Annotated in this window: 200 protein-coding genes, 4 tRNA genes, 3 rRNA genes, 1 other RNA gene, 6 pseudogenes and 2 riboswitches (1 of these 216 only partly in view); of the genes and pseudogenes, 89 read left to right on the top strand and 125 right to left on the bottom strand. The window is 53.8% G+C overall.

The annotated features are described in order from the left end of the window. Positions 1 to 417: 417 nt before the first annotated feature. Complete coding sequence (serB, locus tag ACZ5BW_RS03390; protein ID WP_464542526.1) at positions 418 to 1248, top strand: phosphoserine phosphatase SerB; 831 nt, start codon at positions 418 to 420, stop codon at positions 1246 to 1248. 48 nt (positions 1249 to 1296) lie between these two features. On the opposite strand, the gene ACZ5BW_RS03385 is transcribed toward serB, so the two are convergent. The 3 genes from ACZ5BW_RS03385 to ACZ5BW_RS03375 form a co-directional block, all read right to left on the bottom strand. Beyond that, the gene (locus tag ACZ5BW_RS03385) at positions 1297 to 3942 is read right to left on the bottom strand and encodes a TonB-dependent receptor (protein ID WP_464542524.1); all 2646 of its coding nucleotides are present in this window, start codon (positions 3940 to 3942) and stop codon (positions 1297 to 1299) included. Positions 3943 to 4067: 125 nt separating this feature from the next. Next, on the bottom strand, positions 4068 to 5297 hold the full coding sequence (locus ACZ5BW_RS03380; RefSeq protein ID WP_464542522.1) for a sialidase family protein: 1230 nt from the start codon (positions 5295 to 5297) through the stop codon (positions 4068 to 4070). A gap of 153 nt (positions 5298 to 5450) precedes the next feature. Then, the gene (locus ACZ5BW_RS03375) at positions 5451 to 6701 is read right to left on the bottom strand and encodes a dicarboxylate/amino acid:cation symporter (protein WP_464542520.1); all 1251 of its coding nucleotides are present in this window, start codon (positions 6699 to 6701) and stop codon (positions 5451 to 5453) included. Between the two features lie 42 nt (positions 6702 to 6743). Here ACZ5BW_RS03375 and ACZ5BW_RS03370 point away from each other — a divergent pair, with 42 nt between their 5' ends. The 4 genes from ACZ5BW_RS03370 to ACZ5BW_RS03355 all read left to right on the top strand — a co-directional run bounded on the left by ACZ5BW_RS03370 (position 6744) and on the right by ACZ5BW_RS03355 (position 11355). Further along, the gene (locus ACZ5BW_RS03370) at positions 6744 to 6929 is read left to right on the top strand and encodes a hypothetical protein (RefSeq protein ID WP_464542517.1); all 186 of its coding nucleotides are present in this window, start codon (positions 6744 to 6746) and stop codon (positions 6927 to 6929) included. A 23-nt stretch (positions 6930 to 6952) separates the two neighbouring features. Next, positions 6953 to 7960 (top strand): MraY family glycosyltransferase, encoded by a 1008-nt coding sequence (locus tag ACZ5BW_RS03365; protein WP_464542513.1) that lies wholly within the window; start codon positions 6953 to 6955, stop codon positions 7958 to 7960. A 1-nt stretch (position 7961) separates the two neighbouring features. Continuing rightward, positions 7962 to 9974, top strand: a complete 2013-nt coding sequence (locus ACZ5BW_RS03360) for a polysaccharide biosynthesis protein (protein ID WP_464542511.1) — start codon at positions 7962 to 7964, stop codon at positions 9972 to 9974. Between the two features lie 112 nt (positions 9975 to 10086). Next, entirely contained in the window at positions 10087 to 11355 is a 1269-nt protein-coding gene (locus ACZ5BW_RS03355) for an NAD(P)/FAD-dependent oxidoreductase (RefSeq protein WP_464542509.1), read from the top strand. Between the two features lie 254 nt (positions 11356 to 11609). Here ACZ5BW_RS03355 and ACZ5BW_RS03350 read toward each other — a convergent pair whose 3' ends face one another. The 6 genes from ACZ5BW_RS03350 to ACZ5BW_RS03325 all read right to left on the bottom strand — a co-directional run bounded on the left by ACZ5BW_RS03350 (position 11610) and on the right by ACZ5BW_RS03325 (position 22531). Next, positions 11610 to 12308 (bottom strand): hypothetical protein, encoded by a 699-nt coding sequence (locus ACZ5BW_RS03350; RefSeq protein WP_464542507.1) that lies wholly within the window; start codon positions 12306 to 12308, stop codon positions 11610 to 11612. Positions 12309 to 12472: 164 nt separating this feature from the next. Then, positions 12473 to 13801: a sigma-54-dependent transcriptional regulator gene (locus ACZ5BW_RS03345; protein ID WP_464542505.1), complete on the bottom strand. Its 1329-nt coding sequence runs from the start codon at positions 13799 to 13801 to the stop codon at positions 12473 to 12475. Next, positions 13786 to 15240, bottom strand: coding sequence for a sensor histidine kinase (locus tag ACZ5BW_RS03340; protein WP_464542503.1), 1455 nt, complete (start codon positions 15238 to 15240; stop codon positions 13786 to 13788). The genes ACZ5BW_RS03345 and ACZ5BW_RS03340 overlap by 16 nt, the downstream gene beginning before the upstream one ends. Before the next feature lie 298 nt (positions 15241 to 15538). After that, complete coding sequence (locus tag ACZ5BW_RS03335; RefSeq protein WP_464542501.1) at positions 15539 to 17608, bottom strand: putative bifunctional diguanylate cyclase/phosphodiesterase; 2070 nt, start codon at positions 17606 to 17608, stop codon at positions 15539 to 15541. A gap of 685 nt (positions 17609 to 18293) precedes the next feature. Continuing rightward, the gene (locus ACZ5BW_RS03330) at positions 18294 to 20147 is read right to left on the bottom strand and encodes an ABC transporter transmembrane domain-containing protein (protein ID WP_464542499.1); all 1854 of its coding nucleotides are present in this window, start codon (positions 20145 to 20147) and stop codon (positions 18294 to 18296) included. 317 nt (positions 20148 to 20464) lie between these two features. Further along, positions 20465 to 22531 carry a TonB-dependent receptor gene (locus tag ACZ5BW_RS03325; protein ID WP_464542497.1) on the bottom strand — a complete coding sequence of 689 codons (2067 nt, stop codon included), beginning with the start codon at positions 22529 to 22531 and terminating at the stop codon, positions 20465 to 20467. 108 nt (positions 22532 to 22639) lie between these two features. After that, positions 22640 to 22877: riboswitch (cobalamin riboswitch) on the bottom strand. A 151-nt stretch (positions 22878 to 23028) separates the two neighbouring features. Here ACZ5BW_RS03325 and ACZ5BW_RS03320 point away from each other — a divergent pair. From ACZ5BW_RS03320 to ACZ5BW_RS03290, 7 genes and pseudogenes are all read left to right on the top strand, one after another. Continuing rightward, positions 23029 to 23229 (top strand): hypothetical protein, encoded by a 201-nt coding sequence (locus ACZ5BW_RS03320; RefSeq protein WP_464542494.1) that lies wholly within the window; start codon positions 23029 to 23031, stop codon positions 23227 to 23229. Beyond that, positions 23226 to 23540 (top strand): cell division protein ZapA, encoded by a 315-nt coding sequence (locus ACZ5BW_RS03315; RefSeq protein WP_464542492.1) that lies wholly within the window; start codon positions 23226 to 23228, stop codon positions 23538 to 23540. The genes ACZ5BW_RS03320 and ACZ5BW_RS03315 overlap by 4 nt, the downstream gene beginning before the upstream one ends. Positions 23541 to 23620: 80 nt before the next feature. Further along, positions 23621 to 23800, top strand: a non-coding RNA gene (gene ssrS / locus ACZ5BW_RS03310) — 6S RNA. Between the two features lie 413 nt (positions 23801 to 24213). Then, positions 24214 to 24582: a hypothetical protein gene (locus tag ACZ5BW_RS03305; RefSeq protein ID WP_464542489.1), complete on the top strand. Its 369-nt coding sequence runs from the start codon at positions 24214 to 24216 to the stop codon at positions 24580 to 24582. Between the two features lie 44 nt (positions 24583 to 24626). After that, entirely contained in the window at positions 24627 to 26120 is a 1494-nt protein-coding gene (locus ACZ5BW_RS03300) for an amidohydrolase family protein (protein WP_464542486.1), read from the top strand. A gap of 168 nt (positions 26121 to 26288) precedes the next feature. Beyond that, positions 26289 to 26588 carry a hypothetical protein gene (locus ACZ5BW_RS03295; protein WP_464542484.1) on the top strand — a complete coding sequence of 100 codons (300 nt, stop codon included), beginning with the start codon at positions 26289 to 26291 and terminating at the stop codon, positions 26586 to 26588. Between the two features lie 76 nt (positions 26589 to 26664). Then, positions 26665 to 27409, top strand: a pseudogene (locus tag ACZ5BW_RS03290) (IS5 family transposase). Here ACZ5BW_RS03290 and ACZ5BW_RS03285 read toward each other — a convergent pair. After that, the gene (locus tag ACZ5BW_RS03285; RefSeq protein ID WP_464542482.1) at positions 27406 to 28551 is read right to left on the bottom strand and encodes an HAF repeat-containing protein; all 1146 of its coding nucleotides are present in this window, start codon (positions 28549 to 28551) and stop codon (positions 27406 to 27408) included. The pseudogene ACZ5BW_RS03290 and the gene ACZ5BW_RS03285 overlap by 4 nt on opposite strands. 567 nt (positions 28552 to 29118) lie before the next feature. Here ACZ5BW_RS03285 and ACZ5BW_RS03280 point away from each other — a divergent pair. After that, positions 29119 to 29876 (top strand): IS5 family transposase gene (locus ACZ5BW_RS03280; protein ID WP_464542480.1). Its coding sequence is split into 2 segments (ribosomal slippage): positions 29119 to 29452 and positions 29452 to 29876, totalling 759 coding nucleotides; the frame shifts between segments, so codons are not numbered across the junction. A 798-nt stretch (positions 29877 to 30674) separates the two neighbouring features. Here the strand turns inward: ACZ5BW_RS03280 and ACZ5BW_RS03275 are convergent. The 4 genes from ACZ5BW_RS03275 to ACZ5BW_RS03260 all read right to left on the bottom strand — a co-directional run bounded on the left by ACZ5BW_RS03275 (position 30675) and on the right by ACZ5BW_RS03260 (position 32642). Then, positions 30675 to 31148: a MaoC family dehydratase gene (locus tag ACZ5BW_RS03275; protein ID WP_464542478.1), complete on the bottom strand. Its 474-nt coding sequence runs from the start codon at positions 31146 to 31148 to the stop codon at positions 30675 to 30677. 26 nt (positions 31149 to 31174) lie between these two features. Continuing rightward, positions 31175 to 31594: an aldehyde dehydrogenase family protein gene (locus ACZ5BW_RS03270; protein ID WP_464542476.1), complete on the bottom strand. Its 420-nt coding sequence runs from the start codon at positions 31592 to 31594 to the stop codon at positions 31175 to 31177. Positions 31595 to 31631: 37 nt separating this feature from the next. After that, positions 31632 to 32234 carry a hypothetical protein gene (locus tag ACZ5BW_RS03265; protein ID WP_464542474.1) on the bottom strand — a complete coding sequence of 201 codons (603 nt, stop codon included), beginning with the start codon at positions 32232 to 32234 and terminating at the stop codon, positions 31632 to 31634. A 114-nt stretch (positions 32235 to 32348) separates the two neighbouring features. Beyond that, a complete protein-coding gene (locus ACZ5BW_RS03260) occupies positions 32349 to 32642 on the bottom strand; it encodes a hypothetical protein (RefSeq protein WP_464542472.1) in 294 nt (97 codons plus the stop codon). 73 nt (positions 32643 to 32715) lie between these two features. On the opposite strand from ACZ5BW_RS03260, the gene ACZ5BW_RS03255 reads away from it, so the two are divergent. Further along, positions 32716 to 34083, top strand: coding sequence for a cytochrome C (locus ACZ5BW_RS03255; protein WP_464542470.1), 1368 nt, complete (start codon positions 32716 to 32718; stop codon positions 34081 to 34083). Between the two features lie 186 nt (positions 34084 to 34269). Here ACZ5BW_RS03255 and ACZ5BW_RS03250 read toward each other — a convergent pair whose 3' ends face one another. Next, positions 34270 to 35520 carry a CapA family protein gene (locus tag ACZ5BW_RS03250; protein ID WP_464542468.1) on the bottom strand — a complete coding sequence of 417 codons (1251 nt, stop codon included), beginning with the start codon at positions 35518 to 35520 and terminating at the stop codon, positions 34270 to 34272. A gap of 423 nt (positions 35521 to 35943) precedes the next feature. On the opposite strand from ACZ5BW_RS03250, the gene ACZ5BW_RS03245 reads away from it, so the two are divergent. After that, the gene (locus ACZ5BW_RS03245) at positions 35944 to 37278 is read left to right on the top strand and encodes an alpha/beta hydrolase (RefSeq protein WP_464542466.1); all 1335 of its coding nucleotides are present in this window, start codon (positions 35944 to 35946) and stop codon (positions 37276 to 37278) included. A 48-nt stretch (positions 37279 to 37326) separates the two neighbouring features. On the opposite strand, the gene ACZ5BW_RS03240 is transcribed toward ACZ5BW_RS03245, so the two are convergent. Next, complete coding sequence (locus ACZ5BW_RS03240) at positions 37327 to 38892, bottom strand: peroxidase family protein (protein WP_464542464.1); 1566 nt, start codon at positions 38890 to 38892, stop codon at positions 37327 to 37329. Positions 38893 to 39067: 175 nt separating this feature from the next. Here ACZ5BW_RS03240 and ACZ5BW_RS03235 point away from each other — a divergent pair, with 175 nt between their 5' ends. After that, entirely contained in the window at positions 39068 to 39523 is a 456-nt protein-coding gene (locus tag ACZ5BW_RS03235) for an EVE domain-containing protein (RefSeq protein ID WP_464543645.1), read from the top strand. An 81-nt stretch (positions 39524 to 39604) separates the two neighbouring features. Further along, on the top strand, positions 39605 to 40402 hold the full coding sequence (locus ACZ5BW_RS03230; protein ID WP_464543644.1) for a sulfite exporter TauE/SafE family protein: 798 nt from the start codon (positions 39605 to 39607) through the stop codon (positions 40400 to 40402). Positions 40403 to 40406: 4 nt separating this feature from the next. Here the strand turns inward: ACZ5BW_RS03230 and ACZ5BW_RS03225 are convergent, their stop codons facing one another. The 13 genes from ACZ5BW_RS03225 to ACZ5BW_RS03165 all read right to left on the bottom strand — a co-directional run bounded on the left by ACZ5BW_RS03225 (position 40407) and on the right by ACZ5BW_RS03165 (position 52972). Beyond that, a complete protein-coding gene (locus ACZ5BW_RS03225) occupies positions 40407 to 41330 on the bottom strand; it encodes a phosphoribosylaminoimidazolesuccinocarboxamide synthase (RefSeq protein ID WP_464542462.1) in 924 nt (307 codons plus the stop codon). Then, entirely contained in the window at positions 41299 to 42519 is a 1221-nt protein-coding gene (locus tag ACZ5BW_RS03220) for a 5-(carboxyamino)imidazole ribonucleotide synthase (RefSeq protein ID WP_464542460.1), read from the bottom strand. Before ACZ5BW_RS03220 ends, ACZ5BW_RS03225 begins: the two co-directional genes overlap by 32 nt. After that, complete coding sequence (gene purE, locus ACZ5BW_RS03215; protein ID WP_464542458.1) at positions 42516 to 43019, bottom strand: 5-(carboxyamino)imidazole ribonucleotide mutase; 504 nt, start codon at positions 43017 to 43019, stop codon at positions 42516 to 42518. The genes ACZ5BW_RS03220 and purE overlap by 4 nt, the downstream gene beginning before the upstream one ends. 1 nt (position 43020) lies before the next feature. After that, positions 43021 to 43470 (bottom strand): phosphate-starvation-inducible protein PsiE, encoded by a 450-nt coding sequence (locus tag ACZ5BW_RS03210; protein WP_464542456.1) that lies wholly within the window; start codon positions 43468 to 43470, stop codon positions 43021 to 43023. Between the two features lie 159 nt (positions 43471 to 43629). After that, entirely contained in the window at positions 43630 to 44436 is an 807-nt protein-coding gene (locus tag ACZ5BW_RS03205; RefSeq protein ID WP_464542454.1) for an HAD family hydrolase, read from the bottom strand. Between the two features lie 11 nt (positions 44437 to 44447). Next, entirely contained in the window at positions 44448 to 45536 is a 1089-nt protein-coding gene (locus ACZ5BW_RS03200) for an L-threonylcarbamoyladenylate synthase (protein WP_464542452.1), read from the bottom strand. After that, the gene (locus ACZ5BW_RS03195) at positions 45536 to 46288 is read right to left on the bottom strand and encodes an endonuclease/exonuclease/phosphatase family protein (protein ID WP_464542450.1); all 753 of its coding nucleotides are present in this window, start codon (positions 46286 to 46288) and stop codon (positions 45536 to 45538) included. Before ACZ5BW_RS03195 ends, ACZ5BW_RS03200 begins: the two co-directional genes overlap by 1 nt. Before the next feature lie 36 nt (positions 46289 to 46324). Next, positions 46325 to 47425 carry a quinolinate synthase NadA gene (gene nadA / locus ACZ5BW_RS03190; RefSeq protein ID WP_464542448.1) on the bottom strand — a complete coding sequence of 367 codons (1101 nt, stop codon included), beginning with the start codon at positions 47423 to 47425 and terminating at the stop codon, positions 46325 to 46327. Positions 47426 to 47875: 450 nt separating this feature from the next. Then, positions 47876 to 48328: a dihydroneopterin triphosphate diphosphatase gene (gene nudB / locus ACZ5BW_RS03185; RefSeq protein WP_464543643.1), complete on the bottom strand. Its 453-nt coding sequence runs from the start codon at positions 48326 to 48328 to the stop codon at positions 47876 to 47878. Positions 48329 to 48457: 129 nt separating this feature from the next. Next, positions 48458 to 50224, bottom strand: coding sequence for an aspartate--tRNA ligase (gene aspS, locus ACZ5BW_RS03180; RefSeq protein ID WP_464542446.1), 1767 nt, complete (start codon positions 50222 to 50224; stop codon positions 48458 to 48460). Positions 50225 to 50254: 30 nt separating this feature from the next. Beyond that, the gene (locus ACZ5BW_RS03175) at positions 50255 to 50941 is read right to left on the bottom strand and encodes a DUF502 domain-containing protein (RefSeq protein WP_464542444.1); all 687 of its coding nucleotides are present in this window, start codon (positions 50939 to 50941) and stop codon (positions 50255 to 50257) included. 28 nt (positions 50942 to 50969) lie between these two features. Then, the gene (locus tag ACZ5BW_RS03170; RefSeq protein WP_464542442.1) at positions 50970 to 51257 is read right to left on the bottom strand and encodes an FmdB family zinc ribbon protein; all 288 of its coding nucleotides are present in this window, start codon (positions 51255 to 51257) and stop codon (positions 50970 to 50972) included. A 494-nt stretch (positions 51258 to 51751) separates the two neighbouring features. Beyond that, a complete protein-coding gene (locus tag ACZ5BW_RS03165; RefSeq protein ID WP_464542440.1) occupies positions 51752 to 52972 on the bottom strand; it encodes an RNA-guided endonuclease InsQ/TnpB family protein in 1221 nt (406 codons plus the stop codon). Between the two features lie 16 nt (positions 52973 to 52988). Here ACZ5BW_RS03165 and tnpA (ACZ5BW_RS03160) point away from each other — a divergent pair. Beyond that, a pseudogene (tnpA, locus tag ACZ5BW_RS03160) lies at positions 52989 to 53401 on the top strand (IS200/IS605 family transposase). 149 nt (positions 53402 to 53550) lie between these two features. Here the strand turns inward: tnpA (ACZ5BW_RS03160) and ACZ5BW_RS03155 are convergent. Next, the gene (locus ACZ5BW_RS03155; RefSeq protein ID WP_464542438.1) at positions 53551 to 53874 is read right to left on the bottom strand and encodes a helix-turn-helix domain-containing protein; all 324 of its coding nucleotides are present in this window, start codon (positions 53872 to 53874) and stop codon (positions 53551 to 53553) included. Between the two features lie 188 nt (positions 53875 to 54062). Continuing rightward, entirely contained in the window at positions 54063 to 54257 is a 195-nt protein-coding gene (locus ACZ5BW_RS03150; protein ID WP_464542436.1) for a hypothetical protein, read from the bottom strand. 150 nt (positions 54258 to 54407) lie between these two features. Between ACZ5BW_RS03150 and relB the strand changes: the two genes are divergently transcribed. Next, complete coding sequence (relB, locus tag ACZ5BW_RS03145) at positions 54408 to 54635, top strand: type II toxin-antitoxin system RelB family antitoxin (protein WP_464542434.1); 228 nt, start codon at positions 54408 to 54410, stop codon at positions 54633 to 54635. Here the strand turns inward: relB and ACZ5BW_RS03140 are convergent. The 5 genes from ACZ5BW_RS03140 to ACZ5BW_RS03120 all read right to left on the bottom strand — a co-directional run bounded on the left by ACZ5BW_RS03140 (position 54536) and on the right by ACZ5BW_RS03120 (position 62504). Beyond that, on the bottom strand, positions 54536 to 55261 hold the full coding sequence (locus ACZ5BW_RS03140) for an HD domain-containing protein (RefSeq protein WP_464542432.1): 726 nt from the start codon (positions 55259 to 55261) through the stop codon (positions 54536 to 54538). The genes relB and ACZ5BW_RS03140 overlap by 100 nt on opposite strands. Positions 55262 to 55471: 210 nt before the next feature. After that, positions 55472 to 57079 carry a type I restriction-modification system subunit M gene (locus ACZ5BW_RS03135; RefSeq protein ID WP_464542430.1) on the bottom strand — a complete coding sequence of 536 codons (1608 nt, stop codon included), beginning with the start codon at positions 57077 to 57079 and terminating at the stop codon, positions 55472 to 55474. After that, positions 57076 to 58251: an AAA family ATPase gene (locus ACZ5BW_RS03130; protein WP_464542428.1), complete on the bottom strand. Its 1176-nt coding sequence runs from the start codon at positions 58249 to 58251 to the stop codon at positions 57076 to 57078. The genes ACZ5BW_RS03135 and ACZ5BW_RS03130 overlap by 4 nt, the downstream gene beginning before the upstream one ends. Before the next feature lie 37 nt (positions 58252 to 58288). Continuing rightward, on the bottom strand, positions 58289 to 59521 hold the full coding sequence (locus ACZ5BW_RS03125; RefSeq protein WP_464542426.1) for a restriction endonuclease subunit S: 1233 nt from the start codon (positions 59519 to 59521) through the stop codon (positions 58289 to 58291). Continuing rightward, positions 59511 to 62504, bottom strand: a complete 2994-nt coding sequence (locus ACZ5BW_RS03120; RefSeq protein ID WP_464542424.1) for a type I restriction endonuclease subunit R — start codon at positions 62502 to 62504, stop codon at positions 59511 to 59513. Before ACZ5BW_RS03120 ends, ACZ5BW_RS03125 begins: the two co-directional genes overlap by 11 nt. Before the next feature lie 202 nt (positions 62505 to 62706). Here ACZ5BW_RS03120 and ACZ5BW_RS03115 point away from each other — a divergent pair, with 202 nt between their 5' ends. Continuing rightward, positions 62707 to 62919, top strand: coding sequence for a hypothetical protein (locus tag ACZ5BW_RS03115; protein WP_464574183.1), 213 nt, complete (start codon positions 62707 to 62709; stop codon positions 62917 to 62919). Positions 62920 to 63160: 241 nt separating this feature from the next. Here ACZ5BW_RS03115 and ychF read toward each other — a convergent pair whose 3' ends face one another. The 8 genes from ychF to ACZ5BW_RS03075 form a co-directional block, all read right to left on the bottom strand. Then, positions 63161 to 64252: a redox-regulated ATPase YchF gene (gene ychF, locus ACZ5BW_RS03110; RefSeq protein ID WP_464542419.1), complete on the bottom strand. Its 1092-nt coding sequence runs from the start codon at positions 64250 to 64252 to the stop codon at positions 63161 to 63163. A gap of 222 nt (positions 64253 to 64474) precedes the next feature. Next, the gene (gene pth / locus ACZ5BW_RS03105) at positions 64475 to 65050 is read right to left on the bottom strand and encodes an aminoacyl-tRNA hydrolase (RefSeq protein ID WP_464542416.1); all 576 of its coding nucleotides are present in this window, start codon (positions 65048 to 65050) and stop codon (positions 64475 to 64477) included. Between the two features lie 298 nt (positions 65051 to 65348). Beyond that, positions 65349 to 66032 carry a 50S ribosomal protein L25/general stress protein Ctc gene (locus tag ACZ5BW_RS03100; RefSeq protein WP_464542414.1) on the bottom strand — a complete coding sequence of 228 codons (684 nt, stop codon included), beginning with the start codon at positions 66030 to 66032 and terminating at the stop codon, positions 65349 to 65351. 161 nt (positions 66033 to 66193) lie between these two features. Continuing rightward, positions 66194 to 67144 carry a ribose-phosphate pyrophosphokinase gene (locus tag ACZ5BW_RS03095; RefSeq protein ID WP_464542412.1) on the bottom strand — a complete coding sequence of 317 codons (951 nt, stop codon included), beginning with the start codon at positions 67142 to 67144 and terminating at the stop codon, positions 66194 to 66196. Between the two features lie 111 nt (positions 67145 to 67255). Beyond that, positions 67256 to 67330 (bottom strand) — tRNA-Gln (locus ACZ5BW_RS03090). A 1-nt stretch (position 67331) separates the two neighbouring features. Continuing rightward, entirely contained in the window at positions 67332 to 68216 is an 885-nt protein-coding gene (gene ispE, locus ACZ5BW_RS03085) for a 4-(cytidine 5'-diphospho)-2-C-methyl-D-erythritol kinase (protein WP_464542410.1), read from the bottom strand. Continuing rightward, a complete protein-coding gene (lolB, locus tag ACZ5BW_RS03080; RefSeq protein ID WP_464542408.1) occupies positions 68191 to 68925 on the bottom strand; it encodes a lipoprotein insertase outer membrane protein LolB in 735 nt (244 codons plus the stop codon). The genes ispE and lolB overlap by 26 nt, the downstream gene beginning before the upstream one ends. A gap of 18 nt (positions 68926 to 68943) precedes the next feature. Beyond that, the gene (locus tag ACZ5BW_RS03075; RefSeq protein ID WP_464542406.1) at positions 68944 to 70665 is read right to left on the bottom strand and encodes a tetratricopeptide repeat protein; all 1722 of its coding nucleotides are present in this window, start codon (positions 70663 to 70665) and stop codon (positions 68944 to 68946) included. A gap of 224 nt (positions 70666 to 70889) precedes the next feature. Here ACZ5BW_RS03075 and ACZ5BW_RS03070 point away from each other — a divergent pair, with 224 nt between their 5' ends. The 7 genes from ACZ5BW_RS03070 (at position 70890) to ACZ5BW_RS03040 (ending at position 76493) form a co-directional block, all read left to right on the top strand. After that, positions 70890 to 71633 carry an ABC transporter ATP-binding protein gene (locus ACZ5BW_RS03070; RefSeq protein WP_464542404.1) on the top strand — a complete coding sequence of 248 codons (744 nt, stop codon included), beginning with the start codon at positions 70890 to 70892 and terminating at the stop codon, positions 71631 to 71633. Further along, positions 71630 to 72364 (top strand): ABC transporter permease, encoded by a 735-nt coding sequence (locus ACZ5BW_RS03065; protein ID WP_464542402.1) that lies wholly within the window; start codon positions 71630 to 71632, stop codon positions 72362 to 72364. Before ACZ5BW_RS03070 ends, ACZ5BW_RS03065 begins: the two co-directional genes overlap by 4 nt. A gap of 29 nt (positions 72365 to 72393) precedes the next feature. Further along, on the top strand, positions 72394 to 73719 hold the full coding sequence (locus ACZ5BW_RS03060) for a GldG family protein (protein ID WP_464542400.1): 1326 nt from the start codon (positions 72394 to 72396) through the stop codon (positions 73717 to 73719). Between the two features lie 161 nt (positions 73720 to 73880). Beyond that, a complete protein-coding gene (mutM, locus tag ACZ5BW_RS03055) occupies positions 73881 to 74699 on the top strand; it encodes a bifunctional DNA-formamidopyrimidine glycosylase/DNA-(apurinic or apyrimidinic site) lyase (RefSeq protein ID WP_464542398.1) in 819 nt (272 codons plus the stop codon). 14 nt (positions 74700 to 74713) lie between these two features. Beyond that, positions 74714 to 75529 (top strand): pyrroline-5-carboxylate reductase, encoded by an 816-nt coding sequence (gene proC, locus ACZ5BW_RS03050; RefSeq protein WP_464542396.1) that lies wholly within the window; start codon positions 74714 to 74716, stop codon positions 75527 to 75529. A 63-nt stretch (positions 75530 to 75592) separates the two neighbouring features. Continuing rightward, positions 75593 to 76174, top strand: coding sequence for a YggT family protein (locus ACZ5BW_RS03045; protein WP_464542394.1), 582 nt, complete (start codon positions 75593 to 75595; stop codon positions 76172 to 76174). Positions 76175 to 76229: 55 nt separating this feature from the next. Beyond that, positions 76230 to 76493, top strand: a complete 264-nt coding sequence (locus tag ACZ5BW_RS03040) for a DUF167 domain-containing protein (RefSeq protein WP_464543642.1) — start codon at positions 76230 to 76232, stop codon at positions 76491 to 76493. A 75-nt stretch (positions 76494 to 76568) separates the two neighbouring features. On the opposite strand, the gene ACZ5BW_RS03035 is transcribed toward ACZ5BW_RS03040, so the two are convergent. The 8 genes from ACZ5BW_RS03035 to ACZ5BW_RS03000 all read right to left on the bottom strand — a co-directional run bounded on the left by ACZ5BW_RS03035 (position 76569) and on the right by ACZ5BW_RS03000 (position 81221). Further along, complete coding sequence (locus ACZ5BW_RS03035) at positions 76569 to 77786, bottom strand: hypothetical protein (protein WP_464542392.1); 1218 nt, start codon at positions 77784 to 77786, stop codon at positions 76569 to 76571. A gap of 42 nt (positions 77787 to 77828) precedes the next feature. After that, a complete protein-coding gene (locus ACZ5BW_RS03030) occupies positions 77829 to 78410 on the bottom strand; it encodes a TMEM165/GDT1 family protein (protein WP_464542390.1) in 582 nt (193 codons plus the stop codon). Between the two features lie 8 nt (positions 78411 to 78418). Next, positions 78419 to 78589: riboswitch (yybP-ykoY riboswitch) on the bottom strand. A 204-nt stretch (positions 78590 to 78793) separates the two neighbouring features. Beyond that, positions 78794 to 79075, bottom strand: coding sequence for a type II toxin-antitoxin system YafQ family toxin (locus tag ACZ5BW_RS03025; RefSeq protein ID WP_464542388.1), 282 nt, complete (start codon positions 79073 to 79075; stop codon positions 78794 to 78796). Next, a complete protein-coding gene (locus ACZ5BW_RS03020; protein WP_464542386.1) occupies positions 79062 to 79334 on the bottom strand; it encodes a type II toxin-antitoxin system RelB/DinJ family antitoxin in 273 nt (90 codons plus the stop codon). The genes ACZ5BW_RS03025 and ACZ5BW_RS03020 overlap by 14 nt, the downstream gene beginning before the upstream one ends. A 393-nt stretch (positions 79335 to 79727) precedes the next feature. Continuing rightward, positions 79728 to 79841 carry a recombinase family protein gene (locus ACZ5BW_RS03015; protein ID WP_464543641.1) on the bottom strand — a complete coding sequence of 38 codons (114 nt, stop codon included), beginning with the start codon at positions 79839 to 79841 and terminating at the stop codon, positions 79728 to 79730. 294 nt (positions 79842 to 80135) lie between these two features. After that, positions 80136 to 80552 carry a PIN domain-containing protein gene (locus ACZ5BW_RS03010; protein WP_464542384.1) on the bottom strand — a complete coding sequence of 139 codons (417 nt, stop codon included), beginning with the start codon at positions 80550 to 80552 and terminating at the stop codon, positions 80136 to 80138. Further along, positions 80539 to 80772: an AbrB/MazE/SpoVT family DNA-binding domain-containing protein gene (locus tag ACZ5BW_RS03005; RefSeq protein WP_464542382.1), complete on the bottom strand. Its 234-nt coding sequence runs from the start codon at positions 80770 to 80772 to the stop codon at positions 80539 to 80541. The genes ACZ5BW_RS03010 and ACZ5BW_RS03005 overlap by 14 nt, the downstream gene beginning before the upstream one ends. Positions 80773 to 80966: 194 nt before the next feature. Then, on the bottom strand, positions 80967 to 81221 hold the full coding sequence (locus ACZ5BW_RS03000) for a hypothetical protein (RefSeq protein WP_464574182.1): 255 nt from the start codon (positions 81219 to 81221) through the stop codon (positions 80967 to 80969). A 163-nt stretch (positions 81222 to 81384) separates the two neighbouring features. Between ACZ5BW_RS03000 and ACZ5BW_RS02995 the strand changes: the two genes are divergently transcribed. From ACZ5BW_RS02995 to ACZ5BW_RS02975, 5 genes are all read left to right on the top strand, one after another. Continuing rightward, positions 81385 to 81576, top strand: coding sequence for a hypothetical protein (locus tag ACZ5BW_RS02995; protein ID WP_464542378.1), 192 nt, complete (start codon positions 81385 to 81387; stop codon positions 81574 to 81576). A gap of 45 nt (positions 81577 to 81621) precedes the next feature. After that, the gene (locus tag ACZ5BW_RS02990) at positions 81622 to 82593 is read left to right on the top strand and encodes a CorA family divalent cation transporter (protein WP_464542376.1); all 972 of its coding nucleotides are present in this window, start codon (positions 81622 to 81624) and stop codon (positions 82591 to 82593) included. A 183-nt stretch (positions 82594 to 82776) separates the two neighbouring features. Next, the gene (locus ACZ5BW_RS02985; protein ID WP_464542374.1) at positions 82777 to 83241 is read left to right on the top strand and encodes a cupredoxin domain-containing protein; all 465 of its coding nucleotides are present in this window, start codon (positions 82777 to 82779) and stop codon (positions 83239 to 83241) included. After that, positions 83238 to 83711 carry a DUF411 domain-containing protein gene (locus ACZ5BW_RS02980; protein ID WP_113066548.1) on the top strand — a complete coding sequence of 158 codons (474 nt, stop codon included), beginning with the start codon at positions 83238 to 83240 and terminating at the stop codon, positions 83709 to 83711. The genes ACZ5BW_RS02985 and ACZ5BW_RS02980 overlap by 4 nt, the downstream gene beginning before the upstream one ends. Further along, positions 83708 to 84436, top strand: a complete 729-nt coding sequence (locus ACZ5BW_RS02975) for a c-type cytochrome (RefSeq protein WP_464542372.1) — start codon at positions 83708 to 83710, stop codon at positions 84434 to 84436. Before ACZ5BW_RS02980 ends, ACZ5BW_RS02975 begins: the two co-directional genes overlap by 4 nt. A gap of 317 nt (positions 84437 to 84753) precedes the next feature. Here ACZ5BW_RS02975 and rplS read toward each other — a convergent pair whose 3' ends face one another. The 5 genes from rplS to polA form a co-directional block, all read right to left on the bottom strand. Continuing rightward, positions 84754 to 85161: a 50S ribosomal protein L19 gene (rplS, locus tag ACZ5BW_RS02970; protein ID WP_464542370.1), complete on the bottom strand. Its 408-nt coding sequence runs from the start codon at positions 85159 to 85161 to the stop codon at positions 84754 to 84756. A gap of 53 nt (positions 85162 to 85214) precedes the next feature. After that, positions 85215 to 85985, bottom strand: a complete 771-nt coding sequence (gene trmD / locus ACZ5BW_RS02965) for a tRNA (guanosine(37)-N1)-methyltransferase TrmD (protein WP_464542368.1) — start codon at positions 85983 to 85985, stop codon at positions 85215 to 85217. 2 nt (positions 85986 to 85987) lie between these two features. Further along, positions 85988 to 86494 carry a ribosome maturation factor RimM gene (rimM, locus tag ACZ5BW_RS02960; protein ID WP_464542366.1) on the bottom strand — a complete coding sequence of 169 codons (507 nt, stop codon included), beginning with the start codon at positions 86492 to 86494 and terminating at the stop codon, positions 85988 to 85990. A 22-nt stretch (positions 86495 to 86516) separates the two neighbouring features. Further along, positions 86517 to 86780, bottom strand: a complete 264-nt coding sequence (gene rpsP / locus ACZ5BW_RS02955) for a 30S ribosomal protein S16 (RefSeq protein ID WP_464542364.1) — start codon at positions 86778 to 86780, stop codon at positions 86517 to 86519. 107 nt (positions 86781 to 86887) lie between these two features. Beyond that, a complete protein-coding gene (polA, locus tag ACZ5BW_RS02950; RefSeq protein ID WP_464542362.1) occupies positions 86888 to 89605 on the bottom strand; it encodes a DNA polymerase I in 2718 nt (905 codons plus the stop codon). 21 nt (positions 89606 to 89626) lie between these two features. Here polA and ACZ5BW_RS02945 point away from each other — a divergent pair, with 21 nt between their 5' ends. Genes ACZ5BW_RS02945 through ACZ5BW_RS02930 form a run of 4 tightly spaced genes read left to right on the top strand, consistent with a single transcriptional unit; the run spans position 89627 to position 92585 of the window. Beyond that, the gene (locus ACZ5BW_RS02945; RefSeq protein WP_464542360.1) at positions 89627 to 90355 is read left to right on the top strand and encodes an LOG family protein; all 729 of its coding nucleotides are present in this window, start codon (positions 89627 to 89629) and stop codon (positions 90353 to 90355) included. Positions 90356 to 90410: 55 nt separating this feature from the next. After that, positions 90411 to 90776: a DUF2782 domain-containing protein gene (locus ACZ5BW_RS02940; RefSeq protein WP_464542358.1), complete on the top strand. Its 366-nt coding sequence runs from the start codon at positions 90411 to 90413 to the stop codon at positions 90774 to 90776. Between the two features lie 57 nt (positions 90777 to 90833). Next, positions 90834 to 91784: a homoserine kinase gene (locus ACZ5BW_RS02935; protein WP_464542356.1), complete on the top strand. Its 951-nt coding sequence runs from the start codon at positions 90834 to 90836 to the stop codon at positions 91782 to 91784. Positions 91785 to 91817: 33 nt separating this feature from the next. Next, positions 91818 to 92585, top strand: coding sequence for a BPSS1780 family membrane protein (locus ACZ5BW_RS02930; RefSeq protein ID WP_464542354.1), 768 nt, complete (start codon positions 91818 to 91820; stop codon positions 92583 to 92585). Positions 92586 to 92695: 110 nt separating this feature from the next. Here the strand turns inward: ACZ5BW_RS02930 and ACZ5BW_RS02925 are convergent, their stop codons facing one another. Both ACZ5BW_RS02925 and ACZ5BW_RS02920 read right to left on the bottom strand, forming a co-directional pair. After that, positions 92696 to 94927, bottom strand: a complete 2232-nt coding sequence (locus ACZ5BW_RS02925; RefSeq protein ID WP_464542352.1) for a UvrD-helicase domain-containing protein — start codon at positions 94925 to 94927, stop codon at positions 92696 to 92698. Positions 94928 to 95149: 222 nt separating this feature from the next. After that, a complete protein-coding gene (locus tag ACZ5BW_RS02920; RefSeq protein WP_464542350.1) occupies positions 95150 to 96022 on the bottom strand; it encodes a phosphoribulokinase in 873 nt (290 codons plus the stop codon). A gap of 368 nt (positions 96023 to 96390) precedes the next feature. Between ACZ5BW_RS02920 and rplM the strand changes: the two genes are divergently transcribed. From rplM to erpA, 6 genes are all read left to right on the top strand, one after another. Beyond that, positions 96391 to 96825, top strand: coding sequence for a 50S ribosomal protein L13 (rplM, locus tag ACZ5BW_RS02915; RefSeq protein WP_464542348.1), 435 nt, complete (start codon positions 96391 to 96393; stop codon positions 96823 to 96825). A 5-nt stretch (positions 96826 to 96830) separates the two neighbouring features. Continuing rightward, positions 96831 to 97223 carry a 30S ribosomal protein S9 gene (gene rpsI / locus ACZ5BW_RS02910; RefSeq protein ID WP_464542346.1) on the top strand — a complete coding sequence of 131 codons (393 nt, stop codon included), beginning with the start codon at positions 96831 to 96833 and terminating at the stop codon, positions 97221 to 97223. Between the two features lie 176 nt (positions 97224 to 97399). After that, positions 97400 to 98428, top strand: coding sequence for an N-acetyl-gamma-glutamyl-phosphate reductase (gene argC, locus ACZ5BW_RS02905; RefSeq protein WP_464542344.1), 1029 nt, complete (start codon positions 97400 to 97402; stop codon positions 98426 to 98428). A gap of 243 nt (positions 98429 to 98671) precedes the next feature. Beyond that, the gene (locus tag ACZ5BW_RS02900) at positions 98672 to 99448 is read left to right on the top strand and encodes a DUF6776 family protein (RefSeq protein WP_464542342.1); all 777 of its coding nucleotides are present in this window, start codon (positions 98672 to 98674) and stop codon (positions 99446 to 99448) included. 9 nt (positions 99449 to 99457) lie between these two features. Further along, positions 99458 to 99883, top strand: coding sequence for a bactofilin family protein (locus ACZ5BW_RS02895; RefSeq protein ID WP_464542340.1), 426 nt, complete (start codon positions 99458 to 99460; stop codon positions 99881 to 99883). 78 nt (positions 99884 to 99961) lie between these two features. Then, positions 99962 to 100303, top strand: a complete 342-nt coding sequence (gene erpA, locus ACZ5BW_RS02890) for an iron-sulfur cluster insertion protein ErpA (protein ID WP_464543640.1) — start codon at positions 99962 to 99964, stop codon at positions 100301 to 100303. A gap of 28 nt (positions 100304 to 100331) precedes the next feature. On the opposite strand, the gene ACZ5BW_RS02885 is transcribed toward erpA, so the two are convergent. Further along, positions 100332 to 101432: an anhydro-N-acetylmuramic acid kinase gene (locus ACZ5BW_RS02885; protein WP_464542338.1), complete on the bottom strand. Its 1101-nt coding sequence runs from the start codon at positions 101430 to 101432 to the stop codon at positions 100332 to 100334. 53 nt (positions 101433 to 101485) lie between these two features. After that, positions 101486 to 103033 carry an OapA family protein gene (locus ACZ5BW_RS02880; RefSeq protein WP_464542336.1) on the bottom strand — a complete coding sequence of 516 codons (1548 nt, stop codon included), beginning with the start codon at positions 103031 to 103033 and terminating at the stop codon, positions 101486 to 101488. Between the two features lie 202 nt (positions 103034 to 103235). Between ACZ5BW_RS02880 and ACZ5BW_RS02875 the strand changes: the two genes are divergently transcribed. The 8 genes from ACZ5BW_RS02875 to ACZ5BW_RS02840 all read left to right on the top strand — a co-directional run bounded on the left by ACZ5BW_RS02875 (position 103236) and on the right by ACZ5BW_RS02840 (position 112849). Beyond that, positions 103236 to 104426, top strand: a complete 1191-nt coding sequence (locus ACZ5BW_RS02875) for an ATP-binding protein (RefSeq protein WP_464542334.1) — start codon at positions 103236 to 103238, stop codon at positions 104424 to 104426. Positions 104427 to 104682: 256 nt separating this feature from the next. Beyond that, on the top strand, positions 104683 to 106176 hold the full coding sequence (lnt, locus tag ACZ5BW_RS02870; RefSeq protein ID WP_464543639.1) for an apolipoprotein N-acyltransferase: 1494 nt from the start codon (positions 104683 to 104685) through the stop codon (positions 106174 to 106176). A gap of 96 nt (positions 106177 to 106272) precedes the next feature. Beyond that, positions 106273 to 107178: a glycine--tRNA ligase subunit alpha gene (gene glyQ / locus ACZ5BW_RS02865; RefSeq protein WP_464542332.1), complete on the top strand. Its 906-nt coding sequence runs from the start codon at positions 106273 to 106275 to the stop codon at positions 107176 to 107178. A 97-nt stretch (positions 107179 to 107275) separates the two neighbouring features. Continuing rightward, a complete protein-coding gene (locus ACZ5BW_RS02860) occupies positions 107276 to 108499 on the top strand; it encodes an RNA-guided endonuclease InsQ/TnpB family protein (RefSeq protein ID WP_464542330.1) in 1224 nt (407 codons plus the stop codon). A gap of 68 nt (positions 108500 to 108567) precedes the next feature. After that, complete coding sequence (gene glyS, locus ACZ5BW_RS02855) at positions 108568 to 110778, top strand: glycine--tRNA ligase subunit beta (RefSeq protein WP_464543638.1); 2211 nt, start codon at positions 108568 to 108570, stop codon at positions 110776 to 110778. A 15-nt stretch (positions 110779 to 110793) separates the two neighbouring features. Further along, a complete protein-coding gene (gene gmhB / locus ACZ5BW_RS02850) occupies positions 110794 to 111327 on the top strand; it encodes a D-glycero-beta-D-manno-heptose 1,7-bisphosphate 7-phosphatase (RefSeq protein ID WP_464542328.1) in 534 nt (177 codons plus the stop codon). Then, positions 111324 to 112097, top strand: a complete 774-nt coding sequence (locus ACZ5BW_RS02845; RefSeq protein WP_464542326.1) for a lysophospholipid acyltransferase family protein — start codon at positions 111324 to 111326, stop codon at positions 112095 to 112097. Before gmhB ends, ACZ5BW_RS02845 begins: the two co-directional genes overlap by 4 nt. Further along, positions 112094 to 112849 carry a M48 family metallopeptidase gene (locus ACZ5BW_RS02840; protein WP_464542324.1) on the top strand — a complete coding sequence of 252 codons (756 nt, stop codon included), beginning with the start codon at positions 112094 to 112096 and terminating at the stop codon, positions 112847 to 112849. The genes ACZ5BW_RS02845 and ACZ5BW_RS02840 overlap by 4 nt, the downstream gene beginning before the upstream one ends. Before the next feature lie 193 nt (positions 112850 to 113042). Here ACZ5BW_RS02840 and ACZ5BW_RS02835 read toward each other — a convergent pair whose 3' ends face one another. From ACZ5BW_RS02835 to ACZ5BW_RS02825, 3 genes are all read right to left on the bottom strand, one after another. Continuing rightward, entirely contained in the window at positions 113043 to 113315 is a 273-nt protein-coding gene (locus ACZ5BW_RS02835; RefSeq protein WP_464542322.1) for a type II toxin-antitoxin system RelE/ParE family toxin, read from the bottom strand. A 27-nt stretch (positions 113316 to 113342) separates the two neighbouring features. Continuing rightward, positions 113343 to 113603, bottom strand: coding sequence for a type II toxin-antitoxin system ParD family antitoxin (locus tag ACZ5BW_RS02830; RefSeq protein WP_464542320.1), 261 nt, complete (start codon positions 113601 to 113603; stop codon positions 113343 to 113345). A 696-nt stretch (positions 113604 to 114299) separates the two neighbouring features. Next, a complete protein-coding gene (locus tag ACZ5BW_RS02825) occupies positions 114300 to 114581 on the bottom strand; it encodes a DUF768 domain-containing protein (RefSeq protein WP_464542318.1) in 282 nt (93 codons plus the stop codon). A gap of 319 nt (positions 114582 to 114900) precedes the next feature. Here ACZ5BW_RS02825 and ACZ5BW_RS02820 point away from each other — a divergent pair. From ACZ5BW_RS02820 to lysA, 3 genes and pseudogenes are all read left to right on the top strand, one after another. Beyond that, positions 114901 to 115141 (top strand): annotated as a pseudogene (locus ACZ5BW_RS02820) (transposase); the annotation flags it as partial. Positions 115142 to 115230: 89 nt separating this feature from the next. Continuing rightward, positions 115231 to 115365 (top strand): LPS translocon maturation chaperone LptM, encoded by a 135-nt coding sequence (gene lptM, locus ACZ5BW_RS02815; RefSeq protein ID WP_464542316.1) that lies wholly within the window; start codon positions 115231 to 115233, stop codon positions 115363 to 115365. After that, positions 115362 to 116618 (top strand): diaminopimelate decarboxylase, encoded by a 1257-nt coding sequence (gene lysA / locus ACZ5BW_RS02810; RefSeq protein WP_464542314.1) that lies wholly within the window; start codon positions 115362 to 115364, stop codon positions 116616 to 116618. The genes lptM and lysA overlap by 4 nt, the downstream gene beginning before the upstream one ends. Before the next feature lie 12 nt (positions 116619 to 116630). On the opposite strand, the gene mgtE is transcribed toward lysA, so the two are convergent. The 6 genes from mgtE to ACZ5BW_RS02780 all read right to left on the bottom strand — a co-directional run bounded on the left by mgtE (position 116631) and on the right by ACZ5BW_RS02780 (position 123270). Continuing rightward, entirely contained in the window at positions 116631 to 118067 is a 1437-nt protein-coding gene (mgtE, locus tag ACZ5BW_RS02805; RefSeq protein WP_464542312.1) for a magnesium transporter, read from the bottom strand. 216 nt (positions 118068 to 118283) lie between these two features. Continuing rightward, positions 118284 to 118976 carry a monofunctional biosynthetic peptidoglycan transglycosylase gene (gene mtgA, locus ACZ5BW_RS02800; protein WP_464542310.1) on the bottom strand — a complete coding sequence of 231 codons (693 nt, stop codon included), beginning with the start codon at positions 118974 to 118976 and terminating at the stop codon, positions 118284 to 118286. A gap of 86 nt (positions 118977 to 119062) precedes the next feature. Next, entirely contained in the window at positions 119063 to 119890 is an 828-nt protein-coding gene (gene aroE, locus ACZ5BW_RS02795; protein ID WP_464542308.1) for a shikimate dehydrogenase, read from the bottom strand. Positions 119891 to 120008: 118 nt separating this feature from the next. Then, complete coding sequence (locus tag ACZ5BW_RS02790; protein ID WP_464542306.1) at positions 120009 to 121019, bottom strand: energy transducer TonB; 1011 nt, start codon at positions 121017 to 121019, stop codon at positions 120009 to 120011. A 68-nt stretch (positions 121020 to 121087) separates the two neighbouring features. Further along, on the bottom strand, positions 121088 to 122941 hold the full coding sequence (locus ACZ5BW_RS02785) for a ribonuclease catalytic domain-containing protein (protein WP_464542304.1): 1854 nt from the start codon (positions 122939 to 122941) through the stop codon (positions 121088 to 121090). Between the two features lie 95 nt (positions 122942 to 123036). After that, positions 123037 to 123270, bottom strand: coding sequence for a hypothetical protein (locus ACZ5BW_RS02780; protein ID WP_464542302.1), 234 nt, complete (start codon positions 123268 to 123270; stop codon positions 123037 to 123039). Positions 123271 to 124078: 808 nt separating this feature from the next. Between ACZ5BW_RS02780 and ACZ5BW_RS02775 the strand changes: the two genes are divergently transcribed. Continuing rightward, entirely contained in the window at positions 124079 to 125131 is a 1053-nt protein-coding gene (locus ACZ5BW_RS02775; protein ID WP_464542300.1) for a PEP-CTERM sorting domain-containing protein, read from the top strand. Positions 125132 to 125337: 206 nt separating this feature from the next. On the opposite strand, the gene ACZ5BW_RS02770 is transcribed toward ACZ5BW_RS02775, so the two are convergent. From ACZ5BW_RS02770 to ACZ5BW_RS02760, 3 genes are all read right to left on the bottom strand, one after another. Beyond that, positions 125338 to 126651 carry an IS5 family transposase gene (locus tag ACZ5BW_RS02770; RefSeq protein ID WP_464540822.1) on the bottom strand — a complete coding sequence of 438 codons (1314 nt, stop codon included), beginning with the start codon at positions 126649 to 126651 and terminating at the stop codon, positions 125338 to 125340. Between the two features lie 704 nt (positions 126652 to 127355). Continuing rightward, the gene (locus ACZ5BW_RS02765; RefSeq protein WP_464542298.1) at positions 127356 to 128663 is read right to left on the bottom strand and encodes an alpha/beta fold hydrolase; all 1308 of its coding nucleotides are present in this window, start codon (positions 128661 to 128663) and stop codon (positions 127356 to 127358) included. A gap of 37 nt (positions 128664 to 128700) precedes the next feature. After that, a complete protein-coding gene (locus ACZ5BW_RS02760; protein ID WP_464542296.1) occupies positions 128701 to 130797 on the bottom strand; it encodes a S8 family peptidase in 2097 nt (698 codons plus the stop codon). Positions 130798 to 131166: 369 nt separating this feature from the next. Here ACZ5BW_RS02760 and ACZ5BW_RS02755 point away from each other — a divergent pair, with 369 nt between their 5' ends. After that, complete coding sequence (locus ACZ5BW_RS02755) at positions 131167 to 132762, top strand: peroxidase family protein (RefSeq protein ID WP_464542294.1); 1596 nt, start codon at positions 131167 to 131169, stop codon at positions 132760 to 132762. A 73-nt stretch (positions 132763 to 132835) separates the two neighbouring features. Beyond that, positions 132836 to 134500: a lipoxygenase family protein gene (locus tag ACZ5BW_RS02750; RefSeq protein WP_464542292.1), complete on the top strand. Its 1665-nt coding sequence runs from the start codon at positions 132836 to 132838 to the stop codon at positions 134498 to 134500. A gap of 215 nt (positions 134501 to 134715) precedes the next feature. Here ACZ5BW_RS02750 and ACZ5BW_RS02745 read toward each other — a convergent pair whose 3' ends face one another. From ACZ5BW_RS02745 to ACZ5BW_RS02725, 5 genes are all read right to left on the bottom strand, one after another. After that, positions 134716 to 135921 carry a catalase family protein gene (locus ACZ5BW_RS02745; RefSeq protein WP_464542290.1) on the bottom strand — a complete coding sequence of 402 codons (1206 nt, stop codon included), beginning with the start codon at positions 135919 to 135921 and terminating at the stop codon, positions 134716 to 134718. Then, on the bottom strand, positions 135918 to 137432 hold the full coding sequence (locus ACZ5BW_RS02740; protein WP_464542288.1) for a Dyp-type peroxidase: 1515 nt from the start codon (positions 137430 to 137432) through the stop codon (positions 135918 to 135920). Before ACZ5BW_RS02740 ends, ACZ5BW_RS02745 begins: the two co-directional genes overlap by 4 nt. Positions 137433 to 137443: 11 nt before the next feature. Continuing rightward, positions 137444 to 138748, bottom strand: a complete 1305-nt coding sequence (locus ACZ5BW_RS02735; protein ID WP_464542286.1) for a hypothetical protein — start codon at positions 138746 to 138748, stop codon at positions 137444 to 137446. Between the two features lie 229 nt (positions 138749 to 138977). Beyond that, the gene (locus tag ACZ5BW_RS02730) at positions 138978 to 139409 is read right to left on the bottom strand and encodes a hypothetical protein (protein ID WP_464542284.1); all 432 of its coding nucleotides are present in this window, start codon (positions 139407 to 139409) and stop codon (positions 138978 to 138980) included. A 34-nt stretch (positions 139410 to 139443) separates the two neighbouring features. Further along, complete coding sequence (locus ACZ5BW_RS02725; protein WP_464542282.1) at positions 139444 to 139647, bottom strand: hypothetical protein; 204 nt, start codon at positions 139645 to 139647, stop codon at positions 139444 to 139446. 678 nt (positions 139648 to 140325) lie between these two features. Between ACZ5BW_RS02725 and ACZ5BW_RS02720 the strand changes: the two genes are divergently transcribed. Beyond that, positions 140326 to 142065, top strand: coding sequence for an FAD-binding oxidoreductase (locus tag ACZ5BW_RS02720; RefSeq protein WP_464542280.1), 1740 nt, complete (start codon positions 140326 to 140328; stop codon positions 142063 to 142065). Positions 142066 to 142251: 186 nt separating this feature from the next. Here the strand turns inward: ACZ5BW_RS02720 and tnpA (ACZ5BW_RS02715) are convergent. Further along, positions 142252 to 142682, bottom strand: a pseudogene (gene tnpA / locus ACZ5BW_RS02715) (IS200/IS605 family transposase). A 231-nt stretch (positions 142683 to 142913) separates the two neighbouring features. Between tnpA (ACZ5BW_RS02715) and ACZ5BW_RS02710 the strand changes: the two are divergent. Beyond that, a pseudogene (locus ACZ5BW_RS02710) lies at positions 142914 to 143043 on the top strand (helix-turn-helix domain-containing protein); the annotation flags it as partial. A gap of 176 nt (positions 143044 to 143219) precedes the next feature. Further along, positions 143220 to 143580, top strand: a pseudogene (locus ACZ5BW_RS02705) (integrase core domain-containing protein); the annotation flags it as partial. Between the two features lie 92 nt (positions 143581 to 143672). Here the strand turns inward: ACZ5BW_RS02705 and ACZ5BW_RS02700 are convergent. The 3 genes from ACZ5BW_RS02700 to ACZ5BW_RS02690 are packed head-to-tail and all read right to left on the bottom strand — an operon-like array spanning position 143673 to position 146339. Next, positions 143673 to 144587, bottom strand: coding sequence for an S-4TM family putative pore-forming effector (locus ACZ5BW_RS02700; RefSeq protein ID WP_464542278.1), 915 nt, complete (start codon positions 144585 to 144587; stop codon positions 143673 to 143675). A 37-nt stretch (positions 144588 to 144624) separates the two neighbouring features. Next, entirely contained in the window at positions 144625 to 145080 is a 456-nt protein-coding gene (locus tag ACZ5BW_RS02695; RefSeq protein WP_464542276.1) for a hypothetical protein, read from the bottom strand. Continuing rightward, entirely contained in the window at positions 145080 to 146339 is a 1260-nt protein-coding gene (locus ACZ5BW_RS02690; protein ID WP_464542274.1) for a nucleotidyltransferase domain-containing protein, read from the bottom strand. Before ACZ5BW_RS02690 ends, ACZ5BW_RS02695 begins: the two co-directional genes overlap by 1 nt. 226 nt (positions 146340 to 146565) lie before the next feature. On the opposite strand from ACZ5BW_RS02690, the gene ACZ5BW_RS02685 reads away from it, so the two are divergent. Further along, complete coding sequence (locus ACZ5BW_RS02685; RefSeq protein WP_464542271.1) at positions 146566 to 146892, top strand: helix-turn-helix domain-containing protein; 327 nt, start codon at positions 146566 to 146568, stop codon at positions 146890 to 146892. Then, on the top strand, positions 146889 to 147755 hold the full coding sequence (locus tag ACZ5BW_RS02680; RefSeq protein ID WP_464542269.1) for an ImmA/IrrE family metallo-endopeptidase: 867 nt from the start codon (positions 146889 to 146891) through the stop codon (positions 147753 to 147755). The genes ACZ5BW_RS02685 and ACZ5BW_RS02680 overlap by 4 nt, the downstream gene beginning before the upstream one ends. 360 nt (positions 147756 to 148115) lie before the next feature. Here the strand turns inward: ACZ5BW_RS02680 and ACZ5BW_RS02675 are convergent, their stop codons facing one another. Further along, positions 148116 to 148304 (bottom strand): hypothetical protein, encoded by a 189-nt coding sequence (locus ACZ5BW_RS02675; protein ID WP_464542267.1) that lies wholly within the window; start codon positions 148302 to 148304, stop codon positions 148116 to 148118. Between the two features lie 230 nt (positions 148305 to 148534). Here ACZ5BW_RS02675 and ACZ5BW_RS02670 point away from each other — a divergent pair, with 230 nt between their 5' ends. From ACZ5BW_RS02670 to ACZ5BW_RS02655, 4 genes are all read left to right on the top strand, one after another. After that, positions 148535 to 149476: a tyrosinase family protein gene (locus ACZ5BW_RS02670; protein ID WP_464542265.1), complete on the top strand. Its 942-nt coding sequence runs from the start codon at positions 148535 to 148537 to the stop codon at positions 149474 to 149476. An 88-nt stretch (positions 149477 to 149564) separates the two neighbouring features. Then, positions 149565 to 152210, top strand: coding sequence for a hypothetical protein (locus ACZ5BW_RS02665; protein ID WP_464542263.1), 2646 nt, complete (start codon positions 149565 to 149567; stop codon positions 152208 to 152210). A gap of 168 nt (positions 152211 to 152378) precedes the next feature. Next, the gene (locus ACZ5BW_RS02660; RefSeq protein ID WP_464542260.1) at positions 152379 to 154349 is read left to right on the top strand and encodes a GMC family oxidoreductase; all 1971 of its coding nucleotides are present in this window, start codon (positions 152379 to 152381) and stop codon (positions 154347 to 154349) included. 211 nt (positions 154350 to 154560) lie between these two features. Then, positions 154561 to 155079: a DUF3617 domain-containing protein gene (locus ACZ5BW_RS02655; protein ID WP_464542258.1), complete on the top strand. Its 519-nt coding sequence runs from the start codon at positions 154561 to 154563 to the stop codon at positions 155077 to 155079. A 59-nt stretch (positions 155080 to 155138) separates the two neighbouring features. On the opposite strand, the gene mpl is transcribed toward ACZ5BW_RS02655, so the two are convergent. Both mpl and ACZ5BW_RS02645 read right to left on the bottom strand, forming a co-directional pair. Further along, positions 155139 to 156509 (bottom strand): UDP-N-acetylmuramate:L-alanyl-gamma-D-glutamyl-meso-diaminopimelate ligase, encoded by a 1371-nt coding sequence (gene mpl, locus ACZ5BW_RS02650; protein WP_464542255.1) that lies wholly within the window; start codon positions 156507 to 156509, stop codon positions 155139 to 155141. A gap of 27 nt (positions 156510 to 156536) precedes the next feature. After that, complete coding sequence (locus tag ACZ5BW_RS02645) at positions 156537 to 156791, bottom strand: hypothetical protein (RefSeq protein WP_464542253.1); 255 nt, start codon at positions 156789 to 156791, stop codon at positions 156537 to 156539. A gap of 96 nt (positions 156792 to 156887) precedes the next feature. Here ACZ5BW_RS02645 and ACZ5BW_RS02640 point away from each other — a divergent pair, with 96 nt between their 5' ends. From ACZ5BW_RS02640 to ACZ5BW_RS02620, 5 genes are all read left to right on the top strand, one after another. Further along, positions 156888 to 159674 carry an LPS-assembly protein LptD gene (locus ACZ5BW_RS02640; protein WP_464542250.1) on the top strand — a complete coding sequence of 929 codons (2787 nt, stop codon included), beginning with the start codon at positions 156888 to 156890 and terminating at the stop codon, positions 159672 to 159674. Positions 159675 to 159743: 69 nt separating this feature from the next. Beyond that, entirely contained in the window at positions 159744 to 161066 is a 1323-nt protein-coding gene (locus tag ACZ5BW_RS02635) for a peptidylprolyl isomerase (protein WP_464542248.1), read from the top strand. Between the two features lie 43 nt (positions 161067 to 161109). Next, positions 161110 to 162090: a 4-hydroxythreonine-4-phosphate dehydrogenase PdxA gene (gene pdxA / locus ACZ5BW_RS02630; RefSeq protein ID WP_464542246.1), complete on the top strand. Its 981-nt coding sequence runs from the start codon at positions 161110 to 161112 to the stop codon at positions 162088 to 162090. A 70-nt stretch (positions 162091 to 162160) separates the two neighbouring features. Continuing rightward, on the top strand, positions 162161 to 162940 hold the full coding sequence (gene rsmA, locus ACZ5BW_RS02625) for a 16S rRNA (adenine(1518)-N(6)/adenine(1519)-N(6))-dimethyltransferase RsmA (RefSeq protein ID WP_464542244.1): 780 nt from the start codon (positions 162161 to 162163) through the stop codon (positions 162938 to 162940). Between the two features lie 212 nt (positions 162941 to 163152). Then, positions 163153 to 163782: a transglycosylase SLT domain-containing protein gene (locus tag ACZ5BW_RS02620; RefSeq protein ID WP_464542242.1), complete on the top strand. Its 630-nt coding sequence runs from the start codon at positions 163153 to 163155 to the stop codon at positions 163780 to 163782. A gap of 221 nt (positions 163783 to 164003) precedes the next feature. On the opposite strand, the gene ACZ5BW_RS02615 is transcribed toward ACZ5BW_RS02620, so the two are convergent. Beyond that, positions 164004 to 164390, bottom strand: a complete 387-nt coding sequence (locus tag ACZ5BW_RS02615; protein WP_464542240.1) for a hypothetical protein — start codon at positions 164388 to 164390, stop codon at positions 164004 to 164006. A gap of 550 nt (positions 164391 to 164940) precedes the next feature. On the opposite strand from ACZ5BW_RS02615, the gene ACZ5BW_RS02610 reads away from it, so the two are divergent. Then, positions 164941 to 166164 (top strand): ammonium transporter, encoded by a 1224-nt coding sequence (locus tag ACZ5BW_RS02610; protein WP_464542238.1) that lies wholly within the window; start codon positions 164941 to 164943, stop codon positions 166162 to 166164. Positions 166165 to 166349: 185 nt separating this feature from the next. On the opposite strand, the gene lpdA is transcribed toward ACZ5BW_RS02610, so the two are convergent. The 7 genes from lpdA to ttcA all read right to left on the bottom strand — a co-directional run bounded on the left by lpdA (position 166350) and on the right by ttcA (position 176649). Continuing rightward, positions 166350 to 168236 (bottom strand): dihydrolipoyl dehydrogenase, encoded by a 1887-nt coding sequence (lpdA, locus tag ACZ5BW_RS02605; RefSeq protein WP_464542236.1) that lies wholly within the window; start codon positions 168234 to 168236, stop codon positions 166350 to 166352. Positions 168237 to 168286: 50 nt separating this feature from the next. Further along, positions 168287 to 169552, bottom strand: coding sequence for a glutamate-5-semialdehyde dehydrogenase (locus ACZ5BW_RS02600; RefSeq protein ID WP_464542234.1), 1266 nt, complete (start codon positions 169550 to 169552; stop codon positions 168287 to 168289). Positions 169553 to 169896: 344 nt separating this feature from the next. Beyond that, positions 169897 to 170913: a DNA polymerase III subunit delta gene (holA, locus tag ACZ5BW_RS02595; protein WP_464542231.1), complete on the bottom strand. Its 1017-nt coding sequence runs from the start codon at positions 170911 to 170913 to the stop codon at positions 169897 to 169899. Positions 170914 to 170952: 39 nt separating this feature from the next. Next, a complete protein-coding gene (locus tag ACZ5BW_RS02590; RefSeq protein ID WP_464542229.1) occupies positions 170953 to 171465 on the bottom strand; it encodes an LPS-assembly lipoprotein LptE in 513 nt (170 codons plus the stop codon). A 41-nt stretch (positions 171466 to 171506) separates the two neighbouring features. Further along, positions 171507 to 174107, bottom strand: a complete 2601-nt coding sequence (leuS, locus tag ACZ5BW_RS02585) for a leucine--tRNA ligase (protein ID WP_464542226.1) — start codon at positions 174105 to 174107, stop codon at positions 171507 to 171509. Positions 174108 to 174295: 188 nt separating this feature from the next. Further along, positions 174296 to 175702, bottom strand: coding sequence for a DegQ family serine endoprotease (locus tag ACZ5BW_RS02580; protein WP_464542224.1), 1407 nt, complete (start codon positions 175700 to 175702; stop codon positions 174296 to 174298). A gap of 62 nt (positions 175703 to 175764) precedes the next feature. After that, positions 175765 to 176649 carry a tRNA 2-thiocytidine(32) synthetase TtcA gene (ttcA, locus tag ACZ5BW_RS02575; RefSeq protein WP_464543637.1) on the bottom strand — a complete coding sequence of 295 codons (885 nt, stop codon included), beginning with the start codon at positions 176647 to 176649 and terminating at the stop codon, positions 175765 to 175767. Between the two features lie 329 nt (positions 176650 to 176978). Between ttcA and ACZ5BW_RS02570 the strand changes: the two genes are divergently transcribed. From ACZ5BW_RS02570 to ACZ5BW_RS02540, 7 genes are all read left to right on the top strand, one after another. Then, positions 176979 to 177200, top strand: coding sequence for a YezD family protein (locus ACZ5BW_RS02570; RefSeq protein ID WP_464542222.1), 222 nt, complete (start codon positions 176979 to 176981; stop codon positions 177198 to 177200). 131 nt (positions 177201 to 177331) lie between these two features. Then, a complete protein-coding gene (locus ACZ5BW_RS02565; RefSeq protein ID WP_464542220.1) occupies positions 177332 to 178963 on the top strand; it encodes an alginate export family protein in 1632 nt (543 codons plus the stop codon). A gap of 48 nt (positions 178964 to 179011) precedes the next feature. Further along, on the top strand, positions 179012 to 180004 hold the full coding sequence (locus ACZ5BW_RS02560) for a sulfate ABC transporter substrate-binding protein (protein ID WP_464542218.1): 993 nt from the start codon (positions 179012 to 179014) through the stop codon (positions 180002 to 180004). A 95-nt stretch (positions 180005 to 180099) separates the two neighbouring features. Further along, positions 180100 to 180993 carry an EAL domain-containing protein gene (locus ACZ5BW_RS02555; RefSeq protein ID WP_464542216.1) on the top strand — a complete coding sequence of 298 codons (894 nt, stop codon included), beginning with the start codon at positions 180100 to 180102 and terminating at the stop codon, positions 180991 to 180993. Position 180994: 1 nt separating this feature from the next. Beyond that, positions 180995 to 181831, top strand: coding sequence for a sulfate ABC transporter permease subunit CysT (gene cysT, locus ACZ5BW_RS02550; RefSeq protein ID WP_464542214.1), 837 nt, complete (start codon positions 180995 to 180997; stop codon positions 181829 to 181831). A gap of 16 nt (positions 181832 to 181847) precedes the next feature. Then, entirely contained in the window at positions 181848 to 182729 is an 882-nt protein-coding gene (gene cysW, locus ACZ5BW_RS02545; RefSeq protein ID WP_464542212.1) for a sulfate ABC transporter permease subunit CysW, read from the top strand. Beyond that, complete coding sequence (locus ACZ5BW_RS02540) at positions 182726 to 183808, top strand: sulfate/molybdate ABC transporter ATP-binding protein (RefSeq protein WP_464542210.1); 1083 nt, start codon at positions 182726 to 182728, stop codon at positions 183806 to 183808. Before cysW ends, ACZ5BW_RS02540 begins: the two co-directional genes overlap by 4 nt. Positions 183809 to 183938: 130 nt before the next feature. Here the strand turns inward: ACZ5BW_RS02540 and ACZ5BW_RS02535 are convergent, their stop codons facing one another. The 8 genes from ACZ5BW_RS02535 to ACZ5BW_RS02500 form a co-directional block, all read right to left on the bottom strand. Beyond that, positions 183939 to 184373, bottom strand: a complete 435-nt coding sequence (locus ACZ5BW_RS02535; RefSeq protein ID WP_464542208.1) for a quinol oxidase — start codon at positions 184371 to 184373, stop codon at positions 183939 to 183941. A 142-nt stretch (positions 184374 to 184515) separates the two neighbouring features. Continuing rightward, a 5S ribosomal RNA gene (gene rrf / locus ACZ5BW_RS02530) occupies positions 184516 to 184628 on the bottom strand. Positions 184629 to 184752: 124 nt separating this feature from the next. Beyond that, positions 184753 to 187642, bottom strand: a 23S ribosomal RNA gene (locus tag ACZ5BW_RS02525). A 396-nt stretch (positions 187643 to 188038) separates the two neighbouring features. Next, positions 188039 to 188114 (bottom strand) — tRNA-Ala (locus ACZ5BW_RS02520). A 7-nt stretch (positions 188115 to 188121) separates the two neighbouring features. After that, positions 188122 to 188198, bottom strand: a tRNA-Ile gene (locus ACZ5BW_RS02515). A gap of 123 nt (positions 188199 to 188321) precedes the next feature. Next, positions 188322 to 189857: ribosomal RNA gene (locus ACZ5BW_RS02510) — 16S ribosomal RNA — on the bottom strand. The 16S, 23S and 5S rRNA genes sit together here with 2 tRNA genes alongside, the layout of an rRNA operon. 281 nt (positions 189858 to 190138) lie before the next feature. Next, entirely contained in the window at positions 190139 to 191350 is a 1212-nt protein-coding gene (gene tyrS, locus ACZ5BW_RS02505; RefSeq protein WP_464542206.1) for a tyrosine--tRNA ligase, read from the bottom strand. 17 nt (positions 191351 to 191367) lie between these two features. Then, positions 191368 to 191985 carry a superoxide dismutase gene (locus tag ACZ5BW_RS02500; RefSeq protein WP_464542204.1) on the bottom strand — a complete coding sequence of 206 codons (618 nt, stop codon included), beginning with the start codon at positions 191983 to 191985 and terminating at the stop codon, positions 191368 to 191370. A 351-nt stretch (positions 191986 to 192336) separates the two neighbouring features. On the opposite strand from ACZ5BW_RS02500, the gene ACZ5BW_RS02495 reads away from it, so the two are divergent. Further along, complete coding sequence (locus ACZ5BW_RS02495) at positions 192337 to 193599, top strand: OmpP1/FadL family transporter (protein WP_464542202.1); 1263 nt, start codon at positions 192337 to 192339, stop codon at positions 193597 to 193599. 50 nt (positions 193600 to 193649) lie between these two features. On the opposite strand, the gene ACZ5BW_RS02490 is transcribed toward ACZ5BW_RS02495, so the two are convergent. The 19 genes from ACZ5BW_RS02490 to rlmE form a co-directional block, all read right to left on the bottom strand. Then, complete coding sequence (locus ACZ5BW_RS02490; protein WP_464542200.1) at positions 193650 to 194075, bottom strand: group III truncated hemoglobin; 426 nt, start codon at positions 194073 to 194075, stop codon at positions 193650 to 193652. 420 nt (positions 194076 to 194495) lie between these two features. Next, entirely contained in the window at positions 194496 to 195449 is a 954-nt protein-coding gene (gene rpoS, locus ACZ5BW_RS02485; protein WP_464542198.1) for an RNA polymerase sigma factor RpoS, read from the bottom strand. 15 nt (positions 195450 to 195464) lie between these two features. After that, positions 195465 to 196376 (bottom strand): peptidoglycan DD-metalloendopeptidase family protein, encoded by a 912-nt coding sequence (locus ACZ5BW_RS02480; protein ID WP_464542196.1) that lies wholly within the window; start codon positions 196374 to 196376, stop codon positions 195465 to 195467. 207 nt (positions 196377 to 196583) lie between these two features. Continuing rightward, on the bottom strand, positions 196584 to 197246 hold the full coding sequence (locus ACZ5BW_RS02475; RefSeq protein ID WP_464542194.1) for a protein-L-isoaspartate(D-aspartate) O-methyltransferase: 663 nt from the start codon (positions 197244 to 197246) through the stop codon (positions 196584 to 196586). A gap of 27 nt (positions 197247 to 197273) precedes the next feature. Beyond that, positions 197274 to 198041 (bottom strand): 5'/3'-nucleotidase SurE, encoded by a 768-nt coding sequence (gene surE, locus ACZ5BW_RS02470; protein WP_464542192.1) that lies wholly within the window; start codon positions 198039 to 198041, stop codon positions 197274 to 197276. 92 nt (positions 198042 to 198133) lie between these two features. Continuing rightward, positions 198134 to 198210, bottom strand: a tRNA-Pro gene (locus ACZ5BW_RS02465). Between the two features lie 129 nt (positions 198211 to 198339). Next, a complete protein-coding gene (locus tag ACZ5BW_RS02460) occupies positions 198340 to 198705 on the bottom strand; it encodes a MerR family transcriptional regulator (RefSeq protein ID WP_107760865.1) in 366 nt (121 codons plus the stop codon). Continuing rightward, positions 198686 to 198991 carry an integration host factor subunit alpha gene (locus ACZ5BW_RS02455; protein WP_011379855.1) on the bottom strand — a complete coding sequence of 102 codons (306 nt, stop codon included), beginning with the start codon at positions 198989 to 198991 and terminating at the stop codon, positions 198686 to 198688. Before ACZ5BW_RS02455 ends, ACZ5BW_RS02460 begins: the two co-directional genes overlap by 20 nt. Before the next feature lie 50 nt (positions 198992 to 199041). Next, a complete protein-coding gene (gene pheT / locus ACZ5BW_RS02450) occupies positions 199042 to 201426 on the bottom strand; it encodes a phenylalanine--tRNA ligase subunit beta (protein WP_464542189.1) in 2385 nt (794 codons plus the stop codon). A 199-nt stretch (positions 201427 to 201625) separates the two neighbouring features. Then, a complete protein-coding gene (pheS, locus tag ACZ5BW_RS02445) occupies positions 201626 to 202660 on the bottom strand; it encodes a phenylalanine--tRNA ligase subunit alpha (RefSeq protein ID WP_464542187.1) in 1035 nt (344 codons plus the stop codon). Between the two features lie 140 nt (positions 202661 to 202800). Then, positions 202801 to 203160 carry a 50S ribosomal protein L20 gene (gene rplT / locus ACZ5BW_RS02440; protein ID WP_107760871.1) on the bottom strand — a complete coding sequence of 120 codons (360 nt, stop codon included), beginning with the start codon at positions 203158 to 203160 and terminating at the stop codon, positions 202801 to 202803. Between the two features lie 12 nt (positions 203161 to 203172). Then, the gene (gene rpmI / locus ACZ5BW_RS02435) at positions 203173 to 203370 is read right to left on the bottom strand and encodes a 50S ribosomal protein L35 (RefSeq protein WP_011379851.1); all 198 of its coding nucleotides are present in this window, start codon (positions 203368 to 203370) and stop codon (positions 203173 to 203175) included. 230 nt (positions 203371 to 203600) lie between these two features. Then, complete coding sequence (gene infC / locus ACZ5BW_RS02430) at positions 203601 to 204155, bottom strand: translation initiation factor IF-3 (RefSeq protein WP_464542184.1); 555 nt, start codon at positions 204153 to 204155, stop codon at positions 203601 to 203603. 77 nt (positions 204156 to 204232) lie between these two features. After that, entirely contained in the window at positions 204233 to 206149 is a 1917-nt protein-coding gene (gene thrS / locus ACZ5BW_RS02425) for a threonine--tRNA ligase (RefSeq protein WP_464542182.1), read from the bottom strand. A 247-nt stretch (positions 206150 to 206396) separates the two neighbouring features. Next, positions 206397 to 207416, bottom strand: coding sequence for a PstS family phosphate ABC transporter substrate-binding protein (locus ACZ5BW_RS02420; protein WP_464542180.1), 1020 nt, complete (start codon positions 207414 to 207416; stop codon positions 206397 to 206399). A gap of 209 nt (positions 207417 to 207625) precedes the next feature. Next, on the bottom strand, positions 207626 to 209017 hold the full coding sequence (glmM, locus tag ACZ5BW_RS02415) for a phosphoglucosamine mutase (protein ID WP_464542178.1): 1392 nt from the start codon (positions 209015 to 209017) through the stop codon (positions 207626 to 207628). Between the two features lie 36 nt (positions 209018 to 209053). Continuing rightward, positions 209054 to 209881, bottom strand: coding sequence for a dihydropteroate synthase (gene folP, locus ACZ5BW_RS02410; protein ID WP_464543754.1), 828 nt, complete (start codon positions 209879 to 209881; stop codon positions 209054 to 209056). A 201-nt stretch (positions 209882 to 210082) separates the two neighbouring features. Further along, a complete protein-coding gene (gene ftsH, locus ACZ5BW_RS02405) occupies positions 210083 to 211978 on the bottom strand; it encodes an ATP-dependent zinc metalloprotease FtsH (protein ID WP_464542176.1) in 1896 nt (631 codons plus the stop codon). Positions 211979 to 212146: 168 nt separating this feature from the next. Next, positions 212147 to 212767 (bottom strand): 23S rRNA (uridine(2552)-2'-O)-methyltransferase RlmE, encoded by a 621-nt coding sequence (rlmE, locus tag ACZ5BW_RS02400; RefSeq protein WP_464542174.1) that lies wholly within the window; start codon positions 212765 to 212767, stop codon positions 212147 to 212149. Between the two features lie 28 nt (positions 212768 to 212795). Between rlmE and yhbY the strand changes: the two genes are divergently transcribed. After that, a complete protein-coding gene (gene yhbY / locus ACZ5BW_RS02395) occupies positions 212796 to 213083 on the top strand; it encodes a ribosome assembly RNA-binding protein YhbY (RefSeq protein WP_464542172.1) in 288 nt (95 codons plus the stop codon). 209 nt (positions 213084 to 213292) lie between these two features. Here yhbY and greA read toward each other — a convergent pair whose 3' ends face one another. The 5 genes from greA to ACZ5BW_RS02370 form a co-directional block, all read right to left on the bottom strand. Continuing rightward, complete coding sequence (gene greA, locus ACZ5BW_RS02390) at positions 213293 to 213769, bottom strand: transcription elongation factor GreA (RefSeq protein ID WP_464542170.1); 477 nt, start codon at positions 213767 to 213769, stop codon at positions 213293 to 213295. A 108-nt stretch (positions 213770 to 213877) separates the two neighbouring features. Beyond that, complete coding sequence (gene carB / locus ACZ5BW_RS02385; protein WP_464542168.1) at positions 213878 to 217105, bottom strand: carbamoyl-phosphate synthase large subunit; 3228 nt, start codon at positions 217103 to 217105, stop codon at positions 213878 to 213880. A 45-nt stretch (positions 217106 to 217150) separates the two neighbouring features. Then, the gene (gene carA, locus ACZ5BW_RS02380) at positions 217151 to 218302 is read right to left on the bottom strand and encodes a glutamine-hydrolyzing carbamoyl-phosphate synthase small subunit (protein ID WP_464542166.1); all 1152 of its coding nucleotides are present in this window, start codon (positions 218300 to 218302) and stop codon (positions 217151 to 217153) included. Between the two features lie 146 nt (positions 218303 to 218448). Further along, a complete protein-coding gene (dapB, locus tag ACZ5BW_RS02375; RefSeq protein WP_464542164.1) occupies positions 218449 to 219258 on the bottom strand; it encodes a 4-hydroxy-tetrahydrodipicolinate reductase in 810 nt (269 codons plus the stop codon). 31 nt (positions 219259 to 219289) lie between these two features. Continuing rightward, positions 219290 to 219994: an outer membrane protein assembly factor BamE gene (locus ACZ5BW_RS02370; RefSeq protein ID WP_464542162.1), complete on the bottom strand. Its 705-nt coding sequence runs from the start codon at positions 219992 to 219994 to the stop codon at positions 219290 to 219292. Positions 219995 to 220046: 52 nt separating this feature from the next. Here ACZ5BW_RS02370 and fur point away from each other — a divergent pair, with 52 nt between their 5' ends. From fur to tkt, 9 genes are all read left to right on the top strand, one after another. Then, the gene (gene fur, locus ACZ5BW_RS02365) at positions 220047 to 220496 is read left to right on the top strand and encodes a ferric iron uptake transcriptional regulator (RefSeq protein WP_464542160.1); all 450 of its coding nucleotides are present in this window, start codon (positions 220047 to 220049) and stop codon (positions 220494 to 220496) included. 313 nt (positions 220497 to 220809) lie between these two features. Next, positions 220810 to 222513 carry an acetolactate synthase 3 catalytic subunit gene (locus ACZ5BW_RS02360; RefSeq protein WP_464543753.1) on the top strand — a complete coding sequence of 568 codons (1704 nt, stop codon included), beginning with the start codon at positions 220810 to 220812 and terminating at the stop codon, positions 222511 to 222513. Between the two features lie 8 nt (positions 222514 to 222521). Next, entirely contained in the window at positions 222522 to 223013 is a 492-nt protein-coding gene (ilvN, locus tag ACZ5BW_RS02355) for an acetolactate synthase small subunit (RefSeq protein WP_464542158.1), read from the top strand. A 90-nt stretch (positions 223014 to 223103) separates the two neighbouring features. Beyond that, a complete protein-coding gene (ilvC, locus tag ACZ5BW_RS02350; protein ID WP_464542156.1) occupies positions 223104 to 224120 on the top strand; it encodes a ketol-acid reductoisomerase in 1017 nt (338 codons plus the stop codon). A gap of 618 nt (positions 224121 to 224738) precedes the next feature. Then, positions 224739 to 225830 carry an NAD/NADP octopine/nopaline dehydrogenase family protein gene (locus tag ACZ5BW_RS02345; protein WP_464542154.1) on the top strand — a complete coding sequence of 364 codons (1092 nt, stop codon included), beginning with the start codon at positions 224739 to 224741 and terminating at the stop codon, positions 225828 to 225830. A gap of 133 nt (positions 225831 to 225963) precedes the next feature. Next, on the top strand, positions 225964 to 227298 hold the full coding sequence (locus ACZ5BW_RS02340) for a phenylacetate--CoA ligase family protein (RefSeq protein ID WP_464542152.1): 1335 nt from the start codon (positions 225964 to 225966) through the stop codon (positions 227296 to 227298). 238 nt (positions 227299 to 227536) lie between these two features. Next, positions 227537 to 228313: a CDP-diacylglycerol--serine O-phosphatidyltransferase gene (gene pssA / locus ACZ5BW_RS02335; RefSeq protein ID WP_464542150.1), complete on the top strand. Its 777-nt coding sequence runs from the start codon at positions 227537 to 227539 to the stop codon at positions 228311 to 228313. A gap of 8 nt (positions 228314 to 228321) precedes the next feature. Next, positions 228322 to 229950: a glucose-6-phosphate isomerase gene (gene pgi / locus ACZ5BW_RS02330; protein ID WP_464542148.1), complete on the top strand. Its 1629-nt coding sequence runs from the start codon at positions 228322 to 228324 to the stop codon at positions 229948 to 229950. A 225-nt stretch (positions 229951 to 230175) separates the two neighbouring features. After that, positions 230176 to 230686: the start of a transketolase gene (gene tkt, locus ACZ5BW_RS02325; protein ID WP_464542146.1), read on the top strand. It continues 1613 nt past the right edge of the window; only the first 511 of its 2124 coding nucleotides appear in the window; its start codon is at positions 230176 to 230178; its stop codon lies off the right edge, out of view.

The raw sequence follows: 230686 nt of genomic DNA, 5'->3' as shown, positions 1-230686 counted from the left end.
AGAATAGATTGTGCGATCTCCGTTTTTAACACGTTCCCGATGATCGCTCGAAACTGGAAAAGCTGGTATCAGGATTAGGATTATATAACCCTGAAAAGCAGACTTCTTCGAGAATCAGCCCGGGTTCACATCATTATTCGAGGGATGGCGAGCGGATCAGGATAGAGAGAGAATGCATATGGAAGTTATTGGAGATTGATGGCAAAATGCCGGGGTTTATGAGAAATACCCGCTTCCGCTAAAAACACCCGCTTCTTTCAAGCTTTACAGGCGGTAACTGATTGACTTTGATTGCCGCCACCCGCATACAGGGGCAAGGCTCTAACTGCTCCACGCCCATTCGCAGGAAATGCCACTGGCCACTGCTTTCCTTGCACGGCTGTCGGACATTCTTGACAATAAATTGGAACAACAAACATGAACCTCATCATACAAGGACTCGAAATCCAGAACAGCGATTTAAGGGAACTGGCAAAACTGGTCGATGCAAACCATATCGAACGTATCACGGGTCAAGCCTTCCGGCTTAAAAATGCAGCCCGGCGGGAAGAAGTGGCCGCATATTGTGCTGAAGCCGGCCTTGATTTTGCTTTCGTCGACCCATCGACGCGGTTATCCGATTTCGGGCTGGTTGCAATGGATATGGATTCGACCCTGCTCGCGATCGAATCCATTGATGAGATCGCGGATATGCAGGGCGTAAAGGCGCAGGTCGCGGAAATTACCCAGAGGACCATGCGCGGAGAAATCGTCTTTGCCGAAAGCCTGCGGCTTCGAACGGCATTGCTGGAGGGGCTGGATGAAGACGCCCTGCAGCGGGTATATGACGAACGGGTTCGATTGAGCCCCGGAGCGGAAAAGATGCTGCAACGCATGAAATCCGCTGGTCTCAAAACCATGGTCATTTCCGGTGGTTTCACTTTTTTTACCGACAGAGTAAAAACCAGGCTGGATCTCGACTATGCCGCGGCCAATCGCTTTGAGGTCTCAAACGGCAAACTGACAGGCAAGGTGTTGGGAGATATCATCGGGGCAACCGGAAAAGGCGAAGTGCTGAAAAAAGTGCGCGAAGAACTGGGACTGAAGCGGGAACAGGTCATTGCCATCGGCGATGGGGCCAATGATCTCAAAATGATGGAGGAGGCCGGGGTCAGCATTGCTTATCATGCTAAACCGGTGGTACAGGCAAGAGCCACTTATGCGCTCAACCATGTCGGGCTCGATGGCGTAGTCAACCTGTTTGAGTGAATGACGGCAGGAGTAGCCGAAATCGGGTTCCAGCCCCAGCCGATCTCCCTAATAACTGAACGCAGCCTCTACCAGATATGTGCGTTGCGGATAGGGGTGAAACACCCAGGCCTTATCGTTATTGAGATTGCTGATGCCAAATGAAAATCGGCTTTTCAGGCCGTTCTGGAACTTATAGCGGTAGCTGGTCTTGAAGTCCATGAAGAAGAAATCGCTCTGGGAGCCAAATACGTTGTTTATATGATCCCCGTTGTCGGGATCGTTGAACGAGTCGCTGGTATATCGGCCTGAGAGAGAGACATCCCAAGCCTCGGTCATATGATAAGTGCCGAAAAAATTGGCTCGCCAGTGCGGCAGACGAATGATCTGCTTACCCGTTAGATTATAGTCAGCGGGTATGCCGTTAGATGTAGTGAAATCCACGAGCGGTCCTTTTTCCACCTTCGCATTCATCCAGGTGCCGTTGAACATGAAATCGAGTTTTGAACCCAATATGCGGCGCTGATCAAAGATCAGCTCGACACCGGTCGTGCTGATCTGGTCAATATTCTGAAATGAACTTCGAGTTTGAATGCCTGAAACTTGCAACACCTGCTGAATGGCGTCCTTGATATCGTCGCGGAAGACGTTCACGCGGATGTAACCCTTGGGCAATCCATATTCCACCATGAAATTATGGTGCACGCCATTCTCGGGCTTGAGTTGCGAATTAGCGGTTAAAATTTGGGTCGGCGTGCCGATCGACTGGAAAAGCTCTGCAATGACAGGAAACCGGTGCGCGCGACCAAAGGAATAACGGACCTTCCATGGTCCAGGCTCATAGCCTAGGGAAACTTTCGGCGAAAGAGCTGATACTTCACGATCAGGCACTACGGTACTGACAGGCGCTTTCGTTTTGGGGTCAATGCCTCCCACAATACCATTCATGGCTGACCACCATTCCTGACGGGCGCCAACAGTAACATCCCAGTCCGGCAAAAAGCGGTAGGCGGATTGCGCGAAGATCGCATGAGTCGAGGTTTGCCCATCATTATTTTTGTCACGCTGCAACTCACCGCGGGTAAGCGTGGCGTAATCGGCAAGAGCGAATTGGCGGAAACTCAGGGTATATAAATCAAAGTGATACCCACCCAGAAGTGATATTTTTTCATTCCCGAACAGCGCGGGCGTGCCCAACTTGAGATCGTAATTCAACCAGTTGAATTTCTTGAAATCCTGGATCTGTCCCGAGCCATCATTTTTCGGGTCGTTTGCGTTGAAAAATGCGGTGGCCCGAGTGTCTTTCAAAACGTCGAAGTAACTGATGGTGGTATCGATGTTCCAGTCAGGGGTCAAGGCACCGCGAAGCGACAAACCCAGATTCAGCGTCTCGCGCTTGTCCTGGTTGCCGCCAAAGCCTTTTTGCACCACGTTGAACCCTGTTCCATTCAGGGAAGCTCGTCCATCCCAGAACGGTTGCCCGGATGTAGTGGCCAGGAAATTTTGCACGTTATTGCCGTTACGCGTGCGGTCCTCGTATGCCACTGTAAAAAGCGCCTGAAGATTGGAAGTAATGTCATACCCGAATTTACCCTTGAACAAGTGGGTATTCACCTTTTCTGGCCCGGTGTCGCCGTAGATGATGCTCGGAGTGCCGCGGCTGTCAAGTACCCGGATACCCCCGCCTACCGCCGTTTCTCCAGGTACATTGCGCAAGCCGGTGTTGTCGATGAAATAAGACATCGGATGGCTCTGCGCTTCCAGCCGGTTGTAGGCAAGAAATACCGTAAACTTGTCCTGAATCCGATTACCGTACGAGACATACTGCCGGTCGCCTATGAACGTCCCTTTGTCCGGCCCATAAATCTTGAACGGCTGGATGAAAAGACTGCTCTCGACGTAGAATTCCTGCTTGTGCGGCATGCGCGTTTTTATGTTGATGACGCCGCCAATCGAGTTGCCGCTGTACTCGGCCGAGAAGGGACCGTACACGACATCGACGGAATCGATCTCGTTCGGGCCTACCAGTGACCAGCGCGGCGCGCCGTTGTAGGTCGCCTGCAGGAAGTTGTGCAAAGGCAGGCCGTCGGCATAAACCATGTTGCGCGCGGTCGAAAACATGTCCGCACCGCGGATGCCCAGAACACCGTTGGGATCGCCCACGTAGCGCTGGCGGATTTGCAGGCTGGGCATGTACTTGAGCACTTCTTCCGTGGTCTGCGCATTCTGCCGCTCGATCTGGGTCCGGGTCACGCGTGTCGAGGGGGAAGTAAAGTGCGTATCCCGCTCCGTCTCCCCGGTGACAACCATTTCCTTGAACACGGTTTCCTTTTGAACCACCGGCGTATCATCTTTCTTCTCCTTGCCCCCCTTGTTCCCCCTATTCTCCTTGTCCTCCTTGTTCCCCTTGTTCTCCCTATCCTCCTTACCCTCTCTATCCTTACCCGGCCTGTCGTTGCCGTCCGATTCACCGGACTGCGGTTGACCGGAAGCGGTGATATCCGTCGTTTCCGCTACCAACGTTCTCGAGCGTGTCTCATTTCCCGCCGGTGAAACGGGTGCATCCGCCTGCATGGGGTTCATGGATGAACTGTTGCCCACCAGGTGAAATGGAATACTTTTCCGGGAAAACTGTTTCGGCTGCTCTATCTCTTGAATCGCCCAGGTTGACGGGACGCAAAGCAGACCAACCAGAGCAAAAGGAATCCGTTTCATGACCTGAATTATCTTTCTCGATTTATTTTATTATTGATAAATACAGCCATGCGGGATGATGCTTGCACTCGTTTTCCGAGCCACGCATCCGCTGCTCGTTGTCTATGCAGAAAAAGGAATTTGGGTTAACCGGAATATCGAGCGGTCACCCGCTCGATCGGTAAAATGCGCAGGCCTTCCTTTGCGGTATTCCAGACGATCAGAACTTTCCTGTTATCGATCAGCGGCACAGGGTAGTCGCTCGCGCCAGCGGATTCCATCAGGCGCATCGGTTCACTCCAGGATTCGCCACTATCATTCGAGTACATCATCTTTGCGGAATAAGCGTTTCCATCGAATTCGCGCCAGGTAAGAATGATGGTTTCCCCAAGGGCAACCACCGAAGCGTGATTTGCCTGTGCGTCCGCGTTGCCTATCGGCCTGGGTTTCGATTCCCAATTGCCATCAATCCGCTTATAGAACAATCCCTGGCCTGCCGTGCCATTTGTGAACCAGACGAGATGCAACTGGCCCCTTCGGTCCGTCGCAAAACTTCCTCCATTGTGCGGACACGCATCGACCTGCCATTCGTCACGGTTTACCCTTCTTATGCCGCCCTTATCGAGATTGACCACGGCAAAATCGCGGGTATTGGCGCCAAATATATTCCGCAGTAAAACGATTGGTCCGTCCTTGCTCCAGGTAAGCGCGGTCCGGCAGCATTCGCACGTGTGCTCCTGGATTCTTCGATTCCGGCCAAAACTCTCGCCATTGTTGAACGATTGCGCGGTATAGAGCGATACGCCCCGGTACTCTTCGCCTTTTTCCCTGGCTGCATCGCGATCCCTCGCGTCCAGCCAGGCAACCATCACCCTGCCGTCCCCGTCGATTGCCAGAGAGTCGAAGCGGTGGCTGGTGACGCGCCCATCGTCATTGAGCGTAACGGGTACCGAAAACGTCCGGCCCGAGTCGATGGAACGCGAAAATCTCACGTTGCCGGAATATTTCTGCGGAAGAACCTGGGTCCAGGTTACAAGTACATTGCCATCGCGCGCAACCTTGATCTTGGGACGGTTCTCGCCATCGATGGATATGTTTTCCGGTTCAGGTGTTACGACTGCGGGTTCGGAAAAACTGTTGCCGCCGTCTTCCGACCAGGAAACCAGCAAGCGCTGGTCGACAACCCTTGCCAGCCATAACCGCCCATCCTGATCCAGGGTCACCCCCACCGCCAACGCGGTCCTGGCGGATTTTGCGGAATGCATTGCCGGATGATGATGGGTTTCACCGGTCGAATGCGGCTCTGCTGCAACGATAGCCGGGGAAACAAGCGATGCCAGAAAGAAGAGTCTGGCAAAACGGGGGATGGCAAACATCGACTTCCTCATGGAATAACGACACAAGAATAATCGATTTCGGAAAGGGTGGGAATGTGACAAATTGTCGCACCTGAAGAGCTTCCGGACATTTTCGGAATGAAGGGCCTTGCAACCCTCCGCTACAGGTGTTGCCAGCAAAATCGGGAATGATCAGGAGTCATGAGCGGACTCTTCCCGCACCCATTTCTGCACGACCAGACTCCCCACCATGTCCCCCTCGACATTGACCGCAGTGCGGAATGTATCCAGCAAGCGATCGACAGGCAGCAGAATGGCGATAGCCTCCGCCGGCAAGCCGACCGACTGCAGCACGACCACCATGGTGACCATTCCCGCGCTGGGTATGCCCGGAGCACCCATGGCAGCCAGCATCGCGGTCAAAAACACGATCATCTGTTGTGCGAGATTGAGTTCTATCCCGACAAGGTTGGCAACGAACAATGCCGCCATGGCCTCGTACAAAGCGGTGCCATCCATATTCAGTGTTGCACCCAATGGGATGACAAACCCGGCAATGTCGCGTTTGACGTGCAGGTGCTGTTCCACGCAGCGTAATGTGACAGGTAAAGTGGCCGAGCTGGAGCTGGTCGCAAAAGCTGTTATCAGTGCTTCTCGCGCACCGCGCCAGAATTTGAGTGGCGTCATTCTCGTGACCAGATAAAGAATCAGCGGAAGCACTACCACCCCGTGCAGCAGCGTGGCTCCAATCACCACAACGATGAACTCGACCAATGTGCTAAGCAAAGCCATGTCCTGTGTGGCAGCGAGTTTTACCAGCAGCCCCATGATGCCGAGCGGAGCAAGGCGCATGATCCAGCCAACCAGCATCAGCATCAGCTCCAGCAGCTCCTGCAGCAGTATGAGGAGGTTGGCGTAGCGCTCCCCGCCCACCACCATCGCAATGCCCAGCAAGAGTGCGAAAACGACCACCGCGAGCACGTTACCCTGAGCCAGGGCTGTCATGGGGTTCTGAAACAGCGAATGAAGCAGTTGCGCAATAAACTCCGTTAAAGGCATGTGCCCGGCCTGAAACTTCTGCATGTCATCCTGGAACATTGCAAGCTGCAGCCCTTCTCCAGGACGGACAATGTTGGCTGCAGTCAAACCCAGCAGAATAGCCAGCGCCATCGAAAGCAGGAAAAAACCAAGCGTTGCTTTCCATACCTTATGCATCTGTCGGTGCGCCCGCAAGTTGGCCACGCCCACTGCGATCGATGTGAACACGAGCGGAATGAGCACCATTTTCAGCAGGTCGATAAACAGCGTTCCCAGCAGCTCGGCGGCATACAACCCGGCCTGGAAAGTGGCTGACTCTTCATCGAGCAGGGATAAACCCAGACCCAGGAAAAGTCCGGTGAATACGCCCCATAATATCTGGGTATTGAGCGAAATTTTTCTCATCGATGCTTCTTTTATGCCTCTTTTACGATTACCGGCTGCTATGTGCGCACGCGTACAGACACTTTCGGGATGACACGCAAGGATAACGCGTCCAGTCCTGAGCTGGAAGCAGGGTATGCGCTGTGCATGAGTGCTGGCGGAGGATGGTCGAAAATCGTTATTATTGACCACTTCCTCCTGGCAATGGACAAACATGGGACTGAAGTATCCAAGCTTGCGCGCTCATAAATCATCAGCGCTATAATCCGATCATGATTTCCGGCTCCTCGATTCCGTACCTGGCACCGCAATATTTGATACCGCCATTCATAGCGTTTATCGTGTCGCTAGGGATGATTTCGTATCTGATCAGGGGGAATATTCTCAAGGTACTGGATCAGCCGAATTCCCGATCGCTGCACACCCGTCCTGTTCCTCGCACAGGAGGCCTGGGACTGATATCGGGAGTTCTCATTTCCTGGGCGTTTCTGCCTGTCAGGCCGCCATTGTTAATATGGGTAGCGATCGTTCTGCTGGTAACGATATCTTTCGCCGATGATGTCCGCGGCTTGCCGGTATGGCCGAGACTTGCCACATACATGGGACTGGGAGCCTGGTTCTCCGCCATGACCCTTGCCGCTACTCATGGCTGGATTGTCGCGGTAGCAGCCGCCCTTGCCGTTACCTGGATGCTCAACCTCTATAATTTCATGGATGGTTCGGATGGAATGGCAGGTGGCATGGCCCTGATCGGTTTCAGTTGCTATGGGGCGACAGCCTGGGTTTCCGGAAATGAGGCCTTTGCGATTGCCAACTTCTGCATTGCCGCAGCAGCAGCGGCTTTTCTGCTGTTTAATTTTCATCCCGCGCGCATTTTCATGGGGGACGCCGGTTCGATTCCGCTCGGATTCCTTGCTGCGGCCTTGGGTATGACGGGATGGATGAATGGCTGTTGGCCCATGTGGTTCCCCGTGCTCGTATTTTCGCCGTTTATTGTCGATGCTTCCGTCACCTTGATAAAGCGCGGGCTGCGGGGGGAAAAAGTCTGGCGGGCGCATCGCGAGCATTATTACCAGCGCCTGGTGCGCAGCGGCTTGGGCCATCGTAATACGGCTCTGATCGGTTACATTCTCATGGCTGCCTCCGCGCTCAGCGCCCTCTGGGCAGTCCGGCAACACACGAGCGTTCAGTTCGGGATAGTGGCGGCGTGGATCGCAGTTTATCTGATCATGATGCGCCTTTGCGATCGCCGTTTACAGCATGGCGCGGACGATTCATAACATGCCGGCACCCAAACTCAACATAAGAACGGTTATTGCATTCGGGCATGATGTCGTAGCTGCCGCCATCGCGTGGTCGCTGGCTTATCTGTTCCGCTTCAATTTCGAGATACCCTTCGTTTATCTGGCATCTTTAGAAGAGATCCTGCCGTGGGTGGTCCCGATACACGCGGCGGCCTTCTTATTCTTCGGCCTTTATCGTGGACTCTGGCATTACGCAAGCCTGCCTGATCTGCGGCGCATCCTGTTTGCCGTATCCGCCTCGGCCACAGCCGTTCCATTGGTGCTATACATGTTGCAGATACTGGTCGGTGTGCCCAGAACGGTGCTGATACTGGCTCCCATCCTGCTGCTGTTCATCATGGGAAGCAGTCGTCTCGCTTACCGGTTCTGGAAGGAACACCGGCTCTACGGCCAAAGTAAAACGGGCGGCAATCTCGTCCTGGTGATGGGAGCAAGTGATGCTGCTGTCGGCCTGGTAAAAGAGCTGGCGCGCAATGTGGAATGGCGCGTCGCAGGTTTCCTTGACGACGATCCGGCCAGGCAGGGGCTGATGCTGCATGGATTCAAAGTGCTGGGCCGCATCAACGATCTGCCGGTGGTAGCTCGGAAACTGGGTGTCGCGCATGCCATCATCGCCCTCACCTCCTCCACTTCAGATCGCCGCAAATCCTATCGCGCCCCCTCTGACCGCCGCCGTCCCGACCGCCTCCTGCGCGACCGCCGTCGAGCCTTGCAAATGTGCGCGGCGGCAGGGGTAAAGGCCTTGATCGTCCCTTCTTATAACGACCTGGTCAGCGGCAACATCAAGGTGTCGCAAATCCGGACGGTCGAGCCGGAAGATCTGCTGGGGCGGGATCCCGTCGTGCTGGATAACGATGGGCTTCACGATTTGCTGACGGGAAAAACCGTGCTGATTACAGGCGCGGGTGGTTCGATCGGATCAGAATTGTGCCGGCAGATCGCCAAATTCACACCGGCCCAACTGGTGCTGTTCGAATTGAATGAATTTGCGCTATACAGCATAGAGCAGGAATTCCAGGCTGATTTTCCCGAGATTCCCATGATATTCGCCATTGGCGACGTCAAGGATGAAGCGCGGCTGTCCCAGGTATTCCTGCGATACAGGCCGGCTATCGTGTTTCATGCTGCCGCCTACAAGCATGTGCCCCTGATGGAACAGGAAAATGCATGGCAGGCAGTGTTGAACAACGTCCGCGGAACCTATGTGCTGGCGCAAGCCGCGATCCGGTACGGGGTGGAGAAATTCGTACTGGTATCGACCGACAAGGCCGTCAACCCCACCAATGTCATGGGCGCGAGCAAGCGCCTGGCTGAAATGGTGTGCCAGGCGTTACAGCAGTCGATTGCATCTTCTGACAGTCCTGCCGAAAACGTCTCCGGCAGAATTGTTTCGGGCGGCAGGCTCGAAAGGAGGCAGGAGCCGCGATTCGTCATGGTGCGTTTCGGTAACGTGCTGGGCAGCGCGGGCAGCGTGATTCCCAAGTTCCGGGAGCAGATTGAAAAAGGGGGGCCGATAACGGTAACCCACTCGGAAATCACCCGTTATTTCATGTCCATCCCGGAAGCAGCGCAGTTGGTCCTACAGGCAGGATTGATGGGCGGCAAGCGGCGTGGAGGCGAAATTTTCGTGCTGGATATGGGTGAACCGATCAAAATCGCCGATCTTGCGCGAGATCTGATTCGTCTTTCCGGATTGAGCGAAGATGAAATAAAAATTGTCTACAATGGCTTGCGTCCCGGCGAAAAACTCCATGAAGAACTGTTGGCGGATGACGAAAATACGCTTCCCACACCCCACCCCAAATTGCGTATCGCACAGACGCGTCAGGTAGACCAAAAATGGCTGGCGGCTCTGCTGGCATGGCTTGACGAGCATCCGGCCCTGAGCGACGAAGAAGTCAGGCGGGAACTGCCCAGATGGGTTCCGGAATACTCGGGCGCGGAATCAATTGCCCCTGTTTCCCAGGTGCTCCAGTCCCGTATCGCATAGGCGTTGCTTCTCGTTGCATTGCCATTGCAGCTTTTGATCAAACTTCTGCTCCAGATCGTAGTATTGATAAAGAATTGCAACTATCTTCCCATTCATTCCCGTCAATTACCGCATGATGAAAACCCAAATCGCTATTATCGGTGGCGGCTTTGCTGGCCTGAACTTGATCAAGCATTTAGCTGGGAAAGAGGAATTTGATGTGACGCTGGTTGACATGAATAACTACCACCTTTTCCCTCCGCTTCTGTACCAGGTTGCGACCGGCTTCCTGGACGTGTCCAATATCGCATACCCCTTCCGAAAATTTTTCCATGGCAAGGAAAACATCCACTTCCGGCTGGGCAAGTTGCAAAAGGTGATGCCGGAAGACAACAAGGTGCTGCTGTCCACGGGCGAGTTGGCCTACGATCATCTTGTTCTCGCCACGGGCACCGAGCCCAATTATTTTGGTATCGAAAATATCCGTCGGGCTGCGCTGCCCATGAAGACGGCAGATGATGCTATAGAAATACGAAATTACATGCTTCAAAAAATGGAAGAAATAACTATTGAGCCTCATGAAATGAGAAGGAAAAAGCCGTTTTCGGTCGTGATTGCCGGAGGTGGCCCGACGGGAGTTGAAATTGCGGGCATGCTGGCAGAGATGCGCAAGAAAATCCTGCACAGGGATTACCCTGAATTGACCGGTCTCCAGCCACGGATTCATCTTGTTGACAGTGCATCCGCTCTATTGGGCGCTATGAGCGTTCAATCGCAAAAATACACCTACGAAGTGCTGCTGAAAATGGGCGTTGAAATACATCTGAATGCCCAGGTGAAGGATTATATAAACAGTACCGTGATTTTCTCCGGCGGAAAAACCATAGAGACGCAAATCCTGCTGTGGACAGCAGGCGTGACTGCGAGGATATTCGAAGGTCTGTCCCAGGAATGTTATGGACGAGGTAACCGCCTGCTGGTGAATGAATATAACAAAGTCAGCGGAACAGGGAACATCTACGCCATAGGCGATACTTGTCTGCTGACCTCGGATAGAAATTTTCCCCAGGGACATCCCCAGCTCGCGCAAGTAGCGCTTCAGCAAGGCAGAAACCTGGCTGCCAATCTTGTTGCCATCATCCGTAATCAACCTTTGACATCGTTTACGTACAATGACAAAGGATCGCTGGCCATTATCGGCAGAAACAAGGCTGTGGCAGACTTTCCCACACCTGCCTTGCATCTCAAGGGGTTCATGGCATGGGCAATCTGGTTATTTGTACACCTTTTTTCTCTTATCACCTATCGCAACCGATTTATGACATTAGCAAACTGGGCAATTGCTTTTTTCACCAAGGATCAATCCTTGAGAATGATTATCAGGCCTCGATCAGATCAATAGAGCAGCAGGAATGGAATGATTGCACAACGCCTGTTAACGACGATGGGAGCGCGCAGGCTCTATCCCCACGAGTTGCAGCGAAGTCGATATCATTTGTGATTCAGGGTTAGCCCCTGGAACTCATGATTTGACTATAAGATCTGACTATAGGAATATAGGAACCCGGATTCATCTAAACTGCTGATAATCCGGGTTCTTGTTGAAGCAGGACAGGTATATCAGATTGATTCTCGGTTTGACGCAACATCGGGAAGCTATTCCTTGCTCCACATTGAGGATATCGAGGAATACGAGAGATTATCTTGTTGCTCCACAAAGCCTAGCTCGGTAGCCTCCAGTGCCTTGCCGTATTGATTTTTGGTGCCGTAACCCGATGCCGTAATGCTCTGTCCGATTTTTAACATTGGCTCGAATTGGTAAGATACTTCGCGCGGAAAGCGCACACTCGTGCCATCCGACAGGATTACTCCATTAATCTCGCCATGCTTGCCGTAATGAAGATGGCGGATTTTCCCCTGTGCGCTCATTGCTAGCAGGCCCACGCTTTGCAAGTGCTTTGGCATCTTCATAGCACCTTTGGAGGGCTCTGACTGAGCCATTAAGGACTGACCGCTGCGGGAATTGGTAATGACATACCCCTTGATCTGACCTGCTGCCTCAGGATAACCCTTGACCTCGACGGTATCACCGGGCTTGACCGAGGCTGTGAGTTGCTCGCCCATGTACTTTGGAAAAGTGACGAGGGTGCCCGTATCGAGGAGAAAACCATCCACTTCGCCGAATGGATTGACCAGCAAGCGACTCACCTTGCCCTCGGCTGCGGGGGCGGCGGGAGTAAAAGCCTGCACGTGAAGGAATTCATCAGCGCTATCCTGCCCCTTTTTAGCTTGTACGGCGGGCGTGAAAGACATTGCCAACATCAATAAAACAGGTAATATATGAGAAGTTTTCATGTTCATCTCCAGTTAGAGGAGTTGCGTAAGGAGTGCATAAGTTATCTATGCAAGCCGTGTGCCATAGACCAGGAGATTGATTAATAAGGAATGTCCCCAATAAGACTATGGCCAATTGTCCGCTTTGGGGACATCGAAGTTCGCCGAACGGACAGATTCGATCTTTAGGGCTCGATCCCGTACTGCCGCAGTTTCGCGTAGAGCAATTGACGTCGGATACCCAGCCGTCGCGCGGCTTCTGCGCGATTGCCGCCGGTTTCGGCAATCGCTGCGCGAATCATCACCTCTTCAAGCTGGGCCAGCGCTTTGGGAAGGTCACTCATAAGCGGGACTCCTGCCGGTAACGCGAGAGGAGCAGGGATTTTAACCAGGCCAAGATCCCCCGCTTCGATCGAAGCGCCTCGGGCAAGAATCATTGCCCGTTCGATTACATTTCGAAGCTCCCTCACATTGCCTGGCCATGAGTGCATTTCAAGATATTGCCGAGCCTCTGCCGAAAGCGCTTTTGGCGTATCGCTTGCCATGGCAAGAAAATGCTCGGCCAGCGGAATAATATCCTCGCGCCGTTCGCGCAATGGCGGTACATGAATATTGATGACGTTGAGTCGATAAAACAGATCTTCGCGAAACCTGCCTTCCGCAACCTGCTGCCCAAGATCACGATGGGTAGCAGCGAGCAAGTGGACATTTACTGCCTGCGCATGCTCCGCGCCCAGCGGTACGATTACTCCTTCTGCGAGCACCCGCAGGAGCTTGGCTTGCAGGTTGACGCTCATATCACCGATTTCATCGAGCAGCAAGGTGCCTCCCTCCGCCTGAGCGAAGATGCCAGCGTGAGCTGCAGCAGCGCCGGTAAAAGCCCCCCTGACATGCCCGAACAGTTCACTTTCCAGTAGTTCTTGGGGAATTGCCACACAATTGATGGCGACAAAAGGGTGCGATGCCCGAGCGCTATGCTGATGCAGAGCACGTGCGACTATTTCTTTACCGCTTCCGGTTTCACCGGTAATGAGCACTGTGGCCTCGCTTGCTGCCGCACGCCCGATCAACTTGACGGTTTCCCGCATTCGCTCGCTGCGCGCAACAAACTCGCCTTCGCCAGGAACTGGATTTTGCCGTATTGTCCTGCTGCTCGAAGCCAAAGCTGCTCCAAGCGTATTTTCAACTGCCTGACGGCCAACGGGCTTGGCAAGATGCTCAAAGGCGCCCAGCTTCATCGCCTCTATCGTGTTATCGACGCTGGTGTAGGCAGTTAGCATGACAACCGGGGGGGTATCGCCGGACAGCCGCTTGATAGCGCGCAGGACGTCCATGCCTGTCATATCAGGCAGGCGAAAGTCGAGAAAAACAGCGTCGATACCGCCTCGCTTCAGGAACGATAGTCCACGCGTTCCGTCAGCAGCCAGGAATAATTCATGGCCCAGGCCCGACAAGGTTTCCGCAAGGCTTTCGCGAAAACTGGCATCGTCATCGATAATCAGGATGCGAGCCATGGAATCTCCAGCTCAAAGCATGCGCCCGAAGCCTTACGCAAGTAACGGGCCGCGCCTCCATGCGCAACTGCAATTTCTCGCGCAAGCGCCAAACCGAGCCCTATTCCGCCCCGACGCCCTGAGGTGAAAGGTTCGAAAAGCCTGGGTTCTATGTCAATGGAGACACCGGGACCTGTGTCGCTGACCTGCAAGATCATGGCAGTATCGGAAGCGTTTTTTTTCGCAGCCACGGTGACAACGCCTCCCCGCGGCGTATGCTGGATCGCATTGGCGATGAGATTATCCAGCGCACGACCAAGCGAAAGCGGATCGAAACTCCACGACTCGACGTCGACTTTTGTTCGAAGATCAATCCCCGCAACCGCGCTTTGTTCGACAAAAGCATCGACTCTTTCCATGAGCCAGCTCGGAACGCACACCAACCGCGAATGGGTACTGACCGGTTCAGCCTTTTTCAGCAGCTCTTTCACGGTTTCATCCAGACGCCTTATCTCGCGCAGGACGAACTCCAGCGCTCGCCGTTGGCTATCCGGTTGCGCCAGCGCATTTTCCGCTTTGAGTTGCATCGCTGCAATCGGGTTACGAACCTCATGGGCCACTGCTGCTGCCATCCGTCCCAAGGCAGTGAAGCGTTCTGAACGCTCAAGCAGGGTGCCAAGCTCGGCGGCATGCGCGCGCTCGGTATCGAGTCTAGTCCGAAACTGGTTAAATGCGGTGACGACACGATCAAGCTCTGCATCTCCCGTCGCCGCAATTTCCCGCGATGCATTGGTAGAATTTTCCGCCAAATCCCGTTCGACCCGGGTAAAGTATTTACTCCAGTCATAAAGACTGAAGGTCAACCAGAGGCCCGAGATTATTACAAAAGCAAGCAAGAGGCCCAGCCCGCGGTTTACTTCGTCGTAGGCCTTGCCTGCGGCAAGCGGCGAACGCGCCATTGTCCAAGCCGCCAGATGCCTTTCTGATTTTACGGGGCAAGCCGCCAGCACCACTATTTCACGGCTTCCACTGAGCACATCGACCACGGGCACACCCCGAGCAACGCTCCTGCCGGCAAGCGCTTCGACCCGTTTGCGCTCAGTGAACGGAACATCTTTTTTTTTCTCGGTACCGACATGACTGGGAAAGGCATACGCGACAAATCTGCTCGAGGTATGCCAAAACCCGCCCTCAACACCCGGCAGATCATCCAGAATCACATTCAAAACTGCGTTCATCAACTCCCTGTCGACAATATCCTCGCCCGGCTTGACCGAGCGGGCATATTCGGTCTGAAGAGCGGCACACGCTTGGGCGGTCTGTTCCACCGATTTCTGGGCTCGCACTTCGCTGCCGAGCTGATAGACCTCGCGAATGATGTAGGCAAGCGCACCGCTTACCACCAGCATGAACAGCCAGAGCAATAACAAGCGCCACCGAAGAGCCAGAGTGACTCGCAAATCGATTCCTTGCAAACGTCGCGGTTATCTGGATAAAGTCCCCTGCTCCACTGGGAACTCGACATAAAGCAGTTCCAGCTTTTCTTCCTTCAAAACTGCCAGAAACGTTGGCCTTCTTCCTCAATCAGAATTGCCTTGCTCACGCACTATATTGTGGAGAGTGAACGCAGTCATCTCGAACTGAAAACAACATCCTGTTCGGCATGTACGGGATAAATTCCTCTTTTTGCCTATCTATAGTTAATGCTTAAAAAGTGATCTCACCCACAGAGGGATTAACGAATGGTAGTGCGAGCATCTAAAAACCCGGCTTCCTGCTTTTTAGCCAGGCTTCAAAATCATTTGCCATCATGGGCTTCGCGTATAGATAACCTTGGCTTTCCGCGCAATTGATGTCTTGAAGAAAGCGAGCTTGCGCTTCTGTCTCTACACCTTCCGCTATTACACGTAAGCCAAGGCTGAGTCCCATTGCCACAATGGCGCAAATAATAGCTTTGGCGTCGGTGTTCTCGGGGAGATCACGAACGAAGCATTGATCTATTTTCAGCCGGTCGATGGCAAACTGCCGTAAATATGACAAACTGGAATAGCCGGTACCGAAATCATCAATAGCCAGTTTTATACCGTGAGATTCCAGGATACGCATTTTCTGTGCGACCGATTCCACTCCATGCATCACGACACTTTCGGTTACCTCGAGTTCCAGGCACTCTGGCGAAAGGCCGGTATCTGCAAGTGCGCGCAGTACAACATCTGTGAAGTCATTCTGGCGGAATTGCACTGCTGAAACATTTACTGCAATTGTTCCCTCAAATCCCTGCTGCTCATGCCACTGGCGTGCCTGCAGGCAGGATTCCCTCAGGATGTGCTCACCGAGAGACAGAATTAAACCGCTGTCCTCGGCTACAGGAATAAAGCTCGCAGGCGAGACTAATCCCTGCCCAAGGCGTTCCCAGCGCATGAGTGCCTCCGCACCTACGACGCGTCCGGTAGCAAGCTCTATCTGTGGCTGATATACCGGGAAAATTTCGTCACGCGCAAGAGCGCCGCGCAGATCATGTTCAAGGCTGAGCCGCTCGACTGAGGTAGAAGCCAAGTCTTCAGAATAGAACTGATAGCGGTTCCTGCCATCCCCTTTGGCCGAATACATCGAGGCGTCAGCATTGCGCATCAAGCTGCTGGCGTCCTTACCGCTATCCGGATAAATGCTGATCCCGATGCTCGCAGTCAACAAGAGTTTATGCTGTTCTATTTGATAGGGCTGAGACAAGGCTGCAACAAGCTTCTCGGCGACTCGCGCTGCGTCCGTAGCTGTATGAATCTGACCTAGCAGGACAATAAACTCGTCACCTCCTAGCCGACTGACTGTATCGGTTTGGCGAACCGCAGACTGCATACGTCCTGCAACCGCCTTAAGCAGCTTGTCGCCGATCTCATGACCGAGCGAATCGTTGATCAGCTTGAAGCGATCGAGGTCCACGAATAGTAACGCCAGCCGGAAGAAATATCGGCTAGCGTTCTCGATCGCGATCCTCATGCGGTCAGCAAGCAATGCCCGGTTGGGCAGCCCGGTCAGCGAGTCGTAATGGGCGAGATATTCGATACGTTCTTGTGATTCCTTGCGCTGAGTGATATCCCGCGCAATCTTCGATGCACCAATGATGTTGCCGGCGCTATCCTTCATCGGCGATATCGTGACGGAGACATCAACCGGTTTCTTGCCCTTTCTCCATCGCACGGTCTCAAAATGATCCGTGCGTTTCCCGCTCTTGATGAGGCTCATGATTCTATTCTCTTCCTCCAGGCGGTCGGGTGGAATCAGTGTCAAGACGGAAGAGCCTATTATTTCACTGGAACGATACCCAAAAAGCTCTTCTGCCGCACCATTCCAACTGGTAATAATGCCGTTTAGATCCTTTACAATGATTGCATCGTTCGAGGACTCGACGATTGCCGCTAGCTGCGCTTTGTAGCTCTCCCCCTGCCTCCGTTCAGTAATGTCCCTGAAACTCCAAACGAGCACGACGGTAAATCCTTCCAGAGTTTTGACTTTTGCACATCGCTCAAATATCCGTCCATCGCGAAATTCAAAGACATCAAAGCTTTCTGGCGCCAAAGTCGCATAAATTTCCTCGATTGAACGCAGGAATCGCTCGGGATCTCTTAATTGCCCTGCACAATATCCGAGGATTGCGTGATGGCTCGCATGAGTCAGGAGCTCACTTGGAATGGGCCACATATCCACGTAAAGCTGGTTGTAGCAAAGCACCTTGCCCCGCTCATCTGTCACCAGAAGACCGTCAACGGTTGCCTCTATCGCTGCTTTCAGCACGGGGAGTGAGTTATTCAATTCAGACTCTTTTTTCATGCCTTTTCATTTCTCTTATCTATGTCTATCTGTCCTTTCCTCCTTCTGATCGGAACGATTGATCCGGAATCCAGCCCACGTCCAACAATGGCATGCTTTGAACATCACTTGATACCGGCTTCAGCCGATATGACGTTCGTACTGTTTGCTCGCTGACTCAAATAGTTGGAGCTTTTGATTGGAAAAACCGGTTACGAAACTAGTGAAGGAGTATCTACATCCGGCTGGATACAGAATTCAATAAGAAGAGCAGGACATTTTTTGCCTAAACGCACAATAACTCCAAAGTGTTCAAAGTTCTGTTCGTAACCTCACTTTCTCCAGCTTCCGATGCCGACCGGCATTCGAGATGACATACGGCGCTCAGGCGGTCATCAGTTCTCACATGTCAGCCGACCGCTCGTTTTCCTTGTCTGATACGTATTGACTCAAACTACCGACAGACCTACCAATATGACGATAGCAGGAAAATGACATATGCCAGGCGCTCCAGGTGCAAGGCGAGATCGAGTTCCTGGATCAACCGGTCAAAAGGGGACATAATGAAATGTCGGGGGACTGCCTTTAGCAGGCGACCTAATCTTACTTATTTGCCGGAGTGTTTGGTCCGTTGATCAATAAGCTATTTGGGCTTCTGATCAACAACTGGCGATGGCAAATAGAACCCTCATGATCTGCTCACAAGTCACCGGGCTGCCACTGCGGCTTTTGAACCAAATAATCTGCGAACCAGGCGGATATAAGCTCCATCTCTTGCCATCAACTCTCGATGTGAACCCCTCTCCACGATGCGCTCTTTGTCCACCATGACAACCTGGTCTGCTTTCTCCAGCGTGGATAAACGATCTGCAATAACGAGCGTGGTACGGCCTTGCATCGCGGTATCCAACGCTGCCTGCACAAGAGGTACCGCCTCCGGCTCCATCATTCCAAGCTTCTCGTTCAGGATCAATAGAGGCGCATTTTTCAGAAGCGCCCGCGCAACGGCGATGCGCAGCCGCTGGCTGACGGGAAGTTCCACGCCATCCTGCCCGACCACGGTCTGCAACCCATCCGGCAGCCTCCGGATGAACTCGGATGCGTGAGCGGCGCGAGCTGCCCATGTAATCCGTGCTTCGGTGGCGCGCCCCATTGAACCATATGCAATATTCGCCGCGACAGTGTCATTGAACAGCGCCGCGTGCGGAGATACCAATGCAATATTGGCTCGCAAGCTCGCCAGCGTGATGTTCCTGAGATCATGCCCGTCCAGAAGAATTCTCCCGGATGTGGGATTGAGGAAACGCGGCACCATACAGGTAAGTACATCCATGGTTTCCGCGCAACCCACCACCGCCACTGTCTCACCGGGCTGAATGATCAAGGTAACGTCGCGCAATCCGGGATGAAGTCCACTCCCCCCTGCTGCCGCCGGATCGGAACCCGCCAGGGAATGAACCTTTAACGAGGCGCCTGGATTCCGCTCCGCAGGCTCGCCGTAACCGACCTCCTCGAATTGCAGCTCCCCGCGTGCCCGCTGAATAACGATGGTTCCTGTCTCCGGCTCCACCTCTCCGTCAAGTAATGAAAACAGGCTTCCAGCCGCGAGCAGCCCGCGTTGGAGCGTTTCCCCCACTTCAGCCATTCGCTTCGCGGGAGCAATCAGCAGCAGAATGGCCGCGATAAGAGAAGCAAAGCTTCCTGCCGTGATTTCACCGGCAACTGCCTCACTTGCGGCGAAATAGAGGGTGAGCGCTACGGCAGCAGCACCGATGGTTTGTATCAAAGGAACATAAAGAGAGGCAACAGCAACCCGTTTCATGAAAAATCGGCGTGTCTCCTCCGCCTGCTCTCTCATGCGCCGGTTCTCATACTGCTCGCCGCCATAGAGCTTGACCACCATGAAATTCACTGCAGAGCCCTTCAGAATCCGGGTGAGGCCCTCCATCGCTCGCCCGCTTTCCCGTCCCATCTCGCGCAGTTGTTCTCCAAGCAGTTGCGTGACCAGCAGAATCACGGATGACATCAATAAAACCAGCAAGGCAAGCGCCCAGTTGAGATAAAACATCCATGCAAGCAAACCAATGACAGTGAAGGTGTCTTTGATCATCACCGTCACCACCTTGACAAAAGCGCGCGCCACTTCCGGGGCATCGGATGTTATCCTGGAGACATAATCGACCGAAATGTGATTGCTGCCGGGGCAGGATTCGTAATACGAATGCGGCAATACAAGCAGCTTGTCGAATATCTCGCAGAGCAGATCCGCCACCAGCTTGCTGCCTGCCCAATGGAGTACGTAAGTCGCGAGGTGTCCGGCTACCGCGCGCACTGCAAACAAGCTGATGATTCCCAGAAGCACGAGTTGCAGCAACTCGGGGTTCTTGTTCGCGATAACTTCGTCCATAATCGGCTGCACCAATGCCGCCAGCATGGGAACGGTCGCCGCTGTCGCAACCATGCAAGCTGTTGCAAGGATGAGCGCATCCCAGTACGGCGCGACGTACTTCATCAGGCGCAGGCATAATTGGCGGGTGCCGCTATTTTGTGTGTCTTGCATGAGACGTACAGGCCGAATCGCGGAAGCAGATGCGGCAGGTTCGGCAAAAGCCGTATTATGGCACTCGCCTTGGCGGCGGATAAAGTGTGGAAAGCGACGAGAGTTCAGGAAACCTTTGTAAAATCCCCGCCTGACCCATTCTGACCCGTTGCTGGCGAAATCAGAATGATCATAAAGCGCGCGACAAACGTATAGGCCGACAATTTACATGGAGAGCGACGCCATGAGGCGCAGAAAATACAGCCAAGTGGCAGCGAGGGTGCTAGCCGGGGGCTTGGCGCTGCCGGATCGGAGCGTACTCAGATACTCAGGGGAGCTCAGTCGAATTGATACTTTACCGTGAGCCAGACGTTGCGTTCCCGGGCAGGCAGTGCGCTGAAGCTCGTGCCCGCCGAATTGCGAATGGCATAGGAAAAATACTTTTCATCAAACAGGTTGTTCACGGCCATGCTCAACAGCAGTTTCCTCATCTGATGAGTCACCTTGAGATCTACAGTGACATAATCCGGCATACGGCGCGTGGCGGTATTGGCTTGATCGTTATCGAAAACCTGTTCACCTACATAATTCATGACCACTGCCGCGCGGGTATTGGAACCCAACCGGTACGTGCCGCCAGCCGAAACCTTATGACGCGGCACCAGCGGAACGAGATTGCCGGCTACATCCACACCGCCAAAATCTCCCTTCCGAAAGCGTGCATCGATAAACGTATAGTTGCCGAATACATCGATTGCGCTCGTCACTGTCCATGAGCCTTCCAGCTCAAAACCCTGCCGCCGCGTGGGCGGCAGATTGACGTTGGCAAAGAACAGGAACGGGTCTATGTTTATGAAGCTGATTTCGTTGTTGAGGTTGGTTCGGTAGAGCGAAGCGCGCGCGCGCAGGGACTCTCGCTTGTAATCCAGTCCGAGTTCTCCGGTATGGGCAGTTTGCGGTTCGAGAATCTTCACTCTGGAATCGAACATTGGACCGCCAAACTGGTTGAAGTTTTCGTCTACCGTAGCTATCCGGAAACTGCGGCCGAATCTGCCATAAACCGAAAAAGCTTCTCCCAGAGGGTGACGAAGACCTGCATCATAGGCATAAACCATACGGCTCTGCCGGCCGCTGGCGTAGGCGGCGGGATTGAGATGGTCGCTCGCCCGGTTATCCACCCAATGCAACCGCCCCCCAAGGCTGAGAACGGTACCTTTAGGTAAAGTGGAGGCTTGTTGAAAATAAATCGCACGGTTTTGCTGGGTCGCCACTACATCCGTTTCCGGGATATCGGCGGATGCCGAACCTGGCACTGTTTCCGGTCCGGTAAACCGTCTCGATCGATAATCCCACCATTCCAGATTCGCGCCCAGTACCAGTTCGTGCTCCATGCCGAAAGCCGTGAATGGCAGCTTCATCCTCGGATTGAACAGCCACTGGTCGGAGCGGGAATTGACGAATGTTTTAGAGTTGAAGCCATCCAGATGGTAATCGTCGAATAATGCAGTACGATGGTTATCCCGGAATGAAAAGTCTGCGGCAAGATCACCGAATCCCGTCTCTTTCTCTCCTCTCAGCGTGACGTATGCACCTTCGCGAGTGCTGAAATCGCGCGGCGTCGAGGTGCCTTTCCGATCGGTTCGCAACTGCGCTTCAGTGCGATTGGCGGGCAGTTCCAGCCTCTGATCATCCAGACCGAACTTCAGTAACGCCCTGCCGCTGCTGAACCGGTAACGCAGATCGCCCTGCAGATTCGATTGACGAAGCGCATTATTCACGCGGTAGTTGTCTGTTCGCAACGCATTCCCCGTGAGCGCCAGTCCGATGTTCCTCCCTGCCGCGTTGAATGTTCCGTTGAATTCCGTGCCGCTGTAACTGCCGAAGGAAACTCCCCCCGTACCTGATATGCGACCGGGACGGGCAGCGCGTGTAACGATATTGATGACACCGCCGGTAGCACCTGCTCCATAAACTACGCTGCCGCTGCCGCGCAATACTTCGATGCGCTCAATGGTATCGAGAGGAATCGTCGACCAGCGAATACCAGTCAGTTCATTTTCGTTCATGCGTTGACCATCCAGCAAAACCAGAGTGTTTTCGTTGCCGGTGATGCCGAATCCGCGCATATCGATCTGCGGATCGGGGCTGCCATCGACATTTCTCGTGTGTATGCCAGACAATTGTTGCAGCAACTCCGGTAAAGTCGAGGCAGCGCTGTTTCTGATCTGTTCCGCATTGACGATGGAAACTCCGGTAGGCAGCTTGTCGATGGGCTCGCTGAAGCGGGTTGCTGTCACGACCACGTCCGGGAGCAATCGCTCCGCCGGATCGCCGGACACGGCAAACGCCCCTGAAGGAACGGAAATGAAGACCCATGGCACGACATGCCTGCGAAACAAACCCATGATAATTGCCCGGGGATATGTATCCCCGCCGTGAGAACAAGGAAACAGGAAAATACGCGGGAGCTTCGAACGAGAGAAATATCGATCAGGACACCGCCCCACGCGATATGTCCATACGCATCCGAGGCCGGTATCCGGGCTCGCAGGATTTGACGCATCGCCTTCCCATGAACTGGAGAATTCACAGTGGCATTAGGAAACCCTGGAGGGTTTCCCTGATACGTCCACGCCTGCTTACCGTTGCGGGGGCAGCCCAGGCATCCGGGGATCTTCATCGATCCCTGACCTGGTTCCCGTTTAACCTGACCACGCGAAGCGGTCGGGCACCTCAAACGAGGCGGCATTCTACCAGAACCGTGGAGTAAATCATGCGAAATGATTTAAAACCCTTGCTGGAAGCTGAGCTGTCTCATATATTCCACACCTTTCCTGAAGCCACATTCGAAAGACCGTGCTAGCAGTTGACTGACTGAGGATTTCCAAACTATAGTGCTTTGATGGAACCGGAACTGGATACTCTAGAAGAAAAAATCACCCAATTCGTACGCTTGTGCCAGCAACTGCGCACCGAGAATATTCAGTTGCGCCAGCAACTGGCAGTTACGACGAGCCACAACCGGATATTGGTGGAAAAAATAGGTGCAGCTACCTCACGGCTCGAGGTTCTTTTGGCGCGCCTTCCTGAGAGCAAAGAATGAATACAGGCACGGGCAAGACCCTGGATGTCACTATCATGGGGCGGGAATTCAGAGTGAGCTGCTCAGATGAAGAGCGCGAGGGGTTGCTGCAAGCGGTAGCCTATCTCAACAAGAAGATGCGCGAAATCAGGGACAGTGGCAAAGTACTCGGCTCCGAGCGCATCACCGTCATGGCAGCCCTGAATATCACCCATGAATTGCTCAAGGCGAGAAGCAAGGAAGGCTTTGACACGGAAGAATTTAGGCGTAGAATCGATCACATGCAGGCAATGCTCGATGCTGCCATGCCGGAGCAGGACAAACTGTTTTAAACCGGAAGTCAGTCTTTGAAGCAACCGAACAGATGTCGCATCTGCGGGTTACGCTGAATACCCGCGGAAGTGGCAAGGGTCGTTCCCTGCGGTGTTTGTTAAGGTCTATATTCTTTGAACCAACTTTTTGAGAAACGGTTGCGAACCAAAGCGATGCTGTTGTGCGCGTCCCATGCGGAAGCGCCTGATGCATCCGGCAAGTGACCACCTTGAACCTTAAGGTTCAAGATAAACGGCCTGACGGCATTTGCGGGGACTTTATTCAGGAAAGGCAAAAAAAGCGGCAATGCCGCTTTTTTTGTTGGCTCCTCCACCCTGGTTGATCTAACCCCGCTGACTCCCCGGATTACGCTTCGCTAGGCTCATCTGCCCAGGAAGAATTCCATCGCTGTACTGGCCTCCCACGTCTTCACGCCTGATCGCACAGTCACCGAAAAGCAAGGTTAGATACCTTGCCAAATCCAATCCGGCGTACTACCTTGAAGTTGAATCAGGCTGAATCACTTTGTGAAAACGTACAAACTTACGGCATCACAACTCTTCAAGAATCGCCATTCCGCCATTGCCGGCTACCAGGCACCGCGGCTTTTATACGGCAATACGTTTGAACGGGACTGCTTCCCAGGTAGTTTTTTAATCCTGTCTGACAAACCCTATCAATTGGAGGCTTATCATGGCACAGCAATTTATTCTGAAAGGGCACCACATCGAGGTCAAGTATACCACCGGTATCACTCCGGGTCTTATCGCACTGACCTATAAAGACGGAACGATATCACATGATTTCAAAACGGATGAGATAACCACTGAGAAAACCAGGCTGGGCTCCCTTGTATCGATCGCCCTGCTGAAGTCAGTCGATATTGGCGGCACCAATTTCGGATTTTTTCTACCTGATGTTCCGACTGATCAGGGGTTCGACTTCACTACCACCGCCATACGGGAGGAATTCAGTGGACCGAACTCCGTTCCGCACCGACCAACAATCTGGCATTGCTTTCCTATGCATGGAACGGTGAAAAGCGTAATCGGCCCGCTCTAAACTTGCCCCCGGCCTGAACGCCGGGGGTTTCTCGGAGTATTTAGATGAATCCACCCAAATGGAATCCAGCTGAGGACCTCGATCCCGATGGCAGTCGTCTGCCAATCAAACTCGACACGACATCCAACGGAGAATTCGCGCCGGTCCCGTTATCGCCTGCAAATCTTGCCGCGAATCGTCTTGCCCACGAAACGGCTGACACAAACGCGAAACGCCTGGGAGTTTCACGGCGGCATTTTCTCATTTCCGCTTGTGGCGCCGCTTCCACCCTTCTTGCATTCAATGCCGCGAATGCTGCCGCGGGCAGGACAGGCGGATTTTTCGATCTGGCAAAGGAAGCCGCGCTCGAACCTGCACTGGCCCAGGCAGGGATCGGTGATAAAGGCGAATTCATTTTTGACGTGCAAGGCCACTTCGTGAACCCGAAAGGCGCGTGGCTGCAAAAGCTTGTCCCCGGTGCAAAACCTTTGAGCCAAATGCCCAAGACCGGGTGCGCCCTTGGGTTGGAGCCAGGTTCTCATAGCTATTTGCAGTGCCTCGGACCGGATGAGTTCATCAAGGATGTGTTCCTTGATTCGGACACGGACATGATGGTGCTCTCTTTCGTGCCATCGCGGCCCGATGCGGAACCGCTTACTATCCAGGAGGCGGACGCAGTGCGCAGGATCGTCGACAAAATGGAAGGAACACACCGACTGCTGCTGCATGGACGCGTCAATCCCAATCAGCAAGGGGACCTGGAACGGATGGATGAGTTGAAGGACCGCTGGGGCGTATCCGCATGGAAGACTTACACACAGTTCGGACCCGAAGGAAAAGGCTACTTTCTGTCGGATGAAACTGGAACGCGCTTTATCGAGAAGGCGCGCAGTCTCGGCGTGAAAGTAATCTGCGTGCACAAGGGCCTGCCTTTCGGCAAGCAATCCTACGAGCACAGTAAATGTACCGACATCGGTGTGGCAGCCAAAAGATTCCCTGACGTTGCATTTCTGGTCTACCACTCGGGTTTTGTAACGAGCTTCCCCGAGGGTCCCTTCCAGGGCCGGGGTGCAGATGACGGCGTCGATACTCTGATCCGCTCACTCATCGACAACGATGTTCCTCCTAACAGCAATGTTTACGCGGAGCTCGGCAGTACCTGGCGATACCTGATGCGCGACCCTGAAACCGCGGCGCACGTGCTGGGAAAGCTGCTGAAGTACTGCGGAGAGGACAACGTGCTGTGGGGAACGGACTCTATCTGGTATGGTTCACCGCAAGACCAGATCCAGGCGTTTCGCGCCTTTCAGATCGCGCCTGAGTTGCGTGCAAAATACGATTACCCGGAAATTACTCCACAACTACGAGCGAAGATTTTTGGTCTCAACGCTGCCAGGGTTTATTCCATCAGTCCGGAGGAAGTAAAAAAATATACCGGGCGTGACCGCATTGCGCACGAACGACTTGCTTACCTCGAACACCCGCAGCCACATTTCCTTACCTACGGACCAAAGACACGGCGCGAGTTCCTCAGTCTATCTGGAGCCGGCCAGCCTTGATCGCCAGATCATTTGAATAAATCACACTGGATTAGTCCTTAATGCATTAATCATGAAAGGGGCGGAATGGACTCACCCAGTAAACTCAAGTCGATCACTTCATCGCAAATTCGTAATCCATAGTAGAAATGCATCTGAATGAGAAGTGAATTAAATAAAGGAGCTGCCATGAATCATCTTTTTTCCTCTGGAAGTAAAAAGCTTCAAGCAATTGTTTTTATCAACACCCTGCTTCTGGGTTCCATAAGTATGGCATATGCTCAGTCGCAAAATATTAACGGTGAAAATACGCGAAAACCGGTAGTAACCGAAGAAAAGCTTTCGAATAAGAGTGATGCAACAAACGAAGCAAAAAAAAAGGAAAAGAAGAAATCAAAGCAAGAGTTGATGAAGACCGAGAATTATAAAGGTGGTCAACCGCCTGAAGGCGGTCGGTTAGGTCAAGGCGGTTTTGTTGATCCCGATTGAATCTAGGCTTAGGACCTATTAATTTGAGGATTCACGAACAGCGCTGGCTGTGATCCACTTATGGTGGAGGTGCGCTATGAGAGATCTGTTTTACCTGTCCGAAACACAGTTCAGCCGTATAAAGCCTTATTTTCCCTTGTCCCACGGGGTTCGGCGGGTTGATGATCTGCGGGATCATTTACGTGATCCGCAATGGTCTGCAATGGAAGGATGCACCCAGGGAATACGGGCCGCACAAGACGCTGTATAACCGTTTCGTGCGCTGGAGCCGAATGGGCGTGTTCAACTACATCTTTGCGGAACTGGCCGGTAAAGAGGAGAAGGCCGAGCAGTTGATGATCGACGCCACGCATCTAAAAGCCCACCGCACGGCAGCCAGCCTGTTAAAAAAGGGGATGTTCCCCGCCGTATCGGTCGCACGAAGGGCGTCCTGAATTCAAAGCTTCATTTGGTCTGCAACGCTCAGGGCAGGCCTGTGGCCATGCTCCTGTCCGAAGGGCAGATGAGCGATTACAAGGGAGCACGCATGCTGCTGCCTTCATTGCCCAAAGCCAAAACCGTGATTGCAGACCGCGGCTATGACGATGACTGGTTCCGGAGCGTTGCGTGCTAAAGGCATAACACCCTGCATACCGACAAAAAGGAATCGCAAAATCCAGGTCGAATACGACAAGACCCTCTACAGGCAAAGGCACAGGATCGAGAATATGTTCGGCAGGCTCAAGGACTGGCGGCGCATCGCCACGCATTACGACCGTTGCGCCCACACCTTCTTCTCCGCCATCTGTATCGCCGCTACCGTCATCTTCTATCTCAATTAATGCGTCCTGAGCCTAAAGGTCTCCCCACTCATCTTCTTTCGCCGCGCGATGAAACCAACCAGGCCAAGGCCTGTAAGAACGAGCGCATAAACGTCCGGCTCCGGGATGGGCGATGTGATAGCGATGACCTGGCCTGCGTTATTAATAGCGAGAGCTGAGGTCCAAGAAAATCCCACGGGCGGCGTAATCAGCGAATTGAGGTCCATCATGCCAGTGCCATTGGCGCCGGTGATGAAAGCATGTTTGCCTCCAGCCGTATCAGATTCTCCCACCACTTGTCCCGCATCGTTGATATCAGATGCAGAACTCTTTGTTCCGCCCAAAGTGCCAAGGTCTCTCATGTCCATCCCGTCTGAGCCGGTGATGAAAGCATGCAAACCGTGTTCCGAAGCAGAAAAACCCACCACCTGTCCGGCAGCATTGATGTCAGATGCAGAACTGAATGATCCACCCAAAGTGCCAAGGTCTCTCATACCCGTCCCGTTGGGGCCGGTGATGAAAGCGTGGTTAAAACCTTCAGTCGTGTCAGACTGCCCCACCACCTGTCCAGCATCGTTGATATCAGATGCAGAACTGTTTGTTCCGCCCAAAGTGCCAAGGTCTCTCATACCCGTCCCGTTGGGGCCGGTGATGAAAGCATGCAAACCGTGTTCCGAGGCAGAAAAACCCACCACCTGCCCGGCCCCGTTGATACCCAAAGCACGGCTCTCGCCCGGATAATCGTCGAGAGTGCCAAGGTCTCTCATACGCATCCCCGGGACGGCGATAAAAGCATGTACAACGGGTTCCGTCCAAGCACTACCCACCACCTGCGCTGCGCTGTTGACGTCATTTGCCCAGCTCCAGTCACTGCCCAAATGGCCCAGATCTCTAATACCCACCCCATTGGGGCCGGTGATGAAAGCATATTGACCAAAAAAAAACGGGCCATACGCTCCCACCACCTGCCCCGCGTCGTTGATGGCGGAAGCGTAACCGCCGTTGAAAGTGCCTAAACCGGTTACCGTCTTCTTATTAAGATCGATCAAATAGTATGGACGTTCTTCTTCTTGTGCGGAGGCGCTGGTGCCGAAACCCAGACCAGCAGAAAATGCTGCAGCGAGGATAAAGCCACGGACTTTGAAGCCAAGAGTGATTTTCATGATGGATCTCCTTCTGTTTACTTCAATAACAGGATGGGGCTGCCAGGCTGCAATAAACACATTTTTACTTAAAGATAGATAGAGGATTTGGATTTGTCCAGGAACACGAAATTGTTTTCCAAGTGGCACCGCCAGCTGCAGCCTAAAGACTGCTACAGCAAGCCCTAAATTCGATTATTTTCGATCATCGGTACTCTGGAACCACCTGAGCAGGAAAACGAATACAGGCCATTCTGCAGCGTTTTGGCCGTTAATCTATTTCACTGCCTTAAACGCTGACCAAACTTTATATCTATGCTTGCCCTGTCTACCATTACGCATTGACCCTACCCCGATAAACCGTACCGGCGCATTCAACCGGTCAGTGCAACACCTATTGATTCTTGATTTGTAGAGGTGTGCAATGACTGGCGTATATGGTGGCATGACTGATGAACGCAAAGCGTGTATTTGGCGGTTATGGCAGCAAGGGGTTGCTATGAGTGTAATTGCTAGGCTCAGGACCTATTAATTTTGGGATTCACGGAAGTGAGCGGATGTGATTCACTTATGTCAGGAGGAGTTGCCATGAGTGATCTTTTTATGCTGTCAGAGAAACAATTCAACCGCATAAAGCCTTATTTTCCCTTGTCCCATGGGGTGGCGCGTGTGGATGATTTGCGGGTGCTCAGCGGGATTATTTACGTGATAAAGAACGGCCTGCAATGGAAGGACGCTCCCAAAAGCTACGGCCCGCACAAGACGCTCTACAATCGCTTCATGCGCTGGAGCAAGATGGGTATATTCAACCGCATTTTTGCGGAACTGGCTGGCAAAGAGGAAACGCCCGATCGGCTAATGATTGACGCCACACATCTGAAGGCGCACCGTACGGCAGCCAGCCTTTTAAAAAAGGGGATGTTCCCCGCCGTATCGGTCGCACCAAGGGCGGCTTGAATTCAAAACTCCATGCCGTGTGCGACAGAAGGGGCAAGCCTGTTGCCCTGCTGCTCTCCGAAGGGCAGATGAGCGATTACAAGGGTGCGGCCCTGTTGTTGCCTGTTCTACCCAAGGCAAAAGAGTTGCTGGGGGATCGCGGCTATGATGCTGACTGGTTCAGGGCAGCCCTCAGAGAAAAGGGTATTACGCCCTGCATTCCCCCGAAGAAGAACCGTAAAACCCAGATCGAATACGACAGGGAACTCTACAAGCAACGCCACAAGGTAGAAAATATGTTCGGCAGGCTCAAGGACTGGCGACGCATCGCCATGCGTTATGACCGTTGCGCCCACACCTTCTTCTCCGCCATCTGTATCGCCGCTACCGTCATCTTCTATCTCAATTAATGAGTCCTGAGCCTAGTCTGATATAGTGCAGGTCACTCTTCCCTGGAGGCTTGCACTTTCAGGGAATTACTGTATTCCTGCTTAGCTGCTACTTGAAATTATCCGGGAACCAGCGAAGGCTGGTATCGTACCGAGCATCCATGTAATCAGGCTTGATGGTCCGTCTGGGGGAAATCGAAGGCCGAGACAGATCAGACTCTAACCCACCGATAAGGCGGGGGATTGTGATCAACAGAGGGAGAAGAAGGATTAATGAGGGCTAGGCCTACGCTGGGCCCTGTACTTTTTTCCCAGTTCACTACCGATTCAGGAAAACCCACGAGCTCTTCTTCGTACACATAGGGGGCTAAAGAACCATAAGTTTCTTTCGAATCGCAGGCTAGATTAGAAATAATGTTATTCATGCGCTCGATATAACCCTCTTTAGTCCTTATATACACAGCGTATTTAAACACCTGTTCACTCCTGTGCGGATTTGGTTCGCACATCGTACTGCAGGTTTATTACGATATTTTTAAGGGCATGGGAACTGTTCATGGGAGACAGCCGCTGTCGCCGCGCATGACGAGTGAGAACATGTTGGGGGCTTCAACAGGCAGCAATAAAAGGCCTTGGTATCGTATCGCTTCCCGACTATATCTGCCGTAATGCGGTGCATGCCGTTTAACGCCTCCTGGAAAACAGTTCAACTTATCAAAACTGTCTACCGAAGTCGTTAAATTCATACTTAATCTCTGAATGTAATCAAATCAAGTATGGCAATTGAGCCGGACATAACGGAACGGGTCACGGCTAATTTTATGCGGATTTACTTTTGCGGCGAAAAACAAGAAGATTGGCTGTCAAGGTTTGTACGACTTCCCCATTCTGGTTTTTGGTTTCAGTGCGGACCGTGACAATGCCGCGATCATCATGCGACCGTGAAGGTTTGACGGCGCTGACTTCACCTTCGATGTGAATGGCATCATTAGCGCGCACCGGATTGGGCCACGCCGCTTCGCCACCAAGTCCGATCGTGCCATCCCCTATAGGGAAGGCTTCAAGCAGCAACCGCATCGTCATGGCTGCCGTGTGCCAGCCGCTGGCGATCAGGCCGCCAAACAAAGTTTGACTTGCCAGGGCGGCGTCAATATGGAAAGGTTGGGGATCGAATTGCCTGGCAAAAGCAATAATTTCTTGTTCCTGCACGACACGTGGATCTCCAGCGAAGCGCAGCCCTACTTTCATATCGTCCAGATAACGGGCAGGTGGTGCATCCCGAGGAAGGGGCATTGCTGTCACCTCATTTTCTAGCTTATTCAATAGTCAAACCACATGGACAATGCCCGAACTTTTTCTTCCGTATAAGGCGGAAAGAGATGGTCGATAGCGACATCCGGTGGCGAGATCGGCATGGATTTAGCGTTCAACTGATCGAATCCATACTTCCCATGATAGTGACCCGTGCCTGATGGCCCGACACCTCCGAACGGCATAGTTTCTATGAACAGATGAATATTGACCTGATTCACCGCGCCGCTTCCAAATGACAACTTGCCCACAAAACGGTCGATTGTTTTTTGATCTCTACTGAAGATAAAGGCCGCCAAGGGACGCGGCGTGGACGCAATTTTAGCGAAAGCCTCATCCAGCGTTTTGTAATTAAACCACTGGACCAGAATCTGCTTTCCCGAGACCTCATAGTTCCACACGACTGGCCCTTCACCCAGTGACCCCACCGGTTGACGTTCCTCTCTAAGATCCTGACCCGAGCATCTATTCTCCACTTAGCAACAATTTAGGGACGACCTCGACGATGCCGGCAGCCGTGAATATTTCCTCGCGGCTCATGCTCGCCACAGTGTGACGCCAGCTTTCCATCCAACGGGATCGCGTAAAGTCGACGGACAAATGGCCATTATCGATCAGCCAGACCAGTCTTCGGATGACATCCTGAACCCGGAGCGTCCCACCAGGAATATCAAAATATTGCAACACGAGCTTCCCGCGAATGGCGCAGAAGTCGATTTCCTTGAATGTGCGAAGCGCAAGGATCGTATAGTCGATTAGCGATTGCCAATAGATGTCGTCGTATCTTTTCCAGGATGGAATATGAAAGCGGTTATAGGCCGACTTGCATTTTCCTCTCTGCGGGAAGTCGCGCTCGAGCAAGACCTGTACAGGCAGGAGCTGATCTTCCGAGATTTGCGACAGAATGACATACAAGCGTTCCCGCTGCTGAACCCTCACAATTTTTTCGATTTGCTCAAGCAGGTGGCCTTGCCCTGGTTCATGGCTCACCGTTTCCAGAATATCCTGGAAGGTTAAATAAGACCGGGAAGGGTCTGTCTGCGCCGCTGAATCAGAATGTGTGTTCATGTGCACCCCCACAATGGTTTGCTGAGCTGCCAGATAGATTGATGTCTCTTATTGGAGAATTCTAGTATCGTATGTTGGATTAAGCAGAGAATTTTACCGCCCTGCTTGCTGCGATTACACCAAAATTGCAATCGAAGCGCCCAATTCCCGGTACTCTACGTCAGCCAATTTTCCCAATTTCTTCTCCCTGTTCGCATGCGCGCTCGGCTTGAATACAGCGTTCCGATTCCCGGCCCAATACCTGCACGCCCTCTCCAAAGCTTTTCGCTCACTTTTTCCACTCAACAGACCAACACGCGCCAGCGTTGCCAGCCATTGGGCATCGCCGACATCGGTCTTGCGCGTTTTTGACGTGCCACGCATTACACTGGTGGATGCGGTTAAGCTGCACAATTTCAGTGCATTCAATTGGACATTTTCTCAACATTTACTATGCTTTAGTTCTATAGTCCACTCGAGTATTTAGTGCTGGAGCCGCCTGATGCGAGAAATGATCATCTCCAGAAGCGTTATTTCTCTCGTTCTTATCCTGGTGGGGATACTCATTACGCTATCAAGCGCCGAAGTCAAAGCGGTGCCCAGCTTTGCGCGCCAGACCAGCATGCCGTGCAGCACGTGCCATGTGCAGGCTTTTGGACCGCTCCTTACGTCTATCGGACGCAATTTCAAGCTATCCGGTTACACCGATGTGAACCCCGATAGAACCAAATTCATCCCGATCGCCGGCATGATACGCGGCTCGTTTACACATACCAATAACGGCCAACCTGGCGGGGCGGCTGACCGCTTCGGCCCCAACAATAACGCAACTATCGACGAAGCCTCGATTTTTTATGCTGGCCGCATTACGTCCAAGATCGGCGCTTTCGCGCAGGGGACCTATGATGGCGTAAGCAATACGGGAGCACTCGATAACACCGATATCCGTTTTGCGAATTACGCCAACCTGGCCGGTAATCGCCTCGTTTATGGCGTTTCTGTGAATAATAACCCTACCGTTCAGGATCTCTGGAACACCACCCCTGCCTGGGGTTTCCCTTGGGCGTCATCCCCACTTGCCCCCACGCCTGCTGCGGGACTATTCATTGAATCTCTTGGCAGCCAAGTCGTCGGTGCAACGGTCTATACGATGTGGAATGATATGTTATACGTTGAGGGAGGGGGCTACACCAGCCTTCCGCGGAACGTTCAGCAAGGGATTGGAACGTTTGACGCGGGACAAAACCGGATCGATGGCGGTGCGCCTTATTGGCGGGTGGCGCTACAAAACAACTGGCAAGGCCATTACGGTGCCATCGGCTCCTTCGGCATGAGAGCGAATGCCAATCCACAGCGGATTCAAGGTGCGGGTATCGACCAGTACACCGATTTCGGGTTTGACGCCACCTACCAATATCTGGCGAATCCCAAGCATATCCTTGAACTCAACGCCACTTACATCCGGGAGCACCGCGACCTGAATGCCAGCGCGGGATTGGGATTTGCAGAAAAAAGACATGGCAGCCTGGACGTGGTTCGCGTCAGAAGCGGATATACCTTCCTCCAGACTTATTCGCTCAATTTGGCTTATGCCCAGACCTCGGGGACACGGGATAATGTCATATACTCTCCCGATCCTGTTAACGGCAGTTTATCAGGCAAGCCGAATAGTCAGGCATTTACGGTCGAGGTGAGCTATATCCCATTCGGCAAGAGTACTTCCGTCCTGTCCACGTTTGCGAACCTCAAACTTACGGCGCAGTACATTCATTACTTCCAGTTCAACGGAGGTTTTCGCAATTATGACGGCTTCTCCCGCAATGCGCCCGGTAACGATACGGTATATCTGAACGGCTGGATGGCGTTCTAAGAGAATTCCTGGATAAATCTCCCGGTGCGAGCGGCAAGGGGCTCGCATTTTTAACCTGCGTCTCGCCAACGGGTTCGGCGATCAGCTCCTGGCGACCTGCCTCAATCCGGCGATCCTGTTCATCCGATTAGACGCTAATTTTCGCTATACACGAGCACCCGCTATCGCTCTACATCGATTGGAATGTCATCGGAGCATCAAGGTATTATCCGCCGCCAGTTCCACCGACGTACCCAGCTTCTTCCCCTCTCTGTTCAGGACATTCTTCAGCCAGGAAGCATCGTCATCAGATGTCAGATTCAATCTGAAATGCCTGACCTGCATGGGCACCATCGACAGGCTGACCAGCTTACCCGTTTTCGGTTCCGCGCTCACGAAATACATCAACGTCAGGTCACCCCGATAAGCCTCGTGCCCCGAGATGCCCTCGTAATCGTTCAGGAAGTCGCCGCATCCATAAAGAATGAGTTTTCCCTTGTAAACCTCGATTCCCTTCACATGATGCGACGAATGACCGTGGATGACGTCAACACCCGCCTCATCGATCAGGCCATGTGCAAAGTCCTGTTGCTCGGCTGGAATTGCATAACCCCAGTTATTGCCCCAATGAATCGAAGCAATCACAATGTCATCCGAGAGGCGGACCTGTTTTATTCTGTCGCGAATTTCCCGAACCGTTTTTGCTGAAAAATCGGGCAGCAGATTCACGCCTGGCCGGTCTGCCCGAGCTGCCCAGCTCCAGGGTATACCGCTTGTTTCCGATCCAAATGAAAAAACCAGGACCCTCCCCTTTCCAGAAACGGCGAACTCGGCAGGTTTCTGTGCCTCTTGAATGTTCAGGCCGGCGCCGGCTATTTTTATATCGGCTTGTTTGAGTGTTTTCAGCGTCTCGGCAAGACCTTCATACCCCCAGTCCAGGACATGGTTGTTCGCCAGCACACAGCAATCGATTTGCGCAGCAGTGATACAGAGGATATTGTCGGGATTCATGCGGTAGTTGACTGCCTTGTCCTGTACGTCGTCACTGCGGGTAACTGCGGTTTCGAGGTTAATGATGCGAACATCGGGTTTTCTGCGTGCCAGTTCGGCAAGCGCATCTCCCCAGATATAGGAAAAGAGGACAGGTTGCGGAATCGGCCCGCTTGCCTCTTCGGCAAGCTCGACATAGCCTGTTGCGCTTTTCATGTACCCCTCAAAAAGGATGGGGTTGCCCGGATTAGGCAAGACCTGGTCTATACCTCTGCCCGTCATGACATCGCCACAGAGAAACAACTTGATTGGAGCATGGCCGCCCGGCGATTGAGGTCCAGGAGCGGTCTGATCACCACTCTTTACAGAAATCTGGAAACCGTCCGTCACGGCTTGGGCGTAAAGCGGACCTACCGCCATGGCGAGCCCCGCCGAAAGTGTAGAGACGATGAATTCACGTCGTTCCATCTGATGCCTAGCGTTTTCAGGCTTCACGGCAGCAATTCACTTGGACTGCAAGCTCTATCACGGGTGGTAGTCGGAATACGTTTGCTAATGCCATTTTCCGCCCTCATTGCCATAAGAAGTTCAACAAATTGCACTGTCATGAGCTTGATCACTTACTCCAGTTTACTCCGTGTCCCTGATGGGCACTGAGAAGCGAACGTGTTCACACGCACGCCTGATCTGCGGTAACAAATCCGAAAATGCACTTTGCCAAATCAACATGGGCATATACTATTAATCTTCATTATGGATGCGCCTCCCATCTTTGCAGTGGAATATGCGGATTTCCACCCGATACGAAACGCGTTTCAGGAACACATGACCGTTCCCCTGATATAGTGATAGTGTTGTTGACCAGACCACCTCTTCGGAATAATAAATATCATGAAATTCCACACCATCGAATTGCATGTCACTGTTCTCATTCTCCTGATGGTACTTGGCGGGTGTGCGCCGTTTGTACAGTATCGGACGGAGTATGATTTATGCGTTAATCCGACCCCGGAATTGTCTCAGGACTGCGAAAACCACGCGATCCTGGAATTTCCCACAGCAGATGGAGCTCGGTATCTCTTAAATTTTATTGAATTCGATGATCAAGGCCAGCTTTGGGATCGAAAGCAAATGTGGTCCGTTATCGATAAGCTTTCGGCTGAAGCCGCCAGCAAAGATTTGCTGATAACAGTATTCGTTCATGGCTGGAAGCATAATGCGGGGCATGCCGACAAAAATATCCAGACTTTTCGTAATGTTCTTGCCGGATTGAGTGAGAACGAACTTCTTATCAGCCAAAAAACGGGGCGACCGGCACGACAGGTAGCCGGTATTTATTTAGCCTGGCGCGGTGAGTCCATTACCATGCCCGTGGTTGAGGATCTGACCTTCTGGGACCGGAAAAATACCGCACAGAAAGTCAGCCGGGGCGGCGTTACTGAGGTATTGAGCCGCCTCGAACTACTCAAGCGCGTTAAGGAAAATGTCTCGGAGGGTAACAGCAACACTCGCCTGGTGATTGTCGGGCACAGCTTCGGCGGAGCCATCGTACATGCCTCATTGGTTCAAATACTCGAAAATCGGTTCGTTCGCACAATGGGGCCGGTGGGCGTGCAGAGCGACGTGGAAGGGTTTGGGAATCTGGTTGTGCTCATAAACCCCGCCTTCGAAGCCTTACAATTTGCATCGCTCAGTGATATGTCCACGGAGCGTGGCACTTACTTCAAGTCCCAATTGCCTGTCATGGCCATACTGACATCCGAGGCCGATAAGGCCCTTCGCAACTCGTTTCCCATTGGCCGCCATCTGTCTACCTTTTTTGAGAAGGATCGCGATATCAGGCGAACGAATGCCGTAACCCAGCAGGAAGAAATCATCGACGAGGGCGAGGCAAATGTAACCGCTGTTGGCCTCTTCCAGCCGTATGAGACTCACAGGCTCTATCCGTCCCACGATCTGCCAAAGGGAGTTGCGGGCCAATCGAGCAGTAGTGAGAGTGTCAGTTCCGGCCTGGCAGCAAAGTCCGCATGGGAAGACGACAAACCTGGCAGCAAGATTCCTATTGCGAGCCTTACACTGGAAAGGAGCAACATATCAGCTCCACGCAATCCCTACCTCGTTATTGGAGTCGATAAAAACCTGATTACGGATCATACTCACATTGATGACGGCCGCATTATCGAATTTATCAAGCAGCTTATTCTCATCTCGACCACCAGCCCCTGAATAAAGCAGTATGGTGCGTAAGCTTCGCGTTTGAGAGGAAACCTGTTTTCAGGAAGAAGGCATCCAGCCAGGCAAGGTCAAGCCGACGTATAAACCCCCACGCTGATCGGAAGGCGTATTCCTGTCCAGAACATCCCGAAATGTTCCCGTGCTCTGGATTGCGGCCCAGCCCGGAGCGGAAAAGGTTTCTTCGTTATAAACGTACTGTGACAGCAAGGGATTGGTCAAAGCCTGGGAGAAAGCGTCCACCGCCACCATTCGGAGCATGAGTGATGGCAGGGGGGAATCTTCCACCAGATCCTCGGCAAACAGGCCGACGTAAAAATCGATGTCCTCTACGCGCCGATACGTCTTTCTCAGGAAATCGACAACTCTTGGATCCGTGGAGATATCCCCGAAATCCTGGGGACGCTCCAGGGAAACATAATGACGATAATCGGTGTAGGGGGCCAATTCTGCCAGACGGCCCTGCTCTATTGCCCGGGTCTCGATTTCCCATAAGAACTCAGCCGTGTTGAAAGGGCCGAGACGACCGGCACGCTGACTGCTCATGTCGGCAAAGGCGCGTCGCAACCCTCCGTCCAGCAGCAGCTTGTTATTCATGGAAGTTTCTCCCAGGAGATACGAGTGCCCGTTCCAGGTGATGGCATCTGGAACGAGTGAATGCCAGCGATACAGCAAACTGAATTCGGTCGTGATCCAGTTCGGTTTGTTCCAGGGGGCATTCCAGGCCACTGAAGGGTCGGCCCGATATGGCACCAGGGGGGAGATATGGCTGATGTACTCCTCCACGATAATCTTGATGAAGATCACGATGACGTTATTCCTGGCAGTCTGAAAAACGCGCTCATCATCCCACTGGGGGTGCGCGCGTTCTATTTCGCCTGCAAGCCGGTTATGCTCCCGCAGAAACAAGGTATTCAACATCGCCACCTGGGGAACGGCATTTGTTCGATCCCCTCCAAAGGCAAAAATATGCGCGCGCAACTCTTCCCGGCGTTCAGGCACTCTATCCAATGCTTCCTCCAATCCGAGGGGCTCATCGAGAACAGCAAATTCCTGCTTCAGTATTCCGTTATCGAAAAGGAAAGGGGAAAACTCCTCTCCGCCGATAAACTGGGACTTCAATCGGCCCCGTTCGCCTTTCGCTCCGCTTTTGACACGAAGGGCGGCCGTCTGCTCTGCCAGCCTTCCGTATAGCGGACACATATCGATCTGGTGATTGGATGTATTTTGCAGCCGAACTGTCTCGGGTTCTCCTGCTTTAGGCATGCGCGTGCGGATAAAACCGTCGGTCAGATATTGGGCAACCGCGGGAAAGAGCAGGGTGGATTTGTCGGACAATCGGTGCTCTCCGCCCTGCTGCCTGAAAAGCCCGAGCAGTTCGCTGGAAGACGGAAGCTGTGCCGGCTGCTTCTTCGCCGGCAAATGACGCGCGCTCCAGTGCTGATCTGTAAGCGCAGTCCAGGAGGTATAGGGGTGAACGGTGCTCCAGGGATGCGGTCGGTGGCGGCAAACATTTACTACCCGATTGATTGCGAATGCGTTTAATTTCCTGCCCAACCACGGCCAGCTTTCACCTATCCGCCACAGGAGTTTCAGAAGACGATTCATTAACTTATTGTTTATCATTGCTCCTCCGTCTTGCTGTAATATTGATTGTTTATGTGAGAGCCTCCCACCCAGGAAATTTTGCCCCAGGAATTTTGCCCAGGGGAATCTTGCTGGCAGAAAGCCCGTTCAACTTCACAAGTACTGAATTCTGACCTAAGTATAGTTAATGATGGAAATGCGTTACTGGCTGATGAAATCGGAACCTTCCGACGTAAGTATTGACGACCTTGCCTCGATGCCCGATCAGACGGTGGCGTGGTATGGGGTGCGCAATTATCAGGCGCGAAATTTCATGCGTGACCAGATGCGCGTCGGTGACGGGGTTTTTTTCTACCATTCTACCTGTGAGGAGCCGGGAATCGCCGGGATTGCGGAGGTGAGCAAGCTGGCCTACCCGGACGCCACCCAGTTCGACCGGGAGAACAAATATTTCGATCCGAAAGCCACGCCGGAAAATCCGCGCTGGTTCAATGTGGATGTGCGCCTAGTCAGGAAAACCCGCCTGGTCGGCATCAAGGAGTTACGCAGTTACCCCGAGCTTGCGAACATGCGTATCCTGCAAAAAGGCAATCGGCTGTCTATTACGCCGATCGATCCGTCAGAGTGGGATTTCATCATGGGAATTCTGTAATGACAAATTCCCGAAAGATTTCCAGGTTGGGCAACCGTTGTACAATTTCGAATCCCGGTATCTGCGGTGGTATGGCTTGACGTGGAATGGTGGCTCGCATACCTGATATTGGGCACCGTGGTCGGCTTCTTTGCCGGCCTGCTGGGCATAGGGGGCGGACTGGTCATCGTCCCCGTGCTTACCTTTATTTTTACTGCGCAAGACTTCCCTCCGGACCGTATCCTTCACCTCGCTCTTGGCACCACCATGGCGGCCATCATTTTCTCCTCCGTCGCCAGCCTGCGCACTCATCATGTTCACGGTGCAGTGAACTGGCAAGTCGTGAAATTCATTACGCCGGGAATCATCCTGGGGACGCTTGGAGGCGCAACGATAGTGAGCATGCTATCCAGCCGCTTTCTCAGCATCGTTTTTGTCGTCTTCATTTATTACGCGGCGACGCAGATGCTGCTCAACATTCGCCCCAAACCCAGCCGCACGCTTCCGGGAAGGCTCGGCATGCTTGCCGCGGGGAGCGTCATTGGCGCGATTTCAAGCTTTGTTGCAATCGGAGGAGGTCTGTTGACGATCCCGTTTCTCTCCCTGTGCAACGTGAAACTGCAGCATGCCATCGGTACCGCTGCCGCGGTAGGTTTCCCCATCGCTGTGGCTGGGGCTGTCGGCTACATGATCAATGGCATGGTGCAGCCCGAACTGCTGCCGGAATACAGCCTGGGATACGTTTACCTGCCGGCATTGGGATGGATCGTCCTGGGCAGCACACTGACCGCACCCATAGGTGCAAAAATGACGCACGTCATGCAAACGACTACGCTCAGGAAAATTTTTGTGGTGCTGCTTTATCTGCTGGGGACGAGGATGTTGATCCGGCTTTTCTAGGTGTTTAGCCCACCAGGCGATGGAGGGCTTCCCGGTATTTTTCAGCTGTTTTGGCGAGCACCTCGGGGGGCAAGGCCGGAGCGGGCGCTTTCTTGTTCCAGTTCTGCGTCTCAAGCCAGTCACGCACGAATTGTTTGTCATAGCTCGGCGGATTTTTCCCCGACGCGTACTGGTCAGCAGGCCAGAAGCGCGATGAATCGGGAGTAAGCGCCTCATCGATGAGATAGAGCCTGCCAGCCTGATCCTGACCGAATTCGAACTTGGTGTCGGCGATAATAATGCCTTTTGTGATCGCATAATCCGCCGCCTGGGTATACAAAGCCAGCGCTATATCACGCACCTGCGCAGCCAGCCCTTCACCTCTTTCATCCAACAGCTTTTCCGCCTCCGAAAACGGGATATTTTCATCGTGCGCACCCTGCGCAGCTTTGGTCGAGGGGGTAAAGATGGCTCCGCCCGGTATCCTGCCGGCTTCCTCCAGCCCGGCAGGGAGTGGAATACCGCAGATCATGCCGTTTTTTTTGTAATCCTTCCAGCCGGAGCCAACGACGTAACCACGCACGATCGCTTCGATCGGGAGGGGCTTGAGCCGCTTTACTACAAATGCCCGCTCAGTCACCTGCTCGCGTTCGTCTTCCGTTACCACGGATTCGGGCGCGATGTGGGTGAGATGGTTGGGAACGATATGCCCCAGTTTTTCAAACCAGAAACTGGACAAGGCAGTCAGCAGCCTACCCTTGCCGGGCACAGGGGTAGGCAGGATCACGTCGAATGCGGAAAGCCGGTCCGTCTGGACGATCAGAAGCTTGTCTTCATCCACGCCATAGATATCCCGTACCTTTCCCCGATGCAGAAGCGGCAGGCTTCGTATGCTCGTTTCAAACAGCGCGGGCTGGTCAGTGCCGGCTTTCGTTCCGGGGATGCTCATGTGTTTCAAGAGTGCTATGAGAGGGTTGCAGCGATTGCTTGATTTCCAGCGCAAGCCGCAACGCAGCGTCGGTCGTTTCTGCCAACACCGTGCAGTGTCCCATTTTCCGTCCGGGTCTGGCGTCGCGCTTGCCGTATAAATGCAATTTGACGTCGGGATGCCGCAGCACCTGTTCCCACTCCGGCTCTCCCTTCTGCCAGAGATCGCCCAGCAGGTTTACCATTACCGCCGCTCCATGCATGGAAGTACTGCCGAGGGGCATTCCGCAAAGTATGCGCACCTGCTGCTCGAATTGAGAGGTAACGCAGGCATTGATTGAGTAATGCCCGCTATTATGAGGACGAGGAGCAATCTCGTTCACCAGCAGCCGCCCATCCGCGAGCACAAAAAACTCGACGCATAGTACGCCGCGATAATCCAGCTTCCCGGCAATGCGAACTGCAATATCGCAGGCGTTTCGGGCAATTTCAGGCGATATCCTGGCCGGAACGATGCTGATATCGAGGATGCCGTTGCAGTGCTGATTCTCGGATACGGGAAAAGTAACCACTTCATCATCAAATCCCCTGGATACGATGACGGACACCTCGCACTCCAGGGGCAGCAGTTTTTCCAGGACGCAGGATTCCCGGTTCAAACCTGCAAATGCGCTGTCAAGCTCTGATGCATTACTTACCCGCACCTGGCCTTTGCCGTCATATCCAAACCGGCTTACCTTGAGAATTCCGGGGAAGAGGCCAGGAAAAAATTCCGGCTGCTTTTGGGGTAATATTTCATCCGGATTGGCCGAACGCTGCGAAGTGTTCGGATTCTGAATCACCGCATAGGGCGCGACTCCAAAGCCGTTGGCAGCGAGAAAATTCTTCTCCAGGATGCGATTCTGCGCGATGGCGACACTCCTGGCAGCCGGGCTGACGATGCAGCGTTCAGCCAGTATTCTGAGTGCCTCGGCAGGTACGTTTTCGAATTCGGTGGTGACGCCTGCACAGGTGGACGCGAGCTCATTCAATGCCTCGCTATCGAGGTAATCGGCGCGCAGGTGCCGCTCAGCGATGCTGCCCGCCGGGCTTCGCTCCTCGGGATCAAGAACGGTCACGCTGTAACCCAGGCTTTGGGCCGCCATCGTGAACATTCTGCCGAGCTGGCCGCCGCCCAGCAACCCCAGCATCGCCCCAGGCCGGGTACTCATGACGATGGCAAGGTCATGGATGCTACCGTTGCCGCCTGGGTTTCCCGGAACTCGGCAAGCTGCCGCGCCAGGCTTCCATCTTCCACCGCCAGCAGCGCAACGGCAAACAACCCCGCGTTAGCCGCGCCCGCCTCGCCTATGGCGAAGGTGGCAACTGGTACTCCCCTCGGCATTTGTACTATGGACAAAAGCGAATCCAGCCCTTGAAGCTGGCGAGAAGTAACCGGCACGCCCAGCACGGGCAGGAGCGTTTTGGCGGCGACCATTCCCGGAAGATGCGCCGCGCCGCCTGCACCGGCAATAATGCATTTCAGTCCCCGCTTGCCGGCAGTTTCCGCATATTCGAACATGTGATCAGGGGTTCGATGGGCGGAAACCACTTCCGTTTCGTAAGGCACATGGAATTTCTTCAACATCTCCGCAGCATGCTTCATGACCTCCCAGTCGCTGCTGCTGCCCATGATGACGCCCACGATGGGCTTGCTGACCTGGCCTTCCATATTAATCGCGAATTTTTTGTTCTCTTTCCCTCGAAGCCGCCTCTGCCAACTCCTCTAGGTCTTCCACGTAAGGATAGCGCACGTGTCCGTAACGGATGACGAGCACCCCGAGCGCAATCAGCACGATAGCGGCAGAAACACCCAATAAGCGGATGCTGTCCATCTCCTTGACGTCCACGGTTATGTAGCGCGCCAATGCCACCAGGGCGATATAGAGGGGAAATCTTACCGGCAGCTTGCCTGATTCAAAATAAAGCCCGACCATGGTCAGGATTTCGAGGTAGAGAAACATGAGCAGCAGATCCGCCAGGGTCACCCTGCCGTTGTGAACCATCAGCATGGTTTCCTGATATCCCGCAAATATGGTGGCGAGGGCAATCACGACGAGACCGATGCCTTCAAAAAACTGAAGCAGGCGGCGTGAATAGTTGATTGTGCGGGTTTGCAGCATTTGTTCTTCTTCTCAGGATCGCCCTGATAAATCATTACTGACTATACTACCTTTTCCAGATGACAATTCCAATTTGGGATGATGCAAACCGGTGATGAGAGTCTGCAGAATTGGACATAATTCTCTTCGAAATTCTCTTCGACCGCTTCCTCAAGGCGTTCACCCCTTAAGCTTCAGCATCAGGTCCACATCCACCCAGCCACTGCCGTTTATGCCGTTTATGCCGTTTATGCCCTTTGCTTCTCCGACCTCTCCTGCCTCCCCTTCCAGCACGCTGAAGGGCCGTGCCGGTTCACCCAGGTCGGACAAAACAAGCTTGGCGCCCGTGAAATCCTGAAAGCGGGTATATCCATTTACCGTAACTACGGTATCAAGCCCTGCGGCGAGCGATGCCCTCAGCCCATTTTCCGAGTCTTCGACGGCAATGCACTGCTCCGCCGGTAATTGTAGTTGGTCCAGCACCCAGTGGTAGATGTCGGGCGCCGGTTTTTTTCCCGGGACGATGTCCCCTGCGCCAATAACATCGAACCATCCAGGAGAATCTTCCCCCAGGGTGGACTTTAAAAGCGCGGTCACATTTTCCGGGGTGGTGGTGGTTGCAATCGCGATTTTTATGTTTCTGTCACGCAGGTGATGGATCAGGCGGGCGACCCCAGGCCGTAACGGAATGCCGCCGCTTTCCAGCATGTTGACATAATGCCTGGTTTTGATCTTATGCAGGCGCGCGATCCAGCCACCCAGGCCGCTTCTATTCAATTCCTTCGGAACATGATATTCCATGAAATGAAGGATGCGCTCCTTGCCACCTGTGATTGCCAGCAACTTGCCGTAAAGATCGACATCCCACTCCCAGTCGAGACCGAGTTCTTCAAATGCCGCATTAAAAGCGGGGCGATGACCATCACGCTCCGTGTCAGCCAACGTGCCATCCACATCAAACAGTACTGCGCGAACTTTGCTGTCCATAAAATCGTTATTTATCCAGTTTGTCCGTAAATGGTTTCATTTTCATCCTCCCTCGCCGCGGATGAACTGATTTGCTCACCCGTTAGTACTGCGCCCGCGCCGGAGTATGTCCTGCTGCTCGCACGCCGCAGCCGGTCCACGATTGCCACCCAGGCCGCTGTCTCGGGAGGCGTCTCCACCAATAGCCGGTCGAAGTGCCCGCGATCGAACCGGCGCAAGGTGGCATACAACTGACGTGCATACTCCTCCGGTTCTCCAGGCATCGCAGAGAATACGATGGATTCATTTTTCGGGCGATGCCTGGGTGGAGAATACCGTTGCCACCCCATGAGTGCTACCCGCATGCCTTTTGCTTCCAGCTCCAAAGCGTGCCGCCATAAGTGATCCGCCGGCAGGAGCTCGAGCGGCGTTGCGGGGGCGTAATGCGAAGGGAGGGCGCCCGGCACGCGTACAGAAGGTTTTACCCCTTGGGAAAGCACCACATTTCCATCCAATACTTCCGCCAGCGCCGCCAACTGGATGCCACCTGGCCGCAATATAATCGCAGTTTGGCCGTCAAAACCCACGATGGTACTTTCCAGGCCTACCTGGCACGGTCCGCCATCCAGAATCATGTCCAGCTCGTCGCCAAACTCCTCGCGCACATGCGTTGCGGTTGTCGGGCTGACATGACCGAAACGGTTCGCCGATGGGGCGGCCAGCGCTCTGTCCGGCCCCAGCTCCTTCAGCAAGGCAAGTGCTACGGGGTGATCAGGAATGCGCAATCCCACTGTATCCTGACCCCCGGTCACGTTTTCCGGCACATGGCGACTGCGTGGCAGTATCAGGGTCAAGGGACCCGGCCAGAAGCGCTCGGCCAGCCGCCATGCCTGTGGGGGTACCTCGCGCGCCCAATGCGACAATCGGGAGGCATCTGCGAAATGGACAATGAGGGGGTGATCCACGGGACGGTTCTTGATTTCAAATATGCGCGCAACCGCAGAGGGATTGGAAACCTCGGCCCCGAGGCCATACACGGTTTCTGTCGGGAAAGCGACAACGCCTCCTCTTTTCAGGAGCGCTGCGGCGGCGTCGATCTCGTGGTGCGATGCAGGAGGCATTATCTGAGGATCATCTGCGCCGAAAGCACAGCGTGATCGGAGATTTTGGACCAGGGATGCCCCTGGTGCACTTGTGCCCTCTCGATATGAAAGCCGCGAACGTAAATGCGGTCGAGGCGGAACAACGGCAATGTGGAGGGATAGGTACGCGCCGGTCTCCCTTCGGTCAACTCGAAGACTTCCGCCAGGGCAAGCCGCTGGACCAGAATACGGCTGGCCACTTCACGCCAGTCGTTGAAATCCCCGGCGATGACCAGCGGTGCGTCCTTGGGCACCAGTTCCTCGATGTGCTTTTCCAGTAACTTTAATTGACGGGAGCGGCCCCTCTTGAACAGACCCAGGTGCACGCAGATGCAGTGAAGATTTTCCCGCCATTGCGGAATGCCTATTTCACAGTGAAGCAGGCCGCGGCTTTCGAAACGATGCGACGAAACATCCACGTTGTCCCAGCGCACGATGGGATAGCGGCTCAGGATTGCGTTGCCGTGGTGGCCCTCATCATAGACCGCGTTCTTTCCGTAGGCAAAATCCGTCCAGATCGAATCAGCCAGGAATTCGTACTGGGGACTCTCCGGCCAATTCTCGAAACGAGCTCCGTGACCCTTGTGCTCGCCGACCACTTCCTGCAGAAAAATGATATCGGCATCGAGCGTGCGCAGGCTGTCGCGCAACTGATGCACCATGACACGCCGATTGAAATGAGAAAACCCTTTGTGAATGTTGTAGGTAGCGATATGCAGCTTATTGAGCATATGATGAACAGGACGGAGCGCAATTGTATTTTTTCATTATCGCGAAACCTCCAGCATGCGCTCCAGGGCAAGTTTCGCCAGAACTGCATCGGCTGCCGCCACTTTGATCTGATTCACCACCTTTCCCGCAACCAGGTTTTCCAGCGCCCAGGCCAAGTGTTGCGGATCGATGCGCGCCATGGTGGAACACATGCAGATCGTCGATGCCATGAACTGGACGATTTTTCCCTGGGCCTTGAACTCCTCGGCAATGCGATTGACCAGGTTCAGCTCCGTTCCCACCAGCCAGCGTGTTCCTGGTTCCGCTTCCCGGATGGTCCTGATGATGTAGTCGGTGGAGCCGACGTAATCCGAGTTTTTACATACCTCGAAACTGCACTCGGGATGCGAAATCACTTTCCCCTCGGGGTACTGGTTGCGAAAACGAAGTATGTGCTGTGGCTGGAACATCTGGTGCACCGAGCAATGCCCCTTCCACAAGAGGATTTTCGCGTTCCTGATCTGATCCGGTGAAAGCCCGCCCATGGGCTCATCGAAATCCCACACCACCATCTGTTCGAGTGGAATGCCCCGCTTGTGGCCGCTCCAGCGCCCCAGGTGCTGGTCCGGAAAAAACAGTACCTTTTCCCTGCGGGAAAAGGACCACTGCAAGATTTTCACTGCATTGCTGGATGTGCAGACAATGCCGCCGTGCTCGCCGCAGAAAGCTTTGAGATCAGCGGCAGAGTTGATGTAAGTGACCGGCGTGACCACTTCATCGGGATCGAGCACTTCCGAGAGTTCATGCCACGCGCGCTGCACCTTGAGAAGACTTGCCATGTCCGCCATGGAGCAGCCGGCGGAAAGATCGGGCAGGATGGTGATCTGCTCGGGCTTGGAGAGAATATCGGCCACTTCAGCCATGAAATGCACGCCGCAGAACACCAGATAATCCGCATCTGTCCCTGACGCAAGGCGCGAGAGCTGCAGGGAATCCCCGGTAAGATCGGCGTGTTTGTAAACATCCGGACGCTGATAATGATGGGCGAGTATTACCGCGCGCTTTCCCAGCGCCGCTTTCGCCTGCACGATGCGTTGCTCGCAGTCATCGTCATTCAGATTGTCGAAACGTTCAAAGGCAATGGCTTCCGCTTTCATGGCCTACTCCGTTTTTACTTTAAAAACCGCAGGTAATATTAAGGAACCGCTGAACAAATCCTCCGCAGTGCGCGTTTGCAGCCAAAATCGGGATGATCACGAGGCGCGCGACGAAGGTCGTAGCTTGGACTACGATGCCAAGGAGCGCAACAAAATGAGCGCCCGATTTTGCTACAACCCCCATGGGACGGGGCTTTGCAGGCGATCTGCTTTGTCAGGCTCCTAGCGAAGGGGGTCAACCATTCGCGTCGTCGCCTTTCGCACATCTCATCCCGCAAAGCCACCGTCGCGCCTGCGAGGGATTTGTTCAGCGGTTCCATGAAAACCGCAGAGGTTCCAAAAGTATCATTGGACCAGTGCGCTCGTCATCGGTTCGATCGGCTTGTCCCGTTCCTTATTTTTGTCGGGGTGCTTCCGCTGCTTGCCCCTGCTACCTTTTTCTGCCCTTTACTACCCTCTACTACTTTTACCGCCAGTTGCTGCCAATCTCCTGATCGCTTCGGCATTGCTTGGGGAAAATACTTTTTCCGCCGCCTCCTGCCAGGGCAGCCAGGCATGACGCAAATGTTCTCTTGCCGCTACCGAGACCGGGACAGGTTGCGGCACAAGCAGGCCAAAGACATGCTCGGTATTATGGGTTACCTCGGGCGGGTAACGCCAGCGCCATTCCTCGTAGATTTCATATTCGTTCACAATGTTCCAGTCGGTCAACTCGTAGCGGTTGGCATCCAGTCCGGTCTCCTCCGCTACTTCCCGCACTGCCGTTTGCACGAGTGTTTCACCTTCGTTCTGGCTGCCGGTAACGGACTGCCAATAGCCGGGATGGTCTGTCCGTTCGAGCAGCAGGATCTGCATGTCGAGCGTATGGATAATTACCAGAACCGAAACCGGAATCTTGTAGATTCTCACCGTGCACCAAGAGTAGGAACGGAATCAGAAAATCTTCGCTTTCGAAAAAATGGTTTTCCCAATCTCCACGCTTCTCCGCTTCCGCCTTTTACCTTTGTTACCCTTGCTTTATATCCTTCTGGATTACGCGTGGCGGAGTTTGATGTGAAGTTCCCGCAACTGTTTTTCACCGACAGTACTGGGCGCATGCGTCAGCAGACATTGTGCGCGCTGTGTTTTCGGAAAAGCAATGACTTCCCGGATGGATTCGGCGCCTGCCATCATGGCAACGATGCGGTCGAGACCAAACGCAATCCCGCCATGCGGCGGCGCCCCATATTGTAATGCTTCGAGCAAAAAGCCGAATTTTTCGTTTGCCTCATCCTCTCCAATATTCAAGGCGCGAAATACCTTCGACTGTATTTCCTGGCGATGAATACGCACCGAACCGCCGCCAATCTCGGAACCATTCAGCACCATATCGTAAGCCTTGGATAAGGCTTTTTCGGGATCAGTCTCAAGCAGGTCCTCGTGGCCCTCAGCAGGCGAAGTAAAGGGATGATGCAAGGCCTTCCAGCGGTTTTCCTCCTCATCACGCTCGAACATGGGGAAATCCACCACCCATAAAGGTTTCCATCCCGATTCCGCCAGGCCGCGATCATGCCCCACCCTAGCGCGCAATGCACCCAATGCCTCATTCACCACCTGTGCCTTGTCCGCGCCAAAGAAGATGAGATCGCCATCCTTCGCGCCCGTGCGCTCGAGAATGACCTGAATCACATTCTCAGGGAGGAATTTCAGTATGGGCGACTGGAGGCCGTCCACCCCTCTTTCCAGCGCATTGACCTTGATGTACGCGAGCCCCTTGGCGCCGTATATCGCGACAAAACTGGTGTAATCGTCGATCTCCTTGCGCGACAATGCGCCACCCTCAGGCACGCGCAATGCGGCTACACGTCCACCCGTTCTGAGCGCGGCTTCCCGGAACACCTTGAACTCCACCTCCTGCATCACATCGGTGAGTTCCGTCAGAACCAGCGGCACGCGCATGTCGGGCTTGTCCGAGCCATATTTCGACATCGCTTCGGCATGCGTCAGGCGTGGAAACGGGCTGGGCAGATCGATACCCTTCACACTTTTGAACACCGTGCAGATCATCTCTTCCATCATCTGCATGATTTGCGCTTCATCCAGGAAGGATGTCTCGATATCGATCTGGGTGAATTCGGGCTGGCGGTCAGCCCGCAGATCCTCGTCGCGAAAGCATTTGGTAATCTGATAATAGCGGTCGAATCCGGAAACCATCAGCAACTGCTTGAACAGTTGCGGCGATTGCGGCAGCGCAAAAAAATGCCCGGTGTTGACACGCGACGGCACGAGGTAATCGCGCGCGCCCTCGGGGGTCGATTTGGTGAGCATCGGCGTTTCCACGTCGATGAATCCATGCTGATCGAGAAACAGCCGGACTGCCATTGCCACCTTGTAGCGCAGCCGCAGGTTTTCCTGCATCTGCGGACGCCGCAGATCCAGATAGCGATGCTCCAGCCGTGTGGCTTCGCTGAGGTTTTCGTCGTCCATCAGGAACGGAGGCGTCAGGGAAGCGTTGAGGATATCGATCGAGCTCACCAACACCTCTATTTCCCCGCTGATGAGATTGGGGTTGACGGTTCCCGCCGGCCGGCGGCGCACCCGCCCGGTAACTTTAACCACAAACTCGTTGCGGATTTTTTCCGCGACCTGGAAAGCAGTGGGATTATCGGGATCGCACACCACCTGCACCAGGCCCTCGCGATCCCGCAGATCCACGAAAATGACACCCCCGTGGTCGCGGCGCCGGTGCACCCAGCCGTACAGGATCACAGTCTGATCCAGATATTGGACGTCGATAAGGCCGCAGTAATTGGTGCGCATGGAAGATCGGTAATCAGAAAAAAGAAGGAATCAGGGCTTGTCGCTCGATGCAGAACCGACGGAACTTGCGGAAGTGACAGAGCCTTGGGGATGCAGCAGCGCTGCCTGCGACTCCGCCGGTTTCTTGCCATTGGCGGGAGCAACAACGCCCATCGAGATTATATATTTCAATGCCGCATCCACGCTCATGTCGAGCTCTATTACATCGCTGCGCGGCATCATCAGAAAGAAGCCCGAGGTCGGATTGGGCGTGGTCGGCACGTAAACACTCACATATTCTTCTGTAAGGTGATTGGCTACGTCACCACCTGGATATCCTGTCATGAATGCAATGGTCCAGGAACCCTCGCGCGGGTACTGCACCAGCAGCGCCTTACGAAAGGCTTCCCCCTGGCTTGAGAACAGCGTGTCGCTAACCTGCTTCACGCCATAATAAATCGATTTCACGACCGGGATGCGCCATAACACGCCTTCCCAGAAAATCACCAGCCGCTGCCCGATGATATTGGTGGTGAAGATGCCGGTAAGGAAAACAACCAGCAGCGTCAGCACCGTGCCCACGCCGGGAATGTATATGCCTACGAAGTTTTCCGGACGCATGCTCGATGGCAACAGCAACAGCGACTGGTCCATGGTGCTGATCAGGAATTTCAACGCCCAGGCAGTAATACCCAGAGGTACCCATATGAGCAGCCCGGTGATGAAATAACGTTTCATGTCAGTAATCAGCCCGATTCGTCACTCGTCAGTCAGTCGTGCAGGCGGGGCATGCGCTATCCCCGGGCGGCGCGCTCTCGCTCTTCGTCGCACATGTATCCGCATCGGTCTTGGGCTTGGACTGCCCGCCATTCTTGTTCTTGAAATCGGTGACATACCAGCCGCTGCCCTTCAACTGAAAGCCCGCAGCCGAAATAAGTTTGTTAAACGCATCGCTGCCACAGGCGGGACAAGCTGCCACCGGCGCATCGCTCACCTTTTGCAGATATTCCTTTTCGAAACCACAAGACCCACACCGGTATTCATAGATCGGCATGACAATTCTCCAACAAAGAAAGCTGAACGAAAAAAAACGGGATTATACCTTAAGGAGTCCCCGAACAAGTTACTGCCCTGCCGCCCTACCATTCACCCCGCATGGCAACCTCTTTGCTCGCTCCTCTAAGCTCGAACGATTCAAACGGAAGAGGCAGAACCTGCTCTACCGATGAATCGGCTTGTGACGAGGAGGAGCCGCTGTCATCCGGGTATCCGGACCGGCACTCTCTATGCAGAGGACGTCTCTTACCCATCCCGCCTCGTATGACTACGGCCAATACCTCGGCAACCTGAGAGATCCCCTTTCCGGGATTCCATGCCTCCTGTCAGGAAAATATGGGTGCTTGCGATAATTACAAGAGCACGTGATGCGCGCAGTACGAGCGGGCAGAACAGCAGGAAGCAGCCATTATCGTCGGGCGGAGCCGGCCTACACAAGCACTATGGAATTGACATCCTCCCCCGCCTGAAGGCGTGGGATTCCTACGGCGCTCAGGAGAGGCATTGAGCCGCCCCTGAGCCGCTTCGGTGGGTTCCTGCTGCTGGCGGCATTACCGCACCGCTCACTTCACAGGCTAACCGGGCGTGTCCCGCCCTTAGAATATTGATCGCGCCGACCATATCGGCGTTTTCTGTGAGCCCGCATTCGACACACGCAAATCGCGCTTGCGTCTGCCGGTTGTCCGCCGACACATGACCGCAGCACGGACAGGTGCGGCTCGTGTTCTGCGGCGGCACGGCGATGAGATGCCCGCCGTTCCACGCCAGCTTGTAATCCAGTTGGCGGCGGAACTCGAACCAGCCCTGATCGAGGATGGATTTGTTCAGGCCGGACTTGGCCCGAACGTTCTTGCCCGGCTGTTCGCTTGTGCCTGCCGCTGACCTGGACATATTGCGAACCTGCAAATCCTCGATACACACCATCGCGTGGTTTTGGCTGATTGTGGTCGTGGCCTTGTGCAGATAGTCGCGGCGGCAATTGCCGATACGGGTATAGATGCGCTGGACCCTGGCTTTCGCCTCTTTCCAGTTGCTGCTGAACTTCTGTTTGCGGCTCATGGCCTGCTGCGCTTTGCGCAATGCAACCTCGTGCCGCTTGAAGCTGTTGAGTGGAGCAAGATAACTGCCATCGGAGAGCGTAGCGAAGCGGGCAATGCCCATGTCGATACCGACCGCGCCGCCGTGCGGAAGCGGCTGCTCGACCTCGCGGCGCGTCTGGATGCTGACGAACCATTTGCCGCCACTCAGGCTGACGGTGACGTTGCGCAACTCGCCCAGCGTTTTCCGACTGTTGCGGTAGCGCAGCCAGCCCAGCTTGGGCAGGAAGATGCGGCCATTGACCTGATCGAACCTGATCTGCTCCGGATCGGGGTAGCGGAAGCTATCGCCTTGCCCCTTGCGCTTGAAGCGCGGGAAGTCGGCGCGCTTCTCGAAGAAGTTTTTGTAGGCTTTTTCGAGGTCTTTGAGTGCGTGTTGCAGCGGATGGACGGGCGCATCCTTCAGCCAGGATGTTTCGGCGCTGTTGCGCCAGGCCGTCAGTTGCTTTGCCATCGCAACATAGCCGATGAACTTGCCGCCCGCTTCGTGGTTCTCCTTCTGCAACGCCAGCGCCTTGTTGAACACGAAACGACACGACCCGGCGAAGCGGCGCATCTGACGCTGCCGGTCGCCATCGGGCATGAGTTCATATTTGAAGGCCTGGAGGCGTTGCATGGCCGGAATTATACTCCTGGCCTATGAAAACGATATGCGGCACGGGCAGCACTGCGTTTTCCTGATGCACGTTCACCTGGTCTTCGTGACCGGATACCGCCGCGAAGTATTCACAAGGAAATCCTCGACGAGCTGTGCGGCATCTTCTCAGGTGTCTGCGCCAACTTCGAGGCGGAGCTGTGGAGTTCGACGGCGAGGGTGACCACGTTCACCTGCTGGTGAACTATCCACCGAAGGTGTCCGTCTCCAGCCTGGTGAACAGCCTCAAAGGCGTCTCAGTCGCATGATCCGCAAGAAGAACTACCCGGGCATCCGCAAGAAGTTGTGGGCAGCGCATTGTGGTCGCCAGGCTATTTCGCCGGAAGTTGTGGTGGAGCCCCCATTGAGATCATCCGCCAGTACATCGAACAGCAGCAGACGCCGCGTTGAACGGCAAAAGCAAGGACGGCAACAAAGTCCGCGCTATCCTTCCCCGCCCTGAAGGGCGAGGTTTGCCGCAACTGATCAAGTTTGTGGGGATTGATGTCAGCAAGGCTGTGCTCGATTTTGCCGGTTTGCCAGATTATGCGCCAAAGCAGTCACGCAATTGCCTGAATCCCGTTCTTCTTGATCACGGTCAGTAGCCGCAACGCTGGACCACCCGGCTTCTTGACACCTCGCTCCCAGTCTGAGATCAGGTTCTTGCTGACATTCAGATAACGGGCGAAGACGGGTTGCGACAGGTGTTCGCGCTCTCGTAGCGCCCGAATTTCCTCGGGTGACATAATCTGCACGGGAGCAAGACATGACTCGTCGAACTCGCGCATGGTCTGCTTTTCGACCGCCCCAATCTCATGCAGTGCTTCCATTGTCTCGTGGATTGCTGCGAACGCATCGCTCCGATACTTCTTCTCCATTTTCATACACCTCCGAAAACTGCCCTGGATGAATTCACTCACTGCTTACACGGCTGCTCTCCCGGTTCACCCTGCGTCCGGCGATTTTGAAAGATCAAAAGAATCAAGCGCGGCATCATCCTTCTCGACAGGTCATCATCCCATAATGGCGCCGCGCAGCGTACTTATGAATGCTGTGCCTTCCGAGGATTGTCTCAGTTCACACTGATCGTGTAGTCATCGCGATTGTGGGAGCGGAAAGGGCTCTCCTGGCAAAACCGGGTAAAGGCCACTTCTTCAGCTTCGGTCTCTGAACTGGCTTCAATTTCATAATCAGCAAGTAGGCCGCTGAAATTGGGACGATCATCGATCGATGGCTCAACAGGCGTGATGAGAACTTTATATATCATTTCATCCCCCTTTTTGGCTTTGACATTGTTCGGGTATTTTTAATTCTAGGGTATATAGCCTGTTATTGCTGCTCATGACAAGAAAGTGTCAGGCCAGAAATTCAGATACAATGAATACCAATACCCGTATTTCATCCAGGGATAATACCCATGCCCACTTCAATCCGTCTTACCCCCGAGATCGAGGAGCGGCTGAACTTCCTTGCCGCGCAAACGGGACGTTCCAAGGCTTTCTATCTCCGGGAGATTATCGAGCGCGGGCTCGATGACATGGAGGATTACTTCCTCGCGGCGGACGTGCTCGAACGTGTGCGCAAAGGCAAGGAAAAAATCTGCTCCTCCGCAGAAATAAAGAAAGACCTTGGTCTGGAGGATTGAATACACGGATATCCACTCCCCATCACCAAGTCTGCTTGCTCGGGGAGATCGTTATATTCCCAGAGCTCAGCAGATTTCACGCTGGCGTTCGACCAGTGCATCGAAGACAGCTTCAAGCCGTGGATGGACGCCCGGATCCCGGCAACAACCTTTCCCGCCCAGGAAAAGTAATCGCGCTTTCGTTCTGCCGACCAGCCAACGGGCGGTGCTGCCAGAATATCCCGGAGATTACAAATCTTGTCGGCCAGCTTCACGAGCTTAGCTTCGCGGGATAAGTGAGGGGCGTTATCAATCTGGGCTTGCTTGCGAACCTCCTTGGGCAAGGACTTATCGTCAGTGACCTCGAGGACAATGGACACCACATCCTGACCGAACAATACTTTCAATTCCCCTGCGGATGTTTCCGTGTCTTCGACAGTATCGTGCAACAAGGCCGCACAAAGCACATCGGCTTCATCAATCCCGCCCTCATCGGCGAGTACGTTGGCGAGCGCAATAGGATGGTTGATATACGGCGAGGCTTCAGCGTCCTTGCGTCGCTGGTTCTTGTGCTTCTCGGCAGCAAACAGTACCGCTTTGAGAACGATTGCCGTGCTCGACGAAACCGGATTCTTCTTACTCACCATACTTCCCCTTGCCAAAGCCGGCATGTCGAGCGCGTTTAAACGTTGATCCGCCGGCAAAAGCCCATGAACACCATGTGTCGCGGGGAAATCGCATCATTGCCTGCGCGGGAATCGCTGGAAGTACCTCAGTTCTACCCCAAGGAGGTACCAGGATCATAGATCAGTCTGGATGACGATTCCAGCACAGCATGGGCATCGGGGACAAATGCATCACGGTAACAACGGCAAGCCAAGCTCCTTGAGGAACTCATTGTGGTGTTCAGTGGCCGTCCTGATTTTCTTGTCCAGCGAAACCAGTTCTCCATGCACCGCTTTGAGATCGATCTCCTCCTCGGACTCTGCCGTGCTCACATAGCGGGAGATATTCAGGTTGAAATCGTTTTTCTCGATCTCCTCCATCCTCACCCGCCGCGAATAATGCATCTCTTCCTTGCGGTGCTGGTAGACATCAATGATCTTGTCGATGTGCTCGGACAGCAGTTGGTTTTGCCGCTTGCCCTTCTTGAAGCCCTTAGCGGCGTTGATGAATAACACGTCGTCCGGTTTCTTGCACTTCTTCAGCACCAGGATGCAGACCGGAATTCCAGTGGAGAAGAACAAATTAGCGGGCAAACCAATCACCGTGTCGATATGACCGTCCTTGAGCAGCTTGGTGCGGATGCGCGTCTCCACGCCGCCACGGAACAGCACGCCATGCGGCAGGATGATGGCCATCACACCATCCTGCTTCAGGAAATGGAAGCCATGCAACAAAAAGGCGAAATCGGCGGCGGACTTCGGCGCCAAGCCGTAGTTCTTGAAACGCACGTCCTCGCTTATTGCCTCAGAAGGCTCCCAGCGGTAGCTAAATGGTGGGTTGGCCACCACGGCGTCAAACTTCGACATCTTGGCCGGGTTGGTCTCCCGCAACATGTCCCACTCGTTGAGCAGGGTGTCGCCATGGATGATGTCAAATTCAGAGTCCTTCACACCGTGAAGCAGCATGTTCATGCGCGCCAGGTTGTAGGTGGTAATGTTCTTTTCCTGCCCGTAAATCTTGCCGATGCCGTGCTGCCCCATGCGGTGGCGCACATTCAAGAGTAGTGAGCCGGACCCGCAGGCAAAGTCCAGCACGCTGTCCAGATGCCTGCGTTGCCCCGTCGCTGGCTCTTGGCCGTCCAGCGTGACGATGGCCGAGAGAATGCTGGAAATCGGCTGCGGCGTATAAAACTCACCCGCCTTCTTGCCGCTGCCTGCGGCAAACTGGCCGATCAGGTATTCATAGGCATCGCCCAGGGTATCGCTGCCGGCGGAGAACTGCCTCAGCCCTTTGGCGATTTCGCTGATGATCTTGCACAGGCGTGCATTGCGCTCGTCGTAATTTTTCCCGAGCTTGTCGGACGCCAGGTTGATCTCCGAAAACAGCCCACGAAAGGCGCTGGCGAAGGATTCATTCTCGATGTAGCCAAAGCCACTTTGCAACGTGTTGAGGAGCATCATATCCTGCGTGCGTGCCATCTCGGCAATATTACCCCACAGGTATTGCGGCTCGATCACATAGTGCACCTTACGGCGCATCTGTTTCTCGAACTCGGAGACATCCTCCTGATTGCTTTCATACCAGCGCTGCAACGGCGTGGACACCGAGCTGTCGAGCTGTTGAGGGTAGTCCAGCCCTAGCTCCTTTTTCGCGGCAGCCTCGTAGTTATCGGACAGATATCGCAGGAACAGAAGCGCCAGCATGTAGTCGCGGAAGTCGTCCGCGTTCATGGCGCCGCGCAGTTGGTCGGCAATGGCCCAGAGGGTTTTGCCCAGCTTTTGTTTTTCAAGATCGGTCATGACGCTTCTTCCTGCTTGGTCTCTTTCATCAGCAATGCGGAGTTGAATGGATAGAAGTCGAGAAAATCAGCCAGAACCTTTTCGAAGTGCTCCTTATTTTCGGGCAGCATTTCTACCGGGTCATAAAAAGAATAATTTCCGTGATTCATGATCTGGACGAGTCTCGCATACAGCGTTTCGTCAGGATCATCCTCTTCTTGCTTCTTGATGCAGACGGAGAATTTCTCGTAACCATGAAAGATGGAGGATTTTTCCAACAAGCTGCGCAAGGCATTGAAGTGGTGCGTGTAAAGCTCACCGGATTCTTTGGCCCGGCAAATCTCTTCCAACAACGCCAGATGATGGAAAAATGGCGTATCGCCAGTATAGGAAAGGTGGTAATCACCAGTTTTTCGTGATCGAGATAGAAAGTGAGGTGCAAAATTCTTCCTATCAATCGTCCGCAGTTCGTTCCACAAAACATTAAAGAATAATGTGTGGTGTGATGAAATGACTGTCCTGATGGAATGATCTTTTCTCGCAAGAAATTTGGCCAAGTGGTTGGCGACAGTGATCGCGTTGTGCTCGTCCAGTGAGGAAATGGGGTCGTCGATATAGATGTATTTCACCCACCTATACACCTCTATGTCAGAGTCCATTGCCAAATCAACAATGGCCAAGAAGAAGCACCAGATAAAGATGTTTTCCTCGCCACGCGACACCTTGATATTGTCGATGACCTGCTCGTCCACCGTGCGCGAGAAACGCACCACCCATTCCTCGGTGTCGATGCGAAAATCGAAATCCGCGTAGCGTTGCAGCAGCGGACGGATGCGGTTGTCCATTTCCAGTTCGGCCAGGCCGGCAAAGAAGCGTGAGGTCGCATTGAGCGTCAGCCGGTGGTTGCTGTCGCCATTTGGGTCATTGTTCCAGTGAAACAGGTCCTCGGTGAAGGCGTTGAAGTAGAGCGTATCGCCTATGGTCTCGGTAATTGTGAGCGGCTGATTGACATGGTCGTTCACAGTCATAGGGCGCTGAATCGTCTTTTTGCCCGAATCCTTGAAAGTCATGGACAGGCGCGTCTTGCCAGTGCCGTTGTAGGCATAAAGCAGGATGGTCTTCTTGTTCTCCAGCTCCTGCCGCAGATGGGCCGCCAGCCTAGGCAGGTCAGCGAAGGGGAGGCCCAGCTTCATGCATGTACCTCATCCAGCACCGGGAAAAGCTGCTGTATCAGGCCCTTCTTGTGGGCTTGAGGACGGCTATTTTTCGGGCTTTGGCGGCGATTAGATCGTCAACGGATGACAGGCAGTCGGCAATTGTTTTTTGCTCATCTCGTTCCGGAACTGACACCTTGAGGCCTAAGATGTCACCCCGTGAAAGTCCTGGAATGAGATTGCCAGAGGCCAACGCAATCAACCATTGCCGCTGCGCCGCCAGAAAATGAAACACAAACCCTCCGTGCAAACCGCGTGACCTGACGGTCATCAACTGACGCCCCATTGCTACTTCATCAAGTACTAGATACAGCAATTCACCCACGCCACTGCCCTTGACAGTTATAAGGGTATCTCCCGCATGCCCTATATTTGCACCGCGCGAAGTCCATTTGCTGACCAAAGCCGGATCATTTGCATAATCTGATGGCCCTGTGAAGTACGGAACCTCTCCGGCGTCCGCATACTCGTCTGGTGCAAGGTGAAGCCCTGAGATGAGATCAACCTGCGTTGAAAGTGCAACCTCCTTCCACGCATTCGCATCCTGAAACTGAGGAAAGCGTAGGCGAGGGATGGTTTCGCCCTCGCGAGGAAGAAGCTGTTGCATCAGGCCCTTCTTGTGAGCCTTGAAGATGTCCAGCCTTTGAGTTTCTGCTGTGATCAGTTTGTCGAGGGAAGACAGGCAGTCGGCGATTTTTTGTTGTTCTTTCGGTGTTGAAACAGGTAGAGGCAACCCCATGAAGTCATCGTTCGTGATGCTCATGCGGTCGTGCCTTACTCCAGTGCTAGAAGATTGACGCATGTAGTGATGCCAATGCGTCGATTTGAAATAATGGGTGTAAAAGTCGTTGTCGTTGTGGAAAAATCTAAAAACCGTATACAGGGGAGACATTACTCCCGTACCAACCTTGTTCTTGGAGATCGGCCCAACTGGGGCAGTTACCGAGATTCTGGGGTTATAAACGTAATCCTCTTTTTCAACGATGTAATAGCCTTCAAGGTTTCTTTGATTTGCAATGTCTTTGTCGAAGTAATCACGCTGGTTTACAACCCCGTATTCGGCTGAATTAGTCAGCACACGATTATGTTCACCTGTAGCATTCTTGCTAGCGCATCGTTTTGCTAATCTTCGAAGCGGTTCAGCCTTCCACTCCCCCGCGCCCTGAAACTCAGGAAATCGCAATCGTGGCACCAGTGCCCGTTTTTCATTGTTCTGTTCCCTCATCGCGCCCATTTCCTTATTGCTCATACGCACTCAGCCCCGAAATCTCGCGCCCCTGGGCCAGTTTGTGCAGCAGCGGCGTCAGGTCTTCCATTAGCGCCAGTTCCTTTTGGGTGCGCGCCTTCCAGCCCAGATCCAGCGGGGCCATCAACTCGCTCAGGGCTTCGCCGTCAAAGATGCGGCGGCGCAGTACCTCGTCCACAAAGGCTTGTAGTGCATCGGCAGCCAGCCCGTGCCTGGTGGCGATGTCGGTGAGTTCTCGGGTTTTCTTCTCCGTTTTGAAGCGCTCGTAACCGGCGCGGATTTGCTTTTCGTCCAGCGCCTCGCCCACGGGCAGCCCGCGGATGTATTCGGCAATGTCCTCGCGCTCGTCGATGAATTTGGCGTCGGACTGGATCAGGCCAATGAGTTGCTCGCGGTTGAGCGTGAGCTTGCCAGGCTTCTGCTGCGTCATGCGGGCGATCAGGCCCATGATGTAGTCGTAGTCGATCAACGCCGAGGCAAAGAGCACGAACTCGAAGTCGAGTTGCTGCACCTCGGGCGTGGCCTGGTCACCTTGCTTGTCCTGCTGTTCCTTGAGCCGCTTGGCGGTTTCCAGGTACACACCTTTGAAGCCTTGCAACTGGGCGGGCGGCGCGATGTGATCGATCTGCATTTTCTGTTCCTCGCTCAGGTCCGTGTACTGGTCAAGCTGGGTCTTGAGACGCTGCACTTCCTTGAACAGGTTGACGAACTGGCTGCGCGCGGCATCACCCTTGAGGTTGGCCACGTCTTCCGGCGCGTGGGTCAGCCCTTGCGAGTGCATGAAATCGGCCAGTTTTTGGGTGGCGGCTTGCAGGCTGTCGATGACCTTGGGCGCCGGGTCCACCAGCCAGATTTCGCGCGGGTTGTCGATTTTCTCGCCAGAGAACAGGGTGATGGCCTCTTCCACCGGCTTCTGCTGCTGGCGGAAGTCAAGGATGTTGCCATAGGGCTTGCTGTCGTTGAGCACGCGGTTGGTGCGCGAGAACGCCTGGATCAGACCGTGGTGCTTAAGATTTTTGTCCACGTACAAGGTATTCAGGTACTTGGAATCGAAGCCGGTGAGCAGCATGTCCACCACGATGGTGATGTCGATCTTGTGTGCGTATTTTCCTTCTGGGTCAGCTTTGCGCAAATCTTCATTTGAATATTGCTGATCCTTGATGCGCTTTTGCACATCCTGATAGTACAGGTCGAACTCGCCGATGCGATGGTTGGTGCCAAAGCGGGTATTGTAGTCGTCGATGATGCGGGTGAGCGCGGCCTTTTTTCCTTCCGGGTCCTGCTGGTTGTCTTCCTTCTCCTGCGGCAGGTCTTCCTGAATCTGCTGCACATCCTTGTTGCCTTCGGCGGGCGGTGAGAACACGCAGGCCACGTTCAGCGGCTGGAAGCTTTCGTCTTCAGCTTGCTTCTTGGCCTGGATATTCTTGAAAGTCTCGAAATACTCGATGGCGTCGTTAATCAACGCGGTAGCCAGCACTGCATTGAACTTGCGCCGCGCGGTGGCAACATCATGCTTGGCGAGAATGGTGTCGATGACCTTTCCCTTCTTCAGTCCTTCTCCCGGTTTGGGCGGGTTCTTGCCCTCGGGCTTGAAGTAATCGACATGAAAGCGCAAAACGTTGCGGTCTTCGATGGCGTGGGTGATGGTGTACTGATGAAGGCAGCGCTGGAACAGGTCGTCGGTGGTGCGGAAGCTCCCCTGCTGGCCTTCGATCTGCTGATAGCTGGCGTTCTGATCGAAGATGGGTGTGCCGGTGAAGCCGAACAGCTGCGCCTTGGGGAAGAACTCCTTGATGGCCTTGTGGTTCTCGCCGAATTGTGAGCGATGGCATTCGTCAAAGATGAACACCATACGCTGGTTGCGCAACGACTCGAGGCGCTCCTTGTAGTTGCGCTTGTTCGTGCCATCGAGTGCGAGACCAAGCTTCTGGATGGTGGTGACGATGACCTTATCGGCGTAATCGTCGGACAGCAGGCGGCGCACCAGAGTTTCGGTGTTGGTGTTTTCTTCGACGCAGCCTTCCTGGAAGCGGTTGAATTCCTCGCGCGTCTGACGATCAAGGTCCTTGCGGTCCACCACGAACAGGCACTTGTCGATGTCCGGGTTGTCCTTGAGCAGCGTGGAAGCCTTGAACGAGGTGAGCGTCTTGCCACTGCCGGTGGTGTGCCAGATATAGCCATTGCCGCAGTTCTGATGGATGCAGTCCAGGATAGCCGTGACTGCATAGATCTGGTAGGGTCGCATCATCAGTAGCTTTTGCTCGCTGGCCACCAGCACCATGTAGCGACTGATCATCTGGCCTAAGGTGCACTTGGCCAGAAACTTCTCGGCGAAGCTGTCCAGCTGCCTGATCTTCTTGTTGTCTTCGCTCGCGAACTTGTAAACGGGCAGGAAACGCTCGTCAGCGTTGAAGCTGAAGTGGCGCGCGTTGTTGTTGGCGAAGTACCAGGTATCTGTGCGGTTGCTGACGATAAAGAGCTGGATGAAGCACAGCAGCGTCTTTCCATAGCCGTTGCCGGGATCGCTCTTGTAATCAATGATCTGCTGCATGGCCCGGCGCGGGCTGACGGCCAGCGTCTTGAGCTCGATCTGCACCACCGGCACGCCGTTGATGAGCAGCATCACGTCGTAACGGTGATGGCTATTATCGGTGTTGATGCGCAACTGATTAACCACCTCGAAGTGGTTCTTGCACCAGTCCCGGATGTTGACCAGCGTGTAGTTGAGCGGGGTACCGTCGTCGCGCTCGAAGTTGTTTATGTTGCGCAGCGTCTGGGCAGCGTTATAGACGTCAGGCGTGGTTACGCTATCAAGAAGGCGCTGAAACTCGCTGTCGGTTAGATGAACTCGGTTGAGATCCTCGAACTTTTCGCGAAAGTTCTTTTCCAGCGTAGCGCGGTCCCGGATGTCGGGACGAAGGGTGTACTTGAGATCGGTCAGCTTGGCGATCAAATCCTGCTCGATCTGGTTTTCGGTGGTGATCATCAATTCATCCATAGTGCCGAGCGGACCTGTTCATCGTTAACCAATGGTGCGACTCTTGGCTGCTGCGGCACCCATATCAAAAATCTTTCTTATCGCTTCACATCCATCCAGATCCGGCTTCAGCCCTGTGCTCGCGCGTACTCTAGCTAACACCAGGAGCTCAATCATGGATGTAACTAAATAGCGTTCGCGCTCAGCAGCCATGCGCAGCAGTTACTTGATCTCGGTAGAAGTGCGAATGGAAAGGGCTCTATCCTTTAGACGTGACATGGTGACATTCATCGATGGTGCAGAAGGAATAGTTCTTGGCAGCAATACCCGGCAGCCAGTCTCCTGCGGCAAGCATCTGCTCAAAACAGGATTCGAAGGTGTTTTCGCTGATTTGGGTCATGAAACGACGCTCAATTTTTCCTAAGTGATTTCGTTAGTTAAAGAAAAGGCCTTTTCTTTAACTAACGAACAGGCGAAGGTAACGATTGAACGCATATACGCGACCTCTCTGCTGACCGGTGATTTCCATCAGAATGCCCAGCTTCATCAAGTCCCGAATTGGTTTGGGCTGGATTCCGGGTCAAGCCTGGAATGACGAGATTCATAGTATTTTCTGGCCGGATCAATAATAAATCCATCAAGGCTTCCAGTAATCCTGGAATCGCCTAAACATTGAACCTGAAATGCATCACGTCCCCATCCTTGACGACATATTCCTTCCCTTCAAGCCGCATCTTGCCTGCTTCCTTGGCGCCCTGCTCACCTTTAGAGGCAATGAAATCGTCATAGCTGATGACTTCGGCACGGATAAAACCCTTTTCGAAATCGGTATGGATGACAGCAGCGGCCTGGGGCGCAGTATCGCCTTTTGATATGGTCCAGGCGCGCACTTCTTTCACCCCGGCGGTAAAGTAGGTCTGCAACCCCAGCAGTTGATAAGCTGCACGCACCAGGCGGTTGAGCCCCGGTTCTTCCAGGTTCATGTCGGCGAGAAAAACCTGCTTGTCTTCATCCGGCATCTCGGCAATTTCGGATTCGAGGGCGGCACAGATGGCAACGACAGGCGCGCCCTCGCCTGCCGCGTACTCTTCCACGCGGGTGAGCAGCGGATTGTCGGTGAATCCTTTTTCGTCCACGTTCGCTACATAAATGGCGGGTTTGGCTGTGAGCAGGCATAGCGGTTTGAGCAGTTCCTGTTGTTCTTTATCCAATCCAAGGCTTCTGACCGGCTTGCCCTGGTCGAGATGCTCCCTTACCTTTTCGAGCAGCGCCACGAACTTGACCGCTTCCTTGTCACCGGACCTGGCGAGCTTGGTTTCCCGTTGCAGCACCTTTTCGACAGTAGCCAGATCGGCGAGTGCAAGTTCAGTCTGTATGGTTTCGATATCCGAGATAGGATCGACCTTGCCGGAGACGTGCACGACGTTGTCATTCTTGAAGCAGCGCACCATGTTGATGATGCCGTCGGTTTCACGGATGGTGGCAAGAAACTTGTTGCCCAGCCCTTCTCCCTTCGAGGCACCTGCGACAAGACCGGCAATATCGACGAATTCAACCACTGCGGACTGCACCTTTTGCGGCTTGACGATTGCAGCAAGTTCAGCCAGACGAGAGTCGGGAACTTCGACGATGCCGACATTCGGTTCGATGGTGCAGAAGGGATAGTTCTCGGCAGCTATGCCAGCCTTGGTGAGGGCATTGAAGAGGGTGGATTTTCCGACGTTGGGCAAGCCAACGATACCGCATTTCAGGCTCATGGTTTGATTTGGTTACTCGTTTTAAGGCGCGCTGTGATGGTTAAAGGGGTATGAGAGTTTGTTCCGTCATTCTCAGGCAGCAGCTAAATACCCGTTTTTTGACAGTCCTCCCTGGAGGTCTTTCCCGAACGCATTCGACCCTTCGACAGGCTCAGGGTGAACGATAGAGAAGGTAGAATCAAGAGGAACGAAACTGTCCAACTCAATGTCAGCTTTGAAATATCAGCTTTGCTTCTGGGTATGCAGCTTCATCATTGCGGCCTGATAATTGCCTTCTGCGATGAGGGGCCAGACTTCCAGGCTGTCGTTTATGGCAGTATCGATCAGCGCCGCTTCTTCCTTGCGCGGGGGCTGCAATACGTAATTCACGACGGCATGCTTTTCTCCCGGATGGCCGATGCCGATCCGCAGGCGCCAGAACTCCCTGGTACCGAGTTGCGCGACAATGTCTTTCAAGCCGTTGTGACCGCCCAGTCCGCCGTCGAGCTTCAGCCTGGAAACGCCCGGTGGCAAGTCCAGTTCGTCGTGCACTACGAGCATCTGTTCAGGCTGAATCCGGTAGAAACGGCACAACGCAGCCACTGCCCTTCCGCTGGCGTTCATGTAGGTCTGGGGATTGAGCAACCAGGATTCAGAATCGTCTCGCCCGATTCGAGCGCACAAGCCGTGAAACTTCGCATCGGCCTTCAGCGTGACGCTCAATTGATCCGCCAGGCGCGCTACCCACCAGGCGCCGGCATTATGGCGTGTTGCCGCATATTCCCTACCTGGATTGCCAAGACCGACGATGAGCTTCACTGAATGTAATCCAAATCATCAAAACGAAAAGCCCGCGAAGCCAGAATGACTCCGACGGGCTGAAAAACTGATGTGATGCCGGTAAATGCTGCACTGAGGCGGATGCTGTGATTCCACTCGCACCTTCCTGCGGAAGGCACTGCTCCTCCCTCCTCGCCAGCGCCCCCACTTGCTCTAAACAACAGAAACGGTAGTCAGGCCACATTTAAGGCGCTAACTGGCGCTTGGGGCGCTTATAGCCCCGCTCCGGGTCGCACCTTCCTGCGGAAGGCACTGCTCCGCCTCCGCGGGGCTGCCCCTATTTTTTCTTTCCTGCGTCTTTTTTCTCGCCTTCCTTGGCGACGCCTTCTTTCTTCTGTACGGAGGTGGGTATGTCTCCCGCTGCTATGCCGGCCGCTTCCTCAGCCGCTACCGCACGTGGAATGGCGATGGTGGCCACAGGGAGGTCTTCACCTTTTATCAGCGACGGAATTTCAACTCCTTCCGGCAACTGCAGGTTGCTCAGGTGTATGGTATTTCCGGCTGCAAGTTCACCCACATCGACGGAAATGAATTCAGGCAGATCCTTGGGCAGGCAGGAAACATCCAGTTCGGTAAGCACGTGGCTCACCAGTCCGCCGGCCAGTTTCACTCCTGGGGCAATATCTTCGTTGATGAAGTGCAAGGGCACTTTCATATGGATTTTCTTGTTCGAAGCGACACGCTGAAAGTCGATATGCAGCACCTGGGGCTTGAAGGGGTGCATCTGTATATCCCGCAGCAGCACCTTTTCTTTCTGTCCCTCCACGCTCATCGTCAGGATGGAGGCATGAAAGGCTTCCAGTTTGAGCTGGTGATAAAGATCGTTGTGATCGAGCTCGATCGGTTGCGCCGGGTTTTCTCCACCATAGATGATTCCCGGCACTTTGCCGGAACCCCGCAGGCGGCGGCTCGCACCTTTGCCCTGCAATTCGCGCTTATCGGCGCTGACTTCAATTTGCATCTACTTTCTCCAGAATGTGGATCATCCGCGACCAGATGAATCCGATTAATAAACCTGTATATTGCCCTACCCTGTTCAAATCTCGGGCTATTCGCTGTCAGCCTTGCTTCCCGTTTTGCTTCTTCATGCCGATATATAATGTGTAATGCCTGGAACTCGCGTTACTCCATGAAAAGCGAACTCACGGAATCTTCGTTACTGATCCTGAGCATCGTTTCCGCTAGCAGGCTTGCCACGCTCAACTGCTCTATGCGGGCACATGCCCTGGCATCCTCCCGCAGCGGAATGGTGTCGGTGACAACGAGCTTGTCCAGGGCGGAATTCTCGATCCGCTCCACAGCACTGCCCGACAGCACCGGATGCGTGCAATAAGCCAGCACGCGTTCCGCTCCCTGCTCCTTGAGCGCACGCGCTGCTTCGCACAGGGTATTGGCGGTATCCACCATGTCGTCCATGATCACACAGGTGCGCCCGTCCACCTCGCCGATGATATTCATCACCTTTGCTACATTCGCTTTGGGACGCCGCTTGTCGATGATGGCAAGATCGCATTCGAGCCGTTTGGCCATCTGGCGCGCACGCACTACTCCCCCGACATCAGGAGAAACCACTACCAGATTCTTGAAATCATTTTTCCAGAGATCGCCCAGCAGGATCGGCATGCTGTAGATGTTATCCACGGGTATGTCAAAAAACCCCTGGATCTGGTCCGAATGCAGATCCATCGTCAGCAACCGGTCTATGCCGACACTGGTCAGCATGTTTGCCACTACCTTGGCTGTGATGGGTACCCGCACCGAGCGCGGGCGCCTGTCCTGGCGGGCATACCCGAAATAAGGCATCGCGGCGGTGATTCGCGACGCGGAGGCGCGCTTTAGCGCATCCACCAGCACCAGCAATTCCATCAGCGTATCGTTGGTGGGCATGCAGGTGGATTGCAGGACGAATACATCCTTGCCGCGGACATTCTCGAGGATTTCCACCATTACTTCGCCATCGCTGAAACGGCCCACCGTGGCACGGCCGATGCGAAGATTGAGGTGCCGCACGACATCCTGCGCCAGCTTGGGATTGGCGTTACCCGTGAAAACCATCAAGCTATCGTAGGCCATGAGGAAACCTAAAAGTCAAACGCGGAACCAATGGAACCGGCAGATGGGAAATTCATGGGAGCGAACAGGGACTGGCGGCAGGCCAGCCCGGACGATCATGGAGCTTAAAGCTGGCTGGGGAGGTAGGGATCGAACCTACGAATGCCGGAATCAAAATCCGGTGCCTTACCACTTGGCGACTCCCCAATTATTGTTCTGCAAAATCATGCAAGGGATGGCGATCAAGTCCCTGCGCCACAAAACCCTTCATACCGTATGGAACCTTCCCCAGCGCCGCCCTGGCCCCGGATTCGGTTGCAAACTCGGCAAAAACGCACGCGCCCGAACCCGTCATGGCAGCCATCCTCGCACCCTCAAGTTGCCGCAGCCACTCGAGATGGCGTGCCACCTCTGGGTATGAGGCACATACCACCGGCTCGAGATCATTATGTCCTTGCTCGGTGGAAAAGGGCGGTATTTTGATCGGAATCGTGTTTCGTGTCAATTCCTTACTCGAAAAAACCTGTGCCGTTGAGACGTGCACAGGGGGCGTGAGTACCAGGTACCATGCCGGGGGCAGCGCGATCGGCAGGAGTTTTTCGCCGATGCCTTCGGCAAAGGCATTTCCACCGAAAACGAATACGGGAACGTCCGCGCCCAGCGCCGGAGCCAGTTTCAAAAGCTGGTTCCGGTGCCAGTCCAGCTTCCACAAGCGGTTGAGCGCCAGCAAGGTCGTGGCTGCATCCGAACTGCCGCCCCCCAGGCCGCCACCCATCGGGATGCGCTTTTCCAGAAAAATATCCACCCCCCAGGAAGCACCGCTTTCCCGTTGCAGAAGCTTTGCCGCGCGCACGCACAAATCCTGCTCTTCCGGCACCTCCGGAGTAGGCGTATGCAGCCTGATCACACCGTCCGCGCGTAGCCCGAAATGGAGCTGGTCGGCGAAATCCACCAGGCGGAAAACGGTTTGCAGAAGATGGTACCCATCCTCCCTGCGTCCCACCACGTGCAGGAACAGATTGAGCTTGGCAGGCGCAGGACAGGTCAGTTCCGCCTGCGAATCCGCTTCAGTCGTCGACAGCATTCCATTCATCTATTACCAGCCTTATCCGCAGACCGTTACGGTTAAGTGTCAGCAGCCTGGCACGCGCGACCTCTGGCTGTGGAGTTTCCGCAGCTGCCGCCGGCGAGTAGCCTGCGTAGGTGATTTCCCATCCGTTCTGACGAATGGATGCCACGCGGCCTGCAATATCAAGGTCGACTTCGGACGGGGTGTCCGGCGAATTCGTGCCTTGCACCCAGTACTGCAAGCCCGAGAGTGGCAGGCGCCAGCCCAATACCCGTTCTGTGAGTTCTTCCACATTATCGGCGTAATAATGTTCCTGCTCGGCAGTTATCAGAGACACGCCATCGGCTGTGCGCTCAATCTGCCCGACAGCCTGACCTATGGGGGAGAGAAGGAGAATCTGATCGCTGTCCTGCACGTGGCGCCACTGAACTCCACCGGAAAAACCGTCTCTGCCTTCTTTCACCGATACCCTGCCGATCAGCCGGAAGCCTTCGCTTTTCGCTTCCATCGCGCCGGGTTCCATGATAACAGTGCTGGCTATATTCTTTTCTTCTGGAGCAAGGGTCGCACAAGCGGAAAAAAAAGCAGGTGCCAGAAAAATAAGATGCCATGAGCGAAAGGAGCGCAAGGAGAGAAAGGAGCCAAGGCAGGACAGGGAAAATCTTCCGAAATCTTTCAACTTCGGACAAGCCGGGTTCACAGAGCGAACAGGCTGCGAATCAACGCAGGGCATCTCTATCCCACCCTCACGCTACTTCATGAACTTCTTCATCACGCTAATCAACGCTTCGTTGCCGGGATGATTCTTGAGCGCCGTCTGCCAGATCTCTTTCGCTTCGTCCTTCATTCCCTGCACCCACAACACTTCCCCCAGGTGAGCAGCGATTTCCGGATCGGGATTCATTGCAAACGCCTGTCGCAGGTAGCTTAATGCCTGGTTGATGTCCCCCATGCGATAGTGCACCCATCCCAGGCTGTCGATGATGTAGGGATCGACAGGAGAAAGCTTGATCGCTTTCTCGATCAGTTCCAGCGCCTCCGGCAGGCGCCGGCTGGAGTGTTCGGCAATACCGTAACCCAGGGCATTGTAGGCGTGGGCATGGTCGGGCCTCAGTCGGATCAATTTACGCAGATCCTGCTCCATGATATCCGCCTTGCCTACTTTCTCCGCAGCCAGGGCACGGTCATAAAGCAGTTCGGGGGAATCGGGAAGTTTTTCAAGACCGCTGCTCAGGAGCTGAAAAGCTTTCCTGTAAGCGCCTGACTCGCGCAACAATTGCGCCTCGGCGATGATTACCTGTGCGCGCTGCTGGTCATTGGCCACCGGCAGTTGCTGCAAATGCTGGAGACCCTCCTTCATTCTGCCCGCTCTGCTCAATAGTATGGCATATTTGATCTGTGCCGGGATAAACTGGGTTCCATCCGTAACCGAACGATACCAGTTCAACGCCTGGGGAATCTGCTGTTTTTTTTCACTGATGCCGCCGAGATAAAAGCGCACCATTCCCGGGTCCCGATAACCCAGTTCCAGCGCTCTTTTGAAATTCGACTCGGCTACATCGTAGTTCTGTAACTCCAGGGATAACAGGCCGACGGCAACGGCAACATCCGGGTTATCCGGATTTTCTGTCAGCAATTTCTGGAACTGCTCCCGGGCTTTGCTATAATCTCTTTCAGCCAGCAGCAAGCGTGCATAGGTAATACGTGTATCATTGGCTTTGGGATAGCGCTTGAGATAATCGTCGAAAAATTCGATTGCGCGAGCATTGGATTCGCGCGCCAGGATACGTCCTTCGTAAATTGCCGCCATCTCCCACTCCGGCCGCAGCGCCAGCGCTTTTTTCATTTCTTCCAGAGCGGTATCGAAACGCTCGGCAAACCACGCCGCCTGGGACTCGGCAAAATGCGCTTCCGGCAGATCGGGATAAGGTTGCGCGAGCTGCTTTACCAGTTCGAAGATTGCACTCTTGTTGGGACTGCGCACCAGCAGGCTGTTCAGTTGCATGAAAGCATCATCGATCTTGTCTCCCGCAACCGCCAGCAATTTTTCCAGATGGGGACGGGCTTCATCCAATCTGTCAAAATGCACCAGCAATGCAGCCATCATCTGACGGGCTGGAATCGATTCCGGATCGAGCTCTGTCCAGATTCTTGCCGCTTCGAGGGCGAATGCCGGCTGACGCGCCTGGAGCGCGGCTTCCGTGGCGCGCTGGGCCACGCGCGGATCCTGAGTGCTTTTTGCAAGCTTGAGATAAGTACGAAGACCGATTTCCGTGTCGCCCCGCTGCAGCGCTGTCTCCGCCAGCAGAAAATCGAACAGCATGGAGGGGGTCAAATCCTGATTGGGTAATCTTGACTGCTCTGATTCCTTCTTCTCTGCCGGTTTTTCCGCCTTGAGAGAAGTCTTGGCAGGAAGATATGAACAGGCGGCAAGAAAGAGCAGCGATAATGCGCCGGGAACTTTAAGACTCATGCGGAAATCCGGAAGATTCGAAAAAGGGGCTGCAAATGGATGGGTTCCTTCAGCACAGCCCACATATTAGGTATATTTTACGCTTATCACAAGTAGACACCTGAGCCGTAACCTCTGCCCGCAAGGATTTACCGGAGGCGCCAGCTCCACGGTTGCGCACTGCCTTCCACTGAAATGGAAAAATGAACTCGATCCATCCGCCAACCTGAATCATTGATCTTGTCATGTCTGCAAAAACAGAACAGAAAACCGTTTCAGCGCATGGCCTGGGCCGTTATTTTGGCGCTCGCATTGCCGTTGACGAGGTCAGCCTGGAACTGGGACAAGGGGAAGTACTTGGTCTCCTCGGACCCAATGGCGCGGGCAAGACGACGATCATGCGCCTTCTCACCGGGAATCTTGCTCTCAATACCGGCAAGGTCGAAATCTGCGGCATGGATTTGCAGAAGCAAACACTCAAGGCGAAAGCCTGTATCGGCTATCTGCCGGAGATACCCCCTCTCTACCGGGAGTTAACGATAGATGAGTATTTACGGCTTGCGGTAAAATTGCGTCGTCTCGCCCGTTCAAAAACAGACGATGCAATCAGGAAGGCAGTGGAACGTTGCGGACTGGATAATGTGCGCCGGCGACTGATCGGCTCCCTGTCAAAAGGCTACCAGCAGCGCGCAGGTATAGCTCAGGCCATCATTCACGATCCGGCAGTCATCATTCTCGACGAACCGACCTCGGGGCTGGATCCCAACCAGATGCGCGACGTCCGAGCACTCATCCGTGAACTTGGCGCAATGAGAAGCGTGATTTTTTCAACACACGCCTTATCGGAGGTTGAGAGCGTGTGCGACCGTGTGCAGATCATCAACCACGGACGGCAGGTGTTCGAGGGCTCGGTGGATATGATGAAGCTGGAAGGAACCCGGCTCGAAGAGATATTCTCGCAATCCACCATGGAGAAAATTGAAACTTGATTACGATCATTGCCCGGAAGGAGCTGGGAGTATTGTTCGGGTCCCCTTTGGCATGGGGAATACTTGCGCTGGCGCAACTGGTATTCGCCTGGTTTTACCTGGCGAATCTTGAAAGTTTCCTGCAGGTTCAACCGCAGCTGATAAGAATTGCCCACCCGCCAGGAGCAACCGAAGCAATTGCGGCTCCGTTATTCTCCATAGGTGCAGTCGTGCTGCTGATGATAACGCCGCTTTTGACCTCCCGTCTCATTGCTGAGGAGCGCCGCAATCACACCTTGCCTTTCCTGATTTCCGCACCTGTTTCGATGACGGAAATTGTCCTGGGAAAGTTTCTCGGCCTGATGGTTTTTCTCTCGGCCATCATCGCCCTGATTGTTGCACTGACGGTTTCCCTGCTTGCGGGAGGCAGACTGGATTTTGGCCTGTTGCTGAGTAACGTGGCTGGCCTGTGGCTTCTCTCAGCTTGTTTCGTTGCGCTCGGGTTATATATCTCCTGCCTCAGCACCCAACCTGCAATCGCGGGAGCAGCGGCGCTCTGCATACTTTTCGCGCTATGGATCATGGATAACGCTGAAAGCGGAGAAAACGGCATAACGCGCAGCTTGTCCCCGTTCGCTCATTTTGAAAATTTCAACCGGGGAATGATCGATACATTCGATCTCGCTTATTTTGCTCTTTTCATTTTCTTTTTTCTGGCCTTATCCGTTCGCTGGCTGAAACTGTACAGGTAGGTATGCTCCCCAAGAGGAAAAAACTGCGCTTGCGCTGGACACAAAGCGCAACATTTTTGATATCGCTCATACTGCTGGTAGCATTGCCCGGTTACCTGGCCTGGGAGAATCGCATCCAGTGGGATGTCACCCAGAACGAACGCAACAGCCTGAGCCCGACCAGCCTGGAGGTGCTGAAGCAAATGGAGGGTCCCCTGCTGGGGAGTGTCTACATATCTCCCCAGGATGCTCAACTTGGCAATGTATCCGGGATTATTCGTGACTTTCTGACACCTTATCAGCATGCCAAGCCTGATTTCGCTGTCACCTTTATCGACCCCTCCGAGCACCCCGAGCTTGCACGGGAGGCAGGTGTCGAGGGCAGCGGCGAAATGATCATCGAATATAACGGCAGGGTGGAACGGCTGACTACATTCAATGAGCATGCGCTGATCAACTTGCTGATGCGGTTGATGCGCCCCGGCAGCAGGCCGGTAGTAACGCTCAGCGGCCATGGCGAGCGCAGGCTGGACGGTATTGCCAATCGTGACCTCGGGGAATTTGGGCAGCAACTGACGGCAAAAGGCTTCAGGATTCAACCGCTCAATCTGATCACCACTCCTGAAGTGCCCGCAGATACGAGCTTGCTCGTCATTGCTTCGCCTCAGGCCGATCTGTCCGAGGGCGAGGTCGATCGAATACTCGCGTATATCGAGCGCGGCGGCAATCTTTTATGGCTGCTGGACCAGCAACCTTTGCACGGATTGCAGCCACTGGCGGAGAAACTTGAACTGACTCTGACGCCCGGTGTGGTGATCGACCCCCAGGCGGGGCAGCTGAAAGCACCCGTAACTTTTTCTGTAGGCGCAGTCTACGGCGAACATCCCATCACCCGCAACTTTGACTACCTCACGGTATTTCCTTTTGCACGCCAGATCACAATCAACGAAAACGATGCATGGCACAGCCTCTCGCTGGTGGAGGCCGGAGAAAACGGATGGGTGGAAACAGGCGATCTGAATGCCGGCATCGCATTCGATGCGATGTATGACGTATCCGGCCCGGTCAGTATCGCGGCTGTGTTGAGCCGCACGGTCAATGACCAGGAGCAGCGGGTCGCCGTTATCGGAAGCGGTTATTTTCTCGCCAACGCTTACCTCGGCTACGGCAAGAATCTTGATTTTGGCGTCAATCTCGTCAACTGGCTTGCCGGCGATGAAGACCTCATCGCTATCCAGCCACGAACGACCATCGACAACAGCTTGACCTTGAAGGAACCAACGCTGACGATAATAGCCTGGGGATTCCTCATCGTGATCCCGCTGATTTTCCTTGGAAGCGGGATGATGATATGGTGGCGGCGCAAAAGAAGATAAAGAATGCTTCTCGCCGCTTTTCCCTCAGGACACGGAATAACCGATCAGTCCGGTGAATCCTGAATCCTGGACAACGTTCTCCCTACCTTGACCATATCCTGACCATATCCTGACCATATCCGGCGACCCCTTTATCCCAACATTCCATTCCGACATTCGAATTGCCTGAACTGCCTGAAGTCGAAGTTGTCCGTCGCGGCATCACCTCTGAACTCGAGGGGCGCAAGATCGCCGGCTTGACGGTACGAAATCCGAATCTGCGCTGGCCAGTGCCAGACCTTGAGCGAACGCTTCGCGGTCTGGAAATCAGAACGGTAGCGCGTCGCGGAAAATACCTCTTGCTCGATTGCGGCGCGGGCACGCTGATCCTGCATCTCGGCATGTCTGGCAGCTTGAGATTGCTGCCCCTTGCAGCTAATATCGCCCTGCAGAAGCACGACCATATCGATCTGCTTCTGGATAACGGCATGGTTCTCCGTTTTCGGGATCCTCGCCGCTTTGGGGCTGTGCTGTGGACTGCGGGAAATGCCGCGGACCACCCGTTACTGTCTCACTTGGGACCCGAGCCCCTTACCGAAGCATTCGACGGCAAGCTGCTGTACAGAAGAACCCGAAACCGTAGCGCCAGCATTAAAGAGGTATTGATGAACAGCCGCATTGTCGTCGGCGTCGGAAACATTTACGCAAACGAAGCGCTCTTTCTTGCCGGTATTCATCCTGTAACCGCTGCCGGCCTGATTGGAGCGAGGAGATGTGCGAGATTGGCGCAGGCAATCAAGGAAACCCTCGGGCGCGCGATAGAAGCAGGTGGCAGCAGCTTGCGCGATTTCGTTGGCAGCGATGGCAATCCCGGGTATTTCCAGCAGCAGTATTGGGTTTATGGCCGAACTGGGCAGCCTTGCCGAAAATGTGGTACAAATATCGAACAGGTCAGGCAGGGGCAGCGTTCGAGTTTTTATTGCCCGCGTTGCCAGAAATAAATTCACTGGAATACATGAATATTACATTCATTGGGGGCGGCAACATGGCTTGCGCTTTGATTGGCGGCCTGCTGCAACAGGATTATTCACCGGCACAGATACGGGTAGCGGAGATCAACGCTGAAACACGCGAGAGAGTCCGGCGTGAGTTTGGCGTGGAGGCGGTCGCGGAACTTGCGCGGGGCATGACCGGCGACAGGGGGATAATCGTGCTCGCCGTAAAGCCGCAGCAGCTCTCCATCGTGGCGCGCGGGCTCGCGCCGCTGCTCAAACAGAACCTTGTCATCTCGATTGCCGCCGGTATTCGGGCAGAAACCCTTTCACAGTGGTTCGGCGGGCACGCCCGTATCGTGCGGGCCATGCCCAATACGCCCGCGCTGGTTGGCTCCGGCGTTACCGGACTCTATGCAATGGCGGGTGTGAATGATGAGGAAAAAAGTGAGGCGGAGACCATACTGCGTGCGGTCGGCACTGTGCTATGGGTTGAAAGCGAAGAATTGCTGGATGCAGTGACTGCCACCTCGGGCAGCGGTCCTGCTTATGTATTCTACTTCATCGAGGCCATGCAAAAGGCAGGACAGGAGTTGGGGCTGGATGCGGACCAGACGCGCAAACTGAGCATTGAAACCTTTCTTGGAGCCGCCAGGCTCGCGAGTGAGAGCATGGATGAGGCGAATGTTCTGCGTGCGCGGGTCACATCGCCCGGCGGCACGACGGAACGCGCGATAAGGTCGCTGGAAAATGACGATGTCAAAAACGGAATCATACGGGCGATCCGTGTCGCATATCAGCGGTCACGCGAGATGGGCGACGAACTCGGCCGGACATGACAGAATAGAATAGAGAATAACCCATGCGCGCAAGCTGCGCAGTAAAAAACGGATAATACTTTCATGATCAGTCAGATGCTCATATTTCTGCTCGATACCCTGCTGGGGCTGTTTTCCCTGGCGCTGCTGCTGCGCTTTTATATGCAACTGGTGCGCGCGCCGTATGGAAACCCGCTCTCGTCATTCCTGACTGCAGTAACCGATTTTCTGGTCAAGCCCGCAAGGCGCGTCATTCCCGGTTATCGCGGCATGGATCTTGCGACGCTTTTGCTGGCGTGGATTGCTCAGGTCATGCTGCTGGCGAGCGTGTTGATGCTGAAGGGTTACAGCCTCAGCTTCAGCTCCAACTCCATAGGCACTGCCGCGGGGGGGCTGGCGCTCCTGGGGTTGGTGGAAATCATCAAGACGACGCTTTACATCATCATGGTGGCGATCATCATCCAGGCTGTGCTTTCGTGGATTAATCCCTACAATTCGTTGGCTCCGCTGCTCGACAGCTTTACCCGGCCGTTTCTAGGCGTTATCCGCGAGCACATTCCTCCCATCGGGAATATCGATCTCTCGCCGCTGTTCGTACTGATCGTCATTCAGTTGCTTCTTTTTGTAACGGCGCGAATGGAGCAGGAAGTCAGCCGCTTGTTCTGACGGTGGAAATCCTTCAGGCGACGAATGGTATCGCAGCGATGATACCGGGAAGCGCCTGATTCTCACTCTGCACATACAGCCCGGTGCAAGGCGTACTGAAGTCGTCGGCCCGCACGGCGATGCCCTGAAAATCAAACTTGCCGCCCCACCGGTAGAAGGTGCCGCGAATGCTGCTTTGCTCGCATTTCTCGCTGGGGTTTTTGGAGTGCCTCAACGTCAGGTAATACTCAGGCAAGGGGCCAGATCGCGACGCAAAATCGTTGAAATCGAGGGGATGGCCTGTGGGGCCGATACGCTACTGAAGCAGGGTGCCGGTTGATACTTCGGCTATCCGCAATCGTTGCAAGCTCCTGGATCAGGCATTCCATGGGCAAGCGCTTTCAAAAAGCTGTCGTTATTTTGCGATCGTGATGCTTGGCACTCCCGAGCGCGGCAGATCCGTAACCGTCATCTGGAACAGGAGATACAGCAGCTGGAAGGCGCTCCGGTTCCAGCGAGCTAGGGGTCCCCGGGTGTGTACCGAGTAATACTGATCATAGGCGCGCACCCACAGATCGGCTTCCCGGGGGGCCGAATCCGTCACCAGCAGTTCCATGGTAGCAACAGGATTTTCATCATCCTCGAGGGGCGGTGTACGAAAGTCTTTCTCCACATGATATTCCGGCTCGTCGCCCAGGGTGCGTCCGAGGAAATTGAGAATGGCATGAAAGCTGCGGAGACGAAAGGTCCCTTTCATGTGCCACTCCCCGCCAAAATGATTGGGGCGAATATCGAAAGCGACATCATTGGGACTCCATTCACGCGCCTCATTACTCAAGCGCTTGCGCTCCTCCGGTGAGAGGATGTTGGGGTCATAATTGGTGATGAGAATAGGTCCGGCTGCCTGCTTGACCAGGATGTAGGTGTTTTCCCGCGCGTCATAGCGTACGGAAAACTCTTTCTGCAGAGCCTGAAAACCTTCTGCCGTCACCGAGGCGGCGGGAATGGTCCAGGTCTGCTCCAGAATCAATGGCTCCGCATGGAGGTGGTTATGATCCTGTATGGCGGACAAATGCAGCACCACGCGCCTGAACATGCCGTAGCCGGGCGAATCAAAGGGCCGATTGCGATAGGAAACCTGCCGCCCTTCGTTATCACTAACGCGCACTTCCTGGGCCATCAGCCGCATCAGGAGATCGATATCGAAACGCTGACGGAGCAAAAGCGTGAGTTTGTTTTCCTGAAATGGGGTGAGCAGACGCCGGGCAAACTCCTCTCCCTCTACCGGAACAATGGTGATCGTGGGATTTTCCGCCACACTTCCCCCAAACACAGGCATCAGTATGCCGCCAGCATTTCCTGTCAACGCTGGGGTGGCGCCGGCACTGACACGGAAATCGAACGTTGCTGCAACGTTCGATACGCCGGTGAAGTGTACCGGCTGATTATGATAAGCACGCGCTATATTCACCAGCAGTTGCCTGGAGGCGGCCCCGGTAGTCGCTTCGTCATAGGCGTCGACGGCGCGATTGAGTGCAATGGGGGATGCGCAACCGCCCAGCAGAAACAGGGGCAGGAGCAGGCATGGGAGCTTCGGCAAGGTGTCCGCGTGTCCGGTAGGGAAAAAGGTCATTCGTCTTGTTCTCTTTTTTTGCCGGATTATTTCCGGAATCTTTCAAAGCGCCAGATTTTTGCCCGCCTCAAGCAGGACTGCGATACCGATAAGGGCAAATACGGCTGCTGCACTTCCACGCACGAGGCGCGCCGGAATCCGATTCGCCAGGCGTTCGCCCAAATAGACTGCGGGAACATTCGCGACCATCATCCCGAGCGTGGTGCCTGCCACCACCGCGGAAAACATCTGATACTGCGCTGCCAATGCCGCAGTCGCTATTTGTGTCTTGTCGCCCATTTCTGCAAGGAAAAAAGCCAGCAGCGTGGCGCTGAAAACACCGGCGCCGTCGCCCCCGGCTCCGGACTGCGCTTCATCAAGCTGATCGGGAATGAGCGTCCAGATCGCCATGCCGACAAACAGCAGGCCAAGTATCCAGTTCAGGGTTTCGGGACCAAGTTGCGTGATGATCCACGAACCGATTGCGGCAGCGAAGGCATGGTTCAACAGGGTAGCGACGAGTATACCGAGCACGATGGGAACCGGCTGGCGAAATTTTGCCGCGAGGATAAAGGCGAGAAGCTGCGTTTTGTCGCCAATCTCTGCGAGTGCGACAACGCCAGCCGAAACAAGGAAAGCTTCCACGTTCTTACGCTCCAGGCCGGACAAGAATCGAGACCACGCTTCTCCCCGGCCTTCGGGAGACAATGTGGTCAAAGGTCTTGCCAGGCACGGAACTGCTTGCACCATGACCGGGCCGGTCAAGTATGTTGATGCAAGCCCTTCAATTCGACGGAAGGAGGCTACTCCTCGATGACTGGAATATTCTACTTGCCGAATAAAACCTTGTCCATGCGCGCCAGGATCTGTTAACAGGCCCTGGTCAAGCCGATGCTCATATGCTGTGGGGCGCAAGATGTCCGAGGTCCTGTTCCGGACAAGGCCGAGCGCAGGAAAGAGATCGAGCAGAAGCGCAGGAAGTGATGGCGCGCTTCAACAAGCGGTATGCGGAGACGGTGGCGGATTGATCACAGTCCAAGCTCTGCATGCGACCCAAGCCGGACCAGATGCAGGGTGTCGTTGTCGATCTTTCTATAAATCAGAATCAGGTCTGGTTTGATGTGAACCAAAAAGAAATTATTCCACGTGCCAGATAGCGCATGATTGCGGTATTTGCCAGGAAGAGTTTCGTCTTTTGCAAGTCCCTCTATAACCGGGCGCAGTTCCTCTTCCAGCGTTTTTCTGTGCATCCCCTTCAATTCGCGCTTATAGTCTCGTTTAAACGAGCCAAGTCTTTCAATCTGGCGCATTCAAATCCTTCATCAATTCCTCAACGGTATTGAATCTAGGCAAATCGCCTGGTTTTGCGTTAAGTGATTCCATCATTGCCGCTTGGGTTTTTGGTCCAGGAACTAAAGGATCGAACGGCAGCGCACGCTCACGCGCCACCTTGATCAGCAGCAGGCGCATCGCATCGGAAACCGTAAGGCCAATCTCTGCCAGAACGGCAGCAGCTTCCTCTTTTACCTCCTTATTCACTCTGGCTTGGACAAGGTCATTTGCGGGCATAAATCCTCCTGTAATGTGAATTACATTGTAATTCACTCACAGGCTTTTTCCTACCACACTGTTCCAAAAATGAGAATGGCGATGAACATCAAGGCCACAATGGGAAGTGCGGACCGTTCGCGTAGACACCGCCAAAAAAGCTCATGGTGGTGATGCGATCAGGCCGGCGACTGCCACGATGGCAAGGACAGCCAGGAGTATGCTCATGCTGGCTGTTCTTCCTTCCCGTGTCGCTTTGCTACGTCTTCTGCCCAGTTATCGACTGAGGCGAATGTGACTCCTCCCCATTGAACTCTTCCGTCCGAGTACACCACCGGGCCCAGTATCTCTCCTTTCTCCAGGGTCCCCAGGACAGTTATAGGCGTGATCGTGATATATGGTTCCGAGTCATCGTCAATGGACCGTGAAGGTGTCCCCTTCCCTCACGTACTTCAGCGCCTCCTGCAACTGCGGCCGGTTCGTGTCCTTGCCCGATGCCTTGTCGGTGAATACGCGGTCAAGCGCGATGCCGTCGAGCTGCCGTGTTCGTTCTGGTCCACGGTGCTCACGCGGACATATCCAACGGTCTGTGTTTTCATTGTTGTTCTCTGCTTTTGTTAAAAGTGTCGGTTTGAAATCTTGAGACTTCAGCCGGTATGTGTCGATAAATACGCCTTTCCCACCGTATTCCGACAGCTTACGGGCTGCCCTGAATGTGTCGTTTTGGGAGTACCCTAAATCGTAGCCTGACCCTGATAACGGGTTTACTCTTACCCTAAATCTGGGGGTCTTTTTTTGTCAATTCGTGCAATCGAGCCTACCCTATTTGACGCTGGAATCAGCAAATGGATTGTGGATTCGCAATTGCCCGTCTATCAGTAGTCTGTGTTGCATGTCCTCAGAGTACAAAGTGTCGCACTGCGAGACCAGCGCGGCTGCCACGATCAGCCCATCGTAGACACTCAAGCCGTAACGCTCTGCCACCAGCAGTCCCCGATCATGTATCTCCAGGGTCAACGATTCACACGGGCACATCGAGCGGACCAGGGTGAGCACTTCGTTGACCTCGCGCCATGGCATGGAGAGCTTGCGGCGCATCACGTTAGCCATTTCATTCAGGACTTGTACGCTGATCGTGCCGCCAGTACGCACAACTTCTTCGGCGCGGGCTGCCTTGGCTGTGTCTGCGGAGAGCAGATATAGCAGGACATTGGTATCGATGAAGCTAGTCACGCTCATTTGCTTCTTCGCGGTCAAACTTGAAATCTGCCGGTAGCTTGCCGCGATACTTGCGTAACCGCTCAAGGAGCGCTTCTGTGTCGGGCTTCTTCTTGATCTCGAATACTCTGTCGCTGGCTATGATGACCTCGATGTTATCTCCCTCACGCAGGCTCAACGCTTCAACAACGGAAGCAGGCAGACGAATCGCCAGACTGTTGCCCCATTTCGAGACTTGCATAGAACCCCTCGTATGGATATACACGATGAAAAAGTATATCTCATAACAGGATCAATTTGTCGCCACGTAGATTTCGTTCCAGTTACGAGTAGGCCCGATGTGGCTTGCCATGTTGTTCGCGCTTTTGTTCAGACGCGCATTTCTTTGGAATATGCGAGGGTAACGTTTTCGCGCTTCTGGGGACGGAGCGCATTTCAATTGACATACGGAGGCGCTTCTCCGAATGCTTGAATGAATCCTTTATCGTCCAGCTTCATCACGGCCTTGGATAGCCATATCGCCTCTTCCTCGAATGTCATCCTTCCCTCCCCCGCTGTTGATATACGCGAGCCTTGTGTCTCGGAAGCCGTGCCTCTAGCCTTCAATTTGCGGGATGATCGCTGTACGATTACGTTGTCACCCTTGAAGCTGTATCCCTGTAAGAATCCGATAGCGACGAGATTATCCAACGCATTGCGGCAATTCCGTTTGAGCCGGCAGGTTAGGTAACGGCTCTGCCGGAAACTCACCGTGATTCTGCTAATCTGGATTTATATCGTGCATGAACCAGGTTTGCGGGAGAAAGGCATTTTGCATTAAATATTTACCAATGAAATGAACGAGGAGTACCCCATGTTCAGAAAGAATCTCTCACAGCGTGACAACAGGAGTCTCGAGAACGAGGTCATCCTGGCCGTGATCGCGCTGTACCTGTTGCTCGCACTCGTTATGACCGTCGTGCACTACATACAGCCGTCGGAGCAGACAGCGGCCACATCTTCCATGTCGCCTTCCCATCGGGAAAAAGCCGAAGCAGAAAAATAAACTGAAACCTGGGCGGTACCACCACCATAAAGAGGAGAGTTCGTCATGATTCGCAGTGTTGTGAGGGATAATCACTCACTCTGCGTCATTCACGGCCTGCCGCGGCGGCAGGGCGACGAGCAGGTTGTCTGGCTGGAGATCAATGCGCCGACGCCCGAGGATATTGTGTGTCTGAAGCAGCGCTTCGGAATAGACACCACGCGGCAGGCAGGCAGCGTCTCCGATGATGGCGCCTTCATGTACATGCGCGCCAAACTCCTTCGTCTGGGCAGCAACGGGACGCCGAGCTTTGGCGATGTAACTTTCATGCTGGGCGAGCAACTGGTCGCGATTCTCTGCCAGGATCCCGATTTCCACCCGTTCGACACAGCATTGCAGCGCATGAATCGCAGGCCGAATCATGCCCGGAATCCGAAATCGGTACTTCGACTATTGCTGCAGGTGGCCAATGACAGCGCGGATACGGTAATAGATCGTCTCGCGGATGAACTGGAGCGAAGTGCAGAAGAGATTTCCGAAATATCGGATGGATATAACGCGCAGGGCAGGGAACTGGGTGTGCCTGACCTGATAGAGACCATGCAAGACCTGAATGAAAAGGAAGATATTATTTCGCGCTGCCTGGAAGCGCAGTTGTCGCTGGCGCGCACCGTGCGTTACTTGAGTGGCGAGATCGATAACGTGGCGGAGGCAGAGCTGCAGGTATTGACCACGGAACTGGCCGAAGACGTGGCCGGCGTAAAGGAGCATGCCTACTTCGAGCACGAGAAGGTGCGGTATCTGCAGAATGCGGTCACGAATATTCTCAACATCAAGCAGAACCAGATCGTCAAGGTCTTCACCATCATCACCGCGGTTTTCCTGCCACCCACGCTGGTGGGCACCTTCTACGGCATGAACTTCGCCGTAATGCCGGAACTCGCATGGGAATACGGATTCATTTATTCGATGGGGTTGACGGTATCGGCTGCGCTGCTGCCACTTATATACATAAAACGCAAGGGATGGTTGCGATAAGATTGCGACCATACGCAAAGCGGATAACAGGTGCTCTGCGGAACTCCAAAACCGCGTTTTCGGTCTATCGCGCGGGCGGGCATTTTTTTGCTATTTTGCTATATTGGACTTGCAAATAAGAATAAAAAGACGGTTTGCCTGAAGAGGGCTAAGCGGGATCTCACATAGAAAGGAGAAAATCTCATGAAAAAGGTTCTGATCGCATCTGCTTTAAGCTTCGGCCTGGTTTCGATCGGCGCCCTTGCTCAGGAGGAAACGGAAGCCATCGGGAAGCCGGGCGACCCCAGTCACGCTTCCCGGATCGTTGAAATAACTGCGGTGGATAATCGCTTCAAACCTGACGAGATCAAGGTGAAACAAGGTGAAACCATAAAATTTCTGATTACGAACCTAGGCAAGAAAAAGCACGAGATGATGATCGGCACTGCGGAAGAAATTGATAAGCATGGTAAAATGCTGAAAAAACACCCTGACCATGCGCATCCGGACCAGCCGGATATGGTTTCGATCGAGCCGGGTAAGACCGGGGAGCTGGTGTGGCATTTCACGGAAGCAGGCGTAGTGGATTTTGCCTGCCCGCTGCCCGGCCACTTCAAAGGTATGAATTTCCCAGGTATGAAAGGCACAATCAAAGTAGGAGCGAAATGAAAATATCGAGACACGCAGTATTAGCTGGAATCATGTTTGCTGCCTTTGCGGGCGGCGCTTATGCTTCCGCAACAGTTGACGTTTACAAAAGTTCCACCTGCAAGTGCTGCGCGAAGTGGGTCGATCATATGCGCGCCAATGGATTTACCGTGAATACTCATGATGTAGGCAACAAGGAAGCCCGTGAGCAGGCGGGCATCGCCCCTGTACTCGGTTCATGTCACACTGCGCTGGTCGACGGCTATGCAATTGAAGGACACGTGCCTGCACAAGATGTCAAACGACTTCTCAAGGAGCGTCCCAGCGCCATCGGCCTGACCGCTCCCGGCATGCCGCATGGCTCCCCTGGAATGGAAGGCGAGCGTAACGATCCGTACGATGTACTTCTGATCAACAAACAGGGGGTCACATCGATTTACAGCCGTCATCTTCCCTCTGATCCGAAAGCATCTGTGATGAGACTCAAATGAGGAGCTTCAGACCATCGAGCGATAGTGAGGTATGCGATAAGAAGCTTGCGGGTTCCGGCATTCTGGGCAATAGCTGTGGCGGTAACCGGAAAAGTGACAGGCATGAGAGCCGGACAATCATGAATATGCGGTTATTGCTCCTGGCAAGTATGACGATTGGACTGATCGCAGGATGCGGCGAGCCGAAGCAGCTCGCCTCGCCATCCGCAACCACTCCGGCAGCTACCCCGCCTTCCGCCACAGAGACTGCGCCACCTGAGGCACCACCGGCGTCTTCCGCACCTCCTGCCGCGGAATCCGGTACGGTTCCGGCTGAACCAACCCCGCCTGCCGCTGCTCAGGTGGAGCAGCCTAAAAACCTCGCCGCACGCAAGTTGGCGCCGGAAAAAATCAAGCGCGGCGAAGAGACTTATCGAAAGAATTGTGCAAGTTGTCACGGACCGAACGGTGAAGCTACGCCAGGTTGGCGTACTCCGGGACCGGATGGCCGGTATCCTCCACCGCCATTGGATGGCAGCGCTCACGCTTGGCATCACTCAACGGAAACGCTGGAAAAAATGATTCAGGATGGCAGCGTGGATGGCACCATGCCTGCCTGGAAGGGAAAACTGACAGACCAGCAGATCGGGGACGTGATCGTCTGGATCAAATCGCTCTGGCCCGATGAGGTTTATGATATCTGGTACCAGGAAATCGAAAACAAGCCGAAGCCGAAGCAGAATTAAGCGCTGACAGGCGAAGAGTGGGACTAAGGGTCAGGACTGAAAGCCCTGACCCTTAGTCCCTGACATGATCTGAATTCGATGGCCGAAATTCGCTGGATTGCTATGCTACAGCCCGTTCTGCCTTGGCTGTCTCTTACCTTCGCTACCTTTGCCGGATTCCGGATCAATCCTGAATGACGAGACACCGAGTGACGAACGTGCGTAGCGCACAAGAGCATGAACGAGAGTAACCGTGCACAAGGCGCCCTGCGAGCGCCCTGTGCAGAAAGGAACCGCTGAGGACCTGCTCGGCGGTTCCTTGAAACCGGTTTAATGGCTTAGGCCTGTCCGGTCTTTTGCGTTCCGTTTTCTGCCTTCCTGGCTGAAGCGCGAGCCGGCAGTTTTTCGCGAATACGAGCAGATTTGCCGGAGCGATCACGCAGGTAATAAAGTTTGGCGCGACGCACTGCACCGCGGCGTTTGATCTCTATGCTCGCAATCAGGGGAGAATACGTCTGGAAAGTCCTTTCCACTCCCTCACCGCTGGATACCTTGCGCACGGTAAAGGCAGAATTGAGACCACGGTTACGCTTGGCAATGACGGTACCCTCGTACGCCTGAATGCGTTTTCGGTCTCCTTCCACCACCTTGACGTTGACGACAACCGTATCTCCAGGGGCAAAATCGGGAATTGTCTTGCCTAGGCGGCTGATTTCTTCGCTTTCAAGTTGCTCGATCAGATTCATTTCGTGACTCCTTGCCTTATATTCCTTGCGTTTCAGTAACTTCCAATTGGCACTCAATTCGCTTGGTATGCGTGCTGGAACTCTTCCAGCAACTTCCGCTCTTCCGCGGTGAGGCCCTTCTCCATTTTCAATGCCAGCAGGTCAGGCCGCCGCAACCATGTCCTTCCCAAGGACTGCTGTAGCCGCCAGCGTTCAATTCTGGCGTGATTTCCGGACAATAAAACCTCGGGCACTACGCTTCCCCAATAGACTTCCGGCCGAGTATAGTGGGGAAAATCCAGCAAACCTGCTGTAAAGGAATCCTGGTTCGCGGATTCCGGATCTCCCAATACGCCGGGCAACTGCCGCACCAGGCAATCCATGAGCACCATCGATGCCAGTTCACCGCCGGATACGACATAATCTCCTATGGAAATCTCATAGTCCACCTGACGTTCGATCAGCCGCTCATCCACTCCTTCATAACGGCCTGCCAGCAGCACCAATGCGGGCAATTCGCTTAACTCCGTCACCACGTCCTGGTTCAGGGGTCTTCCCTGAGGTGACAGATAAATTACTCTCGTGTTACTGATACCACAGGCTCTTTGCCTTTCCCTGGCAGCGGTTATCGCTTTTTCCAGGGGCTCCGCCAGCATTACCATGCCAGGTCCGCCCCCATAGGGCCGGTCGTCCACCCTGCGATAATTGTCCTCGGTAAATTCCCGCGGATTCCAGGTATACAGGCGATAAATGGCATTTTCATTCGCCCGCCCGGTTACCCCATACCTGGTTACAGCATTGAACATTTCGGGGAACAGGGTGACAACGTCGAAATCGAACGTCATGATCAGTAGTCCTGACCCCAATCCACCGTAATCCGACCGGCTGCCAGATTCACTTTGATGATCACCTGGCCAATGAAAGGTATCAGTCTTTCGGTTTCTCCCGGATTTTTCACCTGAAGCACATCGTTCGCTCCGGTTTCCAGCAGCCCTGTCACCTTACCCAGCACCTCGCCCTGCAAATTGATGACCTCAAGCCCGATGAGATCCGACCAGTAATAACCTTCCTCGCCGCTCTCCGGCAATGCCGGCAACAGCTTGCGGGGAATGGCGATCTTCAGCCCCTTCAGCCGCGCAGCCGCGTCACGGTCCGCACATCGTTCAAGTGAAGCCAGCAATACGTTACCGTGAACCTCGCCCTCGATCACTTTGAATTTGTGCCATTTGCCGCCCTCGCTGCCCAGCCACCAGTCCGGGTAATCCAGCAAGCCATCCACATATTCAGTATAGGGAAAAACCTTGATCCAGCCGGCTACCGCATAGGGACCGGCAACGCGGCCCATTATCACCATTGGTTCGGCTAATTGGCCCGGTTCAGCTTCCTGCGACTTCTTGCCTGGAATCAAACTGTTTGACCAGCTTTCCCACGGTATCTGACAATTGGGCGCCTTTTGATTGCCAATAGGTGACGCGATCCAGCTTGACACGCAACGATTCCTCACCCCCGGCTGCCCGCGGATTATAAAAACCGACACGCTCGATAAACTTGCCATCACGCGCATTGCGTGAATCTGCTACGACCATATTGAAAAACGGGCGTTTTTTTGCGCCGCCTCGCGCCAGTCGAATAATGACCATGTAAATTGCCTATGGAGGTCCAAAACCGAAAAGGGTGTGATTTTACGGCAATTTTCAGGGATTTAGCAAGTAATACTTCTCTCCTTCCCGCTCTCTCACGCATGCGGTCAGTGTGCCTGCTCCCAGTTTGGCCCGATGCCTACCTCCACCAATAACGGGACCTGAAGTTGCGCCACGTTGCTCATGAGCAGCGGCAGCTCGCGCTTTATCGTCTCGATTTCATTTTCCGGCACTTCCAATACCAGTTCGTCATGGACCTGCATGATGAGTTTGCTGCGCAGGTCATGCCGCCGCAGCCAGTCATGCACTTCTATCATCGCGAGCTTGATGATATCCGCGGCAGTACCCTGCATGGGCGCATTGATCGCTGCGCGTTCCGCCGCCTGTCTGCGCATGCCGTTGGAACTGTTGATCTCCGTCAACCAAAGCCGCCGCCCCAGGACAGTCTCCACATAGCGGTTTTCCCTTGCGGTTTTTCGCGTCCGCTGCATGTAGTCCGCCACTCCGGGATAGCGGGCAAAGTAGCGGTCCATATAGGCTCTGGCGGCGGCCCGCTCGATGCCGAGCTGCGTCGAGAGCCCGAATTCCGACATGCCGTAGATCAGGCCGAAATTGATGATTTTTGCATATCTGCGCTGTTCGCTGCTCACTGCCTCCAGAGGAACGCCGAATATCTCGGAACCTGTGGCGCGATGGATGTCTTCCCCTTGTGCGAAGGCCTTGAGCAGTCCGGCATCCTGTGAAATGTGCGCCATGATGCGTAATTCGATCTGTGAATAATCCGCGGAAACGATCCTGTGCCCGGCCGGCGCGATGAATGCTTCCCGGATACGCCGCCCTTCGGCAGTGCGAATGGGTATGTTCTGCAGGTTCGGTTCGTTACTGGCGAGCCTGCCCGTTACCGCGACGGCTTGGGCATAATTGGTGTGCACTCTTCCAGTAACGGGATGCACCATGCGCGGCAGCTTGTCAGTGTAAGTGGACTTGAGTTTGGCAAGACCGCGATAATCCAGCAGAACCCTGGCAAGCGGATAATCGAGTGCAAGTTTTTGCAGCACATCTTCATCGGTGGAAGGAACGCCGCTCGGTGTTTTTTTTATGACAGGCAGCTTGAGTCTTTCAAACAGGATTTCCTGAATCTGTTTGGGTGAATTCAGATTGAATGGCAACCCGGCAATGGTGCAGGCGCGCTCCTCCAGCGCCAGCATTTTCTCACCGAGCTCGCGGCTTTGCGTTTCCAGCAATTTGAGGTCCAACAGCACGCCGTTGCGCTCCATCTCGAACAAGACATCCATCACGGGCATTTCCAGCGTGCGATAGATATGGTCGAGCTTTGCATCGTTGCCAACTTCAGCGTACAGATGCTGGTGCAGCTGCAGCGTGATATCCGTATCCTCGGCCGCGTACTGCGCAGCGCGTTCGATATCCACCTGATCGAAACTTATCCGGGCCGCTCCCTTGCCGGTGACTTCATCATAGCTGATGGTTTTGATCCCCAGATGCCGCAGCGCAAGGTTGTCCATATCGTGCGGGCGATGGGATTCAAAGACATAGGATTGCAGCAGCGTGTCGTGAACGATTCCTTTCAACCCGATGCCGTGGTTGGCGAACACGTGCCTGTCAAACTTCAGGTTCTGTCCCAGTTTTGGAGCGGTGGCGTCTGTCAGCCAGGGTTTGAGCTTTTCGAGTACAAAGTCGAGCGGCAACTGGCTGGGAGCGCCAGCATAACGATGCCCCAGCGGTACATATCCCCCCTGATGCGGTTCCACGGAAAACGAGATACCCACCAGTTCGGCGCGCATCGGATCGAGCCCAGTCGTTTCGGTGTCGAGCGAAACGACCGGCGCGCCGGCGATTCGCATCATCCACTCATCAAGCTGCTCCGAGGTAAGAATGGCCTGATAATCGGCCTGCACCAGATTCGAGCCTGCATGGGCTGAACCCGCAGAAAGCGCATCAGCATCTCCTCCCGCCTGGGATTCCTGCTGCAACTCGCGCAACCAGCTCTTGAAATCCAGCCGCTCGTACAACTCCGCGAGCTTTACTGTGTTTAGGGGCTGGAGTCCGAGATCATGCAGGTTGACCGGCAACGAAACATCGCACTTGATGGAGAGCAGCTGCCGCGATCTGCTCAACCAGTCCAACGCATTGCGCAGATTCTCCCCGATTACGCCGCCTATTTCGCGAGAGTGGGCAATCAGGTTATCGAGTGTCCCATATTGGTTGAGCCACTTCACCGCGGTTTTCGGTCCCACTTTCGCTACACCGGGAATGTTGTCGACCGCGTCGCCCACCAGCGCCAGGTAATCAAGCATGCGTTCCGGGGGTACGCCGAAACGTCCGAGCACACCGGCTTCGTCGAGCGTTTCATTCGTCATGGTATTGACGAGAGTCACCCGTGGATTCACCAGTTGTGCAATGTCCTTGTCGCCAGTCGAAATGATGCAGCGCATGTTCTCGCATTCCGCCTGCTTGACCAGCGTGCCGATCACATCGTCCGCTTCTACTCCTTCCACAGAAAGCATCGGCCATCCCATCGCATTTATGCATTCCAGGAGCGGCGCAATCTGGGCGGCTAGCTCGTCGGGCATGGATGGCCGGTTCGCCTTGTACTCGGCATAGAGCTCATCACGGAAAGTCTTGCCTTTTGCATCAAATACGCAAGCGCTATAATCGGCCTGATAATCCTTGTGCAAGCGGCGCAGCATATTCAGCACGCCATAGACTGCACCGGTTGGCTCGTTATTGCGGTTGCGAAAATCGGGCAGCGCGTGAAAAGCGCGATACAGATAAGATGAACCATCGACCAGCAGTAGTGTTTTCATTTAACTTCCAAAGGTTTTCCGATGAGCCTGAAAAACAAAGCAGTCCGCACCATGACAAACGATTTCCGGGAGAAGGCGTGGTCAGGACGTGAATCCTGGCGCGTGTTCGGGATTATGGCAGAATTTGTCGAGGCAACGGAACGCCTCCACGCCGTCATGCCCGCGGTTAGCATTTTCGGCAGTGCCCGCACCCTCCCTGATCATCCCTACTATGAGTTAACCGAGCAGATTGCACGGCAACTCTCTGATGCAGGCTTTTCCGTCATTTCCGGTGGAGGTCCGGGCATCATGGAAGCTGCGAACAAGGGAGCCTATTATGGCGAATCTCCCAGTATCGGACTGAATATCCAGTTGCCGCACGAACAGCACCGGAATGTTTATCAGGATGTCAGCCAGACGTTTCGCCATTTTTTTGCGCGCAAATACATGTTCATCAAACTCGCGACAGCCTATGTGGTGTTGCCCGGCGGATTCGGCACGCTGGACGAACTGATGGAAGCGCTGACACTGGTCCAGACCGGGAAGACCCGCAGGATGCCCATTATCCTGGTTCGTTCGGATTTCTGGCGCGGCATGCTCGAGTGGCTGCAGAATGTGCTCGTTGCGGAGGGCATGATCGCCCCCGAAGATATGGACCTGATCCAGGTAATCGACGAGCCGGCGGAGGTGGTGGATGCGATATTCAAGTATTACGAGACGCGCGGCTTCGAGCCTTCCGCCGCGGAACGGGAAATTCAACTCAATCTATAACAGCCAGGGCATTTCGGATAGAATGACGTATTGACCTGACCCGCCGGGAGGCGCCATGCGTCGTATCGTTGTTGCACTGTTATTGAGTTCTGTACTACCGGCGGCGGCGCAATCCAATCAGCCCAAGGATCTGCGACCCATACCGGAAGTCCCGGAACCCCCGGAATTATCGCTGCCTTCACCCGGCATCGAGGACGAGGAAGAATCGCTTGAACCGCAGGTTACCATCACCAAGCGGGGAGAGGACCAGATCGAGGAATATCGCCTCAATGGACGCCTCTACATGATCAAGGTCATACCGCGCATAGGGCTTCCGTATTACCTGATCGACAATCGCGGCGACGGCACTTTTTCCACCCACGATACAGGTGGTCTGGACCAGCGTATTCGCCCTCCGATGTGGGTGATACGCGAGTTCTGATTTCCCAGGACAGCCATTGCGCCTGATTAAACTGCTTCTGCCTTACTTTCCCGCTCCATGTCTGTCTTCACCACAGTTACCCATGAGCAGCTTTCCGCGTGGCTGAAAAATTATTCCATCGGCAAACTGATCAATCTGCAGGGCATCTCTTCCGGCATTGAAAATACGAATTATTTTGTCACCACCAGCCACGGCAAATATGTTCTGACGCTGTTTGAGAAACTGGCTCCGGCGGAGCTGCCCTACTATTTGAACCTGATGGCCTATCTGGCGCGCCATGGCCTTCCCTGCCCCAGCCCTGTGGCGGATCTCGCCAATAAATTCCTGGGAGAACTCAACGGCAAGCCAGCGAGCATTGTCACCTGCCTTCCCGGAAAGTCGCAGGAATCTCCCACGGCGGCGCACTGTGCCGAGGTTGGCGAACTCCTGGCGAATATGCATTTATCCGGCTTATCCTATCCGGAAAAAATGGAGAACTCGCGAGGACCCAGGTGGTGGAAAGCTGCGGCGCAGGAAGTCATGCCGTTTCTTTCAGAGAATGAGGCTGCGATTCTCAGGGAGGAATTGCGCTTTCAATCATCGCATCGGGCGGAAAGTCTTCCACGCGGCGTGATTCATGCCGACCTGTTTCGTGACAACGTGCTTTTCAACGACGGCGCAATGGGCGGAGTGATCGATTTCTACTTTGCCTGCAACGACGTGCTGCTATACGACCTGGCGATTACCGCGAATGACTGGTGCCTCAACGAAAACGCGGAACTGGACCCGGAGCGGACCTCATCACTGCTCGAAGCTTATCATCGCACCCGGCCGCTGCTGGAGGCCGAGCGTGACGCCTGGCCGGTAATGCTGCGCGGGGGCGCGTTGCGCTTCTGGCTCTCACGCCTGCAGGATTATCACCTGCCGCGGGCAGGAGAACTTACGCACGTGAAGGATCCTGCTCACTTCATGCGCATACTGAAAAACCATGCAGCAGCACGCTCGAAACTCGCCGAGGTGTGGATCTGACCGTCAGTTGAACAGCCAGCGGCATGCCAGAATATGGAAGGCGTTTACCGGAGAAAAAACAAGATGGATATCAGGCAGGTAGATGGGAGAAGGGGATGGGAGTGGATAGCGGAAGGTTTTCAGTTGTTCCGCAAGGTCCCCATGGTATGGATTCTTCTTTGCACCACCCTTCTGCTGATCGCAGCCACCCTGGGACTTATCCCGACAGCGGGTCAATTCATTTTCACGCTGCTCTCGCCGGTATTCCTGGCGGGACTGATGATCGGCTGCAGAACGCTGGAACGTGGGGGACAACTGGAAATAGCGCATCTCTTTGCAGGTTTTCGCAACGCCGGACCGCTGGTTACGATAGGAGGAATTTATCTAGTGGGCCAGGTGCTCATCGTTGGCATATTCATGCTGGTCGGTGGCGACGTGCTCATGAGCCTGCTGCTGGAAGGAAAACGGGTCGATGAAAACGAATTGAAAAACGTATCAGGCGATATGCTATCCGCTTCCCTGGTAGCGCTGACCCTGTCCATCCCTCTCCTGATGGCGACCTGGTTCGCGCCTCTGCTCACGGTATTCAATGAAATGCCTCCAGTGGAAGCAATGCGAACGAGCTTTTTCGCATGCGTGAAAAATATCGTGGCATTCCAGATTTACCTGTTGGTACTCGTGGGGCTCACAATCACCGCCATGATTCCTTACGGCCTGGGATTTTTTGTGCTGGTTCCGACCGTTTTTGCTTCGATCTACACCAGCTACATGGATATCTTTCAGGAAACAGCGAACTCCGGGGATGTCACGGAAGCCGCATGAATCCGCCTGGGAATTCCCGGCGGGAACTGCCGGCGGAAAACTACGGGGGATGCGGAAGTGCAGCGTTTCCAGCTCACACCGGGCACCCGGGCTCGCATAGACTCACGAACTCACACCGCCGTCAGTTTTGCATATTCCAGTAACAGCCACTTGGTGCCATTGCGGCCGAATTTAACCTCAACCCGCGCGTCTGCACCGCGGCCTTCGCAGTTGACGATCACCCCTGCCCCGAACTTTGCGTGAACCACGTTCTGGCCCACCCGCCAGGGCGATGCCGCCGTCTCCCGGGTACCCGTTTCCCGGATTTGCGGGCGCGGCGCAAACTCCCGGGTGGGAGAAACCGGCTCCGGTCGCCAGGGCGCTGTCTTCTGCAGGGGTTGCAGCCACTTGAGCACGCCCTGGGGTATTTCCTCTATGAATCGGGTGGGAATGTTGTAGCGGGTCTGGCCATGCAGCATGCGGCTTTGGGCAAAGCTCAAATACAGGCGGCGCCGCGCGCGCGTCACGGCTACGTACATCAGGCGCCGCTCCTCTTCCAGTCCCCCTGCCTCGTTGCGGCTGTTATCGTGGGGAAACAGACCTTCTTCGAGACCGCTTAGAAATACGCTGTGAAATTCCAGCCCTTTGGAGGAATGCACGGTCATCAGCTGCAAGGCGTCCTCCCCTCCGCCAGCCTGGTGCTCGCCTGCTTCCAGGGAAGCATGATTGAGAAAAACAGCCAGGCCATCATCTTCGGCTTCATGCACGAAGGCAGTAGCCGCATTGATCAACTCGTTCAGATTCTCCAGCCGATCGGCACCCTCGCGCTCGGCGCGGTAATGCCCAATCAATCCGCTGTGCTCCAGCATGTGTCCGACGATTTCCGGGAGCGGCAGGGTTTCACAAACCTGCCGCATCGATTCGATCAGCGCAACGAAGCCCTCGATACCTCTTCTGGGCCTGTCCGGCTCTTTATTCCCTCCCGTTCCCACCGAGGGCTTATTCGGCAAGCCTGACGTGGAAGGCTCTCTGCCTCTGCATTTTTTCAGCATCGCGTCCCAGAGACTTCCCCCTTGCTGCCCGGCTTCGTCCTGCAATTGCTCCAGGCTCCGCAGGCCGATGCCACGCGCGGGGAAGTTGACGATTCTCAGTAGCGCGTTGTCATCCTCCGGATTGGCTATCATCCGCAGGTAAGCCAATGCGTGCTTGATTTCCTGCCGCTCGAAGAAGCGCATGCCCCCGTACACCCGATAAGGCAGCGAGGCATTGAACAAGGCGTGCTCCAGAACGCGTGATTGCGCATTGGAACGATAAAGCAGCGCGATCTGGGACAATGCGACACCCTCCGCACGCAGAGATCTGACCTCATCCACGATAAACGCCGCTTCATCGAAGTCGGTCGGGGCGTTGTATACCCGTATCGGCTCGCCACGTCCTTCCGAAGTCCAGAGATTCTTGCCGAGCCGTCCATTGTTGTTGCGTATCAATGTATTGGCTGCATCCAGGATGTTGCCATGTGAACGGTAGTTCTGCTCCAGCTTGATGATCCTGGGGATGCGAAAATCCTGTTCGAACTCTCTCATGTTGCCGGTATTGGCGCCGCGAAAGGCATAAATGCTCTGATCGTCATCGCCCACGGCAAAGACAGCGGTTTTCGGACCGGCGAGCAGCCGCAGCCATTTGTATTGCAGCCGGCTTGTATCCTGGAACTCATCCACCAGGATGTGCAGGAAACGACCGCGATAATGTTCGCGTACGATTTCGTTGCGCATCAGCAATTCATAGCTGCGCAGCAGCAACTCGGCAAAATCAACCACCCCTTCCTTGTTGCATTGCTGCTCGTAAGATGCATAAAACTCGACCATCTTGCGCGCATAGTCATCGTACGCTTCCACCTGCGATGCGCGCAGCCCCTCCTCCTTGGCATTATTGATGAACCATTGGACCTGGCGCGGAGGAAATTTCTCATCATCCGCACCCAGATTTTTCAGGATGCGCTTGATGGCTGCCAACTGATCGGCGGAATCCAGAATCTGAAAGGTCTGCGGCAAACCGGCATCCTGGTGGTGAGCGCGAAGCAGGCGGTTGCATAAGCCGTGGAAGGTACCTATCCACATGCCGCGAGTATTGATGGGCAGCATGGCGGCAATGCGAGTAAGCATTTCCTTGGCCGCCTTGTTGGTAAAAGTGACGGCCAACATTCCGTGAGGACTGGCCTCGCCGGACTGGATCAGATACGCGATGCGGGTCGTAAGCACCCTGGTCTTGCCGCTGCCCGCGCCGGCAAGTACCAACGCCGACTGATGGGGCAACGTAACGGCTTCGAGTTGTTCCGGGTTTAGTGCGGTGAGTAGAGAAGACATACAGCAAAGATTTTTCCGGTCCGGGCAGGGCCGGAGTCGTTCAGGCTCTGCAAAATCGGATTAAAGGCAATGTAGAACAGCTTGATGCTCCTGCATACCCGGCGCCTGGTTCTCCTTCCGGTATATGGAATCTGCGCAAATACGCGAGTGTGCGCAGAAAGGGACGAAGGGACGCCGGTTTGCAGGAGGTTTTACTATAACGCCTCGCGCTATTGCGCGCGGCTATTTTTTGCGGCTCGCTACCACGAGATCAAGAATGAGCGGCGTCAATATGAGCTCTATGGCCAGACCCATTTTTCCGCCGGGAACGACGATAGTGTTCGGGCGGGACATGAATGAGTTGTGAATCATGGCAAGCAGATATGGAAAGTCCACATTCCTTGGATCGCGGAACCGAATTACGACGAAACTTTCGTCCAGTGTCGGAATGTCCCGTGCGATGAAGGGATTGGAGGTATCCACTGTCGGTACCCGTTGGAAATTGATATGCGTCAGGGAAAACTGCGGAGTAATGTAATGCACGTAATCGTGCATACGGCGCAGTATCGTATGCGTCACCGCTTCGGCCGAATAGCCACGCGCATTCATGTCGCGGTGGATTTTCTGAATCCACTCCAGATTCACGATGGGCACGACACCGACCAGCAGGTCGACATATCTGGCCGCATCCACCGTGTCGCTCTGCACTCCTCCATGCAGCCCTTCGTAAAACAGCAGATCCGAGCCGGGCTTTATCGGCGCCCAGGGCGTGAAGGTGCCTGCCTTCTGCTGGTAGGGCGCAGCTTCCTCGTCATTGTGCAGATACAGGCGCGTCTCCCCGCCGCCAGTCTCGCCGTATTCCTTGAACAACGCTTCCAGCCTCTCGAACTCGTTGGCCTCCGGACCGAAATGACTGATGGGTCGTCCTCCGTCCTTTTCGGATTCGGCTACGGCTTTTTTCATGGCATCGCGATCATAACGATGGAAGCTATCTCCCTCCACCACCGCAGCAGTCAGTTTCTCGCGCCGGAAAATGTGCTCGAAACTATTCTTGACCGTCGACGTACCGGCGCCGGATGACCCGGTAACGGCGATGACAGGGTGCTTTTGCGACATACAACTTCTCCTCGAACAAATAAGATAATAAGATGATGTTATGGAATCTTCGAACACGTTGCCAGGCGAACATGGAGCACCTGTTCAGAGGCTTCCTGCAGTTCTTGCCTCAATACTTCGCTGTAACGCTGTAATCTTCCGCCGGCAATTTTAAGGTGCGTTATGATAACCGTTTTCTCAATGATTTTGGTGGGGAACAAAAGTCGCCGGCATTCTCCGCCTTGCAAAACGAAAGTCAACGAAGAGAGCGGTGTTTGCGGCAGGTGAATGGCAGGCGAATGCGTCCCCTGCCCACGGATTCCGGTTTGACATTTGCACATCTCTGGCATAGAATGCGCGGCTTTCAGTAAATAAGCAGGGGTAGGTTTGTGAAAACCTTTTCAGCCAAGCCACATGAAGTGAATCGGGAATGGTTCGTGATTGATGCGGCCGACAAGGTACTTGGACGTCTCGCTGCCGAGATTGCCCATCGTCTTCGAGGCAAGCATAAGCCCATCTATACGCCGCATGTGGATACCGGTGATTTCATTGTCGTGATCAACGTGGACAAGATGCGCGTTACCGGCAACAAGGCTGAAGGCAAGATGTACTATCGCCATAGCGGTTACCCCGGTGGTATATACGAAACGAGTTTCGCGAAAATGCATGCGCGTTTTCCCGGCAGACCGCTGGAAAAAGCGGTAAAAGGCATGCTGCCGAAGGGTCCTCTCGGCTATGCAATGTTAAAGAAGCTCAAAATATATGCCGGCGCAGCACATCCACACGCGGCACAACAGCCGCGGCAACTTGAAGTCAGGGCTTGATCATCATGAATGGAACCTATAGTTACGGTACGGGGCGGCGCAAAAGTGCCGTAGCGCGTGTGTTCATCAAGCCGGGCAGCGGCGTGATAACAGTCAACGACAAACCCGTGGATGAATTTTTTTCCCGGGAAACGGGACGCATGGTGGTGCGCCAGCCGCTGGAATTGACCGGAAATCTCGATCGCTTTGACATCCTGGTGAATATTCATGGCGGAGGCGAATCCGGACAGGCAGGCGCAGTGAGGCATGGAATTACCCGTGCGCTGATTGACTTCGATGCAACCCTGAAACCCGTATTGAGCAATGCCGGGCTGGTTACGCGTGACGCGCGTGAAGTGGAGCGCAAAAAGGTTGGTCTGCGCAAGGCACGACGCCGGAAGCAGTTCTCCAAACGATAAGCTTTTATCTATCATAAAAAGCCGCCTGCCCGCTGCTTCTGGCGGACAGGCGGCTTTTTTGTTTTTTCTTTTTTTTGGCGCTGTAATCGTAAACCTTTCTGCCACAGACATCATTCAGACGTCAGGTAGATGCGGCGTGACAACGAATTTTAACCACACGAAAATCTCGAAGAACCATGCTTAAGATTGGCATCGTAGGTGGAACCGGATATACCGGGGTGGAGTTGCTGCGTATTTTGTCTCAACACCCGGAGGTGAGTATCGAGGCAATTACATCGCGCAAGGAAGCTGGCATGGATGTCGCCCAGTTGTTTCCAAGTCTGCGCGGACGGATAGAGTTAAAATTTTCCGATCCCGCGGAGGCAAACCTCGATAAATGCGACGTGGTATTCTTTGCCACCCCGAATGGCATTGCCATGAAGCGGGTTCCATCCCTGCTCGATGCAGGCGTGCGGATAATTGATCTTGCCGCCGATTTTCGCATCAAGGATATCGCCATCTGGGAAAAATGGTATGGAATGCCGCATGCCTGCCCCGAACTGGTTGCGGAGGCGGTCTACGGTCTGCCGGAAATCAATCGCGACAGGATAAAGACAGCGCGGCTCATAGCCAACCCCGGCTGCTATCCCACGGCCGTGCAACTGGGTTTCCTTCCCCTGGTGGAATCGGGCGCGGTGGATCTGGATCATCTCGTCGCAGACGCGAAATCGGGCGTGTCAGGCGCGGGACGCAACGCGGAAATTCATACCCTTTTTGCTGAAGCAGCGGACAATTTCAAGGCCTATGGGGTATCCGGGCATCGCCATCTCCCCGAGATCAGGCAGGGCTTGTCGCAAGCGGCAAAGCACCCCATCAGCCTGACATTCGTACCGCATCTCACCCCGATGATTCGCGGCATTCATGCCACGCTTTATGCAAAACTCCTTAAAGAAGTCGATTTGCAGGCGTTATACGAAAACCGCTACGTGAATGAACCGTTTGTCGACGTACTTCCGGCAGGCTCTCATCCGGAAACCCGCTCTGTGCGGGGTTCGAATCTCTGCCGCATCGCCGTTCACCGCCCCCAGGGTGGGGATACGGCCGTCATACTCTCGGTTACGGATAACCTTGTCAAGGGGGCGGCCGGGCAGGCAGTGCAGAATATGAACCTTATGTTCGGCTTGCCGGAAACCCTTGCCATCACCCACGTCCCCTTGTTTCCGTAAGAAATCGTAAATAAGCGGAATTACGAGATTCATAGTATTTTCTGGCCGGATCAATAGTCTTTGTCAAGATCGAAGTTCATGGTTAGAATATCCATAGTCGGCTGCGGGTTTCTCTCGACACGCCTTCTGATAGTGATCGAGGACCCACCCTGCAAGAAAAACTTTCCATTATTTCGATCTGATGCTCTTTTGCGATGTTTCGGATACGCCTGGCTGCCGCTTCAAAGGGCATGACATGGGCTTATGATAAAGTCGCGTAACAGAAGGCATAAAATAGCTGCGGCGCCAGCCGCGGTCCGCCTGCAGACTCCCGCTCATGTCCGCTGGGTGGCTCTTGCCATCCTGCTCGTGGCTGCGCTGATTCTTTCATGGGGCATGTACGATGCCGGACGCAAAGCTGGTGTTCCCGACAGAATTGAATCCCAGCAGGAGGAAAAAACGGAGACAGGACCGGAGATCGAGCGGTTGTCACAGTCGAATGCGCGGCTGCAGCGTGAGAATGACGAATTGCGCGTGAAATTGGCGGGGCTCGATCAGCAGTTGCAAATGGATCACGTCGCCCGCCAGGACATCGCAAGCCAGGTCAAGACCCTGCAGGGCGAAAATACGCGCCTCAAGGAAGATCTGGCCTTTTTCCAGAATCTTGGTTCTGCTTCCGGCAAGGCCGGGCAGCGTGTTTCCATCGGGGGCCTGAAGCTAGAAAGAGGTAAACTGCCCGGCGAATACCGGTACAGCCTGCTCCTGGTTCAGTCGGGAGTGCGGGGCAAGGATTTTCACGGAAACCTGGAATTTGCCGTCAACTTTCAGCAAAACGGGGAAAAAATGGTCCAGTCATTGACCTCCAACGAGACCAGCGACGATCCATCGAAGAAGTTTGATGTCAGCTTCCGATTTTATCGACGAGTGGAAAGCACTTTCTGGCTGGGTCCGGACGCCATTGTCGACAGCTTGCAGGTGAAAGTGTTCGAGAAGGGCGAAACGCAGGCCAGGCTCATGCAAACGGTGAATCTGTCTTTGTAAGGAGAGAAAATGTTTGAGAAAACAGGGAAACCGCACAACCAGATCGATTCGCTTATCGGCGTTGATACTCACATTGAAGGAAATATCATCTTCAGCGGGGGGGTCCGGATAGACGGTCGTGTTACGGGAAACATTACCGGGTTGAGCGACATGCCGAGCACTCTGGTTTTAAGCGATCAGGCGGTCGTAGAGGGTGTCATCCACGTTTCCCATGCGGTGATCAATGGCACGGTAGTCGGCACGATAAAGGTTACCGAGTATGTGGAACTCCAGCCGAAGGCAAAGGTCTGTGGCGATGTACACTATAAGGGCATGGAAATACATCTGGGTGCATCTGTTCAGGGCATGCTGCTCCATACGGAAATCCTGGAACGCGGAAGCAATGTCGTTACATTATTGCCGGCGGCCCAGATCAACGATTTGAAGCACGTGTAACACTGCAATCTCTTACCAGGCTATTCGGAAACGCTTATGAACGCCCCTTTCAACGATGGTTCAGGTCAGACTGATTCGATGATGAACATCCCAACGCCATTGATCTTTACCGACAGCGCGGCAAACAAGGTCAGAGAGCTGATCGAAGAGGAAGGAAACAACGATCTCAAGCTGCGGGTATTCGTGGCAGGAGGCGGATGCTCCGGCTTCAAGTACGGATTCACCTTTGATGAACTGATAAGTGAAGACGACACGGTAATGGAAAAAAATGGTGTCAAACTTCTGGTGGACGCCATGAGTTTCCAGTATCTGGCAGGAGCGGAAATCGATTATCAGGAAAACGCCGAGGGCGCCCAGTTCGTTATCAAGAATCCGGGCGCTGCAAGCACCTGCGGTTGCGGCTCTTCATTCTCCGTTTAAGCCCTGCGGGTTAACTCTGCGACAGGTCCTAAGCAGGATGGATGGCTCCGAGAAGCCGTGGGCCCTTCGCGCCGGTAACCGAGGGAATATTGCCAGGCATGCCATGGATGACTTGTCGCGCGAGCCAGGCAAAGGCGAAAGCTTCCAGCCAGTCTGCGTCCACGCCCAAGCTGTCCGTCAATCCAACTTTCCTGCCGGACAATGCCACCTGAAGGGAGGCGACGAGGTGACTGTTCCGTGCGCCCCCGCCGCACACATAAATTTCAGCTGCATCCCCGCAGTAATCGAGTATACAACGGGCAATTCCGGTAATGGTCAGCTCCAGCAGGGTGGCCTGGACATCGGCCGGACTCTCATTTCCCTTCAGATAGCCGTCCAGCCAGGTTGTACTGAATAATTCCCTGCTGACGCTTTTGGGTGGGGAAAGGGAAAAAAACGTCAGTGCCAGCAGCTTTTCCAGCAGCAGGGGGATCGCTTTTCCGGTTGCCGCCCACCTTCCGTCCTCATCATACGCTTGCCCGGTATGTCGCGCGCACCACTCGTCCATCATTGCATTGCCCGGGCCGCAATCGAATCCTGTCACGTTTCCACTTCGCGGCAGATCAGTGAGATTGCTGATTCCCCCGATGTTGACGATCACGCGATGAACATGCGGGTCCGCGAACAAAGCCTGATGAAATGCCGGCACCAGGGGCGCGCCCTGTCCTCCCGCGGCGATATCGCGACTCCTGAAATCGGAAACCACCCTGATTCCGGTGAGTTCTACCAGCAACGGAGAATTGCATAACTGGATGGTGTAACCCGCTTCTGCCTGGGGACAATGACGTACGGTTTGCCCGTGACATCCGATGGCAGCGACTTCGTGCGGCGCAATGCCGCTTTTGCGAAGCAAGCCCGCCACTGCTTCGGCGTAATGGCAGGCAAGCTGATTACCAAGCATCGCAGCGCGGTGCAACTCGTCTTGGCCGGGAAAATGGAGTTCCTTGAACTGTTCGCGGAGCTTTCCCGGGTATGGCAGATAGAAATTGTCCAGCAATACCGGCCGGGGGGCTTCAAAATCGGCAAGCACTGCGTCGATCCCATCCAGGCTGGTGCCCGACATGATGCCGATATAGTACGCCGCTTTCAAATCTCTCCCGCTGACGTGACCTTTATCCCGCCGATCCAGTCGACCACCCGCCGTTAATCCAGCAGTGCGAGATTGATGCCATGCAGCATATCGAGCCTCGCCATCGACGATTTCGTTGATTCGTAAAATGCCGTGAGGTGCGCGGGAGCGATCGGTTTTCCTTCCGGCATGGGCTCCTTCAGAGGATCGCGTTGAATGCCATTGACACGGAACTCAAAGTGCAGATGGGGTCCGCTCGCCAGGCCAGTGGCTCCAACCCGGCCAATGATATATCCCTGGCGGACACGCTGACCCTTGCGCAACCCTTTGGCAAAAGCAGACAGGTGGCCGTAAACCGTGGCATATGACCCTTCATGCTCGAGGATGATCACGTTTCCATATCCCCCTTCCCATCCCGCCACCGCCACGACGCCATCGGCTACCGCCTTTACCCCTGTGCCAGTAGGCGCCACGTAGTCGATGCCCTTATGGGCCCGCCATTTTTTCAGGACGGGATGGAAGCGGCCGGTGGAAAAACCGGAACTGATGCGAGAGAATTCCAGCGGCGAGCGCAGAAACACCCTGCGCAGGTTCTTCCCATCCGGCGTGTAATAACCGCCTTCTCCACCGTCACTCCCCGGGAAGTACACTCCCCGATAAGGCACTCCCTGATTGACGAACTCCACCGCCAGCACCCGGCCTGCTCTCGTCGGTTCCCCGTTGCCGTAGAGGGAATCGTACACCACCGTAAAACGGTCACCCTTGCGCAGATCGCGGTGAAAATCTATTTGGGAAGCCAGGATATCGACAATCTGGGAAGCCACGCTGTCTGGAATGCCCGCGCGGTCGATCGCAGAAAAAAGCGAGCTTTCGATCACGCCTGATTTCATCTGGATATGTGTTTCCAGCAATGCCGGCCTGTCGCTCACTACATAGCTGCCGTCGCGCTTTTCCAGCACCACCTGTTCGCTGCCACCGGGAAAGTAGCGCAGCAGCAGCAACTCGCCCACGGCGCTGGTTTCGGCATGCACCATTCTGCCCGCAGCCAGTGGATGCAAGGCCTTCAGATCCGAAGTATCCCGAATGAGACGTGCTACATCCTGATTATTTACTTCAAGCCGGGAAAGCAGGCTCCCGATGGTATCGCCCTGCTGGATACGTTCATGACGCCAGAAAGTCATGCCCTCCGCCGAGCTGGCGCGGATTTCCGGAATCTCCAGGCCGAGGACGACCTGCTCGACCGCCGGCACGTCTTCCACCGCGGTATCGGGAGCAATACCAAAGGCTGCCACCATTCCAAACAATGGAATGCTCGATAACAGTATCAGGCCGCGCAGTGTTTTTCTTGTAAGTGTAAGAGCCTGGCTGTTGCTCACTATTTCAAGTCCCTGGTAAATGAGCCGATATAATCTGTTTCTTATGCGCGCCCATGTCTGCCTGCTGCTTGCCGTCTCCCATGCGCGGGAAATCAGCCGGACGAATCCCTTTTTCATGCATGCCAGCATCCAGCTATTGGCCGCTCTCTCCAACTCTACTTGCCCGTGCCGAAACAGCCAGCACAATGCATCCTTCGTGAGCGTCAGCAGACTGTGCGCGGAACCCCTATTCCTATATCCTCGCATAGGTTCCCTCTCGACGTCATGGCTTCAGAATATGAGTCTAGCACAAAATCAGCGGCCCATATCAAGGCCACCTGCAAGCCTCCTTTAAAAGACAAGGGTCCTGCCTCAGGTCAACCTGGGGTTGAAAGATATCGCTCCCCGACTTCATCTCCCCATTTGGCAGTAAAATAGCGCTCTCCAAACTATCGGTTTTTCAGAACTTATGTCCACAGCCGACCCTACCCTGGACCTGCTGGCCTATCATGCGTTTCCTCACCTCGCCTCCGCCCTGCGCGCACGCAAGGACGCGATCCTGCGGGAGTGGGAGAAGTCTGTCGCTTGCACCCTCCCCGCGGCTGACGCGCTCACGCTAAGAAATCTCCGCGACTCTGTGCCTCTCATCCTGGAAGAGGTGATCGACGCGTTTTCCTCCAGCCATCCCGTCACTACCCAGGCGCTGGTGGAAGGCAGCAAACTGCATGGCGAGTCGCGCTTTCAGGAAAATTACAACATGCGCGAACTGGTAGTCGAATACCAGCTTCTGCGACGCGTAATGATCGAACAGATTTCCGAAGAATTGAATGGCGAACTGGACGAGACAAGCAATGTTGCCCTGAACATGGCAGTGGATGCGGCGCTGCAAAGCGGAACGGTCATATTCGTCGAGAATCTGCAGCGACAGCTCAAGTCTGCAACCGAAATCCAGTCCAAGTATCTCTCTTTTCTTTCTCATGATCTTCGCAATCACCTCAGTCACATGACGCTGTACATCCAGATGGTTGCAACAAAGCTCGCAAAAATTCCCGAGCTTGCCGGCGACGTCGCGGACTTGGAATCGGTCAGGAGCATCATACTCAAGACCACTGCTGGAATGGATCGCTTGCTGCAATCCGAGCAACTGCGAAAAGGGTACTTTCACTCGGCGATGGAAGCGGTGGATCTGAATTCACTGGTATCTGAATCAGTCAGGCAGATCACACCGGAAGCGCAATTGAAGGGAATAGAGTTACGCATCGATGTGCCGGAAGGCGCGAAAGTGATCAGTGAAGAAGCGCTGCTGGTGCCTATATTGCAGAATCTGCTGGGAAACGCGGTAAAATACAGTTCGGATGGCCGGATAGAAGTCACAGCTCGTCATAACGCCAGCAGGGAAAACAATGCCTGGATCCTCAGCGTGAGCGATCAGGGTCCGGGCATTGCGCCGGAAAACCTGACCCACCTGTTCGATGCTTTCCAGCGCGCCGATACCTACGGCAAACCAGGCGTCGGTCTGGGCTTGTCCATCGCTTCAGAAGCGACACGGCTTTTGGGAGGCAAACTGGAAGTAGAGTCGGTGGTAGGGGTCGGTTCGACCTTCCGGTTATTGCTGCCCTGCCACATACTGGAAGACGAGGTTTCTGATCAAGGTACGTGATCCTGGCGTCTTTTTGCGGAATATGCACCCGCTCCACCGGGCAGATGGAAGCTCGATACGCTCTGTTGCTGATCATCAGCACTCCTCTGCGTATAAGGCCGGTATGGCGCACTTTCTCAAGCAAACGGGTTATGAAGATCGGGATCCCGGGCGGGTTGATTTGAAGATGGTTTTCTGTCGTTCGGTTCCAAAGAAGAGGTAGCACAGGTGGGCGCACTATCGCGCAAGCACGAATCATTGAAGCACATTGAATAAAATAATCTGTTCGGAACTGCTGGTCTGTTTTCTGCTCGGCGCACTTACCGTTCCCGGTTTTGCGCCGTTTTATCTTTTTCCGATCCCGCTTGTGACCCTCGCGCTGTTGTGTCATTTCTGGCGCAACAGCGCGCGACCTCGCGCAGCCGGATTGCTCGGCTTCTCGTTCGGCATGGGAATGTTCAGTGCGGGTGTCACCTGGCTGTATATTTCCCTGCATGATTTCGGCGCAATGCCGATGCCGGTGGCCGTGCTTGCGCTCATTTTTCTGTGCGGCTACCTCGCGCTGTTTCCGGCAATGACAGGCTGGACACTGAGAAAACTGGATATCGCGTCCCCTATCGTATGGGCTCTGGCTGGCGGGTCGCTGTGGGCCTTGTCCGACTGGCTGCGCAGCGTATTGTTCACCGGCTTTCCATGGCTGACCCTGGGTTACTCCCAGGCGCCGCTCAGTCCCCTGGCCGGTTTCGCGCCCATTATCGGTGTATACGGCGTTTCCCTGCTGGTGGTGCTGAGTGCCGCGCTGCTGTGTTTGCTCGTTCAGAAGAAATTTCGCAAGCCCCTCTATTCTTTACTCCTGCTGACGCTCTGGCTTGCCGGTTTAGGCCTCCAGCAGATTCACTGGACTGAACCCGAAGGCGAACCGGTGACCGTAAGCCTGCTGCAGGGGAACATTCCGCAGGATATGAAGTGGCGTGAGGACCAGCTCATCGGTTCCATGGAAAACTATGCCCGGCTTGTACTGCAAAGCGGCAGCCGCCTGATCATCACACCCGAAATTTCGATCCCGCTCTACCGGAATGAGGTATCGCCCATCTATCTTGCACAGCTAGCCGCCCATGCAAGGCGGAATAATGGCGACATTCTGGTTGGCCTGGTGGAAGCACCGGGCGGCCGCAGCGAATACTATAATTCCATGTTCAGCTTCGGCACCTCCCCTGAACAGAGTTACCGCAAGTATCACCTCGTGCCGTTTGGCGAATTCATCCCATTGAAGCCGGTGTTCGGGTGGATCATCAACGTCCTGAAAATTCCGTTATCCGATTTTTCACGGGGCGCGCTCGGACAGCAGCCCATGAATATCGCGGGGCAGCGGGTCGCAGTGAATATCTGCTATGAAGACGTGTTCGGCGAAGAGATCATCCAGCAGCTGCCGCAAGCCACCCTGCTCGCCAACGTCAGCAACGATGCCTGGTTCGGCCGCTCCATCGGTCCCCGCCAGCACTTGCAGATATCCCAGATGCGAGCCCTTGAAACGGGACGCTATATGGTGCGGGCAACCAATACAGGGGTCACGGCAATCATCGACGAGCGCGGCCGGGTATTGCAGGAGGCGGAAATATTCACCACCACCGCGCTGCATGGCACAGCACAGGGATTTGCCGGTAGCACGCCCTATGTGCGGTTCGGCAACAGCCTCATTCTCGGGCTTTGCGGAATAGTGCTGGGGCTTGCCGTGTTATCCGCTTTTCGCGAAACCCGCAAAAAACGGTAAAATCGCGTCTCACACAGTTTTACGCCGTCTCTTGCTGCGTCTTGCTGCATCTTACTTTTACGCCTTTTTGTCAATTACGGTCCGGCTCAATCTTACATGCGCACATTTCAGGAAATCATTCTTGCCCTGCAACACTACTGGGCCAGGCAGGGCTGCGCGCTGCTTCAGCCGTACGATATGGAAGTGGGCGCGGGAACATCCCACACCGCCACATTCCTGCGCGCGCTCGGCCCCGAGCCGTGGAAAGCGGCGTATGTGCAGCCCACCCGCCGTCCAAAAGACGGACGTTATGGCGAGAATCCCAACAGGTTGCAACACTACTACCAGTTTCAGGCGGTGCTGAAGCCCGCTCCTGCCAACATCCTTGAACTGTACCTCGGCTCGCTCGAAGAACTCGGTTTCGATCTCCGGCAAAACGATATACGTTTCGTCGAGGATGACTGGGAAAACCCCACTCTCGGCGCGTGGGGGCTGGGCTGGGAAGTGTGGCTGAACGGCATGGAGGTGACGCAGTTCACCTATTTCCAGCAGGTGGGCGGCATGAACTGCAAGCCTATCACGGGTGAAATCACTTATGGCCTGGAGCGGCTGGCAATGTACCTGCAAGGCGTGGACAACGTTTTCGACCTCACCTGGACAGAGGGGCTTTCCTATCGCGATGTCTACCATCAGAACGAGGTCGAGCAATCCTCCTACAATTTCGGGCACAGCGACCTGGATTTCCTGTTCAAAGCCTTTGCAAGCCATGAGGCACAAGCCCGGCATCTGGTGGAACAGGGACTGTCCCTGCCGGCCTATGAACAGGTGCTGAAAGCTGCGCACACTTTCAATCTTCTCGATGCGCGCGGCGCGATTTCGGTCACGGAGCGCGCCGCCTATATCGGGCGTATCCGGGAGCTCGCACGCAGCGTGGCGCACGCCTATTACGAAAGCCGCAAGCGTCTGGGCTTTCCGCTGGCGCCGGTGGAATGGGCGCAGGAATTGCTGGAGAAAGCCGCTTGACCTCGATGCACGGCAAGCCTCGTCCTTCAGGGCGGAGAAGGGTAGCGCGGACGATGTACCCGTCCTACAACATATTTATAAGCAGAGCCATTAAGCCTTGAAACGTCTCCAGGCCTTCAAATACGAATTGATGCCAACCGGCGATCAGCAGCGCCAGATGCGCCGCTTCGCGGGGTCATGCCGCTTTGTGTTCAACAAGGCGCTGGCGTTGCAAAAAGAGCGTTATGAGCAGGGGGAGAAGAAGTTGGGCTACGCCGGGCTGTGCAAGCTGCTCACCGAGTGGCGCAATGGCTCGGAGATGCGGTGGCTGAAGGATGCGCTCGTTCATCCGCTGCAACAGTCGCTCAAAGACCTGGAGCGGGCTTACACCAATTTCTTTGCCCAGCGCGCGGACTTCCCGCGCTTCAAGAAGAAAGGCCAAAGGGAGAGCTTTCGTTATCCCGATCCGAAGCAGATCAAGCTCGATCAAGGCAACAGCCGCATCTTCCTGCCCAGGCTCGGCTGGCTGCGCTACCGTAACTCTCGCTCCATTCTGGGCTTGGTGAAGAACGTCACCCTCAACCTGTCATGCGGCAAGTGGTTTGTGTCGATCCAGACCGAACGTGAAGTGGAAAAGCCCATACTGAAATCCAGCAGTGTCATTGGCATCGATATGGGCGTGATCCGCTTCGCCACGCTCTCGGACGGCAGTTGCCTTGTGCCGCTCAACAGTTTCAGGGGGCATGAAACGGCATTGCGCAAGGCGCAGCAGGCAATGAGCCGCAAGCAGAAATTCAGCAGCAACTGGAGACGGGCGAAAGCCCGCATCCAGTACATCCATACCCGTATCGCCAACGCCCGTCGCGACTACCTGCACAAGACCACGACCGCTATCAGCCAAAACCACGCGATGGTGTGCATCGAGGACTTGCAGGTTCGCAATATGAGCAAGTCTGCCAAAGGCAATATCGAGAATCCGGGTAGAAACGTTCGGGCCAAGTCTGGCCTGAACAAAGCCATTCTCGATCAGGGCTGGTTCGAGTTTCGCCGCCAGTTGGACTACAAGCTGAAGTGGAACGGTGGCTATCTTATTGCCGTGCCGCCAAAGAACACGAGCCGTACCTGCCCGTGCTGCGGCTATGTATCAAAAGACAACCGTAAAACCCAAGAGCATTTTGAGTATGTGGAATGCGATTTCGAGGAAAACGCCGATATGGTCGGCGCGATCAACATTCTAAGGGTGGGACACGCCCGGTTAGCCTGTGAAGTGAGCGATGCAGCAAGGTCGCCAGCAGCAGGAACCCACCGAAGCGTCTCAGGGGTGGCTCAATGCCACGTCTGAGCGCCGCAGGAATCCCCCGACTTCAGGTGGGGGAGGATGTCAATGATGCAACGCAAGCAACACAAGGTTTGGCAACCCGAAATCTTCTGGTTGAACTGCTGGTAGAGGAACTGCCCCCCAAGTCGCTGAAGAAACTGGGCGACAGTTTCGCGCAGGGAATAGTTGCGAGCCTGAAAAGACAGGGCCTGGCGCGGGAAGATTCGACCGCTACCCCTTTTGCTTCTCCGCGGCGCCTTGCCGTACATCTCACACGCGTAGCAGCACAGGTGCCGGATACATCCTCCCTGAAAAAGCTGATGCCGGTAGCGGTGGGTCTGGATGCAAATGGCCAGCCCACCCCTGCCCTCCTCAAGAAGCTGCGCAGTCTTTGCGGCGATGCTGATCCTCTCCCTCTCCTCCCTCAGCTCAAGCGCGCCCAGGATGGAAAAAGTGAAACTTTATTTCTGGACAGCGTCGTGACAGGTGCGACACTGGCGGAAGGCCTGCAGGCAGCGCTCGACGAGACGCTGCAGAAATTGCCCATTGCCAGAATGATGACATATCAACTGGCCGATGGCTGGAATACCGTCAATTTCGTCCGCCCGGCACATGCGCTCGTTGCCCTGCATGGGGAAGAAATCGTGGACGTATCCCTATTGGGCTTGGCAGCGGGACGGCAAACGCAGGGGCACCGTTTCGAAGCGACGACGAATCCGCTGACCGTGAAAGATGCCGACAGTTACGAACAACAACTGCGGGAAGAAGGCGCGGTGATTGCGAGCTTCTCCCATCGTCGCGCCGAGATCGAGCGCCAGTTGCTGGCCGCGGCTGGCAAGGAAGGCCTCGGATTGAGCCGGTATGACGGCCTGCTGGATGAAGTTACCGCGCTGGTCGAGCGCCCCAGCGTGCTGATGGGTGAATTTGAATCGGCATTCCTGGATGTGCCACAGGAGTGCCTCATCCTGACGATGCAGGCCAACCAGAAGTATTTCCCCCTGCTCGATGCCGCTGGCAGGCTCTCGCACAGGTTTCTGATCGTATCCAATATCCGTCCAGTGGATGCGCGCTCAGTGATTACCGGCAACGAGCGCGTGCTGCGCTCGCGCCTTGCGGACGCAAAATTCTTTTTCGACCAGGACCGCAGGAAGACGCTGGCCTCGCGGGTGGAAGGCCTGCAGAGGGTGGTATACCACAACAAGCTGGGCACGCAGGCGGAGCGGGTGGAAAGGATCTGGGCCATTGCACAAACCATCGGTTTGCAGCTCGGCGGCAATGAGCTTGTGGCCAAAGCAGGCGAAGCAGCCATGCTTGCCAAAGCCGACCTGCTCACCGACATGGTCGGCGAATTTCCTGAATTGCAGGGCATCATGGGACGCTATTATGCCAAGCATGACGGCGTGGCCGAGGAGGTCGCCGACGCGATCGAAGACCACTACAAACCGCGTTTTGCCGGCGACGAATTGCCGCGCAACATGGTTGGTGTGTGCGTTGCGCTCGCCGACAAACTCGAAACGCTTGTTGGCTTGTTCGGTATCGGCCAGATACCTACTGGAGACAAAGACCCCTTCGCCTTGCGCCGTCACGCGCTGGGCGTCATCCGCATATTGATCGAAAAGGAAGCGCCGCTGGCACTGAACGCCCTGCTTGAGCATACTGCGGATATTTTTGGACAAAGGATCAAGGGCTCAACTGGAACTACAGCGAAAACTCCAGCTGAAACCGCAATTGAAACTTTAGGTGATTTCATTTACGAACGGCTGAGGCACTATTTCAGCGCCGAATCCATCGAGGGCATCGAGGAACCGGCAACGGACTTTGGCGAACCGGGTAACGAAGGCCGCCAAGCTTTTTCTCCGCAGCAGATCGACGCGGTACTCGCCCTGCGGCCCCAGTTGCTGAGCGATGTCAAAAAACGCCTGATCGCGGTGCGCGCTTTCGCGGCCCTGCCGGAAGCCGAAAGCCTGGCGGCGACCAACAAGCGGGTGGGCAACATTCTCAGAAAAGCGAAAGTCGATACTGGCGGGGAAATCGACATCGCCCTGTTACAGGTGCCTGCCGAACAGGCGCTGCACCAGGCATTAAACCGTATAATGCCGGAAGCCGATGCAGCCTTTGCTGCCGGCGACTATACCGCTTCGCTGCAGGCGCTGGCCGCACTGAAAGTTCCGGTAGACCGGTTTTTCGATACGGTAATGGTGAATACGGAGGATGCTGCGTTGCGCCACAACCGGCTTGCTCTGCTTTCACAAATGCAGAAGACAATGAACCGGATCGCAGATATTTCCCGGCTGGCGATCTGATACCGGCAACTGATCATGAAACTTGTCATTCTCGACCGGGACGGCGTCATCAATTATGACAGCGCCGCCTTTATCAAGACGCCGGATGAATGGAAGCCGATTCCCGGCAGCCTGGAAGCAATCGCGCACCTCACGCAGGCGGGCTACCGGGTGGTGGTCGCCACCAACCAGTCCGGCATTGGCAGGGGTTTGCTGGATATGGTGTCATTCAATGCCATCAACGACAAGATGTGCAAAGCCGTCATCCAGGTGGGGGGACGCATCGATGCAATGTTTTTCTGCCCCCACGCCAATACCGACAACTGCGGGTGCCGCAAGCCTGCCACCGGAATGTTCAAGGAAATTTCCGAACGCTTCGGGCTGGACTTGAAAGGCGTGCCCGCGATCGGCGACTCCCTGCGTGATTTGCAGTGCGCAGCCGCCGTCGGGGCGCTTCCCGTCCTCGTGCTGACCGGCAAAGGAAAAAAGACCGAAGCCGAGGATGGCCTGCCTGAGAACACGAAAATATTCGCCAATCTTTCGGCGGCGGTTGATGCCTTAACGCAATGAACTGGATTCCGGTCGTGCTGCGCTCGATACTCTACGCGCTCCTGCAGCTCATCATCACCCCTTTCTACTTCCTGATCGTCTTTGCCGCGTTCCCGCTTTCGCGCCTCAACCGCTATCGCATCACCTCCGGCTGGGCGCACCTGATGCTGTTTCTGCTGACCGCGATCTGCGGCATCCGTTATCGCGTCATAGGAAAGGAAAATATTCTCCCTACGCCGAGCATCATTCTGTCGAAGCACCAGTCTGCATGGGAAACGATCGCCTTCCAGCAGATCTTTCCGCCGCAGGTGTGGGTGCTCAAAAAAGAACTGTTGCTGGTGCCTTTTTTCGGCTGGGGACTGGCGATGACCAACCCCATCGCGATCGATCGCAGCTCCAGAAAAGCGGCGCTGAAGCAGATTGTCGAGCAGGGAAAAGACCGGCTCAGGCACGGATTCTGCATCGTCATCTTTCCGGAAGGCACCCGCATCGCTCCCGGCAAAAGGGGCAAATACGGCATTGGCGGCGCCTGGCTCGGCACCCATACTGGCGCCCCGGTCATACCGGTGGCGCACAATGCGGGCCGCTTCTGGGGCAAGAACGCCTTTATCAAACGCCCCGGCACGATCACCGTCAGTATCGGCGCACCCATCGACCCCAGCGGCATGGAACCGGGTGAACTCAATGCAAAAGTGGAAGCCTGGATAGAAGCAGAGGTGGCGCGGATCGATAACCTGCACGCGGACGAAAATCCCAATCCGGACCAGACGCAAGAGGAACCCGTGGCGTGAAGAAGATTGCATTCCAAGGGATGAGGACAAGCAAACTCACGGCAAACGAACTGCGCCATATAAACCTGAACGGCAGCGAAGTCCCCTACACGCTCATGCGTTGCAGGCGCAAGACCATCGGCATGAGAGTGAGCAGCGAGGGCTTGACAGTGCGCATCCCGATGAAAGAATCATTGAGCTGGGTCGAATCCGTTCTGCAAAAAAGAGCCGACTGGATCGTCACCAAGCTCGACGAATGGAAGAACAGGAAGCCCGCCCGCCCCACGTGGGAAGAAGGCGCCATCTTCCCCCTGCTGGGGGAACCGTGGCAAGTGACGGTTACCGCTGCCGGAGCGGTACAGATGATGCAGGCAAGCGAGAACGCCAGAAGCAAGGATGAGCAGTTGGGTCTATCCCTGTCCTCCGGGGTTGCTGCCGAGCAAATCGAAAACGCCGTAATGAAGTGGTACCATCAACACGCTTTAACCTGCTTTACCGAGCGCATCACCCTTTACACAAATAAACTTGGCGTGGCCCTGCCGCAATTGCGCCTCTCCAATGCACGCACGCTCTGGGGCAGTTGCAACTCACGCGGCATCATCCGCCTCAACTGGCGCCTGATCCAGAAGCCGCTCGATCTGGTGGATTACGTCGTCGTGCATGAACTCTCCCACCTCATCGAAATGAATCATTCGAAGGCGTTCTGGCAGACGGTGGGAAGCGTGTATCCAGGTTATGCGACGGCAAGGAAGAAGTTGAAGGGGATTGGGTAAATAACGATATCTTGCTAAACCTGAGGATGGGCTATCGGTAGATGTTATCCTGAAGGAATTCGATATTTCCCATCCCCGCAGTACATCCATATCTATTCCCCATAAAAAGGGAAGCAACTGACGCATTGAACGCTTATCTATTGTTGAACGCAACACTACTCAACAGTAATAGCTGTTACGGTCCTTCAGCCTTTCAGTTTCCAAAATAGTCACTCGATAAAAGTCGGAAGCCAGACAGGATGCGTTCTATCCGCACCTTATCCGAATCTTCTGTATAGAAAATCAGGTAACGGCCAAAGGGAGCGGCTCGGATGCCCTCTCCCAAGTCTTCACGCAGAGAGGAGGCCTTGGGAAACATCAGGATCTTGCGGCAATGCTCGCGGATTTCATTAATATAAGACAAAGCCCGGGGTGGATTATCACGAGCAATGTAGTCAGCAATTTCCTCGAGGTCAGCCTCGGCCAAGGCCGAGAAAATACACTGCATGGAGAATCAAGCCTGCGGATCAAGCATAGCGCGATACTTTGCTTCAAGGCGCACAAAAACATCCTCGGCTAGCCTGCCTGGGCTCTCAATCCCTTCGCGAATTTTAGCTCGATATTCCTCAATCTCTATTTCGCGCAGGCGCTCCCGACCTTCAAGAGTGCGCAACGCTTCCCGCACAACCTCACTCGCACTGGCATAACGTCCACTCTCTACCTGTTGACGTATAAACTGCTCAAAGTGGTCGCCTATGGCATAGCTGGAAGGCATCCCATCACTCCTTTGAAAGTGTGAGATTTTATATTATCAATATTTGATAATTCCTACAAGGCGTCTTTTTTATCGCGACGTATTATCACGCTAGGCTCAGGACTCATTAATTTCATGATTCACGAATAGAATCAAATGTGATTGACTTATGGCGGAGGTGCTGCGGGCGAACACCCATGCAAACATTAATTGACGGAAAGGAGGACTGGAACGATAAAATCACTTTACTGAACAATTGAATCTGATCTGACAACTGCACCAGTCAAATCGGGAACTGTCCGATGGGATCGCAACTACTACAGATTAAATGTTCTCGTGGCCATGAAACCACTGCTATCCTGCAAGAGCAAAAATTTGAGATTTTGTTTGATATTGGCGCTCATGCGATCCTGGATGGATACTACCGCGAGGCGGTTTCATCCTTCACCTCAAGTCTTGAGTTCGCTTCCTAGACAATCGCGAGCTGAGCGAGAAGGAAGGAAATGATCAGTGGGTTTTCTTAGGCCATTTCTCGAACTCATCTATATTTATGAATACAGCTGACTAGCGCCTATGCTTTACGGATGCGAAAAACTACAGGCTTGTCTCCAGGAAGATCCTTGAGAACAAATGACAGCCCTCTTTTGATTATGGATTGTCACGAGCAGCTGACAAGCAACCAACGCAATGCCGCCCTGAAGACCAACCATGCGGGGCTCAGTCGCCATCTTCATTCTCCCGCGCAAGTTGCGACTTGAGATGATAGACATCGATGTCAAAGTCTCTGCTGTCCGAGACCGCGGCCAGTACCAGGGGCGTAACGCGCTCCCGCTCCTCCTCGGTCTCGAAGTTTGTGAAGTTGGCCGCAGCTGCCTCGGCGAACAGTTTCTCCGATAGCCGCTTTGCCTTTACTTCATGACTCTCTATGTCGGAATTGGCGCCGGGAGGGATGTTTTCCTCGATCCATGTCTTGGCCCACCACAGGAAGCGATTGCTCATGACTGCCCACCCATCTTCTGCGTTGAGTTCGGCGCCAATCGCCCCTCATGCGAGCATTTTACCCATGATAAAATAGGTTATCAACTGTAAAAATCCACGTAAACTCGTCCTCATTTTTATCTTAAGTGAGTTCTTGCTGGGAAAACACGGATATTAGCTTGAGGAGGAAGGTTAATCATGCCTGATTGAAGTAAACCTCAATAAGCTCTTAGTTTTTCAGGTACTTTATGAGATCCTTTCTTTTTTAGGCTCAGGACTCATTAATTTCATGATTCACGAATAGGATCAAATGTGATTCACTTATGGCGGAGGTGCTGCCATGAGGGATTTGTTTTACCTGTCGGAAACACAGTTCAACCGTATAAAGCCTTATTTTCCCTTGTCCCATGGAGTTTCCCCGTGTTGACGATCTGCGAGTGATCAGCGGGATCATTTACGTGATCCGCAATGGTCTGCAATGGAAGGATGCCCCGCGGGAATACGGACCGCACAAGACACTGTATAACCGTTTCGTGCGCTGGAGCCGACTGGGCGTGTTCAACCGCATCTTTGCGGAACTGGAGCACGTTGCGAATAAAACCTAAGGCTCAGCTAGAGGTTGCGGGCTCGATTGTGTTAGTATTTTCCTTTGATAATCACCTATTATCCTATGCGCATCCTCACTGCTCTTGTCCTGACCGCCCTGCTGCTGAATGCCTGCGGCCTCAAGGGGCCGCTCTACCTTCCGCAGGAACCGGCTCCAGCGCAGCCGCAAAAATCCCCGGATACAGAGAAAAAGAAGTGAGCGGTTTCCCGTCGTTCAGTTACCGCAACCGGCGTCTATGGGGAGAGTCGGTGCAACTGGAGCGCGTCGCCCTTGAATTCGGCACGCCCTGCTATGTCTATTCGCACGCTGCGCTGACGACAGCTTACCGCGAATTCGATAATGCCTTTGGGGAACGCGGTTATCTGGTCTGTTACGCCGTCAAGGCTAATTCCAATCTTGCCATTCTCAACCTGCTGGCCCGCCTGGGCAGTGGCTTCGACATCGTCTCCGGGGGAGAGCTTCAGCGGGTATTGAAGGCGGGGGGTGCTCCACAGAAAATCGTTTTTTCGGGTGTGGGCAAGCAGCCCGCCGAAATGAAGGTAGCGCTCGAGGCAGGAATATTGTGCTTCAATGTGGAATCGGAAGCGGAGCTGCATGTGCTGAACGGCGTGGCCGGGGAAATGGACAAGATTGCGCCGGTGAGCCTGCGGGTGAACCCGGATGTGGATGCGAAAACGCATCCGTATATTTCCACCGGCCTCAAGGAAAACAAGTTCGGCATCCCTTTCGATGAGGCGGAGGCGCTTTATGCTTCTGCACAACAGCTCGGCAACATACGGGTTGTCGGTCTCGATTGCCATATCGGCTCACAACTGACGGAACTGGCGCCTTTCATCGAAACCTGCAAGAAGATGCTGGGACTGCTCGACCGGCTGGAGGCGCAAGGCTTGCAGATCGATCACCTCGATCTGGGTGGAGGCCTGGGGATACGTTATGCCGGGGAAAATCCCCCCTCGGCGCGGGAATATGTCGAAGCGTTGTGCAGCGTGGTGGGCGAACGCAGGCAGAAAATCCTGATCGAACCAGGAAGGTCTCTGGTGGGCAATGCGGGCGTGCTGCTTACAACCGTCGAGTATCTCAAGCCTACACCGCATCGCGATTTCGCCATTGTCGATGCCGCCATGAACGACCTGATGCGCCCGGCGCTATACAAGGCTTACCATGAAATCCTTCCGGTGGTTGCGCGCAACGAGATGGATGCAAAAACCTATCAGGTTGTCGGCCCGGTGTGTGAAACCGGTGATTTTCTCGGACATGACCGCCACCTGGCGCTAGCTCAGGGTGATCTGCTCGCTGTGATGTCGGCCGGCGCTTATGGCATGAGCATGAGCTCGAACTACAATACGCGTCCGCGCGCCGCCGAGGTAATGATCGACGGTGATCGCGTGCACCTTATCCGCGAGCGGGAATCGATCGAGCAATTGATGGCGGGCGAGACAATCCTCCCGTAGCCATTATGCGAGTCATAGCAGAAAAAGAGTCGCAAGCCCGAGGAAGATAAAAAAACCTCCGCTATCGGTCACGGCGGTGATCATCACGCTGGAGCCCGCGGCAGGGTCGCGCCCCAGGCTGTGCAGGGTCAGCGGTATGAGCACGCCCATGAGCGCAGCCAGCAACAGGTTGAGCATCATTGCCATCATCATCACCAGGCTGAGCGAAAAACTGCGGTAAATGATGTAAGCAAACCCGCCGACCACCGCCCCCCACACCACGCCGTTTACGGCGCTCACGCCGATTTCCTTGGTGATCAGCGTGCGCGCGTTCCCGCCATTCAATTGCCCCAGAGCGAGCGCCCGCACGATCATGGTAATGGTCTGATTGCCGGAGTTTCCCCCTATTCCGGCAATGATCGGCATGAGCGCGGCCAGGGCAACGAGTTTTTCGATCGAATCTTCAAACAGGCCGATCACCCGCGAGGCGACGAACGCGGTAACGAGGTTGATGGCAAGCCAAGTCCAGCGGTTCTTGAGACTCTTCCAGATGGGCGCGAACAGGTCTTCTTCCTGACTCAAGCCGCCTACGCTCAGGGCTTCGCTGGCTGATTCTTCCCGGATAAAGTCCATCACGGCATCGATCGTGACGCGCCCCACTAGTTTTCCTTCCGCATTCACCACCGCGGCGGTAACGAGGTCGTAGCGCTCGAACGCCTGCGCTGCCTGTTGCGCCCTTTCGTCAGGATAGAACACGATGGTTTCCTTGCTCATGACCGAGCTTACCAGCGCCGCCGGGTCGCTTACCAGCAGGCGGTTCAAGGGTAGCACGCCCTTGAAATACTCGTTCCGGTCCACCACGAACAACAGATCGGTCTGGTCCGGCAGCTCGTTCAGGCGGCGCAGGTAGCGAAGCACCACTTCCAGCGTTACATCCTCACGAATGGTGACCACATCGAAATCCATGAGCGCGCCCACCGCGTCTTCCGGATAGGACATGGCCGCCCGCAGCTTCTCGCGTTCTTCCATGGGAAGCGACTGGAACACATCTTCGAGAACGTCGCGGGGAAGATCAGGCGCGATGTCCGCGATTTCATCGGCATCGAGCTGTTCTGCCGCAGCACGCATCTCGCCGCGTTCCATCGAGGCGATCAGGGTTTCACGGACAGCGTCCGACACCTCCAGCAGGATTTCGCCGTCTCGCTCCGCCTTGACCAGGTCCCAGATCAACAAGCGGTCTTCGAGCGGCATCACCTCGAGGATGTGGGCGACGTCAGCGGGATGAAGCTCGTCAAGGAACTTTTGCAACTCAGCCAGGCTTTGCCCGTGCAGCAGTCCATCCACGAGCGCCTGCTCGGGCATAGGCTGGGGGGGCAGGAGCCCTTCCGCGAGCTTGTGCTCGTACAGTAGCTGGACCACCCGCTGCAAATGTTCTTGCAGGTTTTCTGTTTCCCTGAGGTTATTTGCCATTAGGGAGGTTCCTGGAACAGGTTTTGCCTGATTGTAGGGAAAAAAACGTCGAATATTATGACAAGGTGAGTTAAGACGCAAACCCGGGCATAAAAGCACGGAGAAGCAATCGGCAATCGGCAGTCGACAGCCAACGGGATGGAAACTTCCCCCACAACCCGCACCTCTGCCTGACAAGCAGAGCACAGGGAGCACCTCGACCTCTGCTATTTTATCTCAGGGGATGGAAGCCGACGCCATACGGCGCAGAATCATGCGCGTTTTCTTCGACAGCCAGGCCGTATTGCGATTTTCGTCGTAGAACCGGGGGCTGGGAACCATGGCAGCGAGCCGAGCCGCCTGCTCCCTTGAAACAGAAGAAGCGGAAATGCCGTAGTAATGGCGAGCCGCAGCCTCGGCTCCAAACACCACATTGCCCCATTCGATCACATTCAGGTAAATCTCCAGGATACGGCGTTTGGACATCACTTTTTCAAGCATCAGCGTGATGAACGCTTCCTGGAGTTTACGCCATGGAGTTTTTTCACCGGAAAGAAACAGGTTTTTTGCCAGCTGCTGGCTGATGGTGGAGCCACCCATGATCAGCCTGCCCTTTTTCAGGTTTTTCTCGTACGCCTTCTGGATGGCGTCGAAATCGAATCCTTCATGCTCCAGAAACTTTGCGTCCTCGGCTGCAATGATTGCGCGCTTGAGATGTGGAGAAATCTGTTCGTAAGGAATCCAGCGGGTACGGAGTGTCGCCTCCGTATTTTTTTTCCGCAGTGTTTCCAGCCGGGTTTGCATGAAAGCGCTGGAAGAAGGATTGAAATAATTCCAGTAGACAACCTGGCTGAAAATCCAGAATTGATAGGCAAATACGGCGGCAATGAAAAACAGAAACGTCCGCCAGAACCAGCGCTTGAAAAACATTCTTATTATTCCTACTGTTGTTTCCAGGCTGCGCAGTTGCGCCGCCCTTCCCGGCGGATGGCACTATCGCTGATCCGCCTACCAATCTACGGACTGACGAAGTCTGACCTTAACATTTCAATTACTGGTTCCGTTTCCGGCCGTATCCCGCGCCAGAGAAAGAAGGATTCTGCCGCCTGCTCCGCCAGCATGCCGATGCCATCGGCCAGTCGCGCTGCCCCCTGCTGCTGCGCGAATTGCAGAAAAGGAGTAAGCCCCTTGCCGTACATCATGTCGTAGGCCAGCGAAGCGCCAGCAAAAATACCTTTTGGCAGAGGCGGCAGGGCGCCATGCAGACTGGCGGAGGTGGCATTGATGACAAGGTCGAATTCCTGTCCGCGAAGATCCCCGTACGCTGTGGAAACAACATTCCCCAAGGATGCAAACAACTGCTGCAAGTCACCTGCTTTTTCCCGGGTGCGATTGGCGATCACCAACGTGGCAGGTTCATGCTCGAGCAAGGGCCTGATTATCCCGCGGGCTGCTCCGCCCGCACCCATGAGCAAGACCCGCCGGTCATCGAGCGCATAGCCCAGATTGACGGTAATATCCCGCACCAGCCCCGCGCCATCCGTGTTATCTCCCAGGATATCCTCCGCCTCGAACACAAGCGTGTTCACTGCCCCGGCAGCCTTTGCCCGCTCCGTGAGGCAGCCTGATAGCGCGTGGGCTTCCAGTTTGAATGGCACGGTTACGTTCGCCCCTTTGCCGCCCTGCTGCCTGAAGGCAATTACCGTTTCCACGAATCCATCCAATGGCGCAAATATCGCTTCATAGCGAATATTCTGCCCGCTTTGACGGGCAAACCCGGCATGTATCAGGGGCGACTTGCTATGAGCGACAGGATTGCCGATGACGGCATAAAGGTCACTCATAGTCATTCATGGCGTAAGTCATGGAATCAGGCATGGATTGGAGCCCGACCGGGAGGGGGAAACAGGGAGACACGCAATTGTGAGCAATACCTGCGGGCAAATCGGTACGCCCGCATGATTACTCACTTGTCAGCTCATCGGCGCCGGTGAATACCCAGGAGCGGGTAATATGCAGAATATCGGTATCCCGGCTAAGCTCCGGAGGAAAAGGGGCAAAGCCATTTTGCCCCGCCAGCTTCACGATACGGACAGCTGCCTGGTCCAGAATTTTCTTTCCGGAAGAGCGGTTTATTTCAACCGATTCCAGGCTGCCATCGGAGCGGATGCCAACGGTAAGCTGCAGGCTGCCGTACAGCTGTTCACGTCTTGCCGCCTCGGGATAGTTCAGGTTCCCGATCCGCTCCACTTTAAGGCGCCAATCTTCCGCGTAGCGGGCAAAACGGTAGTCCCGGGTGCGGCTGCCGATAAACTTTCGTTTCAGCGGTTTCTGATAGGTTTCAAAACTCGCATCGCCACGCGCTGCCACGCGCGCGAGTGCCAATCCGCGCTGAACCAGGTCCGCAGTATCAAAGATAGCATTCTGGTCCTGCCCGGCTTGAGGCTGAGGCTGAGGTTGGGCAACCAGGGGATCAGGCTCATCAACGCTTTGATGACTGCCACTATCGGTGTCAGTGGCCATCAATGGCTGTACCTGGGGTTCATGCGGCTCGGCTTCCCGGACAGCGGGAGCGGAGGGAGCGGAACCGGCAATAGTCTCCCGGGAAATATTTGTTGCGTCCTCCTGCTTCGGCAAGGGAGGAATGGGTTGGGCTGGATGCCGGTTGGCGTTGCCTTTTACAGCTGGACTGTCGCGCGCCACGCGCGGCAACGCTTCTTTCCTGTCCGTCTTGTCCGCCTTGTCGGAATAGGGAGCGGGCTCCCTATTCACCAGCATCACTTCCAGCGGCGCGCTCACTGCACGGATTTGCGAAAGGGGAAGCTTGAAAGTGACGCCGGACAAAACCACGACATGGAGAATAACCGAAACCAGTATCGCGGTTTTCAGGCGCGATACGCCATTCAGCGGCGAGCTGTAACTCGCGCCCGGATTAAACTCGTTTAGGGTGGTTATTGTCGGATTGGCGCTCAAATCTGCCGAAGAATAGTGGAGCTGAAAGGCCGTAAACCGTAACGGCCTGCTATGTTACAGGATAAATCTCAAGCTTGCAGTTTTCTCAGGAATTTTATACTGAAGGTGAGTTCCAGCAGATCGATATTCGAGATTTCAACCTCGACAGCCGTTTCCGGCGGCAGTTCCGGCAACGATGCAACACGCGCCACAAGCGGCAGGCGATCGAGCTTCACCAGGTTTTCCTTCAGCACCTGGGCGCCTGTTGTCAGAACATTTTTCTGCAATAACCAGCGCAGGCACCAGTAGCGTTCCATCGAGCGTTGAAAATCGCCGTATACCTCATAAGTAGATTCGAAATTCCGCATGAACATGTGCAGGCTCTCGCTCTCTCTCGTATAAGAAGGCTCTTCTCCGCGCAGCAACGCAACCAGTTGACGCTGATTGATGAAATCCACGTAGCGGCGCATGGGCGAACTGATCCAGGCGTACTGGGAAACACCCAGGCCCTGATGGGGCGCCGGGGACGTGCTCATCCTGACCTTGCCATTGCCCTGACTGCGATAGATGCCAGCGACTCCATTGTCTGCAAGGAGCCGGCCCCATTCGGCATTCACGTAAATCATCAGCTCAGACACCACCTTGTCGATGGGCGAGCCCCGGCGGCGCTCGGTAATCATGATATGGTCGCCATGAAGATTAAAGCTGTAATCGATACGCTCGTTATTGCTGTCGTGAGTCTTGCCCCGGAGTGCCTCCATCTTGCAGGCAAAATTCCATAGTGCGGCCAGCTCCCTGCCGAAGGGATGATCGATGTTTCCTCCAGCCAGGGTAGATTCATTGAATTGCTCCTCCAATGTATCGTGCCGGAGGTTGGCTGCAACCTTTACTTGCTCGACGCGCGTGCTGGTGGCGGTCACCGTGAAATCATCGGCCACGTCCAGATACATCGAGACAGCGGGACGCAATTGTTTTTCGTTCAATGTGTACTGCTGTATTACCGGTTCCGGCAACATGGTGATCTTGTTGCCCGGAATATACACGGTTGAGGCACGCTGTTCCGCCACTCTGTCCAGGGGCGAACCGGGCGCAATGCCGAGCGTGGGTACGGCAATGTGAATGCCGATACGGAAACTTCCCAGCGTCAGCGGCGTAACGGAAAAGGCATCGTCAATTTCAGTGGTGGTGACATCATCGATGCTGAAAGCGGCCACATCCGCTACCGGCAGATCGGGCAGGACCACCAACTGATCTGCGTCCAGTTCACCGAAGCCGGTACCCTCGGGGAAATGCTCCAGCAGGAAACGGTTGAGATGATAGTCATGCGTGGAAGGGATCGCGCCGCATTTTTGCAGCAACTGGGAAACACTCAGTTTCGTTGCGGCACAGATGGCATCCAGCGCTTTCCACTCGACCGAATTTTTGTCCGGTCGATAGAGCAGATTGAACAGTGACGGCTTGAATTCTTCCGGGAGGGTAAACTCACTCAGCGATTGCATGTAACGAGCCTGCTGTTCCGCCTGGCGGCGCTTTTTCTCCTGGCTGGCAAGCGCCGCCTCCAGCGCTTTCGGCGGTGCAGCCTTGTAGCGGCCGCGCCCTTTCTTGTAAAAATACATCGGCGCGCTGTGCAGTCGGATCAATACCGCGGCAGCTTCTTCCGGCGTCACCCGATCGCCGAAATAATCTGCGGCAAGCGCATCGCTGGCAAATTCTGCCTCGCTCTCACAGCATTCCCAGAGAAAATTCGGGTCAAGGTCTTCCGCCGTTTTTTGCGCGACATCCATGAATTCAGTCAATGAGGACGCGTCAAACCGCAGCAGCACCGATGCTGCCTTTATTTTTGCGCGCTTGCCGTGAGGTGCCTCCACCTGCAGCGAAGTCGTGTTATCGGCAAGAACCGCACCTACCTTGAAGGTGCCTTCCTCTTCGTAAAAAACATTCATGAAATGATTCTTGGGGCCAGCGGAAAAGACATGAGACTTGGCAAGGCCAAATCTCAATGCATATCAGTGCATATCAGTGCACATCGGTCACCAGATTATAGCCCGAAACGTATTTTCAGCAGGTTGGGCAGGCGCTGTTCCGCCTGAGCAAAACGGCTGACGGTAAAGAGGCTATCAATGATGACGAGGGTTTTGTCGTCAATCGAGACGACCCGAAGGAAGTCCCAAAAAACCCAAATCTTAGATGCTCGCCGGGGACAAAAGTTTTCTATCCTGTCGGTTTTTTTCGACAGGATCACGCAGCGAACCTTCGTTCGCCCTAAACTCATCGACAGGCTCAGGACATGCTTGCCGAAGCATACAAGGAACGAGGGTCCTCAGGATATGTTTGCCGTTTGCCATAGGGCGCAAATGAATGAGGACAAGATCGATGCAACCCACCCGAAGATCCCTGCTCCACCTCATAAAGACCGTGTGATACTCACGAAAGCGCACTGCTGTCCGGAATAAATTATTAATTCGGTGAGCAAACAGTACAAACGTCATACCGGCGGAAGCCGGTATGACGTTCAAAGCATGCCATTATTGGTTTGGGTTGGATTCCGGTTTGCTGGATTCCGAGTCAGGGCCGGAATGACGAGATTCATAGTATTCTCTGGCCGGATCAATAGCAGCTAAAGCTCTAAAAGGTTGCTGCCATTGGTTTTAAAGGATTAAAGACTCCCGCATGTTCTTTAAGCGCTCCGAGTATCGTTGGATAAAGTCAGCACAGAAATCAGCCAGAGCTGCGCCATCATTATTATTCCCCGACACCTGGACGGAGGCAAACAGGCTAGGCTGGCTTTTGATAAGCATGTTCCTGATTGTCGTTCATAACATTCCCTCTTGTTTGTTGATTGGCGATAGCGGCCGAACGGCCATCTAGCATCTTACAAACTTGAGGGAAAGGCGGTATCGGACATGAGTACAGGTGGAGTGAATCTAGCGATTTAAGCGTCGATAATTCTTACACTTCATTACCCATACTTGTGAAAGTAGAATTTATAAGTGTATGAATTTCTAGCTCATCTATAAGCTCATCAGTATGTGGCACATCTCTTGCTTGTTAAGTGATTTCCAACCACAAGAGGAGATGCCATGCTATCTAATAATAAGTTCGTAATCGGTATCGGAAGTCTTTTTATCGGCTTAACAACACCAAGTCTCACCTACGCGGCCTTCATATCCTATGCGCATGCCGCAACGGTATTTGGGAACGCTACCGAAGCATATTCGGGGGCTTTGGTAACCCATAATATAAATTCTGTAGCGGATGGCAGTCTGGTCTCCATTAACGACTCCGCAAATTTCTCGGCAGTTAATGCCCAAGGCAATGCAACGACTGTTATGTTCGGTGGTTATGCCAGCGCTCAAGCTACCGACGGAGGTTTGAAAGCTCTTGCTTCTATCATTGTTTCCGACCCGGTTTTGATCGGTTCAAACAGCCCATATTTGATAGATTTTGATTCTCGAACCGTTAATCCAGAAGGCGTGCCTACCATGTTCTCAGCGAATGGTTTCGCGCAGATTACGGATACCATTACCGTAGGGACGGAAGGGGTTTCTTATATTAAGCTCAAGCTTGACCTGAACGGTACTGTTGATGGAGCGACGCAAAGTAATCCTGCCCGGGACAACACCCAGGGCGGCGGTGTTTACGTTGCCCAACGTGAAGTTGGAGCAGATGGGAATGTGGGGTCTTGGGCATTATTGCACCAGGACGGGTTCAGTACTGGCTTTGGCGAGTCTCGCGATATTTCCGCGGAGATATGGACAAATCCAATTTCAGTACTCGATCGGCAGGCCGCGTATCATCTTGAACTTACCGCGGACACAATTATTGATTTAAACCTGTGGGATCCGAGCCTGTTCGGTTTAGGCGGCACGGGAGACTTCTTCGGAGTAGAAGGCGGGCTTTATAGCGTCACATCCGATTTCTCGCATACCTTAAGTATTTTGGAAATCCATGGGTTTGATGTTAATGGGAATCCTATTAACCTTGGCAGCGCAACCAGTTCACAAGGCACAGTCTATAACATCGCGGCCTTGCAGGATAACCACACGGTGCCGGAGCCCGAGTCTCTCGCACTTGTATTAACCGGCTTGGGGATAATGGGTATCTTCTCTCGCCGTCATCGTCGGAGTTCCTGATCCAGCGACCCCCAACAAAAAGGCCCGACGAACGCCGGGCCAGGGGGTGAGTTTACTGTCATCGCTTCCCTGTTTGGAGGAGAGAAACGATTGGATAGCTTAACAATACAACGGAAACTCTACCATTAAATACTTAACGTAGTCGTCCCTGAAAAACCTGTTTTTAGCGGACAAGCATCAGGAACTGATGGGTGTGTTCACTTTGTTTATGTTCCAGGCATTGCAGAATGTAGGCGTACAAAAGCGGCCACTCGGCGCAGAATCTTACGCAGATTGTGCCCAGCACCGCACAAGAGAGCATTCATGGCATCACCTGCTGTACCTTTGAGGAAGTTTCTTGCCAGGCGCCCATCGGCTTTCATATGCCCAATTACGGGCTCCACGGCATTACGGCGCTTTAGCTTCTTCCTGATGGGTACCGTGACACCTCGTTTGGCGCCGGCAACCCATACCTTTATCCGATCTGAAGCAATGCCATGACCGCGATAACCCCGATCCACGTACACTTGCCTGGGCACCCGTCCAGTCAGCCGCCGTGCCTGCGCCAAAGATGCTTTAAGCGTGTGTCCGTCATAGGGATTGCCGGGTAAGGCTTGCATGCCGATGACGAAGCTCTCCTTGCTGGTGGTGACCACTCCTACCTTGACGCCGAATTCATAAGGCTTGTGGGCTTTGCCTTTGGCAATGCATTCGACTTCGGGTGCATGCACGCTGTACACCTTGCCTTTGTCGTGGCGTTGTTGTGCCTGGATACGCTGGCTAACCTCCAGCAATCGCTTGAGCTTGGACTGTTCCTGTTCCCCTGGTATTTGCCCAGCCGCCACTTTGCGTTCGATGTCACGGATCACTCGTCCAAGATAGGTCTTGAGCCGCTTCTGTTCACGTTTGGCGCGCTGCATCTGCCGGGCATGAGCATAGCGCCCATGTTTGGCTAGCGCTACTTTGGATAAGCGCTCATAGCTCTGACGAAGCCCAATGCCCATACCTTTGGCCATTCTCACCAACGCGCCTCTGGCTTTGTGGTAGAGCCTGGCATCGGTCGGAAATGCAATGGCTTTGTCTTGCACTGTGGTGTCCACATTTACCACGGCCAGCGAGGCTCTGGATACGGTCCTGGTTTCAAGTCCGGCCTTAACCGTAAGAGCAAGCATGAATTCACAACCCTGCTTGCCGATCCGCTGCCGAAACCGCGTCATCTGGCTCGGATCAATCGGCAAGGTGTGACGGAAGTATTCTTCCCCGCAGAAGTATTGCCAATAAGGATTTTCTACCCAGCGTGCCACTACGCTTTCATCCGATTCGTTAAAGGCGTGTTTGAGGTAGTGCAATCCCACCATGAGCCGGATCGCAATACCAGGACGCCCTTCCTCGGCATACAGCCTGCCAAAGCGCGCTTCTGCTGCATTCCAGTCAATCTTCTCCGCCAGCCGATACAACGCATGCCGTTGATCGAGTATGTGTTGCAAACGCAGGCGAAACATGTCATCACACGCAGGCCTCTCTTGCTTCTTCGGCTTCATGAATTCACCAGAAATCCAGGGAAAATATTCCCAATTCTGGCAATTCCATCAGCCGTTGTATACCCCTCAATGCTAATATCTATAAGGATTAGGCCGTATTTCAGGAGCGACTAACGTATGGAAATAAAAAACCTGCCGAAGCGGGTTTGAAAAGGGAGTGCAAGGATGCAGGGAGCTGTCTACCCTGCCATTTCAATATAGCAGAGAACAAAAACCCGCTCGGGGCGGGTTTGGTGAGGGTAAAGTGTTACTGTTGTGGCGGCAAGGTTGCTGGTATGTAAGCCGCCAGCGCAAACTGAGCAAATGATGCTGCAATGATTTCTTCCTGACTGCTCCAGTTAGGTACTTGGTGAATTTGCCTTCACCTATATAAAATTGTAGTAGTTCAGACTTAAAGCTTCATTTGTCAACTTCTTTCAGTTCTTCCATGGATTACATCCTGGATTCCCCATCCACGAGCGCCGGAGTGAGGAGTTCCGGCATCGGACCCATCAAGACGTCGTCATACCCGCGAAAGCGGGTATCCAGTTTTTTTCAAGGCAATAATATTATGAATTATGAATCAATGGATTCTCGCTTTCGCGGAAATGACGATAGGTCACGCATCACCGATTCCATGCTAATTCCAAACCACTACTATCCAGACCCGGCTTTCCCGAAAATAATGATCCTGGCAGGTCGGGCTCTGCTTGGCGATTAGCCCATTATGCGATTGCGACGGCTCTGCGCACCATGTAGCCAACTTCCTTCCCTTTTATGTCGTTGTGGTTCTTGATGAAATCGCTGGCTTCCAGATTGAAATAGGTATCGGCCTTGAAAACATAGGCACCACCCGCGGGGAGCAGCTTGCCTTCGACGGCTTCGCCCTGCTCCATTTTCTGCGCTCCATTGCGGCCCATCGCTCCAAACAGGTCATCCTTATCGCCAAACGCCATGGTTTTATCGCCGCTGATGCGAGATGCAAGCGGATATGCCAGACCTACCGCTCTATCATTGGACGTATGCGTGATAAGGACCGCGCCCTTGACTCGATGATTATCCACGACCGCCCGGTAAAATCCCTGTTCAATCCTTGAAAATCCGTTCTGGGAGAAGGCCGCCTGGATGAGTATCATGCTTTTTATCTTGTCGGTTTTCGAGTTGAGTGCCGCCGAAGTGACAACGCGGCAGCCGAAGCTGTGCCCGATCAGATGGATACGTTCGACCTGCGAGGCAAGTTTGTCGATCACCGGGGCAACCCCGTTCTTGCCAACGGTTCCCGATCGCGTCTTCATCTCATAGTAGGTGGTATAGTTGAGCAGATTTATGGCAGCTGCCTTGAATCCGGAAAGAATCTCTACCAGTCCCGCCGCTCCGCCTTCTGCCGGCGCGGGGGCGCTCACCCCGAGCGGCAACGCTGCTCCGCCTCCCGCGACATCCTCGCCCAAATCCTCTTCCTCGGCCTTCAGGTTTTTCATCAGTTCGTTGCCGTCATCCTTGAAGAAGGTATTGGACGCATCCTCTTTGCCTGCAGCGCTCGGATCGAGCAGGGAGCGCATTTTGTTCACAAATTGATCCCGGACCGAGGCTTTTTCCTCGAGATCCGGAAGCAATGCTTTCGCCTCATCAAGAAGTTTCTTCTGCTCCGTCTCCGTGAAAATTTCTTTCATGTCATCCAGTTTTTCTTCCAACCGCTTGATCGAATCGCCGTTTCCATCACCGAGAGCTGCGCCACCTCCTTCAGTGGCAGGAGTACCCGAAACGGCAACAGACGTATCGTATTCCCTGGATGGCCAGAATACCCCCAGAATGACAAGCTTTCGCCCGGACAAATCGTTTGGCTGTGCGGCAGCGGCAAAACTTGCAAAAAAGCTGTTATATAGATCTTCTGCCTTGGACTTGTTGTTGTTCCACCCGTGCGACATGATGATAAGGTCAGTCACACCGGCAGGCAGAACGACCTCCTTTTCAGGACCTTGACCGTTCTTGTCGAAGCTTGCTTCCACATAAGGAATTCCCGCGATTTCATCCATGACTGTGCTCCTTTTTTCTCTTTTTATACTTTCAAAATCACACCGACTGAATAGCGCGCATCAGATCAATAAGGCCAGTGCCCTGGAAGTAGCGGTCGCGCCGCAGGTCAGTAGCCGTATCAACGAAAATCTCTTTAACACGTTCTGCCTTGCCGATGAACTCGGTTCGCACCGAGAGAAACGCTGCGATCGCACCGCTGACATGGGGAGCCGCCATACTCGTGCCGCTGGTTTCGACGTAGTCGCACTCGATGCCCTGCGCGCCCTCACTTTTTAACTGGCCCGTGGCGCATGAGATGATTTTTTCGCCGGGCGCGACGAGGTCCGGCTTGATACGGCCGTCGCCCGTCGGCCCTTTCGAGGAAAAGTAGGAAACCCCGTAAACATGCGGCATGTCGCGATGAGTCGAACCCACCGTAATGGCGAGATCCGCATTGCCGGGATCATTGATGGTCAGCGCCATTCCTGCCGAGAGCGCACCTGTGGAGGCCTTCAATGTGCCGTAACCTGTATTGCCTGCGGCGACCACGACCACGACGCCGGTTTTTACCAGCCGGTCAACCTCGACGCAGAGCGGGCTCTGGCCACAGGCGAACCATTCGGGCTCAAAGGTATATCCCAGGCTCATGTTGACCCCGTGGATCAGAAGCTTTCGGCCGTAACCGTTGATCTCCTGCACGTGGGCGATGGCCGCGATGAGATTGCTCACGCTCCCTTTTCCGTTTTCGTCCAGCACCCGCAGGCTTATCAGCTTGCAGCGCGGCGCCATTCCGCTGATGCCATCCACAAGTTTTATCTGCTGGTATTCGACATCTTCGGAACCCGTTTTCAGGTAACGGGAAACCGCTACAGGAATTCGGGAGGATGCGGCGGAATCGCCCGCCGGAGGGGAAGCATCCGCTGGCGCAGCCCCTTCTGTTCCTCCTGGCGCACCGGCCGGACGCCATTCGCCGGCAATGATGCCTGCCACATGCGTCCCATGTCCATTCTCATCGTCGAACGGGCCACTGCCGTCAGCCGTAAAGTCTTTATGCCATGTGGAGTTTTTATCGACGTTGTTGTGTTTGCGAAAGTGTCCATGATCCTGCTTTATTCCTGAATCCATCACTGCCCAGGTGATTCCGGCGCCCCGCGCGGAAAAAGAATTTTGCGCCGCATCGGCTTTTATCGTGGCGATGGAGTGGGTGATGGAGGCAGAAATCTCGAAATCCGGCCATATGCGGAAGATGGCGCGAAATTTGGCCGGGTTGATTTTTGCTGCACGAGCCCTCGCTTCATGGCTCGTATCCCGCACTTTTTCCTGAGCCTCGCGAGCCTTCGCCTTTGCCTGGGCAACATCGAGCTCGATGAGCGCCTTGATGGTACGGGCTTCCAGGCAGGCGAACATGTAGCCGCTTTCGCGCTGTTCCTTCTTGAGATGAACATCCTGGCCCGCGTCGTACACTTTCGCTTTGTTCTTGGCCTCTTCGATATTCTGGTAAATCCAGCGCCGGGCTTCTTCCCGCCCACCCGGATATTCGAGATTGATATCGATGATGACTTCGTAACGTGTAGGGTGGATCCGAAGGATAGGAGGTTTCTTTGAAGCTTCCTCAACCTGTGACAGCCGTTCGTTTGCGGCTGATATTCGCCGTATTATGGTTGCGTGCAAGCTGGCAAAGCTATAGACGCCATCCTCCGAGACCGGCCCGATTTTCTGAGTCCTGATCGCTTCTTCAAGATCCTTGTGGCGCCGCTGCTCCATCAAAAAAAGATTTCCGTAAATATCAGCCCGGCTCCTTGTCGAGCCACCGTCCACCGGCGTGCCCTCTGTTCCCCCTGGGGCCATCTCCCTGCTCTCTTCGACCCGTTTTTTCGATGCTTCCAATGCCTTCGCTGCCGCCTCTTCGGCCATCTTGACGACCAACTCCCGCATCTCCTCCGGCTTTCCATCGAATTCTCTGTTGTATTCGATCAGCGTATTGAATTCTCCGTTTTCGGGGAACGGATGCGCAGCCCGAAAAGCTTCAATTCCTCTTAATTCCTCCTCCATCTGCCGCAGAAGAGGAATAGCAATCACGGAGCGGTCAAGCTCCAGCGGGTCAAAAACTTTGACAGTGGGCTGACTTTCCGGGGGCTGGTGGGAAGGGGACATTGCGACCTCTTGTCATGAACCAGGATAACGTTGCGTTCGCATTCTGATATTAGGCTATTTTTAAGTTTTTACAACAGAGCAGAGCACCGGTTTTGACGTTCCCTTTTTTATGAACTATTGTGAATTGACGATATTTATGACAAAGCATGTTTTTGTGCGGTTCGCGGGATTTCCTGTTCCAGCCCGGCGGCGAAAAGCAGCCATTGAGCATGTACGTTGACAGGGTCAAAAAATGAGCAATTCATCCACTCTCCGTGGACAGCATCGCTGGCTTGCCGATCTCTATCCGTGCAGACACCGCCGTTCTGAAAAACAAGAATATGGGATTCGCTATGATTTGCCGCATACGCAAAGAAGGGGTATGAGATTATGTATGAGTTTTTTTTTCCGATCCTGTTTCGGATTGCGAACAGATTTCCCTGGCTCGTCAGAATTGTTTCGCGGATAACATGGTTACGGCGATTTATCAGTGACGCTTTTATCAATTGGCAAGCCTACTCCACAAACCCTCGGCCCCGGCCGTTCTCGCTGGCTTCATCCTATACGACGTGGCAATCATTGACCGACAAGTCGTTTACCGGACGGCATCTGCAGGAGGCGGAAGGAGATCAGAATCTACCGGACATGGAAAGAGTCGTTGATTTATGGCGAAGAAAAGAGAACAAAGAAATACCCTCGGTCGATACAAGCATACTGTTTGCTTTCTTTGCCCAGTGGTTTACCGATAGTTTTCTCAGGACGGATTTTCGCGATCGCCGGAAAAATACATCGAACCATGAAATCGATCTTTGCCAGGTCTATGGTTTGCGGGAAGAAATTACGCATTATTTACGGCTGAAAAAAGATGGGAAGCTGAAGTACCAGATTATCGGTGGAGAAATTTTTCCTCCCTACCTTTTTAACGTGGAGGAGACGACCACGGGCAACTGGGTGTTCGCAGATAAAGAATTCGAGAAGCTGCACCCCCGCGAGGTCCTGGATTTTGTTTTTAGCAATGTCCCCGAGGAACGGTTGAAACGCATGCTTGCCACCGGACTGGAGAACGGCAACTCGTCGGTTGGTTACACCATAATGAATACGGTGATGCTGCGTGAACACAACCGGATTTGTGATCTGTTAAAAGAAGCTTACCCAACATGGGATGATGAACGCCTGTTTCAGACGGCAAGAAACATCATGGTTGTGCTGCTGATCAAAGTGGTTCTGGCGGATTACGTCTCGCGCTTTACACAGTTTGGTTTTACCCTCGACCCCTCCCCTGATCTGGCGGAAAAGCAGCGCTGGTACCGCACCAACTGGATCTCCCTGGAATTCAACCTCCTGTACCGGTGGCATTCCATGGTCCCGGAAAGTTACAGGGTCGGCAGCAAGTCATACCCGCTGGATGAGTTTCGTAACAATACTCCGCTGGCAATTCAGCATGGCATCGGAAAGCTGGTAACGGCTGCATCGATGCAAAGAGCAGGCCGTATTGGTCTTCACAATACACATAGTTACTTTTTCTATCCGCTGCCCGTTGGTGACGATAATCGAAGCGTCATGGAGCGCTCCATCGCAATGGGACGTCAGGCCAGGCTGCGTCCCTTCAACGACTATCGCGAGGCGTTCAACATGCCCCGCTTGCGGAGTTTCGAGGAATTGACGGAGGACAGCGAACTACAGCGGGAACTGAAGGATCTCTATAAAGACCGGATCGACGATCTGGAGTGGCAGGTTGGCATATTTGCCGAAGATCATGATGAAGGCTTCAGTCTTGGACGCCTTATGGTACGGATGGTGGGGTACGATGCGTTTACCCATGCGCTGACAAACCCGCTTGTATCGATCTATGTACATAATGAAAAGACATTTTCAAGGGTTGGACAATCCGTTATTGAAGAGACAAGCTCGCTTGCGGATATCGTCAAACGTAATGTAAAGGATAGCGATACGGTCGTTGCAAGCTTTAATACATCTGTCCAGTGATCAGTGAAAGATAGGGCACATAGAAAAGCTATGGAAACCAGGCGAGAACCTTATTTTTACAAAGGAGTGCCTCGTGTCGAACAAGCTACCGCAGAATGAAGAAAATACAGGTAAAGAAGATCGGAAGAATTATCTTCTTCAGAGGCAAGCTGAGTATCAATACGCCTATGAGTATGCCAATACTATTGCAGTCGTGCGTAAACTGCCATGGCGGGAGATACCCGGCATTGGATACTGGCTCCGTGGGGGGATGAATCTTTTACGGCTGATTCCAAGTTTACCCAGCCTGTCGGTTACTTTTTTGCGCTATCTGCTCGGCAGACCGATGGGAAGTTATCGGAATTATGTTTTTTTTCCGGCGAGTCCTCCAAACCCCGATCTCGTCGATAGCTTCCAGCAAGACCTGGTATTTGGCCTGCAGCGCGTCATTGGCGTAAATCCTGTGATGTTGCGCGCTGTAACCCGTCAGAATCCTCTACCGGGAAAGCTGCCGGAACCTGAGATACGACAAATTTTTGAAGAGCAGATTGATGAGATCGACTATATGGCTGCCACCGAGCAAAAACGCCTATACGTCCTGGACTATGCAGTCCTGGATGTATTGCAGTCAAACCCGGGGTATATCGACGGCGGGCAAAAACAATATGTCACGACTCCGATCGTCGTGTTGTTCCTGCAGTCGGATGGCATGCTGCGGCCGATTGCCATCCAGCTATACCAGGATGCCAGGCCCGATAATCCAATCTATACGTCAAAAGACGGCAATCTCTGGCTGGCAGCAAAAACGTTCGCCCAGGTCGCAGATGGCAACCATCACATCCTGTATACCCATGCGACCCGCATTCATTACGTGATGGAAGCCATTATCATGGCTTCACGAAGACAACTTTATAAATCTCACCCGCTTTATGTTCTATTAAATCCGCATCTTCAACATACGCTCAATGTCAATCACCAGCACACTTTCCTGAAAGACCGGAAAGGACGGCCCGGCCGGTACGGTGAGTTGTTTGCCGGAGACTATGACTCGATGACGCAGTGCATGGCCAATGGCATGACAAGCTTTAATTTTAAGGAATCTGCCTTCCCTGATGATATTGCGAAGCGGGAAGTCGATAATCCTGATCTTTTTTATCCCTATCGCGATGACGGCATTTTGCTGTGGAATGCGATTCAAGGCTTTTGCAAAGAATATGTCGATTTATATTACAAATCTGAAGCGGATGTTACTGACGACCATGAAATTCAGGCATGGGCCCATGATATCAGTGCACAGGATCGCGGCAGGATTCCCGGGTTTCCTGCCAGGTTCGGATCCAGGCAAGAGCTGAGCGAGACTCTCGGTCATATCATTTTCCTATGCACTGCTTTTCATTCCTGCATTCACTTCAACCAATACAAATATCCGGGATTCGTTCCCAATATGCCGCATTCGGCTTATGCGCCGCCTCCGGCTGGAAAAAAGGCTGAAATTGATGCAGCTGGATTATTGAAATTTCAGCCGGCGTTTCGAGCTGCTTATTCGCAAACCTGGACCTATTTCCTGACGAATTTTCGTGTCAACTCGATCGGTCAGTACAACTTACAGCAATTCGATTCTGAAGCACACGAAGTGATAGAGCGGTTTGGGGACAGGCTGGAAGAAATAGAAGAGGAAATCGACCAAAGAAACAGCAGACGTTCTTTTGCCTATGATCGCATGAATCCAAGATTCATTCCGAACGGTGTAACCATTTAATGGGAGGGTGAAATTACAGCGGGACCCAACTGTCAGATTAATCCTGAACTACCACAACTATTGATTCGGCGAGCAAGCAGTACAAACGTCATACCGGCGGAAGCCGGTATCATTAATGTTCAAAGCACGCCATTACTGGTTTGGCTGGATTCCGGTTTGCGGGATTCGACTCAGGCCCGGAATGACGAGATTCATGGTGTTTTCTGGCCGGATCATTAATCGAATATCTCATCCCCGGTTGGTTCCAGATGGGTGGTTTCATTCATCTCCTGCCGGAATTTGGATAGCTCGTAGTACATTCTGAAGCGTGCCCGATTCAGGTTGCCTAATGGCCTGTGTTCAGGCAGGCAATGCCACGGATTCATTTTCAGCCGCTTGGCAAACTCAAACTGCGCATCGGAATCAAATTTCTGTTTCGGGATATGAACTGTGGCAGCGGGAATAAACGGGGAAAGCTGTTCCGGCCAGCGTACCGAACTATCTTCAATAGGCATCAGATGAGGGTCTGTCTGGAGTTGAATCATAAGATCAAACTCGACATCCTTCTCATTCAAGGTCTTGATCATGTTCTCCCGCAGATAATTAAACGGCGGAGTGCCAAATGGCAGGCCGGGAATATGGGTTTCAACATCTGTCGTTTTCGGCACGAATGAATACATCATGGCCTGTCCTTCACCCAGCAGATAGGGAGTGCAGCTCCAGTAACGCCGCCCCAACGGATTATATTGAGTTTCATTCCACAGGCTCTGCATGAAGAAGTCAAGCAGGTGGGAATCCTTGGGATTGAGAAAATAATAAAGTGTCATATCCACCAGGCTCCAGTATTGCAGCTTGGCATTTTCCCGCGTGTTGGGTGTGACGAACGTCGCGCCACCACTGGTCGTTATGAAATCCTGCGTGAATTTCTCCTCGCTCATGAGCTTTTCGCCCGGAACACCCATGAGTTTCACCGCCATGCTCATGAAACCGACATCATTGATATCCGCAGGCACGTTCGGTCCTGGCCCTGAATAACGCACATAGGCAGGATAGGTGCGGGGATTGGCAAAAATACCCTTGCGGCAATGTTCCGGCAAGTCGTCCCGTATGGTTACCGTGGCACGCACAATGCCGTGCGTTTTTGTATTGCCGCCCCGCTCGTACCCTCCCGGTTTGAAACGCCCGCGCATCTGATCCTTCATGAGGTCGATAATCTTGTTCAGGCTTTCTTCTTCATCCGGATAGAATTTTTCTTCAGCCAGCTGCAAACCTTCGTTCTTGCGCCGGCGATTGATCAAATACTGAATAAACTTCGCGCTGGGTTCGCGGAAGAGATAGTCCCACTGTGCGCGGAACCAGGGTTCCAGCCGGCGCTCGATCCGAAGCAGCAAAATCAGAAAATTGTGAATAGCCTTCAGTATCCGGTTCTTTATCTTCGTCATGATGGGCTACCAGTCCTGTTAGCAGGTAAGGCGGAAATGTATTTGAGTGCGCGCAGCCCCGGCATAAAAAAATATCCGCCGCCAAGGGTGGTAACAAACTGCGGCAGATGACCGATTGTCCGCATCGGCCCCGATGGATCGGGAGAATTGAAATGATCAGTGCTCTCACCGCTCATCAAGGGTTCGCGATTCCCCAGCATTGGATCTTTTTCATCTTGCACACCATCGAATTTACTGTTCATGGTCCATGCATTCTGAACAAATTCGAATTGCCGCGATATGTTGCCTACCAGGCAGATAAACTGTATTCCCCGTTCGGCAACAGGTGCCTGGGGTTTGATGGCATCTTTCGGTGCAAGCGCCGGCCCATAAGAGCGACCACGCCGCAGCAAACGATGAAAACGGGAAGAGGCGACCAGATCTTCATCCGGCCTTTGACCAAAACCCAGTATTTTGATCAACCGGTCTAAGGGACCACAGGCACCCGTGGGCAAATCGCCCGTACGCGGATTGGACCGGCGCACATGCGCGCCAAGCGGACAATAGTTCCCCTTTGGGTCCTGGTCGTAGGTAAAATCGTTCTCATATTCTTTGCGCGAGATGCCTGGAATGTGTGCCGGAACCAAAGGCGTGCCATCGAGTTCCCTACCCACCATCGCCGCGGCAAGTCGCTCGCGTTTTTCCGGTATGTGATCCGCCACCTTGTCAAGAAACTGCCAAAAGCCGGGAACATCCTGGCTCAGCTGCCGAAGCACCAGATATGTCCCATTACGGCCGAAATCCTTCAGTGGAGGATCATCCTCGGCGCCGGGCAGCACGGTTGCAAGCTTGTCTTTCCGGGAATCGATGAGCGGCCGCGCAGTGTACTGTCCATATTCATTGCGATAGCCAAGCACGATTTCTCCAGGAGCCAGCAAGTTGGAATAACGGTCGCGCTCGTGAGTATCCGTGCTTTGCCGCTGCATCCAGTCCACGGTTGGTTGGCTGACGCTATCCGGGAATCCGAAAGGCTCGATGTCACCGATATGAAGCGTAGGCAGTTCCTGCAGCAACTGAAATGCGCTGGAGAAATATTCACCTTCTATGGTTTTTTGCCAGGCGTTGATACCTCCTTGCGTGGCGTAAAGCAGTAACAGGACATGCGGCACCTGCGCCGCATTGCCTCCCCATTTCCACTGTTGCGGCGCATTGTTGCCGACATCACCCAGGCGGCGGGAACGGCTTTCATCTCCTGTCATACCAACGATGAACTCGTCGGAAAAGCCCTCGACAACGGATTCCTCCAGTCCGAGGGCGCGCAAACCCTCCACGGAAAAGGCAATCTGCAGCGCCGTTTCTGGTGGAGGATCCTGCGTAACGGCGTTGCTGACGGGTGCTGTCTCCAGCCATTTTTTGGCCAGATCGGCATTTACGATATTCAGCAACATGAAAGAGGTATCCGTCAGCTTCCCATATCCAAAGCGCAGCAGCCCCTGAAGGTCATCGAATTCAAAATCGCTTGATTCTTTCATTTCCATGCTCCTCAGATCAGGCTGAGCCATTCACGGATTTCCGCATCATTGGATTGCCGAATTTCCACGCCTTGCCGGATACGACTGTTTCGCGCCAGATCAACGGCTGTCAATCCTGGGTACGCCTTATACCAAACCTCCGTGGGTATTTGATGCCGCCTTTGCGTATATTTGAATGCATGCTCCCGGTTTGCGCCTTCCTTGATGATCCACCGGGTGGTGGGGTAGCCGACACCATTAGTGAAGGTAAGATTCAGGCCCCAGCCAACCTTATTGATAAAATCATCCATATAGCTTTCATGGCTGCCATCATAATTACTGGCGAAAAAAACCCTATGGTTATTGTCCATGAACACCCAGCGGGCAAAGTGAATCGTTTTTATTCGGGCGAGAAATCCATGGTTGTATATGTGCCTGGCAAAATAGTCGGTCAGCAGGAGTACGAATTTGAAAGTCAGCAGGCGGACCACACCGGGTTTCACGTCACCGAACACACTATACTGATTAGTGACATCCTGATCTTCCTGCACTGTAAGCTCCCTTAAATGTTCACGGCTGGGCCGGATGAAGAGCTCAGGGTCAGAGCGTTCGAGCATTCTCAAACGTAGCGCAAAGATAAGTGCAATAACCAGTAATAGCGGGGATAGAAGAAGCAGGATCAATGGAATCCCGATCATATGCAGAAGATTGCGCATTTTCCATTCGGGGGGTGTGGGTTCTGGCGGGGTTAACGTAAGCCTGCCTTTGTATTTTTCCATTTCGACATAAGACAACAGCTTTTGCCGTAAAGCACGGACGTTTTCCCGACCGACATCGTCAGCAGTTTTCTGCAGATAGATGGACAAACTTCGATGTAGCGCTGCTTCTTCATGGATTTGCCTGACCGTTCGACCAATCCAGTTAACATAGGTGGCGCTGGCATTTATATTGTTTGCATTCATCCAGCCCAGCAGGTCTTGATCTTCTTCAGAAAAACCTTCGCAATGAGAAAAGATTTTTTTTAGACCTGGCTCTGCGCGCTCAATCAGTTCCAGAAAAAAAGTCTGTATATCCCCGTCAATATCGCCAAGAAAGGCAAGTGTGGGTCGCCAGGGTCTTGGCGCTACACCGAATTCTCTAATTTCCTGTGCGGTTCTTGCTTCTATGATCACGAAACGCGCAAAGTGCACGCGATCAAACTTCCCAAATGGAATCAGCTCATTATCAGGGTCAGCATGACCGGGCAGGTTATTCATCGAAGCCAGTAAGGCGCGCAGGTCTTTCAACTGCCCGTCACGTACAGCCGCAACAATCATGAAGCTGGATTGAGGTGTCATGGCTTTTTATCTCACTAGATATTTATACGACTTCTTGTTTTTCTGCTCAGCGGCTTTCCTGTCGCCAGATTTCGGGGTATAAGCTGAGCCTGTCAGTGAAACAGACGTCATCATGAAACGACAGAGTTCCGATAACCGCAAACTTGTATAATCGTAAGCTTGTTTTTAAAGTCTCAAGCATTCAACTCGAATGCCTGAAAGCCGAGTGTGGCGGAACCGCTCAGATAACTCAGAACTGCAGGAAGAAGTCTATAAGGTGCTTGTTGCCCCAGTAAACCTTCCCCAGATATTGCTTGTCCGCCACCTTGCGGATTTCGTCACGGACCCGTTGGGCCACTGTGGATGTTTCGGAATAATCGAGAACAATGCACGGCTTGTGGTCGAACCAGCTATCATCCTTGTACACCTTGGCGATGATAGCGCGAAAGCCAAAAGGTGAAATTTCGTTCTTCAACGTACTTGTCTTTGCATCAAAAATCTTCCCCTGCCAGGCAAAAAAATTGATGACCTGAGCGATCGCATAGTTGTAAGGCGTGCCGGGCGCGATAATAGCGGTACCCCTTGCTTCACCATCCGGTATCTCGCCGACTTCCCCAGAGGAAAACAATTTATCGAGATCTTCTTGCGACATATTGATCACCTGCTGAATATCGTAAGCCATTATTACCTCCCTATCTCCTGTTGCGCATTCTTTATTAACACAAGCCAGGCCGCCCGCGCGATCCGGCTGCTCCTGTCGCATCGTAGACTCGTTGTATCGGCCCTTCCAAACTCGAATAAGGTTTTTTCAGGTTGCTCAGTCCCGCCTCATACTTCCATTCTTCGAAGAGCAGAACTGACGATTTGATCCCCTCCATCAGAAACCGGTCCAACTCAGACACCTCATCTAATTTCATCATATATCCGATCCCCAAATAGTCAATGTGAATTTTTATCAGATGTGCATCCTTTTGTTGAATCCTGGCATTTGGCCTTGGCGAAACCGGCCTTAAAAGCTACGGATCACAAGGATTAAGAGTACACGAAGTCAATTCCATGTCCGGAGTCTCATAAAGAAAATGGTTGCTCACCTTTCGTAAGCAGCATGATTCTGCCTTCAACGGATTTTTACCCCTCATTTAACATTTCTTCCTTCAGATTACTCATTCTCTGCCGTAGTAAAGGTAGAGGCCCACTCTTCCATATATTCTATAAATAGGTGGGGTTGAAAATGGGCTGATCCTTGAATGTTGCGCCCAGGGTAATGATTAACAGTTTTCAGAGTGCACAGCTCGGCGCCCTTCAAGAAACTTACAAATTTTTGACCTTGAGTAAGAGCCTGTTTAAAAGTGAAGTTTCTACCATGAATTTGACTTGGAAAAGACTCATGAGACTCATGACATGAAGAAGAGCAAATTCACCGAGCGGCAGATGCATTTACCTTAATTAGACCATTAGGAGGTATCAGCCCCCGGTATATGGGAGATGAATAGCACGCTATTTACGGACAGGATCCGCTACAGCAACAGTACTGTTCTGCTACGGTAAAACCGTAAAATACGACTGTCCGTTCAACCACAAATTTAATAATTAACAACATGAATATTACCTTTAAGCTTAGGGAAGCTCTCAGGGAGGCTTACTGTTTAGCCGGAGTGGAGATCCCCACAATTCTTTCTCATGAAAATAAGGAAGAGAATGGGGAAAAGTACGACGAATGCCGCGAGATCTTCAACACCAAGTTTCGGTTTATGCCAGCCGCTATTGTGCTATGTACCACTACCGAACAGGTAAGTGTGGCGGTTAAGTTTACGAGCAAACTTGCCCTGCCTTTACGGGTGCGCTCGGGTGGACACGACCATGAAGGGGAATGTTCTGGTACTGATACTATTCTCCTTGATCTTTCGAAAATGAATACGGTCACTATTGATGGTAAGGATAAGAAGGCGGAAGCTGATTCAAAACCGCGACTGGTCCGCGTACAGCCCGGTACACCATTCAAGAAACTCACTACTGAACTGGCTGAAAAGGATCTCATGATTCCGCACGGTACCTGTGGCACGGTTTGCATAGCAGGTTATACCATGGGTGGAGGTTGGGGCCCGTGGACTCGCAAGTATGGTATGTGCTGCGAACGTGTGGTAGGTGCAACCGTAGTGCTTGGCGATGGCACCATACGCAAATTGCGTATGAGCAGAAGTCCCCAGGAGGAACGAGAACTGCCAAAGGAGGAAAGGGAACTGCTGTGGGCGATTAAAGGCGGTGGTGGTTTCAGCTACGGCATTATTACCGAGTTTGTGATCGAAACCTTTGAGCTGCCTTGGGAGATGATCAAGTTTGAGATCAATTGGAACAAATCCCGATATGTGCCTGAAGACAAGATATTTGCCATATGCGACTCAGCGCCCACCCCGACCCTTACCGTGTTGAAGGCTTGGGAAGACGTAATTGCTTCTACCGATTCGGAAGCCAATCAGCTGGTAGGGACCAATCTGAAAATTACTGCCAAGCATGCTCCCGAAGATGCGCCCTTTGATCCTCATACCGTGAGTCATAGCTGTACGATGTATGGCTACTGGGAGGGAGATGAAGGCAGCTTGCTGAAGTTTATACATAAACGTTTCAAATCCACCGGATATGCCCTTCGCCCCATTAAAGATACGGATAAGGCCGGGAGAAAATACAACAGTAAGACTGAGGGCAACGATGACAAGTATGTACCCTACGGCGATCAATTGATGAGTTCATGGGATCGCTATTCGTTTTACAACGTAAATCTCCTGATGCAGGGATTGGAAGGGCTGCCATTTCCTCCTGATGAGGATCAACCAGCTCCCCATAAAATCACCTCGCGCCTCGTCAATGCGCAGGGTCTTGGCGAGAAGGGGCATTACAAACTCCTGGAGAGTCTCACCTCTCCGCTCGTACTACCCGGCAACGAAGGTTTGGGACTGGTTACCTATATTACTCTGGGTGCCATCACTGGCAATTATTATCAGCATGTGATTACCCCGGAGCAGAAAACAAAAAGTGCCTTTCCGTATAAGGACAAGCTATTCACCATACAGTACCAAACCTGGTGGAACGAAACTGATGAACAAAAGAAGGAAGCGCAGAACAACGAAGTGCACACCCGCGTAAATCGTGCGCTTGACTGGATGGATGTTTGTCGTGATTATGATATTCCCAATACCTCAGGTGCCTTCATCAGTTTCAAAGACAGCTCAGTGCCTACCAAAACCTATTTTGATAAAAGTTACGAAGAACTGGTAAGAATAAAACAAGCTCACGCGAGAGATCCTTTTAATCACTTTTGTTCACGCAAAACGATTATATGATGGGGTTTAATTGGGATAGTTAGTGCCAGCGTATGCGAGAAAGACGTGGAGCCGAACCAGATCATGCTCAGAATTCGTCGTCCATTTGAGCACCATGAGTTAAGCAACTCAACAACCACCAGCTAAAGCTGGTGGGTTAGTGTTACGGACTGAAAGTCCGGATACGCGTCGACTAAACGACACGTCCTAATCGGGTTCCATTTTGAAATCATCGTTAGGCCTCGGCTCGAATGATGCTCCAAATACTGCTTGATCATCTCATCTGTCATTTGCCCCACCGTGGCACAAAAGTATCCTCTCGCCCAAAAATGCTTTCCCCAATACTTCTTTTTCAGATGCGGAAACTCCTCAAACAGCTTGCTCGACGTGCGTCCCTTGATTCGCCTCATAATCTCGCTTGGCGCCATACCCGGTGGAAAACTGGTCAGAATATGCACGTGATCCTTGCTCACCACCCCTTTCACTATCCTGATCTCAAAGGCTTCGCACGTCTCTCGCACCAATTCTCGAACTCGCTCCGCTACCTCTCCCTGCAAAACCTTGTAGCGGCACTTCGTTACCCATACAAAATGGTACTCAATTTGAAAAACTGTATGGCTACCGTATCTGTAATCCATGCCGCACCTCCCTTCGTGCAGCTTATTATTTTCGCAGCTAAAGCTGACCGGCTAAAGCCGGTGGTTTAAACCTTGGAATGGAAAATTAATCAAGGCTTTTAGCCCAGGTATGATTTGTAGTAGTTTTGATTTAATGTGACAGCAGGCCTTGCCAAAGGTGGGGTTACCCGGTTTGATAGAGGTGCGAATCTTTATCAAATTGAGCGCGGAAAGCGCAAAAGGAGTAACCCCATGAGTAGTGTTCAACAAAATGTTATCAAGCACAAGGTAGGGCTGCTTAATCTGGCCGCCGAGCTTGGCGATGTATCGCGTGCCTGCAAGGTGATGGGCTTTTCCCGTGATACCTTTTATCGCTATCAGGCGGCGATGGAAAATGGTGGTATCGATGCCCTGCTTGTGCAGTATCTTGATTTGCATATACTTCTCGTATGAAACCATCGCCGCTCAAAAAGCAGCAATTATCCCTATGGCGAGGTGTATCAATTCTCACTTGCCAACCTGTATCAATTTACATTTGCCGGTGACAAGGACATAGGCCTGATCCGTATTCTGACCGATCGTGGCACGGAATACTGCGGTAAGCCAGAGACTCACGATTATCAGCTCTATCTGGCGCTCAATGATATTGGACATACCTGCACCAAAGCCAATTACCGCAGACTAACGGCATCTGTGAACGCTTTCACAAGACAATCCTGCAAGAGTTCTACCAGGTCGCCTTCCGGCGCAAGATATACAGATCAATCGAAGAACTGCAAAACGATCTGATGATTGGCTGCACCACTACAATTACAACCACACTCATCAAGGCAAGATGTGTTGCGGGAGAACGCCTATGCAAACTTTAATTGACGGAAAGGAGGACTGGAACGATAAAATCACAGCACTGAACAGTTAAATCTGATCTGACAATTGCACCAGTCAAACCGGGTAACTGTCCGATGAGATCGCGACTACTACACTTGATTTACCAAGCGCCCGGCATCAACATCAGCCAAGCTCTCGCGAGTGAATCAAGCTTAACTCTCTCACCCAATGCTCTGCGCCCGCATTCATCTGATCCTCCATTCGGTTTCTGCAATAACTATATATCCAATCGAAGATCAATGGGCTCGACACGCGGTGACTATAGATCGCATCTTGTAGTTCACGAGAATGCATACTGATCTCTTGCTCTGTCGCGCCGGTAATCGAGCGTAACCACAATTTTCCCACCTCTTCCTTCAGTCGATCCAGCATCTCAATAGTAGCTGCTTGTCGATTACACTCTCTCAGCGCCCAGATTACAACAGGTGTCATCGGTGCAAGCGTCGACAGCACAAAAGAAGCCATCGTAAAATCGATTACTAGGGAAATTCCCCCAGCTGTAATACCGAGAGTCAGTGTGCCAGTCAGCAGGAAAGTTCTATACTTCTTGCGTAGAGAACTGTCGTACCAAAGATTGGTGCGCTGACATATCAGCCTGGCCAAATGAAGAGGCAACTCCTTAATAATTACAGGATACCAGTTAATGAGGCGATGCTCATCCTTAGCGCTCAACCTCTTACAAGTGTCTGCAAATACCTCTTCAGGTTCAACCGGGCTACCCGCCAGAAAACTATTCCATTCCATTCCCAGTACCTTACAATCAAATTCCTCTTGCAACTTGGCTGCGGTCTTCAGTTGCATCCACTGCCACCGATCGAAAAAAAGAACTTCCAAGAAGCTGAATGTCAGTGCGACGAACGCAACGAAAGGCCTAAATCCAGGCGCAAAGACTGAGACCGAGAGACCGATCACTGGTAATCCCAGCGAAAACCATAATCCGATGGCTTGATAGTTCTTGACCCGGCGATAAATCAAGGTTCGTGCTCGCAGAAGATCTAGCATCTGCGGTTCTATTTGCTTTGCGGCGATTTCATTCATTTGTCCTCCAGCCCCCCGGTCCATAGTAGCGTTTAGACTAAATCCAACGCTTCTTGCGCTGTCTAGGATGTTTCCCCCCACCGGACCAGGTGCCGGTGGTCAGCCAGTCCTCAAAGTACCAGAGCCATTCCGAAGTCCATGGGATATAGGTCTCCGTCAACTTCATTTGAGGTAACCATTCACGTTGTTTTGGCCACCACAAGCAGAGCTTCGTCCCTCGTCCTTTATTTGGATAAACATGAGGCAGCGGGTCCTTGTCGGCAAGGATTGTTAGATCAGGTCGCAGAACCAGCATCTCGGGTGGGCGCGCATCCGGGCTCACTTGCAATTCACATTTGTAGATTCGACCAAAATCGCTTGGGGATATGAAGAACTGGTACCGCAGCAAGCGCCCTGCACAGGAAATCACACGTGCTCCGTCAAGCGGCAAAGCACTCAGTTCTAAGGCCCGCTGGGCCAAGGTCGGAATAGGCGTTGCCGGATATCGTGCCATCAATGCCCGAAATAAGTGTGTGAGCGGACAGGGACGCTGATAGGGGTAGCTGCGCCAGGTCCAATGAGGGTAACCCTACCGGCAATACGACTGGCTTCACGACGCCGGGAATGGTCTTGCTGGACAGCCAATGCAGCACGCTGGCCAAACGCAGCTTCCAGGGTCTTGAGCAGGACATCCATCCCTGCGTTGTTCTCGATAGTGTTCAAAATTCGCTTCAAGTCGTTAACCAGAAGGCGGTGCCAGGAAACAAATGCCTCTTGCCGTGCATGAGAGTTCATGCCTCCCGCAAGATTGTCTCGAGGGGCAGAAGGATTGGGTAGGATCCACTCTTCAGAACTATCAGGCACCGGTATACGCTCGAAATACGTTGGCATCTGCTCAGCGATATCCAATAGCAATTCTAGTGGGCTCTCATGAGGCTTTGGTGCCTCTACCGTATAGGCCATTGCAGCCAAGGTGGTGATAAAAACCGAAGAAGGCGCCATGTCCTGCCCAGCCTGGGCAACGCCAAAAGCGACATTGCGATGTATCTTCATCAATTGTACTAGTCGACACAACAACCGACCGAAGACCTCTTTCGCATCTGGAAGCGGTGTTACATCGGCACGGGCAATTGAATCTAAGGCCTCAGCAAAATTTACCTCAGCCACAAAATTTGGCGAGATTGCTGCTGCTAAATCGAAGTGCTTTGCGTAGCCACGAGGATTGGTAGAGTTGTAGAGCCTGAGCTCACGATCAGGAATGAGTCCATGGGTCTCGCCGAAGGGTGCTGTCAGCAACGGATTATCAATTACCGGAGCGATATCCGCACACATACCTTCTGCATATTCGAGAGTGATGCAGCGCTCCCAGCGATGTAGTCGAAGCCCCTGGGCTTCGGCATATCGCCTTACGGCAGCATGGAGATGATCCAGCAGTCGTGCTGGACCATGGTCACCGTTGTATTTTTTAAGCGCATTAGGTCTGAGCCGGGCGATTAGATCAATGTCGAATCCCTGGCGTGAGCCATCTCTAGGTCGAACAATGGTACCCAACTGGCGCGAGCCATGAGCATGTATTTCTAGCAGGAGTTGGCCGAGTTCTGGGCAGGTTGAGAGGAATTCACCTGTGCTGCTGTATGAGCGCTCCAATGCCTCCAATTGCGTCTGTGTAGGCTCATGAGCTTGCGCGATAGTGTCCACGAGATAGAAGAAGCGGGCCTTAGATCGCATGGAAATAATTGGTTGCTCGGGCAGGGCTACAGATTCTCGAATCAAGTGGATCTCCTTTGGTTATCGTCATTCTTGTCTTGTCAGAACCTGTTTTGCTTTGGTTTTGACTGTCTGTGAGATTCCACGTTACCCTCATCACAGGATTACTAAGAATCGGCATCCTGTGTTGCAAAATAGAGTTGCGCATAAAGTTTGGAATCCCCATAATTAAAATTATGGACTTCCGAACTTCGGAAATCAAGTATATTTTTTATCTAACTTACGAACTTGCATGCCAACATTAGGTGAGAAGGTCCGCATATTGCGGAAAAAAGCTGGCTTGACGCTGGAGCAGCTCGCTGAGCAGATTGGCGCATCAAAGTCATCCGTGTGGGAGCTAGAGAACAAAGAGAAAACTCGTCCGTCGGCCGAACGCATTAACGAAGTTGCAAGAGTCTTAGGGGTGACCCCAGAATTTCTCATGGATGATAGTGTCGCCGACCCTTCGATTGATGTGGCTGATGAAGCCTTCTTTCGTAAGTACCGAGCGCTGGACAATACCACCAAGCAGCAACTACATGACATCCTTAATGTGCTGGACCGAAAGGGTAACGCTTGACCAAACCCCTATCGCCAAAGCGGGAAGCCATTAAATTAGTGCACCTCTGGCGCGCTGTGTATGGATCTACCTTCCCCATCAATGCTGGAGCGCTAGCACAGGAGTGGTCATCCCAAGTTGCACCAGAAGGGCCTATCGGCGAATTGCAGGCTCAGGAGTTGAACGGCTTTGAGGGTGGGCTTTTCTGGTTGAAACAGAGGAAAGTCTGGGCGCTTCTATATCACCCTCATCCCGAATTGCCTGGACGCTCGAATTTTACCATTGCTCACGAGTTTGGACATTTCGTACTTCATCGCAAGCTTCAGGAGATGTTTCAGTGTTCGCAGGGCGCTACATTGGGGATGACTAGCATCAGCATCGAACGAGAAGCAGATCAGTTCGCTTCCTATTTGCTGATGCCGATCGATGACTTCACCCAACAGGTGAGCGCTCGACACATAACACTCGATCTGCTGGGTGAGTGCGCTGCACGTTATGGAGTATCACTAACGGCGGTAATACTGAAGTGGCTGGAATTCACTAATCAAGCCGCAGTGGTCGTTGTGGGACGAGAGGGGATGTTGTATTGGTGGCAGGCTAGTAGTAGCGCTAAAAAATATGCCTTCAGGAATCTTCGTCAGGGAATGGAACTGCCTTCGCGCTCATTGAGCAGATCACCCAACTTGGTAATCTCGGCATCGGATTATCGTTTAGGTATCGAACATCCTAAGGAAGTGTGGTTCACTGATGCCGCCGTTCGCGAGATGATGGTCGTTTCCGATCGTTATGACATGACGATCTCTTTGCTAGTGCTCGAAACGCTGGGGGTGATCCATGAAGAGACACCTGACGAAGATATGACTATCAATCTGCCAAGGTTCTAAAGGCTTAATGGATAGATTGATCAAGCAAAAAATTTGGATTGCTTGTGTCTCAGGACACCGATTTGACCAAATAGATTGATCTTCTCCTCAATCTTGCGTTTGACTTGTTCATACATCCGCAATCGGTGGAAAACACCTTTCTCCACCTGAAGCGTTGGTGAGGCATTGCAACCCAATATGCCAAAAATAGTACATCATTCCTTGCTACCAAATCAGATGCATGCCCTCTGGCTCAAAGTCTCGTGACTACACTATCTAGGATCAAGGTGGTTAATATTCATTGACCCAGCAATGAAAACGATCGTCATATAGTTGTCTCCAAGTCAGCTGGCAATATAGATTTGGCGCACTTTGTGGTATTCACGCAATACCTTGCATACGGTTTTCGATTGTTGCGATATACAGCAGATCATCAACTATCAAGGGCAATCCGTGGCCAGTTTCCCTGAATTTCGCCGTGGATGCTGAAGCTATCTCTGATGGCCTCTCTTGTTTTTCAGAATCTGTCGTCCATGCCAATTCAGCGCGAGCTGGATTGGATTCCTCCATTTATGACTTCTTTTGCAGGCTTTTTGAAGCGAAACGCCTCTGGGCGCAGAGCTCTCGATTGCCTCAATCCAAGCGCAGACAGACCACAGCCAGGCTTCGAAAAATCGAGCGGATCAATCGCCATGTACTATAGTTACTGTGTGTAAGGCGTATTGGGCATCGAACGAGAGCTAGCCATATTGCCCGCTTGTTTTCCCAAACTCCCTCAACCCTTTGTCAGGAGCAAAAAAATGGACCATTCGCATGAGACCGGTGAGCACCTTCACCCAAAAACCTTTGATGAAGTTCTCGCTCTCGGCTTTCCGCTGGACAAGCTGGAGTTGCTTAAGGAAGTCCATAAGAAACTCGTAAAACCCCTGCTTGGCGGAGCAGCCGCCTTCGCACCCAAACCGCCGGGCGCACCGGTCACCCGGCAGAATCAGGGAGATCTCTCGCCAGAAAAACGGGAGGCATTCCGCAATGCGGTTGTTCGCCTGGTAGAGGAAGGCAAATACCTGGAGCTGGTCCGGTTTCACATGGACATGTCGCATGACATGCATGGCATGATGGGCGAGACGGGTCTTTACCGTTTTCTGGGCTGGCACCGCCGTTATCTGGTCGAGTTCGAGCGGGAATTGCAGCGTGTTGATGCTATTCTCCGCCCTGGTTCCAATGAAAAACTTGCGGTCCCCTATTGGCGCTGGGAAGACCCCTTCCCCGCTTGGCTGAACGGCTTTCTGCCCGCAAATGATCCGGATACGGGAACGCAGCCACCGTCACGCAAAAATGCTTCGCCACCGCAAAAGGCCAACGCGACGGATGTGAATATCATCGTTAACCAGTTCTCGATCCAGGAGACCGGTCTGAACAATGAGAATGACTATACGAAATTCACCTATGGGCTCGAGGGCTGGGGCCGGAGGCCGGATGGAACGAGCCTTCCCGCTCATAATCACGGTCATGCCTGGATAGGCGGTATCATGAACAATACCATGTCATCCCCCACGGATCCGGTTTTCTGGCTTCATCACGCCGAAGTGGACCGTTTGTGGCATATCTGGCAACAGGCCAATTCATCGGCGGAACCCAACCTGAGCGGGTCTGACCGCATCATGGATCCGTGGGGGGAATCATACGATGATCTGGTGGATACGGAAGATCTGGGTTACGTCTACGACTCGACGTCGTTGTAAAAAGAGACTGCGTTTTCATCGTCGGGAGATGCTTTTTTCGGCACCCGCAAAAATCAATAATATTCGATTTCTCCCAGGAGGCTGCCCCATGAAGTCCAAAAGAGTTGCCATCGCTCTCATTGCAATGGGATTGACTACATTGCTTATCGGCTGCGCCTACAAGCGCCCGCCCTGGATTGCAACCGAATGTGTTGAAGGTCCGCTTGCGAAGGCCGGAGCAGTGAAGGACGAGGCACAATGCGTGAATCGATCAGCAGAGAGCTTCCCCGGCGCGGACGAAGATTACTTCAAGGACATGGACTATGGGATCAGCAAGGACCCGCAGAAGGTTGTCGCCACGCTGGAACCGTTTGTTCCCGGTATTTCCGGCGCTCCGGAAGAGGCTGTAAAAGCCATCGTCAGGGGCCGGAATAACTGGATAGTGTGGACAGGCGGCGATGACAAGTTCTGGGACCATCTCAATATCAACAGCGAGGGCAGCTTCGATCTCCTGAAGGTTCTTTCAAACCATCCGCACCTCATCAAAAATCCGGGATATAGCCGGGATAACCGGTGGTACTGGTTTGGTCTTATCAATGAACCATGCTTCAGGAAGAACGTGGATACGCAGGGGAATCCGTCAGGACGCGCTGACCGCTTCGGCCTGTATCTCGACGTGCGCGATCCGAATTGTGCGCAGGACCCGTTCGAGAATGAAGAGAAATACCCTGGCGTAAAGATCGGTGCGCGCGGCAAGACAGTGCCGATCGGCTCCTACTACGGATATGCGAGCGGGATTGTAGGGTTGCGATTGTTCCCTAATCCCGATTTCGATGAAGCCGCAAAAAAGCGCTGGGACCCCGAGAGATACTATACCGATCCGTCCTACTACAACGATGCCAACCTGGTGAAGCCCTATCGGGTCGGCATGTCGTGCGGATTCTGCCATGTAGGCCCGAACCCTTCCAATCCGCCGAAGGATCCGGAAAACCCGCAGTGGGCCAATCTTAATTCCAATCCCGGCGCGCAATATTTCTGGTTCGACCGGGTATTCGCCTACGAAGCCGACAAGAACAGCTTCGCCTATCAGTTTCTCACTACCAATCGCCCTGGCGCCCTGGATACCTCCCTCATTTCAACGGACTATATGAACAATCCGCGCACCATGAATGCGGTGTACAACCTGGGCGCGCGGATGAAGAACGCATTGCGCTTCGGGAAGGAGCAACTGACGGGCGATGAGTTGAACAATAAGCAGTTTAACGATTATCCGGAGATATCTTCCGAGAGTCCGCTGAGAAGGTTCTTCGAAAAATCGGGCACGGTGTTCACTCCGCGGGTGCTCAAGGATGGAGCGGATTCCGTGGGCGCGCTTGGTGCCTTTAACCGCGTTTTCGTAAATATCGGACTTTTCAGCGAGGAGTGGCTTCAGCATATCAATCCGCTGATCGGTGGCAAGCCGTTCACGCCATTCCCGATCACCACTGCCAACAAGAATTCCAGCTATTGGCGGGCAACGGAAAACCAGACTCTGGATACATCGCTGTTTTTCCTCGCAGCCAGCCGCCCGGATTATCTGGCGGAAGCGCCGGGAGGCGAGCATCATCTGACCGCTGATACGCCCACCCTGAAACGCGGCAAGGAAGTATTTGCAGAGAATTGCGCCGGCTGCCACTCCAGCAAGCTGCCGGAGAAAGCGGTGAAATTCTTCCCCAATAACGGTTGCGTCGGACCTGATTACCTGAGTTGCTGGAACCAGTACTGGAACTGGACAAAGACGGACGAATTCAGGCAGGAGATGAAAGAAATCGTTCTGAAGGAGGATTTCCTTGCCGACAATTACCTTTCTACCGAGTTGCGTGTTCCTGTCACCCTCCTTGAAACGAATATTTGCGCTTCCCTTGCAACCAACGCGCTCAAGGGCGATACCTGGGATAATTTTTCCTCCACCTCGTACAAGGAATTGCCCTCCGTGGGAAGCGCGCTGATTCACCATCCCATAACACGGGAGCCGCGCTCCTATCCCATGCCTGGTGGCGGCCGCGGGTATATCCGGCCGCCTTCGCTTGCAAGCCTCTGGTCCTCGGCGCCCTTCCTGTTGAATAACACCCTGGGCAAATTCTATCCCTCGGGCACTGTTGAAGACAGGATGAAGTCCTTTTATAGCGGGATAGAGCAATTGCTCTGGCCGGAAAAACGCTACTGCGACCAGGAAGACCTGTACGGGGGTGGTTACTATGCAGAAAAGAATTATGGGGCTCAGGAACGAACAAGTTGCGAAAGCCGCACTTATGTCACTCGCTCGGGCAAGGAAGTGCCGGGCATCATCGACCGAACCTGGGCAAGAAGCTGGCTGCTGATACCGGAGGGTTACCTGCCCTGGTATGTCAGGCTGCCGATCCATGATGACGTATTGAATCTGGGACCCATCCCGGAGGGCACACCCGTCAGCCTTCTATCCAATCTGGACCTCGAAAAAAGAGGTGGCGAAGTCAAGACGCTGCTGAAGACGCTCAAAGGTCATCTGGGCGACCTGCTCGCCGCCAAAGTAACGCCCGACCGGATCACGGATGCGGAATTACGCAAGGTCTATTCTGACCTGGTCGATCCCCTCATCGGCGTGAGCAAATGTCCGGACTTCGTGGTCAACCGGGGTCACTATTTTGGAACCGATTACCTGCCGGGAGACGAAGGGCGGCCGGGGCTCGGAGATAGCGATAAACGCGCATTGATCGAATTCCTCAAAACGATGTGACGCTCTAGGCCCAGATCACTGCCAGAATCACTGCTCCCCTCGGGGGAGCAGTGCGAATTCTTTATTAAGGCAGGGTAAATCGAAGGGAAGTTGCAGCCAAACCGGTGGAAACTTTTCCTTTATAATGATTTTCGCGACTCTCCGCAGAAAAATACTATTGGTTTCGCCTTGATCTCCCGACGTAGTTTTGTCAAGCTCAGCGCCCTGCTGGTATCCAGCGCAAGCACCTTTCTTGCCAGTTGCTCTACCCTTCTCTGGAAGGGTACCTCGCGACCCTTTGCTCCCCTGGATTGTCCGCCGGTTGCAGGGAACAAATTCGATTACATCATCATCGGTTCCGGAGCGGGCGGTGGCCCGCTCGCCTGTAACCTCGCATTGAAAGGTTTCCGCGTGCTGCTGCTGGAGGCGGGGGGAGAAGACGACCCCTGCGAATATTACGTTCCCGCCTTTCACGCGCGTACCTCGGAGCACGAGGCGTTGCGCTGGGACTTCTTTGTACGTCACTACGCCGATGACGAGCAGCAGAAACGGGATGACAAGTTCGTTCCGGAACAGAACGGCGTGCTATACCCGCGCTCCGGCACCCTGGGGGGATGTACTGCGCACAATGCGATGTTGTTGATCTATCCCCACAATAGCGATTGGGACTATATCGCCGAAAAGACCGGCGATGAATCCTGGCGCAGCGAAAATATGCAGAAATATTTCAAGCGCATGGAGCGCTGCGAGTATGCCAGCCGAGCTGAAGAACCGGATAGCCGGCATGGATTCGAAGGCTGGCTTCCGACAAATCTGGCAGAGCGGGAAATGCTGCTGAGAGACAAAGTCCTGAGGAGGCTTTCAAAAGCTGCGCTCGAGGAATCACTGAGCGGCATTATCAATCCGATCAAACGAACGTTGCTCAAGATAAAAACCCATGGCGATCCCAACGATTGGCGTTTTATCCGGAGAAGGCCGGAAGGCTTGTGCAAGATACCGATCACTACTCGGCAGGGGCGTCGGGCTGGAGCCCGGGAGTACATATTGCGCGTTCGCGAGCAATGCCCGAATTTTCTCGAAGTCAGGACTCATGCGCTGGCAAAGCGCATCCTGCTCGATGAACAGAACAAGGCCTATGGGGTGGAGTATATTTCTGGCGCCCATCAGTATCGTGCGGACCCGCGGCATGGAACAGCAACCCCAGGGATCGTGGAAACCGTGCTTGCAGAACGGGAGGTGATTGTTTCCGCAGGCGCATTCAATACACCCCAATTGCTCAAGCTCTCCGGCATCGGCCCTCGGGAAGAACTGGTGAGCCATGGCATCGAGGTAAAGGTAGACTTGCCAGGGGTCGGAGAAAACCTTCAGGATCGTTATGAGCTGGGAGTGGTTACCCGGCTCAGGGAAAACATCCCCCTGATCAAGGGGATGAAACTCCGCTGTCCCGCCCCCGGCGAAGCGCCTGATTCCCAGTTCAGCCAGTGGCTTCAGGGCATCGGGCCCTACACCACCAATGGTACGACGATTGCACTCATGAAGCGCTCGTTTCCCGAACGCCCCAATCCCGATTTATTCATTTTCGGCCTGATCGGGGATTTCCGGGGATATTATCCTGGCTATGCCGATAATATCGCCAGAACGGAAAATGCCTTTACCTGGGCCATCCTCAAGGGCCATACCGCTAATACAGCTGGCCGGGTCACGCTCCGATCCGCCGATCCCCGCGATGTACCGGATATAAACTTTCATTATTTTTCGGAAGGCACGAACGCTGGAGAAGACATGGAATCGCTTATCGCCGGAGTGGAAGCAGTGCGCAATATCGTCAGACTTTCCTCCGACGTGATCGAGGAGGAGGTTCTGCCTGGTCCGGAAGTAAAGAGTCGTGAAGATATACGGCGTTTCATAAAAAACCAGGCGTGGGGACACCATGCCTCGTGCAGTTGTAAAATGGGCGCTGCCACTGATCCCATGGCTGTCGTCGATAGTCGGTTTCGCGTTTATGGCACCCGGAATCTGCGCATTGTGGATGCTTCCGTTTTCCCCAAAATACCCGGTTTCTTCATCGCTTCATCCGTCTACATGATCAGCGAAAAAGCATGCGACGTGATCAGCGAGGAATCAGCGAGGATGCGGAAAGCACAACAGCTGAAAGCGTAAGCCGGCACTTATTATTCCCGTTCATAACTCCCGCCTCCTGTCCGCAAGGAGAGCAATTCACCGCTCGACCCCAGATCCTTCCTCTTGCGGCACCTCGAAAGTTCTACAGCGGTAGCTAGTACATAAACCTCCTTTCCGTGTATGGAACTCCTCAGTTGGCGGGCTGGTATAATCAACGTGAATATTTGGAGAACCGGGTTAGAAAGATTCGATGCGAAAAATCCTTCCATCACTACTGTTATTCATGGTTTCGGTAGGCAATGCTGCAGAAACCCCTATACGGCCCGGCTTATGGGAAATAACGACGACGTCGGTGCTATTGGCCCTGGTGCCACAGATTCCGCCCGAGCAAATGCAGCAGCTGACGAATCTGGCGAAGCAATATGGACTGGATTTACCCCGGATCGAGAATGGAGCGGCCACATCCAGAATCTGCATCACTCAGGAAATGGCGGACCAGGAGATTCCTTCCTATTTGCACGTTCACGAAGCGGGATGCAGCATCAAGAATGCCCTCCGCATCGAGAATGACTACAAGATGGATCTCGTCTGCACCAATCCTCAATTGCAGGGCAAGGGGCGAGCCGAGGGTTCGTTTACGACATCGGAGAGTTTTTCGGGATGGACCGTGTTCAAGGGCACGGTGCAAAATACTCCGGTAAACGAGCACGCCGATACCACGGGACGCTGGATCAGGGCGAGTTGCGGCAAGGTAAAATCCCCGGATTGATTGTCAATCCGGTTCCTGTCCTGCCATATCCGCCCACCTGACTGGCGGCGGCTTAACCCTTACCCGCTGGCAACTTCGTCTACTGCGACTGCGGCCATCCTTTTGAGCAGTTTTTCGTGAATACCGCCGAAACCGGCGTTGCTCATGACGAGCACATGGTCGCCTGGTTGGGCGTATGCTGTAATCGCGGCTATCAATTGGTCCAGTTCTTCAAAGGCAACCGCTTTTTCGCCCAGCGGAAGCAGCGCTTGCGACAGGTCCCAGCCCAGGTTGGCAGCGTAGCAGAACACCACGTCCGCCCTTGTCAGGCTGTCTGCCAGACTCTCTTTCCATACGCCCATTTTCATGGTATTCGAGCGTGGCTCAAGCACGGCAATGATGCGCGCCTCTTTCACCCTGCTGCGCAGCCCATCGATCGTTGTACGAATCGCTGTCGGGTGGTGGGCAAAATCGTCATAGACCGTGATATCCCTTGTTACACCCCTTACTTCCATGCGACGCTTGACATTCCTGAATTCCGCCAGCGCGGCAATGCCTGTCTTTACCGGTACACCGGCGTGACGAGCGGCAGCCAGCGCGGCGAGCGCATTCATCCGGTTGTGCTTTCCCAGCAATTCCCACAGCAGTGTTCCCTGGGATTCACCTAAAAAGGATACGGCAACCGCATCGTTCGTGAGGACGTTTGCCTCCCACCCATTGGGGACGCCTATCCTTTCGACGGGCGTCCAGCATCCCTTCCTCAGAACCCGCTCCAGATTCTCTTCCTGGCCATTGCTGACGATAAGACCATTGCCGGGGACGACGCGCACGAGGTGATGGAACTGCTGCTCGATCTCCTCCAGGTTCCTGAAAATATCTGCATGATCGTATTCCAGGTTATTGAGAATGGCTGTTCTGGGGTGAAAATGGACAAACTTGGAACGCTTGTCAAAAAAAGCCGTGTCATATTCGTCGGCTTCAATGACGAAAAAACCTGAACCACCCAATCTGGCCGAGATTCCGAAATTCTGCGGTATGCCGCCAATGAGGAATCCGGGTTCCATCCCCGCATATTCGAGAATCCACGCCAGCATGGAACTGGTTGTGGTTTTGCCGTGCGTCCCCGCCACGGCAAGCACCCATTTGCCCCGCAGGACATTTTCCGAAAGCCACTGAGGACCGGAAATATAGGGCAGGTTGCGGTCAAGAATCTCTTCCATGAGGGGATTGCCGCGGCTCACCACGTTCCCTATCACGAACAGGTCAGGATTCAGCCTGGTTTGCTCCGGGGAAAACCCTTCGATCAACTCGATACCCCGCGATTTCAATTGCGTGCTCATCGGGGGATAGACTCCTGCATCGCAACCGGTAACCCTGTGACCTGCTTCCTGTGCAATTGCCGCAATGCCTCCCATGAATGTGCCGCAGATGCCAAGAATATGAATATGCAAAGCTTGCTCCTGATATATATAAATGAATTACGCGTCCGCCTGCTTGCGGCTAAAATATGCCCGCCCGGAATTGGCCCGTTCCATCCTGTCAGCGTGCTTCGATTGTGCGTTCGGCCTCATCGCTGCTGGCTTGTCACTCTTTTTTGTTACACTTACGGCTTTTGTTTGCTTGCAGCCCACTACTGATGCCGGTTGAGCGGGGGGCTGCATGCAGGAGCAGCTTCCATCTGCACGCGTGCGCCCCACTATTCTGCGCTCATGCTTCCATACGGTGGCTTCCATACAGCAGCTTCCATACGGTGACGCGAGACTTATGAGCTTGAAAATAGGCATTCATCCATTTCCGGATGATATCGTTTTCAGGTTGAAGAACTTCACATGAAATTGCGTTTTATCCGTTCCGCCTGCTGGTCTTTTTTGCTGTTTTGCCTTGCCTGGAATGTGCGCGCCGAGCCGCCTCTTTCTTCCAGGCCAGAGCAGGAACGCGCAGCCCCTCCTGGTGAGGGTGACGATAAACCGGTGGTTATCGATACGGAACGCATCCGTGGCCATCATGAATACGAGTCTGGCGCCAGGAACGAGAGTGAATTGCGCAGTCGCTCGGCCATTTCAACTGATCAGATAAAAAAACCCAATCAAAAAGCGGGCCCCACCGCTAAAGATGCGCCACCCGGGCCTCAGCAGAACTATACACTATCCCCCGCAATAAAAACCGACCCCCGGACAAGCACCTCTGCCCAGGAATCGGAGAAGACGGAAAGCATGGTTTTACCGAGCGGTATGGAACGCCTTCCCGAACCCGTCGTAGAAGAAGGAGAGCCCAGGCTGCGCACTACGACCCGGGCTGCGCCGCGCAGTTTATCCGCGCAAAAGCGCGGGGAGAAGCCAGCGAGGGCAGCGGCGGCGGCAGAAGCAGACGAGGGCAGACCGGGGTTTGCAGAAGGCGAGCGCATTGGAGGGCACAGGGAAGAAGCGGGCGAAGCAAGGCTGCGTCTTGCCGGGGAGGCTGAGCCCGAGGCGGTTGAGCAAAAACTGGCAGAAGTTGAGGCGGAAACAGACAAACAACTCCCCGTGTTCGTCGTTGCAGACCGCTTGCAAGGTCACGTGGAGCAGGAAATCGAAGCGATAGGCAAGGCGGAACTGTCTACCGGAGATCAGTTTATTTCCGCTGAGCGGATGAAATACAACCAGAGCACCAACGATGCCGAAGCCCAGGGCAACGTTCGCGTGGAAAAGGAAGGTGACATACTGGAAGGATCCAATCTCAAGTTCAATCTGCTGAGCAAAACCGGCCAGTTGAGCGAGCCCAACTATCGTTTGAAGGATGCGAGCAGCCGCGGTTATGCGGGCATGCTCCTGTTTGAAGGCGAGAACCAGTACCGCCTGCAGAAGGCCAACTACACCACCTGCCCGGCGGGAGACGACAGTTGGGTTCTCCAGGTGGCTGACCTGAAGCTCGACAACGACAAGAAAGTGGGCACCGCCAAAAATGTGAAGCTTACTTTCAAGGATGTGCCGATAATGTATACCCCCTGGATGAATTTCTCATACAGTGGCGAGCGCAAAACAGGATTACTGGCACCTACTTACAGCACCAGCGGCAGGACGGGTCTTGAACTGGCTTTGCCCTTCTACTGGAACATCGCGCCCAACTATGACGCTACGTTTTCCGCACGTATGATGTCGAAGCGTGGCCTGGCGATCAACAACGAATTTCGCTTCCTGGGTAGAAACTCGAGCAGCAACCTGCTCGCCGACATCGTGCCTCGTGACCTGGATACGCAAACGACGCGATGGCGCACTTCGTTCTGGCACAATCATTATCTGGGAGGCGGCTTTTCCGCTCGTCTGGATTACAACAGGGTGTCGGATGATGCCTATTTCCGCCACTTTGGCAACAACCTGAATCTCACATCCCGCACCAACCTGCTGCAACAGGGACTGCTGTCTTACAATCGCGGGCTGGGAGATGACGGCACATTTAACGTAACCTCGCTTGTCCAGAGCTTCCAGACGATTCAGGATCCCCTGGCCACAATTGTCGTGCCTTACAAGCGCCTGCCGCAGGTGGGGTTGAACGCGAACAAGCCGGATGTCCTGGGAACGGGAGTCGATGTCAATCTTTTGGGGAGCTGGACCAACTTCTCCCATCCCACCCTGGTCAACGGCCGCAGGATCGTGCTCTTCCCAAGCATGAGCTACCCTCTTCGCAATTCGTTCGGCTTCATCACGCCCAAGGTGGGGATGCACTACACCCGTTACAGCCTCGGGGAGGATGCCGGCTCGGCGGGTGAAACCCCCACCCGCACCTTGCCGATATTCAGCCTCGACAGCGGCCTTGCCTTCGATCGCAAAATGTCCCTGGGCGGAGAAAGCTTTACGCAGACGCTCGAGCCGCGTGTGTTCTATGTTTACGTCCCGTTCCGCGCGCAAGATCAGTTGCCGAATTTTGATTCCGCCAAGACTGACTTCAGCTTTGCGCAGATGCTGTCGGAAAACCGTTTCAGCGGGAGCGACCGTATCAATGATGCCAACCAGGTGACTTTTGCGCTGACGACCCGCCTGCTGGAGTCCAGTACCGGAAGGGAGCGTTTGCGCCTGGCTGTTGGGCATCAATTAAGCTTTATCGATCGCCGGATCATACTGGAGACCCCGCAAACCGTCGATCGCCGACCCGATTTTATTGCCGCGGTGTCGGGTTTTCTCACACCGACCATCAGTACCGACAGCAGTTTTCAATTCGATCAGAGACGCCTTCTGGCAGAGGTGGTCCGCTCGGGTGTGAGCTATCGTCCCGAACCCGGTCGCGTGTTGAATTTCGGTTACCGTTTTACCCGTGACGTGCTGCATCAGGTGGATGCTTCCACCCAGTGGCGATGGTCGGAAAGATGGCAAACGGTGGCACGCCTGAATTACTCGCTACTAGACCACAGAATTCTGGAAGGGCTGGCAGGAGTTGAGTATAATGCGTGCTGCTGGTCGTTGCGATTTGTGCTTCAGCATTTGACCCTTGCTACGCAGAAATCGACCACAGCGGCTTTTTTGCAGCTTGAGTTGAACGGCCTGATGCAAATCGGATCGAACCCGTTGACCGTATTGCAACGCAGCATTCCCGGGTATATCAGGACAGGTAGCCAGGGAAGCAGCTTGATAGAAGGGCCATAGACCTCACATCTATCACTGTTCGCACGTCACGATCACGCCATCTCTCCCCTATTCCAGAAGCTTATTGACATGGGCACGAAATTGTCGTCGCGTTCTCCCATTTCCTTTCCCCTTTTAACGCTGTTTGCCGTAATGGCCATTGCCCCGCAACCGGCGTATTCCGGGGTGGAAACCATCGATCATATCGTTGCGGTTGTGAATGAGAACGTGGTTACCCGCCATGAACTGGACGAAATGCTCAGCGCCATGCTGAAACAATTGCAAAAGCAAGGCGTACAGCCTCCCCCGCCTGCTGTACTGGAAAAGCAGCTTCTGGAGCGAATAATTCTGAACCGCGTGCAACTGCAACTTGCGAACGAAACCGGACTGACCGTAAGCGATGCGGAACTCGACCAGACTTTGCGCCGTATCGCGCAGGAAAACAAGATGTCCCTGCATGAGTTCGACAGGGCGCTGGCGGAAGACGGGGTCAGTTTCAGCAAATTCCGTGATGAGATTCGCGAGGAAATCATCCTGGTCAGGCTGAAAGAGCGTGAGGTAAGCAATCGCGTGAGCGTGACCGAAGGGGAAGTCGATCATTTTCTGGAAACGCAGGAAGATTCGCCCAGCCAGAGCGACGAATATCGTATTGCCCATATTCTGGTGCAGGTGTCCGAAGGGGCTGACCCTTTGAAACGCGATGCGGCACGGCAGCGGGCAGAAAGCGTCCTGGCAAAATTGAAGGCAGGAACCGAGTTTGCTCAGGTAGCCGCCGAGTTCTCGGATGCGCCGGATGCGATGGAAGGTGGCCTGCTTAACTGGCGCCCCGCTGCCCAGCTCACAAAAAAGTTTGCCGAAATACTGACTCCAATGAAACCGGGAGAAATCACCGGGATAATTCCAAGCCCGAATGGATTTCATATCCTCAAGCTGGTCGACCGCCGCAACCAGGATACAGTAACCACCCTGATAGACCAGACGCATGCGCGCCACATTCTTATAAAAATCAGCGAACTCACCTCGGAGGCCGACGCCCACAGACGGGTAGCCGAGTTGAAAGAACGCCTGGATCATGGCGGCAAGTTCGAGGAACTGGCGAAGCTTCATTCGGAAGACGCCAGCGCCCCCACCGGGGGTGATCTCGGCTGGATCTCGCCGGGCGATACGGTTCCGGAATTTGAACAGGCTATGAGCGCTCTTAAACCAGGAGAAATCAGCGAGCCTGTCCAATCTCCTTTTGGCTGGCACCTCATTCAGGTCATCGAGCGCCGCTCCCAGGATGTAAGCCAGGAGCGCAAACGCCAGTCCGCACGCCAGGCGATCCGCGCCCGTAAAGCGGAGACGGCATTCCAGGAATGGTTGCAGCGCTTGCGGGACCGGGCGTATGTCGAGTACCGGTTGGAAGAAGGCTAGCTGGAAGCCTTGAAAAAGCGCTGTGGACCGGGTCAGCCAAACATTGAATAATCCCAGGCTCGCTCTCACTGCGGGGGAACCCGGCGGAATCGGTCCCGATCTGTGTGTGCAGATCGCCCAACTGGGTTTGCCTTTCACGCTCGTTGTCATTGCCGATAAGGAACTGCTGCAGGAGCGCGCACACTTGCTGCGGCTTCCATTGACAATAACGGACTACTCTTCCCGTACCGAATTAAAGCCGGAAAAAGGGAATCTGCACGTGCTGCACATTCCCGTAGCCAAGATTGCCACTCCCGGTAAACTTGATGCGGCTAATGCGCCTTATGTGCTGAAGACGCTCGAGCGGGCTGTTGCCGGATGCATCAATGGCAAGTTTGATGCAATGGTAACGGCGCCGGTGCACAAAGGCATCATCAATGATGCCGGCATTTCTTTTACTGGCCATACTGAATATCTCGCGCAACTGGCAAACGGTCGTCCCGTCATGATGCTCACCGGCGGCGGGATGCGGGTAGCACTCGCCACCACCCACCTGCCCCTGAAAGACGTCGCGAGTGCCATTACGAGCGATGCTTTGGAGCAGAAGCTGCGCATCATCGAGCATGATCTGGTCAACCGCTTCGGTATTCCAAAGCCACGCATTGCCGTAGCGGGCTTGAATCCTCATGCAGGGGAATCAGGTCATCTGGGCAGGGAAGAAATCGATATCATCATCCCTTTGCTCGACAAGCTGCGCGCCGAGGGGATGAGTCTGATCGGCCCACTGCCTGCCGATACACTTTTCAATCCATCGAAGCTGAAGGATTACGACTGCATATTCGCCATGTACCACGACCAGGGGCTGCCGGTGCTCAAGCATGCGAGCTTTGGAACCGCCGTCAACGTCACACTGGGCTTGCCGATCATCCGCACCTCCGTGGATCATGGCACTGCACTTGAATTGGCGGGAACAGGGAAAGCTGATCCGGGCAGCCTGGTGGCGGCTATCGAAATGGCGGCATCGCTGGTTGCGCATCAGCCATAACTCTCAACCCTGCATCTTCGTTCGCCTGAGCTTGTCAAAGGGTAAACGAATCTGCAAACTCTCATAAACCATGCAGCACACCCCCCGCAAGCGCTTCGGCCAGAATTTCCTGGTTGATTCCCAAACCGTAGCCGACATTCTTCGCGCCCTCCATCCCCGTCGGGAGGATGTAATGGTAGAGATCGGTCCAGGACTGGGAGCATTGACACGGCCTCTGCTCCAGTCACTTGAACACCTGCACGTGGTGGAGATCGACCGGGATATCGTGAAGCGGCTAGGTGAGGAATTTTCCGCGAAAAAGCTGACAATACATGAAGGGGATGCGCTCAAATTCGACTTCTCCAGCCTCGGTGAAAGTCTGCGGGTAGTGGGTAACCTGCCCTACAACATTTCCACTCCGCTCCTTTTCCACTTGAGCCAGTTCGCGTCCCATGTCCGCGATATGCACTTCATGCTGCAGAAGGAAGTGGTCGCCCGCATGGTAGCCAAACCCTCCACCTCAGATTACGGGCGGCTTTCAGTCATGCTGCAATGCCGCCTCGAAATGGAACAGCTTTTTATCGTCTCAGCCGAATGCTTCCGCCCGCCGCCAAAAGTCGAATCGGCGGTGGTTCGCGTGATTCCACTCAAGAAACCGCTGATCGAGGCGAGCCAGGAAAAATTGTTTGCCGAAGTTGTTTCCGCCGCCTTCTCGCACCGCCGCAAAACTCTGCGCAATACACTACGCAATTATCTCAAGCCTGACGATTACCTGAAGCTGGAGATTGACCCTAACCTGCGGGCAGAGAATTTATCAATCGCGCAATATGTAGCGATTACAAACCATTTCAATGGAGCCAGACTCGATTGAAGTTGATTGAAAGTAGCAGAAGTGTTGCACGAAGTTCTGAACTGAGATCAGAGCAAGAAATCAATCGGACCTGACCCTATCGATTCCCGACTTCTCGTTAATAAACAGGCAAAATACCTGTTTATAAAGCAAATCCTTAACATGAGCATGAGTATAATCTGGGAGCCATTTCCGGGCATGCAAAAAGGCGAAAAAGCAGACTCCTCGGTTTTATGAACGTGAAACAATCGATACTGCCGACCGTGGCATTGTTACTGGGTTGCGGATTAATACAGTCAGCAGCCTGGGCAGAGGTCATCTACTCGTTTACGGATGACCATGGCGTGGTGCATTTTACCAATGTGCCGACGGATGAACGGTATGTTCCATTCATCGGGAGCAGCACCAACCCCAGGAAATCACGGATAGCTTCAAATAACGGACATCTGATCGCATCGCTCAAGACGCAATATGGCCCGGTAATCAAGGAAGTCGCCCGCGTCCACGCCCTCGAAGACGCGCTGCTCCACGCCGTGGTCACTGCCGAATCGGCCTACAACCCCAAGGCGGTTTCAAAAAAGGGCGCAGCGGGCCTAATGCAGCTCATGCCGGAAACTGCCCAGAGATACGGCGTAACCGATCGTTTCGATCCCGTACAGAATCTCCATGGCGGTGCCAGATATCTCACTGAGCTGTTGAAAATGTTCAACGGCAACTTGAGTTTGACTTTGGCCACTTACAATGCCGGCGAAAACAACGTCGTCAAGTATGGCAACCGGATCCCGCCATTTCAGGAGACGAGGGCTTATGTGCCGAAGGTTCTCGATCTCTATCGCAGATATCATTCAGGGAAGAGGCTCTAGGAAGGGGACATAGGATTTTAACGGACGGAAAGCAAGATCGAGCCGGCCAGGAACCTGGGGAATCTCTGTACCAACGCTATACCGCTGGGTTCCGGCTTCAGCGCAGGCTAGCGTACGATTGTACGATTTTTTCCGTTTTGTTTTCTGTGATAGCCTCATTCCGAAAAAGCTGATCGACCAGTTCGGCAGCGGGCTCGGCAAAAGGGAAACTCTCGCTTCGTTTAGATATCGCAATATACTCTAAATGATGAATATCTTCTTTCTTCAGTATCAGGAACTATTCTATCTGTCAGGAAAGTATTCAAGGCCTCTTTACAACTATTATCCTTATATAATCTTATTTTATTGCTATTTGTTGCCAGCCACATATAACTGTCGACTCCGGAATTTGTTTTTATGTTATAGCATTTGCTCCATGTATTATCAACGCAACTGCCTTCGTGCCAAGATCCAATGATATCGATACAATCCTTTTTCGCATAAGCAGAAAATCGCCAAGTGTGGTTTTCTCCTAAATTAGGTTTACATTCTGCTTGAACATTTGTAGTAAAAGAAATGAAACAAAGAAAACATAAAGGCCATAGATCAAATTTTGAATTTCTTTTCATCCCCGAGACTCCGATAGTCTAAATGTATGGTGCAATCAGCGCGTCAAAGCGGCCTTGCCGTCGCACTGCGCGAACTCGGGCACATTGAGCGCACCCCTCTTTATCTTAGACCGCAACGCGTTGGCCTGCCGTGAAAATACCTTTCTCCACCTGAAACGCTGGGGAGGCATTGCTACCTGATACACCAAACAGTGCCTCATTTCTTGCCGCACATCCAGATCAGGTGCATCGCCCTTTGGCTCAAAGTCTCGTGACTACGCTATCTAGCGAGATGCCATCTGCTGTTTCGATCCTCACAGTATAGAAACCAGACATTTTTCGTCTCGTTCCTCTTGAATTTCGCTACACAACCCTCCTCTTCTTCCCCTCCCTATACGGCGAACGTCCAGGATCAATACAGTCTGCTCCTGTGAGACTTTGAAGTCCCGGCATCGTGTTTCTTTTTTTATTGAAGTCCATTTTATTGAAATGTCCCTATTGTACTTAAGGCTATTGAGGTTCACACTGTGCCTGGGCAAGTCAGATAACCGTAAACAATATGGGGGGAAAAATGAAAAAAAGTCTCTGCATGACGCTGTGTGGCACAGCCGGTTTTTTTCTGCTGTATTTAAGTGCCTGGGCGAGCGAGGGGGGTACTGCCCCCGAGCTTAACGAGGCGCGACAGGTAGCTCAATACAACTATGTAATCCATATCCTCGCCATGTTGCTGGTGGGTTTCGGCTTCCTCATGGTATTTGTCAAAAGATATGGATTTGGGGCCACGACCGGAACATATCTGGTGGTGGCTGTCGGTCTTCCGCTTTATATGCTGCTTCGCGCAAATGGGGTATTTGCCCACGAAATTGCTCCAAACACGGTCCAGGCATTGCTTTTTGCTGAATTCGCCGTGGCGTCCGGGTTGATCGCCATGGGCGCGGTCCTCGGTCGTCTCCGAGTTTTCCAATACGCACTGCTGGCACTGCTCCTGATTCCCGCTTATCTCTTGAACGAATGGCTGGTGCTGGATAACGGAATGGGTATGACTGAGGGATTTCAGGATACTGCGGGGTCGATCATCATACACGCCTTCGGTGCATATTTTGGCCTGGGGTTATCCCTTGCGCTGACGACGGCGCGACAACGAAGCCAGCCGATTGAGTCGGACCCGACTTCTGATCGATTCGCAATGCTTGGTTCAATGGTCCTGTGGCTTTTCTGGCCTAGTTTCGCCACCGCCATCGTTCCCTTTGAGCAAATGCCGCAGACGGTGGTCAACACGGTACTCGCACTGTGTGGCGCCACGATCACCACGTACTTCTTGAGCACATATTTCCATAAAGGCAAAACCTCGATGGTCGATATGGCGAATGCGGCGCTGGCCGGCGGAGTAGCGATCGGTTCGACCTGCAATATCGTGTCACCGACCGGTGCTTTTGGGATCGGTCTGCTCGCCGGAGCCGTCAGTGTCATCGGGTTTGTGTTCATTCAACCTGCACTGGAGAGACGCTTCAAGATCGTTGACACCTGTGGAGTCCATAATCTGCATGGAATGCCGGGATTGCTGGGTGCATTCGTTGCTATCCTGGTCGTGCCCGGCATAGCCGTTGCCCAATTTATCGGCATCGTCTTCAGTATCGTGCTCGCTCTGATAGCGGGGCTCGCCGCTGGCGCGCTCATCAGGGCTACCGGCACAACGCGTCTGGCTTACGAGGATAGTGAGGAATTCACACACACTGAAGGACCGGAAGCTACGGAAATCGATGCCATAGCACTTGAAGCCGAGACTTCAACTTAAAAGGGCGGTGGCCCAGACGCAGCGAATGCCCGGAATGGTATGGTCAAGACATAACCTGCACAGGCGCCACCTCTATCCTGGTGCTGCCTCAGTATTGCAAGCACCCGATCAATCGAGTCTGGCTCTGCTGATCTATCCGAGAATGTTCAATGGCAACTTGAGTTTGACTTTGGTCGCCTATATTCTCACTTCTTCGGCATATAAAGATCGGTAATCGTCCCCTCGGCGATTTCCGCAGCAAAGAATACGGTTTCGGACAAGGTAGGGTGCGGGTGAATGGTAAGGCCGATGTCTTCCATATCCGCGCCCATTTCGAGTCCCAGGACCGTTTCGCTGATCAGTTCGCCGGCATTGATGCCTACGATGCCTGCACCAAGAATGCGGCGCGTTTTCTTGTCCAGGATTAACTTGGTCACGCCTTCGTCCCGGGCCATTGCCAATGCGCGGCCACTGGCGGCCCAAGGAAACACCGCTTTTTCGAATTCGATACCTTGTTTTCTGGCTTCGGTTTCGGTGAGGCCCATCCAGGCGATTTCAGGGTCAGTGTAAGCTACGGAGGGAATGGCGCGGGCGTCGAATACTGCGGACTTCATCTTATCGCCTCCGGCGATGATTTCTGCCGCCAGCTTGCCTTCGTGCGATGCCTTGTGCGCCAGCATGGGCTCACCCGTAATGTCGCCAATGGCGAAGATATGCGAGACGTTGGTTCGCAGCTGCTTATCAATCGGGATGAAGCCACGTTCGTTCACGGTGATACCTGCATTTTCTGCGCCAATTTCGCGGCCATTTGGCCGGCGTCCTACCGCCATCAGAATCCGGTCGTATACTTGCGGTTCTGGTGCTGCAGTGCCCTCAGTGCCGCCTTCGAACGTAACCTTCAATCCTTCTTCCAGAGCTTCGATTCTGATGACTTTGGTTTTGAGGTAGATGGCTTCGTAACGTTTCTGTATGCGTTTATGCAGCGGCCGGATAAGATCGGCGTCCGCGCCGGGAATCAATTGGTCCATCAGTTCCACCACACTGACCCTGCTTCCGAGCGCATCGTAGACCGTCGCCATTTCAAGGCCGATGATGCCCCCGCCGATGATCAGCATGCGCTTGGGGATACCCTCCAGCTTGAGCGCGCCAGTGGAGTCGATGATGCGCGGGTCATCGTAGGGAAAACCGGGAATACGTGCTGCGCTGGAGCCTGCGGCGATGATGCAGTGTTCGAACGACACCGTTTTTTTTCCGTCGGATGTTTCCACTTCGATCATATTGGGCGAGGTGAACTTGCCCGTTCCCCGCACCACCTTCACCTTGCGTTGCCTGGCCAGTCCTGCCAGCCCCTTGGTGAGTTTGCCGATAATGGATTCCTTCCATCCGCGCAGCTTGTCTATTTCTATGCCGGGCTTAGCGAAAGCGATACCCTGCTGCGCCGTTTCCTCGGCATCGGTGATGACTTTCGCGATATGCAGCAACGCCTTGGATGGAATGCAGCCTACATTGAGACATACACCGCCAAGCGTGGGGTGGCGCTCGATCAAGACCACGTTTTTGCCGAGATCGGCAGCACGGAAGGCGGCGGTATACCCCCCCGGCCCTGCACCGAGGACCACTACATCCGCCTGAATATCACCTTGTAGAACAGAAGTCGCAGCGGGTGCTGCTACGGATTCGGGGGCAGGGACAGCGGCTGAGGCCGGTGCTTCCTCTTCTTCCTCTTCTTCCTCTTTTTCCGATGGAGGAGCAACGTCGGAAGCGGGCTTCTCTGCGGGCTCTTCCTGCTTGCTCACACTGGCAGGATTGCTGGCAAATTCGGCGGTTTCAGCAGGAGCAGCCGCTTCTGCTGCTGTAGGCTCCAGCATGAGTATGACCGAGCCTTCCGAAACCTTGTCGCCGACCTTGACCTTGAGTTCTTTTACCACCCCGGCTTGTGGCGAAGGAACTTCGATGGATGCCTTATCGGTTTCCAATGTGATAAGCGATGTTTCCTTTTCCACCGGGTCGCCGGGTTTCACCAGCACTTCAATCACTGCGACATCCTTGAAGTCGCCAATATCCGGTACTTTGATTTCGGTAAGCTGAGCCATGAAAACCTTATTAGTTTAAGGAAATAAAATTGGACCTTATTCCTGGAAACCTACTGTCGGATATGCCCGTCACCCAGGACGATGAATTTCTGGCTGGTCAATCCTTCCAGTCCAACCGGGCCGCGAGCATGGAGCTTATCGGTGGAGATACCGATTTCCGCGCCGAGGCCATACTCGAACCCGTCCGCAAAGCGGGTGGAGGCATTCACCATGACGGAACTGGAATCCACTTCCCGCAGAAAACGGCGCGCGTTGCTGTAATTTTCGGTAATGATGGAATCAGTGTGTTGGGAGCCGTAAATCGTGATGTGCTCGACGGCCTGATCGAGACTGCTTACCACGCGCACGCTCAGGACAGGCGCAAGATATTCCGTATACCAGTCTTCCTCCTTTACTTCCCTCATTTCCGGAATGATCGCCTGCGAGGCCGGATCGCCGCGCAGTTCCACGCCCTTGTCCAGATAGATTCTGCACAGCGGCGGCAGCACTTCCCCGGCAATATTCTCATGCACCAGCAATGTTTCGAGCGTGTTGCAGGTGCCGTAGCGCTGGGTCTTGGCGTTGTCAGCAACGCGAATGGCCTTTTCCACGTCGGCACCTTCGTCGATATAAATATGACATACGCCGTCCAGGTGCTTGATGACGGGAATGCGCGCTTCATTCGAAATGCGCTCGATCAACCCCTTGCCGCCGCGGGGCACGATGACATCGACAAACTCTTTCATGGTGACGAGTTCACCCACGGCAGCCCGGTCGGTCGTTTCGATAACCTGGATCGCCGTTTCAGGCAAACCGGCAGTCTTAAGCCCTTCCCTGACGCACGCCGCGATCGCCTGATTGCTGTGAATGGCTTCCGACCCCCCGCGCAGTATCGCTGCGTTACCCGCCTTGAGGCACAACCCTGCGGCATCGGCCGTGACGTTGGGACGCGCTTCATAAATGATGCCGATCACGCCCAGCGGCACGCGCATTTTTCCGACCTGTATGCCGGAGGGACGGTAATTCAAATCGCTTATTTCACCCACCGGATCGGCTAACGCTGCTATTTGCAGCAAACCTTCGGCCATGCTCGCTATGCTTTTGGGCGTGAGCGTCAACCGGTCTATCATTGCCGGTTCCAATCCCCGTTCTTTCGCATTTTCCACGTCCCTGGCATTCGCTGCCAGCAGCTGCTGCTCTTCCCGTTTTATAGCCATCGCCATCTGTATAAGCGCCCGGTTCTTGGCTGCGGTTTCCGCTTTGGCAATCAGGCGCGAGGCGGCTCGCGCTTCGCGCCCGATGGATTGCATATAGGTCTTGATGTCGATGATGTCCATGTCAATGGTCCCATTTAGACAGTAAATTAAAATTGCAGGAGTAACCAGTGGTTCCGGAACTGGATTCCGGGTCAAGCTCCACTATTGTCCGGAATAAAATTAGTGAAAATCTGGAGAGCTGCATCGGCAAAAACGATGGCTTTGTAATAAGGATAGAGTCCTTTGGGCAAAACCTTGATCGTCTTGATGGGTCCAGTGTCAGAATTCCTCACTCCGGCGTTCGCGGATGGGAAGTCCAGTAGCGGTAGGTCGGGCTTCGTCCGACAATCAAAAGCAAAACGTCGGGCAAAGCCCGACCTACACCGGCTATCCTCCGTTTGTGTCATCGTTTTGCCATGCTTTAACTACTGGCGCTGCCCGATCTTCGCAAAACGCAATCCCAGTTGCAGCAATTCATCCCAGGGATCGCCGCTTGCAACGCCCTTGCCGACTCTGTCTATTTTAGCGGCATGCGACAAGGCCGATGTCAACTGCTCAAGGTTCAGGCGGCGAGCGGCGTTCTCCATTATTTTCTGCCGGTCCTGCCATACTCGAGACTGACTGATCAATTGCCGCAGCGGTTTCCCTGCATCGAGTCCCGTGCGAATCGCGACAAGAAGGCGGATCTGCCCCGCCAGCGTATTGACGACCAACGGCAATGCCATGCCTTCACCCTGCAAAACCTCCAGGATGCGCGTATAGCGGACAGCATCCCCAGCAACCATCGCATCGGATAATTTGAATGCATCATAGCGGGCGACATCGAGCACGGCATCCTTCACCTGCTCGAACGACAGCATTCCGAGCGGATAAAGCAACGCAAGTTTCTTGAGTTCCTGATAGGCTGCGAGCAGGTTGCCCTCCACCTTGTCGGCAAGAAATTGCAGCGTGTCGACATCGGCATTCTGCCCTTGCATGGCCAGCCGTTGGTCTATCCATGCAGGCAACCGACCGCGTTCTACCGGATAAACCGTAATGACTGCTCCTGCTGCATCAAGCGCCTTGAACCATCTGGTTGCCGCACCTTGCTGGTCGATCCGGGGCAGGGTGACGAGTGTGACGGTATCTGGCGGCAGGGCGCGGCAGTATTTCTCCAAAACGGCGCTGCCCTGGTTGCCTGGCTTGCCCGAGGGGATGCGCAGATCGATTATACGTCTTTCGCCGAACAGCGACAGGCTGTTGCTGCACCGTTCCAGCTCTACCCAGTTGAAGTGGCTATCGACGTTGAAAATCTCCCGTTCGATATATCCGCCCTGACGCGCTTTTGCACGAATCAGGTCGGCAGCTTCGATTGCCAGAAGTAATTCGTCGCCGGAGACCGTATAAAGCGGCGCAAGCTGTTTCTCGATATGCCGCGCAAGCTGTTCGGGCGCAATACGCATGCCTTCGCCTTCAAGTTACCGCAACACAGGCGCCGACGGTCAGGGATTCACCTGTGAAGACTTATTCAGTTCCGCCACCCTGACTGCTCCAAGGCGTCGCACGATCTGATCTGCCGAATCACCCTGCATTTCCCGTACGAGCATTGCCTCTTCCCCCTCCTTGGCGACCACCTGCTGATTGGTAAAAGGCATGATCCGGCGCAGGGCCAATTCAGTGGTGGGAATGAGTTCTTCCCCTTTGGCATCGACCAGCCGGAAGGAAACCCGGTACCGCAGTTCAAACTCCAGAACGCGGCCTCCGCCTGACACGGACATGATCTGCCTGTCATTGGTGACGCTGAGAATCTCCAGTATGGCCTGGGCCTTTTTCCGGTTGTCAACGAGGCGAGTGTGGGTGCCCGTCCGGACGAGGCGCCTGAGATCGGTACCGATAGGATGTCCTTGCGGGAAGGAAATATAAAGCGTATCAAACGGAAGCGCGGCGGTGCCGCGCAACTGGAAGCCGCAAGCCGCGAGCAAAAGACAGCATGTAAGCAACAGGATTTTTTTCATCGGCAATCCTCGAGTTCCGGTTTCTGTATCTTTCTGTATCTTCAAATGACGATATTGATCAGTTTCCCTGGCACCATCACCACTTTTTTAACCACTTTTCCATTCATGAATCTTCGCACCTGTTCATTCTCCAGCGCAAGCTGCTCAATGCCTACCGGTTTTGTATCTGCGGCAACCCGTATCTTCCCGCGCAACTTGCCATTGACCTGAACGATCAGTTCAATTTCATCCTGCACGAGCGCAGCAACGTCTGCTTGCGGCCACGGCTGATCGAGCAGTTCGGTTCCCGGCCTGAGTTCACGCCAGAGGGCATGGCAGATGTGAGGAACGATAGGCGACAGCAGCAATACAATATTTTCCAGTGCTTCCTGCATCAGGCCGCGCGCAGGCGGGCTCGAATCCTGCAATTTTCCGAGAGCGTTCATCAACTCCATTACAGCCGCAATGGCGGTATTGAAGGTATGCCGCCTGCCCAAATCATCGCCCACCTTGGCGATGGTCTGGTGCAGTTGAAAACGCAAGGCCCGGAGTTCAGGACTGAGACCTGCAACCGGAGTTGGACCAATTACTGGACCGCTTTGTTGCAGATGATCGTAAACCTGTTTCCATAATCGCTTCAGAAAGCGGAATGCGCCCTCTACTCCGGCATCTGCCCATTCAAGGGTCTGCTCGGGCGGGCTGGCGAACATCATGAAGAGCCGGGCTGTATCCGCCCCGTATTGCTCGACGAGTTTTTGCGGGTCGACGCCGTTGTTGCGGGATTTCGACATCGTGCCGATGCCGCCTGCTTCAACCGGCTGGCCGTCAGCACGCAGCACTGCTCCGATTTTTCTTCCCTGCTCGTCGGTCTGGATGTCCACATCCGCAGGGTTGAAATAGACGATGCGTCCGCTTTCCGTTTTCCGGAACATGATTTCATTGAGCACCATGCCCTGAGTCAGCAGATTGGCAAACGGCTCATCGAACAGCACCAGCCCGAGATCGCGCATGACCTTGCTCCAGAAGCGCGAGTAGAGCAGATGCAGGATGGCATGTTCGATTCCGCCGATATATTGATCAACGGGGAGCCAGTAATCCACGCGTGCATCCACCATAGCGTGGTGCTGGTCGGTGCAGGCGTAACGGATGTAATACCATGACGAATCGACGAAGGTATCCATCGTGTCGGTTTCCCGGCGCGCGGGCTGCCCGCAGCGCGGGCAGCAACACTCATAAAATGATGGCGTTTTAGCAAGCGGGTTGCCCGAGCCGTCGGGCACCAGATCTTCCGGAAGCACCACGGGAAGCTGGTCATCCGGCACTGGCACTACGCCGCACGCATCGCAATAGATGAGAGGAATGGGGCAGCCCCAATAACGCTGCCGGGAAATACCCCAGTCGCGCAGGCGATAATGCACGCGTTTCTCGCCCAATCCCTTCTGTTGCAAGGCGGCAGCGATCGCATCCACTGCAGGCTGGAACGCAAGACCGGAGAATTCACCGGAATCGAACGTAACGCCGTGTTCCACATACGCCTGGGCAAGCGGCACTGGCAAACCGGAGTCAGCAGACTTGATCACGGGCCTGATCGGCAGCGAATATTGGGTGGCAAACTCGAAATCGCGTTCATCATGGGCGGGAACCGCCATCACCGCCCCTTCCCCATAGCCCATCAGCACATAGTTGGCTATCCAGACAGGCAATCTGGCCCGGGTCAGGGGGTGGATAACGTACAACCCGGTATCCCTGCCCTTCTTTTCCTGGGTAGCGAGTTCCGCTTCCATCATCGCGCCCTGCCTGCATTCCTCGACAAATGCAGCAAGGGCCGGATTACTTTTCGCTGCGTGCTGAGCGACAGGATGCTCAGCGGCGACAGCCACATACGTTACGCCAAACAAGGTATCTGCACGAGTCGTAAAAACCTTCAGGTCCTGCGGCATGCCTGACTCGGCATCAGCAGGAAACCGGACTTCGACACCGAAGCTCTTGCCGATCCAGTTGGCCTGCATGGTTCTCACCCGCTCCGGCCAGCCCGGAAGCGTATTCAGCGCTTCCAGCAGCTCATCGGCATACGCGGTGATCTTCATGTAATACATCGGGATTTCGTGCTTTTCCACCAGAGCCCCGGTGCGCCAGCCGCGCCCGTCGATTACCTGCTCATTGGCAAGCACTGTCTGGTCGACAGGGTCCCAGTTCACGATACCCGTCGTTCTGTAGGCCAGTCCCTTTTCCAGCATGCGCAGAAACAGCCACTGATTCCACCGGTAGTAATCCGGCTGGCAGGTGGCAAGCTCGCGGTCCCAGTCTATTGCCAGCCCCAGGCTTTGCAATTGCTTGCGCATATAGGCAATGTTGTCATAGGTCCACTTTGCCGGTGGCACATTATTTTGCATTGCCGCATTCTCTGCCGGCAGGCCGAACGCATCCCAGCCCATGGGCTGCAACACGTTGTAACCCTGCATGCGGTAATAGCGCGACAGAACATCGCCAATGGTGTAGTTGCGCACATGCCCCATGTGCAACTTGCCAGAAGGATAAGGAAACATCGAAAGGCAGTAGTATTTCCGCTTTTCCGGCGCCTCCACAGCCTTGAATGCGGCGGTTTGCTGCCAGTACTGTTGCACTTCCGACTCGATTTCCTGTGGGTGATATTTTTCCTGCATAAGCTCGGCTTTCTGCCATAAAGCTGGGGATTATACCGCGAACTCGGACATTCCCGCGGGTGAGGCCACCTCCAGCGAGCCTGGAAGGAAAGCGAGAGATCTATGTATTTTGAAGCGTCGATGGACAGCTAAAGGGACTGTTGTGAAACGATTCAGCGATTCAGTTCAGGATGTTTCAGGAAACGGATTTACCTGATCCTGATAGTCACCCTGAAATCGCCCCGTATCAGGCTTAGGGTGAGGCGCCCCTGGCTGGGCTTGAGAGCAGCAAGCAACTCCTGAACCGAATGGATCTGCCGGCGATTGACGCCAATGATGAGGTCACCCGGCCGAATGCCCCGCTGCCAGGCAGGACTATTGACTTCCACGTCTGTTACCATCACCCCCTCAACTCCCCGGCGGGCCCCAGGTTTCAGGTTCGCCACGGTTGCGCCTGAGACCTCAGGCACGATTTCCGCCCCCGCACTGGAAACCTCCGCCAGCTTGGCGATCTTTACTTTGGCAGTTATCCGCTTCCCATTCCTGATCAGCCCGAGATCCAGCGTCTCCCCGATTGGCATCAGTCCAACCTTGTTGCGCAGATCTATCGAGTTCCGCACAGGTTTTCCGTTGACAGTCGTTATCACATCGCGCGGTTTCATCCCGGCTTTTTCGGCCGGCGAGCCTGCCTCAACCGCGCTGATGATGGCGCCTTCCGTGGAAGGCAACCCTAGCGAGGCCGCCAGGTCGTGCGTAATGTCTTCGCTGCTCGCGCCCAGCCTGCCGCGGCGTACCTCGCCGAAGCGCAGAATCTGATCGAGGACTGCCTTCACCATCACACTGGGGACCGCGAAGCCGATGCCGACGTTGCCGCCCGCAGGACCGATGATGGCTGTGTTGATACCGATCAGCTCCCCCTTGAGGTTGACGAGAGCGCCACCGGAGTTGCCCGGATTGATGGAGGCGTCGGTCTGGATGAAGTCTTCATAGCCTTCGATATCCAGTCCGCTTCTTCCCAATGCGCTGACGATGCCCGAAGTTACCGTTTGCCCCAGGCCGAACGGATTTCCGATTGCGATGACAAAATCCCCCACGTTGAGCAGTTCGGAATCACCGAGGCGCAGCGCCTTCAGGTTCCTGGCATCGATTTTCAGCAGGGCGATATCGGTGCCCGGGTCCGTTCCCACCAGCTTCGCCTGGAATTGACGCCTGTCCTTGAGCGTCACCACCACCTGCTGCGCATCCTTGATCACGTGGTAGTTGGTAACGACATAGCCGTTGCCCGCATCCATGATCACGCCCGAGCCCACACTGCGCTCCGGGCGGGCCTCCTGCTCGGGAAGATTGAAAAAGCGGCGGAAGAAAGGATCCCGAAACAAAGGATTCTCTTCTATAGCCGAGCGCGTCACCACGGAAATATTGACGACCGCCGGGGTCACATCCTGAAGCACCGGCGCCAGGGTCGGCACACCATTTTTGGTGTCACTGAAAGGTAAAGCGGAGTAGGCTGGCAGCACAATGACCAGCAAGCCGATAAAAACCAGCCAGAGTGAAACTGACAGCGGTGGAACTGACAGAGAAGCTGGTTGCGAAACCGATCCGGTCGATTTTCTCATTTGAAGAGTGCCTTACTTGGTTTATCCACCAGTTGCAGGGTTGGCCGAATTTAATGGATTTTTCACTCTTTGTTCAGGTTCAGGAGTTCTTCCATACCCGGCTCGAAGGGCTCGGGGTCGAATGCCCTGTCGCCATCGACAACCGGCCCGTTCCCGGTTTTGAGTCCATGAAAATCGTAAAGCGAGGAATCGAGCAGATGCGAGGGCTGGATGTTCTGCAAAGAGCTGAACATGTTTTCCAGTCTGCCGGGAAACTTTTTATCCCATTGCTGCAGCATTTCCTTTACCGCCTGGCGCTGCATATTCTTCTGTGACCCGCACAGGTTGCAGGGGATGATCGGGAAATTTTCCATCTCTGCATAGGCGGCCAGGTCCTTCTCCTTGCAGTAGGCAAGCGGCCGGATGACGATATGCTTGCCATCATCGCTTACCAGTTTGGGCGGCATGGTTTTCAGCTTGCCGCCATGAAACAGGTTGAGAAACAGGGTTTCAAGAATATCATCGCGATGATGGCCCAGCGCGATTTTCGTTGCGCCCAGTTCGCCCGCCACGCGATACAGAACCCCGCGGCGCAAGCGTGAACAAAGGCTGCAAGTGGTTTTCCCCTCCGGTATCAGGCGCTTCACCACGCTATATGTATCCTGCTCGACAATGCGGAAGGGCATGCCGACGGAAGTGAGATAGTTCGGCAACACATGTTCCGGAAAGCCCGGCTGCTTCTGGTCCAGATTTACCGCAATCAGCTCGAATTGTATGGCTGCGTGCGCCTGGAGGCTGCGAAGGATATCGAGCAGGACATAACTGTCCTTTCCGCCCGAGAGACACACCATTACCCGATCTCCAGGCTCGATCATGTTGAAATCAGCTATCGCCGTGCCTACAAGCCGCCTCAACCGCTTGTGCAGTTTGTTGACGTTATGTTGCTCCTTCCTGGACAGCATTCCCATTCCTGTTTCTATTCCCATTCCCGTCGCGACCTCTTCTCAGGATACTCATTGAGTAACGGCGCCTCTTCCATGCGCTCGCGGCTCAGTCTCGATTTCTGAAAAACTGCATTAGCAATTTTCCCAGATTGGATGCGGTTTGGACAGTGCTGCCACAGTCCCGAACATACGTCGATCGGCTTTCCCGCCCCCTCGGTCCAGTGCTCCTGTTTCCCACCCTCGGTAACGCTGTATATGCAAAAAACAGATAAGCAAATCAAATGATATTAGTTTGAATTATAAAAAGTCACTGATAACGTGTCGCTTCCACAAACTCTGCAACCGTTTTGACCATGTCGGCCAGCACCGAAGTTATTGATCTGGAAGAAAAGCATTATGGGGCCGGACAATCAGGCAGACGGATACCCGTGGACGTTAAACAACGGATTCTGCATGCCATTGCAAGTATCGAATATGGCTCGGTGGAGGTGGTAATTCATGACGGCAAGATTACCCATATAGAGTGCCGGGAAAAAATCCGGGTGGGGCGTACTGAGGCTGACCAGAGAAAGTGAAGGGAATAATGCAAAACCGGAAAGCCGCAGGCATGAAAGCCGACCAAATGACTGGAGGCCTAATAAAACAGATTAAACAGATTATATCGATACCTGACCGGGCAACCGGAAGGACGATACAGGAGAGAGGAATGAAGTTTTATCTGGGAACAGTCATTGCGTTTGCTCTCACGATACTGTCATGGAGCGGAGCTCAGGCAGAGGCAAACACGATCGGCACCGAAAAATTCAAAATGACGGAACAGAAAAACAGGTTTGTTCAGAACGGTGCGGCCCCTGTTGAAGAAAAAACCGATCCCTCAGGAGCAAGCAGTAAATCAGATGGAAAAACAGCGGCTGGAAAAACAGCGGCAGCGGCAACACAGGAGGAAAAAAAATCGACGGGCTACTTCAGGCCTTCCAGCAGCTACTCGACCCAGCCCGAATCTGATCCGCCGCGCTATGTGCGCACCCTGAGCAAAACCGGGATTGAAGCTTTCAAGGACATCTACTGGCTGGATGTAGGCATCGATCATCGTACCCGCTACGAATTCCGCAGCAACGATATACGGCGCACCGAACTCAGGCTGGACCAGCCCTTCCTGCTGCGCTCCCGCGCCTACTTCGGAATCCGCGAAATATTCGATCCGCTGCGCGGCGCGGTGGAATTCCAGGATTCGCGGCGCTACAACGGCAATTTCCCTCACGATAACCGTGATTTCAATGAACACGACCTCATCCAAGCCTATGCCGAATTGTATTTCAAGGGCGCGCTGGGTCAAGACGACCTGAAACAGCAGCGCCCGCTCAGGTTTCGGGCAGGCCGCATGGCCTATGAAGCACTGGATCGGCGTCTGATCGCTCGCAATCCATGGCGCAACACTACCAATAATTTCGAAGGTTTCCGTATAAATCTAGGTCAGGAAGTAAATGACTGGGAATTGGATTTATGGGGCTATCAACCTGTTAAGCGTCTGCCGACTGCTTTTGACCAGCGTATCGAGAACCAATGGTTCTACGGCGCCATCGGTCATTGGCGCAAATGGTCGGACATCATCACGCTGCAGCCTTATTACATGGGCCTCATGCAGGACGGCAGCAAGGGTGGTCCCGGCCAAATCGACCGTGAAATTCACGCACCCGCCTTGCGCGGCTACGGAAAAATTCCCAGTACCAACCTGGATTATGACTTCAATCTGATCTACCAGTTTGGCCGAAACGCCGGGCAGCGCCATGAAGCGCATGGCTATACCCTTGAGGCGGGGTATACCTTCCAGCATAGCTGGAAGCCGCGCTTAAGCGTCTTTTATGGTTACGCCACCGGCGATCGTAATCCCAAGGACAACGTAGACAATCGCTTTGAACGTTTTTTTGGAGCCGGGCGGCCTTGGGAGCAGGATAATTACATTGAGTTTGAAAATATCAAGGCACCTAAAATCAGACTCGAGTTTCAGCCGGCCAAGGATCTGCGCTTCGATGGCGGCTATAGCTGGTACTGGCTCGCGAGCAGCACCGACCGCTTCAACACCCTCCTCAACGGCAACAACAGCGCCGTCAAAAATCCCGGTTTCAATCGCGATCCCACCGGAAGCAGCGGTGATTTCATCGGACACAATTTCGACATCCGGGCACGCTACAAGCTGGCAAAGCATATCGACACGACTATCGGTTATTCGCATTTCACGAGCGGGGAGTTTGTGCGCAACCGGCAAATAGCGGCGCTGGGCAGAAGCCCGGGGAGTTCGGACTTCTTTTACGTTGAAGTTGTATTGAGCGCATTTTAATTATCTGACACTTATTGATTTCACTTTGCCTGAAGGAAGAGTACGAAAATGAAAACATGGATAACGACGAGCCTTGCCGCAATTCTCCTGTTGGGAGGCAATGCATGGGGAGATAAAACATTATTGAATGTGTCCTATGACCCGACCCGCGAGCTGTATCAGCAGTTCAACTCGGCATTTGCAAAGCATTGGGAGGGCAAGACCGGAGAAAAAGTAGTCGTAAAACAGTCCCATGGCGGCTCCGGGAAACAGGCGCGCTCCGTCATCGACGGGCTTGATGCTGATGTCGTGACGCTTGCCCTGGCGAAGGACATCGATGAAATCGCGGAAAAAGCCAGACTGCTGCCGGCAGACTGGCAAAAGTGCTTGCCGCACAACAGCACGCCTTACACCTCGACCATCGTACTGCTGGTACGCAAAGGCAATCCCAGGAACATCAAAGACTGGGACGACCTGATCAAGCCCGGCGTAGCCGTAATCACCCCCAACCCGAAAACCTCCGGAGGTGCCCGCTGGAATTACCTCGCCGCGTGGGAATACGGCAAGCGAACGTACGGCGACGACGCCAAGGCGAAGGAGTTCGTAGCGAAGCTCTACCGGAATGTGCCTGTGCTGGACTCGGGCGCGCGCGGCTCAACCACGACATTCGTGGAGCGCGGCATTGGCGATGTCTTCATTTCGTGGGAAAACGAAGCATTCCTCGCTATCAGGGAGCTCGGACCCGACAAATTTGAAATTATCGCACCATCCGTCAGCATTCTTGCCGAGCCGTCAGTCGCGGTGGTGGACAAGATCGTCGACAAGAAGGGTACTCGTACCGTCGCGGAAGCCTATCTCCAATATCTCTATTCGGACACAGGCCAGGAGATTGCCGCGAAGAATTTCTACCGTCCAACCAATGCCGCAATTGCGGCGAAATATGCAAGCCAGTTTCCCGACATCAAGCTGTTCAAGATCGACGATGCGTTTGGCGGCTGGAAGAACGCACACAAGCTTCACTTTGCCGATGGCGGCACTTTTGATCAGATTTATCAGAAATAGCAACACAAGCTGTACTGCCTGCACTGAAAACCGGAAAAACACCCTGCTGACGTCAGGAAATTGACGTCCAGGAAATTTTTGAAAGGAGATGGAAAGTGAGCATTTCTTCATCACAGGAAAAGGATGAACTGGCGCGCATCCAGGAAGCAACCGATTATGCGGTGACGCGAGCGGAGAATGGTTTCATCATGGGACATTTTTTCAACTGCTCGCTGTCAAGCGTATTTCAGCCGGTATTCGATGCAAAAACACGCAGTGTGGCAGGACATGCAGCTTATATCCGTTCTGTCATGAATGAGGAAAATCCATTATCACCCTGGAAAGTCCTCTCTCTCGGGGAAGGAGACGCTCCATTGGTACGTTTTGACCGGCTGTGCCGCGCAGTGCACGTGCTTAACTACTTCAGCGGAAGCTCTCATGAGGGCAATCTTTTTGTCACCGTACAGCCCCGCCTTCTTGAAGCCGTGAAGGATGATCATGGCCGAGCGTTCAAAAGAATTCTCGACATCATCGGCGCGGAGACTTCCCGGGTGGTAATCGAAATTCCGGCTGAGGTAAACCGCAACTGGAAGCTGCTCAAACACGTGATCAGCAATTACCGCTCGCACGGCTATCGCATAGCGATCAATCACAACGATGCCGGCGACGATTGGGTAGCGGAACTTGCCAGCCTGTATCCGCTGTATCCGGACATGGTGCGGTTGGAAGCCTCGGTTCTTCAAAGGCTGGGGGATGCAGGGTCGCTGGTGGATGCCATTCATCACTTTGGGGCGCAGGTTCTGTTCCGTGAGATCGAAACAGCGCGGCAATTGACAGGAGCTGTTCGCGCAGGCGCCGATCTTCTCCAAGGACGCTTTCTCGGCATCCCGGCGCAGGCGATTGAGTTTGACGTGCTTCTGCCTGCTACGGCGACAGAGTACCGGAGCGCGGAGGCTTCCCCCGGAAGCGTCAGAACGCTTCAACACTATATCGACGCGGCGGGAATCTGAAATGGGCACGTTCAGACAACACAGCGTTCTGCCCGGATTCAACCTGGCGCTTGGATTTACGTTGCTTTATCTGAGCCTGATTGTCCTGATTCCAATCTCGGCGGCATTTGTTCGCACGGCAGAGCTCACCTTGCCTGAATTCTGGGATGTGGTGACGACACCAAGGGTACTGGCTTCTTACCGGTTGACATTTGGCGCCTCGTTCGCGGCAGCACTGCTCAATGCGGTATTCGGGCTCCTGATCGCGTGGGTGCTGGTGCGCTACTCTTTTCCAGGAAAGAAGCTGATCGATGCGCTGGTAGACCTTCCATTTGCCCTGCCAACCGCAGTAGCCGGGATTGCCCTGACAGCGCTCTATGCGGGGAATGGGTGGATCGGCCAGTATCTGGAGCCGCTTGGCCTCAAGATCGCCTTTACACCGGCAGGGGTCTTCGTGGCGCTGACGTTTATCGGATTACCCTTTGTAGTGCGAACGGTGCAACCTGTGCTGGAAGATCTCGAGCCCGAACTGGAAGAAGCAGCGGCTACACTCGGCGCAAGCCGCTTGCAGACATTCCTGCGAGTCATTTTCCCTGCCATTTTTCCGGCACTGATAACCGGCTTTGCGCTTGCCTTTGCCCGTGCGATCGGGGAATACGGATCCGTTATTTTTATTGCGGGCAACATGCCGATGATTTCCGAAATCACGCCGCTCTTGATCATTACGAAGCTTGAGCAGTACGACTATGCAGGCGCCACGGCGCTCGCCGTGGTCATGCTCGTGATTTCTTTCGTGTTGCTCCTGATCATTAACCTGCTGCAATGGTGGAGCCGCAGCCGGAATTCATCGTCAGTATGAGCGTGAGGATATCCTGATGACTGCTATTGCTCTTCCGTTGCCTGTCACTTCAGACCGCGTGCGGCCCGTCGAGGAATCCGTGTGGGTGCGGTGCTCCCTGATCGGACTTGCGCTGGCCTTTCTTACGCTCTTTCTCTTCGTGCCGCTGATATCGGTTTTCTACGAGGCGCTCAGGAAAGGCTGGGATGTCTACATCGCCGCAATTACCGAGCCGGATGCGGTATCCGCCATTCAGCTTACCCTGATGGCAGCCGCCATTGCGGTTCCGCTTAATCTGGTATTCGGTGTAGCGGCAGCATGGGCGATTGCCAAGTTTGAGTTTCGCGGCAAAAACCTGCTGGTCACGCTCATCGATTTGCCGTTTTCGGTTTCGCCTGTCGTGTCCGGACTCATCTATGTGCTTATTTTCGGCTTGCAGGGTTGGCTGGGCCCATGGCTGGCGGAACACGACATCAAGATCATCTTTGCGGTGCCCGGCATTGTGCTGGCGACCATATTCGTTACGGTTCCCTTTATCGCACGCGAACTGATTCCCCTGATGCAATCTCAGGGGAACGAAGAGGAAGAAGCGGCCGTGGTACTCGGGGCGAACGGCTGGCAGATATTCTTCCGGGTAACGCTTCCCAACATTAAATGGGGTCTGCTTTACGGCGTCATCCTTTGTAATGCGCGTGCAATGGGAGAGTTTGGTGCAGTATCGGTGGTATCCGGGCATATCCGGGGGAGCACCAATACCTTGCCGCTGCATGTCGAGATTCTTTATAACGAATATAACTTCGCGGCCGCCTTTGCCGTGGCGTCGCTGCTCGCACTGCTTGCCCTGATCACATTGGCATTGAAGACAATTGTTGAATCAAAAACCGGGGAAAAGCCGGAAACCGGAGGAATACAGGAATGAGCATAGAGATCCGTAATCTTTCCAAACAATTCGGGAGTTTTTCCGCGCTGCGCGACGTGGGCCTGGAAGTAAAATCCGGTGAATTGCTCGCGCTGCTCGGCCCTTCAGGATCGGGAAAAACGACCTTGCTGCGTGTCATTGCGGGACTGGAAGCAGCGGATACCGGTCAGGTGCTGTTCCAGGGCGAAGATGCAACGGATCAGCATGTACGTGAGCGACAGGTTGGCTTTGTATTCCAGCACTACGCCCTTTTCCGGAATATGACCATTTTCGAAAACGTAGCCTTCGGCCTGCGTGTACGTCCGAAAAGATTTCGGCCTTCCGAAGCAGAGATTCGGCAGCGCGTACATGAGTTGCTGAAACTGGTGCAACTGGACTGGCTGGCAGACCGCTACCCGCATCAACTCTCCGGCGGACAGCGCCAGAGAATCGCCCTGGCACGAGCCTTGGCTGTGGAACCGAAGGTTCTGCTGCTCGACGAGCCGTTCGGCGCGCTGGATGCCAAGGTGCGCAAGGAACTGCGTTCATGGCTTAGAAGACTTCACGATGAGATGCACATTACCAGTGTATTCGTCACCCATGACCAGGAAGAGGCATTGGAGGTCGCGGATCGAATCGTGGTCATGAACGAAGGTCGAATCGAGCAGATCGGCACACCGGATGAGGTATACGAGCACCCGGCGAGCCCGTTCGTGTATAAATTCCTGGGCAAGGTGAATCTTTTCCACGGACGACTCCATCGCGGACGCGCCTGGATAGGGGGAATCGAAGTCGACGCACCGGAGCATATCGAAGCCGAAGAGCTCTCAGCAGTAGCCTATGTGCGTCCGCATGACATCCATGTGGATAAGGTGGACAATGCCTTGAATGGGGAGAGAGCAATTGTCGCGCATGTGTCCCACATTCTGTCGGTTGGCCCGGTAGTTCGCCTTGAGCTGATGCGCGATGACGGCAAAGACAAGGAATTGATCGAGGTCGAAATCAGCAGGGAGCGCTTTCGTGAACTGCAGCTGACGCGAGGCGATCAGGTTTTCATCAAACCTTCCCGTTTCGATCTCTTTCCGGCGCAGATACACTGACAAGCTTGGCTGACAGGCTGGGAGGTTTGTTCCGTATTCTTGTGTTATTTCCTGGAACAAGAGGGAACAGGAGTTCGTGCGGGAGCCCTATGAGGGGCAAGCGCATGAGGACAAGCCGCAATCCCGCCGGCTACTTAACAACCTCCAGAACCCCCTCCATCCCGTGCTCCCTGTGGCTCTTGAAAAAGAGCAGCTTCTTTGGACAATAGAAAGCATATTTACCTGGCGCGGTCGGGGTAAAAGTGAATGTTTGGGACTCGCGGCTGAGATCCTCATCGATCGAGATATTCGCTTTGGGAGCCTTGAGCACCAAGCCGTGAGGGATGACGCCCTGTTCTACTCGAACCACAAGCATGACAGGCGCGTTGACTTTGACGATGATGTGTCTGGGTCGGAAAAAATAGTCGCCCGCCAGAATGTTCACATGTTGCACGCCATCACTGCCTATCGTTGCTCGGTAGGGCTCATTTTCCGACTGAGCCCTTACCCGTCCTGCTAGGAAGCAGATCGCCAACACCAGTAACAGGGATAAAAATCGGGGGAATAAAAATCGTTGTGGTTTCATGATGATTTCCTCGCCTGAGGATTTCCTTGTCATGAGATGCTGAAATTCGACGGGGAAACTTGCACATGCAAGAATATGCTGATTCCGACACACCAACAAAAAAGCCCCGACTCTCGCGAGTCGGGGCTTTTTTCTATAAGGTGCCTGGCAGTGACCTACTTTCGCATGTGAAAACACACTATCATCGGCGCGACTTCGTTTCACGACCCTGTTCGGGATGGGAAGGGGTGGGTCCAAAGTGCTATGACCGCCAAGCGTAACTTTTAATGGAATCCGACAAAAGCAGTGAGAAACTCTGGCTTCTATCGAAAACCGCAATCTTGAAGAAGTAAATGGGATGATTGTATCTGATAAACACCTTGTTATTGCTTAAGGTTATAGGATCAAGCCGCACGGTCAATTAGTATCGGTTAGCTTAACGCATTACTGCGCTTCCACACCCGACCTATCAACGTCGTAGTCTTCGACGAACCTTTAGGGGGGTTTAACCCCCGGGAAGTCTCATCTTGAGGCGAGTTTCCCGCTTAGATGCTTTCAGCGGTTATCTCTTCCACACTTAGCTACCCGGCGATACGACTGGCGTCATAACCGGTACACCAGAGGTGCGTCCACTCCGGTCCTCTCGTACTAGGAGCAGGTCCTCTCAAACTTCCAACGCCCACGGCAGATAGGGACCAAACTGTCTCACGACGTTTTAAACCCAGCTCACGTACCACTTTAAATGGCGAACAGCCATACCCTTGGGACCGGCTACAGCCCCAGGATGTGATGAGCCGACATCGAGGTGCCAAACTCCCCCGTCGATATGAACTCTTGGGAGGAATCAGCCTGTTATCCCCGGCGTACCTTTTATCCGTTGAGCGATGGCCCTTCCATACAGAACCACCGGATCACTATGACCTGCTTTCGCATCTGCTCGACTTGTCAGTCTCGCAGTCAAGCACGCTTTTGCCATTGCACTATCAGCACGATTTCCGACCGTACCTAGCGTACCTTCGTACTCCTCCGTTACACTTTGGGAGGAGACCGCCCCAGTCAAACTGCCTACCATACACGGTCCCCGATCCAGATAATGGACCCAGGTTAGAACCCCAACAACACCAGGGTGGTATTTCAAGGTTGGCTCCATGAGCTCTAGCGAGCCCACTTCAATGCCTCCCACCTATCCTACACAGATGTTGTCAAGGTCCAATGTAAAGCTACAGTAAAGGTGCACGGGGTCTTTCCGTCTAGCCGCGGGGAGATTGCATCTTCACAAACATTTCAACTTCGCTGAGTCTCAGGAGGAGACAGTGTGGCCATCGTTACGCCATTCGTGCAGGTCGGAACTTACCCGACAAGGAATTTCGCTACCTTAGGACCGTTATAGTTACGGCCGCCGTTTACCGGGGCTTCGATCAAGAGCTTGCACCCCATCACTTAACCTTCCGGCACCGGGCAGGCGTCACACTCTATACGTCCACTTTCGTGTTTGCAGAGTGCTGTGTTTTTATTAAACAGTCGCAGCCACCATTTTTTTGCAACCCCCTTCCGCTTCACGCGCGAGGCGCTACACGTACCGAGGGCACACCTTATCCCGAAGTTACGGTGTCAATTTGCCGAGTTCCTTCTCCTGAGTTCTCTCAAGCGCCTTGGAATTTTCATCCCGCCCACCTGTGTCGGTTTTCGGTACGGTCTTCGTTCAACTGAAGCTTAGTGGCTTTTCCTGGAAGCAGGGTATCACTCACTTGGCACCCCGAAGGGTGTTTCGTTATCACGCCTCAACTAAGCCGCCCGGATTTGCCTAAGCAGCACGTCTACACGCTTCAACCGGGACATCCAACACCCGGCCGAGCTAACCTTCTCCGTCCCCACATCGCATTGAACAAAGGTACTGGAATATTAACCAGTTTCCCATCAGCTACGCATTTCTGCCTCACCTTAGGGGCCGACTCACCCTGCGCCGATGAACGTTGCGCAGGAAACCTTGGGCTTACGGCGAGGGAGCCTTTCACTCCCTTTATCGCTACTCATGTCAGCATTCGCACTTCCGATACCTCCAGCAGCCTTCTCAAGCCACCTTCGCAGGCCTACGGAACGCTCTCCTACCATCTACACTTGCGTGTAGATCCCTAGCTTCGGTGCACAGTTTGAGCCCCGTTACATCTTCCGCGCAGGACGACTCGATCAGTGAGCTATTACGCTTTCTTTAAAGGATGGCTGCTTCTAAGCCAACCTCCTGACTGTTTTAGCCTTCCCACTTCGTTTGCCACTTAACTGTGTCTTTGGGACCTTAGCTGAGGGTCTGGGTTGTTTCCCTCTCGACACCGGACGTTAGCACCCGATGTCTGTCTCCCACGCTCGCACTCTTCGGTATTCGGAGTTTGCCATGGTTTGGTAGGCCTAAACGGCCCCCTAGCCATAACAGTGCTCTACCCCCGAAGGTGATACGTGAGGCACTACCTAAATAGTTTTCGGAGAGAACCAGCTATTTCCAGATTTGTTTAGCCTTTCACCCCTACCCACAGCTCATCCCCTAATTTTTCAACATTAGTGGGTTCGGACCTCCACGAGGTGTTACCCCCGCTTCATCCTGGCCATGAGTAGATCATCTGGTTTCGGGTCTACACCCAGCAACTAATCGCCCTATTAAGACTCGCTTTCGCTGTGCCTCCCCTATTCGGTTAAGCTCGCTACTGAATGTAAGTCGCTGACCCATTATACAAAAGGTACGCAGTCACGGAACAAGTCCGCTCCCACTGTTTGTATGCATGCGGTTTCAGGATCTATTTCACTCCCCTCCCGGGGTTCTTTTCGCCTTTCCCTCACGGTACTGGTTCACTATCGGTCGATTACGAGTATTTAGCCTTGGAGGATGGTCCCCCCATATTCAGACAGGATTTCACGTGTCCCGCCCTACTTGTCCCAATCCTAGTTCCACACTCAAACTTTCGCCTACGGGGCTATCACCCACTATGGCCCGACTTTCCAGACGGTTCGACTAGTTCGAGTGCTAAAAATTGGAGGCTGCTCCCATTTCGCTCGCCACTACTCTGGGAATCTCGGTTGATTTCTTTTCCTCTGGCTACTTAGATGTTTCAGTTCACCAGGTTCGCCACGCTTGGCCTATATATTCAGCCAAGGTTGACCCTTGCGGGCCGGGTTTCCCCATTCGGACATCTCCGGATCAAAGCTTGTTTGCCAGCTCCCCGAAGCTTTTCGCAGGCTTCCACGTCCTTCATCGCCTGTAATCGCCAAGGCATCCACCACATGCACTTATTCGCTTGATCCTATAACCTTAAGGGCTTTAGAAGCCGAATCGGATGTCGTTGAAAAACCAACTCCTCTTCATCTTCCAAACCGCGGTTACAGGTGTTTGCTTCGCATCGCATCCGACTAAAAATACGATACGTCGATACAATCTAACCCATTATTCCGTTTCTCGGAAAAACGCAGCCTTAAAGACAATATATCCGTCGGGCAACGTATCCTTCGATACGGAATATTTACTTCTTCCAGATTGTTAAAGAACGTCGGGAACTAAATACAAGGAATTCAGGGTTGAATAAAACACCCTCGAAAACCCGAATGCTCCCGAAATACAGCCGCTGGTTAAAAACCAGAAGTAAACCCTTCCGTTTACTTCTGGCTTCTAATTAGATAATTTAGATAATTGCTTTTCTGATTGGTGGAGGTGAACGGGATCGAACCGATGACCCCCTGCTTGCAAAGCAGGTGCTCTCCCATCTGAGCTACACCCCCTTTTAGTTGGTGGGTCTGGGTGGACTTGAACCACCGACCCCACGCTTATCAAGCGTGTGCTCTAACCAACTGAGCTACAGACCCTGAACAGAGCCTGGAAACAAAGAGATGGCCTTTTGTGGTTCTCAAGCCTATTTCCTTATCCCCCTAGCCTTGCTTTTCTAAACAACCGATAGGTTGTGGGCACTCAAACGGGAATTTCTCTAGAAAGGAGGTGATCCAGCCGCAGGTTCCCCTACGGCTACCTTGTTACGACTTCACCCCAGTCATGAATCTCACCGTGGCAGGCGCCCTCCTTGCGGTTAGACTACCTGCTTCTGGTGAAACCCACTCCCATGGTGTGACGGGCGGTGTGTACAAGACCCGGGAACGTATTCACCGCGACATGCTGATCCGCGATTACTAGCGATTCCGACTTCACGGAGTCGAGTTGCAGACTCCGATCCGGACTACGACGCGCTTTCTGAGATTAGCTCCCCCTCGCGGGTTGGCAACCCTCTGTACGCGCCATTGTATTACGTGTGAAGCCCTACCCATAAGGGCCATGAGGACTTGACGTCATCCCCACCTTCCTCCGGTTTGTCACCGGCAGTTTCATTAAAGTGCCCAACTGAATGATGGCAATTAATGACAAGGGTTGCGCTCGTTGCGGGACTTAACCCAACATCTCACGACACGAGCTGACGACAGCCATGCAGCACCTGTGTTGCCGTTCCCTTTCGGGCACATCCACCTCTCGGCGGACTTCGGCACATGTCAAGGGTAGGTAAGGTTTTTCGCGTTGCATCGAATTAATCCACATAATCCACCGCTTGTGCGGGTCCCCGTCAATTCCTTTGAGTTTTAATCTTGCGACCGTACTCCCCAGGCGGTCAACTTCACGCGTTAGCTGCGTTACCAAGTCCGTTAAGACCCGACAACTAGTTGACATCGTTTAGGGCGTGGACTACCAGGGTATCTAATCCTGTTTGCTCCCCACGCTTTCGTGCCTGAGCGTCAGTGTTAACCCAGGGGGCTGCCTTCGCCATCGGTGTTCCTCCACATCTCTACGCATTTCACTGCTACACGTGGAATTCCACCCCCCTCTGCCACACTCTAGCCTTGTAGTTTCAAACGCAGTTCCCAGGTTAAGCCCGGGGATTTCACATCTGACTTACAAAACCGCCTGCGCACGCTTTACGCCCAGTAATTCCGATTAACGCTCGCACCCTACGTATTACCGCGGCTGCTGGCACGTAGTTAGCCGGTGCTTCTTCTTCCGGTACCGTCAGTAGTCACGGGTATTAACCGTGACCGTTTCGTTCCGGCTGAAAGAGCTTTACAACCCGAAGGCCTTCTTCACTCACGCGGCATGGCTGGATCAGGGTTTCCCCCATTGTCCAAAATTCCCCACTGCTGCCTCCCGTAGGAGTCTGGGCCGTGTCTCAGTCCCAGTGTGGCTGGTCGTCCTCTCAGACCAGCTACTGATCGACGCCTTGGTAAGCCTTTACCTCACCAACTAGCTAATCAGACATCGGCCGCTCCAAAAGCGCAAGGTCTTGCGATCCCCTGCTTTTCTCCTCGGAGATTATGCGGTATTAGCACACCTTTCGGTGCGTTATCCCCCACTTAAGGATACGTTCCGATGTATTACTCACCCGTTCGCCACTCGCCACCAGGGTTGCCCCCGTGCTGCCGTTCGACTTGCATGTGTAAAGCATGCCGCCAGCGTTCAATCTGAGCCAGGATCAAACTCTTCAGTTCAATACTGGTAAAACTCTCGCTTGACGTTATTCGATTCTGTTTCTCCCGAGTGATCGGGATGATCAGAACCTTGGTACGTTGTGCGAGCACTTCGACTCTTGGAACTGGCTGTTTCGCTAAAAACACGAAACAGCCATATGTCCCGTTCAAGTGCCCACACCTATCGGCTGTAAATTTTTAAAGAGCGATGCTGGCTGACAAACTTTGTAACCAATGTCAGCTAGCGAAAGGCGGCATTATACAGACGCCAGACACCCGGTCAAGGGTTTTTGATAAATTTTTTATTTTTCTTCGGAGATTGTTACTCTGGCAAACTTCCGCTTGCCCACCTGCACTACCACCATTTGACCACAGGGCAGCCTGAAAGTTTTGTCGCTCACCTTTTCGCCATTCAATTTTACACCACCTTGCTCGATCATGCGCAAGGCTTCCGTAGTGCTGGCGGTAAGGCCCGCTTGTTTGAGCAACTGGGCTATCGGCAGTCCCTCTTTCCCGGCCTGCAGTATCTTTTCCGGCAGATCATCCGGGATTCCTCCCCGCCTGAAGCGTGATTCAAAATCGGCGAGAGCGACCTCGGCATCCTGCCTGCTATGAAAGCGGGCAACGATCTCCTGCGCAAACGTTACCTTGATGTCGCGAGGATTGCGTCCGTTCCTTACATCCTGCTGCCACTGACGAACGACGCTCAACGGCTCGAACGACAACAACTCAATATACCGCCACATCAATTCGTCGGAAATAGACATCAACTTGCCGAACATGTTCCCCGGACTCTCGGTGATTCCGATGTAGTTGCCGGCTGACTTGGACATTTTATTGACGCCGTCCAGCCCTTCGAGAAGCGGCATTGTGATAACGCATTGCGGCGCTTGCCCGAAGTGTTTCTGCAACTCCCGTCCCATCAGCAAATTGAATTTCTGGTCGGTGCCTCCCAGCTCGATGTCCGCGTGGAGCGCGACCGAATCATAGCCTTGAATCAGCGGGTATAAAAATTCATGGATGGCAATGGGCTTGTTGCTTTGGTAACGCTTGCCAAAATCGTCCCGCTCCAGCATACGCGCGACCGTATGAGTTGCAGCCAGTTTGATCAGATCGACGGCATTCAGCTTATCCATCCATGCAGAATTGAATACCACCTCAGTCTGCTCACGTTTAAGGATGCGGAACACCTGGTCCTGGTAGGATTTAGCATTCTCGGCTACCTGCTCGCGGGAAAGTGGAGGACGCGTCGTATTCTTGCCACTGGGATCGCCGATCATGCCTGTGAAGTCGCCAATCAGGAATAGGGCGTGATGCCCTAAATCCTGTAAATGGCGCATTTTATTCAGCAGAACGGCATGACCCAGATGCAAGTCAGGTGCTGTAGGATCGAATCCAGCCTTGATTCTGAGTGGACGATTCAGGGCAAGCTTCTGCTCCAGCTCGTCTTCCAGCAAAAGCTCGCTGCAACCACGCTTGATGATTTCGACTTGTTCTGAAATTGGTATCGTCACATCAGCAGGTCGCGGTATTATTTATCGTTGTCAGCGGCAAAGCCCCAGTTGATCAGCTTGTCGAGCACGGCATTGACATAATCCGCGCGTCGGTTCTGGTAATCAAGGTAGTAGGCGTGTTCCCAGACATCGATCGTTAAGAGCGGCTTCATTCCTTTTGTGAGCGGCAGATCTGCGTTACCCGTCTTTATCACCTGCAGCTTGTCGCCATCGTTTACCAGCCATGCCCATCCGCTGCCGAACTGGGTTGTGGCTGCCGTCGCCAGTTCCTTTTTGCACACTTCCACGCTGCCGAAAGCAGTCTCGATTTTTTGCTTCAGCGAGGTGGGTGGCTCGCCCCCGCCCTTGGGCGACAAACTGTTCCAGTAAAAGGTATGGTTCCACACCTGGGCGGCGTTATTGAAAATCCCTACCTTGTCTGCCTTGCCCGCCGTGGAAGTGATGATCTCCTCCAGAGACAGATCCGCCAGATCCGTACCTGCAACCAGCTTGTTGAGATTGTCGACATATGTCTTGTGATGTTTCCCGTAGTGAAAGCCAAGCGTATTTGCCGAAATGACGGGGTCCAGTGCGTTATCCGCATAGGGTAAAGGTGGCAGAACATACGGGGCGCTACCGGTATTTTGATTGCTCATTGTTTTCACTCCCATGTGGTGACATAAAAATTTGATCGGTTCCGCGCTTTCCTCTGAAACTTTGACAAGAGGTCAGCGCATCCTGATACCTGACATACTGGTCATCTCCCGCAAAATAGAGCTGATGATACGGATAAAAACGGAGGCAGAGTTTTCAGTTCTATTTCGCAATGCACTTGCAAGAAAAATTATATTTATGAGAGCAAGTATATCCGAAAACAGGAATACCTACCCAGCGCTGGCTCAGGGCAGAATTTTTAACAAGAACCGAAATATCGACTATGCTTGATTACGTGTGCAAGCATCGATAACCGGTAGTAACAGAACTTCTCAAATCAGCAGGCCCAAGTCATGCAACCCTCCAGATTACTATTGATGCCTTTGCTGTTGACAGGAACTATGTTCGTCGCCGACGGCGCTGTCGCGGCAGGATTCGCTCTGCAAAACCAGAATGGAGCCGGAAACGGCTACGCCTATGCCGGCGCGGCGGCTGTCGCGCAAGATGCATCCACGATTTATTTCAATCCCGCTGGCATGACCTACCTTGCTCCCGGGCATCATGTTTCCGGAGCGGGCAACCTGCTCATCCGCTCCTTGAGATTCAAGGATACAGGCAGCAGTCCTTTCCTCAGCTATCCCTTGGGTGATAATGGCGGTCAGGCTGGAGGCCTTTCGGTAGTTCCCGCTGTTTACTGGAGCATGTCGCTGGGTTCTGCCTTCCGCCTCGGATTGGGAGTATCCCCCACCTTTGGCAACTCCACGGAATGGAACAAGACTTTTATCGGCCGTTACCAGGGAAGATTCTCTGAAATATTGGCGATTAATTTCAATCCGAGCTTTGCCTGGCAGCTGAGCGAGGATGTCTCGATTGGCGCGGGCTTGAATATCGTGAAGTTTGACGCGGATCTGCGCAGCATGGTGCCCGTAACATCCCTGCTGCCCCTCCCGGTAGACGTTGAAACAAAGATGAAAGGGAATGATGTAGGCTTTGGCTATAACCTGGGCGTCATGTTCCGGTTTTCACCGTCCACGCGCATGGGGCTGACTTACAGATCGACAGTGGATTTGAAAGTTGACGGCAACCTGAGCGCGCCTGGCACTGTCATTCCTGCTTCGGTCGCTCTCGAGCTTCCAAACAGTGCGTCGCTGGCAATTTCACACATGATGAGCGATCGATTGCGATTGCTTGCAGACCTGACCTGGACAGGCTGGGGCCATGTGCCGGCAATTGTCGCCATGAATCGCGCTTCCGGCGCCATTCTCGCAGATGAACGGCTGGGATTCGAAGACAGTTTCCGCGTGGGTCTTGGTACACAATATCAGTATACGGACCGCCTTCGACTCCATGCCGGTTTCGCCTACGACCAAGCCCCCGTGCGTAACGCCAGGGATCGATCCGTACGCCTGCCGGACTCCGATCGTTTCTGGTTAGCGGTGGGCCTCAACCAGAAACTTGGCGAACGAACGTCGATCGACGTGGGGTATTCACATGTGTTCTTCAAAGGAGCGGAGATCGAGCGCTCCACCTTCCCGAACCCATCGCTTCAGGTAGTACGCGGCTCATTCAACACGAACGCACACATCATTTCCCTTCAACTCAATCACCACTTCTGATTTCGTCGGGACGACCGTACATCCGTTGTTAGCGGCTCCCGGAGTAGGGACTAAGCTCCGCAGAGCTCCACCAGCTGCCTGTTGGGGTAGCGCTCCATTTGATACCTTAGCCAAAGCCTGCTGCCGATATGCCGCGCCAGCATATCCGCATTGAACTGTAAATCGGCATTTTCCATTTCGCTCGTGGTCTGGTGAAAAAGTTGAAGCCATCGTTCGAATAATTCCGGCTTCAGTCCGGGCAGGGCTACGTGCTTAGGCATGGGCGCGCCACGAAACCTGCTTGTTCCCCGCAGCTTCATCGACCAGAAATTGATCATCTGCACGAAATGCGCGTCCCAGTCAGCAACATGAGCCTCGAAGATCGGGCCGAGTAGCGGATCTTTTCTGGCCGTTGCATAAAACGTATGAACTAGATAGGAAATCTCTTCTTCTGTACACAACCCCGGATCGGGGGCAAAAAATTGTGGTTCAGACATGGCGGTGATTGTGATATATCTTGGAAAGTGAGAATTTCATCGCAAAAGGCGATGTCGGGACTTAGCTCTGATTTATATTCGAAAGCGGGATTTACACTTAGCCTTACTTACTACTTACTTTACTTGGAAATGGTTTGGGAGCGAAGCCGAACCCTAGCCAAACCTCAAGTATATCCTTTACTTTAGACAAGCATGAATGTCATAAGTTCGGTAATCAAAGTTTAAACCAAAGAGTTTAAACAGTCCAAACCGAACGAGATGGGTGAAATGACTTGTGAAATGAAAGTTTGTCGCCGCAGCGATCAAACCAGAGTCGAGTACCGGGGGTTGAAGACTCCAAAAGGTTGAAAACTTAAGGAATCGCTGAATAAATCCCCCAGTGGCGCAACGCGCGCTACGGAAGATCTGATCAGCGGTTCCTCAAAATACGCCGTCCTTCGATACGCCCTCGCACCTCAGTATCATACGCAAGGTTTGCAGCGCTTCCAGTTGAATCTGGCGCACGCGTTCGCGTGTAAGATCGAGACTTGCGGCCAGTTGCTCCAAGGTCTGGGTTTCATAACCGTTGAGCCCGTAGCGCTGCTCGATGATATAGCGTTGTTTATCATTTAACCGGTTTAACCAATCCTGTACGCGACCTTTTATCTCGGACTGCTCCCACATAAGGTCGGGACCGGGACTCTGGTCATCCGCAATTGCATCGCCGATCGACAGCAATGGATCAACATCGAGCGGCGCGTCCAATGACATCATGCTCTGGTTCAAAGACAACATTCTTTGCACTTCCTTGACCCTCCGCCCCAGCAGGTGGGCGACATCCTCCGCTTTGGGTTCTTTTCCTGTATGTGCTTCAAGGTGGCGGGCAGCCTGCAATATGATGTTCAAATCCTTGATGACATGGACCGGAAGACGAATGGTGCGCGACTGATTCATGATGCAACGCTCGATATTCTGTCGTATCCACCAGGTCGCATAGGTCGAAAAACGGAACCCTCGTTCGGGATCGAATTTATCAAGCGCGTGCATCATCCCCATGTTGCCTTCTTCTATCAGATCGAGCAGGGCGACGCCATGATTAGTGTAATGTTTTGCTATATTGACCACCAGTCGCAAATTACACTCGATCATTTTCTGCCGTGCGGCAAAATCGTTCTGTCTGACGCGGCGAGTCAATTCCGCTTCTTCCTTCGCGGTCAGCAGAGCGTTATGGCCAATCTCGTTGAAATAGATTTGAGTAACATCGGTCAATAGAAAGTCGTTGGATGTGTCCGTTACTGCTCTGGAGGGCGTGCCGGCAACCTCATCATCCTGCTCCAGTGAATCCTCCTTCTCGAAGAGTTCTTCCTCGTCAGTGTATTCTTGCTGGTTTATCATGAGCTCGTCCTCGATTCATCCGGATATACCCGGTAAATATTTCAGAGGATCGACCGGCTTGCCATTCTTTCGAATTTCGAAATGGAGCTTGACAAGACCAGCGTCCGTGCTTCCCATCTCAGCAATTTTCTGTCCTTTGATCACCGTCTCCCCTTCCTTCACGAGGAGTTTGCTGTTATGTGCGTAAGCGCTGAGATAGGTTTCGTTGTGCTTGATAATGATCAGTTTGCCGTACCCGCGCAGACCCTCACCGCTATAAACCACTTTCCCTCCTGCGGATGCGGTTACCGCTTGTCCTCTCATTCCAACGATATCGATGCCTTTGGTGCTTTCCGAGAAGAGGTCGGATACCCTGCCTTTGGAGGGCCATACCCATTCGCCATGAGCATTATTTCTGACAGCTTCCGCCGGAGGGATGGAAATCGTGCTGATTTCGGGAGGCATAGTTTTTTCGATAGCCGGCGCGGCCTTTACCACCGTTACCGGCAGAGCTGTATCCGCCCGGCTTTTCACCTGCGCAAGGGCCTGTTCCGAGTAAGGCAGCTTGAGGGCTTTTGGTTCTGTTTTCAGCTTCCCCACCGGGATCGGTTGTCTTGCTTCCGGCATCGACATACTGTCTTGTCTGATTTGTGCCGGCGATGCTGGCGCTACTACGGACGAAGATGGGGCGGACTCCTGAATGGCGAACAGGGTTGGCTGGGCCGCTACCGGCCCCTCGGGAGATAAAAAGATTTCCTGGCCAATCCGGATTGCGCCTGGATCAGGAAGGTTGTTCCACGCCGCCAGATCCCTGGGATTAATATTGTTGCTCGTCGCAATGCTGTAGAGCGTGTCTCCTTTGCGAACGATATGCACGCCAGGTCGTTGAGGCTGAGAATATGTTGAAACGGCATTTTTTTGCCGATCCGGCACGGCCTTGTTACTCATTGGCCCCTGACGAGGGGTGGATGAACAACCTGCAATCAGCAAGCATAATGCGAGGGACAGACAGTATGGGATAACATATCGCTGCGCGAAAAATGTGCGAGGAAGATCTTCGTCAAGGCCGGAAAGATTACTGCTCAGACTCATATACCTGATTCGTGTAGCACTCATTGTTGTCTCGTTTCCCTCGCTCGATATCGTTGCAGTTTCCTAACGCTGCCAGATTCCCGGTATCATTGGGACAAACTTGACTTCGTCCAGTATTGTCTCAGTATAACCTTGCAAGTTGCGTTCGATAACGCACAAAACTTGCTCACTGGTTCCCCTGGGAAATACCATTCTGCCACGAATGGCTAATTGTTCAAGTAGTGCTGGAGGTATGTGTGGTGTTGCAGCCGTGAGAATGATTCCGTCAAACGGCGCTGCCTCGGAAAGGCCAAGCAGACCGTCAGCATGCCTCAGGCGCACATTGTTGATGCGCAACTCTCCTAACCGTCCGCGAGTGCGCGTCAGCAGAGGCCCGATTCGCTCGACCGAATAGACTTCCCGCGAGAATTGCGCCAGTATCGCAGTCTGATAGCCGGAACCCGTACCAATCTCAAGCACCTTGCCAGGATTGGAACCTGCGCGCAGCAACTGGCTCATTCTCGCCACAGTGAACGGATTCGAAATCGTCTGCTCGAAATTGATCGGCAACGCGACGTCGTCGTAAGCACGGTTTGCCAGTACTTCCTCCACAAAGATGTGACGAGGAACGGTAATCATGGCCGCGAGCACTGCTTCATCCGTGACACCCTGCGTGCGCAGCCGCTCAACCATGCGCGCCCGTGTGCGCTGTGAAGTCATGCCGATTCCGGAATGGTGAACGTTCAATCCCGATCTGCCTTGAACACCTGGCCTTCAACTCCGCGTGCTGGCAAGAGCGTGGCCGTTCAGCCATTCCTTTACCGCGTCCAACTGCCCATACCGCGTGAGGTCGATCTGCAATGGGGTCACCGATACGCGGTTGCGCTGAATCGCGAGAAAATCTGTTCCCTCTCCGGCATCCTGCGCGGGTCCTGCCGCACCCACCCAATATACTGTCTCGCCGCGTGGGGTTTTATATTTTACTACGGGTTCCGCTTTATGTCGGCGCCCCAGCCGCGTAACCTCCAGGCCCTGCAACTCATCGTACGGGATATCAGGCACGTTAACGTTCAGCAGCACCGGTCCATGAAGTTTATCTGTTTCAAAGCGACGCACTATTTCAGTTGCGACACGCGCGGCAGTAGGAAAATTTCCGGCCGAAAAACCGGCGAGTGAAATGGCAAGGGAAGGTACACCAAGTAAAAAGCCTTCAGTAGCCGCCGCTACCGTCCCGGAATAAATGGTGTCATCCCCCATATTGGCGCCATCGTTGATTCCGGATACGACCATGTCAGGCAGGGTATCGAGCATGCCTGTAACCGCCAGATGCACGCAGTCTGTGGGCGTGCCATTGACGTAATAGAACCCGTTGTGGGATTTGCGAAGACTGAGAGGCCGGTCCAGCGTAAGCGAATTGCTGGCGCCGCTTCGGTCGCGCTCCGGGGCAACGACTACGACGTCCGCAATGGCGGAAAGCGCTTCCGCAAGACAAGAGAGACCTGGCGCAAAATACCCATCGTCGTTACTGAGCAGTATGCGCATTTGAACATGCCCCAGGTGATCGTTTCAGCTTATAGGGAAGATAGATGCGCTCAACCCCACTGCGCATGACAGTACTTGTTGATAAGCTTGACTGGTCGGGGCGAGAGGATTTGAACCTCCGACCACTTGCACCCCATGCAAGTACGCTACCAGGCTGCGCTACGCCCCGACGTGGCGAATTATAACAATAAACCCGAAAGGTTAGAAACCTGCGGATAGTCCTCAACGGACATCAGTCGAATGTCAGCCAGCGCTTTACCAACATCTTGCAGTCCATGAAATTGAAAAAAGAGAGAGCTCAGGAGCGGAGCAACCCCAGCACATCCTGGATCTCGCTCCGTAGCGATGCCAGATCGATAGATGAGGAAAGTGAGGCAACCGGCATGGGATTGACGAAACCCTGCCCCAGGCGGGCGCGTGCGCCATGGATGGTAAAGCCCTGCTCATAGAGCAACTCCCGAATACGGCGAATCAGCAGCACTTCGTGGTGTTGATAGTAGCGCCGATTGCCTCGGCGCTTGACTGGTTTCAGTTGCGTAAACTCCTGCTCCCAATAACGCAATACATGCGGCTTTACACCGCATAGTTCGCTTACTTCGCCAATCGTGAAATAGCGTTTGGCTGGAATAGGGGTAAGCGGGGTATCAGGCGTTATCTTTGCCATGCTGATTCTTTTCAACCATCGCCTTCAGTTTCTGGCTTGCGTGGAAAGTAACTACCCTGCGGGCAGTGATAGGAATTTCTTCACCTGTTTTGGGATTTCGGCCGGGACGCTGGGGCTTGTCGCGTAACTGGAAATTGCCGAACCCCGATAGCTTGACCCCGTCGCCATTTTGCAGCGCAATGCGAACTTCTTCGTAAAAAGACTCCACCATGTCCTTGGCTTCGCGTTTGTTGAAACCGACTTTTTCAAAGAGTAAATCCGCCAGCTCGGCCTTTGTTAAGGTCATAGTCTCCCTCTCACTTTTATTACTCTCAAACATCGTGTTCTATCTTCCGGTCAACTGCGCAGTCTTGCCCCAAACCTGTTTTCAAGAACACTTATCAGCTTTGCGACTGCCTGATCAGCTTGTGCGTCAGTTAAAGTTTTTTCAGTATCTTGTAATAACATACGGAATGCAAGACTTTTTTTGTCGCTTTCCACCCCTTTTCCCTGGTATACATCAAAGAGCGCAATTTCAGAAATGATGGATAATTTCTCGCTCCGCATGCTGTCCAGTATCGCCTGCACGCTGACATCCTTCGGCACGAGCACAGCGATATCGCGCCGGATCGGGGGATATTTGGAAATTTCGGAAGCCTTTGGCAGCATGCGCGCCAGCAGAATATCCATGTTCAATTCGAATAGGACGACGGATCGCGGCAGACCCAGTTTCTGTTGCCAGCGGGGATGAAGCTCCCCCAGAAAACCGCCAATACGACCATTTATGGAAATCTCCGCGGACTTGCCCGGATGCAGGGCTGGATGACGCACGGCAGTGGCGCTAAGCTCTCCTGGCCACAACAGCGCCTCAACATCGGCTTTTGCATCATAGAAATCCACCGGGCGGGCAGGCAAGCCCCACTGCTCCTCCACGACGTCCCCATAGCAGAGTCCTGCCAGCTTTTCCTGTTGCGAGTAGGTCTGCCCATCTTTCTGGAAGCAACCGCCGATTTCAAACAGGCGAATCCTGGATTGTTTACGGTTGAGATTGAACTGGAGATTAGAGATGAGCCCCCCCAAAAGGCTGCTGCGCATCACCGCCAATTGATTGGATAAAGGGTTCTTCAACGCGATAGGCGTTCTGTTGCCTGCCAACTCCGTTTCCCACGAGGTTTCGACGAAAGCATAATTAATGACTTCCTGGTAATCCCGCCCCACCAGAATTTGTCGCAGGCTTGATCGCGTTCGCCGGGTTTCGGGCGCAGGAAGTATGTCGAGTTTCGCTCGCGGCATGGTCGCAGCTATACGGTTGTATCCGTACATACGCGCCAACTCCTCGATCAGGTCTTCTTCTATGGCAAGATCGAATCGGTAAGTTGGAGGCGTCACGTAAAATACCGAGTCCGTATTCAGAAAACCGAACTGCAGTCGGTGCAACAGCTCCGCCACGTGGCCTTCATCCAGTTCCACGCCCAATACTCGTCCGACTCGCTCCAGATCAAGGCGGATGGGGTCACGCGCTGGCAAACTCCCGCGGAGTTCAGTAATTGGTCCGGCCCTGCCCCCGCAGATATCCAGAATCAGGCTGGTTGCGCGCTCCATTGCTGCACGTGTGGCGCCAAAATCGACGCCCCGTTCGAACCGATAGGCCGAATCCGAACTGAACCCGAGCGAGAAGGATTTGCCGGCGATAACGTCGGGGCTGAAAAAAGCGCTCTCCAGAAACAAGTCGATGGCCCCAGGTGTGACTCCACTTTCATTCCCGCCCATGATACCGGCCAGCGCCAGCGGCTTGGCCTCATCTGCGATAACCAGCATATCGGGTTGCAGCACAAGATTCTCGCCATTCAGCAATTCGATACTTTCCCCCGGTCTGGCGAACCTGATATGAATGGAACCGGCGAGGCCACCCTGTATCCTTGCAAGATCAAAAGCGTGCAGGGGCTGACCAGTCTCCAGCATGACATAATTGGTCACATCCACCACCGCGTTGATAGCGCGCAACCCGCCGCGTTCCAGTCGCTGCACCATCCATTGCGGCGTAGCGACATCAAGAGAAATGCCGCGTACTACCCGACCACAATAGAGTGGACAGGCGGCAGCCGCGTCCACATGTATTGCCAGGGTTTCGGCAATCTGTGCTGGCACAGGCTTAATTTCGGCGGTTTGGAGATTTTGGGAAGTAATTGCCGCCACTTCTCTTGCTATGCCGGATAACCCCAGGCAATCGCCGCGGTTCGGCGTGAGTTTGAGAGCGAGAAGGTTGTCTTCGAGGTCATAATAGGCGCGAAAATCTGTTCCAACTGGCGCATCGGACGGAAGCAGCAGCAGACCGGACGAAGCATCCTCCAATCCTAGTTCTTTGGCTGAACACAACATTCCCGTGGATTCGACTCCGCGTATCCTGGTCTGCTTTATGAACATACCCGGCAATTGCGCTCCCGGAAGAGCGCATGGCACTTTTATACCAGCATGAACATTGGTGGCGCCGCAGACAATCTGCAGGGGCGCATTATTTCCTGCATTATCTGCTTCGGTTCTCACCTCGCAAACCTGCAGATGATCCGCACCGGGATGTTTCTGGACGGACAACACTTCCGCTACCACCACCTTGTCAAAGGCCGGCGCAACCGGCTGGACGCTCTCGACTTCCAGTCCTGCCATGGTCAGCGCATGGGCAAGATCACGCGTCGATAAGGGAGGGTTTACAAAAGTACGCAGCCAGTTTTCTGAAAATTTCATAAATTTTACCGTTCAGCGGAGAAATGAACGTCGTCCTGGGTCTTGTATCCAGCTTTGAATACTCTCACACACTGACCCTGCGACCAAAGATCGCTCCGCAGTCACTCTTAAGTGATCTGAATCCTGCCGCATGTCACCATGCATTATTTTTCGTGTGGATTTTTTATATTTTTTCTTTTTATATTCCTGATCTGAGGTTTCAGTTGAACTGTTTCAGGAACCGCAAATCATTTTCGAAGAACAGTCGCAGGTCGTTTACCCCATATCTCAGCATCGCCAGACGCTCGACGCCTAAACCAAAAGCAAAGCCGACATACTTTTGGCTGTCTATGTTGACATGCTTGAAGACATTGGGATGTACCATTCCACAGCCCAGCACTTCCAGCCACCCGGTGTAACTGCATACGCGACAGCCGGTTTTGCACATTACACAGCCGATATCCATTTCGGCTGAAGGCTCGGTAAAAGGGAAAAAAGAAGGGCGAAAACGCACCGGCAGATCGTCGCGCTCGAAAAAATGCTGCATGAAATCAGACAGGATGCCTTTCAAGGCCGAAAAGTTGGCGCTTTCATCAATCCATAAACCTTCCACTTGATGAAACATCGGAGTATGCGTCAGGTCGGAATCGCAACGGTAAACCCTCCCTGGCGCAATCACCTTCAGGGGAGGGGGGTTGCTTTCCATGTACCGTATTTGAACGGGTGACGTGTGGGTGCGCAACAGGTGCTCGCCTGCGCCGCCGTTTTCGTCATCGACATAGAAAGTATCGTGCATGGCGCGGGCGGGATGGTTTTCCGGAATATTCAGCGCGGTAAAATTATAAAAATCGGTTTCGATCTCGGGGCCGGAAGCTACCGTGAATCCGATGGAATGAAACAGCGACTGAATCCGGTCGAGCGCGAGCGTGATGGGATGGAGTCCACCCATTCCCGTTCCACGTCCCGGCAAAGTGACATCCAGCTTTTCCCCTATTAACTGCTCTTCCAGCTTCTTTTCCTGTATCGCCTCACGGCGGCGGTTCAGCGCTGCCTCCAGCGCCTCCTTAGCCTGATTGATACGGCTTCCCACCGCGGGACGCTCTTCCGGGGGGATCTTGCCCAATCCCTTGAGCAGTTCGGTCAGTTGCCCATGCCGGCCCAGATATCGCGCCTTGACCTGTTCCAGCTCGGCCATGTCATCTGTTCGATTGAACAGCTCAATTGCTTCAGTAAGAAGATGATCCAGGTGAGTCATTCAAATAACAGTTTGATCAAATTGGACTCTGCATATGAAAAGAGGAGGCCAGGCGTTTTTGCCTTTAGCCTCCTCCCAGTCTTTTAATCCCGGAAACGCGAACAAAGCCCCGAGTTCACGCCGGGCTTGCAAAAACGCCTCTAAACGGCCAAACTGGCCCTGGCCTGTTCCGCTATTTTTGCAAAGGCCGGCTTGTCGAATACCGCCAGATCCGCCAGGACCTTGCGATCAACCTCGATCTCGGCCTTTTTCAGGCCGTTCATGAACACGCTGTACGACAAACCGCACTCCCTGGCAGCGGCGTTGATGCGGGCGATCCAAAGGGCTCGAAACTCGCGTTTCTTCTGGCGGCGATCGCGATAGGCGTATTGCCCCGCTTTCATCACCGCTTCCTTCGCTACGCGATAGACGTTCTTGCGGCGACCCCGATAACCTTTCGCCAGGTCCAGTATTTTCTTGTGGCGGGCGTGAGCTGTTACACCACGTTTCACTCTTGGCATATCAGTCCCCTCCTATGCGTAGGGCATCATGGCGCGTACAGACGCCACATCACTGAAGTGCACGTTCACGGAACCCCGCAACTGGCGCTTGCTTTTCGTCGTTTTCTTGGTAAGAATATGACGCTTGAATGCCTGCGAGCGCTTCACGGTACCACCCGCTCTCACCGTAAAACGTTTCGCCGCACCACTCTTTGTTTTCATCTTTGGCATTACTTTGCTCCTGCTTTAACATGACACAAGGTGTTTCCCGAATGGAACGCTTTAAACCCTGGGGTCACTTGTTTTCAATGAAATGAAACTTGTCAGACCGACAGGAAATCACCATACCTGCTCCCCATCCTGGACGCTATATCCCGGCTCGCCTCCCCCGATTTCTATCCAACAGGACAGGTACAGATCCGGTACCGGATGAACCTGAAATTGATGGAAAATGAGTGCGTTTAGCGCCGCTCAGGCTGGCTTTCTGTGGCAGTCGTTGGTTTTGTTTCCTTTGGGTTGGGGGTTTTTACTTCCTGGGAGTTCTTTACTTCTTTCTTTCGTGGAGATAACACCATCACCATCTGGCGTCCCTCCATTTTGGGAAATTGCTCCACTACCGCATGCGATTCCAGATCGCCTTTTATCCGCTCCAGCAACCGCACTCCAAATTCCTGATGCGCCATTTCCCGACCGCGGAAGCGGAGGGTAATTTTGGCTTTATCGCCTTCGTCCAGGAAGGTGATCAGATTACGCAGCTTGATGTTGTAATCACCCTCGTCGGTATTGGGACGAAACTTGACTTCCTTTATCTGGATCTGTTTCTGTTTGAGCTTGGCTTCGTGCTTTTTCTTGCTTTCCTGATACCGAAATTTCCCGTAATCCATCAGGCGGCATACGGGAGGTTTAGCGGTAGGTGCGATTTCAACCAAATCCACCTCCGCTTCTTCCGCCAGATTGTTGGCGATTGCCAGAGGGACTATACCTATCTGCTCTCCATCTACACCAATCAAGCGCACCTCGGGTGCAGTAATCTCGTAATTGATGCGTGCTGCTTTTTCCTGAACTATAGCAACTCCCAGAATCTATTAGTAAATCAAGCCGCCCCAGCGCGGGTGCGGATCTCTTCCTCAAGCCGGTCCACCAGGGCCGGCAATGTCATCTGACCAAGGTCAGAGCCAGTGCGGGTACGTACAGCCACCCTCTGCGCTGCCACCTCCTTATCACCCACGATGATTTGATAGGGCAGTTTTTGCAGACTATGCTCCCGTATTTTATAAGTTATTTTTTCATTTCTCAAGTCCGCATACGCTCGAATACCGGCCCGCCTGAGTTCTTCGGTCACTTCTCTGGCGTAATCGGCCTGCCCTTCCGAGATATTCAGTACGACCGCATGATCCGGCGATAACCATAACGGCAATGCTCCCGCATGATTTTCGATAAGAATACCGATAAAACGCTCCAGTGAGCCGAGGATTGCGCGGTGAAGCATTACCGGTATCTGCCGGGAGTTATCCTCAGCCACAAACTCTGCCCCGAGACGCTCCGGCATGGAAAAATCCAGTTGCAAGGTGCCGCACTGCCAGATGCGACCGATACTGTCCTTGAGCGAAAACTCTATTTTCGGCCCGTAGAACGCGCCTTCACCGGGTTGCAGTTCCCAGATGAGGTTTTTGTGATTCAGCGCGGATCGCAGCGCCTCTTCCGCCTTGTCCCACTGCTCCTCGGAACCCACGCGCTTTGCGGGACGGGTGGAAAGTTTCACCAGGATGTCATTAAAGCCAAAATCATTGTAAACCTTCTGCAACAGATCGATAAACTGGACAGCCTCATCTTGCACCTGGGACTCTGTGCAAAAGATGTGAGCGTCGTCCTGAGTGAACGCTCGCACCCGCATGATCCCATGCAGCGCACCGGAGGGCTCGTTACGGTGACAGGAACCGAATTCCGCGAGTCGAAGCGGCAGGTCGCGATAACTTTTCAGCCCCTGCTTGAACACCTGCACATGCCCCGGACAATTCATCGGCTTGACGGAAAATTCCCGGTCTTCGGCCTGCGTTACGAACATATTCTCGCGGAAGTTTTCCCAGTGTCCGGAACGCTCCCACAAACCCTTGTCCAGTACGGAGGGCGTGCGGATTTCAAGATAGCCGTTATTGCGGAAGATGTCCCGCATGTACTGTTCGACCTGCTGCCAGATAACCCATCCCTTCGGGTGCCAGAACACCATACCAGGCGCTTCTTCCTGAAGGTGAAACAGGCCCAGTTGCTTGCCGAGCTTGCGGTGATCGCGTTTTTCCGCCTCTTCAAGACGGCGCAGATAGGCGTTCTGATCGTCTTTATTGGTCCATGCGGTGCCATAGATCCGCTGCAGCATTTCGTTATGCGAATCGCCGCGCCAATAAGCGCCCGCAAGCTTCATCAGCTTGAAAACCTTCAGGCGGGATGTGGTGGGGACATGGGGACCGCGGCACAAATCAGTAAAATTTCCCTGAGAATACAGGGAAACGTCCTCCTCGCCGGGAATGGCTTCGATGATCTGCGCCTTATAGTGTTCGCCCTGGTTCTTGAAAAAATTGATCGCCTCGGATCGATCCCAAACCTGGCGTTCGACTTTCAGGTTGCGCACGCTGATTTCAGCCATGCGTTTCTCGATTGCCGCCAAGTCTTCGGGGGTGAATGGCCGTTTGTAGGAAAAATCGTAATAAAAGCCGTCCTCGATTACCGGTCCAATCGTGACCTGCGCTTCCGGAAACAATTCTTTCACCGCATGCGCCAGCAAATGGGCGCTGGAATGACGAATGACTTCCAGCCCTTCCGCATCTTTTTCCGTAACGATGGTCACATCGCTGTCATTTTCGATACGGGTGGAAAGATCGACCAGCTTGCCGTTCACCTTGCCTGCAAGCGCAGCACGAGCCAGCCCGGCGCCTATCGAAGCTGCAACTTCACCCACCGTTACAGGATGCTCATACACACGCTTCGAACCATCCGGCAAACGAACTACGGCCACGGCCTCTCCTTTTGATAAATAAGGACTGACTTAAAAATCCTGATTTTACAGGATTCAGCGGAGTGGAGGTGGTAGCGGGCGATTTACCTGCCAGGAAAAACAGCTTTATATCCGGGGTTGGAGGAGATTCTGGGGAAAATTCAAGGCGAATGGAAAACGGGGATGCGAAATGATGCATTTGCGCGCCACTCGCATCCACATATAGAAACAGGAACTTCGAATCAGGGTCCTGAAGACGAACCCGCCGTTATAGGCTCGCTTCGCGCTTGAGCAGTTCTTCTACCCTGACACCCGTTTCCGTTCGTCCGCCGAAAACGGTTCCCACCTTCTTTTTATTGAGATGTTCAAGATTGGTGCTATAGGCTTGCGGTGGCAGCGGAAAAAATTTCACTTCTTTCACCAGTTCAGGCGCATTTTTCATGTAAAACTCGACCAGCTCCCTGACTTCCGGTTTTTCCGCCGATTTAATATTCACGTAAATGAAAATCGGGCGGGATAAAGGCTGATAACTGCCATCTTCCACTGTTTTTTCGGAGGGAAGCACAGGGCCTTTTCCCGAATCGATGGCCACAGCTTTGAGCTTCTTCTGGTTTTCAACATAATAGGCAAAACCGAAAAAGCCAAGTGCGTTCTTGTCGCTGGCGACTCCCTGCACCAGTACGTTGTCATCTTCGGAAGCAGTGAAATCACCCCGGCTGGACTTGGTTTTGCCTACGATCGCTTCGGTAAAGTAGTCGAAAGTGCCCGAATCAGCGCCCGCTCCGTAGAGCTTCAGTTTTTCATCGGGCCATGCCGGATTAGCCTGGTTCCATCTGGTGATTTTACCTTGTGCTTCGGGTTCCCAGATCTTCTTCAGCTCAGCCACGGTGAGTGTATTTGCCCAGTCATTCCTGGGATTGATCACCACCGTTAACGCATCGAATGCTACCGGCATTTCAACATACTGGATACCGGATTTTTTGCATTCCTCCATTTCCTTCTGCAGAATGGGACGGGAAGCGTTCACGATATCGGTTTCGCCGCGGCAGAATTTTTTGAAACCTCCACCAGTACCGGAGATACCGACGGTTACTCTTACCGCTCCTTTCTTCGCGTTCTGGAAATCTTCCGCTACCGCCTCGGTAATGGGAAAAACGGTGCTTGAGCCATCTATCTTAACCAGTCCCGCTGCATTCGCGCCGGCAGTCATGAAAATATTGGCGACGCTCAACACTGCGCCCAACACCGCTGACATTGTCAGTCCCGCCCCACTCAATGATTTCAACATTTCATTCCCCGTTCAATTAAACAGACCATGCTTTTCTCAGCACCGTCATGCTAGGTCATGAATATTACGTTTTTGTGACATCCTGGGACCCGGAGCAGATACAGAGCAGATACGGTACAGATAAGGTGAATTTCTCCATGAATTAATTTTCTCAAAAAGAACTGGTAGAAAAAACTTTAATCATGGTAAGAGGCAAAACGTCCTTTGATTCAATCCGGCACGGCCTTTTCAACCGCCCTTTCGGCTGCCGCCGCATTTCGCACAACCTCTGCTATTTTCTCCGCCCAGTGTTTGACTTTCTGCCCAGACTCGCCTTCTACCATTACCCTTATCAACGGTTCCGTACCCGAAGCACGCAGAAGTACTCGGCCTGTGGTATCGAGATCGCGCTCGGCCTCTGACTGAGCGGTTTTGATGGCGAAATTGCTGTGCGCATCAAATCCCTTGGGCACCCTGACATTGATCAGTTGCTGCGGATAGAGCGTCACGTCCGAGGCTAGCTCGGTCAAGGTCCTGCCGGAATCACGCATTGCATAGAGTACCTGTAATGCCGAAATGATTCCGTCACCCGTGGTATGTTTGTCAAGGCAGATAATGTGACCTGAGCCTTCACCGCCCAGCTGCCAATTTTTTTTCTGCAGCAGCTCCAGCACATAGCGATCGCCGACATTCGCGCGCGCAAAAGAAATATTCAGTTTCTTTAAACCGTTTTCAATCGCCAGATTCGTCATGAGCGTACCCGCCACGCCCCCCTTGAGCAGCCCGTTTTGTTTTCGATGTTTCGCGATGATGTAGATCAACCGGTCGCCGTCGTAAAGCACACCCTCGCCATCAGTCATGACTACGCGATCACCATCCCCATCCAATGCCACCCCGATATCTGCCTGATGGTGCCGGACTGCCTCCTGCAGGGTGGCGCTATGCGTTGCGCCACACTCGTGATTGATATTGAGACCGTCGGGATGGATTCCAATTGCCACCACATCGGCGCCCAGTTCGTGCAGTACAGGACCGGCAATCTGATATGTGGCGCCGTGGGCGCAATCGACCACGATCCGCAGGCCCCGCAGATCGAGGTGATTTGGAAAAGTGCTTTTGCAAAACTCGATATAGCGTCCTCTTGCATCATTGACACGCCGCGCTTTTCCGAGATGCGCCGAGGGCATTGCCTTGAGAGGCGCGTTCAATCCCGCTTCAATCTCCTGCTCGGTCGCATCGGGTAATTTGGTGCCAAGAGCAGAAAAAAACTTGATGCCGTTATCCTCGAAAGGATTGTGGGAAGCCGAAATGACGATACCTGCCTGCAAACGCAGGGCACGGGTGAGATAGGCAACCGCGGGAGTGGGCATAGGCCCTGAAAGCAGGACATCCACCCCAGCCGCAGAAAGCCCTGCCTGTAACGCTGATTCCAGCATATAGCCTGATATGCGTGTATCCTTGCCGATTAATACTGCCGGACGCTCTCCTTTTGAAAGATGCCAGTCCGAGGCGGTCAAAACCTTGCCGGCAGAATAACCCAGATGTATCACGAATTCGGGTGTGATAGGTGCTTCTCCTACGCGTCCACGTATGCCGTCAGTTCCAAAATATTTTCTTGTCATTGGATGAGATCCATTGGTTATCGAAATGAATTGAATTCAACTGAGGGTTTCCACCGTGAAGTGAGCGTATGATGCATTCTCCCGTGCAGAACCTCGGTCGTAAACGGCATTATAAACGGCGAGCGCATCTCGGGTTGCCCGGACGTCGTGCACCCGGAAGACGGCCGCACCCTTCATCGCCGCTATCAGCGCTGCTGCTATGCTGGCATGAATCCGGCTATTTATGTCACTGCCCGTGATTTTTCCCAGCATCGATTTGCGCGAGAAACCTACCAGCAGCGGTACTCCAAGATCGAGAAACTGATCGAGATGGCGTAATAGTTCGATATTATGAACCTGGTTTTTACCAAAACCAAAGCCCGGATCGACTACCAGTCGCTCCGACGGAATACCTGCGGCTTGCGCAGCCTCCAGACGCCGCTTCAGAAAAGCCTTGACATCATGCACTACATCATCATACTGGGGATTGACCTGCATATTAGCGGGTTCGCCCTGCATATGCATGAGGCAAGCCGTCACACCTCCTTCTGCGACCGCCTCCAGCGCACCGGGGATCTGGAGCGCCCTCACATCGTTAATCATCACTGCCCCCGCGGCGATGGCAGCTCGCATGACCTCGGGTTTGGAAGTATCGACCGAAACCTGCACATTCTGGTTTGCCAGTTCTTTCACTACCGGGATAATCCGGCGTAATTCCTCTTCAACAGAAACCGGAGTGCTGCCAGGACGCGTTGATTCACCGCCGATGTCCAGCAGATCTGCCCCTTCTTCGATCAGGCGGAAAGCATGACTGAGGACATGCTCAGTCGAAGCGAATAAGCCGCCATCCGAAAAGGAATCAGGGGTTATGTTGACAACGCCCATCACAAGAGGGCGATGAGGGGAAATGGAAATTTCTACAGGCGGGATAGAAGATAGTGACACCAGGACTCACCATTGCGGAGTAGTTTTCTTCTCTATGAACTGGAAAAGGCGGCGTGAAAAAGATGGGACGAAAAAGACAGATGAAAAAGGCGGGATGAACCGCCTTTTTCATTGTTTACTGCATCATAGCAACTTCCTTGCTTAAGCTTCCTGTGCTGGTGTCGCTGTGGGTGCAGGCGCCGCCGGGGGGGCATTATCCTTGGGCGGCGTTGGAGCAGCCCTGCTTGGCTTGGGAGGCCGGGGCGTACGGCCTTCCATGATATCCCCGATTTGCTCCGCGTCTATGGTTTCCCATTCCAGCAGCGCTTTGGCCATAACCTCGATCTTATCGCGGTTTTCTTCGATCAGCTTGCGCGCCAGAGTGTACTGCGTATCGATGATGCGTCGAATTTCTATATCCACCTTCTGCATGGTCGCTTCGCTGACATTCTTGTGGGTTGTGACGGAACGGCCCAGAAACACTTCTCCCTCGTTCTCGCCATAAACCATCGGGCCAAGCGAATCAGACATGCCCCACTGGGTGACCATGCGTCTCGCCATCTCTGTCGCACGCTCAAAATCATTGGATGCGCCGGTCGTCATCTGGCCCATGAAGACTTCCTCGGCGATACGGCCACCGAACAGAACCGCAATATTCTGCAGGATTTCCTCACGGTCCATGCTGAAACGGTCTTCGGTCGGCAGTTGCATCGTCACGCCCAGTGCCCGCCCCCGTGGGATAATGGAAACCTTGTGTACCGGGTCGGTCTTGGGTAACAACTGGGCAACCACCGCATGCCCGGATTCATGATAGGCAGTGTTGCGCCGCTCACGCTCCGGCATCAGAACAGATTTGCGCTCCGCACCCATGAAGATCTTGTCCTTGGCCCGCTCAAAATCCTCCATGTCGACGAGCCGCTTATTGCTGCGTGCAGCAAACAGGGCCGCCTCATTCACCAGATTGGCGAGATCGGCTCCGGACATCCCGGGAGTTCCGCGGGCGAGGGTCTCAGCATGTACATCGGGCGCGATCGGCACTTTGCGCATATGCACGTGCAATATCTGCTCACGGCCCCGTATATCGGGGAGCGGCACCGTCACCTGCCGGTCGAAACGGCCAGGACGCAACAGCGCGGGGTCGAGCACATCCGGACGGTTGGTGGCTGCAATGACAATCACGCCGGCAGTTCCCTCGAAACCATCCATTTCCACCAGCAACTGATTGAGCGTCTGTTCGCGCTCATCATTGCCACCCCCGAGACCCGCGCCGCGCTGACGCCCCACTGCATCGATCTCGTCAATGAAAATAATGCAGGGAGCATGCTTCTTCGCTTGCTCGAACATATCGCGCACTCGGGCTGCACCTACCCCCACAAACATTTCAACAAAATCGGAGCCTGAAATACTGAAGAAGGGGACCTTGGCTTCACCCGCAATAGCACGCGCCAGGAGCGTCTTACCCGTACCCGGATTTCCCACCATCAACACGCCGCGCGGAATACGCCCTCCCAGTTTCTGGAACTTGCTGGGATCGCGCAGGAATTCCACCAGCTCGGAAACTTCCTCCTTGGCTTCTTCACAACCTGCAACGTCGGCAAACGTCACCTGGTTGGTGGATTCGTCGAGCATGCGCGCCTTGCTTTTCCCGAATGAAAAAGCGCCGCCGCCACGACCCCCACCCTGCATCTGCCGCATGAAGAAAATCCATACCCCGATCAGCAGAAGCATGGGGAACCAGGAAACGAAGATATTCATCAGGAGAGAAGGTTCTTCCTCCGGCTTGGCATCTATGATGACGCCCGCCTTAAGCAGATCGCTCACCATCCACGGATCCGAGGGCGTGTACGTCGTAAAACGTCTGCCATCGGTTTTCGTACCCTTCAGCGTGCGGCCTTCAATAGTTACTTTGGCGATCCTGCCCTGCTTCACCTCGTCGATGAACTGGGAATATTCCATCGGTGCTTGCCCCGACTGTCGTGTACTGAACTGATTGAACACCGTCATCAGCACAAGAGCGATCACCAGCCAGATGGCCATGTTTTTAATGAGATTGTTCAAAGTAGCTCCTTGGCTTGCGCCGTCAAAATACTCGAATGTTTCATTCTAAACCCATTTCTAGATTTAGAATAGCCGTTATCCCTGCTACCAGCCTCCAGGTTCGCGTGAGGATCTGCAATCTCCCTATATATCCATATTTATCTGCGCTGGCCTGTGAGCCGGGAACGTTCAATCCCGTTTCCCCAGTCCCAGCAAATAGATTTCGCTGCTCCGACCCCGTGATGCCAGAGGTTTACGTGTTACCACCCGATTGAATGTAGCGCGCATCGCGCGAAAAAACTCGTCAAAACCAGAACCTTGAAACACTTTGACGAGGAAGTTGCCGCCAGAGTTCAACCGCTCGGTACAAAACTCGAGAGCCAGCTCCGCCAGATGCATGCCACGCGTTTGATCAATTATCCCTATGCCCGTTATATTAGGCGACATATCGCAAATTACAAGGTCAACAGGCAAATCCTTCAATTGTTCCTTCAATTCGGCCAGGACAGACGCCTCGCTGAAATCTCCCTGAATGAAGGTTACGCCGGATATGGGCGCCATTTCCAGGATATCCACGGCAACCAGCCTACCCTTCCCCGTGAGTTTCTCCGCCGCTACCTGCGACCACCCGCCGGGAGCGGCGCCAAGGTCTACTATCGTCATGCCCGGCCTGAACAAGCGATCGCGTTCGGCGATCTCCATTAGCTTATAGGCCGCGCGTGAGCGGTAGCCCTCCTTTTTCGCTTGCTTGACAAAAAAGTCATTCACATGCTCCTTCATCCAGGCTTTGCTGGTTTTGGTCCGCTTCATCGCGTAAACTGTGGTCGTGAAAGAAGATATGTTAGCACTTACTCCAGATTTCCGACGCGGGCTCAAGGCTCGGGCGCACGCTCTCAAACCGGTCGTCTGGATAGGCGCAGCCGGTTTATCGGACAACGTGGTGAACGAGCTGGATCAGCGACTTAAAAGCCACGAGTTGATCAAAATCAAAGTGGCGAGTGACGACTGGGAAATAAGAAACGCGTTACTTGAGAAAATTTGCGGACGCCTCAACGCTGCACCGGTGCAGCACATCGGCAAGATGCTGGTGATTTACCGTCCTGAACCCGAAAAAATAAAGAACTGAAGCAAACCGGAGATGAATCTACTGGCAATGGATCAACCAAAGTGCCCACTGGCCCTGGCCGCTCCGATCTGGGCTAATATAGATTCCCCTATCCGCATCCGGAGGAACGTGTCCCAGAGAGAACACATTCGGACAGGACCTATATATTCAAATTATTCAAATTCAAGGTAAAGTGCGAGAGTTCCTGGCTCCCGCGCCTGGGAGCATTCTCAAATGTATCTCACATCGAGAATTTCGTACTCCCGCACCCCGCCTGGCGCCATCACTTCAGCCACATCCCCCGGATATTTGCCTATCAGAGCGCGAGAGATAGGGGAACTGATGGAAATCTTTCCCTCCTTGATATCCGCTTCATCATCCCCGACAATCTGATAAGTAACGGTTGTGGCAGACTCGACATCCTCCAGATCGATGGTAGCACCGAATACACAGGCTCCATCTGCATCCAGCGTCGTCGGATCGATGATCTGTGCATTGGAGAGCTTGCTCTCAAGCTCAGCGATACGTCCTTCGATAAAACTCTGACGTTCCTTGGCCGCTTCGTATTCGGCGTTTTCGGAAAGGTCACCATGGGATCTAGCTTCCGCAATGGCCGCAATCACAGCGGGACGATGAACTGTTTTCATCTCATGCAATTCGGCGCGCAGTTTTCCCGCGCCTGTCACTGTCAAGGGAATTGTACTCATAGTCTCTTCTGCTACCTGTTCTGGATCGGGTGTGCCTGTTGTTCGATATTGCTATACCGGAGCACGACCTCCTTGGGCAATTCAAAATTTGAACTCAAAGTTCTCACTTCAGGAAGCGGCGTTCAGCAAGGCCCCTTCCCCCGATTCGTGGAGTTGCTGCAACCCGTAGGCGTGCAATTCCTGCATGTTTGCCATGCCTATGCAGGCGGCTCGCGCCCCGGCTAACGTAGTATAGTATGTCACCCGCGCCTGTAGCACCGCGTGGCGAATCGAGTAGGAGTCGTGAACGCTCCGCTTGTCTTCCACTGTATTGATGATCAAGTCCATCTCCCCATTCTTGATCATGTCTACAATGTGGGGACGTCCTTCCGCCATCTTGTTTACCGGCGTCACGGACAGGCCTGCCGCACTTAGAACCGCGGCAGTACCCCGGGTAGCATAAAGCGTAAACCCTAACTGAGCAAGATTGCGGGCGATTTCAACCACGCGCGGCTTATCCGCGTGGCGTACGCTTATGAAGACCTTCCCGCTTCGTGGAAGTTTCACTCCCGCCGCCAGTTGGGACTTGACGAAGGCTTCTGCAAATGTCTGCCCCACTCCCATCACTTCACCGGTCGATTTCATTTCGGGCCCGAGTATGGTGTCCACGCCGGGGAACTTGATAAAAGGGAAGACAGCTTCCTTGACCGAATAATAGTCCGGGATTACCTCACGAACCACGTCCTGCTGAACCAGGCTCAACCCTGTCATGCAGCGGGCGGATATTTTTGCCAAGGGGATGCCGGTAGCCTTGGAGACGAAAGGTACCGTGCGGGACGCTCTCGGATTGACTTCCAGCACGTAGACGACATCGTTCTGGATGGCGAATTGCACATTCATCAGGCCCACTACGTTGAGTGCGCGTGCCATTGCCGCAGTCTGATGGCGCAACTCGTCCTGCAACCGGGCAGATAAGCTGTAGGGAGGCAGCGAACAGGCTGAGTCGCCTGAGTGCACGCCCGCCTGTTCGATGTGCTCCATGATACCCCCGATCAGGACGTTCTCTCCGTCCGAAACCGCATCCACGTCCACTTCCACCGCATCATTCAGAAAATGATCCAGCAGCACCGGAGAGTCGTGCGAGACCTTTACCGCCTCTTTCATGTAACGCTCCAGGTGCGCCTGCTCATGGACGATTTCCATGGCCCGCCCGCCCAATACATAGCTCGGGCGTACCACCAGCGGATAACCGATCTCTTCCGCCGCAGCGAGTGCCTCCTCCGCCGTCCGCGCAGTACGGTTGGGTGGCTGTTTCAGCCCAAGCTGGTGCAGCATCTTCTGAAAACGCTCCCTATCCTCGGCGCAATCGATCATATCCGGGCTGGTGCCGATGATCGGCACGCCATTTGCCTCGAGATCGCGCGCAAGCTTCAGCGGAGTCTGGCCCCCGAATTGCACGATGACACCCAAAGGCTTCTCGACGGCTACTATTTCGAGCACATCCTCCAGCGTCAGAGGTTCGAAATAAAGACGGTCGGACGTATCGTAATCGGTCGAAACCGTTTCAGGGTTGCAGTTGACCATGATGGTCTCGAAACCATCCTCGCGCAAAGCCAGAGCGGCGTGGACACAACAGTAGTCGAACTCGATACCCTGACCGATGCGGTTAGGTCCCCCGCCCAGCACCATGATTTTCTTATTATCGCTTGGCAGCGCTTCGCATTCTTCTTCATAAGTGGAATACATGTAGGCCGTATATGTCGCGAATTCGGCCGCGCAGGTATCGACGCGCTTGTACACCGGGCGCAGATTGAGTTGATGGCGCCTTGAGCGGACCGCCTCAGGTGTCACATTCATCAGTCGGGCAAGTCGCCGATCCGAAAAGCCGCTGCGTTTCAGCTTGCGGAACGTGGAAAAATCAAGCGCATCCAGCGCTGTTCCCGCAACCGACCGTTCCTGCCGTATCAAATCTTCAATCTGCGTCAGAAACCAGGGATCGATGTGGGTGTGCGCATGTATCTCATCAAATGCCATGCCGCAGCGAAAGGCGTCCGCAACATACCAGATCCGTTCAGGACCAGGGTATGCCAGTTCGGCCTCGACAGTTTCAATATCGGCCATTTTTTCGTCCAGTCCATCAGCCCCGATCTCCAGCCCGCGCAGCGCTTTCTGCAGAGATTCCTGAAACGTCCGTCCGATGGCCATGACTTCTCCCACCGATTTCATCTGGGTGGTGAGGCGATCGTTGGCCTGGGGAAATTTCTCGAAGGCAAACCGCGGTATCTTGGTAACGACGTAATCTATGGACGGTTCGAAGGATGCCGGCATTGCGCCACCCGAAATATCGTTCCTGAGTTCGTCCAAGGTGTAACCCACGGCGAGCTTGGCTGCCACCTTGGCAATGGGGAATCCGGTGGCTTTTGAAGCCAGGGCAGATGAGCGTGAAACCCGGGGGTTCATTTCAATCACGAACATGCGCCCATCCTCCGGATTGATGGCAAACTGCACGTTGGAACCGCCGGTTTCAACCCCGATTTCGCGCAGGACCGCTATCGAGGCATCCCGCATGATCTGATATTCCTTATCCGTCAGCGTTTGCGCGGGTGCAACCGTGATGGAGTCGCCTGTGTGAACACCCATGGGATCGACGTTTTCGATGGCGCAGACAATAATGCAATTGTCATTCCTGTCGCGTATGACTTCCATCTCGAACTCTTTCCAGCCGATAACTGATTCCTCGATCAGCAGTTCCCTCGTCGGGGAAGCTTCCAGCCCGCGCTCGCAGATATCGAGAAACTCCTCGCGGTTATAGGCGATACCGCCGCCAGTACCCCCCAGCGTGAATGATGGACGGATAATGGCGGGATAACCCACCATTGCCTGGACCTGCAGCGCTTCCTCCAGGCTATGGGCAATTGCGGAGCGGGCAGAACCCAGACCGATGCCTGTCATGGCCTGCTTGAATTTTTCGCGATCCTCGGCTTTGTCGATTGCTTCGCGCGAAGCGCCAATCAATTCGACTCCGTATTTCTCCAGCACGCCGTTCTTCGCCAGGTCCAGCGCGCAGTTCAATGCTGTCTGCCCACCCATGGTGGGCAGTAACGCATCCGGGCGTTCAACGGCAATGATTTTTTCGATCATGGGCCAGATGATAGGCTCGATGTAGGTCACATCGGCCATTTCGGGATCCGTCATGATCGTGGCGGGATTGGAATTCACCAGAATGACCCGGTAACCCTCTTCCCTCAGCGCTTTGCACGCCTGAGCGCCGGAATAATCAAACTCGCACGCCTGCCCGATGATGATGGGACCCGCGCCGATGATAAGGATAGACTTGATGTCGTTACGTTTAGGCATAAGTTGGAGGAACGAAAACGGGAAAGAACGGGCAGCTTCCCGGCTTCATATCGCTTTCGTCCGTTTTCCCTCCATCAATCCTGCAAATTTATCGAACAGATAGTCCAGGTCGTGTGGACCCGGACTCGCTTCGGGATGCCCCTGAAAGCAGAATACAGGCTTTCCTGCCAGCTCAAATCCTTGCAAACTGCCGTCGAATAAAGATAAATGCGTAACTCTTGCATTTGCCGGCAAAGTAGCCGTATCCACTGCAAACCCGTGATTCTGACTGGTTATGATCACTTTTCCCGTCTCCAGGTCCTGAACCGGGTGATTGGCGCCATGATGGCCAAATTTCATTTTTATGGTTCTGGCGCCTGTTGCAAGTCCCAGTAATTGGTGACCCATGCACACGCCGAAAATCGGTATTTCCTTTTCCAGTAGTCTTCTGGTTGTCTCGATAGCGTAGTCGCAAGGCTCGGGATCACCCGGTCCATTCGAAAGGAATATTCCATCAGGTTGCGATGCCAGAATCTCATCGGCGGTTGTCTGCGCGGGAAATACGGTGACCCGGCACCCGCGCTGCGCGAGCTTGCGCAGAATGTTCCGCTTTATTCCAAAATCCATGGCTGCAACATGAAAACGGGGAGGAGATTGAACCGGATAACCCTGCCCAAGCCGCCATTCCCCTTCGCTCCATTCATAAGGCTGCAGGCAGCTTACCACTTTGGCCAGGTCCATCCCTGCAAGACCAGGAAATTCCCTGGCCAGCTTCAGCGCCTCCGCTTCGTCCGGTTGACCCGCGATAATGCAACCTGCCTGAGCGCCCCTTTCCCGCAGAATGCGGGTGAGCTTGCGGGTATCGATGTCGGCAATGGCGACCACTCCCTGCTGCTTGAGATACTCCGGCAACGTCTGCGTCTCACGCCAGTTGCTGGAGGCCAACGGCAGATCTCTTATTACCAACCCGGCAGCATGTATCCGATCGATATTGCCGGACTCCACGTCATCCGGATTGGTGCCTGTATTGCCTACATGGGGATAAGTGAGGGTAACGATCTGGCGGCAGTAGGATGGATCCGTGAGAATTTCCTGATATCCCGTCATCGAGGTGTTGAAGACCACCTCCCCTGTACTGATGCCCTCCGCGCCGATGGATATGCCGCGAAAAACTGTGCCGTCAGCAAGCGCAAGGACGGCATACGAATGTTGTGACACGAAGGCTCCTGGGAATTGGGGGCAAGGCAGAAACAGCGCCAGGTTCTGTTCGCGCCGCTTCAAATCTGGAAATTATACGTCCAAAAGGACGATGCTTCAATGAACCGGCAGCGTAGCGTCGGAATGCGAGGACTTAAAGCCGCCGTTTACTGCCTCAGCCCCAGCACGTCCTGCATGTCGAACATGCCGTTGCGTTTATCCGCGAGAAAGCGGGCAGCTCTCAACGCGCCCTCGGCAAATGTCGCGCGGCTGCTTGCCTTATGCGAAATTTCGATACGTTCGCCGATTCCCGCGAACATGACGGTATGATCCCCCACGATATCTCCACCGCGAACAGTGGCAAAGCCGATGGAACCTGCCACCCGCTCACCCGTATGGCCCTCGCGGCTGTAAACGGCGACCCCGGAAAGCTCTTTACCCAGAGCTTTTGCCACTACCTCGCCCATCAGCAGCGCAGTGCCGGAAGGAGCGTCCACCTTGTGGCGATGATGGGCCTCGATAACTTCTATGTCATAATCCTCATTCAGGACCCTGGCCGCCGTCTCCAGCAGTTTCAGCGTGACATTCACGCCCACGCTCATATTAGGCGCCAGTACGATGGCAATGTCTCGGGAGGCAGCTCTGAGCGCTTCTTTCTGCTCGGGCAAAAAACCGGTTGTGCCGATTACCATTTTTATGTTTTTCTCACGGCAACGAGCAACGTGAAGTAACGTTCCCTCCGGGCGGGTAAAGTCTATCAGCACTTCGCTTCCATCAAGCGCCGTATCAACGTTATCGGTAATTTCAATCCCGCAGGGCGCGCCGATCAACTCTCCCGCATCCTTTCCAAGATAAGGGCTCCCGCTCCGCTCGAGGGCGGCGCTCAAGCGTAGATCCGGCGCCCGTTCAACAGCCTCCAGCAAAGCGCGTCCCATGCGCCCGGAGCTTCCAGCCACAGCAATATTCAATGTCGGCATTCCTTCTGATAAACTGACTTGCAAAATTGTCCTATTCCTTTGGCTGATCTGCATCCATAATTCCAGTATCCGTCGCCCGCGAGGGTACTTGCCTCGGTCCCGGCTTCTCCACCACGGGCGCCTCTGAAGCAGCACTCGAAGAAACTTCGGCCGAACCGGCTGAGAGGGATGCCGCCGGGGAAGGAGGTTGAGAGACGGGCAAGGCAGGTACAGTGCCCATTGTTTCGGCGCCGCCCGAAACAGGCGCCGAAGGAGGTGCTGAAAGCGGCACCCCGGTGGGCACTGGAGCGGGGATCGAACTGTCGCTCTTTTCTATAGCTGCCCCACCGAGCGACACGGCTGATTCAGGCGAAGTACCTGCTTCCGGCGCCTGAGGCTGAGACTGAAGAAAGGCAACCGGAGTAGTGAACGAACCGTCGATACGCACCAGATGATCGTCTTCAAAAAAGATCGTGAGCTTTCTCTGCTCGACCAGCTTTCCCCTCTGCTCAAACCGATATAGATAGTCCCAGCGATTTTCATGAAACGCATCACTGATCATGGGCGAGCCCAGCGCAAAGCGTACTTGCGAACGAGTCATGCCGGGTTTCAGCTTGTTCACCATTTCCTGGGTAATGACATTCCCCTGCTGAATCTCTATCTTGTAGAGCAAGGAAGGAACCGATGAACACCCCGCGAGCAGCAGAACAGCCAACGTGATAATTCTTGCGCGCATCGCGGCGACGTAGGTTTCCAAAGCAAACTTAACGTTATATGATACAGCAAATAACTTGACGATTGGATGCACTATGAGTAACCCGAGCAATCTTAAGACCATGGGCTTGAAGGCTACGCTGCCGCGCCTTAGAATACTGAACCTGTTCGAAAGCAGTCCTGTTCGGCATCTCTCCGCGGAAGATGTTTACAGAACGCTCATCAGCGAAGGCGATGATATCGGTCTGGCTACGGTCTACCGGGTACTGACCCAGTTTGAACAGGCCGGGTTGCTCGAGCGCCACCATTTTGAAGGCGGCAAGGCAGTGTTTGAGCTTGCCAGCGATGCCCATCATGACCATCTGGTCTGCCTGCAATGCGGCAGAGTGGAAGAATTTTATGACGCTGAAATCGAGAAGCGTCAGATTAAGATTGCCCGCGAACGCGGATTTGCCATACACGAGCATTCGCTTTCACTTTACGCGGATTGCATCAAGCCCTCATGTCCGTATCGAAAAGGGGATGAAAAGGATAGTAAAAGTTAAGCTTTTCATTCCTTCGTGGAGCGCAGAATCAAGTATCGTGACGTTACGGCCCGATACTGCGGTTGTATGCGTGTGTTCTTCAGAAGCAGGGTCTTGAGATCCGCCCTGCTCTGATTCATGGCTTCCTGATCTGTCATTCCTGAACCGTTTGCAAATTGTGCGGCGGATAACGGTTTTAGCGCATTTGAGATTGCCTCGCATACCTGTTGATTCCATATTCGAACCTGTTGACCAAAAGTTACCTAACCGTTACTGTTCAATGTTTAACCCAACATATATTGCCGATATTCAACATCTTGAAACGCAGGAAAGCATGAGCGCGGAATTGACGGGCGCCGAAATTACGGTGCGTTGCTTACAAGAGGAAGGGGTAGAACATATTTTCGGCTACCCCGGGGGCGCTGTGCTGTTCCTGTATGACGAATTGTTCAAGCAGGATAAGGTCAAGCACATCCTGGTGCGGCACGAACAGGCCGCGGTACATGCCGCGGACGGCTATGCCCGCTCCAGCAACAAGGTGGGAGTGGCACTGGTCACCTCCGGACCAGGCGTGACCAACGCCGTGACCGGCATCGCCACTGCCTATATGGATTCGATTCCCCTCGTCATCATCAGCGGCCAAGTGCCCACCCATGCCATCGGTCTGGACGCGTTCCAGGAGGTCGATACCGTGGGCATCACGCGTCCTTGCGTGAAACACAACTTTCTGGTGAAGGATGTCGCAGAGCTTGCCACCACCATCAAGAAAGCGTTCTATATCGCTTCGACAGGACGTCCCGGTCCGGTGCTGGTCGACATCCCAAAGGACGTGAGCCAGCAGAAAACAAAATTCGTTTATCCCGAGCGTGTCACAATGCGCTCCTATAATCCGAATATCCGAGGGCACGCCGGTCAGATCAAAAAAGCAGTTCAACTGATCCTGGAAGCCAGGCGTCCAATGATCTACACCGGAGGGGGAGTCATCCTCAGCAATGCCGCTGCTCGGTTGACGGAACTCGTGCGTCTGTTGCGCTTTCCCTGCACCAATACTTTGATGGGATTGGGCGGTTATCCCGCAACAGACCGTCAGTTTGTCGGCATGCTGGGTATGCATGGCACTTACGAAGCCAACATGGCGATGCAACATTGCGATGTGCTGGTGGCGGTAGGCGCCCGTTTCGATGATCGCGTCATCGGCAACCCCAAGCATTTCTACAATCCGGATCGAAAGATCATCCACATCGATATCGATCCCTCATCCATTTCGAAGCGGGTCAAGGTGGATGTGCCCATCGTCGGCAATGTCTCCGATGTGCTGGATGAGCTTATCAAGCTGCTTGAACTGCGCAAGGAAAAGCCCGACCAGAGCACCCTTGACGCCTGGTGGGCCCAGATCGATTCATGGCGCGAACGCGACTGTCTCCGGTATGACCGCACAAGCGCGATCATCAAACCACAGATGGTGGTGGAAACACTCTACAAGGTAACGAACGGCGATGCCTTCATTACCTCGGACGTTGGTCAGCACCAGATGTGGGCAGCGCAATTTTACAAATTCGACCTGCCGCGGCGATGGATCAATTCCGGAGGGCTTGGAACAATGGGTTTCGGCCTGCCTTCAGCCATGGGTGTTCAGATGGCTAATCCAGGTGCGCACGTGGCCTGCATTACTGGCGAAGCCAGCATCCAGATGTGCATCCAGGAGCTGTCGACCTGCAAGCAATATCACCTTCCGCTCAAGATCATCAACCTGAATAACCGCTATATGGGAATGGTGCGGCAGTGGCAGGAATTCTTCCATGGCAACCGCTACGCGGAGTCTTACATGGACGCGCTGCCTGATTTCGTGAAGCTGGCGGAGAGTTACGGGCATGTCGGCATGCGAATCGAGCAGCCCGGCGATGTCGAAGCTGCCTTGCAGGAGGCATTCAAGCTCAAGGGCAGGCTGGTGTTCATGGATTTCGTCACCGACCAGACCGAAAATGTATTCCCGATGGTGCCGGGCGGCAAAGGTCTCTCTGAAATGATCCTGGTATAAAAATAAATATGCGGCATATCATTTCACTTTTGATGGAAAACGAGGCGGGCGCTTTGTCTCGCGTCGCCGGCCTGTTTTCTTCACGTGGCTACAATATCGAATCGCTTACCGTCGCCGCCACTGAAGATTCCACCCTGTCTCGCATGACACTGGTCACAACCGGGTCTGACGACGTGATCGAGCAGATCACGAAGCAACTGAACAAACTCATCGAAGTGGTCAAAGTGGTTGACTTGAGTGAGGGCAATCACATCGAGCGCGAACTGATGCTGATCAAGGTGCGGGCGATGGATAATGATCGCGAGGAGATAAAGCGCATGGCTGATATTTTTCGCGGCCGCATCATCGATGTCACCGATAAGTCGTACACGATCGAATTGACGGGTACGGGTTCCAAGCTCGATGCATTCATCGAAGCCATGAATCGCACGACCATTCTGGAAACGGTACGCACCGGTGCATCCGGCATCGGTCGCGGCGAACGGATATTGAAGGTTTAGCAAAATCTAGCAACGGTTGCGCCGGGAAGAGCCGAGCCTTGCGGGCTGGGCGGTTAACGGCGCTTTTCTATTTTGAACATAAAGGAAATCATGAACGTTTATTACGATAAAGACGCCGACTTGTCGCTCATTCGGGACAAGAAGGTCACTATTGTCGGCTACGGGTCGCAAGGGCACGCCCACGCCAATAATCTGAGCGATTCCGGCGTGACGGTAACAGTTGGCCTGCGCAAGGAGGGGGCTTCCTGGGGCAAAGCGGAAAAGGCCGGCCTTACCGTCAAAGAGGTGGCTGAATCGGTAAAGGATGCAGACGTCGTGATGGTCCTGCTGCCCGATGAGCAGATCGCTGCCGTTTACGCAACCGAAATCGAACCCAACCTCAAGAAAGGCGCTACTCTTGCCTTTGCTCACGGCTTCAATATTCATTATGGCCAGGTGGCGCCCAGGGAAGATCTGGACGTCATCATGATTGCCCCCAAGGGGCCGGGGCACCTGGTACGCTCGACCTACCTCCAGGGCGGAGGTGTGCCTTCACTCATCGCGGTGCATCAGGATAAATCCGGCAGGGCGCGCGACCTGACGCTTTCCTATGCGGCTGCCAACGGCGGCACTCGGGGCGGTGTGATCGAGACCAATTTCCGCGAGGAAACCGAAACCGATCTGTTCGGCGAGCAGGTCGTGCTGTGCGGCGGCTTGACCGCCTTGATTCAGGCGGGCTTCGAGACCCTGGTGGAAGCCGGGTACGCGCCGGAGATGGCTTATTTCGAATGCCTGCACGAAGTCAAACTGATCGTTGACCTGATCTATGAAGGTGGCATCGCCAACATGCGCTACTCCATTTCCAACAACGCCGAGTATGGAGACATTTCGCGCGGCCCTCGCGTGATCACCGATGCCACGCGGGCAGAAATGCGCAGAATTCTGCGTCAGATTCAGACGGGGGAATATGCCCGCGAATTCATCCTTGAAAATCGCGCTGGCGCACCTATGCTCAAAGCCAGCCGCCGTCTCGCCTCCGAGCACCAGATCGAGCAGGTGGGCGCCAAACTGCGAGATATGATGCCGTGGATCAAAAAGAACAAACTGGTCGATCAGGCGAAAAATTAGGAAGTCAATTGGGAGAGGGTAGCTGTGCTATTGTTCGGCTGCCCCTCACTCTATAAGAGACGAATACCGTTCTCTGCAAGAAATAAAAACAGATTGGATGCCTTGGGGAGTGTCATGGATTGATGGACAATCCTAATGGTATAGTCATTGCTCAAATTGCCCCGCCTCCTTCCTCATCGTAATCGTCCATGTCCTCCAAAGACAGTATCTTTTCATGTATGGTAGTCCGCTCGGGCTATTGTCGAAGCTGAGGTTTTAGCCTACGTTATGCCCGTAACGGACAGCTCCAGTCGAAACAGTGCCTTGCCTCTTGGAACATTTCTTGCCAAGGGATCCGCAACGGTTTCATAGGCTGTTTATTTGCGGATTTGCTTGGCGTGGAAAGTCATCCGCCTGCCCTTATCAATACATTTTGATGGTAACCGAAGGGCGATTTGAAGCAGGATTAACAAAAGTCCTTTGCAAAAAATCCTTTCCTTTCCATTGGGAAGAGGTCCAACCTGCGCCCCAAATCCGATGGCCTCCAGCCGGCAGGCAGGAAGTCAAGGTGGAAGTTTCCTGCAATGTTCGATTTTACTATTATTACTACATCGCCAAGACAAGCTCAGGAGGAAGCAAATGAATGTACTGATCGTTGGGGCCGGCAACGCGGGGTGTGCTCATGCCGGTTTGCTCGCGTCTAATGGGCATCGGGTAGCCTTACTCAAAACCTCGCACTCTTTACATGACGATAACTTTGAGGCTATAAAGCGAAAAGGCGAGATAGTTTTAAAAATCAATCCTGAAGGCGGCGTTCAGAAGCGCGTTCCTTTAGATCTAGTGACGCGTGATCCTGGGGAGGCATTTTCGACAGATCCAAGTTTTATTATGGTGATAACGCAGTCGACCCATCAGGAAAGCGTTGCTCGGCTTGTCGGGCCCTATCTTTCAGACGGACAATTCGTCTTAATTGCCCCAGGTTACATGGGCTCATGCTATTTTCTCCCATACCAAGCAGGAAAAGATGTCATTCTGGCAGAGGGAGAGAGCCTTCCATACGACGCTCGTATCACCGAGCCCGGCGTTGTCAACGTTTTGTGGCGAAACGCCCGCAACGCTCTAGCATTCCTGCCAAGAGGACGTGCCAAGGAAGGGCTTAACATAGCATCCTCTATTTTTCCAACCTACGTCGCCACCAGATCGAATGTAGTAGAGTCTGCAATGCACAACCCCAACCTGATCGCTCATACGGTTGGAAGTCTACTATCGGCCAGTCGTATTGAATTCTCAAACGGAGAATTCTGGATGTATAGAGAAGCCTTTACCCCCTCAGTTTTAAACCTGTTGGCTAAACTGGACGAGGAAAAACTACAGATCATCACCGCGACGGGAGGAAAACCGGCGGTTTATTTCGATGAATTCAAATTTCGTAATGGGGAAGACCTTTCGATGCCCTCGCTGGAGGTATTTCGGAACTACGCTGCCGAAGGAGGTCCAAAAGGGCCGACCAACATGCAAACTCGTTTTATCACAGAGGACGTTCCTATGGGTTTGGGACTTATGGCGTCAATTGGGAAACTCATGGATATAAGGACGCCAATGGCCAATGCCTTAATTGAAATTGCCAGCGGACTTTTGAATCGGGATTTTTCAGCCGAAGCAAGAACCTTGGAAAGGCTTGGCTTCAAAAATGTGACTCCCTCGAGCTTTACCGCCATGATAAACGATTGAAAGTGTTCTGTTCAGGACATTTGATGAAAGGCCTCTCGTCTAGATACCTCAGCCCTCCAAGTAGGTGGCAGGAAATATTAAGCCGCGGGCTCTGGCGTAGAGGTTGGTAATCAACATTTTACGACAATAACCCATGCTTATCGATCACGACCAACTTGAACAAATATATTATAAATACCGCCATCTGTTTCCTTCCCGCCTGTTGCATCACCCCGCCTACTTCCAGGTACTTTCGCTCCTCCGCAGGGGTCAGAATGACGGCGAGTTGTTGCAGCAGGTTGTCGCCGAGAAGCTTCGTTTCATTCTGAGTGAAGCCATCACTCATGTTCCTTTTTACCGGAAGTCGATCCCGCTTACCGCAGCAGATATTAAACGAAGTGAAAATCCTGCGGAATTGCTTCAATTTTTTCCATTCCTGCAAAAAGAAACGATTATGAATCAGCAAGACCGCTTCCTTAGCGACCGTTATCGCAACACACGCATTCATTATAAAACCAGCGGGGGCTCATCAGGGCAGGGAATCGGCGTCTGGCGGAATAAACGGTTAGCAGATATCGAAAAAGCGTTCTTCCATTGGGAACTGACCCGTTTCGGTCTTTCGCTCGAACGCTCACTCTGTGTGAGGATTGGGGCCATTGCCCGACGCAAAGCAGAAGAATACCCGGTCTGGAGGTTGGGTAGACAGCTTATGCTCTCGCCTTATCACGTGAACGAGCGTTGGCGGGACGAGATCGTGAGACGCCTGAATGAGTACAAGCCTGAATATATAAATGCGTATCCAAGCTCTCTGTATGAGCTTGCAAAACTGATAGAACCTGGTCAACTTGATTTTCGCGTGCGCGCCGTTCTTCTGAATTCGGAACCTGCTCTCGACTATCAGTTGAAAAAAATCTTTGAGCTATTCCAGGCGCCCATATTGCTTAATTACGGCCAAACGGAACGTACCACCATTGCGTTTGCCGAGTACCGGGGTCAAATGTCCCCTTACCGCCTGAATCCCTTGTACGGTTACTTTGAAAATCGTTGTGTTGAAGACCAACTCGAGATTGTGGGTACTTCGCTTTGGAATGACGTAATGCCTTTGATCCGATACTGCACCAAGGATTTTGGTTTTATCGGAAAAAATGGCGAACTTGAGAAGATTGATGGCAGGGCGCAAGAGTTTCTAATCGATAAATCAGGAAATCGTATTCCAGGGTTGTCAATCGTGATTGATGAGCCCACATGGAATTTTGTGAAGTACTATCAAATAAGGCAATCGCAAGTTGGAGTTATAACCATTTTGCTGGTACCGAAGGAAGGACGATTATCGGATGAGCAAATCAGTTACGTCCTTGAGGGTCAGCAAAAGCGTTGGGGCGGCTTTTTCGATATCTCTGTGCGGGAAGTCGACAGCATTCCTCTTACTAAAGGAGCGAAGAGAAGGTTGGTCGTGTGCGATATCAACAGCAGCAGTTTAACGAACTGAACGTGTCCACCTTTAGTCCGGGCCGGAAGACAGCCAATAGTAGCGCTCAAACTGCTCTCAATCTGGGTGATCAATGCCATTTCAAACAAATTCATGATATCTACAGTATGATCAGCATTCTGCATTCTCGTCAAGCGCCCGACATTTTGCTGACAGCATTTTTCGGACAATCGGCGGTGTTTACCACCGCTCGATAACCGTTTAACATGCATCTATCTCCCCTTGGGATTGCATCAAGATGCAGGAATTTCAGTCGCGCCCTGTTTTCCAAGCCAAGCTGCGCCGGCGAGGCATTTATCTGCTGCCTAATCTCTTCACCACCGGCGCCCTGTTTGCGGGGTTCTATGCCATTGTCCAGGCAATGAATGGGCGCTTCGAGCACTCCGCCGTGGCGATTTTTATCGCGATGGTATTGGATGGACTCGATGGGCGCGTCGCCCGCCTCACTCACACGCAAAGCGAATTTGGCGCGGAATACGACAGCCTTTCCGATATGGTTTCGTTTGGCGCAGCACCCTCGCTCGTAATATACGAATGGGCCCTGAAAGGGATGGGCAAATGGGGCTGGATCGCTGCTTTTATCTATTGCGTCTGCGCCGCCCTGCGCCTCGCACGTTTCAATACCAATATTGGAGTGGTGGACAAGCGCTATTTTCAGGGCCTGCCCAGTCCCGCAGCGGCTGCCCTCATTGCCGGACTCATATGGCTCATGCTGGATTTTGACATAGCGGGCACGGATGTCAGATGGCTCGCCTGGTGCATTACTCTGTTCGCAGGCCTGACCATGGTGAGCGATATTCCCTACTACAGCGGCAAGGAAATCAATCTGCGCAAGTCAGTGCCATTCATCACTGCCCTGTTGTTGGCGCTGTTCTTTTTTGCATTGATTCCGAGTCATCCACCGGTCGTGCTGTTCTGCCTGTTTTTTCTGTATGCCTTGTCGGGCTATGGCATGTGGATTTGGCGGCGGATGGCCAAAAGAAAAAGAAAGATGATTGAGGGACAACAAGCATGAGGATACCCATGATTACTCCCCTGACGCAACGGCCCGCCTGGAAGGCGCTGGAGGCTCACTGCCAGGCAATCAAAGGCATGCATTTGCGTCAGCTTTTCGCTGACGACCCAAAGCGGGGTGAGCGATTTACGGCCGAGGCCGCCGGTTTGTATCTGGATTATTCGAAAAATCGCATCACTGATGAAACGCTTCATCTGCTGGTGCAGCTTGCTGAAGAATGCGGCCTGCGCGAGCGCATTGAAGCCATGTTCAGGGGCGACGCCATCAATGTGACGGAGCAGCGTGCTGTACTCCACGTCGCCTTGCGCGCGCCTCGCAATGAAAAAATCCTCGTCGACGGAAATGACGTTGTACCCGGGGTGCATGCGGTGCTCGACCGTATGGCAGATTTCTCCGACAGGGTACGCAATGGAGACTGGCAGGGGCATACTGGCAAGCGAATTCGCAATATCATCAATATCGGTATCGGCGGCTCCGACCTGGGCCCGGTCATGGCGTATGAAGCGCTGCGCCATTACAGCCTGCACAATCTCAGCTTTCGTTTCATCTCCAATGTTGATGGCACGGATTTCGTGGAGGCTACACGGGGTCTTGATCCAGAAGAAACCTTGTTCATTATCTGTTCCAAGACATTCACGACCACGGAAACACTGACCAACGCCCACACCGCCCGGCGATGGATGCTGCGGCAGATGAAGGATATGGATGGGGTGCGCAAGCACTTCGTCGCTGTTTCCACCAATGCGGAGGAAGTAGCCAAATTCGGCATCGATACCGCCAACATGTTCGAATTCTGGGACTGGGTAGGTGGACGCTATTCCATGGATTCCGCGATCGGGCTCTCGACCATGATTGCCATCGGCCCAGAGAATTTCCGCGAGATGCTCGCCGGCTTCCACGCAATGGACCAGCACTTCTATTCTGCTCCATTCGACAGGAATCTTCCCGTCCTGATGGGGTTGCTGTCACTCTGGTATAACAATTTCTTTGGCGCACAGACACTCGCCGTGCTGCCCTACGAGCAATACTTGAAGCGCTTTCCGGCTTACCTCCAGCAACTGACAATGGAGAGCAATGGAAAGCACATCACACTGGACGGCTCACACGTTGACTACCAGACCTCGCCTATCGTGTGGGGGGAGCCCGGCACCAACGGACAACATTCGTTTTACCAGCTCATCCATCAGGGAACCCGATTGATTCCCTGTGATTTTATCGGCTTCTGCCAAACCCTGAACCCTTTGGGCGATCACCATGAACTCCTCATGGCGAATCTGTTTGCCCAGACCGAGGCGCTTGCTTTCGGAAAAACGGAAGATGAAGTCAAAGCCGAAGGTGTCCCGGACTGGCTTTGCCCGCATCGCAGTTTTGAGGGTAATCGCCCCACCAATACGATACTTGCCAAGCGCCTCACACCCCACACCCTCGGCGCCCTTGTCGCTCTCTATGAGCAGAGTGTTTTTACGCAGGGGACAATCTGGCAGATCGATTCGTTCGATCAATGGGGCGTCGAACTCGGCAAAGTGCTCGCACGTCGCATCAAGCAGGAGCTGGAGGATGAAAGCGGCGAGCCACTGAAACATGATAGCTCCACCAACGCCCTGATACAGCGGTACAACAAGCTGAAACAAAAATAGCCGTGAACATTGGCTCCTGTCAGGAGTCGAAAAGTATAGTTTTCTACAACTTTCCCTGCGCGTCGGCCTCCACTGCAACGGTCCGGGAAATCCCATAATAATATATTTGTATATTCGCACTTTATATATTGACGGGAGACGGAAAGCGCATTGCTCGCAGTCCCATGGAATCCCATTAACGGGATTCTGTAATTCGCGTAAGGTTGCTTTTACGGGAGCATTCTCATGAGCGAACAGACCGATCTGGACCAAATCTGTATCAACACGCTTCGCAGCCTCTCCATCGACCAGGTGGAAAAAGCCCACTCCGGCCATCCCGGTACACCGATGGGCGCAGCCCCTACAGCCTTTTGTCTCTGGCAGCGCTTTCTGCATTACGATCCGGATAACCCGGACTGGCCCAATCGCGACCGTTTCATACTTTCTGCCGGTCACGCTTCAGCACTGCTCTACAGTCTCCTCTATCTGACAGGAGTAAAGGGAACGAGTCCCTCTTACGAGGGCGAAGACCGGCTGGCGGTGACGATGGATGACCTCAAGACGTTTCGCCAGGCAGGCAGCCGTTGTACCGGTCACCCGGAATATGGATGGACCTCAGGAGTGGAAACGACTACGGGCCCGCTGGGCCAGGGTGCTGGAACCAGCGTTGGCATGGCGATAGCCGGGCGGTGGCTTACAGCCACTTACAACCGGCCCGATTTCGAATTGTTCAACCACAATGTTTATGCCTTATGCA

Source organism: Nitrosospira sp. TNL300 (assembly GCF_055385915.1).
The sequence above is the reverse complement of the archived record's forward strand: the minus strand, read 5'-3'. Positions and strand labels throughout refer to the sequence as shown.

What these genes read in the sequence shown, in the direction of transcription:
- serB (WP_464542526.1), top strand. Translation starts at nt 418, where the DNA reads ATGAACCTCATCATACAAGGACTCGAAATCCAGAACAGCGATTTAAGG.
- ACZ5BW_RS03385 (WP_464542524.1), bottom strand. Translation starts at nt 3,942, where the DNA reads ATGAAACGGATTCCTTTTGCTCTGGTTGGTCTGCTTTGCGTCCCGTCA.
- ACZ5BW_RS03380 (WP_464542522.1), bottom strand. Translation starts at nt 5,297, where the DNA reads ATGTTTGCCATCCCCCGTTTTGCCAGACTCTTCTTTCTGGCATCGCTT.
- ACZ5BW_RS03375 (WP_464542520.1), bottom strand. Translation starts at nt 6,701, where the DNA reads ATGAGAAAAATTTCGCTCAATACCCAGATATTATGGGGCGTATTCACC.
- ACZ5BW_RS03365 (WP_464542513.1), top strand. Translation starts at nt 6,953, where the DNA reads ATGATTTCCGGCTCCTCGATTCCGTACCTGGCACCGCAATATTTGATA.
- ACZ5BW_RS03360 (WP_464542511.1), top strand. Translation starts at nt 7,962, where the DNA reads ATGCCGGCACCCAAACTCAACATAAGAACGGTTATTGCATTCGGGCAT.
- ACZ5BW_RS03355 (WP_464542509.1), top strand. Translation starts at nt 10,087, where the DNA reads ATGATGAAAACCCAAATCGCTATTATCGGTGGCGGCTTTGCTGGCCTG.
- ACZ5BW_RS03350 (WP_464542507.1), bottom strand. Translation starts at nt 12,308, where the DNA reads ATGAAAACTTCTCATATATTACCTGTTTTATTGATGTTGGCAATGTCT.
- ACZ5BW_RS03345 (WP_464542505.1), bottom strand. Translation starts at nt 13,801, where the DNA reads ATGGCTCGCATCCTGATTATCGATGACGATGCCAGTTTTCGCGAAAGC.
- ACZ5BW_RS03335 (WP_464542501.1), bottom strand. Translation starts at nt 17,608, where the DNA reads ATGAAAAAAGAGTCTGAATTGAATAACTCACTCCCCGTGCTGAAAGCA.
- ACZ5BW_RS03330 (WP_464542499.1), bottom strand. Translation starts at nt 20,147, where the DNA reads ATGCAAGACACACAAAATAGCGGCACCCGCCAATTATGCCTGCGCCTG.
- ACZ5BW_RS03325 (WP_464542497.1), bottom strand. Translation starts at nt 22,531, where the DNA reads ATGGGTTTGTTTCGCAGGCATGTCGTGCCATGGGTCTTCATTTCCGTT.
- ACZ5BW_RS03320 (WP_464542494.1), top strand. Translation starts at nt 23,029, where the DNA reads ATGGAACCGGAACTGGATACTCTAGAAGAAAAAATCACCCAATTCGTA.
- ACZ5BW_RS03315 (WP_464542492.1), top strand. Translation starts at nt 23,226, where the DNA reads ATGAATACAGGCACGGGCAAGACCCTGGATGTCACTATCATGGGGCGG.
- ACZ5BW_RS03305 (WP_464542489.1), top strand. Translation starts at nt 24,214, where the DNA reads ATGGCACAGCAATTTATTCTGAAAGGGCACCACATCGAGGTCAAGTAT.
- ACZ5BW_RS03300 (WP_464542486.1), top strand. Translation starts at nt 24,627, where the DNA reads ATGAATCCACCCAAATGGAATCCAGCTGAGGACCTCGATCCCGATGGC.
- ACZ5BW_RS03295 (WP_464542484.1), top strand. Translation starts at nt 26,289, where the DNA reads ATGAATCATCTTTTTTCCTCTGGAAGTAAAAAGCTTCAAGCAATTGTT.
- ACZ5BW_RS03285 (WP_464542482.1), bottom strand. Translation starts at nt 28,551, where the DNA reads ATGAAAATCACTCTTGGCTTCAAAGTCCGTGGCTTTATCCTCGCTGCA.
- ACZ5BW_RS03275 (WP_464542478.1), bottom strand. Translation starts at nt 31,148, where the DNA reads ATGCCCCTTCCTCGGGATGCACCACCTGCCCGTTATCTGGACGATATG.
- ACZ5BW_RS03265 (WP_464542474.1), bottom strand. Translation starts at nt 32,234, where the DNA reads ATGAACACACATTCTGATTCAGCGGCGCAGACAGACCCTTCCCGGTCT.
- ACZ5BW_RS03255 (WP_464542470.1), top strand. Translation starts at nt 32,716, where the DNA reads ATGCGAGAAATGATCATCTCCAGAAGCGTTATTTCTCTCGTTCTTATC.
- ACZ5BW_RS03250 (WP_464542468.1), bottom strand. Translation starts at nt 35,520, where the DNA reads ATGGAACGACGTGAATTCATCGTCTCTACACTTTCGGCGGGGCTCGCC.
- ACZ5BW_RS03245 (WP_464542466.1), top strand. Translation starts at nt 35,944, where the DNA reads ATGAAATTCCACACCATCGAATTGCATGTCACTGTTCTCATTCTCCTG.
- ACZ5BW_RS03240 (WP_464542464.1), bottom strand. Translation starts at nt 38,892, where the DNA reads ATGAATCGTCTTCTGAAACTCCTGTGGCGGATAGGTGAAAGCTGGCCG.
- ACZ5BW_RS03235 (WP_464543645.1), top strand. Translation starts at nt 39,068, where the DNA reads ATGCGTTACTGGCTGATGAAATCGGAACCTTCCGACGTAAGTATTGAC.
- ACZ5BW_RS03225 (WP_464542462.1), bottom strand. Translation starts at nt 41,330, where the DNA reads ATGAGCATCCCCGGAACGAAAGCCGGCACTGACCAGCCCGCGCTGTTT.
- ACZ5BW_RS03220 (WP_464542460.1), bottom strand. Translation starts at nt 42,519, where the DNA reads ATGAGTACCCGGCCTGGGGCGATGCTGGGGTTGCTGGGCGGCGGCCAG.
- purE (WP_464542458.1), bottom strand. Translation starts at nt 43,019, where the DNA reads ATGGAAGGCCAGGTCAGCAAGCCCATCGTGGGCGTCATCATGGGCAGC.
- ACZ5BW_RS03210 (WP_464542456.1), bottom strand. Translation starts at nt 43,470, where the DNA reads ATGCTGCAAACCCGCACAATCAACTATTCACGCCGCCTGCTTCAGTTT.
- ACZ5BW_RS03205 (WP_464542454.1), bottom strand. Translation starts at nt 44,436, where the DNA reads ATGGACAGCAAAGTTCGCGCAGTACTGTTTGATGTGGATGGCACGTTG.
- ACZ5BW_RS03200 (WP_464542452.1), bottom strand. Translation starts at nt 45,536, where the DNA reads ATGCCTCCTGCATCGCACCACGAGATCGACGCCGCCGCAGCGCTCCTG.
- ACZ5BW_RS03195 (WP_464542450.1), bottom strand. Translation starts at nt 46,288, where the DNA reads ATGCTCAATAAGCTGCATATCGCTACCTACAACATTCACAAAGGGTTT.
- nadA (WP_464542448.1), bottom strand. Translation starts at nt 47,425, where the DNA reads ATGAAAGCGGAAGCCATTGCCTTTGAACGTTTCGACAATCTGAATGAC.
- aspS (WP_464542446.1), bottom strand. Translation starts at nt 50,224, where the DNA reads ATGCGCACCAATTACTGCGGCCTTATCGACGTCCAATATCTGGATCAG.
- ACZ5BW_RS03175 (WP_464542444.1), bottom strand. Translation starts at nt 50,941, where the DNA reads ATGAAACGTTATTTCATCACCGGGCTGCTCATATGGGTACCTCTGGGT.
- ACZ5BW_RS03170 (WP_464542442.1), bottom strand. Translation starts at nt 51,257, where the DNA reads ATGCCGATCTATGAATACCGGTGTGGGTCTTGTGGTTTCGAAAAGGAA.
- ACZ5BW_RS03165 (WP_464542440.1), bottom strand. Translation starts at nt 52,972, where the DNA reads ATGCAACGCCTCCAGGCCTTCAAATATGAACTCATGCCCGATGGCGAC.
- ACZ5BW_RS03155 (WP_464542438.1), bottom strand. Translation starts at nt 53,874, where the DNA reads ATGAAAATGGAGAAGAAGTATCGGAGCGATGCGTTCGCAGCAATCCAC.
- ACZ5BW_RS03150 (WP_464542436.1), bottom strand. Translation starts at nt 54,257, where the DNA reads ATGATATATAAAGTTCTCATCACGCCTGTTGAGCCATCGATCGATGAT.
- relB (WP_464542434.1), top strand. Translation starts at nt 54,408, where the DNA reads ATGCCCACTTCAATCCGTCTTACCCCCGAGATCGAGGAGCGGCTGAAC.
- ACZ5BW_RS03140 (WP_464542432.1), bottom strand. Translation starts at nt 55,261, where the DNA reads ATGGTGAGTAAGAAGAATCCGGTTTCGTCGAGCACGGCAATCGTTCTC.
- ACZ5BW_RS03135 (WP_464542430.1), bottom strand. Translation starts at nt 57,079, where the DNA reads ATGACCGATCTTGAAAAACAAAAGCTGGGCAAAACCCTCTGGGCCATT.
- ACZ5BW_RS03130 (WP_464542428.1), bottom strand. Translation starts at nt 58,251, where the DNA reads ATGAAGCTGGGCCTCCCCTTCGCTGACCTGCCTAGGCTGGCGGCCCAT.
- ACZ5BW_RS03125 (WP_464542426.1), bottom strand. Translation starts at nt 59,521, where the DNA reads ATGAGCAATAAGGAAATGGGCGCGATGAGGGAACAGAACAATGAAAAA.
- ACZ5BW_RS03120 (WP_464542424.1), bottom strand. Translation starts at nt 62,504, where the DNA reads ATGATCACCACCGAAAACCAGATCGAGCAGGATTTGATCGCCAAGCTG.
- ACZ5BW_RS03115 (WP_464574183.1), top strand. Translation starts at nt 62,707, where the DNA reads ATGCGCAGCAGTTACTTGATCTCGGTAGAAGTGCGAATGGAAAGGGCT.
- ychF (WP_464542419.1), bottom strand. Translation starts at nt 64,252, where the DNA reads ATGAGCCTGAAATGCGGTATCGTTGGCTTGCCCAACGTCGGAAAATCC.
- ACZ5BW_RS03100 (WP_464542414.1), bottom strand. Translation starts at nt 66,032, where the DNA reads ATGCAAATTGAAGTCAGCGCCGATAAGCGCGAATTGCAGGGCAAAGGT.
- ACZ5BW_RS03095 (WP_464542412.1), bottom strand. Translation starts at nt 67,144, where the DNA reads ATGGCCTACGATAGCTTGATGGTTTTCACGGGTAACGCCAATCCCAAG.
- ispE (WP_464542410.1), bottom strand. Translation starts at nt 68,216, where the DNA reads ATGAATGGAATGCTGTCGACGACTGAAGCGGATTCGCAGGCGGAACTG.
- lolB (WP_464542408.1), bottom strand. Translation starts at nt 68,925, where the DNA reads ATGCCCTGCGTTGATTCGCAGCCTGTTCGCTCTGTGAACCCGGCTTGT.
- ACZ5BW_RS03075 (WP_464542406.1), bottom strand. Translation starts at nt 70,665, where the DNA reads ATGAGTCTTAAAGTTCCCGGCGCATTATCGCTGCTCTTTCTTGCCGCC.
- ACZ5BW_RS03070 (WP_464542404.1), top strand. Translation starts at nt 70,890, where the DNA reads ATGTCTGCAAAAACAGAACAGAAAACCGTTTCAGCGCATGGCCTGGGC.
- proC (WP_464542396.1), top strand. Translation starts at nt 74,714, where the DNA reads ATGAATATTACATTCATTGGGGGCGGCAACATGGCTTGCGCTTTGATT.
- ACZ5BW_RS03045 (WP_464542394.1), top strand. Translation starts at nt 75,593, where the DNA reads ATGATCAGTCAGATGCTCATATTTCTGCTCGATACCCTGCTGGGGCTG.
- ACZ5BW_RS03035 (WP_464542392.1), bottom strand. Translation starts at nt 77,786, where the DNA reads ATGACCTTTTTCCCTACCGGACACGCGGACACCTTGCCGAAGCTCCCA.
- ACZ5BW_RS03025 (WP_464542388.1), bottom strand. Translation starts at nt 79,075, where the DNA reads ATGCGCCAGATTGAAAGACTTGGCTCGTTTAAACGAGACTATAAGCGC.
- ACZ5BW_RS03020 (WP_464542386.1), bottom strand. Translation starts at nt 79,334, where the DNA reads ATGCCCGCAAATGACCTTGTCCAAGCCAGAGTGAATAAGGAGGTAAAA.
- ACZ5BW_RS03010 (WP_464542384.1), bottom strand. Translation starts at nt 80,552, where the DNA reads ATGAGCGTGACTAGCTTCATCGATACCAATGTCCTGCTATATCTGCTC.
- ACZ5BW_RS03005 (WP_464542382.1), bottom strand. Translation starts at nt 80,772, where the DNA reads ATGCAAGTCTCGAAATGGGGCAACAGTCTGGCGATTCGTCTGCCTGCT.
- ACZ5BW_RS02995 (WP_464542378.1), top strand. Translation starts at nt 81,385, where the DNA reads ATGTTCAGAAAGAATCTCTCACAGCGTGACAACAGGAGTCTCGAGAAC.
- ACZ5BW_RS02990 (WP_464542376.1), top strand. Translation starts at nt 81,622, where the DNA reads ATGATTCGCAGTGTTGTGAGGGATAATCACTCACTCTGCGTCATTCAC.
- ACZ5BW_RS02985 (WP_464542374.1), top strand. Translation starts at nt 82,777, where the DNA reads ATGAAAAAGGTTCTGATCGCATCTGCTTTAAGCTTCGGCCTGGTTTCG.
- ACZ5BW_RS02980 (WP_113066548.1), top strand. Translation starts at nt 83,238, where the DNA reads ATGAAAATATCGAGACACGCAGTATTAGCTGGAATCATGTTTGCTGCC.
- ACZ5BW_RS02975 (WP_464542372.1), top strand. Translation starts at nt 83,708, where the DNA reads ATGAGGAGCTTCAGACCATCGAGCGATAGTGAGGTATGCGATAAGAAG.
- rplS (WP_464542370.1), bottom strand. Translation starts at nt 85,161, where the DNA reads ATGAATCTGATCGAGCAACTTGAAAGCGAAGAAATCAGCCGCCTAGGC.
- trmD (WP_464542368.1), bottom strand. Translation starts at nt 85,985, where the DNA reads ATGACGTTCGATTTCGACGTTGTCACCCTGTTCCCCGAAATGTTCAAT.
- rimM (WP_464542366.1), bottom strand. Translation starts at nt 86,494, where the DNA reads ATGGTGATAATGGGCCGCGTTGCCGGTCCCTATGCGGTAGCCGGCTGG.
- rpsP (WP_464542364.1), bottom strand. Translation starts at nt 86,780, where the DNA reads ATGGTCATTATTCGACTGGCGCGAGGCGGCGCAAAAAAACGCCCGTTT.
- polA (WP_464542362.1), bottom strand. Translation starts at nt 89,605, where the DNA reads ATGAAAACACTACTGCTGGTCGATGGTTCATCTTATCTGTATCGCGCT.
- ACZ5BW_RS02945 (WP_464542360.1), top strand. Translation starts at nt 89,627, where the DNA reads ATGAGCCTGAAAAACAAAGCAGTCCGCACCATGACAAACGATTTCCGG.
- ACZ5BW_RS02940 (WP_464542358.1), top strand. Translation starts at nt 90,411, where the DNA reads ATGCGTCGTATCGTTGTTGCACTGTTATTGAGTTCTGTACTACCGGCG.
- ACZ5BW_RS02935 (WP_464542356.1), top strand. Translation starts at nt 90,834, where the DNA reads ATGTCTGTCTTCACCACAGTTACCCATGAGCAGCTTTCCGCGTGGCTG.
- ACZ5BW_RS02930 (WP_464542354.1), top strand. Translation starts at nt 91,818, where the DNA reads ATGGAAGGCGTTTACCGGAGAAAAAACAAGATGGATATCAGGCAGGTA.
- ACZ5BW_RS02925 (WP_464542352.1), bottom strand. Translation starts at nt 94,927, where the DNA reads ATGTCTTCTCTACTCACCGCACTAAACCCGGAACAACTCGAAGCCGTT.
- ACZ5BW_RS02920 (WP_464542350.1), bottom strand. Translation starts at nt 96,022, where the DNA reads ATGTCGCAAAAGCACCCTGTCATCGCCGTTACCGGGTCATCCGGCGCC.
- rpsI (WP_464542346.1), top strand. Translation starts at nt 96,831, where the DNA reads ATGAATGGAACCTATAGTTACGGTACGGGGCGGCGCAAAAGTGCCGTA.
- argC (WP_464542344.1), top strand. Translation starts at nt 97,400, where the DNA reads ATGCTTAAGATTGGCATCGTAGGTGGAACCGGATATACCGGGGTGGAG.
- ACZ5BW_RS02900 (WP_464542342.1), top strand. Translation starts at nt 98,672, where the DNA reads ATGATAAAGTCGCGTAACAGAAGGCATAAAATAGCTGCGGCGCCAGCC.
- ACZ5BW_RS02895 (WP_464542340.1), top strand. Translation starts at nt 99,458, where the DNA reads ATGTTTGAGAAAACAGGGAAACCGCACAACCAGATCGATTCGCTTATC.
- erpA (WP_464543640.1), top strand. Translation starts at nt 99,962, where the DNA reads ATGATGAACATCCCAACGCCATTGATCTTTACCGACAGCGCGGCAAAC.
- ACZ5BW_RS02880 (WP_464542336.1), bottom strand. Translation starts at nt 103,033, where the DNA reads ATGCGAGGATATAGGAATAGGGGTTCCGCGCACAGTCTGCTGACGCTC.
- ACZ5BW_RS02875 (WP_464542334.1), top strand. Translation starts at nt 103,236, where the DNA reads ATGTCCACAGCCGACCCTACCCTGGACCTGCTGGCCTATCATGCGTTT.
- glyQ (WP_464542332.1), top strand. Translation starts at nt 106,273, where the DNA reads ATGCGCACATTTCAGGAAATCATTCTTGCCCTGCAACACTACTGGGCC.
- gmhB (WP_464542328.1), top strand. Translation starts at nt 110,794, where the DNA reads ATGAAACTTGTCATTCTCGACCGGGACGGCGTCATCAATTATGACAGC.
- ACZ5BW_RS02845 (WP_464542326.1), top strand. Translation starts at nt 111,324, where the DNA reads ATGAACTGGATTCCGGTCGTGCTGCGCTCGATACTCTACGCGCTCCTG.
- ACZ5BW_RS02830 (WP_464542320.1), bottom strand. Translation starts at nt 113,603, where the DNA reads ATGCCTTCCAGCTATGCCATAGGCGACCACTTTGAGCAGTTTATACGT.
- ACZ5BW_RS02825 (WP_464542318.1), bottom strand. Translation starts at nt 114,581, where the DNA reads ATGAGCAATCGCTTCCTGTGGTGGGCCAAGACATGGATCGAGGAAAAC.
- lptM (WP_464542316.1), top strand. Translation starts at nt 115,231, where the DNA reads ATGCGCATCCTCACTGCTCTTGTCCTGACCGCCCTGCTGCTGAATGCC.
- mgtE (WP_464542312.1), bottom strand. Translation starts at nt 118,067, where the DNA reads ATGGCAAATAACCTCAGGGAAACAGAAAACCTGCAAGAACATTTGCAG.
- mtgA (WP_464542310.1), bottom strand. Translation starts at nt 118,976, where the DNA reads ATGTTTTTCAAGCGCTGGTTCTGGCGGACGTTTCTGTTTTTCATTGCC.
- aroE (WP_464542308.1), bottom strand. Translation starts at nt 119,890, where the DNA reads ATGAGTGACCTTTATGCCGTCATCGGCAATCCTGTCGCTCATAGCAAG.
- ACZ5BW_RS02785 (WP_464542304.1), bottom strand. Translation starts at nt 122,941, where the DNA reads ATGAATGTTTTTTACGAAGAGGAAGGCACCTTCAAGGTAGGTGCGGTT.
- ACZ5BW_RS02780 (WP_464542302.1), bottom strand. Translation starts at nt 123,270, where the DNA reads ATGAGTTTAGGGCGAACGAAGGTTCGCTGCGTGATCCTGTCGAAAAAA.
- ACZ5BW_RS02775 (WP_464542300.1), top strand. Translation starts at nt 124,079, where the DNA reads ATGCTATCTAATAATAAGTTCGTAATCGGTATCGGAAGTCTTTTTATC.
- ACZ5BW_RS02770 (WP_464540822.1), bottom strand. Translation starts at nt 126,651, where the DNA reads ATGAAGCCGAAGAAGCAAGAGAGGCCTGCGTGTGATGACATGTTTCGC.
- ACZ5BW_RS02765 (WP_464542298.1), bottom strand. Translation starts at nt 128,663, where the DNA reads ATGGATGAAATCGCGGGAATTCCTTATGTGGAAGCAAGCTTCGACAAG.
- ACZ5BW_RS02760 (WP_464542296.1), bottom strand. Translation starts at nt 130,797, where the DNA reads ATGTCCCCTTCCCACCAGCCCCCGGAAAGTCAGCCCACTGTCAAAGTT.
- ACZ5BW_RS02755 (WP_464542294.1), top strand. Translation starts at nt 131,167, where the DNA reads ATGTATGAGTTTTTTTTTCCGATCCTGTTTCGGATTGCGAACAGATTT.
- ACZ5BW_RS02745 (WP_464542290.1), bottom strand. Translation starts at nt 135,921, where the DNA reads ATGACGAAGATAAAGAACCGGATACTGAAGGCTATTCACAATTTTCTG.
- ACZ5BW_RS02740 (WP_464542288.1), bottom strand. Translation starts at nt 137,432, where the DNA reads ATGAAAGAATCAAGCGATTTTGAATTCGATGACCTTCAGGGGCTGCTG.
- ACZ5BW_RS02735 (WP_464542286.1), bottom strand. Translation starts at nt 138,748, where the DNA reads ATGACACCTCAATCCAGCTTCATGATTGTTGCGGCTGTACGTGACGGG.
- ACZ5BW_RS02730 (WP_464542284.1), bottom strand. Translation starts at nt 139,409, where the DNA reads ATGGCTTACGATATTCAGCAGGTGATCAATATGTCGCAAGAAGATCTC.
- ACZ5BW_RS02725 (WP_464542282.1), bottom strand. Translation starts at nt 139,647, where the DNA reads ATGATGAAATTAGATGAGGTGTCTGAGTTGGACCGGTTTCTGATGGAG.
- ACZ5BW_RS02720 (WP_464542280.1), top strand. Translation starts at nt 140,326, where the DNA reads ATGAATATTACCTTTAAGCTTAGGGAAGCTCTCAGGGAGGCTTACTGT.
- ACZ5BW_RS02700 (WP_464542278.1), bottom strand. Translation starts at nt 144,587, where the DNA reads ATGAATGAAATCGCCGCAAAGCAAATAGAACCGCAGATGCTAGATCTT.
- ACZ5BW_RS02695 (WP_464542276.1), bottom strand. Translation starts at nt 145,080, where the DNA reads ATGGCACGATATCCGGCAACGCCTATTCCGACCTTGGCCCAGCGGGCC.
- ACZ5BW_RS02685 (WP_464542271.1), top strand. Translation starts at nt 146,566, where the DNA reads ATGCCAACATTAGGTGAGAAGGTCCGCATATTGCGGAAAAAAGCTGGC.
- ACZ5BW_RS02675 (WP_464542267.1), bottom strand. Translation starts at nt 148,304, where the DNA reads ATGGAGGAATCCAATCCAGCTCGCGCTGAATTGGCATGGACGACAGAT.
- ACZ5BW_RS02670 (WP_464542265.1), top strand. Translation starts at nt 148,535, where the DNA reads ATGGACCATTCGCATGAGACCGGTGAGCACCTTCACCCAAAAACCTTT.
- ACZ5BW_RS02665 (WP_464542263.1), top strand. Translation starts at nt 149,565, where the DNA reads ATGAAGTCCAAAAGAGTTGCCATCGCTCTCATTGCAATGGGATTGACT.
- ACZ5BW_RS02655 (WP_464542258.1), top strand. Translation starts at nt 154,561, where the DNA reads ATGCGAAAAATCCTTCCATCACTACTGTTATTCATGGTTTCGGTAGGC.
- ACZ5BW_RS02645 (WP_464542253.1), bottom strand. Translation starts at nt 156,791, where the DNA reads ATGGAAGCCACCGTATGGAAGCATGAGCGCAGAATAGTGGGGCGCACG.
- ACZ5BW_RS02640 (WP_464542250.1), top strand. Translation starts at nt 156,888, where the DNA reads ATGAAATTGCGTTTTATCCGTTCCGCCTGCTGGTCTTTTTTGCTGTTT.
- ACZ5BW_RS02635 (WP_464542248.1), top strand. Translation starts at nt 159,744, where the DNA reads ATGGGCACGAAATTGTCGTCGCGTTCTCCCATTTCCTTTCCCCTTTTA.
- rsmA (WP_464542244.1), top strand. Translation starts at nt 162,161, where the DNA reads ATGCAGCACACCCCCCGCAAGCGCTTCGGCCAGAATTTCCTGGTTGAT.
- ACZ5BW_RS02620 (WP_464542242.1), top strand. Translation starts at nt 163,153, where the DNA reads ATGAACGTGAAACAATCGATACTGCCGACCGTGGCATTGTTACTGGGT.
- ACZ5BW_RS02615 (WP_464542240.1), bottom strand. Translation starts at nt 164,390, where the DNA reads ATGAAAAGAAATTCAAAATTTGATCTATGGCCTTTATGTTTTCTTTGT.
- ACZ5BW_RS02610 (WP_464542238.1), top strand. Translation starts at nt 164,941, where the DNA reads ATGAAAAAAAGTCTCTGCATGACGCTGTGTGGCACAGCCGGTTTTTTT.
- lpdA (WP_464542236.1), bottom strand. Translation starts at nt 168,236, where the DNA reads ATGGCTCAGCTTACCGAAATCAAAGTACCGGATATTGGCGACTTCAAG.
- ACZ5BW_RS02600 (WP_464542234.1), bottom strand. Translation starts at nt 169,552, where the DNA reads ATGGACATCATCGACATCAAGACCTATATGCAATCCATCGGGCGCGAA.
- holA (WP_464542231.1), bottom strand. Translation starts at nt 170,913, where the DNA reads ATGCGTATTGCGCCCGAACAGCTTGCGCGGCATATCGAGAAACAGCTT.
- ACZ5BW_RS02590 (WP_464542229.1), bottom strand. Translation starts at nt 171,465, where the DNA reads ATGAAAAAAATCCTGTTGCTTACATGCTGTCTTTTGCTCGCGGCTTGC.
- leuS (WP_464542226.1), bottom strand. Translation starts at nt 174,107, where the DNA reads ATGCAGGAAAAATATCACCCACAGGAAATCGAGTCGGAAGTGCAACAG.
- ACZ5BW_RS02580 (WP_464542224.1), bottom strand. Translation starts at nt 175,702, where the DNA reads ATGAGAAAATCGACCGGATCGGTTTCGCAACCAGCTTCTCTGTCAGTT.
- ttcA (WP_464543637.1), bottom strand. Translation starts at nt 176,649, where the DNA reads ATGGGAATGCTGTCCAGGAAGGAGCAACATAACGTCAACAAACTGCAC.
- ACZ5BW_RS02570 (WP_464542222.1), top strand. Translation starts at nt 176,979, where the DNA reads ATGTCGGCCAGCACCGAAGTTATTGATCTGGAAGAAAAGCATTATGGG.
- ACZ5BW_RS02565 (WP_464542220.1), top strand. Translation starts at nt 177,332, where the DNA reads ATGAAGTTTTATCTGGGAACAGTCATTGCGTTTGCTCTCACGATACTG.
- ACZ5BW_RS02560 (WP_464542218.1), top strand. Translation starts at nt 179,012, where the DNA reads ATGAAAACATGGATAACGACGAGCCTTGCCGCAATTCTCCTGTTGGGA.
- cysT (WP_464542214.1), top strand. Translation starts at nt 180,995, where the DNA reads ATGGGCACGTTCAGACAACACAGCGTTCTGCCCGGATTCAACCTGGCG.
- cysW (WP_464542212.1), top strand. Translation starts at nt 181,848, where the DNA reads ATGACTGCTATTGCTCTTCCGTTGCCTGTCACTTCAGACCGCGTGCGG.
- ACZ5BW_RS02540 (WP_464542210.1), top strand. Translation starts at nt 182,726, where the DNA reads ATGAGCATAGAGATCCGTAATCTTTCCAAACAATTCGGGAGTTTTTCC.
- ACZ5BW_RS02535 (WP_464542208.1), bottom strand. Translation starts at nt 184,373, where the DNA reads ATGAAACCACAACGATTTTTATTCCCCCGATTTTTATCCCTGTTACTG.
- ACZ5BW_RS02500 (WP_464542204.1), bottom strand. Translation starts at nt 191,985, where the DNA reads ATGAGCAATCAAAATACCGGTAGCGCCCCGTATGTTCTGCCACCTTTA.
- ACZ5BW_RS02495 (WP_464542202.1), top strand. Translation starts at nt 192,337, where the DNA reads ATGCAACCCTCCAGATTACTATTGATGCCTTTGCTGTTGACAGGAACT.
- ACZ5BW_RS02490 (WP_464542200.1), bottom strand. Translation starts at nt 194,075, where the DNA reads ATGTCTGAACCACAATTTTTTGCCCCCGATCCGGGGTTGTGTACAGAA.
- rpoS (WP_464542198.1), bottom strand. Translation starts at nt 195,449, where the DNA reads ATGATAAACCAGCAAGAATACACTGACGAGGAAGAACTCTTCGAGAAG.
- ACZ5BW_RS02480 (WP_464542196.1), bottom strand. Translation starts at nt 196,376, where the DNA reads ATGAGTAACAAGGCCGTGCCGGATCGGCAAAAAAATGCCGTTTCAACA.
- surE (WP_464542192.1), bottom strand. Translation starts at nt 198,041, where the DNA reads ATGCGCATACTGCTCAGTAACGACGATGGGTATTTTGCGCCAGGTCTC.
- ACZ5BW_RS02460 (WP_107760865.1), bottom strand. Translation starts at nt 198,705, where the DNA reads ATGGCAAAGATAACGCCTGATACCCCGCTTACCCCTATTCCAGCCAAA.
- ACZ5BW_RS02455 (WP_011379855.1), bottom strand. Translation starts at nt 198,991, where the DNA reads ATGACCTTAACAAAGGCCGAGCTGGCGGATTTACTCTTTGAAAAAGTC.
- pheT (WP_464542189.1), bottom strand. Translation starts at nt 201,426, where the DNA reads ATGAAATTTTCAGAAAACTGGCTGCGTACTTTTGTAAACCCTCCCTTA.
- pheS (WP_464542187.1), bottom strand. Translation starts at nt 202,660, where the DNA reads ATGACTCACCTGGATCATCTTCTTACTGAAGCAATTGAGCTGTTCAAT.
- rplT (WP_107760871.1), bottom strand. Translation starts at nt 203,160, where the DNA reads ATGCCAAGAGTGAAACGTGGTGTAACAGCTCACGCCCGCCACAAGAAA.
- rpmI (WP_011379851.1), bottom strand. Translation starts at nt 203,370, where the DNA reads ATGCCAAAGATGAAAACAAAGAGTGGTGCGGCGAAACGTTTTACGGTG.
- ACZ5BW_RS02420 (WP_464542180.1), bottom strand. Translation starts at nt 207,416, where the DNA reads ATGTTGAAATCATTGAGTGGGGCGGGACTGACAATGTCAGCGGTGTTG.
- glmM (WP_464542178.1), bottom strand. Translation starts at nt 209,017, where the DNA reads ATGACAAGAAAATATTTTGGAACTGACGGCATACGTGGACGCGTAGGA.
- folP (WP_464543754.1), bottom strand. Translation starts at nt 209,881, where the DNA reads ATGGGCGTTGTCAACATAACCCCTGATTCCTTTTCGGATGGCGGCTTA.
- rlmE (WP_464542174.1), bottom strand. Translation starts at nt 212,767, where the DNA reads ATGAAGCGGACCAAAACCAGCAAAGCCTGGATGAAGGAGCATGTGAAT.
- yhbY (WP_464542172.1), top strand. Translation starts at nt 212,796, where the DNA reads ATGTTAGCACTTACTCCAGATTTCCGACGCGGGCTCAAGGCTCGGGCG.
- greA (WP_464542170.1), bottom strand. Translation starts at nt 213,769, where the DNA reads ATGAGTACAATTCCCTTGACAGTGACAGGCGCGGGAAAACTGCGCGCC.
- carB (WP_464542168.1), bottom strand. Translation starts at nt 217,105, where the DNA reads ATGCCTAAACGTAACGACATCAAGTCTATCCTTATCATCGGCGCGGGT.
- dapB (WP_464542164.1), bottom strand. Translation starts at nt 219,258, where the DNA reads ATGCCGACATTGAATATTGCTGTGGCTGGAAGCTCCGGGCGCATGGGA.
- fur (WP_464542160.1), top strand. Translation starts at nt 220,047, where the DNA reads ATGAGTAACCCGAGCAATCTTAAGACCATGGGCTTGAAGGCTACGCTG.
- ACZ5BW_RS02360 (WP_464543753.1), top strand. Translation starts at nt 220,810, where the DNA reads ATGAGCGCGGAATTGACGGGCGCCGAAATTACGGTGCGTTGCTTACAA.
- ilvN (WP_464542158.1), top strand. Translation starts at nt 222,522, where the DNA reads ATGCGGCATATCATTTCACTTTTGATGGAAAACGAGGCGGGCGCTTTG.
- ilvC (WP_464542156.1), top strand. Translation starts at nt 223,104, where the DNA reads ATGAACGTTTATTACGATAAAGACGCCGACTTGTCGCTCATTCGGGAC.
- ACZ5BW_RS02345 (WP_464542154.1), top strand. Translation starts at nt 224,739, where the DNA reads ATGAATGTACTGATCGTTGGGGCCGGCAACGCGGGGTGTGCTCATGCC.
- ACZ5BW_RS02340 (WP_464542152.1), top strand. Translation starts at nt 225,964, where the DNA reads ATGCTTATCGATCACGACCAACTTGAACAAATATATTATAAATACCGC.
- pssA (WP_464542150.1), top strand. Translation starts at nt 227,537, where the DNA reads ATGCAGGAATTTCAGTCGCGCCCTGTTTTCCAAGCCAAGCTGCGCCGG.
- pgi (WP_464542148.1), top strand. Translation starts at nt 228,322, where the DNA reads ATGATTACTCCCCTGACGCAACGGCCCGCCTGGAAGGCGCTGGAGGCT.